Below are 195,668 nucleotides of genomic sequence, written 5' to 3' on the forward strand. Positions count from 1 at the left end.
CTCGACACCTCGAAGCGTGGAGAACGGCCGCCTCCGCCGTCCCGGGAAGAACCGCAGATCAGCAGGTTGAGTGACGTGCGAGGTTAAACGCCAAGCTTAGTGTTGCTCCGCATATCGGACAAGACTGTGAAGAATTAGGTCATTGATTCGATGTCGTATCGACTGGTCCGATAGAAGATGATCTCCTTCCCTTAAACGGCGGAGAGCCGTCGACCAAAGGGGAACGATGTCCAAGTTCAAGCGTGTGATGGGTCTGGCGGCTGCCACGGCCATCGCGGGAGCACTTCCGGTCCTCGCTGCGGCGCCAGCGCAAGCAGCCGGCACCAACAGCTGCGCTGCCGTCGTGGGCTCTCAGGGCTACACGGTGGGGCCCAAAGTGGGGGCCGCTTGTAGCAACGGTGCAGTGGTGATCGGTGCAGGACTGAGCATTCCGAATCCCTTGTGCGTGACGGGTCTCGTCAACATCGGTGTCGACTACAGCACCGCGCAGTGGGCCTGCCAGAATGCCTAGAAGAGACGCCCTGAAGCGGGGGCTCCGTGGTGTGCGGGCCCCCGCTGAGTGATCAGACCTTGGTTCGGCTCGTGTTGTAGAGCTTCGCGGCCAGTGCGGCCACGTCGTCGAGCGTGCCGCTGCTGCCGCCGGCCAGCAGCACCGCCGGGTCGATGGCGTTGACCCCGACCAGCGTCGAGTGGTCGCCCCAGGCGCAGGACGGCACCTGGATCTCCTTGGGCTCCTTGCCCGTGGCGGCGGGCTTGAGGTTGACCAGCTTCACGTTGGCGCACTTCATCACGGCGCCCTTGAAGCCCGCTGGGCTGAACTCCTTCGGTGTGCCGACCACCTCGTACTTGAAGCCCATCTTCTCGACTTCGCCGTTGCTCTGGCTGAGGCCGGCGTAGTAGTTGTCGATCGCCTTGGCCGGATCGGCGATGTCGCCCCAGAGCCCGCTGGCGGAGAGCGACTTGCCCTTCGGGTCCGCGCCGACCTGGTACTTGGCGTTCGCGCTGTGGGCGTTCTGCACGCCGAGCGCTTGCGCCCTGGTCTTCTTGTCCCCGGCCAGTGGGGTGTCGGGGTTCGGTGCGCCCGCGGTGTCCGGCTGCTTCTGGTAGCTGTCGACCGCGGCGGGGAAGGCCAGCTTGTAGCCCTTCGTCGCGTCGGAGACGCCGCCCGCGCCGTCGCCCAGGAACCACCAGCCGGCGCCGCCGATGACGGCCACGACCGCGACCACCGCGATGATCGGGCCCGCCTTGGACTTCTTCGGGGGCGCCGGCGGGGGCATGTACGCCTGCTGCTGCGGGGGCTGCTGGTAGCCGTACGCGGGCTGCGGGGGCTGCTGCGGGTAGCCGCCCTGCTGGGGGAAGGCCGGCGGGGGCGGCGGCGGGGGCGGGGTCTGCTGGGGGTAGCCGTAGCCCGGCTGCGGGGCGGGCTGGCCGTAGGGGTTCGGCGGCGGCGGGGGCTGCTGCCCGTAGGGACCCGGCTGCTGCGGCTGCTGGCCGTACGGCCCTGGCTGGTTGAAACTCATCCCGAGTCCCCCTGTGAGGTCTGCTTATCCGTTTCACACATCCTGGCGGAAGGGCCGCCCGGCCAGGGCATCGGGGTCCCAGTCGTTACCGAGCTACGACGCGGCCGGTACTTCCATCGCCGCCCGCAGCGCACGGACGCGTCCCGCCAGCGTCCCGATCGGGACCGGCGCGTGTTCGACGGGGACGGTGACCGTCACCACGGAGCTGTGGTCGGCCCACATGCACAGCGTCACGGGCCCCGCCCCGGACGCCAGGGTGCCGCACTGCATCGCCCCGCCGGCCGGCGTTCCCGCGTCCTGCGGAGCGGTCCCGTCGGCACCCGTGTCGTGGAGGCCGCGGACGAGGACGTGTCCGGGGTCCTCGTCCGTGAAGGCGCCCGCCGCGCCGCTGACCACCAGCTGCGCGGTGCCGGCCGGGTCGGCGTACACCACGGCCACCGGCGTGGTGCCCGGCTTGGGGGTCCCCTGGCCGCGCTTGATCGCGTCCACCCGCGGCCCGGTCTCCTGGCGGGTCAGCCCCTGGAAGGACGCGGGCGGTGCCAGCCGGTACCGGCCGGCGTCCCCGGGCCCGGCGAGGGCCGCGTTCACGGCCCACCTGCCGAGGAACGCCGCCGCCGCGAGGGCCAGTACGGTCCCGGCCGCGCAGAGGAAGCGCTTGCGCCCGCGCCGCGCGGGCGACACGGGCCGGTAGGGGAAGGCGGCGGGCGCGTCGATCTCGTCCATGGGCGCATGAGACGTCCCCGTACCGGCCGGGGTCAACGGCGGGGCCCCCGGTGGAATGGATTCGTGACGCGGGCTGGGCCCGCCGTATCCTGTGCCCCGTGACCGAGAACACGCAGACACCCAGTGCCCCCAACTCCGAACTGCCGACCCAGTACGCGCCGGCCGAGGTAGAGGGGAAGCTCTACGAGCGCTGGGTAGAGCGCGGTTACTTCGAGGCCGACGCGAACAGCGACAAGCCCGCGTACACCATCGTCATCCCGCCGCCGAACGTCACGGGCAGCCTGCACCTGGGCCACGCCTTCGAGCACACGCTGATCGACGCCCTCACCCGCCGCAAGCGCATGCAGGGCTTCGAGACCCTGTGGCAGCCGGGCATGGACCACGCCGGCATCGCCACCCAGAACGTGGTCGAGCGCGAGCTCGCCAAGGAGGGCAAGTCCCGCCACGACCTGGGCCGCGAGGCCTTCGTCGAGCGGGTCTGGCAGTGGAAGGGCGAGTCCGGCGGCCAGATCTCCGGCCAGATGCGCCGCCTCGGCGACGGCGTCGACTGGTCCCGCGAGCGCTTCACGATGGACGAGGGCCTGTCCGAGGCCGTCCAGACCATCTTCAAGCGGCTCTACGACGACGAGCTGATCTACCGCGCCGAACGCATCATCAACTGGTGCCCGCGCTGCCTGACCGCGATCTCGGACATCGAGGTCGAGTACCAGGACGACGACGGCGAGCTCGTCTCGATCCGCTACGGCGAGGGCGAGGACTCCCTGGTCGTCGCGACCACCCGCGCCGAGACGATGCTCGGCGACACCGCCGTGGCCGTCCACCCGGACGACGAGCGGTACAAGCACCTCGTCGGCCGTGAGGTCAAGCTGCCGCTGACCGACCGTTCCATCCCGGTCGTCGCCGACACGCACGTGGACCCCGAGTTCGGCACCGGCTGCGTCAAGGTGACCCCGGCGCACGACCCGAACGACTTCGAGATCGGCCAGCGCCACGGCCTGCCGAACCTCGCCGTCATGGACGAGCGCGCCATCATCACCGCGCCCGGCCCCTTCCAGGGCCTGGACCGCCTGGAGGCCCGTTCCGCCATCGTCGCCGCCCTGCGCGCCGAGGGCCGGATCGTCGCCGAGAAGCGCCCGTACGTCCACTCCGTCGGCCACTGCTCGCGCTGCAAGACCACCATCGAGCCGCGCCTGTCGATGCAGTGGTGGGTCAAGGTCGGCCCGCTCGCGAAGGCGGCCGGCGACGCGGTCCGCGAGGGCAAGGTCAAGATCCACCCGCAGGAGATGGAGAAGCGGTACTTCGACTGGGTCGACAACCTCCACGACTGGTGCATCTCGCGCCAGCTGTGGTGGGGTCACCGCATCCCCGTCTGGTACGGCCCGAACGGCGAGATCGTCTGTGTCGGACCGGACGAGCAGCCGCCCACGGGCGAGGGCTGGCACCAGGACACCGACGTCCTCGACACCTGGTTCTCCTCCGGCCTGTGGCCCTTCTCCACCCTCGGCTGGCCGCAGCAGACCGAGAGCCTCGCGAAGTTCTACCCGAACTCCGTCCTGGTCACCGGCTACGACATCCTCTTCTTCTGGGTCGCCCGGATGATGATGTTCGGCCTGTACGCGATGGACGGCGTCCCGCCGTTCCACACCATCGCCCTGCACGGCATGGTCCGCGACCAGTTCGGCAAGAAGATGTCGAAGTCCTTCGGCAACGCGGTCAACCCGCTGGACTGGATGGACACCTACGGCTCCGACGCGGTCCGCTTCACGCTGGCCCGCGGCGCCAACCCGGGCGTCGACGTCCCGATCGGCGAGGACTGGGTCCAGGCCTCCCGCAACTTCGCCAACAAGATCTGGAACGCGACCCGCTTCGCGCTGATGAACGGCGCCACCATCGAGGGCGAGCTGCCGGCCCCCGAGCGGATGTCGGCGACCGACCGGTGGATCCTGTCGCAGCTGAACAAGACCGTGGCCGAGGTCGACGCCTTCTACGAGGACTACCAGTTCTCGAAGCTGTCGGACTCCCTCTACCACTTCGCGTGGGACGAGGTCTTCAGCTGGTACGTCGAGCTGTCGAAGACGACGTTCTTCGCGGGCGGCGAGCAGGCGCAGGTCTCCGGCCGCGTCCTCGGCGAGGTCCTCGACGTCATGCTCCGGCTGCTGCACCCGGTGGTCCCGTTCGTCACCGAGACCCTGTGGACCACGCTGACCGGGCGCGAGTCCCTGGTGATCGCCGACTGGCCCGCCGACAGCGGCTTCCGCGACGAGGCCGCCGAGGCCGAGATCGAGCTGGTCAAGGCGGTCGTCACCGAGGTCCGCCGGTTCCGCAAGGAGCAGGGCCTGCAGGACGGCCAGAAGGTCCCGGCCCGCCTGGACCTGGCCGGTACGCCGCTGGCCGCGCACGAGGGTGCCATCCGCCAGCTGCTGCGCCTCCAGCCGGAGGGCGAGGACTTCAGCGCCACCGCCACCCTGCCGGTCGCGGGCGCCACGGTCGCCCTCGACCTGTCCGGCACCATCGACGTGGCCGCCGAGCGGGGGCGCCTCTCCAAGGACCTCGGCGCCGCCGAGAAGGAGAAGCAGCAGGCCGAGGCGAAGCTCGGGAACGAGGCCTTCCTGGCCAAGGCCCCCGACAACGTCGTGGACAAGATCAAGGGCCGGCTGGCCAAGGCCGAGGCGGACATCGCCCGGATCCAGGCGCAGCTGGACGCCCTGCCGGCCGCCTAGCCGGCGCGTGAGCGGGAGAAGGGCCCCCCGCGCGGTCGTCGCGACCGCGCGGGGGGCCCTTCGCATGTCCGTGCCGGGCCGTTCGGCCCGGTGCGGGGTGCCGCATGTCACCTCATATGTCCCTTTGGCCGAGACGATCCCGGGCGCCGACCACGCATGATGGGGGCATGCACCTGAAGCCCTCCGTCCCGGCGTTGAACCGGGCCGTGGCCTCCGGGCGCCGGCTCGTCGAGGGCTGGGGCGCCTCGCCCCGGGCGCAGGACGCCCTCGCGGCACTGAGCTGCCTGGGCCTGATGGCGCTGGACCTGCCGGGCCTGGCCGCCGCCGACAACTCGCTGAGCGGCTGGCAGGCCGCCCTGGTGCTCACGGCCGGCTGCGCGACCCTGCTCGTGCGTCGCCGGACGCCCTGGGCGGCGTACGTCACCGCGCTGCTGTTCATCGGCTGGCTGCACGAGCTGACCCTGATCCAGTTCGCCCTGTACTCCGTCGGCCGCCACCGGGGCCGGCGGGCCGCGGTCCTGGCCACCGTCGGCTACGTGGCCTTCGCGCTCGCCGTGTTCTGCCTGCCGGGCTGGCCCGAACCCAAGGCCGCGACCCTCAGCGCCTTCCTCAGCCTGGTCGTGCCCATCGGGGTCCTCGCCTCCGCCGTCGGGATCGCCGCCTACCGGCACGACCTGGTGCGCGAGCTGGAGGCCCGGCGCGCCGAGGCGGCGGTGCTGCACGCCGTCCAGCAGGAGCGGACCTCCGTCGCCCGCGACGTCCACGACTTCGTCGGGCGCGAGCTGACCCTGCTGACGGTGCGTTCCGAAGTGCTGTCGATGCGGGCGCGCGAGACCCCGTACGCGAAGGACTTCGAGGAGCTGTCCGACACGGCCCGGCGGGCCCACCTCGTGCTCAACGACATCATCGTCCAGCGCGGCGAACGGGACGCGACCCCCGGTGTGGAGGGGCTGGCGGCGCTGGCGGAGGAGAGCGGGCGGGCCGGCTCCCCGGTCCGGCTGGCCATGGACCCGCAGGCGCACGCGCTGTCGCCGCTGCGGCAGGCGGCGGTCTACCGGGTGGTGCAGGAGTGCCTGACGAACGCGGCCAAGCACGCGCAGGGCGAGACCGTCGACGTGACGATCCGGACGGACGGCCCGCACCTGAGGATCGCCGTCAGCAACGGCCTGCCGGCCCGTACCCCGGGCCGGGCGCCGGTCTCGGCGGGCTCGGGGACGGCGAGCATGGCCGAGCGCGTCCGCAGCCTGGGCGGGACCCTGACGGCGCGCCGCGGCGAGGACGCGTACGAGGTCGTCGCCACCCTCCCGCGCGTCTGAACCCCGGCCCGGCCCCGCGCCGGTCCGCCGGGCCTGCGCCGGTCCCTGCCGCGCGTCTGAACCCCGGCCCGGCCCCGCCGGGACCGTGTCAGGCCTTCGCCGGGGACAGGAGGGAGCCCAGGGTGTCCAGGTCCTCCACGCAGCGCCCCGAGCCGAGGGCCACGCAGTCCAGCGGGGCGTCGGCGACGAAGACCGGGATGCCCGTGGCGGAGGCCATCCGCAGGTCCAGGCCGGGCAGCAGCGCGCCGCCGCCGGTGAGGACGATGCCGTGCTCCATGACGTCCCCCGAGAGCTCGGGCGGGCATTCCTCCAGGGTGGCGCGGACGGCCGCGATGACGGCCTCGACCGGCTCGTCCAGGGCGGCCCGTACGTCGGCCGCGGTCAGCTCCAGGGTCTTGGGCATCCCGCCGACCCGCTCCCGGCCGCGCACCGTGGCGGTCCGGGTCTCCAGCTCCGGCCGCTCGGGCACGGGCCAGGCCGAGCCGATGGCCACCTTGACGTCCTCGGCGGTGCGCTCGCCGATGAGCAGGGAGTGCTCCCTGCGCACGTAGTCGGTGATCGCGGCGTCGAACCGGTCCCCGCCGATCCGCAGGGACCGCGAGGTGACGATCCCGCCGAGGGAGATGACCGCCACCTCGGAGGTCCCGCCGCCGATGTCCACGACCATCGAGCCGCGCGGCTCGGCCACCGGCAGCCCGGCTCCGATCGCGGCCGCCATCGGCTCCTCGATCAGGTGGACGGACCTGGCGCCCGCCCGGGTGGAGGCGTGGACGATGGCCCGCCGCTCGACCGGGGTGACCCCGGAGGGGACGCAGATCACCATCCGGGTGCGCGGCCGCCGGCCGGGGACCGCCTTGCGGACGAAGTGCCGGATCATCTCCTCCGCGGCCTCGTAGTCGCAGATCACCCCGTCCTTCAGGGGGCGGATCGCGGTGATGGAGCCCGGGGTGCGGCCGATGGTCTCCTTGGCCTCCGCGCCGACGGCGAGGGCGGTGGTCGTGCCCGCCCTGACCGCGACCACGGACGGCTCATTGAGGACGATCCCGTGTCCGCGGGCGTAGACGAGGGTGTTCGCGGTCCCCAGGTCGATGCCTATGTCGCGGCTGGAGGCGGTCTTGTCGGTACTGGCCTGCGGCATTTGTTCCCCAATCTCCCGTCCGCAAGGCTTCCATAACGATCCGGTCGCTTTCGCTGCCGAAGGTCCCGAAACGGCCGGGCCGAAAGTCCTCGGGGCACGCGTCCGTAGACTGGGCCTGTGAGTGAGCAGCAGCCCGAGGGCCAGGACCGCGACCGCGACGGCACGTTCGACGAGTTCGACCAGATAGTGGCGGAAGAAGCCGACCGAGACCCCGACCTGGCGGTGATCGAGGCCGGGAGCCGCACCCTGCGCGCCCAGGCCGGACCGCCCACGGGCGACCCGGTGCCCTCCCGCCCCGAGGACCCCGAGGTGGCCAAGGCGCTGCAGGAGGTGGAGCAGGAGCTCTCCACCCGCTGGGGCGAGACCAAGCTGGACCCGTCCGTCAGCCGCATCGAGGCGCTGATGGACGTCCTGGGCCAGCCCCAGCGCGCCTACCCGACCATCCACGTCACCGGCACCAACGGCAAGACCAGCACGGCCCGCATGATCGAGGCCCTGCTGAACGCCTTCGAGCTGCGCACCGGCCGCTACACCAGTCCGCACGTCCAGTCCGTCACCGAGCGGATCAGCCTGGACGGCGCCCCGATCACCGCCGAGCGCTTCATCGAGACGTACCACGACATCAAGCCGTACGTGGAGATGGTCGACGCCGCCGAGGACTTCCGGCTGTCCTTCTTCGAGGTCCTCACGGGCATGGCCTACGCGGCCTTCGCGGACGCGCCCGTCGACGCGGCCGTGATCGAGGTCGGCATGGGCGGCACCTGGGACGCCACCAACGTGATCGACGCGTCCGTCGCCGTGATCACCCCGATCAGCCTGGACCACACGGACCGGCTGGGCTCCACGCCCGGCGAGATCGCGGGGGAGAAGGGCGGCATCATCAAGCAGGACGCCACCGTCATCCTGGCGCAGCAGCCGGTGGACGCGGCGCAGGTGCTGCTGAAGCGGGCCGTCGAGGTCGACGCGACCGTGGCCCGCGAGGGCATGGAGTTCGGCGTGGTCTCCCGCGAGGTGGCCGTCGGCGGCCAGGTGCTGACGCTGCGCGGGATGGGCGGCGAGTACGACAACGTCTTCCTGCCGCTGTACGGCGCCCACATGGCGCACAACGCGGCGGTCGCGCTGGCCGCCGTCGAGGCCTTCTTCGGCGTCGGCGGGCAGCAGGCGCGCGAGCTGGACGTGGACACGGTGCGCCAGGCCTTCGCCTCGGTGACCTCGCCGGGCCGCATGGAGGTCGTGCGCCGCAGCCCGACGGTGATCCTGGACGCCGCGCACAACCCGGCCGGGGCACAGGTGACCGCGGACGCCGTCACCGAGGCGTTCGGCTTCAGCCGGCTGATCGGCGTGGTGGCCGCGAGCGAGGGCAAGGACGTCAAGGGCGTCTTCGAGGCCTTCGAGCCGATCTTCGCGGAGGTCGTCGTCACCGAGAACACCAGCCACCGGGCCATGGGCGCGGACGAGCTGGCCGCGATCGCGGTCGAGGTCTTCGGCCCCGACCGGGTGCAGGTGGAGCCGCGGCTGGACGACGCCCTGGAGGCGGCCGTCACCCTGGCGGAGGAAGAGGCCGAATACGGAGGGGCCGGTGTCCTCGTGACCGGTTCCGTGATCACGGTGGGCGAGGCGCGCCTGCTGTTCAAGAGGGGCTGAGGGATCGATGCGCACGCTCTGCGCGAGCACGCTGATCGGTGAATTCTTCGTCGTCGGCTTCGCGGGCCTGGTGGCCATGAAGAACCCGGACCTGACCCAGGCCGAGGTGTGGACGGTCTGCGGCGTGACGATGCTGCTGTCGGTGCTGCTGTGCGGGATGCTCTCGCGCCGCGGCGCGGTGGAGCTCGGCTGGGCGCTGCAGATCGGGCTGATCGCGAGCGGTTTCGTGGTCCCGATGATGTTCTTCCTGGGCGCGGTCTTCGCGGGCCTGTGGTGGTGCTCCGTCCACTACGGCCGGCGCATCGACGCGATCAAGGCGAGCTGGGCCGCCCGTCAGGCGGAGGCTGACGCTGCGTGACGGGTCCCCGCAGCGGCCCTGTAGATTCGCCCTACCGCACCCGTATGCCGCAAGGAGTTGGAACATGACCCAGCGCACGCTCGTCATCCTCAAGCCGGACGCCGTCCGCCGTGGCCTGATCGGCGAGATCATCGGCCGGATCGAGCGGAAGGCCGGCTGGACCATTCCGGCGCTGGAGCTGCGCACGCTGGACCAGGAGACCCTGGAGACCCACTACGGCGAGCACAAGGGCAAGCCCTTCTACGAGCCCCTCATGGGCTTCATGTCGAGCGGCCCGGTCGTCGTCCTCGTGGTGGAAGGGGAACGCGTGATCGAGGGTGTCCGCCAGCTGGCCGGACCCACCGACCCGATCGCCGCCGCGCCCGGCTCCATCCGGGGCGACTTCGGGTCCATCACCCGGGAGAACCTGATCCACGCCTCGGATTCCGAGGAGTCGGCGGAGCGCGAGCTGAAGCTGTTCTTCCCCGCCCTCTGAGCGGCCGCGAACACTCCCTCCTGACGCGACATCAGCCGAATAGCGCTCATGACCTGGGGCGACCGAAGTAATTTCGGTCGCCCTTCGGTATGAACGGCGGTGTCCGGGAACGCATGGACAGGACACGACGTCACCACTAAGGGGGCGGGTATCCGTTCCGGCGGGATCGCCGGAGTCCCGTCGCGCGATGTCCGTACCTGCGGGACTACGATGGGGCCTCCACCCACACACCCACCTCGCCGACCTGACAGCATCCGCTATCAACTGGAAGGCCAGACGCTCCTCATGGGGAACAAGGGGAACAACATGTCGTTCATCGGCCGTGACATGGCGATCGACCTCGGGACCGCCAACACGCTGGTGTACGTGAGGGGCCGGGGAATCGTCCTGAACGAGCCGTCCGTGGTCGCCATCAACACGAACACCGGTGGCATCCTGGCGGTCGGCTCCGAGGCGAAGAAGATGATCGGGCGCACGCCCGGCAACATCGTCGCCGTACGCCCCCTCAAGGACGGCGTGATCGCCGATTTCGAGATCACCGAGCGGATGCTCCGGTACTTCATCCTCAAGATCCACAAGCGTCGCTACCTGGCGCGCCCGCGCGTGGTGGTCTGCGTGCCCTCCGGCATCACCGGAGTGGAGCGCCGCGCCGTCATCGAGGCGTCCACGCAGGCCGGCGCCCGCCAGGTGCACATCATCGAGGAGCCCATGGCCGCCGCCATCGGCTCGGGCCTGCCCGTCCACGAGGCCACCGGCAACATGGTCGTGGACATCGGCGGCGGCACCACCGAGGTCGCCGTCATCTCCCTCGGCGGAATCGTCACCGCGCAGTCCATCCGGGTCGCCGGCGACGAGCTGGACAACGCGATCATCCAGCACATCAAGAAGGAGTACTCGCTCCTCCTCGGCGAGCGCACCGCCGAGCAGATCAAGATCACCATCGGGTCGGCCTACGACCTCGACAAGGACGAGCACACCGAGATCCGCGGCCGCGACCTGGTCTCGGGCCTGCCCAAAACCGTGGTCATCTCCGCGGCCGAGGTGCGCAAGGCCATCGAGGAGCCCGTCAACGCCATCGTCGACGCCGTCAAGACCACCCTCGACAAGTGCCCGCCGGAGCTCTCCGGCGACATCATGGACCGCGGCATCGTGCTCACCGGCGGCGGCGCCCTGCTGCGCGGGCTCGACGAGCGGCTGCGCCGCGAGACGGGCATGCCGATCCACATCGCCGAGGACCCCCTCGACTCCGTGGCCCTCGGCTCCGGCAAGTGCGTCGAGGAGTTCGAGGCCCTCCAGCAGGTACTGGACGCCCAGCCCCGGCGGTGATCAAATCCCCTGAACGGGGCATGTGGAACACAAGGATCCGCCGTACGGGTGCTGCCGCGCCCGTGCGGCGGATCGTTGATATACAGGCACGGTCCGGTGCAGCCCCGGTTCCGCCGGAACGGTTCCGCCGCACGAGTTTCTACGAGGAAGGCACGGCCGCCGCACGTGAGGGACACACGAGAGAGCCGGCTGCTCCTGGTGCTGCTGATCGCCATCGCGTTCGCGTTGATCACGGTGGACATCAGAGCGGGAGAGGCTTCGCCGGTCGACGGGGCCCGGCGGGCCGCCGCCGCCGTCTTCGGCCCCGTCGAGATGGGCGTCGCGACCGCCGTGGACCCGGTCGCCAACGCCATAGGAGCCGTCCGCGACTCCGACCGGCGCCACAACCGCGTCTCCGCGCTGGAACGCGAGAACACCGCGCTGAAGACCAGGCTCGGCAGCGACGAGCGGACCCGCAGCCGCATCCACGAGCTCGACGAGATGCTCAAGCGGGCCGGCGCCGGCCAGTACGGCATCAAGGGCGCGGAGGTCATCGGGATAGGAGCGGCCCAGGGCTTCTCCTGGACCGTCACCATCGACGCGGGCAGCAAGGACGGCATCGAACGGGACATGACCGTCCTCAACGGCGACGGACTCGTCGGCCGCGTCGCCACCGTCGGCCCCGACACCTCCACCGTGGTCCTCGCCAACGACCCCGGCTTCACCGTCGGCACCCGCCTGGAGAAGACCGGCGAACTCGGCTTCGCCACCGGCCAGGGTGACCGCGCCCTCTCCGTCCAGATGCTCAACGGGCGCGCCAAGATCAACCCCGGCGACCGGCTGGTCACCTTCGGCTCCCGTGCCAACAAGCCCTTCGTCCCCGGAGTCCCGATCGGCGAGGTCGTCAAGGTCGACCCCTCGCACGGCGACCTGACCCGCACCGTCTGGGTCCGGCCCTTCGTCGGCTTCTCCCGCCTCGACATCGTCGGCGTCGTCGTCATGCCCCCGCGCGAGGACCCCCGCGACGCCGTCCTGCCCCCCAAGCCCGAGCCGCCCAAGCCCACCCCGACGGTCACCGTCACGGTCACCCCGTCGCCCTCCGCCAACGTCTCCGGCAAGCCGGCCGACGAGTAGGAGCTGACCGCCATGCGCATCAACCGGATCCTGCTCGCGGGCTCGCTCGTCTCCGTCGCGCTCGTCATCCAGGTCACCGTCCTCGGACGGCTCCAGCTGCCCGGAGCCGTCCCCGACCTCGTCCTGCTGACCGTCGTCGCCCTCGCCCTGGTCTACGGGCACGTCAGCGGGGCCCTCATCGGCTTCGCCGCCGGCCTGCTCACCGACCTCGCCCCGCCCGCCGACCACGCCGCCGGACGGTACGCCCTCGTCCTGTGCGTCATCGGCTACCTCGTGGGCCTCGTCCGCCCCGACAACGGCCGCTTCCGCTCCGCCTGGGGGCCGATGCTGACGGTGCTCGCCGCCGCGGTCGTCTCCACCCTCCTCTACGCGGGCGTCGGCGCCCTCGTCGGCGACACCGCCGCCCGCCACGTGGGCCTGGTCGGGCTGCTGTTCACGGCCACCCTCTACGACCTGCTGCTCGCGCCGTTCACCGTGCCGTTCATCATGGCCCTCGCCCGCAAGGCCGAGAACGACCCGATGGCCGTCGAGGCCAACGGCGGCCCGCCGCAGGGCAAGGACGTCGCCTCCGGCTGGCTGGCCGGCGGCACCGGCCTGCGCATCGGCAGCCAGCGCGGCGGCCTGCGGATGATGACCGCGCGCGGCCGCGCCAACCGGGCCGGCCGCATAAAGGGCGTCAAAGGTGTCAAGGGCGTGAAGAGCGTCAGGAAGCTGTGACGGGGGAGCAGTAGTGACCAACATTCCGGAGACCGGCCGCACCCCCCGGGTGCAGATCCGGCTCGTCATCCTCCAGGTGCTCGTCTTCTCGCTGCTGCTCACCCTCGGCGGGCGGCTGTGGTACCTCCAGATCCGCAACGGCGCCGAGTACTCGAACGAGGCCAAGAACAACCACGTCCAGCAGGTGGTCCAGCCCGCCGTGCGCGGCTCCATCCTCGACGCCCGCGGCATCCCGCTCGCCGACAACGAGACCCGCCTCGTCGTCTCCGCCAGCCGCACCGAGCTGATGAAGATAAAGGACAAGGGCAAAGGCGTCCTGACCCGGCTCGCCGGGGTGCTGGACATGAAGCCGCAGGACGTCATGGACAAGGTCCGGCTCTGCGACTCCAAGACCCCCCAGCCCTGCTGGAACGGCTCCCCCTACCAGCCGATCCCGGTCACCCTGGAGGCCACCACCCAGCAGGCCCTCCAGATCCGCGAACGCCCCGAGGACTTCCCCGGCATCACCGCCGAGCCCACCGCCGTACGCCGCTACCCGGCCCCCGGCGGAGCCAACACCGGCCAGGTCCTCGGCTACCTCTCCCCGGTCACCGACGACGAGATCGTCAAGGCCAAGAAGACCAACTCGCCGTTCCTGCGCTCCGACCAGGTCGGCCGCTTCGGCCTGGAACGCACCTACGACAAGCAGCTGCGCGGCAAGTCCGGCGTCACCCGCTACGAGGTCGACAACCTCGGCCGCGTCATCGGCGAGGCCGAGAACGACCCCGCGATCCCCGGCGCCCACCTCGTCACCAGCATCGACGCCCGCGTCCAGGGCGTCGCCGAGTACGAGCTCAACGCCGCCATGGTCGAGGCCCGCAAGCAGATCGACCGCAACACCGGCGTCCCCTACAAGGCCGACGCCGGGGCCGTCGTCGTCCTCGAATCCAAGACCGGCCGCGTCGTCGCCATGGCCTCCAACCCCACCTACGACCCCAACGTCTGGGTCGGCGGGATCTCCGGCAAGGACTACGCCAAGCTCACCGCCAAGGAGTCCAACGTCCCCCTGATGAACCGGGCCATCCAGGGCCAGGCCGCCCCCGGCTCCATCTTCAAGGTCATCCCCACCACCGCGGCCGTCAACGCCGGATACCCCTTCGACGGCAGCTACCCCTGCCCCAGCTCCTACTCCATCGGCGGACAGGTCTTCAAGAACTTCGAGTCCCAGGGCCACGGCAGCATCACCCTCGGCCAGGCCCTCGAAGTCTCCTGCGACACCGTCTTCTACGCCCTCGGCCACCAGCAGTGGCTCAAGGACGGCGGACTCCACCCGGTCAAGAACCCGGCGGAGATCTTCTACAAGACCGCCCACCAGTTCGGCCTCGGCGCCGAGACCCACGTCGACCTCCCCGGCGAGGAGAAGGGCCGCGTCCCCGACCGCGCCTGGAAGCAGCGGTTCTGGGAGGCCAACAAGGACCAGTGGTGCAAGACCGGCAAGAAGGGCGGCACCTACGTCGAGCTGCTCTCCTACGAGAACTGCCTCGAAGGCAACCTCATGCGCGCCGGTGACGCCGTCAACTACTCCATCGGCCAGGGCGACACCCTCGTCACCCCCATCCAGATGGCCACCATCTACGCGGCCATCTCCAACGGCGGCACGATGTGGAACCCGACCATCGGCAAGGCGGTCATCAGCGCCGACGGCAAGAAGGTCGAGGAGATCAAGCCGCAGGCCCACGGCAAGCTCCCCATGGACGAGAAGACCCGGCAGCAGATAAGCGAAGCACTGGAGGGCGTCGCCACCCGCGGCACCGCCGCCTGGCGCTTCGGCGGCTGGCCGCAGAAGCAGATCCCCATGCACGCCAAGACCGGCACCGCCGAGGTCTACGGCAAGCAGACGACCTCCTGGTTCGCCACCTACACCGACGACTACACCATCGTCATGACGATCTCCCAGGGCGGCACCGGCTCCGGCGCCTCCGGCCCCGCCGTGCGCAACATCTACAACGCCATCTACGGCCTCGACATGGCCGGCAAGCAGGACACCTCCAAGGCCCTGCTGCTCAAGCCCGAGGCCAACCTGCCCGCCATCCAGCCGGACGGCTCCATCGACGCCCCCGAGATCCGTCCCTACGTGCCGCCGTCCCCCGAGGACGCGCCGCCCGCCCTCGCCGGCCCGCCGGCCCCGCCCGCGCACAAGCAGGACTGAGGCCCGATGCAGACCGCCAACAAGTTCTCCGTCTCCCGGTACGCGCCCCAGCCCGGGCCCGTCGCCCGGCTGACCGCCCGGGACTCGGTACTGCGCCGGCTCGACTGGCCGATCCTGCTGTCCGCCCTCGCCCTGTCCTTCCTCGGCGCCCTCCTGGTGTGGTCGGCCACCCGCAACCGCACCACGCTCAACCAGGGGGACCCGTACTACTTCCTGACCCGGCACGCCATGAACACCGGCATCGGCCTCGTGCTCATGATCGGCACGGTCTGGCTCGGCCACCGCACCCTGCGCGGAGCCGTACCGATCCTCTACGGGCTCTCCCTGGTCCTGGTCCTGGCCGTGCTCACCCCGCTCGGCTCCACCATCAACGGCGCCCACGCCTGGATCGTGATCGGCGGCGGCTTCTCGCTCCAGCCCGGCGAGTTCGTCAAGATCACCATCATCCTGGGCATGGCCATGCTGCTGGCCGCCCGGGTCGACGCCGGCGACCTGGAACACCCCGACCACCGCACCGTGGTGAAGGCCCTGTGCCTGGCCGCCGCCCCCATGGGCATCGTCATGCTGATGCCCGACCTCGGCTCCGTCATGGTCATGGTCGTCATCGTGCTCGGCGTCCTGCTCGCCTCCGGCGCCTCCAACCGCTGGGTCGTCGGCCTGCTCGCCTCCGGCGCCGCCGGAGCCGTCCTGATCTGGCAGCTCGGCGTCCTCGACGAGTACCAGATCAACCGCTTCGCCGCCTTCGCCAACCCCGAGCTCGACCCCGCCGGCGTCGGCTACAACACCAACCAGGCGCGCATCGCCATCGGCTCCGGCGGCCTCCTCGGCTCCGGGCTCTTCAAGGGCTCCCAGACCACCGGCCAGTTCGTCCCCGAACAGCAGACCGACTTCGTCTTCACGGTCGCGGGCGAGGAGCTCGGCTTCGTCGGAGCCGGACTGATCCTGGTCCTGCTCGGCGTCATCCTCTGGCGGGCCTGCGTGATCGCCCGCGAGACCACCGAGCTCTACGGCACGATCGTCTGCGCCGGGATCATCGCCTGGTTCGCCTTCCAGGCCTTCGAGAACATCGGGATGACCCTCGGCATCATGCCGGTCGCGGGCCTGCCCCTGCCCTTCGTCTCCTACGGAGGCTCCTCGATGTTCGCCGTCTGGGTGGCCGTCGGACTGCTCCAGTCGATAAGGGTGCAGCGGCCGATGTCGGCCTGAACCCCCGGGCGGTGCGCGGGGCCGGTGCCCGGCGCCCGCCGCCGCCCCCGATTCGGCGCTAGATTCGATGCATGGCGGACACCCAGCGCGAGATCGAGCGGAAATTCGAGTTCACGGGGGACCGGGGAAAGGCGCGCGCCGACGGGAAGCGCCCCCGCGCGAAGGACGACGCCCGGCGACGGGTGCCCGACCTGACCGGAACCGCCGGGATCACCGCCGTCCGCGACCGGGGCACCGCCCGCCTCGACGCCGTCTACTACGACACCCCCGACCGGGCCCTCGCCGCCGACGGCCTCACCCTGCGCCGCCGCACCGGCGGCGAGGACGCCGGCTGGCACCTCAAAATCCCCGTCGCCCCCGGCGTCCGCGACGAGGTCCGCGCCCCCCTCTCCGACACCCTCCCGCCCGACCTCGCCGCCCTCGTCCGCTCCCGGACCCGGCGCTCCCGCCTCGAACCCCAGGTCCGGCTGCGCGCCGAACGCCACACCCGCGACCTCCTCGACGCCGACGGGCACCTCCTCGCACAGCTGTGCACCGACTCCGTCCGCGCCGAACGCGGCCGGGCCGCCACCGCCTGGACCGAGGTCGAGGTGGAACTCGCCGACGACGGCGCCCCCGCCCTCCTCGACGCCGTCCAGGAACGCTTCGCCGCGGCCGGCCTGCACCCCTCCGACGCCCCCTCGAAACTCGCCCGCGCCCTCGACCTCACCGGCGCCGCCCCGCCGCCCGCCCGCCCCGCCCCCGGCCCCGCCGACGGGACGGCCGGCGCGCACGTCCTGGCGTACCTGCGCGAACAGCGCGACGCCCTCGTCGCACAGGACCCCGCCGTACGCCGCGACCTGCCCGACTCCGTCCACCGGATGCGCGTCGCCACCCGCCGCCTGCGCAGCGCCCTCGCCACCCACCGCAAGCTCCTCGACCGCACCGCCACCGACCCCCTCCGCGAGGAGCTGCGCTGGCTCGCCGCCGAACTCGGCGCCGACCGCGACCGCGAAGTCCTGCTGGAACGCCTGCGCACCCACCTCGCGGAACTCCCGCCCGCCCTGCGCCCCGGCCCCGTCCGCGACCGGCTGCGCGCCTGGAACACCACCCGCCGGGCCCGTACCCGCCCCCGCGCCGTCGCCGCCCTCGACGACGAGCGCTACCTGCGCCTCCTCGACTCCCTCGACGCCCTCCTCGACGCCCCGCCCCTGCGCAGGGCCGCCGCCCGGCCCGCCGCCAAACCCTTGCGCAAGGCCGCCCTGCGCGACTGGGACCGGCTCGCCGACCGGGTCGCCGCCGCCCTCGACCTCGACCCCGGCGAGGAGCGCGACCGGGCCCTCCACGAGGCCCGCAAGGCCGCCAAACGCGCCCGCTACGCCGCCGAGGCGGCCGCCCCCGCCCTCGGCAAGCCTGCCCGGCGCCTGGCCAAGGCCGCCAAGAAGGTGCAGACCCTGCTCGGCGAACACCGCGACGGGGTCGTGGCCCGCGAGGCCCTGCTCGGCCTCGGATCCCAGGCCGCCGACGCCGGGGAGTCCGCCTTCGCCTGGGGCCTGCTGCACGGCCGGGAGGAGGCCCGGTCCGCCCGCCTGGAGCACCGCCTCCCCGCCGTCTGGGCCAAAGCCGCGTCCCGCCGGTCGCGGGCGGCCTCGAAGTGATCATGTGGAGAAGGGGAGCCGGGCCTCAAGGTACGCTTGAGAGTCGCCCCCTGCCCGCTTCACGAAAGTCGCGTGATGTCCGAGTCGGTCTTCCCACAGCTCGAAGCTCTGCTCCCGCATGTGCAGAAGCCCATCCAGTACGTCGGCGGTGAGCTGAACTCCACCGTCAAGGACTGGGACGCGTGTGACGTCCGATGGGCGCTCATGTACCCCGACGCGTACGAGGTGGGTCTGCCCAACCAGGGCGTCATGATCCTGTACGAGGTACTGAACGAGCGCGAGGGCGTCCTGGCCGAGCGCACCTACTCGGTGTGGCCGGACCTGGAAGCCCTGATGCGCGAGCACGAGGTGCCGCAGTTCACGGTCGACAGCCACCGCCCGGTCTCCGCCTTCGACGTGTTCGGCCTGTCCTTCTCCACGGAGCTGGGCTACACCAACATGCTCACGGCCCTCGACCTCGCGGGCATCCCGCTGGAGGCCAGGAACCGCACCGTCGACCACCCCATCGTCCTCGCGGGCGGCCACGCGGCCTTCAACCCCGAGCCGATCGCGGAGTTCATCGACGCGGCCGTCATCGGCGACGGCGAGCAGGCCGTCCTCGACATGACCGAGATCATCCGCACCTGGAAGGCCGAAGGCCGTCCGGGCGGCCGCGAGGAGGTCCTCCTCCGCCTCGCGAAGACCGGCAACATCTACGTCCCGGGCTTCTACGACGTGGAGTACCTGGAGGACGGCCGCATCGGCCGTGTCGTCCCGAACCGCTCCGGCGTGCCGTGGCGGGTCTCCAAGCACACCGTCATGGACCTCGACGAGTGGCCCTACCCCAAGCAGCCGCTGGTCCCGCTCGCCGAGACGGTCCACGAGCGGATGTCCGTCGAGATCTTCCGCGGCTGCACCCGCGGCTGCCGTTTCTGCCAGGCCGGCATGATCACGCGCCCCGTGCGGGAGCGAAGCATCACCGGCATCGGCGAGATGGTGGAGAAGGGCCTCAAGGCCACCGGCTTCGAAGAGGTCGGCCTGCTCTCCCTCTCCTCCGCGGACCACACCGAGATCGCGGACATCGCCAAGGGCCTCGCGGACCGCTACACGGACGACAAGATCGGCCTGTCGCTGCCCTCGACCCGTGTCGACGCCTTCAACGTGGACCTGGCCAACGAGCTGACCCGCAACGGTCGCCGCTCCGGCCTCACCTTCGCCCCCGAGGGCGGCTCCGAGCGCATGCGCAAGGTCATCAACAAGATGGTCTCGGAGGAGGACCTGATCCGCACCGTCGCCACCGCCTACGGCAACGGCTGGCGCCAGGTGAAGCTGTACTTCATGTGCGGCCTGCCGACGGAGACCGACGAGGACGTCCTCCAGATCGCCGACATGGCGATCAACGTCATCGCCAAGGGCCGCGAGGTCTCGGGCCAGAACGACATCCGCTGCACGGTGTCGATCGGCGGTTTCGTCCCGAAGCCGCACACCCCGTTCCAGTGGGCCCCCCAGCTCTCCGCCGAGGAGACCGACGCCCGCCTGGCGAAGCTGCGCGACAAGATCCGCGGCGACAAGAAGTACGGCCGCTCCATCGGCTTCCGCTACCACGACGGCAAGCCGGGCATCGTCGAGGGCCTGCTCTCGCGCGGCGACCGCCGCATCGGCGACGTCATCCGCGCCGTCTACGAGGACGGCGGCCGCTTCGACGGCTGGCGCGAGCACTTCTCGTACGACCGCTGGATGCAGGCGGCGGAGAAGACCCTGCCGGCGTACGGCGTGGACGTGGCCTGGTACACCACCCGCGAGCGCACCTACGAGGAGGTCCTCCCCTGGGACCACCTGGACTCCGGCCTGGACAAGGACTGGCTGTGGGAGGACTGGCAGGACGCCCTCGACGAGACCGAGGTCGAGGACTGCCGCTGGACCCCGTGCTTCGACTGCGGCGTGTGCCCGCAGATGGACACCCACATCCAGATCGGCCCCACCGGCAAGAAGCTGCTGCCGCTGTCGGTCGTGAAGTGATCTGACGTCCGCCCCGTGTGCCCCTCACCGGTTTCGGTGAGGGGCACACGTGCGTGAGCACGGCAATCGTCGGGGAGCGGCGCAACGGCTCGGCCCGGTCTGGTGTCCTTAGCGGCATGGAAATCGAGAAGCCGCAGGCCCCGCAGGGTGGCGACGGGTGTCTGGCGGGGGTCGTCAGGGTTCCCGTGAAGGTCGTGGCCGTGCTGGTGGTGCTGCCCGTGCGGGTGGTGTGGGACCTGGTCGCGGCCTGTGCGCGGGGACTGGGCCGGCACGTGCTCGCCCCGTTGGGGAACGGTCTCGGGTGGCTGTGCGTACGGCTGTGGCGGTACGTGCTGCGGCCGCTGGGTGCGGCCGTCTTCTACTGGCCCTGGGTCGGGCTGTGGCGGTACGCCGTCGCCCCGGTCGGGGGCGCGGTGTACCGGTACGTGCTGCGGCCCCTCGGGCTGGGGGCCGCCTGGGTGGTGCTGGGGTTCGTGCGGTACGTGCTCGCACCGGTGGGGACCGGGCTCGGGTGGGTGCTGCGGGACCTCGTCGCGCCGCCGCTCGCCTGGACGTACCGGCGGGTGCTGACCCCGCTCGGGCACGGGGTGCGGTGGCTGGTCCGGGGCGCCTGCCTGCTGGTGTTCGTCTGGCCCTGGGTGGGGCTGTGGCGGTACGGCGCCGTACCGCTCGGGCGCGGGGCCGGCTGGGTGCTGGTCCACGTGGTCGTCCCGCCGGCGGTCTTCCTCGGGCGGCACGTCCTCGTGCCCGCCTGGCACCTCGCCGGCCGGATCACCGCCGCCCTCGCACGCGGACTGCGGTGGCTGTGGCGCGGCTGCGTCGCCCGGCCCGCCGCCTGGGTCCACCGGCAGGTGGCCACCCCGGTCGGACACGCCCTGCGCCAGGTGTGGCGCACCTCCCGCGCCGCGGTGCGGGAGGCGCGCGCCGAGGTGCGGCGGGCGCTCTTCGGCGGGCCCGCCCGGGAACCGGCGAGGTCACGGGCGCGTACTCTGGGTAGTACGACAGCCGCCGACGCGGCACCCGCTGCCGAGATCTCCCTGCCCCAGCGGCGGGGGTGAGCCGGACGGGTCGACAGACCTCAGGGCGACGCGCGAGCCGCGACGCCCCGCACAAGGAGAAGAACCACTGGGCAAGCGACAGCCCGAAGGCCCGCCCCCCGCACCGGTGGTGCAGCGCATCCGACTGCGCTACACCAAGCGTGGCCGCCTCCGGTTCACCAGCCACCGAGACTTCCAGCGCGCCTTCGAGCGCGCCCTGCGCCGCGCCGAGGTGCCCATGGCGTACTCGGCCGGCTTCACCCCGCACCCGCGGGTCTCGTACGCGAACGCCGCGCCGACCGGCACCGGCAGCGAGGCCGAGTACCTGGAGATCGCCCTCGCCGCGCCGCGCGACCCCGAGACGCTGCGCAAGCTGCTCGACGAGTCGATGCCGCTCGGCCTGGACATCGTCGACGCCGTCGAGGCCCGCACCTCCGGGCTCGCGGACCGGCTCACCGCCTCCATCTGGGAACTGCGCCTGGAGGGCGTGGAACCCGCCGAGGCGCAGCGCGCGGTGGAGGCGTTCCTCGCCGCCGAGACGGTGGAGGTGCAGCGCCGCACCAAGAACGGGATGCGGACCTTCGACACCCGCGGCGCGGTCGTCAGCCTCGAGGCGCTTCCTGCCCAGGTTGATAGGCCGCTGGACAATGCCTGTGCGATACTGCGGCTGGTTGTTCGGCATTTGACACCTGCCGTGCGACCCGACGACGTCCTGTCCGGTCTTCACGCTGTGGCCGACCTGGCGCCGCCGGTCCCCGCTGCGGTGACCAGGCTGGCGCAGGGGCTCTTCGACGAGGAGTCCGGCACGGTGACCGACCCGCTCGCGCCCGACCGCGAGGCAGTCACGGCCGCCCCACCCACGGCCGCCGTGAACGCCGACGCGAAGGCGCCGGAAGGTCCCGCCGCGTAGGGATCGTCGTCGTCGCGCCGCCCTGGCACTCGGGAGCCACCTGGGTCGGGCAGCGCACAGACCTGAAGACTTCCGCCAGGCCGTACGACAAGACGTACGGAACCGGCGGCCATGGACTACAGCTCCCGTGTGGCGAACGCGCCCCGGAGGCCGGCTCCGCGCACCTCGTGCGGAGCCGTGCCGGACCGGACGTCAGCCGCGGCGCCCGGGAGCGTGACGGGAGAACCGCCCGCATGCTCGACAACGAGAACGAGAACACCCCCGCCGACAACGGCAGCCCCAGCGACAACCTGCCTCCGCGCAGGCGTCGCCGCGCGGCTTCCCGGCCGGCGGGCCCGCCCGGCGGTGCCGCCGCCGAGGCGCCCGCCGCCGAGGCCGCCGCCCCCGCGCCCGCCGTGGCCGAGGAGGCTCCGGCCGCTCCGGCTCCGCGTGCCCGTCGCCGTGCGACCCGTGCGGTCGCCGCTCCGGCCGCCGCCGCCGCTGCCGCCGAGCCGGCCGAGGCCGTCGTGGAGGCCGCCGCCGCGCCGGTCGTCGAGGAGGAGGCTGCGGCCGCTCCCGCCCCGCGCACCCGCCGCCGTGCCACCCGCGCGGTCGCCGCTCCGGCCGCCGCTGCCGCCGAGGCCGCCCCGGCCGCTGCGGAGGAGCCGGCCGAGGAGACCCCGGTCGTGGAGGAGGCCCCCAAGGCCGCCACCCGCGCCGTCACCGTCGCCGACGCCGTCGACGCCCCCAAGCGGGGCCGCCGCCGCGCCACCCGTGCCGCCGCTCCGGCCGCCGCCCCGGCGCAGCCCGAGGCCGCCGCCGAGCAGGAGGCGCCCGCCGCCCCGAACCGTGCCGCCCGCCGCGCCGCGCGTCCGGCCGTGCCCGTCTTCCAGGCCCCGGTCTTCGCCGAGCCGATGTTCCAGACCCCGGAGACCGCCGCCCTCGCCGCCGCGGCCGCTGCCGCCGCCGCCGAGGAGGCCGAGGAGGAAGAGGCCGAGGAAGAGGCCGGGGCCGCCGAGGTCCAGGCCCCCGTCGCCGCCCAGCCGGCCGGCCGCCGCCGTCGCCGTCGTGGCGCCGCCTCCGAGCCCGTGACCCTGGCCGACGTCGTGGCCGAGGCGGAGTCCGCCGAGGAGGAGCCGGAGGCCGAGGCCGCCGAGCTCGACGAGGAGGAGGGCGACGAGTCGGGCGACCGCCCCTCGCGCCGCCGTCGCCGTGGGGGCCGTCGCCGCCGTCGCGGTGAGGCCGCCGACCTCGACGAGTCCGCCGAGGAGGAGGCCGAGGCCGAGGCCGCCGACGAGGAGGCCGAGCAGGAAGAGGAAGAGGAGGCCGAGGAGGCCCTCGGTTCCTCCTCCAGCCGCCGTCGCCGCCGCCGTCGCCGCCGCAGCGGTGACGCCGCCGAGGTCGAGGCGGGCGAGGAGGACGGTGTCCGCACCGTCGTCAAGGTCCGCGAGCCGCGCCCGGCGCGCGAGAAGGCCGAGCCGTCCGACGAGGTCCAGTCCATCAAGGGCTCGACCCGCCTGGAGGCGAAGAAGCAGCGCCGCCGCGAGGGTCGCGAGCAGGGCCGCCGCCGCGTGCCGATCATCACCGAGGCCGAGTTCCTGGCCCGCCGTGAGGCCGTCGAGCGCGTGATGGTCGTCCGCCAGGCCGGCGAGCGCACCCAGATCGGCGTCCTCGAGGACAACGTGCTCGTCGAGCACTACGTCAACAAGGAAGAGGCCACCTCGTACGTCGGCAACGTCTACCTGGGCAAGGTCCAGAACGTGCTGCCGTCGATGGAGGCCGCCTTCATCGACATCGGCAAGGGCCGCAACGCCGTCCTGTACGCCGGCGAGGTCAACTTCGAGGCGCTCGGCATGGCCAACGGCCCGCGCCGCATCGAGTCCGCCCTCAAGTCCGGCCAGTCGGTCCTGGTGCAGGTCACCAAGGACCCGATCGGCCACAAGGGCGCCCGCCTGACCAGCCAGGTCTCGCTGCCCGGCCGCTACCTGGTCTACGTGCCCGAGGGCTCGATGACCGGCATCAGCCGCAAGCTGCCCGACACCGAGCGCGCGCGTCTGAAGACCATCCTCAAGAAGATCGTCCCCGAGGACGCGGGCGTCATCGTGCGCACCGCGGCCGAGGGCGCGAGCGAGGACGAGCTGCGCCGCGACGTCGAGCGTCTGCAGGCGCAGTGGGAGGACATCCAGAAGAAGTCGAAGCAGATCACGACTTCGTCGCCGAGCCTGCTGTACGGCGAGCCGGACATGACCGTCCGCGTCGTGCGCGACATCTTCAACGAGGACTTCTCCAAGGTCATCATCAGTGGTGACCAGGCGTGGGAGACCATCCACGGCTACGTGTCCCACGTGGCCCCGGACCTGGCCGACCGGCTGTCCCGCTGGACCTCCGAGGTGGACGTCTTCGCGACGTACCGGATCGACGAGCAGCTCGCCAAGGCGCTCGACCGCAAGGTGTGGCTGCCCTCGGGCGGCTCCCTGGTGATCGACAAGACCGAGGCGATGGTCGTCATCGACGTCAACACCGGCAAGTTCACCGGTCAGGGCGGCAACCTCGAGGAGACCGTCACCCGGAACAACCTGGAGGCGGCCGAGGAGATCGTGCGCCAGCTGCGGCTGCGCGACCTGGGCGGCATCGTCGTCATCGACTTCATCGACATGGTCCTGGAGTCCAACCGCGACCTGGTCCTGCGGCGGATGCTGGAGTGCCTGGGCCGCGACCGCACCAAGCACCAGGTGGCCGAGGTCACCTCGCTGGGCCTGGTCCAGATGACCCGCAAGCGGGTGGGCCAGGGCCTGCTGGAGTCCTTCTCCGAGACCTGCGTCCACTGCAACGGCCGCGGTGTCATCGTCCACATGGACACCCCGGCCGCGGTCGGCGGCGGCGGCAACGGCAAGCGCGCCAAGCGCCGCGGCGGCCGCGCCCCGGAGCACGAGCACGAGCTGGAGACGGTCGAGACCGTCGAGGCCGAGGTGTTCGAGGCCGAGACCGAGGCGGAGGTGGCCGCCGAGGCCGCCGCGCCGCGGGCGCTGCCGGAGCCGGAGTTCGTCCCGGGCGAGGAGCTGTACAGCAGCCCGGCCGAGGCCGAGGCCGCGGCGGGCATCAGCGGGCGCCGCAACCGTCGCCGCGCCACCCGCAAGGCGACCGCTCCGGCGGGCGCCCCGCGCGGTGGTGAGCGGCAGGCCGCCCCGGCGCCGGTGACCCCGGCCGTCGTGGACGAGCCGGTCACCGAGCCCGCCGACACGGTGCTGGAGCCGGCCGGGGAGGTCGTCGCCGAGGCGGTGGAGGCCGTGGAGACGGTCGAGGCCGCTCCGGTCGAGGCCGCTGCGGTGGCCGAGGAGGCCGCGCCGAAGGGCCGTACCCGTCGCCGGGCGACCCGCAAGGCCACCGCCCCGGCCCCCGAGCCGGTCGTGGAGGCCGTGGTCGAGGCGGAGCCCGAGCCGGAGCCGGCCGTGGAGGCCGCCGCCGAGCCCGAGCCGGTCGTCGAGGCCGTGGTCGAGCCCGAGCCGGTCGTCGAGCCCGAGCCGGTCGTGGAGGCCGCCCCGGTGCGTCCGCGCCGCCGTGCCGTCCGCAAGGCCACCGCACCGGCCGGTGCGGCGGAGGCCGCCGTCGTGGTCGTCGAGGCCCCCGCGGCCGAGACCGCCGCTCCGGCCGAGCCCGAGGCGGCGGCCGAGCCCGCCGTCGAGGCGGACGCCGAGGCCGAGGCCCCGGCGCCGGCCAAGAAGGCCACCCGCAAGGCTCCGGCCAAGAAGGCGGCCACGGCGAAGAAGGCCCCCGCCAAGAAGGCGGCGGCCGCGAAGAAGACCGCCGCGAAGAAGACGACGACGGTCAAGAAAACCGCCGCGAAGCGGGCGACGAAGAAGACCGCGGCGGCGGAGCAGCAGACCCCGCCGTCCGTCTCGGCTCCGGCCGAGGCCTGATCGACGCCCTGTCCGTGGGGCCCCGCCGAAGGGTGGGGCCCCACGGGCGCGCGAGGCCCGGTTTGACCCTCCGGAACCGGCCCCGTAACCTAGACCGTCGGCGTGTCCTGAACGTTTACCGTGCAGCGCGCGCCGCGCTCCTGAGCACCTTCCTCCCGCACCCTCCGCGCAAGCGGACGGGACACGGGAGAGGCCGCTCGTCCATTCCGGATCACCGTGGGCCCCGGCCCGCGTGAGCGGCTGGCTTCAGGAGTATCCGCCCCGAGTGAGAGAGAGATCCGCGTGTACGCCATCGTGCGCAGCGGTGGTCGCCAGCACAAGGTTGCTGTCGGCGACATCGTTGAGGTTGACAAGATTTCCACTGCCAAGGTTGGCGACACGGTCGAGCTCTCGACCCTGCTCGTTGTCGACGGCGACGCCGTGACCAGCGACCCGTGGGTCCTGGCGGGCATCAAGGTCCAGGCCGAGGTCGTGGACCACCACAAGGGTGCCAAGATCGACATCCTGCGCTACAAGAACAAGACCGGCTACCGCCGTCGCCAGGGTCACCGTCAGCAGTACACGGCGATCAAGGTCACCGGTATCCCCGCGGCTGCGAAGTAAGAGGGACTGAGACATGGCACACAAGAAGGGCGCATCGTCCACCCGGAACGGGCGCGATTCCAATGCTCAGCGGCTCGGCGTGAAGCGCTTCGGCGGTCAGGTCGTTTCCGCCGGCGAGATCCTCGTCCGCCAGCGCGGCACCCACTTCCACCCGGGTGCGGGTGTCGGTCGCGGTGGCGACGACACGCTGTTCGCGCTGCTGCCGGGTGCGGTGCAGTTCGGTACGCACCGTGGCCGCAAGGTCGTCAACATCGTTCCGGCCGCCTGATCCAGCTCCTGCTGAGTCACACGCGTTCGTAACAGCCCGAGGGCGGATCTCAACTCTTCCCGGCGCATGCCGGGAAGAGAGGTCCGCCCTCGGCGCGTTGTCACATAGACACGTTTAATGGGCAGCAAGGCCTGTCCGGGACATTCCCGTAAGTATCTGGAGGAACACCCATGACCACCTTCGTGGACCGCGTCGAGCTGCACGTCGCCGCGGGTAACGGAGGCCACGGCTGCGCCTCCGTTCACCGGGAGAAGTTCAAGCCCCTCGGCGGACCCGACGGCGGCAACGGCGGCCGTGGCGGTGACGTCATCCTGGTGGTGGAGCAGGCGATCACCACCCTGCTGGACTACCACCACAGCCCGCACCGCAAGGCCACCAACGGCAAGCCCGGCGAGGGCGGAAACCGCTCCGGCAAGGACGGCCAGGACCTCGTCCTTCCCGTGCCGGACGGCACCGTCGTCCTCGACAAGCAGGGCAACGTCCTCGCCGACCTCGTCGGCCAGGGCACCACGTACGTGGCCGCCCAGGGCGGCCGCGGCGGCCTCGGCAACGCCGCGCTGGCCTCCGCCCGCCGCAAGGCGCCCGGCTTCGCCCTCCTCGGCGAGCCCGGCGACAGCGGCGACGTCGTCCTGGAGCTGAAGACCGTCGCCGACGTGGCGCTCGTCGGCTTCCCCAGCGCCGGCAAGTCCTCGCTGATCTCGGTGCTCTCCGCCGCCAAGCCGAAGATCGCGGACTACCCCTTCACCACCCTCGTCCCGAACCTGGGCGTGGTCACCGCCGGCTCGACCGTCTACACGATCGCCGACGTCCCGGGCCTGATCCCCGGCGCCAGCCAGGGCAAGGGCCTCGGCCTTGAGTTCCTGCGCCACGTCGAGCGCTGCTCGGTCCTCGTGCACGTCCTGGACACCGCCACCCTGGAGTCGGACCGCGACCCGGTCGGCGACCTCGACCTCATCGAGGAGGAGCTCAAGCTCTACGGCGGCGGCCTGGAGAAGCGCCCCCGCCTCGTCGTGCTGAACAAGGTCGACATCCCGGACGGCCAGGACCTCGCCGAGATGGTCCGTCCGGACCTGGAGGCCCGCGGCTACAAGGTGTTCGAGGTCTCCGCGGTCGCCCGTACGGGCCTCAAGGAGCTCTCCTACTTCCTCGCCGAGGTCGTGGCCAAGGCGCGCGCCCGTACGCCCAAGCAGGAGGCGACCCGCATCGTCATCCGCCCGAAGGCCGTGGACGACACCGGCTTCACCGTCACCTACGACGAGGTGGAGGACGTGTACCGGGTGCGCGGCGAGAAGCCGGAGCGCTGGGTGCGCCAGACCGACTTCAACAACGACGAGGCCGTCGGCTACCTGGCCGACCGGCTCAACCGCCTCGGTGTCGAGGACGCGCTGAAGAAGGCCGGTGCCAAGGCCGGCGACGGCGTCGCCATCGGCTCCGAGGACAACGCGGTCGTCTTCGACTGGGAGCCGACCATGATGGCCGGCGCCGAGATGCTGGGCCGCCGCGGTGAGGACCACCGCATGGAGGCACCGCGTCCGGCGACGCAGCGCCGCAAGGAGAAGGAAGCCCGGCGCGGCGACGCCGCCCAGCAGGAGTACGACGAGTTCCGTCCCTTCTGATCCGTCCCCTCCGGGCCGGCCGTGGGGGTCCGTCGCGGCGGATTGAGGCCGGCCTTACGCCGTTCGCCTAGGATCCTGCGGGTGAGCAGCAGCAATTCCAGCAGTGACACCCCCTCGGTGTCCGTGGTCGTGATCGCGTACAACGACGCCGGGCTCGTGGGCGAGGCCGTCTCCTCGGCCCTCGCCCAGGGCCCGGTGGTCGCCGAGGTCATCGCGGTCGACGACGCCTCTTCGGACGCGACCGCGCGGGTCCTGGACGAGCTGTCCGCGGCCCACCCGCGCCTGAAGGTCATCCACCGCAGGGAGAACAGCGGCGGCTGCGGCACCCCGCGCAACGACGGGATCTCCGCCGCGACCTCCCCGTACGTCCTCTTCCTGGACAGCGACGACGTCCTGCCGCCGGGCGCGGCCGAGGCCCTGGTCCGTGCGGCCGAGGAGCACCGCGCCCCCGTCACCGTCGGCGCGTGCGTCCGGCGCGAGCTGCCGGAGGGCCGCGACGTGCCGTGGATGCCCGGGCTCTACACGCCGGGCGAGGTCGTCGAGCGGCCCGCCGACCGGCCCGAGCTGGTCCGCGACACCCTCTGCGTCAACAAGCTGTACGCGCGCGCCTTCCTGGACGAGCACGGCATCCGCTTCCCCGACGGCCGGTTCGTCTACGAGGACTTCGTCTTCACCTCCCGCGTCCTGGCCGCCGCCCCCCGCATCGCGGTCGTCGGCGACCTCGTCTACGTGTGGCACGTGCGCCGGAGCGCCGCCCAGGTGTCCATCTCCCTGGACCGCAAGGACATCGGGAACTGGAGCTCCCGCGTCGAGGCCCACCGCACCGCCGCCGGCATCCTCGGTGCCGCCTCCCCGGAGCTGGGGCACGCCTGCCGGGTGAAGTTCCTCGACTACGACCTGCGCATGTACCTGCGCGAGCTCGGCAAGGACCCCGGCTACCGGGCCGCCTGGTGGACCCTGACGCGCGACTACCTGGCCGGCTTCGACACGGCCGACCTCGACGCGGCCCCCGCCCGCGCCCGCTGGACCGCCCGCGTGCTGCTGGCCTCCGAGGCCCCGCCCGCCGACGTCGAGCGGCTGATGACCGGCCCCGCCGCCGAGCCCGCCCGGCTGCTGCCCCCGTACGCCGCGGACGCCGCCGGGGAGCCGGTGTGGAGCCGGGAGCTGCCGGTCCCGCTGGACGGGCTCGCCGCCCTGCCCGTCGCCGAGCTCCCCCTGACCGTCGACGCCCGGCCCGCCGGGGGAGCGGCGGTCCGGGTCCGGGTGCGCGACCTGTACGGGCGGCTCGCCGCGGCCGGCCCGCTGACCGTCCGGCTGAGCTTCCTGCCCCGCACCGGCGGAGACCCCGTCCTGGTGCGCCCGGCGGAGCTGCGGCCCGCCGCCGACGGGGACGGCTGGACCGCCGAGGTCCCGTTCAGGCTCGCCTCGCTGGCCGCCGAGGGTCGCCGCAGGGGCCTGCGCGGCATGCAGGCCTGGGACGTCCGGGCGGGCGTGGACTGCGCCGACGGGAGCTCCCCGGTCACCTCGCTGCGCCCCCTGGGCGGACTGCTCCGCCGCAGGGCCCTGCCGAGCAGCCGGTACGGTGTTCTGCTGGCGCAGCCCTACCGCACGGCCTCCGGCGCGCTCGCGCTGCGCCTCGCGCCCGGTGCCGGCGGCGCGCTGACCTTCGTACGCAACCGCCTCGACCGCGCCCGCACGCGCAGGTCACGCTAGAGCTCGGGAGACACGCATGACGTTTCTGATCACCGGTGGCGCCGGATACATCGGCGCGCACGTCGTCCGCGCGATGCTGCTCGCAGGGCAGAAGGTCGTGGTCTTCGACGACCTGTCCACGGGCCGCGAGGACCGCGTACCGGAGGGCGTGCCCCTGGTGACGGCCTCGGTGCTGGACCGCAAGGCCCTGGACGAGGCCCTCGCCAAGCACAAGATCACCGGCGTGGTGCACCTGGCGGGCAAGAAGCAGGTCGGCGAGTCCGTCGAGAAGCCGCTGTACTACTACCACGAGAACGTGGAGGGCCTCCAGGTCCTGCTCGCGGCGGTGGCCCGGGCCGGCATCCGCAACTTCCTCTTCTCCTCCTCCGCCTCGGTGTACGGGATGCCCGACGTGGACTCGGTCACCGAGGAGACCCCCTGCCGGCCGCTGAGCCCGTACGGCGAGACCAAGCTGGCCGGCGAGTGGCTGGTCCGGGCCGCGGGCAGGGCCCACGGCATTTCCACGGCCTGCCTGCGCTACTTCAACGTGGCGGGCGCGGCCGCTCCCGAGCTCGCGGACACCGGGGTCTTCAACCTGGTCCCGATGGTCTTCGAGCGCTACGACGCCGGCGAGGGCGCCCGGATCTTCGGGGACGACTACCCGACCCCCGACGGCACCTGCATCCGCGACTACATCCACGTCGAGGACCTGGCGGACGCCCACGTGGTGGCGGCCCGCAGGCTCGCCGAGTGGGGCGCGGCGGGCGAGTACAAGGACCTCACGGTCAACATCGGGCGCGGCGAGGGCGTCTCCGTGAAGGAGATGGTCGAGCTGCTGAACGAGGGCACCGGCCACACGTACGCGCCGGTGGTCACCCCGCGCCGTCCCGGCGACCCGGCGAAGGTCGTGGCCTCGGCCGACCGGATCGCCGCGGAGCTGGGCTGGAAGGCGCGGCACGACGTCCGCGAGATGATCAGCTCGGCCTGGGCGGGCTGGGAGGCCAACCGCGGGGGCGCGGGCCGCGACCGCAGCAAGGACGCCCACACGGTCTGACGCCGCTCCGCCGCGCACGCAGCCGCCCGCCCCGGAAACAGGTCCGGGGCGGGCGGCTGCGTGCGGTGTGCGGGCGGTCAGCGCTCCAGGAAGGCGAACAGCTCCTCCCACCGGTCGGTGATCTCCGCGCTGGAGTAGCGGCGCACGCTGCGGAAGGCCTCGTCGCCGAGCCGGTCGCGGGTGTCGGCGTCCGACATCAGGGCGTCGAGGTGCCCCGCCAGCTCCATCGTGTTGCCGAGTCGGGCCAGCAGGCCGTCCTCGCCGTGCCGCACGATCTCCCGCACGCCCGGGGCGCAGTCGAACGCGGCCACGGGCAGGCCCGCCGCCATCGCCTCCAGCAGGGTGATCGGGAAGCCCTCGGCCCGGGAGGCCTGGGCGAAGACGGAGGCACCGCTCAGCGCGCCCAGGACGTCGTCGGTGCTGCCCATCCACTCCACGGAGTCGTCCAGCCCGAGCGAGGCGCAGTGCGCCCGCAGGGTCGCCTCCTCGGTGCCCGCCCCGTAGATCCGCAGGGTCCAGTCGGGGTGGCGCGGTGCGGCGTCCGCCCAGGCGTCGAGCAGCAGGTCCACGCCCTTCTCGAAGGCGAGGCGGCCGACGCTCGCGACGACCTTCGCGGTGCGCGGGGCGGGGGAGTCCGGCATGAACGGCAGCGGGTTCGGCATGCTGTCGACGTTCTCCATGCCGGCCCGGATCCACAGGTCGGCGTCCTCCGGCGTGAGGACGAGCAGCCGGTCGACCTCCGGGTACCAGCGGCGGACCCGGTCGCCGCGGGTGGACTTCTGGCTGGCCTCGAAGGACTCGTGGCTCATGCCGATGACGGAGAGCCCCTTGGTGTCGGCGAGGGCCACCCACTCCATCGCCCAGACCTGGGTGACGATCACGACGGCGCCCGGGCCGGCCGCCCGGAACATCTCGCTCAGCTGCTCGGCCCTGGCCCGCATGCCGGCCCGCCGCGCCGCCTGGCGGCGCCGCTCGGGGGCGTTGAGGCGGCCCTTGATGCCGTGCAGCCGGCGGGCCTTCGGCGGGTGGGTCTCGTACAGCGTGGTCGTCTCGTACGGGAGGCCGGCGGGCAGCTTCTGCCGGATCTCCTCGGCGACGGGGGCGATGCCGACGATGTGCACGCGGTGGCCGCGGTCGGTGAAGAGCCGGGCCATCTGGTGGGACCAGGTGGTCACACCGCCGAGCTCGTCCACGCTGTTGGAGACGATGAAGATGTCCCGGCTCACTTGGCGCTCCTGGTGAAGAACTTCTCGACGATCTGGCGGGCGGCGTCCCCGCGGTCGTACTCGCCGAACTCGGCGAGGAACCGCTGGCGGGCCTCGGCGTACTTGGCGTCGGCCTCGTCGAAGGCGGCGACGGCCTGCATCAGCTCGTCCGCCGTGGCCACCACCGGGCCGGGGGCCTTGTCCTTCAGGTCGAAGTAGGTGCCGCGGATGTCCGTCCGGTACTTCTCGTAGTCGTACGCGAAGAAGATCATCGGCCGGTCCAGCACCGCGTAGTCGAACATCACGGACGAGTAGTCGGTGATCAGCCCGTCCGCGAGCGCCAGCAGCGGGGTGATGTCGTGGTGCCGGGAGACGTCGATCACCCGGCCCGCGACCGACGGCGGCAGGGAGACGCTGTTGAGGTAGTGCGTGCGCACCAGCAGCGTGCAGCGGTCGCCGAGGCGGTCCGCGAACTCCTCCACGTCGAAGGGGAACTCGAAGCCCTCCACCGCGCCGTCCGCGGTGGCCCGGAAGGTCGGCGCGTACAGCAGGACCCGCTTGCCGGGGTCGAGGCCCAGCTCGGCGGCGAGCGGCCCGCGCACCCGCTCCCCGCTGTCCGCCTCGGCGCGGTGCGCCTCGACGAGGGCGTCGTTGCGCGGGTAGCCGGTGCGCAGCAGCACCTCGTCACGGAGCCGGAAGCCCTTGGCGAGGGTGCGGACGTCGTGCTCGGAGCGGACCAGGAAGTGGTCGAAGCGGTTGACGGCCGCCTGGAAGCGGTCCTGCGCGGGCTTGCCCTGGGCCTTGGTGCGGGGCTCGTGGAAGCCCATCCGCTTGAGGGCGGAGCCGTGCCAGGTCTGGATGTACGTGGTCCCCGGGCGCTTGGACAGCGCCAGCGGGAAGCCCTGGTTGTCGACCCAGTACTCGGCCTGCGCCAGCGCCCGCAGGTACTGCCAGCTCCAGCGCTTGACCAGCGTGGCCTCCTTGGGGAAGCCGGTGGGCTTGGCGCCCGCGTACGACCAGATCGCCTCGAAGGGGGCGTTCTGGCGGACCAGCTCCTCGTAGATGGCCTTCGGGCTGTCGCTGTACTGCTTGCCCATGTGGCTCTCGAAGACGACCGTGCCCTTCTTGACCGGCAGCTTCGAGAAGACCTCGTGGTAGACCTTGACCTTCTGCTCGCCCGAGCCGATGTTGCGGCGCGCCTTCAGGGCCCGGCGCAGGCTGCGCTTGACCACTCCGGCGGTCCTGCCGTGCATCGCGCTGCTGATCAGCGACTGGGTGCGGACGGCGGCGGGGCCCTCGGCGGTCAGGACGTAGGAGAGGTTGCCCTTCTTGGTCATCTCCGGCTCGAAGCGGTCGGAGACCAGCCGGGTCAGGCGCGGGCGCACCCGCAGGCGGGCCGCGGAGTCCAGGTCCACGCCGCCGACCGAGACGCGGGTGGTCATCCGGTTCCCGCCGGCGGTCAGCTTCAGGCGTACGTCCCAGACGGCGTCGATGATGCCGAGGGGGCGGACGGTGCCGCCGACGTCGGCGGTGGTGCTCCACTCGATCGTGTCGCCCGCGTGGCGGACGGTTGCCACGGGGAAGCTGAAGGAGCGCACGCCGATCTGGCGCCGGGCCCGGAACTCCAGGGAGGCCGACAGCGGGGCGTCCTCCGCGATCCGGCCCAGCGGGTTGACCACGGCGCCGGAGAGGGTGACGGTGCCGCGTCCGTCGTCCTCGTACGAGGTCAGCCGGTTGCCCAGGGCCAGGGAGGACAGCGGCGCGGTGTGGAAGCCCTGGTCGGTGACGTCCAGTATCCGCCGGCCCTCGGCGTCGTCGAGGTGTCCGGCGCACCAGTAGACGCGCCCGTCGCGCTCGGCCAGCGGGGAGGAGAGGCGTCCCTTGTTGGTCATCGCGTCGGCGGCCGCGAGGAGGTTCTTCCAGTCCTCCTTGCCCAGCAGGTAGGCGCAGATGGCCTGGAGGTGCGTGACGTGCTCGTACGCGTCCGGGTCGATGCCGGCCAGGTAGCCGTTGGCGAGCCGGGCGAACTCCTGGCGGTACGCGTCGCTCAGCAGCGGCAGGTCCCGCAGGTGCAGCACCAGGTCGTGCTTGAGGAACTTGGCGTCCTTGGCGGACTTGATGGCGGTGTGGCCCTTGGCGGCCAGCAGCTCGTCGACCCGGCGGTGGATCTCCATCCGGTGGACGAAGTTCGCGATCTCGTGGCGCCGGTTGCTGATCGACTTGGCGGCGGCCTTCTCGACCACGTTCCAGTAGTAGACGTGGTTGGGGATCAGCGTGATGCGGCGGGCCGCGACGTAGGCCTGGGCCGAGAACAGCAGGTCCTCGTAGTGGATGCCGACCGGGAACTCCAGGCCCTGCTCCAGCAGGAACGAGCGCCGGTAGCACTTGTTCGTGGAGAGGGTGTCGTAGACCAGCAGGTCCGGGTACTCGGTGATCGACTCCAGCGTGCGGGTGCGCGCGTAGATCCACGGGTACCACTCGGTGGTCTTGCCCCAGCGGTTGTCGAGGTGCACGCGCACGCACATGCCCGAGACCAGGTCGGAGCCGGTGCGCTCGGCGGCGGCCAGCATGTTGCGGCAGGCGTTGCGCTCCAGGACGTCGTCGCTGTCCAGGAACATGACGTAGGTGCCGGTGGCCTGCTGGATGCCGTGGTTGCGGGGCGCGCCGCAGCCGCCGCTGTTCTCGGGCAGCCGGAAGGCGCGGACCCGTCCCGGGTTCGCCGCTTCGAGCTCCCGGGCGATCTCGTAGGACCGGTCCTTGCTGCAGTCGTCCACGATCACGACTTCGACCCCGCTGAGGGTCTGGTCCAAAACCGACCGGACGGCTGTCGGCAGACGCTCTGCGTCGTTGTAGACGATGACGACCACGGAGACGTCAGGCACGTGCACCTCGATCCCTTCGTTCCATTCCGCTTATCCCGTCAAAGCTACCGTGTGCCGCACACGACTCGGGCAGGGCGACCTCCGCCGTGCATACTTCTAAGGAAGAGGTGAGTCGCGGGTCCGGTCGCCGACAATCACCCGTTCGGACCCCAGCAGGAAGTGCCCATGACCAAGCTGTCGGTAGTTGTCCCCTGTTACAACGAAGAAGCCGTCATCGACCGCTTCGACGAGGAGATCCGCAAGGTTCTGGACGCCCTGCCCGTCGAGTACGAGGTCTGCTACGTCGACGACGGCAGCCGCGACGGCACCCTCGGCAAACTCCGGAAGATCGCCGCCGAGCACGGCGACCGTACCCGCTACGTCTCCTTCAGCCGCAACTTCGGCAAGGAGGCGGGCATGCTCGCCGGCCTGCGCGAGGCCACCGGCGACGCCGTGGTGATCATGGACGCGGACCTCCAGCACCCGCCGGAGCTCATCGCCACCATGCTGGAGCACTACCGCCAGGGCCACGACCAGGTCATCGCCCGGCGCACCCGCGAAGGCGACAAGAAGCTCCGCTCGGCCCTCAGCCGCCTCTACTACCGCGGGGTCAACCGCTGGGTCGACGTCGAGCTCACCGACGGGGTCGGCGACTTCCGGCTGCTGTCCCGGCCCGCCGTGGACGCCCTGCTCGCGCTCCCCGAGTACAACCGCTTCTCCAAGGGCCTCTTCTCCTGGATCGGCTTCGACACCGTCCACTTCGACTACCAGAACGCCCAGCGCGAGGCGGGCGAGACCAAGTGGAAGTTCGCCTCCCTGCTGAACTACGGCATGGACGGGCTGATCTCCTTCAACAACCGCCCGCTGCGCATCGGCATCTGGCTCGGCGTGTCGCTCGTCGCGCTGACCGGCCTGTACGCGCTGTGGATCACTGTGATGGCGATCACCAACGGCATCGACGCCCCCGGTTACGTGACGATCATCGCGATGATCGCCGGCATCGGCGGAATGCAGATGATCATGCTGGGTCTGATCGGCGAGTACATCGGCCGCATCTACTACGAGACCAAGCGCCGCCCGCACTTCCTGGTCAAGGAGGCCCACGGCGCCGCCCCGGCCTCCGCGGCGTCGGAGCCGGTCGTCGCGGAGCGCGGCGGCCGATGAGCGCCCCCGCCCGCCGCGACCAGCTCGGCCAGGTCTTCCGCTTCGCCCTGGTGGGCGGGGTCAACACCGGCACGTTCTTCGGCATCTACCTGCTGCTGCACCCGTGGATGCCGTATTTCGCCGCCTACACCCTCGCCTTCCTGCTGTCGATGGTCGGCTCGTTCTTCATGAACACCTACTTCACCTACCGCACCCGCCCCACCTGGAAGAAGTTCCTGCTCTTCCCGCTGACGAACGTCACCAACTACGTGATCCAGTCCGTCGGCCTCTACGCCCTGGTGAGCTGGGCGGGCATGGACACCCGGATCGCCCCGCTGGTCGCCGCCGTCGTGGCCATCCCGTTCACCTTCCTGCTCTCCCGCAAGATCCTCGTCCCGGGCGCCGCCGCGGCAGCCGAACCGGAGCGCGCCGGGGCGGGCTCCGCGTCCAGGGGCTGAAACCGGCGGGCGGGGTCGGCGGGCGACCCCGTAGATTGACCCGTTGGTTGGTCGGTTTCGTGCGTGTGCGAGGGGAAAGACGTGTCAGCGGCTAGGCAGGGTGTCGTGGACGCCCGCAGGATCGTGGTCAAGGTCGGCTCCTCCTCCCTCACCACCGCGGCGGGCGGGCTCGACGCCGACCGCGTGGACGCGCTGGTCGACGTGCTGGCCAAGGCCCGCAGCGGCGGCGAGAAGGAGATCGTCCTGGTCTCCTCGGGAGCCATCGCCGCCGGGCTCTCCCCGCTCGGCCTGGCCCGCCGCCCCAAGGACCTGGCCCGCCAGCAGGCGGCCGCCAGCGTCGGACAGGGCCTGCTCGTCGCCCGCTACACCGCCTCCTTCGCCCGCTACGGGGTCCGCGTGGGCCAGGTGCTGCTCACCACCGACGACACCAGCCGGCGCGCGCACTACCGCAACGCGTTCAACACCCTGGACCAGCTCCTGGCCATGGGCGCGATGCCCGTCGTCAACGAGAACGACACCGTCGCCACCGACGAGATCCGCTTCGGCGACAACGACCGGCTGGCCGCCCTGGTGGCCCACCTGGTCCGCGCCGACCTCCTCGTCCTCCTCTCCGACGTCGACGGCCTCTACGACGGCGACCCCTCGCTGCCCGGCACCAGCCGCATCGAGGAGGTGCGCGGGCCCGAGGACATCGCCCACGTCTCCATCGGCAGCGCCGGCAAGGCGGGCGTCGGCACCGGCGGCATGGTCACCAAGGTCGAGGCCGCCCGGATCGCGGCCGCGGCGGGCGTCCCCGTCGTCCTCACCTCCGCCAGCCGGGCGGCCGACGCCCTGGCCGGCCGCGAGACCGGCACCCTCTTCCACCCCACCGGCCGCCGCTCGGCCGACCGGCTCCTGTGGCTCCAGCACGCCTCGACCCCGCAGGGGCACCTCGTCCTGGACGACGGCGCCGTCCGCGCCGTCACCCAGCGCGGCAGCTCCCTGCTCCCCGCGGGGATCGCCGCCGTCGAGGGCGACTTCGTGGCCGGAGACCCCGTCGAGCTGCGCTCCGCCGAGGGGGTCGCGGTCGCCCGCGGCCTGGTCAACTTCGACGCCAAGGAACTCCCGCAGCTCCTCGGACGCTCCACCCGCGAGCTTGCGCGGGAGCTCGGACCCGCGTACGAGCGGGAGGTCGTGCACCGGGACGATCTGGTCCTGCTGCAGGGCTGAGGTTCGGGAAAACCACCGCGCGGCGGGCCGGGGACTGGTCAACTGTGAGGGGCGGACAGGCGTAGCGCAGACAGGAGGCGGCTGGTGAGACGAGCGCTGACCAGCGTCGGTACCGGGGACGGCGCCGGCGGTGAGGAACCGGGCCCGGTGTCCCGCCTCTGGCACGTGACGCTGAGCGTCTCGGGCAAGCAGACGCCGCTGCCGGAGGTGCGGCGCGGGCTGGAACAGCTCGCGCACGACCACCCCTTCCTGCTGACCAGCCGGTACGCCGACGACCACGCGGAGATCCGGTACTGGGAGGAGGCGCGCGACCTCCACGACGCGGCGGCCGTCGCCCTGCGGCTGTGGGGCGAGCACCGGTCGACGGCGCAGCTGCCGCCGTGGGAGATCGTCGGGCTGGAGGTCATCGACCGCACGACGTACCACCAGCGCGTGGCGGAGGGCTACGGCCCGCCCCCGGCCCACCCGGTGGGCGTGCACCCCTATTGATCGCACCGCACACCTTCCCCACGAGCCGCTCGCGCGGCTCGGCGCCGGGGCGCCTCCCCGGCTTCGCCCCGCCGCGGCGGACCCCGTCCGCCGGTGGCGGGGCGGGCCCGCCGGGCCCCTCCCGGGGTCCGTTCGCCGTCTGCGGGCCATTGCCGCCGGCCGGGGCCTGGAGGTCGTCCGCGGGTGGTGGGCCGCTGCGCGGGGCGAGGTCCCCTACCCGCCCTTCCACCGTTCCCCGGGCGCTGCCCGGACCCGCGCCTCAAACGCCGGCGGGGCGGTAAATGGCCCCGCCGGCGTTTGAGACGCGGGTCCGGGGCGAAGCCCCGGGGTCCTTCAGCCCCGCCGGCGTCCGAGGTGGAAACGGTGAAAGGGCGGGGCGGGGAGACGGCTCCGCGCAGCGGCGACCGCGGCGGGCGGCCCGGCCGGGACGCGCGGCTCCGCCCCGGCGTCCAGGGCCCGTCTCGCGGGGTGAAACCCCCGCCGGGCCCCGGGGCTCCGGGGATTACCCTGGGCCGCATGACCTCGCTCGACGACGCCACCGCGACCTCCCCCGTCCTCGCCACCGCGGCAGCCGCCCGCACCGCCGCCGCGGCCATCGCCCCACTCCCGCGGTCCGCCAAGGACACGGCCCTCCTGGCCATCGCGGACGCGCTGACGGCCCGTACCGACGAGATCGTCGCGGCCAACGCCCAGGACATCGACAAGGCCCGCGCCGCCGGCACCAGCGAGACCGTGGTCGACCGGCTCACCCTCACCCCGGAGCGGGTCGCCGCCATCGCCTCCGACGTGCGCGACGTCGCGGCCCTCCCCGACCCCGTCGGCGAGGTCGTCCGCGGCTCCACCCTCCCCAACGGCATCGACCTGCGCCAGATCCGCGTCCCCCTCGGCGTCGTCGGCATCATCTACGAGGCCCGCCCCAACGTCACCGTCGACGCCGCCGCGCTCTGCCTGAAGTCCGGCAACGCCGTCCTGCTGCGCGGCAGTTCCTCCGCCTACGCCTCCAACACCGCCCTCGTCGGCATCCTGCGCGACGCCATCGAGGGCGCCGGCCTGCCCGCCGACGCGATCCAGCTCGTCCCCGGCGAGTCCCGCGACTCCGTCCGCGAGCTGATGCGCGCCCGCGGCCTCGTCGACGTGCTCATCCCGCGCGGCGGCGCCTCCCTCATCAAGACGGTCGTCGAGGAGTCCACCGTCCCGGTCATCGAGACCGGTACCGGCAACTGCCACGTCTACGTCGACGCGCAGGCCGACCTCGACATGGCCGTGGACATCCTCGTCAACTCCAAGGCGCAGCGGCCCTCCGTCTGCAACGCCGCCGAGACCCTCCTCGTCCACCGCGACATCGCCGAGGCGTTCCTGCCCCGCGCCCTGGACGCCCTCGCCGACGCCGGCGTGACCGTCCACGGCGACGAGCGGGTGCTGGCCGCCGCCGAGGGCGGCAAGGTCACCGCCCTGCCCGCCACCGACGAGGACTGGGCCGCCGAGTACCTGTCGTACGACATCGCCGCCGCCGTCGTGGACTCCCTCGACGACGCCGTCGCCCACATCCGCCGCTGGACCTCCGGCCACACCGAGGCGATCGTCACCACCTCGCAGGCCGCCGCGCGCCGCTTCACCCAGCTGGTCGACTCGACCACCGTCGCCGTGAACGCGTCCACCCGGTTCACCGACGGTGGCCAGTTCGGGTTCGGCGCCGAGATCGGCATCTCCACCCAGAAGCTGCACGCCCGCGGCCCGATGGGCCTGCCCGAGCTCACCTCCACCAAGTACATCGTCACCGGCGACGGTCACATCCGGTAACCGGGCCCTCGACCCGGTGTGGCCGGATTCCGGCTTTCACCCTGCCCAAAGCGGCCCCCCAGGTCTACGCTGTTCCCGTGCCGGACGACGTGGGGGGCAAGCCGTACCCGGACGACGGGGAGCCCGACGACGACCGCGGAGGCGCGGATCAGGACTTCGCCTCCGTGGTGTTCGACGAGGACTTCGTCCGGAACGCCGAGATCCATGAACCGAGCGCGGCCGAACGCCAGCGCGCCGCCGACCGGGCCCGCGCCGAGGCGGAGGCCGCCCGTGTCGCCGGAGGCTGGGCGGGCGAGGACGACTACGGCCACGCGGACGGGTACGCCCTGGACGACCCCGCCTGGGAGGGCGGCCACTACGGCTACCCCGAAGGCCCGTACGGGGCCTACGGCGGCAGTCTGCGGCCCTACCGCGGCCGGGCCGGCTGGCTGAGGCCGGTCGCCTGGGTGCTCGCCGTCGTCATGGGGCTCGGGATGGTCGCGCTGGCCTTCAGCGCCGTCTACCGCAGCGCCGCGGGCGAAGCGGACCCCGCACCCGCGCCCGCCAGTACCCCGCTCGGGGAAGTCGCCGGCGTCGGCGCGTTTACGTACCCCGTCGGCCGCCAACCCTGAAGGTACGACCCCGCTCGCCCGTTCCGGAGCTGGGGGCTTCTCTGAAGCGGGGACAGCGGGGAGAAGCGATGGCCGTACCAGGAGATCCGCCCAACGGCACCCCCGAGGAAACCGGCGGGGGCGACGACGAACTGCGCCCGGACGAGTACCGGTCGGTGGTGTTCGACGAGGACTTCGTCCGTGCTGCCCGGCTCCAGGAGTTCTCCGCGCAGGAGCGCATGGGCGAGCACGCCCGGGCCGTCCGCAGCCGCTCCATCTGGTCGGGCGGCGGCTCCCCGGGCCGCGGCACCGGCACCCCGGGCCGGGGCGCCCGCCAGGGCATGCTGCTCGTCCTGCTCATCGCGACGGCCTTCGCGGTCGCCGTCTACCTGGGCCTGCGCAACCCCTACGTGGCCCCGGTCGGCGGCGGGGCCGAGCCGCTCGGCAGCACCGTCGTGCCCCTGACGCCGTCGGCCGCCGTACCCGGCGGGAAACCGGCCGACCTCTACGCCCGGAGCCCCGCGGCCGACTACCGGACCGGGGCGGCCGGGATCACCCTGCCGGCCGTACGCCGCACCCACCACTTCACCGAGAGCCAGGTCCTCGCCGCGCTGTCGATCGCCAAGGACTACCTCGTGCAGTCCTCCCTGGACCCCGACGTGCTCTCCGGCACCGCCACCCGGCCCGTACGGGTGCTCCTGGACCCCGACCAGCTGGCCCAGTTCGACGAGAGCATGACCACCCCCTCGGGGGACGGCCGGCACGCCGCCACGGGCTGGCTGGTCCGCTTCGACCCGCAGACCGCCGCGCTGGCCGACTCCCGCGTCCGGGTCAGCGGCACCCTCGCCTTCGAGGAGATCGGTCCGGAGGTGCTGGTGGTCACCACCGACCACACCTTCGTGTACGCCGTACGGGGCGCGTCCGGGCCGCCGAGCGGGCCCGACGGCGCCTCGCTCTTCACCGTCCGTCGCGAGCTGAGGCTGCGCTTCGACCACGAGGACCTCACCGCCCGGCGGGCGGAGGTGGCCTCCTCCTACGCGATGGCCGGGCCCCAGGACTGCGCCGCCGACCCGGCAGGGGGCTTCCGCCCGATGCTGGCCGGAGCCGGTCCCACGACGGTGGGCCCGCCGGTGAGCGACCCGTACGCCGCCGGCCACCCCCGGCGCACGGCCGGGCTGTGCGGGGTCATGGACCCGGCGGCGGCCGCGACGCCCCAGCCCCCGTCCGCCGAGCCCCCGTCCGCCCAGCCCTCGTCCGCCCAGCCCCAGTCCGCCGAGCCCCAGTCCGCCGAGCCCCCGCAGTCCGCGGAGCCGGGCCGGCCGGACGGCGGGCCGGCGCCCGTGGCCGGGGCCAGGGTTTCGCCCCCGGCCTCCGTCAGCCCGGTCCGCTAGCGCCCTTGTCCCCGCCGCCCGCCGGGGCCGAGGGCCCGCCGCCGGACCCGGACCCGGACCCGGACCCGCCGGTGAACCGGTCGCGCAGCTTCCCGCCCAGGTCGCCCGCACCGCCCGCTATGTCGCCGACCAGCTTCATCAGCGGATCCCGGCTCGCGCGCACCGAGTCCGCGTAGTGCGAGGCGGACTGGCGGAAGGAGTCGGTCACCGAGGTGTCCTTGTCCTCGTCCCGCCTCGGATAGTGCCCGTCCATGATCCGCTGGAAGTCCCGGCTCAGCGACCACTTGCGCAGCTCGGCCGCGCGCACCGCGGTCAGGGGGTGCGTGCGCGGCAGCACGTTGAGGATCTTCAGGACCGAGTCGCGCAGGTCGCCGCTCGACTCGTACTCCTCGGCCTGGGCCAGGAAGGCGTCGACGTTCATCTCGTGCAGGTTGTCGCCGCCCGCGATCTTCATCAGCCCCCGCATCGAGGCGTTCACGTCCTGGCCCGCCAGCAGCCCGGCCCGGTCCGCCGACAGCTCGGACTTGCGGAACCACTCCCGCAGCGCAGTGACGATCGCCGAGATCGCCATGTTGCCGAGCGGGATCCACGACACCTTCAGCGCCAGGCTCGTCAGGAACAGCAGCACCGTGCGGTACACGGCGTGCCCCGACAGCGCGTGGCCCACCTCGTGGCCCACGACCGCCCGCATCTCCTCCTCGTCCAGCAGCTCCACCAGCCCGGTCGTCACCACGATGATCGGCTCGTCCAGCCCGATGCACATGGCGTTCGGCCGCGGGTCCTGCTGCACGTACATCTGGGGGACCTTCTCCAGGTCCAGGATGAAGCAGGCGTCGCGCAGCATCCCGTACAGATGGGGGAACTGGGTCTCGCCCACGCGCACCGAGTCCGACAGGAACAGCAGCCGCAGGCTCCGCTCGGGGAGCAGCCCGCTGAGGGCCTTGAAGACCGTGTCGAAGCCGCTCAGCTTGCGCAGGGCGACCAGCGCCGAACGGTCCGCCGGATGCTCGTAGGCCCGGGAGGAGATCCCCGGGAACCTCCTGCGGTTGCGGGCGGGTGTCTTCTCGAATCCGGTGTCCGTCATGGCGCCTCCCCCTGGATCGGCCTGTGCTGCACTGCGTCCATCCTCTCCAACGCCTGAGTCGGCGTGAGGGTGCCCCGGGGCCCCGCATACGATGTGAGGGAAGTCTCCGCCCGCTCCCCGACTCGATAGGTACCTGCCTGATGAGCCTCTCCACCACCGCCCACAACCTCGTCGTCCTCGCTTCGGAGGGCGCCGAGCAGCACGGCGGCAACCACGAGAGCCTGAGCCCCTACCTGACCGGTGGCGGCGCGCTCTTCATCCTGCTGCTGATGCTCTGGGTGACCACGCGCCTGAACCGCGACCGCTGAACCACTCGTTCGGACCGGGCCTCCGCGCACGTGCCACCGGGCCAGTAGGCTCTGCGCTCATGGGAGAGCAGGAAGTGCCTACGGGCCCGGTCAAGCGCCGGCTCGGCGTGATGGGCGGGACGTTCGACCCGATCCACCACGGACACCTGGTGGCCGCCAGCGAGGTGGCCGCCCTTTTCCACCTCGACGAGGTGGTGTTCGTCCCCACGGGCGAACCGTGGCAGAAGTCCCAGCGGGCCGTGTCGCCCGCCGAGGACCGCTACCTGATGACCGTCATCGCGACGGCCTCGAACCCGCAGTTCTCGGTGAGTCGCATCGACATCGACCGCGGCGGACCGACGTACACGATCGACACCCTGCGGGACCTCAGCGCCCTCAACGAGGACGCCGACCTCTTCTTCATCACCGGCGCCGACGCCCTCGCGCAGATCCTGACCTGGCGCAACGCCGACGAGCTGTTCTCCCTCGCCCACTTCATCGGCGTGACCCGGCCCGGCCACGTCCTGACGGACGACGGCCTGCCCGAGGGCGGCGTCTCGCTCGTCGAGGTGCCCGCGCTGGCGATCTCCTCCACGGACTGCCGCGCACGCGTCGCCGAGGGCGATCCCGTCTGGTACCTGGTCCCGGACGGCGTGGTCCGCTACATCGACAAGCGTGAGCTGTACCGGGGAGCCTGAGCTTCCGGAACGACGAGAGGCCCGCGGTGAACGACCCACAGGATCCGTACGACCCGTACGCCGCCCAGCAGCAGCTCATCGGCTACGACCCGTACGGCCGGCCGCTGTACGGCCAGGTGCCCGCGCAGCAGCCCCTCCAGTCCGCCCCGCCGCCGTACGGGCAGCAGTACGAGCCCCCGTACGGGCAGCCGTACGCACAAGAGCCCCAAGCACAGCAGTACGACCACGGGCAGCAGCCGCACGGGTACGCCCAGGCCCCCTCCCACGGGTACGACGCCCAGCAGCCGCAGCAGTGGATCCCGCAGCAGGCCGCCGCCCCGCAGGCCCCCGCCCCGCCGGCCGCCCCCGCCCCCGTCCCCGAGCCGCGCCGCGCGGACGCGGCCGACCCGGCCGGTGCGGCTCCCGCCGGTGCGGACCCGGCCCCGGGCTACCGCACCGAACAGTTCGCCTTCCTCGACCAGCAGGACGAGGACTCCGAGGACGTCATCGACTGGCTCGCCTTCACGGAGAGCCGCACCGAGCGCCGCGAGGAGGCCCGCCGCCGCGGCCGCAACCGGGTCGTCGCGCTGGGCGTCGTCCTGGCCCTCCTCGCCGTCGGCGGGCTCGGCTGGCTCTGGTACTCGGGCGCGCTGCCCTTCCTCGACGGACCCGGCCGGAAGAAGGGCCCCGCGGCCGCCGCGGCCGCCCAGAAGCGGGACATGATCGTCGTCCACCTGCACAACACCAAGCGGGGCGGCAGTTCCACCGCCCTCCTCGTGGACAACGTCACCACCCGGCAGGGCGCCACCGTCCTGCTGCCCAACGCCCTCGCCGTCACCAAGGAGGACGGCACGGCCACCACCCTCGGCAAGTCCGTCGAGGGCGGCAGCATCGGCACCCGCGAAGCCCTCGACACCGTCCTCGGGACCCGCATCGGCGGCACCTGGCGCCTGGACACCCCCTTCCTGGAGCGGCTCGTCGAGCTGGTCGGCGGCATCGAGGTCGACACCGACACCGCCGTGCCCGCCGACGACCAGGCCAAGACCCCGGCCGTCGGGCAGGGCCCCAAGCAGAGCCTGACCGGCGCCATGGCCGTCGCCTACGCCACCTACCGGGCGCAGGGCGAGCCGGAGGCCAGGCAGCTGGAGCGCACCGGCCGGGTCCTGTACGCCGTCCTGCGCAAGATCCCCTCCGACCCGAAGGCGGCCGCCACGACGGTCGAGAGCATGGGCCAGATCCTGGACCCGGGCCTGGACGCGCAGAACCTCGGCGGCCTCCTGTCGCGGATCGGCGAGCACGCCAAGGTGGCCGCCTACCGCACCGAGATGCTCTCGGTGAAGCCCGACGGCGGCCTCACCGACGACGCCTCCAAGAAGGTGGTCAAGGACCTCCTCGGCGGCACCGTCACGGCGGCCCAGCCGGGCGCGGCCCCGCGCGTGGGCCTCAAGGACGCCACCGGCGACGAGAAGGCGCAGGTCGCGGCGAAGGCGGCTCTGCTCAACGGCGGCTACTCCTTCGTGGACGGCGGCAAGGCCGACCGGGCCGCCGCGACCACGCAGGTCACGTACCAGGACGAGGGCCAGCGGGGCCGGGCGGTCGAGGTCGCCAAGACGCTGGGGCTGCCGGAGACGGTCGTGAAGAAGGCCGAGAGCGTGGTGAACGCGGACGTCGTCGTGACCCTGGGCAAGGACTACAAGCCGTCCTGACCGGGTGGTGCCGGCAGTACATGAGACCCTTGTAGGGATCTGCCCGCCAACCCGAAAGCATGGCCAGTGACCGCCACGGACCGCTCCATCGAGCTCATCACCGCCGCCGCCCAGGCCGCGGCCGACCGGCTCGCGCACGACATCATCGCGTACGACGTCAGCGACGTGCTGTCGATCACCGACGCCTTCCTGCTCGCCTCCGCGCCCAACGACCGCCAGGTCAAGTCGATCGTGGACGAGATCGAGGAGCGGCTCCTCAAGGAGCTCGGCGCCAAGCCGGTGCGCCGCGAGGGCGACCGCGACGCCCGCTGGATCCTGCTCGACTACGTCGACATCGTGGTCCACGTCCAGCACAGCGAGGAGCGCGTCTTCTACGCGCTGGAGCGCCTGTGGAAGGACTGCCCCGAGATCGAGCTGCCCGAGGACGCCAAGCTCACCATCGGCAAGGCCGAGGAGCACGCCAAGCTGCGCGAGGCGCAGGGCGACGACGACCTGGACGGTGATCTGTTCTGAGCGCGGCCACCAGCACGGGAGGGCGCGTCGGCGGCTCCGCCCGCACCGGCAGGAAGATCGTCCTCTGGCGGCACGGCCAGACCTCCTGGAACCTGGAACGCCGCTTCCAGGGCTCCACGGACATCGAGCTGACCGAGACGGGGCTGGCGCAGGCGCGCCGCGCCGCCCGGCTGCTCGCCTCGCTGAAGCCGGACGCCATCGTGGCCTCCGACCTGAAGCGCGCCGCGGCCACGGCCGCCGAGCTGGCCGCCGTCACGCACCTGCCCGTGGCGCACACCGAGGCGCTGCGCGAGACGTACGCCGGTGAGTGGCAGGGCCTGACGCACGAGGAGATCGTCGAGAAGTACGGCGAGCAGTACGCGGCGTGGAAGCGCGGCGAACCGGTCCGCCGCGGCGGGGGCGAGCTGGAGACCGAGGTCGCCGACCGGGCCGCCCCGGTGGTGCTGAGCCACGCCGACCGGCTGCCCGAGGGCGGCACGCTCGTCGTCGTCAGCCACGGCGGCACCATCCGCACGACCATCGGCCGCCTGCTGCGGCTGGAGGCGCGTGACTGGGAGAGCCTCGGCGGGCTCTCCAACTGCTGCTGGTCCGTCCTCGGTGAGGGCGCGCGCGGCTGGCGGCTGCTGGAGCACAACGCCGGCACCCTGCCGGAACCGGTGCTCGGCGACGACGACTGAGCCCCTCCGCGGGGCCGCTCCGACCCGGATTTCACTTTCCGGCTGGTCACAGGCTAGAGTTCTTCTTGTTCGCAGCGAAGAACACCGGAAACGGGGGGAACGCCGCGGAGAGCGGGGCTATAGCTCAGTTGGTAGAGCGCCTGCATGGCATGCAGGAGGTCAGGAGTTCAATTCTCCTTAGCTCCACAATCAGGATCCCGTCCCCAACAGGGGGCGGGATCCTTGCGTTTGTTCCCTCTGTGCTTGCTGCCCCCGCCGGGACCGGCGTGGCAGAATCGGACGGCCGGAGGGGGACACGACGGTCCGACGCGGGAGGGAGTCGCTGACGGATGGGTGCACACCGGCGGCGGTGCGACTGGTGCAACAACGGCACGCCGATCGTTCGGGACATGGAGCCGGTCAACTCCGACTATCAGTACTGGTGCGAGGAATGCGCGCGGGCGCTGATCATAAAAGGCGACCCCATCGAGACGTACCGGGAGCTGGAGGGCGAGCCGATCTACGGCCGGCTCCTCGACGAGCACTGCACGCTCAAGCGCTTCTACCAGTTCGCCCGGGCATGACCGGGTCAACGGTGGGCGAATCGGACATAACAGGGCCCCGGGAAACCGATTTTTGGTCTGGGGCCAGGACCGTGTAATGTTCTCGATGTCGCCAGGGGGAACCGGCGAGGGAAACCGAGAAGGGGCCCGGCGGCAGAGAGAAACAAGGGGCTATAGCTCAGTTGGTAGAGCGCCTGCATGGCATGCAGGAGGTCAGGAGTTCAATTCTCCTTAGCTCCACACTGTGGAAGAGGGTCACCCGGTCAGGGTGGCCCTCTTCTCGTCGTGGCCGTGTTCGCTGTGCGGAACGATCGAGCGGCCGTCGGGGCCCCTGCGGTACCCTGACGCCATGCGTGCCGTACGCCTTCTGCTTACCGAGCCGCGCTGAGCAGCACCGACCCCGAGAAGGTCGGCATCGGCGCGGCGTCCCCTCCTGTGCGAGGGGTTTTTTCGTTTGGGCAGGCAGAGACGGCAGAGACGATCGATGGAGCTTCAGGAATCATGAGCGAGACGAACACCCCGGCCCCCGAGGCGGCCGAGGGGCACCGTTACACGGCTGCCATGGCCGCCGACATCGAGGCACGCTGGCAGGACGTATGGGACGCGGAGGGCACCTACGAGGCGCCCAACCCCAGCGGTGACCTGGCCGGCGACCCGGCGGTCGTCGCCCGGCCCAAGAAGTTCATCATGGACATGTTCCCGTACCCCTCCGGTGCGGGCCTGCACGTCGGCCACCCGCTCGGGTACATCGCCACCGACGTCTTCGCCCGCCACCAGCGCATGTCCGGCCACAACGTCCTGCACACCCTGGGCTTCGACGCCTTCGGCCTGCCGGCCGAGCAGTACGCCGTGCAGACCGGCACGCACCCGCGCGTGTCGACCGAGGCGAACATCGAGAACATGAAGGCCCAGCTGCGCCGCCTGGGCCTGGGCCACGACAAGCGCCGCTCGTTCGCGACGATCGACCCCGAGTACTACAAGTGGACCCAGTGGATCTTCCTGCAGATCTACAACTCCTACTACGACGCGGACGCGAACAAGGCGCGGCCGATCGCCGAGCTGGTCGCCGCCTTCGAGAACGGCACCCGTGAGGTCCCCGGCGGCCGTGCCTGGGCCGAGCTGACCGCCACCGAGCGCGCCGACGTCCTGAACCGGTACCGCCTGGCCTACTCCTCGGACGCGCCCGTCAACTGGTGCCCCGGGCTGGGCACCGTGCTGGCCAACGAGGAGGTCACCGCCGACGGCCGCTCCGAGCGCGGCAACTTCCCGGTCTTCAAGTCCCGCCTGAGCCAGTGGAACATGCGCATCACCGCGTACGCCGACCGGCTGCTGGACGACCTGGACGCGCTGGACTGGCCCGAGGCCATCAAGCTCCAGCAGCGCAACTGGATCGGCCGCAGCGAGGGCGCGCGCGTCGACTTCGCCCTGGGCGACCGGGCCATCACCGTCTTCACCACCCGCCCGGACACCCTCTTCGGCGCCACCTACATGGTGCTGGCGCCCGAGCACCCGCTGGTCGAGGAGTTCGTCCCGGCCGCCTGGCCCGAGGGCACCCACGACGCGTGGACCGGCGGGCACGCCACCCCGGCCGAGGCCGTCGCCGCGTACCGCAAGCAGGCCGCCTCCAAGTCGGACGTCGAGCGGCAGGCGGACGCCAAGGAGAAGACCGGCGTCTTCACCGGCGCGTACGCCGTCAACCCGGTCAGCGGCGAGAACGTGCCCGTCTTCATCGCCGACTACGTGCTGATGGGCTACGGCACGGGCGCGATCATGGCCGTCCCGGCCCACGACGCCCGCGACTTCGAGTTCGCCCGCGCCTTCGAGCTGCCCATGCGCTGCGTGGTCGAGCCCACGGACGGCCGGGGCACCGACCCGGCCGAGTGGGAGGACGCCTTCGGCTCCTACGACGCGAAGCTGGTCAACTCGGCCGGCGAGGGCGTCTCCCTGGACGGCCTGGGCGTGGTCGAGGCCAAGGCCGCGATCACCGACTGGCTCTCCGAGCGGGGCCTCGGCAAGGGCACCGTCAACTTCCGCCTGCGCGACTGGCTCTTCAGCCGCCAGCGCTACTGGGGCGAGCCCTTCCCGATCGTCTACGACGAGGACGGCGTCGCCCACTCGCTGCCCGAGTCGATGCTGCCGCTGGAGCTGCCCGAGGTCGAGGACTACTCGCCGCGCACCTTCGAGCCCGACGACGCGGACTCCCAGCCGGAGACCCCGCTGTCGCGCAAGGCCGACTGGGTCAACGTCGAGCTGGACCTGGGCGACGGCCGCGGCGTGCGGTCGTACCGCCGCGAGACCAACACCATGCCGAACTGGGCCGGCTCCTGCTGGTACGAGCTGCGCTACCTGGACCCGAACAACGCGGACGCGCTGGTCGACCCGGAGATCGAGCAGTACTGGATGGGGCCGCGCGAGAGCGCCCCGCACGGCGGCGTCGACCTGTACGTGGGCGGCGCCGAGCACGCGGTGCTGCACCTGCTGTACGCGCGCTTCTGGTCCAAGGTCCTGTTCGACCTGGGCCACGTCTCGTCGGTCGAGCCGTTCCACAAGCTCTTCAACCAGGGCATGATCCAGGCCTACGTCTACCGTGACGAGCGCGGCTTCCCGGTCACGGCCACCGAGGTCGAGGAGCGCGACGGCAGGTTCTTCTTCGAGGGCGAGCCGGTCAAGCGCGAGCTGGGCAAGATGGGCAAGTCCCTGAAGAACGCCGTCACCCCGGACGAGATCTGCGAGGAGTACGGCGCGGACACGCTCCGCCTGTACGAGATGGCGATGGGCCCCCTGGACGTCTCGCGTCCGTGGGACACCCGCGCCGTGGTCGGCCAGTACCGGCTGCTCCAGCGCCTGTGGCGCAACGTGGTGGACGAGGAGACGGGCGCGGTGACGGTCGTCGACGCCGAGCCCGCCGAGGACACGCTGCGCGCCCTGCACAAGGCCATCGACGGGGCCGGCTCGGACATGGCGGGCCTGCGGTTCAACACCGCCATCGCCAAGATCACCGAGCTGAACAACACCCTGACGAAGGCGGGCCGCCCGCTGGAGCGGTCCGTGGCCGAGCGGCTGGTGCTGCTGATCGCCCCGCTGGCGCCGCACATCGCCGAGGAGCTGTGGCACCGCCTGGGCCACACCGACTCGGTGGTCCACCAGGACTTCCCGGTGGCGGACCCCGCGTACGTCGTCGACGAGACGGTCACCTGCGTCGTCCAGGTCAAGGGCAAGGTCAAGGCCCGCCTGGAGGTGCCGCCGGCCATCTCGGAGGCCGACCTGGAGCAGCTGGCGGTCACCGACGCGGCCGTGGTGGCCGCGCTGGGCGGCGCCGAGATCCGCAAGGTGATCGTCCGCGCGCCCAAGCTGGTGAACATCGTCATCTGAGCACCGGCCGCTCCGGGGGCCGGCTGAGCGCCGGCCTCTCGGGGTGATCCCGTACGGGCAGGTTGGGGGTTCGAACAGGACCCCCGACCTGCCCGTGGCGTTTACGGTGGAGGGGACGGGAAAAGGCCGGGGAAGGGAACCTCATGGAGGTAGGCGCGTTGGTCATCATCTTTGCCCTGGTGGTGCTGTTCGCCTTCCTGGGGCTGGGCGCCTGGGCCACGGTCAAGGCGGTCGGCGCCGCGAAGCGCGGCGTGGACCGGACGATCACGCAGGCCCGCCGGACGGTCGAGGACACCACCCTCAAGGCCAAGAGCCTCGGCCAGGTCGGGGTCACGGCCGGGCTGGCCCAGCTGCGGCTGGACCTGCGGACCTCGATGCGGGCCACGCAGGCGGCCCTCTACCAGGGCGTCCAGGCGGACGACTCGCTGAAGGAGTCGATCGCCCTCTTCGAGCGGCTGAGCCGGCACGGGCACGAGCTGGACGACGAGCTCAAGCGGCTGGAGCAGGAGCCCGACCGCAAGCGGATCGCGCAGCGGCTGCCCGAGCTGCGGGAGCGCACCGCCAAGATCACCGAGTCCGCCGATTCGCTGCGGTGGGCGGCGCGCGACCGGGCCCGCCAGTTCGCCGACGAGGACCTGGCCACGCTGTCGGCGCAGATCGAGGTGGAGTCGAGCGCGCTGCGCGACTGGTCCCGGGAGTCGGTCGACGACCTGGCCGCCGCCGCGGCGGCGTGGGACGCCGGGCAGGGCCAGGGGCCGACTGCCGGTGGTGCCGGTGGTGGTGCGGCCGACGCGCCGGCGCAGGGGCGGCAGCAGCGGCCCGCGCTGGACGCCTCCGGGCCTGCGGTGGGCTACCCCTGGCAGAAGGCCCCCAGGCCGGAGGCCACTTCCTGAGCGGCGCTCCCGGCGCGGGGCCGTGACCGGGGAGGCCCGGACCGGGCGAACCCGAGAGGCGGGAGTGACGGATGTGGGCCGGGCTGCCGGATCACCTCCTCGGGCGGTAACCTCCGGCTCATGTCCCGCCATGTCGCGATCGTCACCGATTCCACGGCCTATCTGCCCCCTCCGGCGATGGCGCGGCACGGGATCACCGCCGTCCCCCTGACCGTCGTCCTGGGGGACGAGGCCCTCGAGGAGGGCACCGAGATCTCGGCCCGCAGCCTGGCCGCGGCCCTGCAGAAGCGCCGCCCGGTCACCACCTCGCGCCCGGGCCCCGAACAGTTCGTACGGGCCTACCGGGAGGCGGCTGACGCCGGGGCGACCGGCATCGTGAGCCTGCACCTGTCCGCCGAGTTCTCCGGCACCTACGACGCCGCGGTGGTCGCGGCGAAGACCGCTCCGGTCCCGGTCCGGGTCGTGGACACCGGCATGGTCGCGATGGCCCTCGGGTTCTGCGCCCTCGCCGCCGCGGAGACGGCCGGGGCGGGCGGCTCCGTGGACGAGGCCGTGGCCGCCGCCGAGAAGCGGGCCGCGGAGATGTCGGCGTACTTCTACGTGGACACCCTCGACTACCTCCGGCGCGGCGGCAGGATCGGGGCGGCGCAGGCCCTCCTCGGGTCGGCGCTCGCGGTCAAGCCGCTGCTCACGCTGGACGGCGGGCGGATCGAGATGCTGGAGAAGGTCCGGACGGCCTCCCGGGCCATCGCACGGCTGGAGGAGCTCGCCGTCGAGCGTGCCGGGGCGCGCAGCGTCGACGTGGCCGTCCACCACCTGGCGGCCCCGGAGCGGGCCGAGAAGCTCGCGGAGCGGCTGCGGGAGCGGATTCCCGGGCTGGTCGAGCTACACGTGAGCGAGGTCGGCGCGGTGATCGGCGCGCACACCGGGCCGGGGCTGCTGGCGGCGGTCGTCTCGCCGCGCTGACGCCTTCGCGGCGTGTTCCCTCGTTCGCGGGGGGTTCCTCGCCGGGGCGGTCACCGGAACGAGTGGCGGGGTTTTCCACAACGGGGTGGTTGTGCACCGGAATCGAAGGGTCCGAGCGGGGGGCCGGGGAGCGGCCCTAGCGTCGGGGCATGACTCTTCGAACGCGTGCCCAGCGCCCCTCGGGACGCTCCGGATCCTACGACCGCCTACGGCCGCCTGCCGCTCCGCGTGAGCGGCGCGGTGCCCGGTCCCCTTCCCGGCCCCGCCCCGACCCCGTCGCCGTGCGGCGCAGGGCCGAGGTGCTGCTGGCGGGGGCTCCTCCGCCGCCGGGGCTGGTTCCGGCGGCGGTTCCCGAGCGGGGCCGGTCCGGGCCCCCGGTGCCCGCGCCCGCGGCCGGGCCCGCTGTGGAGCGGGGTGCCGGGGCGGGGCCGGCCGGTGGCGTGCCGGGGGCTCCGCCGCCGGAGCCCGGGCCGGTGGCGGTGCCGGTGGCGGTGCCCGGGGCGGGGCGGTGGCCGGCGGTGCGGGAGCGGCTGCCGGTGTGGGTCCAGGCCCGGTGCGGGGTGGAGCCCCGGGCGGTGGCCGCCGTGGGAGTGGTCCTGGCCGTGGCGGTGGGGTTCGCCGTCCAGCAGTACGCGGCGGCCCGGCCGCAGCCGGTGACGGCTCCCGCGGTGCTCGCCCCGGCGCCGCCCGCGACCCCGTCGCCGGTGCCGGGAGCGGGGCCCGGCGGGCCGGGCGGCCGCATCGTGGTGGACGTCGGCGGCAAGGTCCGCGATCCGGGTGTGCGGCGGCTGCCCGGGGGCTCGCGGGTGGAGGACGCCCTGGCCGCGGCCGGGGGAGTACGCCCGGGGGCGGACACCACCGGGCTCAACCGGGCCCGGCTCCTGGTGGACGGCGAACAGGTGCTGGTGGGCGTCACCGCACCGCCCCCACCGCCCGCGCCGCCCGGCGGCGCGGGGCCGCTGGGCGGCGGACCGGGCCCCGGCCCGCTGAGCCTCGGCAGCGCGACCGTCGAGCAGTTGGACGGGCTGCCGGGGGTCGGCCCGGTACTGGCCCGGCACATCGTGGAGTTCCGCTCCGCCAGGGGCGGGTTCCGGACCGTGGAGGACCTCCGGCAGGTCGACGGCATCGGCGAGCGCAGGTTCGCCGAGCTGCGGAAGCTGGTGCGGCTGTGAGCGCGGCCGGGGCGCCGGGGGCCGGTCCGGGGCCGGGCGGTCGCGTGGGTGCCGGACCGGGGGGAGCTGTGGAGCCCGGAGGGGCCCGGGCTCCGGACCTCGGCGGGCCGGAGCCGGGCGGGCCGGGAGGGGCCGGGAGCGGCCGGGGCGGGCCGGTGGACCTGCGGCTGGTGGGGCCCGCCGCGGCCGCGTGGGCGGCGGCCGCCGCGGGGCTCGGGGTTCCGGGCCGGTGGTGCGCCGTGGGGGCCGGGGCCGCGGTGGTCGCGGCGGGGGTGCTGCTGGTGGCGGGGTGCCGCGGCTCGCGTCCGGTGTGGCAGGTCGGTACGGCCGCGGCCGCCGCCCTGCTGTGCGCGGCCGCCGGGGCCGGAGTGGCCGGACTGGAGCGGGCCGAGGCACGGGCGGGGCCCGTGGCCCGGCTGGCCGGGGAGCACGCCCGGGTGCGCGCCGAGCTCACCGTGGGCTCCGATCCCCGGGCCGCCCGGAGCGGGAGCGGGCCGCCCGTGGTGGTGCTCGACGCGGTGGTGACCGGGGTGACCGGGCCCGACGGCGCCCGCACCCGGGTGCGGACCCCGGTACGGGTGCTGGCCGGGCATCCGGAGTGGGCCCGGCTGCAGCCCTCGACCCGGGTCGCGGTGGCGGCCCGGCTGGCCCCGGTGCGGGAGGGCGAGCGGGCCGTGGCGCTGCTCCGGCCCGCCGGGGACGTCCCGCCCCGGGTGACGGGCGGGCCGGACCCCGCGCAGCGGATCGCAGGGGTGCTCCGGGCCGGGCTGCGCAGGGCCTCCGAGGGGCTCCCCGGGGACGCCGGGGCCCTGCTGCCGGCGCTGGTGGTGGGGGACACATCCGGGGTCCCGCCCGACCTGCACGACGCGTTCGAAGCCACCGACCTGCTGCACCTGCTGGCCGTCTCCGGCTCCAACCTGACCGTGGTGCTGTACCTGCTCATCGGGCCGCCGGGACGGGCGCAGTACGCGGAGCGGAGCGGGCTGGCGCCCCGGCTGGGGCTGTCGCTGCGGTTCACCGCCCTGTGCGGGGCGGCCCTGACGCTGGGGTTCGTCGTGGTGTGCCGGCCCGACCCGAGCGTGCTGCGGGCGGCCGCCTGCGGGGCCGTGACGCTGCTGGCCCTGGCCACGGGACGGCGCAGGTCCCTGCTCCCGGCGCTGGCCGCGGCGGTGCTGCTGCTGGTGCTGTACGACCCCTGGCTGGCCCGCGCGTACGGGTTCCTGCTCTCGGTGCTGGCCACCGGGGCGCTGCTCACGCTCGGGCCGCGCTGGGCGGCCGTACTGCGGGGGCGGGGGGTGGCGCCGCGGCTCGCCGAGGCCCTGGCGGCCGCCGCCGCGGCGCAGGCCGTGTGCGCCCCGGTGGTGGTCGTGCTGTCGGCCCGGGTGAGCCTGGTCGCCGTGCCGTGCAACCTGCTGGCGGAGCTGGCCGCCGGGCCGGCCACGGTGCTCGGCTTCGCCACGCTCGCCGCCGCCCCGCTGAGCATGCCCGTCGCGGAACTGCTCGCCCGGTGCGCGGGGGTGCCCGCCGGGTGGATCGCCGCCGTCGCGCGGGCCGGGGCGCGGCTTCCCGGGGCGGAGCTGCCGTGGCCGGGCGGGCCGGGAGGGGGCGTGCTGCTGGCGGCGGTGACGGCCGCCCTCGTGTGGCTGGGGGTCCGGTTCGGGCGGGGGCGGGCGGTCCGTGCGGCCGTGGTGGCGGTGCTGCTGGTCGCGGTGGTGCGGCCGCCGCAGCTGACCCGTGTGCTCACCGGCTGGCCGCCGCCGGACTGGAGCTACGTCCAGTGCGCCGTGGGCCAGGGGGACGCCGCGGTGCTCGCCGCGGGGCCGGAGGAGGCCGTCGTGGTGGACGCCGGGCCCGAGCCGGGTCCGGTGGACGCCTGTCTGCGCGCCCTCGGTGTGAAGCGCGTCCCGTTGCTGCTGCTGACGCACTTCCACGCCGACCACGTGGGCGGGCTCTCCGGGGTGCTGCGGGGCCGCTCCGTGGGTGTGATCCAGACCACCGCGCTCGCGGATCCGCCCGCCCGGGCGGCCCTGGTGCGGCGGGTGGCGGCGAGGGCCGGGGTGCCCGTGGTGCGGGCCGTGGCGGGGGAGCGGAGGAGGGTGGGGCGGCTGGAGTGGCAGGTGTTGTGGCCGTCGGCGTCCGCGCCGCCGCCGCAGGGGCCCAACGACGCCAGTGTGGCGCTGCTGGCGCGCACGGGAGGGCTGACGCTCCTGTTGCTGGGGGACCTCGAACCGCCGGCCCAGCAGGCCCTGCTGAGGGAGCATCCGGAACTGGGCCCGGTGGACGTGCTCAAGGTCGCCCACCACGGTTCGGCGCACCAGGACCCCGGCCTCACCGATCGGATCCGGCCACGGCTCGCCCTGGTCCCGGTCGGCGCGGGCAACCGCTACGGGCATCCGGCGCGGGGCACCCTCGCGCGGCTCAGGGCCCTTGGGGCGACGGTGTTGCGCACCGATGAGGACGGTTCCGTGGCCGTCTGCGGAGGTGGTGCGGGGATGCGCGCCTTTCCGGCCGGGCGGCGTCCGAAAAGGCGCGGTCATACCGGGCGCGACCGCTCTGTTTGCCCACAACCCGACAGCATGATCGAATGCCTCTTCGCCAGAACCGACCAAGTACACACAGCACGGGGGTGCATCAGCCATGTTCGGTCGCCGACGGGGGACGGATTCGGCCGGGAGCGGCAGTTCGCAGACGTCCGCCACACTGACACTGCCGCCCACGGCACGCCTGTTGAGCTGCCGGGTCCTCGACACGGTCCACCAGCCCATCCGCCAGGCCAAGTTCGAAGTCACCGATCCGATCGGCCGACGGGTCGTCAGCGGGGAGACGGACCCGTACGGGGGGTTCACCGCGGCCATGCCGGAGGGGGAGTACCGGCTCTCGGTCAGCGCCGAGGGCTACGCCCCGTTCCACGGCGCGACCCTCGTGGGGGACCCGGCCCAGCCCGGCACCGCGGAGATCATCCTGGACTCGGTGGAGCCGCCGGTGCTCCCGCAGCCCGGCCACTGGGAGCTGGACCCGAGCCACTCCTCGATCGGGTTCACGGCGAAGCACATCGGCTTCGCCCGGATCCACGGCCGGTTCACCACCTTCGCCGGCGCGGTGCGGATCGCGGAGCGCATGGAGGACTCCTCCATGCACGTCATCATCGACGCGGCGAGCATCGACACCGGGCTGCGCATGCGCGACGACCACCTGCGCTCGGCGGACTTCCTGGACGCGGCCCGCTACCCGACGGTGGAGTTCTACAGCGAGCGGTTCATCCACCGCGGCGGCAGCCGCTGGGCGGTCGCCGGCGCCCTGACCCTCCACGGGGTGAGCCGATCCGTCACCCTCGACACCCAGTACCTGGGCGTCGGCACGGGCCTGGAGGGCGAGCCGCGCGCCGCCTGCCGGGCCACGGCCGAGCTGCACCGCGAGGACTTCACCCTCAACTGGCAGTCGGTGCTGGCGCAGGGGATCGCGGCGATCGGCTCGAGCGTGGAAGTGGCGCTGGACGTCCAGATCGTCCACAAGGCCTGAGGGCGGCGCCGCCCGGCTCAGGGGGCTTCCAGCCAGCCCTCGTACGCGGCGGCGAGCTCGTCCAGTACGGCGGTGTCGAGCCGCTCCTGCGGGTCCTCGACGACCACCAGCCACTGGGCGTCCTCGGCGTCGTCCTCGCCGGCCAGGGCGTCGCGCACCAACTGGGGCTCCTCGGGGAGGCCGAAGCGGTCGACGGCCTCCTGGGCCACCTCCTCGGCGGCGTCGCGGTCGGGCAGGACCAGTACATGTCGCAGGTTCACCGGACCATTCTCGGGCACCGGGGGCCGGGCGCTGTCGGTGCGGCGTGGGATGCTGGAGCCGATGGCCACCAGGAAGAACCCCACCGACGATCCCCTCGCCCCGATCACCCTCGCGGTGGGGCAGGAGGACCTGCTGCTCGACCGCGTCGTCCGGGACGTGGTGAAGGCCGCCCGCGCGGCCGACGCCGACACGGACGTGCGGGACCTGACCTCCGACCAGCTCCAGCCGGGCACCCTTGCGGAGCTGACGAGCCCGTCGCTCTTCTCCGAGCGCAAGGTCCTGATCGTGCGCAACGCGCAGGACCTGGGCGCGGACACGGTGAAGGAGGTCAAGGCCTACCTCGCCGCCCCGTACGAGGAGATCACGCTCGTCCTCCTCCACGCGGGCGGGGTGAAGGGCAAGGCCGTACTGGACGCCGCCCGCAAGGCGGGGGCCCGGGAGGTCGCCTGCCCGAAGATGACGAAGGCCGCGGACCGGCTCTCCTTCGTCCGGGGGGAGTTCCGGGCGCTGGGGCGATCGGCCACCCCCGAGGCCTGCCAGAACCTGGTGGACGCGATCGGCGCCGACCTGCGGGAGCTGGCGAGCGCGGCGGCGCAGCTGTGCGCGGACGTCGAGGGCACCATCGACGAGGCCGTGGTGGGCCGCTACTACACCGGCCGGGCCGAGGCCTCCAGCTTCACCGTGGCCGACCGGGCGGTCGAGGGCCGGGCCGCGGAGGCCCTGGAGGCCCTGCGCTGGTCCCTGGCCACCGGAGTGGCGCCGGTGCTGATCACCAGCGCGCTGGCGCAGGCCGTCCGGGCGATCGGCAAGCTGGCCTCCGCCCCGCGCGGAGCGCGCCCCGGGGACCTCGCCCGGGACCTCGGGATGCCCCCGTGGAAGATCGACCGGGTCCGGCAGCAGATGCGCGGCTGGTCGGCGGACGGGGTCTCGGAGGCGCTGCGCGCCGTCGCCCTGGCCGACGCGGGCGTCAAGGGCGGCGGGGACGACCCCGAGTACGCGCTGGAGAAGGCCGTCGTGGCGGTGGCCCGGGCCGCCAGGCCGCAGCGCCGCTGAGGCGCCCGGGGAGGTGCCGCAGGGCCTCGCCGGGGCCCTGCCGGGCTCCCTCCCCGGCCGGTGCGCGACGGACACGCGAAGGCCCCGGCCGCCGCCCTGGGGAAGGGCGGGGGCCGGGGCCTTCGGTCACTGCTGTGTGCGCCGCACCCGCGTGGCGAACGCAGGCCGCGTGCGGCGCGGGGTGCCGGTCAGGAGCGGATGAGAGGGCCCGCTGGGTCCGTCCCGGCGTTCACATCGAGTGCGGAACTCAGATGGCGGCAACCTTGGAGGCCAGCGCCGACTTCTTGTTGGCGGCGGCGTTCTTGTGGATGACACCCTTCGAGACGGCCTTGTCCAGCTTCTTGGAAGCCAGGCGGGCCGCAGCGGTGGCCTTCTCCGCGTCGCCGGCGAGGATGGCCTCGTTGGCCTTGCGGATGAAGGTGCGCAGCTCGGACTTGACCGACTTGTTGCGAAGGCGGGCCTTCTCGTTGGTCTTGTTCCGCTTGATCTGGGACTTGATGTTCGCCACGAAAGAGCCTTTTCAGGTTCAGAGTATTTTTCCGGATGTGCCTCGTCTGCTGAGAGGGCATGCGAGACACAGCCACCCAGGCTACCAGGCGCGCTTCGACCGGCCCAAACCGAGCGCATCGCCCGGTCCATGGGACCATGGGAGCCTGCGTACCGTTCGACAGCAGATCCGACAGCGACCCGAGAATCAGGACACTGCGTGCCCGCCATCCCCAGCCACGTGCCCGAGCCGAGCCGTACCGACCCGGCGCTGATCCGCAATTTCTGCATCATCGCGCACATCGACCACGGCAAGTCGACCCTCGCCGACCGGATGCTCCAGCTCACCGGTGTCGTCGACCAGCGGCAGATGCGCGCCCAGTACCTCGACCGCATGGACATCGAGCGTGAGCGCGGCATCACGATCAAGTCCCAGGCGGTCCGCCTGCCGTGGGCCCCCACCGAGGGCGAGGGCCAGGGGACCACGCACATCCTGAACATGATCGACACCCCCGGGCACGTCGACTTCACCTACGAGGTCTCGCGCTCCCTCGCGGCGTGCGAGGGCACGATCCTCCTGGTGGACGCCGCCCAGGGCATCGAGGCCCAGACCCTCGCCAACCTGTACCTGGCGATGGAGAACGACCTCGCGATCGTCCCGGTCCTGAACAAGATCGACCTGCCGGCGGCCCAGCCGGAGAAGTTCGCCGAGGAGCTGGCGAACCTGGTCGGCTGCGACCCCGACGACGTCCTGCGCGTCTCGGCGAAGACCGGCCTCGGCGTGGACGCCCTGCTCAACCGCGTCGTCGACACCGTTCCGGCCCCGGTCGGCGTCAAGGACGCCCCCGCCCGCGCGATGATCTTCGACTCGGTCTACGACTCGTACCGGGGCGTCGTCACGTACGTGCGTGTCGTCGACGGCACGCTCAACAAGCGCGAGCGCATCCGGATGATGTCCACCGGCGCCACGCACGAGCTGCTGGAGATCGGCACCAACTCGCCCGAGATGCTGCCGGCCGACGGCCTGTCCGTCGGCGAGGTGGGCTACCTGATCACCGGCGTGAAGGACGTCCGCCAGTCCAAGGTCGGCGACACCATCACCCAGCAGGTCGGCGGCGCCACCGAGTCCCTCGGCGGATACAAGGACCCGAAGCCGATGGTCTTCTCGGGCCTGTACCCGCTCGACGGCTCGGACTACCCCGAGCTGCGCGAGGCCCTGGACAAGCTCCAGCTCAACGACGCCGCGCTGGTCTACGAGCCGGAGACCTCGGCGGCGCTCGGCTTCGGCTTCCGCGTGGGCTTCCTCGGCCTGCTCCACCTGGACGTGGTCCGCGAGCGCCTGGAGCGCGAGTTCGGCCTCGACCTGATCGCCACCGCGCCGAACGTGGTCTACCGGGTGGTGCTGGAGGACGGCAAGGAAGTCACCGTCACCAACCCGAGCGAGTTCCCCGAAGGCAAGATCAAGGACGTCTTCGAGCCGGTCGTCCGGGCCACCGTCCTCGCGCCCACCGAGTTCATCGGCGCGATCATGGAGCTCTGCCAGACCCGCCGCGGCACCCTGCTCGGCATGGACTACCTCTCCGAGGACCGCGTCGAGATCCGCTACACGCTCCCGCTCGCGGAGATCGTCTTCGACTTCTTCGACCAGCTGAAGTCCAAGACGCGCGGCTACGCCTCCCTCGACTACGAGCCCACCGGCGAGCAGGCCTCCAGCCTGGTCAAGGTGGACATCCTGCTGCACGGCGACAAGGTCGACGCCTTCTCCGCCGTCTGCCACAAGGACGCCGCCTACGCCTACGGCGTGCGCCTGGTCGCCAAGCTGCGCGAGCTCATCCCGCGGCAGGCCTTCGAGGTGCCGATCCAGGCGGCCGTCGGCTCCCGCGTCATCGCCCGCGAGACCATCCGCGCGATCCGCAAGGACGTCCTCGCCAAGTGCTACGGCGGTGACATCTCCCGTAAGCGGAAGCTGCTGGAGAAGCAGAAGGAAGGCAAGAAGCGCATGAAGATGGTCGGCTCCGTGGAGGTGCCGCAGGAGGCCTTCATCGCCGTCCTCTCCAGCGACGAGTCCAGCGGCAAGAAGAAGTAGCCGCGCCGTCCCATGTCGCGCGAAAGGGCCCGCATGCACACGCATGGGGGCCCTTTTCGTTATGAAGCGGCCGCTCGGGGGCCCTTACGCACCGGCCGGGCGACCTCTACCCTGATCAAAGCCCGACGGTTACCGGCCAGTTAACCGGCCGGTAACGAAGCACTGCGGTCGCGTACCCGGCGGCTGCACCCGCCAGTCCCAAGCGCCCCACGCCCACGCCCTGTCCGCGTGGACCCGGTCCGGAGGATGTCGTGAGCGACACACAGACCTTGATCGAGAACCGCCCGCCCACCGTGGCGGCCCTCTTCCTTGACCGCGTCGCCGCCACGCCGAACGGGGAGGCCTACCGCTACCCCGTGCCCTCGGCCCGCCCCGAGGGCGGCCCCGACGACTGGAAGTCGCTCAGCTGGGGGCAGGCCGCCGACCGGGTCTTCGCCATCGCGGCCGGCCTGATCACCCTCGGCCTGCACCCCGAGGAGCGCGTCGCCCTCGCCTCCAACACCCGCGTCGAGTGGATCCTCGCCGACCTGGGCGTGATGTGCGCCGGCGGCGCCGTCACCACCATCTACCCCAGCACCAACGCGGAGGAGTCCGCCTTCATCCTCTCGGACTCCGAGAGCCGGGTGCTGATCGCCGAGGACGGCGCCCAGCTGGCCAAGGCCCGCGAGCGCCGCGCCGACCTCCCCGACCTCGCCCACGTGGTCGTCGTCGAGGCCGCCGACGCCGTCGCCGCCGAGGGCGACCCGGAGGGCTGGGTGCTCTCCCTCGCCGACCTGGAGGCGCGCGGCAGGGAGTACCTGGAGCAGCACCCGGCGGCAGTCAAGGACCGGATCGCGGCCATCACCGCCGACCAGCTCGCCACGCTCATCTACACCTCGGGCACCACCGGCCGCCCCAAGGGCGTCCGCCTCCCGCACGACAACTGGTCGTACATGGCCAAGGCCACCGTCGCCACCGGCATGATCCACAGCGACGACGTCCAGTACCTGTGGCTGCCGCTCGCGCACGTCTTCGGCAAGGTCCTCACCTCCGGCCAGATCGAGGTCGGGCACGTCACCGCCGTCGACGGCCGCATCGACAAGATCATCGAGAACCTGCCGGTCGTCCAGCCGACCTACATGGCGGCGGTCCCCCGCATCTTCGAGAAGGTCTACAACGGCGTGGCCGCCAAGGCCCGGGCCGGCGGCGGCGCCAAGTACAAGATCTTCCAGTGGGCGGCCGGCGTCGCCCGCGAGTACGCCAAGGTCACCCAGGACAACTACCGCCGCACCGGGCGGGCCACCGCCCCCTTCGGCCTCTCCACCCGGCACAAGGTCGCCGACGCGCTCGTCTACTCCAAGCTCCGCGAGGCCTTCGGCGGCAAGCTGCGCGCCGCCGTCTCCGGCGCCTCCGCCCTGGCCCCCGAGATCGGCTACTTCTTCTCCGGCGCCGGCATCCACATCCTGGAGGGCTACGGCCTGACGGAGTCCAGCGCCGCCTCCTTCGTCAACCCGGGCGAGGCCTACCGCACCGGCACCGTCGGCAAGCCCCTCCCCGGCACCGAGGTCCGCATCGCCGACGACGGCGAGGTCCTGCTGCGCGGCCCCGGCATCATGCAGGGCTACCACCGTCAGCCCGACAAGACCGACGAGGTCCTGGAGAGCGACGGCTGGCTGCACACCGGCGACATCGGCGAGCTCTCCCCGGACGGCTACCTGCGCATCACCGACCGCAAGAAGGACCTGATCAAGACCTCGGGCGGCAAGTACGTCGCCCCGGCCGAGATCGAGGGCCAGTTCAAGGCGATCTGCCCGTACGTCTCCACCATCGTCGTCCACGGCGCCGACCGGAACTTCTGCTCCGCCCTGGTCGCCCTCGACGAGCCCGCCATCCTCGGCTGGGCCGCCGAGAACGGCCTGGAGGGCAGGACGTACGGCGAGGTCCTGGCCGCGCCCGAGACCAACCGCCTGGTCGAGACCTACGTCCAGACCCTCAACGAGAACCTCCAGCGCTGGCAGACGATCAAGAAGTTCCGGATCCTCCCGCGCGACCTCGACGTCGAGCACGGCGACCTCACGCCCAGCCTGAAGCTGAAGCGACCGGTCGTCGAGCGCGAGTTCAAGCACCTCATCGACGAGATGTACGCCGGGTCCCGCGAGGCCTGACGCCCGGCCGGACGGGGGCGGGCCGGCGGCCCGCCGCGCGGGCTGCGCGCGCCGTACGCGGCGACGCGGCCGGCGCCCGCCCCCGCGCCCGGCCCGAGGGCGTGAAACGACCATGGGGCGGTGCGGGACAATGGCCGTATGCCTTCCGCACTGCCCGACGGTGAACCCATGCCCGAAGACGGCTCGCTGCCGTCGCATGCCCTGGCGGGCGCCGGGGGGCGGCCGCTGGGGTTCTACCTGCACGTCCCGTACTGCGCCACGCGCTGCGGGTACTGCGACTTCAACACCTACACCGCGACCGAGCTGCGCGGCACCGGCGGCGTCCTCGCCTCCCGCGAGAACTACGCCGACACGCTGATCGACGAGGTCCGCCTGGCCCGCAAGGTGCTCGGGGACGACCCGCGCGCCGTGCGGACCGTCTTCGTCGGCGGCGGCACGCCCACGCTGCTGCCCGCCCGGGACCTCGTCCGCATGCTCGCGGCGATCCGCGACGAGTTCGGCCTGGCCGAGGACGCCGAGGTCACCACCGAGGCCAACCCCGAGTCCGTGGACCCCGCGTACCTGGCCGAGCTGCGCGCGGGCGGGTTCAACCGGATCTCCTTCGGCATGCAGAGCGCCCGGCAGCACGTCCTGAAGGTCCTCGACCGCACCCACACCCCCGGCCGCCCCGAGGCGTGCGTGGCCGAGGCCCGCGCGGCGGGCTTCGAGCACGTCAACCTCGACCTGATCTACGGCACCCCGGGCGAGTCCGACGACGACTGGCGGGCCTCCCTGGAGGCCGCGCTCGGCGCCGGGCCCGACCACATCAGCGCCTACGCGCTGATCGTCGAGGAGGGCACCCAGCTGGCCCGCCGGATCCGCCGCGGCGAGGTCCCGATGACCGACGACGACGTCCACGCCGACCGGTACCTGATCGCCGACGAGGTCATGGAGCGGGCCGGGTACTCCTGGTACGAGGTGTCGAACTGGGCCACCTCCGAAGCCGGCCGCTGCCTCCACAACGAGCTGTACTGGCGCGGGGCCGACTGGTGGGGCGCGGGCCCGGGCGCCCACTCGCACGTGGGCGGGGTCCGCTGGTGGAACGTCAAGCACCCCGGCGCCTACGCCGCCGCCCTGGCGGAGGGACGCTCCCCGGGCGCGGGGCGCGAGCTCCTCTCGGAGGAGGACCGGCGGGTGGAGCGGATCCTGCTGGAGCTCCGCCTCGTCGACGGCGTCCCGCTGTCCCTGCTGGCCCCGGCGGGCCTGGCGGCCTCCCGCCGCGCCCTGGCCGACGGCCTCCTGGAGGCGGCCCCGTACGAGGCCGGTCGCGCGGTGCTGACCCTGCGCGGGCGGCTGCTGGCGGACGCGGTGGTACGGGACCTGGTGGACTGACCCCCCGCCCGGGTGGAATCCCCCCGTAACCGCACCCACGCTGCCCAGGCTGCCGCCGACAGTACGCGGCGGATGCGGAGGACCACGGAGACGACCGCTGTGGACGAGCGTGGGATGGCCGAGTTCTTCGTACCCGGGGTCGGGCCGCCTCCTGCCGTCCCAGCTGATCACGCTGGTGGTGGAGGTCGTCTCCAGGACCAGCGCCGACAGGGACTACGTGGCCAAGCGCTCGATCCACGCCGCGGGCCGGGTGCCCGCCTGCCTGGTCGTCGACCCGGTCGTCGGGCAGTGCGTCCTGCCGGCCATCCCGGTCGGCGAGGGGGACGACGCCGACCACCGGGCCCAGCGGGTCACGAAGTTCGGTGAGCCGCTGCCGCCGGGGCCGCTCGGCATCGAGCTGGACACGGGCGACTTCGGCACGTTCCAGGGAGTCAGGCCCCACCGCCGTCCGTGACGAAGTCGATCAGCTCCTCCACCCGCCCGAGCAGCGTCGGCTCCAGGTCGCGGTAGGACGTCACGCGGGACAGGACGTGCTGCCAGGCGGCCCCCGTGTTCTGCGGCCAGCCCAGGGCCCGGCAGACGCCCGTCTTCCAGTCCTGGCCGCGCGGGACCTCCGGCCAGGCCGCGATGCCCAGCGCCGACGGCTTCACCGCCTGCCAGACGTCCACGTACGGGTGGCCCACCACCAGCACGTCCCGGGAGGTCACCGAGGCCGCGATCCGCGACTCCTTCGACCCCGGCACCAGATGGTCCACCAGGACCCCGAGACGGGCGTCCGGCCCCGGGGCGAACTCCGCCACCACGGCCGCGAGGTCGTCGATCCCCTCCAGGTACTCCACCACCACGCCCTCGATCCGCAGGTCGTCGCCCCACACCCGCTCGACCAGCTCGGCGTCGTGCCGCCCCTCGACGTAGATCCGCCCCGCCCGCGCCACCCGGGCCCGCGCCCCCGGGACGGCGATCGAGCCCGAGGCCGTACGGGCCGGCGCGGCCGGAGCCCGCGCGGGGCGGGTCAGCGTCACCACCGCCCCGTCCAGCAGGAAGCCCCGCGGCTCCAGCGGGAACACCCGCCGCTTGCCGAACCGGTCCTCCAGGGTCACCGTGCCGGCCTCGCACGCCACCACCGCGCCGCAGAAGTCCGTACCCGCCACCTCGACCACCAGATCGGGGTCGGCCGGCACCTCCGGCACGGCCTTGGGGCGCTTCCACTGCGGGGTCAGGTCGGGGGAGTACTCGCGCATCCGGCCGACACTAGGAGCGCGGCCGCCCGCACGCCCGCGACACGCCGAAACGGTCCGCCAGTGTGGCGCGTTGCGCACGCACGAAGTCCGCGTCCACCACCGCTCCGTGACCCGGTACGTACAGCGCGTCCTCCCCGCCCAGCGACAGCAGCCGGTCCAGGGCGGCCGGCCACTGGCCCGGCACGGCGTCCGAGCCGGCCTGCGGCTCCCCGGACTCCTCGACCAGGTCCCCGCAGAACACCGTCTCCCGCTCGCCCGGCACGAAGACCGCCAGGTCGTGCTGGGAGTGCGCGGGCCCCACGTTGGCCAGCAGCACCTGCACCCCGCCCAGCTCCAGCGTCCACTCGCCCGACACCAGGTGCCCCGGCGCCTTGAGCAGGTCGCAGGCCTCGGCGGCCTCCTCCTCCGCCAGACCCTGGGCCACCGCGCTCACCCGCAGCTCCTCCCGGCCGGCGGACGTCCCCACCAGCCGGTCCAGGCCGACCGCCCCGTAGAACTGGGCGCCCGCGAAGGCGGAGCCGCCCAGTACGTGGTCGAAATGTCCGTGGGTGAATGCGATATGGGTCACGTGCCGGCCGGCCAGCCGCTCCACCTCGGCGCGGATCCCGGCCCCCTCCCGGACGCTCGATCCGGGGTCGATCAGGAGCACCGAGTCGTCCCCCACCACCAGCCCCACCGTGCAGTCCCACACCGGGAGCCGTCGTCGGCCCGCCCGCCCGGTCAGCCGTTCCCAGCCCGCCTCTTCCCATCGCATCTCCATGCCGCGACGCTACCCTGGCGGGCCGCCCTTGCCCGCGGCGTACCACCCGGCCGTACACTGACCGGGGGATCTCTGGCACTCGGACGCGCAGAGTGCCAGCCGATCACCGCCGCAGGACCGCCCGACCAGGACCGCCCGACGACCGACCGCATCCGGAGGTGTGCGCGATGCTCAGTGAACGCAGACTCGAGGTGCTGCGCGCCATCGTCCAGGACTACGTCGGGACGGAGGAGCCCGTCGGCTCCAAGGCCCTCACCGAGCGGCACAAGCTGGGCGTCTCACCGGCCACCGTGCGCAACGACATGGCCGTGCTGGAGGAGGAGGGCTACATCGCCCAGCCCCACACCAGCGCCGGCCGGATCCCCACCGACAAGGGCTACCGGCTCTTCGTCGACAGGCTGGCCGGAGTCAAGCCGCTGTCGACGCCCGAGCGCCGCGCCATCCAGAACTTCCTCGACGGGGCCGTGGACCTCGACGACGTCGTCGGCCGCACGGTACGGCTGCTCGCGCAGCTGACCCGCCAGGTCGCCGTCGTCCAGTACCCGTCGCTGACCCGCTCCACCGTCCGGCACGTCGAGCTGCTGTCGCTGGCCCCCGCCCGGCTGATGCTCGTCCTGATCACCGACACCGGACGGGTCGAGCAGCGCATGGTCGACACCCAGACCCCCTTCGGCGAGAACTCCCTCGCCGATCTGCGGGCGCGGCTCAACAGCCGGGTCGTCGGACGCCGCTTCACCGACGTCCCGAACCTGGTGCAGGACCTTCCGGAGTCGTTCGAGATCGACGACCGGGCGACCGTCAAGGCGGTGCTCGCGACCCTTCTCGAAACCCTGGCCGAGGAGGCGGAGGAGCGGCTGATGATCGGCGGCACCGCCAACCTCACGCGCTTCGGACATGATTTTCCCCTGACGATCAGGCCGGTGCTCGAAGCGCTGGAGGAGCACGTGGTGCTCCTCAAGCTGCTGGGCGAGGCCGGGGAGTCGGGGATGGCCGTACGGATCGGGCACGAGAACGCCTACGAGGGACTCAACTCCACGTCGGTCGTCTCCGTCGGCTACGGTTCGGGCGGCGAGGCAGTCGCCAAACTCGGCGTGGTCGGACCGACCCGCATGGACTACCCCGGAACGATGGGAGCGGTACGCGCAGTGGCACGTTACGTCGGACAGATCCTGGCGGAGTCGTAAGTGGCCACGGACTACTACGCCGTACTCGGCGTGCGCCGCGACGCATCGCAGGACGAGATCAAGAAGGCCTTCCGCCGCCTCGCGCGCGAACTCCACCCGGACGTGAACCCGGACCCGAAGACGCAGGAGCGCTTCAAGGAGATCAACGCGGCCTACGAGGTCCTCTCCGACCCGCAGAAGAAGCAGGTCTACGACCTCGGCGGCGACCCGCTGTCCTCCTCGGGCGGCGGTGGCGGCGCGGGCGGCTTCGGAGCGGGCGGCTTCGGCAACTTCTCCGACATCATGGACGCCTTCTTCGGCCAGGCCTCGCAGCGCGGACCGCGCTCGCGGACCCGCCGCGGCCAGGACGCCATGATCCGCCTGGACCTGGAGCTGGACGAGGCCGCCTTCGGCACGACCAAGGACATCCAGGTCGACACCGCCGTGGTCTGCGGCACCTGCTCCGGCGAGGGCGCCGCCCCCGGCACCTCCGCGCAGACCTGTGACATGTGCCGCGGCCGTGGTGAGGTCTCGCAGGTCACCCGGTCCTTCCTGGGCCAGGTCATGACCTCGCGCCCCTGCCCGCAGTGCCAGGGCTTCGGCACCGTGGTCCCGACCCCGTGCCCCGAGTGCGCGGGCGACGGTCGGGTCCGCTCCCGCCGCAGCCTGACGGTCAAGATCCCGGCCGGTGTCGAGAACGGCACCCGGATCCAGCTCGCGGGCGAGGGCGAGGTCGGTCCCGGCGGCGGCCCCGCCGGCGACCTGTACGTGGAGATCCACGAGCTGCCGCACCCGACCTTCCAGCGGCGCGGCGACGACCTGCACTGCACGGTCACCATCCCCATGACGGCCGCGGCCCTGGGCACCAAGTGCCCGCTGGAGACGCTGGACGGCATGGAGGAGATCGACGTCCGGCCCGGCACCCAGTCCGGCCAGGCCATCCCGCTGCACGGGCGCGGCGTCACGCACCTGCGCGGCGGCGGCCGGGGCGACCTGATCGTCCACGTCGAGGTCACCACCCCCGGCAAGCTGGACGCCCAGCAGGAGGAGCTGCTGCGCCAGCTCGCGAAGCTGCGCGGCGAGGAGCGGCCCATGGGCCAGTTCGCGCCGGGCCAGCAGGGTCTGTTCAGCCGCCTGAAGGACGCGTTCAACGGCCGCTGACCGCCCCGGCGGCAGCGTATGCAGGAGCCCGGTACGGACACCCCGTACCGGGCTCCTGCCCGTAGGGCCCGGTGCCGCCCCCGGCTCCGGAAAGCGGACTATGCCAGGCGAATGCCGTGATTCGGCGCCGTGACCCGGACATGGCACGATGCAGTCCATGTCCTCCGCACCGAACGGTCTCCACCCGTACCCGATCGTGCAGGCTCCCATGGCGGGCGGGATCTCCGGCCCGCCGCTCGTCGCCGCCGTGTGCGAAGCGGGCGGGCTCGGCTTCCTGGCCGGCGGCTACAAGACCGCCGACGGCATGTACCAGGAGATCAAACAGGCGCGCGGGCTCACCCGGCGGCCCTTCGGAGTGAACCTCCTCCTGCCGCAGACCGGCCACGCCGAACCCGCGGCCGTCGAGGCCTACCGCGGGCAGCTGGCCGGCGAGGCGAGCTGGTACGACGTCTCCCTCGCCGAGGAGGACATCATCGGCACCTGCGACGACGGCTACGACGCCAAGCTCGCCATCCTGATCGAGGATCCGGTACGGGTCGTCTCCTTCACCTTCGGCTGTCCCGAACCCGCCGCGCTCGCGCGCCTGCGGGCGGCCGGGACGTACACGATCGTCACCGCGACCTCGCCCGAGGAGGCCCGTGCCGCCCAGGCGGCCGGCGCCGACGCCGTCTGCGTCCAGGGCGTCGAGGCCGGCGGCCACCAGGGCACCCACCGCGACGACCCGCAGACCGACGGCACGGCGGGCGTCGGCCTGCTCGCCCTGGTCACCCAGGTCCGGGAGGCCGTGGCGCTGCCGATCATCGCGGCCGGCGGGGTGATGCGCGGGGCCCAGATCGCCGCCCTGCTCGCGGTCGGCGCGCAGTCCGCACAGCTCGGCACGGCCTTCCTGGCCTGCCCGGAGTCGGGCGCCCACCCGTTGCACAAGAAGGCCCTGACCGACCCGGTGTTCCCGCACACGGAGCTCACCCGGGCCTTCTCGGGCCGGCCCGCGCGGGGCCTGGTGAACCGCTTCATGCGCGATCACGGTCCCTACGCCCCGGCCGCCTACCCCCAGATCCACCACATGACCTCGGGGCTGCGCGCGGCGGCGGCCGCGGCCGGGGACCCGCAGGGGATGGCACTGTGGGCGGGACAGGGGCACCGGCTGGCCCGGGCGCTGCCGGCGGGGGAGCTGGTGGAGGTGCTGGCGGCCGAAACGGCCCGGGCGCAGAACGCGTTGAAGGTGTTGCAGATGAGGAGAGCGTCATGACGGCCCCCGTGTTCGTGGTCGAAGAGGTCCCCGCGGGGCCGGAGTTCGTGCTGGAGGGCCCCGAGGGGCGGCACGCGGTGTCCGTGAAGCGGCTGGCCCCGGGCGAGGACGTGGTCCTCACCGACGGCCGGGGCCGCTGGGCGGAGGGCGTGGTCAAGACGGCCGAGGGCAAGGACCGCCTGGTCGTCACGGACCTGCACGGGATCCGGGAGGAGCCGGAGCCGGCCGTGCGGATCACGGTGGTGCAGGCGCTGCCGAAGGGCGACCGGGGCGAGGTCGCGGTGGAGACGATGACGGAGACGGGCGTCGACGCGATCGTGCCGTGGCAGGCCTCGCGGTGCATCACCCAGTGGCGGGGCGAGCGCGGCGCCAAGTCCCTGGCCAAGTGGCGGGCCACCGCCCGGGAGTCGGGCAAGCAGTCGCGCCGGGTCCGCTTCCCGGAGGTGGGCGAGGCGCTGTCCACGAAGCAGGTGGCCGCGCTGCTGGCCGGCGCCGACCTGGCGATGGTGCTCCACGAGGACCGCGAGGCGGCCTCGGAGCCCCTGGCGACGGCCGCGCTTCCCGCGTCCGGCTCGGTGGTCCTGGTGGTCGGCCCCGAGGGCGGGGTCTCCCCGGAGGAGCTGGCCGTCTTCGCGGAGGCGGGCGCCCGCCCGTACCGCCTGGGGCACAGCGTCCTGCGCACCTCGACGGCGGGCACGGCCGCCACCGCGGTCCTGCTGGCGCGCACGGGCCGCTGGGGGTAGCCCGCGACGGCCCCTCGGGACGGGCGGGGCGGCGGGTCGAGCCCCGCTCGTCCGGCGCCGCGCGGCGGCGGCCGGGCCGGTAGCATGCCCCGACCGATCAACATCACGGGAGGCGCGGCCATGGCCGGGGAACCGCAGGCGGACTGCCTGTTCTGCAAGATCGTCGAGGGGAAGATCCCGGCGACCGTGGTCCGGGAGACCGAGACCACCGTCGCCTTCCGGGACATCAACCCGCAGGCGCCGACCCACGTGCTCGTCATCCCCAAGGTGCACCACCCCGACGCGGCCTCCCTCGCCGCCGCCGAGCCGACCGTGATCGCCGACATACTGCGCGAGGCCGGGGAGATCGCCGCCGCCGAGGGCATCGCCGACCACGGCTACCGGGTCGTGTTCAACACCGGCGCCGGCGCGGGCCAGACCGTCTTCCACGCCCACCTGCACGTCCTGGGAGGCCGCGGCCTCCAGTGGCCCCCCGGGTAGCGGTCCGTGTCCGTACGCGAGTTCGTGGTCCTCGGCACCGCCAGCCAGGTACCCACCCGGCACCGCAACCACAACGGCTACCTGCTGCGCTGGGACGGCGAGGGCATCCTCTTCGACCCGGGCGAGGGCACCCAGCGGCAGATGCTGCGGGCCGGGGTCGCGGCCCACGACATCAACCGGATCTGCATCACGCACTTCCACGGTGACCACAGCCTGGGCCTGGCCGGGGTGATCCAGCGGATCAACCTCGACCAGGTGCCGCACCCCGTGACCGCGCACTACCCGGCCTCGGGCCAGAAGTTCTTCGACCGGCTGCGGTACGCGACGGCCTACCGGGAGACCGTCCGGCTCGGGGAGGAGCCGGTGGCGCAGGACGGGGTGCTCGCGCACGGGCCCTCGTACGTCCTGGAGGCGAGGCGCCTCTCGCACCCCGTGGAGTCCTTCGGCTACCGGCTGACCGAGCCGGACGGGCGCCGGATGCGGCCGGAGCTGCTCGCGCGGCACGGGATCGCGGGCCCGGACGTCGGGCGGGTCCAGCGCGAGGGGCGGCTGGGCGAGGTCACCCTGGAGGACGTCAGCAAGCACCGGGCCGGGCAGCGGTTCGCCTTCGTGATGGACACCCGGCTGTGCCCGGGGGTCGAGGAACTGGCGCAGGGCTGCGACATGCTGGTCATCGAGTCCACGTTCCTCGACGCGGACGCCGGCCTGGCCGCCGACCACGGGCACCTGACCGCCGGGCAGGCGGCGGGGGTGGCCCGGGACGCCGGGGTCCGGCACCTGGTGCTGACTCACTTCTCGCAGCGCTACCCGGACCCTTCGGAGTTCGAACGGGAGGCCCGCGGGGCCGGGTTCGAGGGGGAGCTGACGATCGCGGCCGACCTGGCCCGGGTGCCCCTGCCGAAGCGTTAGGCGCACGGCGCGTCCAGGGCGGGACCAGCGGGGCGAGGGCGGCAGGAGAGCCGGGCTCAGGTGAGGTGCGTCACACTGGGTTTGGCCGCAGGGTGCCCGGGCAGACCTGGCAGCCCGCCAGCCGTACGCAGAAACGACACTTCAACGGGGAGTACACCGTGACCAGTCGGGACAGCCGCACCAGCCGCCCCGGAACACTCGACCCGCTGGGCCCGCTGCGCGACCCCCGGGAACCGGGCTGCGACGTCTTCCTGACCGGCACGGTCTTCCTCGACATCATCTTCACGGGGCTCGACTCCGCTCCCGTCCGCGGGACGGAGTCCTGGGCGCGCGGCATGGGCTCCAGCCCCGGCGGCGTCGCCAACATGGCCACCGCCCTGGCCCGCCTCGGCCTGCGCACCTCCCTCGCCGCCGCCTTCGGCGACGACCACTACGGCGAGTACTGCTGGGACGCCCTGGAGCAGGGCGAGGGCATCGACCTGTCCATGTCGCGCACCGTCCCCGGCTGGCACAGCCCCGTCACCGTCTCCATGGCCTACGAGGGCGAGCGCACGATGGTCTCCCACGGCCACGAGGCCCCGCCCCCGGCCGGCCCCGGCCCCTTCCCCTGGTGTCCGCCGACGACCCGCGCCGCCGTGGCCTCGCTGGCCGCCGACCGCCGCGAGGACTGGATCGGCGAGGCGGCCCGCCGCGGCTCGCGGATCTTCGCCGACGTGGGCTGGGACGACACCGGCCGCTGGGACCTGGGCGCCCTGACCGACCTGGAGCACTGCGAGGCCTTCCTGCCCAACGCCGGGGAGGCCATGCGGTACACCCGCACCGACTGTCCCCGCGCCGCCGCCCGGGCGCTCGCCGAGAAGGTGCCGGTCGCCGTGGTGACCATGGGCTCGGAGGGCTCGTACGCCGTCGACTCCCGGACCGGCGAGACGGCGGAGGTCCCCGCCATCGCCGTCGAGGCCCTGGACCCGACCGGCGCCGGGGACGTGTACGTGGCCGGGTTCGTCACCGGCAGCCTCGCCGGGTGGCCCCTCGCGGACCGGCTGGCCTTCGCCGGCCTGACCGCCGCCCTCTCGGTGCAGGAGTTCGGCGGCTCCCTCTCCGCCCCCGGCTGGGCCGAGGTGGCCCACTGGTGGCGCACCGCCCCGGAGGCCCTGCGGGGCCGCTACGCCTTCCTGGACGCCCTCGTCCCGCCGGGCGCCGGCCCCTGCTCCCGCCGCCGGGCCGTCCCCACCATCGGCTTCCGCACCCCCTAGGAGGCGGCCCCGCCGCGGCCCGGGGCCCGGGCCGGAAAACCCCTCGGGAACGGTCCGGGGTGGACGTACCCTTGGTACTCCGGAGGCCGTCGATCGGCGCGGCCCCTCAGCGGGAGGTATGCGCAGGCCACAGTGCCGGCCCATGACTCAGACACCGACAGCCCACAGCCCCGTGCCGGGCCAGGCGCGAGCCCACTTCACCGTCCCCGCGAGGCACCCCATGGTGACCGTGCTCGGTTCGGGCGACGCACTGCTGCGCGTGATCGAGAAGGCCTTCCCGGGGGCCGACATCCACGTGCGGGGCAATCAGGTCAGCGCGGTCGGGGAGGCGGCGGAAGTCGCCCTCGTCCAGCGCCTGTTCGACGAGATGATGCTGGTGCTCCGCACCGGGCAGCCGATGACGGAGGACGCAGTGGAACGCTCGATCGCCATGCTCAAGGCGAACGGCAGCGACGCCGAGGGGCGCCCGCTGGAAACCCCGGCCGAGGTGCTCACCCAGAACATCCTCTCCAGCCGCGGCCGCACCATCCGGCCCAAGACCCTGAACCAGAAGCGGTACGTCGACGCGATCGACAAGAACACGATCGTCTTCGGCATCGGCCCCGCCGGTACCGGCAAGACCTACCTCGCCATGGCCAAGGCGGTGCAGGCCCTGCAGTCCAAGCAGGTCAGCCGCATCATCCTGACCCGGCCCGCCGTCGAGGCGGGGGAGCGGCTCGGCTTCCTGCCGGGCACGCTCTTCGACAAGATCGACCCGTACCTGCGCCCGCTCTACGACGCCCTGCACGACATGATGGACCCGGACTCCATCCCCCGGCTGATGGCCGCGGGCACCATCGAGGTGGCGCCGCTGGCGTACATGCGCGGCCGGACGCTGAACGACGCCTTCGTCGTCCTCGACGAGGCGCAGAACACCAGCCCCGAGCAGATGAAGATGTTCCTGACACGGCTCGGGTTCGACACGAAGATCGTGATCACCGGTGACATCACGCAGGTCGACCTGCCGAACGGCACCAGGAGCGGTCTGCGCCAGGTCCAGGAGATCCTCGAAGGGGTGCCCGACATCCACTTCTCGCGGCTCACGTCCGAGGATGTCGTCCGGCACAAGCTGATCGGCCGTATCGTCGACGCGTACGAGAAGTACGACGACAGCCAGGCGGCCCGGGAGACCGGCGCGGCCCGGAACGGCAACCAGCGGAAGTAGAACCCAGCGCACCATGTCGATCGACGTCAACAACGAGTCCGGAACCGAAGTCGACGAGCAGGCGATCCTCGACATTGCCCGCTACGCGCTCACCCGGATGCGGATCCACCCGCTCTCCGAGCTCTCCGTCATCGTCATCGACGAGGAGGCGATGGAGCAGCTCCACATCCAGTGGATGGACCTGCCCGGACCCACCGACGTCATGTCCTTCCCGATGGACGAGCTGCGTCCGCCGTCGAAGGACGACGAGGAGCCCCCGCAGGGGCTCCTCGGCGACATCGTCCTGTGCCCGGAGGTGGCGAAGAAGCAGGGCCAGGACGCCCCGACGCAGCACTCCATGGACGAGGAGCTCCAGCTCCTGACCGTCCACGGGGTGCTGCACCTGCTCGGGTACGACCACGAGGAGCCGGACGAGAAGGCCGAGATGTTCGGCCTCCAGGCGGCCATCGTCGACGGCTGGCGGGGTGAGCGCGGGATGACCGGCCCCTCCCCGGCCCCGACCGTCTCGTGAGCAGCGCCTATCAGCTGATCACCGAGGCGGTCCTGCTGACCGTGGTGGCCTGGTTCGCGGCCTGCGCCGAGTCCGGGATCGCCCGCGTCTCCAGCTTCCGCGCCGAACAGGCCGTGCGCGAGGGCCGGCGCGGCAGCGCCAAGCTGGCCCAGGTCGCCGGCGACCCCACCCGCTACGTCAACGTGGCCCTGCTGGTGCGCGTCACCTGCGAGATGGCGGCCGGCGTGCTCGTCACGTACGTCTGCCTCGACGCGTTCGGGGAGAACTGGACGGCGCTGCTGGTGGCCATCGCGGTGATGGTGCTGGTCTCGTTCGTGGCGGTGGGCGTGTCCCCCCGTACGATCGGGCGCCAGCACCCGCTGAACACCGCGACGGCGGCCGCGTACGTCCTCGTCCCGCTGGCGCGGATCATGGGGCCGGTCCCGCAGCTGCTGATCCTCATCGGCAACGCCCTCACCCCGGGCAAGGGCTTCCGCAAGGGCCCCTTCGCCTCCGAGGCCGAGCTGCGCGCGATGGTGGACCTCGCGGAGAAGGAGTCGCTGATCCAGGACGAGGAGCGCCGGATGGTGCACTCGGTCTTCGAGCTCGGCGACACGCTCGTGCGCGAGGTGATGGTGCCCCGCACCGACCTGGTCTGCATCGAGCGCTACAAGACGATCCGCCAGGCGACCACCCTCGCCCTGCGCTCCGGTTTCTCGCGGATCCCGGTCACCGGGGAGAACGAGGACGACATCGTCGGCATCGTCTACCTCAAGGACCTCGTCCGCCGCACCCACATCAACCGGGAGGCGGAGAGCGACCTGGTCTCGACGGTGATGCGGCCGGCGGTCTTCGTGCCCGACACCAAGAACGCCGGGGACCTGCTGCGCGAGATGCAGTCGGTGCGCAACCACGTGGCCGTCGTCATCGACGAGTACGGCGGCACGGCGGGCATCGTCACGATCGAGGACATCCTGGAGGAGATCGTCGGCGAGATCACCGACGAGTACGACCGGGAGACCCCGCCCGTCGAGGACCTCGGCGACGACCGCTACCGGGTCACGGCCCGCCTCGACATCACCGACCTCGGCGAGCTGTTCGGGGCGCTGGCCTTCGACGACGAGGACGTGGAGACGGTCGGTGGGCTGCTGGCCAAGGCCCTGGGCCGGGTGCCGATCGCCGGGGCCTCGGCGGTGGTCGACCTGCCGGACGGGCGTCCGCTGCGGCTGACGGCCGAATCCCCGGCGGGCCGCCGGAACAAGATCGTCACGGTGCTCGTGGAGCCGGTGCTCGCGGAGGCCGGGGAAGGGGAGGAGGCGTCATGACGCCGGCGGAGCTGCGCGCCTTCTGTCTGGGCTTCAACGCGGCGGTGGAGGAGTTCCCCTTCACCCCCGAGACCTCGGTGTTCAAGGTGCTGGGCAAGATGTTCGCCCTGTCGGCCCTGGACGGCGAGCCGCTGAAGGTCAACCTCAAGTGCGAGCCGGAGGCGGCGGTGCGCCTGCGGGCGCAGCACCCCGCGATCGTCCCGGGCTGGCACATGAACAAGCGGCACTGGAACACGGTGACGGTCGGCGACCTGCCGGACGCGCTGGTGCGGGAGCTGGTGGAGGACTCGTACGACCTGGTCGTCGCGGGGCTGCCGAGGGCGGAGCGGCTCCGGCTGGACCGGCCGTGAAGCCGGATCCGCAGTAGAACGGTTAGGGCCCAAGGTCATACCGGTTCGGGACCTTCGGATCGCAGGACGTGATCCCTTCGCTGCTTAGGTTTGTTCTGCGCCCCGGGGGGAGGCGCCAGAGGGGGAACCGCCCCGGCGGGGTCGTTGCACGCCGCCGCCGGGGCGCTCCCTATGCTTTCGCCTATGACCGAGAGCAGCGTGGGAGCGGGGATCGACCCCGAGGACAGCAAGATCATCACCCTGGCGCGCAGCGCCCGTGCCCGCAACGGAGTCCCCGAGGGGGCCGCGGTACGGGACGAGACCGGCCGCACGTACGTCGCCGGGACCGTGGAGCTGGACTCCCTCAAGCTGAGCGCCCTCCAGACGGCCGTCGCCATGGCGGTGGCGAGCGGCGCCCGCTCCCTGGAGGCCGCGGCCGTGGTCAGCGCGGCCGACGCCCCGGCCGATGCCGACCGTGCGGCCGTCCGCGACCTCGGCGGCCCGGCCACCCCGGTCCTGCTCGCCGCCCCCGACGGCACCCTGAAGTCCACGACCCCCGCCGGGGCCTGATCCGCCGGCGGCGCCCGGCGGCTGCGTGCGCAGCCGCCGTCCCCGGCCGGGCTCAGGCCGCGGCCGGGACGGCGGCGCCCCGCTCCGGGCGGCGCCGGATCACCATCGCCATCAGCGCCGCCACCGCGCACAGCGCGCCCGAGGCGTACCAGACCAGGTCGTACGAGCCGAGCGCGTCCCGGGCCACTCCGCCGAGGAAGGCCACGACCGCCGCGCCCACCTGGTGCGAGGCCAGCACCCAGCCGAAGACGATCGCGCTGTCCTGCCCGTAGTGCTCCCGGCACAGGGCGATCGTCGGCGGGACCGTCGCGACCCAGTCCAGACCGTAGAAGACGATGAAGAACACCATCGGCGGGTGCACGGCGGGCGCCAGCAGCACCGGCAGGAACAGCAGGGACACCCCGCGCAGGGCGTAGTACACCGCCAGCAGGCGGCGCGGCTCGAACCGGTCGGTGAACCAGCCCGAGGCGATGGTGCCGAGCACGTCGAACACGCCGATCACCGCGAGCAGTCCGGCGGCGGCCGTCACCGGCATGCCGTGGTCGTGCGCGGCCGGTGTGAAGTGCGTGCGGACCAGTCCGTTCGTCGAGGCCCCGCAGATCGCGAAGGTGCCCGCCAGCAGCCAGAACGGTCCCGTCCGGGCCGCCCGGAAGAGCACGGTCACCGCCCGGCGGGCCGCCCCCTGGACCGGCGCGGGCTTGGGCTCGTAGGCGCCACCGTACGGGGCGAGGCCCACGTCCGCCGGGTGGTCGCGCAGCAGCAGCCACACGAAGGGGACGACGGACAGGGCCGCCAGCGCCACGGTGACCGAGGCCGGGCGCCAGCCGTGGCGCTCCACCAGCCAGGAAAGCAGCGGCAGGAAGATCAGCTGCCCGGAGGCGCCCGCGGCCGTCAGGACGCCCGTGACGAGTCCGCGCCGGGCGGTGAACCAGCGGTTGGTCACCGTCGCCGCGAAGGCGAGCGCCATCGATCCGCTGCCGATGCCCACCAGCACGCCCCAGAACAGCACCAGCTGCCAGGACGCGGTCATCCACACGGTGGCCAGCGAGCCGCCGGCGATGACGGTCAGGGCCACCGCGACGACCTTCCGGATGCCGAAACGGTCCATCAGCGCGGCGGCGAAGGGCGCGGTGAGCCCGTAGAGCGCCAGGTTGACGGAGACCGCGAAGCCGATGGTGCCGCGCGACCAGGCGAACTCCTCGTGCAGCGGCTCGATGAGCAGGCCGGGGAGGGAGGCGAAGGCGGCGGCGCCGATGATCGTCACGAAGGCGACGGCCGCGGCGAACCAGGCCCGGTGGATGCGGCCGGGCTCGCGGGGCGCGCGGGAGGCGGCCCGGGGGCTGGAGGTGGGTGCTGTCTGCGTCACCCCGACAGCTTCCGGCCAACGGGGGCCGGAGGACAGTGGCCTGACCGACATGCTTCGATACGATCGGGCCATGGCCACTGCCGAGAAGCCGCACCGCGTCGTCATCCTCGCCCTCGCCGGGCTGCTGCCGTTCGAACTCGGCATCCCGCACCGGATCTTCGGCTACGCCAAGGGCCCCGGCGGGCGGCCCCTGTACGAGACCCTGACCTGCGGACTCGCCGCCGGGCCGGTCCGCACGGACGCCGACTTCGCCATCCATGTCGAGCACGGACCGGAGCTGCTCGCCACGGCCGACACCGTGGTGGTGCCCGCCTCCTACGAGCTGGGGCCGGTCTACGAGGAGGGGCGGCTGACCGAAGGGCTCGCGGCGGCCCTCGCCCACATCCGGCCCGGCACCCGCCTGGTCTCCATCTGCACCGGCGGCTACGTCCTGGCCGCCGCCGGGTACCTGGACGGCCGCCCGGCCACCACCCACTGGGCCTCCGCCGAGCACTTCCAGCGGCTGTTCCCGGCGGTACGGGTCGACCCGGACGTGCTCTACACCGACGACGGGGACGTGCTGACCTCCGCAGGGGTCGCCGCGGGCGTCGACCTGTGCCTGCACATCGTCCGGCGCGACCACGGCGCGGCCGTCGCCAACGAGGCGGCCCGTCGGACCGTCGTACCGCCGCACCGGGACGGCGGGCAGGCGCAGTTCGTCGCCCGGCCCGTGCCCGAGCCGCAGCAGGCCAGCACCACGGCCGCGCGGGCCTGGGTGCTGGACCGGCTGCACGAGCCGCTGCGGCTGAGCGACCTCGCCCGCCAGGAGGCCGTGTCGGTACGGACCTTCACGCGCCGCTTCCGCCAGGAGTCGGGGGTCAGCCCGGGAGAGTGGATCACCGGCCAGCGGGTGGAGCGGGCCCGGCAGCTGCTGGAGCGGACGGACCTGCCGATGGAGGCGGTGGCCCGGGAGGCGGGCTTCGGAACGGCCCAGTCGCTGCGCAAGCACGTCCAGGCGGCGCTGGGCGTGAGCCCGACGGCCTACCGGCGGACGTTCCGGGCGGCGGGGCCGGGGGCCTGACCCCCTCTGACGGGGCGTCAGTGCCGTGCCTCCCCGTGCATTGACTTCTCCGGCCGCCCGCCCGTGAATGGCCCTCGGTCGGGTGGGGGCGGCGGCGGGAGGGGGCCGGGCGATGCGGAGACGGGCGCGCGGGAGGGGCCGGGCGGCGGTCGCGGGCGTGGCCGTGCTCGTGGCCACGGCCGGGGGAGCGCTGGGGGCGCCGGCGGCGGCCGACGGTGGAACGTCCCCGGGACGGGTGGAGTTCCCCACGCACTGCCTGCCGGCCGCCGAGGGGCCGACCGCGGCCCTGATCGAGGTGGACGATCCGGCGCCGCGCGTGGGGGACACGGTCACGGTGACCTACCGGCTGGACCGGACCCCCCTGGCACCGCCGCAGGAAGGCGCCCTCCCCGCCGCGACGGGGCGGGTCCTGCTGGGCGGGGCCCAGCGCGGAGAGGTGGCGGTCGCGCCGGTGGACGGTTCCGGGGCGGTCATGCGGGGGAGCTTCGTCGTCACCGGGGCCGGCGGGATCACCCTCAGCCCGGGCGGCTACGCGCTGGCGGGGGCCGCCTGCGGGGTGGCGGCGCCGACGGCGCCGGTCGCGGCGCGGCTGACCGCCGCCCCGCTGCCCGTCATGAACCTGCGGGGCCTCGCCCTCGGCACCTCGTACGGGGAGCCGGGCGCCCGGGTCCGGATCACCGGGGCGGGGTTCACGCCCGGGGCGGAGGTGGCGGTCGCGGGCCGCGCGGGCGCCGCCGAGACGGCCGACCGGGTGGCGGCCACCGCCGACCGGTCGGGGGCGTTCGCGGTGGAGCTCGCGGTGGCGGACCGGGGGACGACGGGGGTCGTCGCGTACGAGGGCGGGGCCTGGTCGGCGGCGCGGGGCGCGCGGCCGGAGGCGTACGCGGTCGTCGAGCCGGCCCCTGCGGCGGGCTCGCTGACGATGACGCAGGCCGGGGCGGCGATCACGCTGGGCGCGGTCGGGTACGGGGGTGCGGGTGGCGGCGCCGGGCGCATCGGGACGGTGACGGTGGTCGACACGCGCGGGCCCGGGGCGGGGCGGTGGACGCTGCGGGGCAGGCTGACGGAGTTCACGGGGGCGGACGGGGCGCCGGTCCCGGGGGCGTCGCTGTCGTGGACCCCCGTGTGCGGGGGCGGGTGCGCAGCCGGCCCCGCGGGGGTGGTGGGTGCGGAGGGGGCGGTCCTGGCCTCGGGGGAGGGAGGGCGGTGCACGGTCGACGCGGCCGTCGCCCTCCGGGTGCCGCCGTACACCCCGCCGGGTGCGTACCGGGCGTCCCTCACGCTGACCCTGTCGTAGCCGGGCCGGGTGCCGGGTGCCGCTGCGCGGGGCGGACGTCCCCTACCCGCCCTTCGCCCGTTCCCCGGGGGCTCCGCCCCCGGACCCCCGCGCCTCAACCGCCGGAGGGGCTGTCAACGGCCCCGCCGGCGTTTGAGGCGACGGGCGCGGAGCGCACGTACGGGGTCCGGGGCTTGCCCCGGTGAGCGGGAGAGGGGCGGGGCGGGGAGCAAGCCCCGCGCAGCGGCAGCCGACGGCCCGGCCGGTGCCCGTAGGTCGTCGAGGCACCCCCGCGGAGACGGTCTGGTCGGCGGGCCGGGCGGCATCGGGGAGAATGGCCCGTATGAGCGATCGTTCCCCCGAGCCCACCGCCCCGCACCGCGCGGGCTTCGCCTGCTTCGTCGGCCGCCCCAACGCGGGCAAGTCGACCCTGACCAACGCGCTGGTGGGCACCAAGGTCGCGATCACCTCGAACCGGCCCCAGACCACCCGCCACACCGTCCGCGGCATCGTGCACCGCCCCGACGCCCAGCTGGTGCTGGTGGACACCCCCGGCCTGCACAAGCCGCGCACCCTGCTCGGCGAGCGGCTCAACGACGTCGTGCGCACCACCTGGGCCGAGGTCGACGTCATCGCCTTCTGCCTGCCCGCCGACCAGAAGCTCGGCCCCGGCGACAAGTTCATCGCCAAGGAGCTCGCGGGGATCAAGAAGACCCCCAAGATCGCCATCGTCACCAAGACCGACCTGGTCGAGTCCAAGCAGCTGGCCGAGCAGCTCATCGCGATCCAGCAGCTCGGCGCCGAGCTCGGCATCGAGTGGGCCGAGATCGTCCCCGTGTCGGCGGTCGGCGACAACCAGGTCCAGCTGCTGGCCGACCTGATCGCCCCGATGCTGCCGGAGAGCCCCCCGCTCTACCCGGAGGGCGACCTCACCGACGAGCCCGAGATGGTCATGGTCGCGGAGCTGATCCGCGAGGCCGCGCTGGAGGGCGTCCGCGACGAGCTCCCGCACTCCATCGCCGTCGTGGTCGAGGAGATGATCCCGCGCGAGAACCGTCCGGCGGACCGGCCGCTGCTCGACATCCACGCCAACGTCTACATCGAGCGGCCCAGCCAGAAGGGCATCATCATCGGCCCCAAGGGCTCCCGCCTGAAGGAGGTCGGCATGAAGTCGCGCAAGCACATCGAGGCGCTGCTCGGCACGCCGGTCTTCCTCGACCTGCACGTGAAGGTCGCCAAGGACTGGCAGCGGGACCCCAAGCAGCTGCGCAAGCTGGGCTTCTGACCCCCGGGCCCGCCGCCCCCGTCAGGCCAGGCGGCGGAGCTTGAGGGTGTTGTCGAAGCCGTGCCCGGGCCGGTCGGCCTCCGCGCCGATCCGCTCGTGCTCGGCGCAGACCAGCACCTCCCAGCCGCCCTCGGGCAGGTCCAGGCCGGCCAGCACCTCCTCGGGGGTGGGGAAGTACAGGTCCGGGTGCGGGTTCTCGGCGCCCGGCGCCGGGCCGCCGTGCCCGGCCACCAGCAGGACCCCGCCGGGGGCGACGGCCCCGGCGGCGGTGCGCAGGATCCGCTCGCGGGGCATCTCGCCCGGGCTGTGCAGGAAGCAGGCCGCGACCAGGTCGAACTCCCCGGTGGGGAAGGACTCCCCGAGGTCGTGGCGCTCGAAGGCGATCCGGTCGGCCACGCCCGCCTCGGCCGCGTGCCCGACGGCCCGCTCCAGGGCCACGGGCGAGATGTCGGTGCCGGTCACCCGCCAGCCCCGCCCGGCCAGCCACACCGCGTCCGCCCCCTCGCCGCAGCCCAGGTCCAGGGCCCGGCCGGGGGCGAGGTCCCCGGCCTCCCGGACCAGGACGGAATTGGGCCGGCCGCTCCAGATCCGCTCGCTCTCGCGGTAGCGGGAGTCCCAGAACTCCTGGCCGGCCGCGTCACCGCGGTGGCCCCGCTGGTGGTCGTGGCCGTCGTGGTCGTGGTGGTGGGAGGGGGTGGGCACGCGGTCTCCTCGGTGGGTGCCTGTACGGACACCGCCGATGCTCCGTCCCCCTCCGCGACCGGGGCAATCTTTCTTGCCGTTTCCGCAAAAAGCCGGACGGCCGCTTCCCCGGCCGCCCGAACGGAGGGGCCGTTTTCGGCCATCCGTACGAAGGTATCGGGCCCCTCCGGCTCCTGCCGTCCCTCCGACACCTCCCGTAGCGGGCCGGGAGGCCCTAGGCGCCTTCCTTCAGCACCCGTGTGATCAGGCTGCGCTGGGCGTCGGAGAGGTGGGGGTCGTGGCAGGACACCGTCCGCCCGTCCACCGTGATGCGGTACGAGAACCCGTCCCTGACCCCGCCCGGCCCTTCGGCGGCCCGGGGGTCGGGCCGCAGGGCCAGCCGGGCCAGCGCCTGCCACTCCTGCTCGTCGGGCCGGCCCGAGGTGTCCACCTCGGCCCGGCGCTCGATCCCCGCGAATCCGCCCGTCCGTACTACTTCGATCCTCATGGTCCCCCTTCTACCCGGACGGGCCCCGCCGTGTCCCGGCTATCCCAGGCCGACGGTCGACCAGGCCTTCTGGAGGGCCTGGTGCTCGGCGCCGCCCTCCCCGTACCGGGCGACGGCCGCCGCCGACGACAGCCGGGCGAAGTCCTTGAAGTCCGCCCGCGCCCCCAGCTGCCCGCCGGTCAGGGTGTCGTACCAGATCTGCCCGGCCCGCTCCCAGGCCTTGCCGCCCAGCTCCGTCGCCACGATGTAGAAGGCGTGGTTGGGGATGCCGGAGTTGATGTGGACGCCCCCGTTGTCGCGCGAGGTGGTCACGTAGCCGTCCATCGTGGCCGGCTGCGGGTCCTTGCCGAGCTCGTCGTCGTCGTACGCGGTCCCCGGCGCCTTCATCGAGCGCAGGGCGACCCCGGTGACGTTCGGGCCCAGGAGCCCGGCCCCGATCAGCCAGTCCGCCTGGTCGGCGGTCTGGCCGAGCGAGTACTGCTTGATCAGCGAGCCGAAGACGTCCGACATGGATTCGTTGAGGGCGCCGGACTGGCCGTGGTAGTCGAGGTTGGCCGTGTACTGGGTGACCCCGTGGGTCAGCTCGTGCCCGATCACGTCCACCGACACCGTGAAGTCGAGGAACAGGTCCCCGTCGCCGTCGCCGAAGACCATCTGCCGGCCGTCCCAGAAGGCGTTGTTGTAGTCCTCGCCGTAGTGCACGCTCGCGTCCAGCGGCAGGCCGGAGCCGTCGATCGAGCGCCGGCCGAAGCCCTTGAGGAAGAGCTCGTAGGTGGCCCCGAGCCCGGCGTACGCGCGGTTGACGGTGGCGTCCTTGGAGGTGGCGGCCCCCTCCGCGCGGACCTTCTTCCCGGGCAGCCGGGTGTGGTGCTGGGCGTCGTAGACCGTGCGGCGCGGCCCGTCCGCGGCGGGGGCGTCCGCGACGGCCGGGGCGATCCCCCGGACGGTGCTGATCCGGCGCCGGGTGCGCAGGAGGGCGTCGGTCTCCAGGGTGCGCTGCGCGGCGTCGGCCCGGGTGGAGTCGGCGGACCGGGCGGCCTTGTCCAGCAGGTGCGGCGGCACCACGGTGCAGAAGACCGGGTGGTGGGGGGCGTGTCCGTGCGAAAGGAAGGCATCCATGCCGGAAATGTGGCAGTGGGTGATGTCGGTGTCACTAGCAGCGAGCATGATTCATTCGGTTGTCTCAAAGGCGACGCGCCGTGTTGACGGATCCGCCGGACCTTGCCGGATGAAGGGAGTCATGGGCCACAAAGGGTATAAATCGGGCGCCCCGGTCTTGCATACTGAAACAGGTCCTCGCGACACGGCGCGGCTCGGTTAGGCTCGGCCCATCATGCGTTTCGGGCTGCTTCTCCTTAGCTGCCGCGGCGAGGGTCTGTAGTCGTAGGCCGGCCCCCTCCCCGCGGAGTTTGGTGTTGCGGTTTTCACTACCGCCGTCGGCCGTTCAGCGAACTACACGCGGACACGCGAGGAGCCCAACGCCATGAGCCAGCAGCCTTTTGTCGGTCGCCCCACGCCCATCACCAACGCGACCCACACCCAGAAGCCCTCCGGGATGCCCATCCACAAGTACGGCCGGTACGAGCAGGTGGACATCCCCGACCGCACCTGGCCGGACGCCCGGGTCACCAAGGCTCCGCGTTGGCTGTCCACCGACCTGCGCGACGGCAACCAGTCGCTGATCGACCCGATGACCCCCGCCCGCAAGCGCGAGATGTTCGACCTGCTGGTGCGCATGGGCTACAAGGAGATCGAGGTCGGCTTCCCCTCCTCCGGCGAGACCGACTTCGCCTTCGTGCGCTCCATCATCGAAGAGGGCGCGATCCCGGACGACGTCACCATCTCCGTACTGACCCAGGCCCGCGAGGACCTGATCGAGCGGACCGTCGAGTCGCTGGTCGGTGCCAGGCGCGCCACCGTGCACCTGTACAACGCGACCGCCCCGACGTTCCGCCGGGTCGTCTTCCGCGGCTCCAAGGAGCAGATCAAGCAGATCGCCGTCGACGGCACCCGCCTGGTCATGGAGTACGCCGAGAAGCTGCTGGGCCCCGAGACGGTCTTCGGGTACCAGTACAGCCCCGAGATCTTCACCGACACCGAGCTGGACTTCGCCCTGGAGGTCTGCGAGGCCGTCTGCGACGTCTGGCAGCCGGGCGAGGGCCGCGAGATCATCCTGAACCTGCCCGCCACCGTGGAGCGGTCGACGCCCTCCACCCACGCGGACCGCTTCGAGTGGATGGCCCGCAACCTGACCCGCCGCGAGCACGTCTGCATCTCCGTGCACCCGCACAACGACCGCGGCACCGCCGTCGCCGCCGCCGAGCTGGCCCTGATGGCCGGCGCCGACCGCATCGAGGGCTGCCTGTTCGGGCAGGGCGAGCGCACCGGCAACGTCGACCTGATCACCCTGGGCATGAACCTGTTCTCCCAGGGCATCGACCCGCAGATCGACTTCTCGCAGATCGACGAGATCCGCCGCACGAGCGAGTACTGCAATCAGATGGAGGTCCACCCGCGCCACCCCTACGCGGGCGACCTGGTCTACACCGCCTTCTCCGGCTCCCACCAGGACGCCATCAAGAAGGGCTTCGACGCCATGGAGGCCGACGCGGCCGCCCGGGGCAAGACGGTCGACGACATCGAGTGGGCCGTCCCGTACCTGCCGATCGACCCGAAGGACGTCGGCCGCTCCTACGAGGCGGTCATCCGGGTCAACTCCCAGTCCGGCAAGGGCGGCATCGCGTACGTCCTGAAGAACGACCACAAGCTGGACCTGCCGCGCCGCATGCAGATCGAGTTCTCGCGGATCATCCAGGCCAAGACCGACGCCGAGGGCGGCGAGGTCACGCCGAAGGCGATCTGGGAGGTCTTCTCGGACGAGTACCTGCCCAACCCCGAGAACCCGTGGGGCCGCATCCAGCTGCGCTCCGGTTCGACCGCCACCGACAAGGACGGTACGGACACGCTGACCGTCGAGGCGGTCGTGGACGGCGTGGAGACGGTCCTGAACGGCACCGGCAACGGTCCGATCTCGGCCTTCTTCGACGCCCTGGCCGGCATCGGCGTGGACGCCCGTCTGCTGGACTACACCGAGCACACGATGAGCGAGGGAGCCTCCGCCGTGGCCGCCTCGTACATCGAGTGCGCGATCGACGGCCGGGTCCTGTGGGGCATCGGCATCGACGCCAACACCACCCGCGCCTCCCTGAAGGCGGTCATCTCCGCCGTCAACCGCGCGGGCCGCTGAACCACCCCCGGCGGAGCCCCGCCCCTCCGGCCGGAGGGGCGGGGCTCCGCCGTACCCCGGGAGGCCGCCGCCAGGGGCCCTCCGGGCGGGGGCGCAGATCGGCCAAGTGGGCCCCCCGGCCCATGTTGTCCTGCCGCACGACTGACGCACACTCACCGATGTGGCTAACATCACGCCAACCCGGCGTCGTTGCCGGGTGGTTACGGAGGTGCGACGTGCTGCCAGTTCGGGGTGGGGACGGCCGGAAGCTGACGTTCTGGGGCATCCGTACCATCTGGAACACCGTGGGCGACGGGGAGTTCTTCTGCCCCAGCTGCGGCGGTGACCGCAACTACCGCCGGCGCACCGGGCGCCGCCGGTTCACCGTGCTCGGCCTGCCGCTGCTGCCGCGCGGGGAGGCCGGACCCGTCGTCGAGTGCCAGGCCTGCCGTCAGCGCTTCGGCACCGAGGTGCTGGACCACCTCACCACCACCCGCTTCTCCTCGCTCCTGCGCGACGCCGTGCACACCGTCACGCTGGCCGTGCTCGCCGCGGGCGGGACCTCCTCGCGCAGCGCCCTGGAGGCCGCCGTGTCGGCCGTACGCGGCGCCGGCTTCCCGGACTGCACCGAGGAGCAACTGGAGTCCCTCGTCGAGGCCCTGGCGACCGACGAGGGCCGGCTGGGGCTGTACGACGGGCCCGAGTGCTGCGGGGCGGCGCTGTCGATCGAGCTCCACGAGGCGCTGGAGCCGCTCGCCGCCCACCTGGCCGGACCCGGTCGCGAATCGATCCTGCTGCAGGGCGCGCGGATCGCCCTCGCGGACGGGCCCTACATCCCGGCCGAGCGCGAGGTGCTCGCCACCGTGGGCGCGGCGCTGCGGATGGGCTCGGACGAGGTGACCGGGCTGCTGTCGGCGGTGCGCGCGCCCTAGGCGTCCTCCGTACGCGGATCCGGGCCCGGCGGAGTCGTTCCGCCGGGCCCGGACGCGTTTGCACGAGGGGAATCCCGGCATGTGGGCGTCCGGGAGGTAACGATTCGGCCCTACCGGCGGGAACCGGAGTGCCGCGCGGTCCGTGCACGGGCTGGATTCCCTGATTCCGTACAGGATTTCCGTATTCCGGACGGCCGGAACCATGCCCCCCGATGTGCGCGGCCGAATACCTGTAAACCCGGAAAAGGCCCGTCAGGGCGGGGAACTTCGCAGCTGTGCAGGGAGAACGCCCCGGTCGGGAGCCCGCTTCCCATAGCGTCGCGGGGGAGCGCCCGCCAGTGGAGGAACCTCCAGAGAGGGCGTCCCGGAACCTCAACACTTTGTAGAAGTCTCCGATATCTGTGAGCACTTCCACAGGCGTTCAATTCCGGTCACACGACGAGATCTGCGTGTTCCGACTGACAACCCCGGCGGACCAACGGGTTAACGACCCACTCCGGCCAGGGGATAACCAGCTTCCTCTCAATTACCTACCTCCTTGAAGGGCAAGGCAGAGATGGCACGTGTCGCCGCCCGGCTTTCCGAAAGCGGAGAGCAGAGCTCGCACCCGGTCGACGAGGTGCTCCCCCTCCCCAAGCTCGCGCTGTACGGCTTCCAGCACGTACTCGCCTTCTACGCCGGCGCGGTGATCGTCCCGATCATCGTCGGCAGTGCGCTGAAGCTGAGCCCTGAACAGCTGGTCTACCTGATCAACGCGGACCTCTTCACCTGCGGTATCGCCTCGATCATCCAGGCCTGGGGCGTCGGCCGGGTCGGCGCCCGGCTCCCGCTGATCCAGGGCGTGACCTTCACCGCGGTCTCCCCGATGATCGCCATCGGCCTCGGCGCGGGCGGCGGAACCGCCGCCCTGCTGGTCATCTACGGCGCCGTCATCACCGCCGGCCTCGCGACCTTCGCCTTCGCCTGGCTGCCCGCCAAGGCCTTCCGCGCGGTCATGCGGCTGTTCCCGCCGGTGGTCACCGGCACGGTGATCACGGTCCTCGGCATCGTCCTGATCCCGGTCGGCCTCAAGGACGCCGCGGGCGGCGCCCCCACCGTGGCCGACGGCGGCGTCCCGACGCAGCTGGCCTACGCCGGCGGCACCATGCTCTTCATCCTGGTCCTGATGAAGTTCGGCGGACCGTTCCTGCGCAGCATCGGCATCCTGCTCGGCCTCGTCGGCGGCACGGCCGTCGCCTTCCTGCTCGGCGACGCCAAGTTCGGCGACGTGGGCAGGTCCGACTGGATCGGCGTCACCACCCCCTTCCACTTCGGCGCCCCGAAGTTCGAGTGGTTCCCGATCCTGCTCATGCTGATCGTCATGCTGATCACCATGGTCGAGACGACCGGTGACACCTACGCCGTCGGCGACATCGTCGGCAAGGAGGTCGACAGCGAGACCGTCGCCCGCGCCCTGCGCGCCGACGGCGCCGCCACCGCCCTCGGCGGCATCCTGAACTCCTTCCCCTACGTCGCCTTCGCCGAGAACGTCGGCCTGGTGCGGATGACCAAGGTCAAGAGCCGCTTCGTGGTGGTCGCCGCCGGCGCCTTCATGATCGTCCTCGGGCTGATCCCCAAGGCCGCCGCGATCGTCGCCTCCGTCCCGCCGGGCGTGCTCGGCGGCGCCGCCACCGTGATGTTCGGCATGGTCGCCCTCGCCGGTATCCAGACCCTGGCCAAGGTGGACCTCAAGGAGGAGAAGAACGCCCTGATCGTCGGCGTCTCGCTCGCCTTCGCGCTCTTCCCCGCCACGGTCCCGGCCTACTTCGACAAGCACATGAGCGCGGACCTGTCCTCGCTCCTGAACAGCGGTGTGACCCTCGGTGCCACCGCCGCCATCCTCCTCAACCTGGTCTTCAACGGCCTGGCCGGGGACGGCGCGCGGACCGCCGCCCCGGCGGCCGAGGGACTTGCCGAGGTGCTCGCCGAGAACCTGACCGGCCACGCCGGGGTGCCCGCCCAGCCGGCCGCCGCCCCCGCGTCGGCCGAGAAGGCCGGCGAGGCGGGGTCCCCCGCCTCCTGACCGCCTCCCCCCCCAGATCCTCCCAAGGGGTGCCGCCCCCGTCCGGACACCGCTGCCGGACGGGGGTTGGCGCTGTCCGCGCACGGGGGACAATGGGCGCATGAGTCTGTTCCGCGACGACGGCATCGTGCTGCGCACCCAGAAGCTCGGCGAGGCGGACCGCATCATCACGCTGCTCACCCGCGGCCACGGCCGCGTCCGCGCCGTCGCCCGCGGAGTACGGCGCACGAAGTCCAAGTTCGGTGCCGGGCTGGAACCTTTCTCCCACGCCGACGTGCAGTTCTTCGCCCGGGGCAGCGAGCTGGTCGGCCGCAGCCTGCCCCTGTGCACCCAGACCGAGATCATCGCCCCGTACGGCAACGGCATCGTCACCGACTACGCCCGCTACACCGCCGGCACGGCCATGCTGGAGACCGCCGAGCGCTTCACCGAGAACGAGGGCGAGCCCGCCGTCCAGCAGTACCTGCTGCTGGTCGGCGCCCTGCGCACGCTCTCGCGCGGCGAGCACGCACCGCACCTGATCCTCGACGCCTTCCTGCTGCGCTCCCTGGCCGTCAACGGCTACGCGCCCAGCTTCGACGACTGCGCGAAATGCGGGATCCACGGCCCCAACCGGCACTTCTCCGTCGCCGCGGGCGGGGTCGTGTGCGGCGACTGCCGGGTTCCCGGAAGCGTCGTACCATCTGCTGAGGCCATCGGGTTGCTCAGCGCCCTGCTGACGGGGGACTGGCCGACGGCCGACGCGGCCGAGCCGCGGCACGTGCGCGAGGGGAGCGGACTCGTCTCCGCCTATCTGCACTGGCATCTGGAACGCGGGCTGCGTTCCTTGCGTTACGTAGAGAAGTAACCGAGATCGGAGACCGAAGCGCCATGGCAGTACGCGGATTCCTGGGACTCTCCCGCCGCGAGTACACGATCCCCGAACCGCACCCGACCGGCGCCCGCCCGCCGAAGATCCCGGGCGAGCTGGTGCCGGAGCACGTGGCGATCGTGATGGACGGCAACGGCCGCTGGGCCAAGGAGCGGGGCCTGCCGCGCACCGAGGGCCACAAGGTCGGTGCCGAGCGGGTCCTGGACGTCCTCCAGGGCGCGATCGAGATGGGCGTCAAGAACATCTCCCTCTACGCCTTCTCCACCGAGAACTGGAAGCGCTCGCCCGACGAGGTGCGCTTCCTCATGAACTTCAACCGCGACTTCATCCGCAAGACCCGCGACCAGCTCGACGCGCTCGGCATCCGGGTGCGCTGGGTGGGCCGGATGCCCAAGCTGTGGAAGTCGGTGGCCAAGGAGCTCCAGATCGCCCAGGAGCAGACCAAGGGCAACGACAGGCTGACGCTGTACTTCTGCATGAACTACGGCGGCCGCGCCGAGATCGCCGACGCCGCGCAGGCCCTCGCCGAGGACGTGAAGGCGGGCCGGCTCGACCCGTCCAAGGTCACCGAGAAGACCCTCGCGAAGTACCTCTACTACCCGGACATGCCGGACGTGGACCTGTTCCTGCGGCCCAGCGGCGAGCAGCGCACGTCCAACTACCTGATCTGGCAGAGCGCCTACGCCGAGATGGTCTTCCAGGACGTCCTGTGGCCGGACTTCGACCGCGTCCACCTGTGGGACGCCTGCCTGGAGTACGCCAAGCGCGACCGCCGCTTCGGCGGCGCGGTCCCGAACCAGACCGAGGGCCCGCAGGGCTGACCCCGGAAGACGACTCCGCCGCCGAGGCTCTGGGCCCGGCGGCGGAGGTCGTACGACATCGGCCGGATTCCGATCGGTGATCGACCGGAATCCGGTGTTTTCGATCTAGCCGGCGGCCGCGCAGTCGGCGCAGGTGCCGAAGATCTCGACGGTGTGGGCCACGTTCACGAAGCCGTGCTCGGCCGCGATGGACTCCGCCCACTTCTCCACCGCCGGGCCCTCCACCTCGACCGCCTTGCCGCACTTGCGGCAGACCAGGTGGTGGTGGTGATCGCCGGTGGAGCAGCGGCGGTAGACGGATTCGCCGTCGCTGGTGCGCAGCACGTCCACCTCGCCGGCGTCCGCCAGGGACTGGAGGGTGCGGTACACGGTGGTCAGGCCCACGGAGTCGCCGCGGTGCTTGAGCATGTCGTGCAGCTCCTGGGCGCTGCGGAACTCGTCCACCTCGTCCAGCGCCGCCGCGACGGCCGCCCGCTGCCGGGTGGACCGTCCTCGTACTGGCGCGGTATTCGTCTCGCCAGGCGCAGTCGCCACCGGTTCCTCCTCGTTTCGGCCTCGCCTCATTGTGCCAGGCGGCCGGTCCTCCTAGACCTTCACGTCGTCCTGGGTGCAGAGCTCCTCGGCGGCCCGCACGGCCCTGGCCCGGCGCCGGGCCACGGGCGCGGACAGGGCCGTGGTCGCCACGAAGACGGCGATCGCGAGCAGCACGATCGTCGCGCCGGACGGCGCGTCGATGTAGTAGGTGGCGGCCGTACCGCTGAGCGAGACCACCACGCCGATCCCCATCGCCAGCGACAGGGTCGCGGCGAAGCCGCGGGTGACCCGCTGGGCGGCCGCGACGGGGATCACCATCATGGCGCTGACCAGCAGCAGGCCCACGATGCGCATGGCCACGGTGACCGTGACGGCGGCCGTGACGGCCATCAGGAGGTTCAGCGCCCGCACCGGCAGGCCGGTGACGCGGGCGAACTCCTCGTCCTGGCTGATCGCGAACAGCTGGCGGCGCAGGCCGACGGTGACGGCGATGACGAAGGCGGCCAGGACCACCACCGCGGTGACGTCCTCGGGCGAGACGAAGCTGATCGAGCCGAAGAGGTAGCTGCTCAGGTTGGCGGTGGAGCCGCCCGGGGCCAGGTTGATGATCATGACGCCGCCGGCCAGGCCGCCGTAGAAGAGCATGGCGAGCGCGATGTCGCCGCTGGTCTTGCCGCGGGAGCGGATCAGCTCCATGCCGACGGCGCCGACGACCGCGACGAGGGTGGCCATCCAGACCGGGCTGGTGTTGAGCAGGAAGCCCAGGGCGACACCGGTCATGGCGACGTGGCCGATGCCGTCGCCCATGACCGCCTGGCGGCGCTGGACCAGGTACGTGCCGATCGCGGGCGCGGTGATGCCCACCAGGGCGGCGGCGATCAGCGCCCGCTGCATGAAGGCTTGGTGCAGGATTTCCATCAGCTCAGCAGTCCCGTCCGCAGGGGCTCGGCGTCGTGCGCCGCGTGGGGGTGTACGTGGTCGTGGCCGGGGAGGGCGTGCTGCCCGACGGCCTCCGGCGGCGGGCCGTCGTGGACGACGCAGCCGTCGCGCAGGACGACGGCGCGGCCGATCAGGGGCTCCAGCGGACCCAGCTCGTGGAGGACGAGCAGGACGGTGGTGCCGGCGGCGACCTGCTCGCGCAGGGCGTTCGCGAGGACCTCCTGGTTGGCCAGGTCCACGCCGGCCATCGGCTCGTCCATGATCAGCAGCTCGGGTTCGACGGCCAGTGCCCGGGCGATGAGCACGCGCTGGTGCTGTCCGCCGGAGAGGGCGTTGACCGAGGCGTCGGCGTACGCGTCCATGTCGACGAGGGCCAGGGCCCGCTCGACGGCGGCCCTGTCGGCCCTGCGCAGGATCCCGAAGCGGGAGCGGGCGAGCCGGCCGGCGGAGACGACCTCCCGGACGGTGGCCGGGACGCCGCTGGCGGCGGTGGTGCGCTGGGGGACGTACCCGATGCGCGACCACTGCCGGAAGCGCCTGAAGTCGGTGCCGAAGAGGCTCAGGCCGCCGCCGGTGAGCGGGACCTGCCCGACCACGGCGCGCACGGCCGTGGACTTGCCGGAGCCGTTGGCGCCGAGCAGGGCGACCACCTCGCCCCGGCGGACGGCGAGGTCGACCCCGCGCAGCACGGGCCGGGAGCCGAGCGAGGCCGTGGCCCCGCGCAGGGATATGACGGTCTGGTCGTCGTCCGCCGGTCGGGGCGTTGACTGCATGGCTCGCGCCTCCGTTGCTGCTGTCATCACTTGGTTCCGAGGGCCTTCTGGAGGTTCTTCAGGTTGGAGCGCATGACCTCGAAGTAGTCGGCGCCCTGCGACTTCTCGGTGATCCCCTCGAGGGGGTCGAGGACGTCGGTCCGCAGCCCCGTGTCCCGGGCGAGGGTCTTGGCCGTCTTGTCGCTGGCCAGGGCCTCGAAGAACACGGTGGTGACATTGTCCTTCCTCGCGACGGCCTGGAGGTCCTTCATCCGGGCCGGGCTGGGTTCGGCCTCGGGGTCGACGCCGGAGATGCCCTCCTGGTCGAGGCCGTAGCGCTCGGCGAGGTAGCCGAAAGCGGAATGGGTGGTGATGAAGGTCCTGGAGGCCGTGTTCCGCAGGCCCTCCTTGAACTCGGTGTCCAGTGCGCCCAGTTCGGCCACGAGCCCGTCGGTGTTCTTGCGGTAGTCGGCCGCGTGGTCCGGGTCGGTCTTCTCCAGTGCGGCGCCGAAGCCCTTGGCGATCTCCGCGTACTTGACCGGGTCGAGCCAGACGTGGGGGTCCTCGCCGGCCTCCCCGTGGTCGTGGCCGTGGTCGTGCTCCTCGGCGGCGTGGTCGTGGTCCTCCTCGCCGGAGGTGCCGTGCACCTCGAGCCGGGTGAGGGAGGCCGCGTCCACGGTGTTCTTCACGCCGGACTGGGCTATTGCCTTGTCGACGGCGGGCTGGAGGCCCTTGAGGTAGAGGACGACGTCCGAGTCGCCCAGCTGGCCGGTCTGCCGGGGGGTGATGTCCAGGTCGTGCGGTTCGACGCCCGGCTTGGTCAGCGTGGTGACCTTCACGTGGTCCCCGCCGATCCGCTCGGCGAGGAACTGGAGGGGGTAGAACGACGCCGTGACGGCGAGCCTGCCGTCCTCGTCCGCGCCCGCCGCTCCCGCCCCGGAACAGGCGGTGAGGGCCGTCGCGGCGAGGGCGACGGCACCGGCGAGCGCGGCGGTGGGTATGAGGCGTCGTACGTTCATGACATCCATTTTCATCAAAGATGGAAACCGTTGTCAAAAGGCCGGGTGGAGGGGTCTGCGCGCATGCTGGAAGAGGGGTACCGACTTGAAGTGGGGGGTGCGGGCGCCGGTAACCTAAAGCCTTCGCCGTTCGTCCTCGTAATGAAGAGAGCACCGTGGCCGCCGACAAGATCGAAACCATCGTCAGCCTGAGCAAGCGCCGTGGCTTCGTTTTCCCTTGCAGTGACATCTACGGCGGCTCCAGGGCTGCCTGGGACTACGGTCCGCTGGGTGTCGAGCTCAAGGAGAACATCAAGCGCCAGTGGTGGAAGGCGATGGTCACCGGGCGTGAGGACATCGTCGGTCTCGACTCCTCGGTGATCCTGGCCCCCGAGGTCTGGGTGGCCTCCGGCCACGTCGCGACCTTCTCGGACCCGCTGACCGAGTGCACCGCCTGCCACAAGCGTCACCGCGCGGACCACCTCGAAGAGGCCTACGAGGCCAAGCACGGCCGCCTCCCCGAGAACGGCCTCGCCGACATCAACTGCCCGCACTGCGGCGTGAAGGGCCAGTTCACCGAGCCGAAGCAGTTCTCCGGCATGCTGGAGACCCACCTCGGCCCGACCCAGGACACCGGCTCGAAGGCGTACCTGCGCCCCGAGACCGCCCAGGGCATCTTCACCAACTTCGCCCACGTCCAGACCACCTCGCGCCGCAAGCCCCCGTTCGGCATCGCGCAGATGGGCAAGTCCTTCCGCAACGAGATCACGCCGGGCAACTTCATCTTCCGCACGCGCGAGTTCGAGCAGATGGAGATGGAGTTCTTCGTCAAGCCGGGCGAGGACGAGCAGTGGCAGGAGTACTGGATGCAGGAGCGGTGGAACTGGTACCGCGGCCTGGGCATGCGCGAGGAGAACATGCGCTGGTACGAGCACCCGAAGGAGAAGCTGTCCCACTACTCGAAGCGCACCGCCGACATCGAGTACCGCTTCAACTTCGGTGGCAGTGAGTTCTCCGAGCTCGAGGGCGTCGCGAACCGCACGGACTACGACCTGAAGGCGCACTCCGCCGCCTCCGGCACCGACCTGACCTACTTCGACCAGGAGGCCGGCGAGCGCTACACCCCGTTCGTCATCGAGCCGGCGGCCGGTGTCAACCGCGCCATGCTCGCCTTCATGCTCGACGCGTACGTCGAGGACGAGGCCCCGAACGCCAAGGGCGTCATGGAGAAGCGCACCGTGATGCGCTTCGACCCGCGCCTGGCCCCGATCAAGGTCGCCGTCCTGCCGCTGTCCCGCAACCCGCAGCTGTCGCCGAAGGCCAAGGGCCTGGCCGCCGACCTGCGCAAGAACTGGAACATCGAGTTCGACGACGCGGGCGCCATCGGCCGCCGCTACCGCCGCCAGGACGAGATCGGTACGCCGTTCTGCGTCACCGTCGACTTCGACACCCTCGACGACAACGCGGTGACCGTGCGCGAGCGCGACACCATGAAGCAGGAGCGCGTCTCCCTGGACCAGATCCAGGCCTACCTCGGCAGCCGTCTGCTGGGCTGCTAGTTCCCGCTGAAAGGCCGGTGGCCCGGTGCGCGATCCGCGCACCGGGCCACCGGCCTTTCCCCGTTCGCGGCGGTCAGACCGCGGAGCCCTCGGCCCGTGCGGCCGCGGCGGCGTTCGCGGCGGCCCGCCTCTCGCCCTCGGCCTTGGTCCGCTTGACGAAGCGGATCGTCCAGAGGGCCAGCCCGCCGAGCGTGCCGTAGATCATGAACGGGCTGATGGTCACCATGGTGGAGGTGTCCAGGACGTACGACAGGGCGATCCGGACCGCCGCCTCGATCAGGTAGACCACGCCCCAGACCAGGGTCATGCGGCGCTGGGCGTTGCGGAAGCCCTCGAACTGCCACAGGCCGTTGTAGTACGCCACGCCCGCCGGGGTGCCGTCCGTGCCGAACTTCCGGCCGAAGTAGAACATCAGCGGCCGCGGCGCGAGCAGCGTGGCCAGGCACAGGAGCCCGAACAGCCCCGTCACGGCGGAGTCCTTGACGAGCAGGGCCCGGGTGGAGTTCGCGCCGATCAGGGAGACGGCGGCGGTGATCGCCAGGAACACCAGCGTGACGATGGCGAACTCGTCCAGCTTGCGCCGCCAGGCCACCATGATGGCGCTGTCGAGCACCGGCCAGGCGCCGCTGACGAGCAGTGCCGAGGCCTCGCTCCAGCCGTGGTCGTCGACGAGGGCGTTGTAGGTGACGATCGGCGCCACCACGCTGAGCGCGATGGTCAGGATCAAGCCGATGGCTGCGGCTCCGCCGGAGCGGGCGGGAGGCGAGGGCTGTACTGCTGCCGTGGACAAGGTTCCCCCTGGAACGTGCCTGAGTAGTGCGGTAAGGGGACCGTAAGGAACTGTGGCTGGCATGTACAAGTCGACACGGCTCAAAATGATCGCCAAACCGTCCGGAGCGCCTCACTCCGCTCAACGGGGCGCGGAACCGTGCCCGTTCAGGCGCGCAGGCCCCGGATGACGAGCGCGACGACCGCCTCGAACTCCGTGATGATCGTGGGGGAGAGCCACTCCGCCACGTACTGGGGGTCATGGAACCGGCCGGTGGCGTCGAAGACGGCGCGCGCGGCGGCCGGCACGTCGGGTGCGGCCAGGGTGCCGGCGGCGACGCCCTCGGCGATGATCCGGGTCAGCTGGTCGATCAGCTCCGTCAGGTGGGTGTCGACCACCCCGCTGTTCTCGGCGAGCAGCACCGTGTACGTCGCGAACAGCTCCGGGTCGTCGCCCGCCTTGTGGCGCTTGGCCTCGAAGAGGGCCTCCAGCCAGGACTCCAGCTTGGAGGGGGCGGCCTCGCCCGGCGCCGAGGCGATTCCCTCCAGCATGACCACGCTCTTGGCGAGCCAGCGGTCCGTGACGGCCTCGCGCAGCGCCGCCTTCGAGGGGAAGTGCCGGTACACGCTGCCGTGGCTGACGCCCAGGGCGCGCGCCACGTCCACCACGGTCGCCTTGGTGGGGCCGAAGCGGCGCAGCACCTCCTCGGTGGTTTCGAGGATGCGCTCGGGGGTCAGGGGCTCGGCAGCAGCGGAGGGCATGGGTACGACCGTACCGTCAGCTCAGTGCTCGCTGTCGAGGTGGGCCATCTGCGCCGCCGGATACCGGTCGCCGGAAGCGGCCCCGGCGGGGACCGCGGCCTCGATGGCGGCCAGGTCGGCCCCGGTCAGCCCGACCTCCATCGCACCCAGCGCCTCGGCCAGCCGGTCCCGTCGGCGGGCGCCCACCAGCGGCACGATGTCGACGCCGCGGCGCGGGCCCTGGGCGAGCACCCAGGCGATCGCGATCTGGGCGACGCTCACCCCCTTCTCCCCGGCCACCTTGCGCAGGGCCTCGACCAGGTCGAGGTTGTGGTCCAGGTTCTCGCCCTGGAAGCGGGGGCTCATCCCGCGGAAGTCGCCGGGCGCCAGTGCGCGGTCGCGGCTGAAGTGCCCGCTGATCAGGCCCCGGGACAGCACCCCGTACGCCGTCACGCCTATGCCGAGCTCCCGGGCGGTCGGCAGGATCCGGTCCTCGATGCCGCGCGAGATCAGCGAGTACTCGATCTGGAGGTCCGAGATCGGGGCCACCGCCGCGGCCCGGCGCAGGGTGTCCGCGCCGACCTCGGAGAGGCCGATGTGCCGGACGTGCCCGGCCTGCACGGCCTCGGCGATGGCGCCGACGGTTTCCTCGATGGGGACGTCCGGGTCCACGCGGGCGATCCGGTAGATGTCGATGTGGTCCCGGCCGAGCCGCTGGAGCGAGTAGGCCAGGAAGTTCTTCACGGCCTCGGGCCGCCCGTCGTACCCGGTGAACCCGCCCTCGACGGTCCGCAGGGCGCCGAACTTGACGCTGGTCAGGGCCTGCTCGCGGGCCGCGGTGGGAGCGGTGCGCAGGGCTTCGTTGATCAGCAGCTCGTTGTGGCCCATGCCGTAGAAGTCGCCGGTGTCCAGGAGCGTGTTCATGCCCGCGGGGGCGGCTTCCAGGAAGGCGTGGATCGTCGCCAGGGACTCGGCCCGGTCGGCCCCGCCGTAGAGGGCGGACATGCCCATGCAGCCCAGCCCCAGGGGGAAGACGGACGGCCCGGTGGCTCCGAGCCGGCGGGCGGTGGTGGTGGAGGAGGCGGCGGGGGACGCGGAGGTGTTCTCGTGCGTGGTCATGGAACGAGAATGGCATGACGGCTGACAGATTTCAATATCTGTCACTCGTTGGGTCGACGGGACCCCGGGACGGCGCATCGGCAGGACGCCCGTCGAGGCGGCGGATCAGCCCGCCGGGGCGGGTCCCGGGGCCGGGGGCATCCCGCCGTCCCTGCGGGGACCGGGAGCCTGCCCCGTCTGGGCGGAGGCGGCGGGGGCGGGCGGCGACGGTTCGAGCGCCCGGGCCGTGCGCAGCGCGGTGGCACGGGCCCACGGGCCGGTGGTGACGGCGCCCACGACGAGCACCAGGAACGCGCAGCCGGTGATGATCCACCAGGCGGGCCGGGCCGCCGTCGCGAAGTCCGCCCCGCCCGCCGTCCCGGCGGCCAGCACCGCTCCTATGACGGCCACGCCGAGCGCCCCGCCGGTCTGCCGGCTGGTGGAGGCCACCGCGGCCGCCACCCCCGCCTGGCTGCGCGGCATCCCGGACAGCGCCGTGTTGGTGATCGGGGCGTTGACCAGCCCGAAGCCGATGCCGAAGAGCACGTACCCGGTGAACATCAGCGGCGTGGAGGTCTCCGCCGAGAACGCCGCGAAGAGCACCCCGCTGGCCCCCATGGCCACCCCGGACACCAGCAGCGACGGCCGGGGCCCGTGGTTGGCGACCAGCCGTCCCGAGACCGGCGCGCACAGGAAGGCGAAGAGGGCCATCGGCAGCATGTGCAGCCCCGCGTCCAGGGCGTTCAGCCCCCGCACCTCCTGGAGGTAGAGGGTGGTCAGGAAGAGGAACCCGGAGAGCGAGGCGAAGGTACTCACCGCGATCACGGTCGCCCCGCTGAAGGGGGCGCTGCGGAAGAACCGGGGGTCGATCAGCGGGTCGGTCCGCCGGCGCTCGTAGAACAGGAGCCCGCCCAGCGCGGCGGCCGCGCCCAGCGCGCACCCGAGGATCGGCGGCGAGCTCCAGCCCTGGGCCGGCGCCTCGATGATCGCGTACGTCATCCCGCCCAGCAGCACCACGACCAGCAGCTGCCCCACCGGATCCGGCCGGCGCGGACGCTCGGACCGGGACTCCGGCACGAAGCGCAGGGTCAGCGCCAGGGCGACCAGCCCGACGGGGAGGTTGACCCAGAAGATGGACCGCCAGCCCACCGAGTCCACCAGCAGGCCGCCGACCAGCGGTCCGGCGGCCATGGAGATGCCGACCACCGCACCCCAGACGCCGATGGCGCGGGCGCGCTCCTTGGGGTCGGTGAAGGTGTTGGTGATGATCGACATGGCGACGGGGTTGAGCATCGCCCCGCCGACGGCCTGGACCATCCGGAAGGCGATGAGCCAGTGGAGGCCGGGCGCCAGGGAGCACAGCACCGACCCCGCCGTGAACAGCACCAGCCCCCAGGCGAAGACCTTGCGCCGCCCGATCCGGTCCGCGGTTGACCCGGCCAGTATCAGCAGCGAGGCGATGACCAGCGTGTAGGCGTCGATGGTCCACTGCATCCCCGAGACCGAGGCGTCGAACTCGCGGCGCATCGCCGGCAGGGCCACGTTCAGGACGGTGTTGTCCAGGCTGACGATCAGCAGGCTCATGCAGCAGACCGCCAGGACGAGCAGGCGGTGCCGGCGGCCCGCGTGATCCACGCCACTCATGTGATGCATACCGCCGATCGTACGAATAAGTAGGCAACGGCGCTGCGGGACAATGGGGGGATGACCACGCTCCCCGCCCCCCTCGCGATCGGCCCGCACACCGTGCAGCCCCCGGTGGTGCTCGCGCCGATGGCCGGCATCACCAACGCCCCCTTCCGGACCCTCTGCCGCGAGTTCTCGGGCGGCAAGGGGCTGTTCGTGAGCGAGATGATCACGACCCGCGCCCTGGTCGAGCGCAACGAGAAGACCATGCAGCTGATCCACTTCGACGAGACCGAAAAGCCGCGGTCGATTCAGCTGTACGGGGTGGACCCCGTGACGGTCGGCAAGGCGGTTCGCATGATCGTCGAGGAGGACCGCGCCGACCACATCGACCTCAACTTCGGCTGCCCGGTCCCCAAGGTGACCCGCAAGGGCGGCGGCTCCGCCCTGCCCTACAAGCGCCACCTGCTGCGCGCCATCCTCCGCGAGGCCGTCGCGGGCGCCGGCGACCTGCCGGTGACCATGAAGATGCGCAAGGGCATCGACGACGACCACCTCACCTACCTCGACGCCGGCCGGATCGCCGTCGAGGAGGGCGTGACCGCCATCGCCCTGCACGGCCGCACCACCGCCCAGCACTACGGCGGCACCGCCGACTGGGAGGCCATCGCCCGCCTCAAGGAGCACGTGCCGGAGATCCCGGTGCTCGGCAACGGCGACATCTGGTGCGCCGAGGACGCGCTGCGCATGGTCCGCGAGACCGGCTGCGACGGCGTGGTCGTGGGGCGCGGCTGCCTGGGCCGGCCCTGGCTCTTCAACGACCTGGTCGCGGCGTTCGAGGGCCGTCCCGAGGACTTCCACAAGCCGGTGCTGCGCGAGGTCAAGCGCACCATGCTGCGCCACGCGCAGCTGCTGGGGGAGTGGATCGGCGACGAGGCCCGCGGGGTGATCGACTTCCGTAAGCACGTGGCCTGGTACCTCAAGGGGTTCTCGGTCGGGTCCGAGATGCGCGGGAAGCTGGCGGTCGTCTCGTCCCTGGCCGAGCTGGATGCTCATCTGAGCGAGCTCGACCTGGACCAGCCGTGGCCCGAGAGTGCGGACGGCCCGCGGGGCCGGACGTCCGGAAACAACCGGGTTGTCCTGCCGGACGGCTGGCTGAAGGATCCGTACGACTGCGCCGGTGTGAGTGAGGACGCCGAGCTGGACACGTCCGGAGGCTGACAAAACGCCCTGCGTGGCGCGTGATATACGCCACGCATGGGAGAGGTTTCGCTCAGATGAGCGCGTAAGTCACGGGTAAGACTTCCAAAGGGTGGCACTGGGTGCCACCCTTTGTGCGTTCAAGACTTGAACGCAAATGTATCGATGATCGCTCATCCGAGCGGGATCAAGCCTTTCTGGGCCCCTCACCCTTCGGGATGTGAACGCTGTTCGGACGTTCTCATTACCGACCGGTTACTTTCGATACGGTGGCGCACGGGTGGTTACGGCCCCATGACCGCCAAGTGGACGTACCGATAAGCCTTCGATCTGGGTATGTTCCTGGCCGTCAGGGCAGCCACCCGAGTCCTCGAGGAGTCGAGACCCGTGTCGGAAAACAAAGATCAGAAGTTCGTCTACGACTTCACCGAGGGCAACCGGGACCTCAAGGACCTCCTCGGCGGCAAGGGGGCCAACCTCGCCGAGATGACCAACCTCGGTCTCCCGGTCCCCCCCGGCTTCACCATCACCACCGAGGCCTGCAAGGTCTACCTCGAGAGCGGCACGGCCCCGGCCGCGCTGCGCGACGAGGTCAGCGCGCACCTCGCCGCCCTCGAAGCGAAGATGGGCAAGAAGCTCGGCCAGTCGGACGACCCGCTCCTGGTCTCCGTGCGCTCCGGCGCCAAGTTCTCCATGCCCGGCATGATGGACACGGTCCTCAACATCGGCCTCTCCGACGAGTCCGTGGTCGGCCTCGCCGCCCAGGCCGACAACGAGCGCTTCGCGTGGGACTCCTACCGCCGCCTCATCCAGATGTTCGGCAAGACCGTCCTGGACGTCGAGGGCGAGCTCTTCGAGGACGCCCTGGACGCGGCCAAGGCCGCCAAGAAGGTCACCGTCGACACCGACCTCGACGCCGCCGACCTCAAGAAGCTGGTCAAGGCCTTCAAGAAGATCGTCGCGAAGGAGGCCGGCCGCGAGTTCCCGCAGGACGCCCGCGAGCAGCTCGACCTCGCCGTCGAGGCCGTCTTCAACTCCTGGAACACCGACCGCGCCAAGCTCTACCGCCGCCAGGAGCGCATCCCGAGCGACCTGGGCACCGCGGTCAACATCTGCTCGATGGTCTTCGGCAACCTCGGCCCCGACTCCGGCACCGGCGTCGCCTTCACCCGCGACCCCGCCAGCGGCCACGCCGGCGTCTACGGCGACTACCTGCAGAACGCCCAGGGCGAGGACGTCGTCGCGGGCATCCGCAACACCGTCCCGCTCGCGGACCTGGAGGCCATCGACAAGGCCTCGTACGACCAGCTCATGGCGATCATGACGAAGCTGGAGACCCACTACAAGGATCTCTGCGACATCGAGTTCACCATCGAGCGCGGCCAGCTGTGGATGCTCCAGACCCGCGTCGGCAAGCGCACCGCCGGCGCCGCCTTCCGCATCGCCACCCAGCTCGTGGACCAGGGCCTGATCAGCGAGGCAGAGGCCCTCCAGCGCGTCACCGGCCACCAGCTGGCGCAGCTGATGTTCCCGCGCTTCGACGAGGACGCCAAGACCACCCTCCTGGGCCGCGGCATCGCCGCCTCCCCGGGCGCGGCGGTCGGCAAGGCCGTCTTCGACTCCTACACGGCCGTCAAGTGGTCCCGCTCCGGCGAGAAGGTCATCCTGATCCGCCGCGAGACCAACCCCGACGACCTCGACGGCATGATCGCCTCCGAGGGCATCCTGACCTCGCGCGGCGGCAAGACCTCGCACGCCGCCGTCGTCGCCCGCGGCATGGGCAAGACCTGCGTCTGCGGCGCCGAGGACCTCGACGTCGACACCAAGCGCCGCCGGATGACGGTCGGCGGGCAGGTCATCGAAGAGGGCGACGTCGTCTCCATCGACGGCTCGACCGGCAAGGTCTACCTCGGCGAGGTGCCCGTCGTACCGTCCCCGGTCGTCGAGTACTTCGAGGGCCGCATGCACGCCGGTGCCGACGACGCCGACGAGCTCGTCGGCGCCGTGCACCGGATCATGGCCTACGCGGACCGCGTCCGCCGCCTGCGGGTGCGCGCCAACGCCGACAACGCCGAGGACGCGTTGCGCGCCCGCCGCTTCGGCGCCCAGGGCATCGGCCTGTGCCGCACCGAGCACATGTTCCTCGGCGAGCGCCGCGAGATGGTCGAGCGCCTGATCCTCGCGGACACCGACTCGGAGCGCGAGGAGGCACTCAGTGCCCTCCTGCCGCTGCAGAAGAAGGACTTCGTCGAGCTGTTCGAGGCGATGGACGGCCTGCCCGTCACCGTCCGCCTCCTGGACCCGCCGCTGCACGAGTTCCTGCCCGACATCACCGAGCTGTCGGTGCGCGTCGCCCTCGCCGAGTCCCGCCAGGACGCCAACGAGAACGACCTGCGCCTGCTCCAGGCCGTGCACAAGCTGCACGAGCAGAACCCGATGCTGGGTCTGCGCGGCGTCCGCCTGGGCCTGGTCATCCCCGGTCTGTTCGCCATGCAGGTCCGGGCGATCGCCGAGGCCGCCGCCGAGCGCAAGAACGCCAAGGGCGACCCGCGCGCCGAGATCATGGTCCCGCTCGTGGGCACCGTGCAGGAGCTGGAGATCGTCCGCGAGGAGGCCGACGCGATCATCGCCGAGGTCGAGGCCGCCACCGGCACCAGCCTCAAGCTGTCGGTCGGCACGATGATCGAGCTGCCGCGCGCCGCGCTGACCGCCGCCCAGATCGCCGAGGCCGCGCAGTTCTTCTCCTTCGGCACGAACGACCTGACCCAGACGGTGTGGGGCTTCTCCCGCGACGACGTCGAGGCCAGCTTCTTCACCGCCTACCTGGAGAAGGGCATCTTCGGGGTCTCGCCCTTCGAGACCATCGACAAGGACGGCGTCGGCTCGCTCGTGCGCCACGCGGTGAAGCAGGGCCGGGCCACCCGCCCCGACCTCAAGCTCGGCGTCTGCGGCGAGCACGGCGGCGACCCGGAGTCCGTGCACTTCTTCCACGAGGTCGGCCTCGACTACGTCTCCTGCTCGCCGTTCCGGATCCCGGTGGCGCGCCTGGAGGCCGGCCGTGCCGCCGCCGAGGCCAAGGGCTCCGACAGCCGCTGAGCCCGGCCCCACCGACAGCGCCCGCCCCCGGTTCCCTGACTGCCGGGGGCGGGCGCTTCCATCTATTCGGAAGCCCTCCGGAAGCCCCCGGAAGCCCCGTGATGCCCCGTGCGCCTCACCCGGACCGGGTTTCGCGAATATTCAACGAAGTCATTACGGCGCCAGGCGGCGGACGGATCCCCACCCGTCCGCCGCCTGCCGCCTATCCGCCAGGCACGTCGGCGCTTCCCGGTGCGACCGACCGCCAGGCCCCGCAAAGCCCCCCACGGCCTTCACGGAGCGTTTCGGTCGCGCCGGAGTGTGCCTGGCGGAGTACAGGATTTCGCTTGTCACGCCCCTGCCGAAAGGGGTTTCAACTGTGGCCGAAAGGGCGTGGTGACCACGTGTGACGGCATGCATACTCATGGGGCGGGGGGATTGCGGTTGCACAGGTGGGGGTTCGGTGCTGCGTATCCATTTCACTGGAGTGGACCTGGCACGCGTACGGATGGCAGGGCGTCCCGATGCGTTGTGGGAAACGATTCTTAGTTTTCATCGCTTAAGAGACCGGCGTGACGCCCGGCTGTTCGGCGAATGGCGTACGGAAGCCCGGAGCCGGTTGAATGGTGAAACAAGGCTGCTGAGCGCGCTGATACCGGCTCGCGGCTATTTCCCCGATTTCCTGACCCCGTCCGAGGGCCAGTACGGGTGGGACGTCGGCCTCGACGCCCTGCGCGGCCTCCACGCGGACCGGCTGCGCCACGAGCTGTCCCTCGTGGGCGCGGGCGCCGCCGCGGGCTTCGGGGCGGCCTTCGGGACCCCGCCGCCGACCCGTCTGCGGGAGTTCATGGACGGCGGCACCAAGCACCTGCCCCGGCTGCTGGGCGAGCTGCGCGGCTACCACCGGGCGGCCGTGGAACCGTACTGGACCCACATCCAGGCCCAGATCGAGGCGGAGCGGGCCGCGCGCGGCCGCGCCCTCCTCGACGGGGGCGCCGACGAGCTGCTCGCGTCGCTGCCGCCGATGCTGCGCTGGCGGGCCCCGGTGCTCGAATGCGAGTACCCGGTGGACCGGGACGTACGGCTGCGGGGGCGCGGGCTGCTGCTCCAGCCGTCCTTCTTCTGCCGGCGCACCGCGGTGACCCTCCACGACCCGGAGCTGCCGCCCGTGCTGGTCTATCCGGCGGCCGCCCAGCTGGCCTCCGCCGGAGCCGGCGGGGAGGCCGCACGGCCGGCCGAGGAGCAGCGCCAGCGCACCCTGGGCAAGCTGGTGGGCCACACCCGCTCGGTGGTGCTGCGGGCCATCGGCGACGGGGCCACCACCAGCGAACTCGCCCGCCGGGCCGGGGTCTCCCTGGCCTCGGCGAGCCAGCACGCCTGCGTGATGCGCGAGGCGGGCCTGGTGACCACCCTGCGCCACGGCAACGCCGTCCTGCACACGGTGACCCCGCTGGGCGCGGCCCTCCTCAAGGGCGGCGCGGTGGTCTCCTGAAGGATCGGTTCACCAGGGCGGCGGCCCCTCCGGCCGCCGCCCTGGAACCGGCTCTGACCTGCGGTTTCCCGGACCGCTGAAAAAGGTCGAAGAAAATCCCGCGCAGGGCGATGAGTTCCCGCGCCGGCCCCGGTCTACCCCTCGACAGCAACGAACGGAGCACGCGCACCGCGCGCCGGGCCCCACCAGAGAGAAGAGACACCGGGATGTCCTCCACCATGATCTTCGTCAACCTGCCCGTCAGCGACCTGGAGGCCACGAAGGCGTTCTGGGGCAAGCTGGGCTACTCCTTCAACGCCCAGTTCACCGACGAGAACTGCGCCGCCATGCCCATCACCGACAGCATCGTCGCGATGTTCCTGACCGAGGCCCGCTACAAGGACTTCACCCACAAGGCCGTCGCGGACGCGCGCACCACCTCCGAGGTGCTGCTCTGCCTCAGCGCCGAGAGCCGCGCCGCGGTGGACGAGCAGGTCGACGGGGCCCTGGCGGCCGGGGCCACCGAGCCCCGCCCCGCCCAGGACCACGGTGTGATGTACGGCCGGGCCTTCGACGACCTCGACGGCCACACCTGGGAGATCATGTGGATGGACCCGGCCGTGGTCCAGGGCTGATCCTCCGCCCTACGAGGTCGCGGCGGTCCGCACCGGGTACGTCCGGACCGCCACCTCCTCGTCGTCCAGGCAGCGCCCCGACTCCAGGTCGAAGCGCTGCTTCAGCAGCGGCGAGGCCACGAACGCCCGGCCCGCCGCCCACCCCACCAGCCCGCGCGACAGCACCTGCGCGCCGGTGAAGGGGTCCTGGTTGCCGATCGCGTACGGGCGCCCGGTGCGGTCGACGAACACCGCGGCCTGGGAGCCGTCCGGGAGCAGGGCCGCGACCCCGCGGCCCGGGGTGAGCGAGGACAGCTCGCAGACCGTCAGCCAGCCCTCGGCCACGCGCAGTTCGACCGTCATCGGACAGGACCTCCCATGGTCAGGACGGCCAGGTCGGGCTTGACCTGGTCGCGCTCGGGGACGAACCGCACGGTCGGGTCCGGGGCGCCGGGCGCGTTCACGAAGGACACGAACCGCCGCAGCCGTTCCGGGTCCCGGAGCGTCTCGGCCCATTCGTCGCGGTAGTGCGCCACGTGCTCGGCCATCAGCGACTCGAGTTCCGCGCAGAGCCCGAGCGAGTCGTGCACCACCACGTCCCTCAGGTGGTCCAGGCCCCCCTCCAGCCGCTCCAGCCAGGTCGAGGTCCGCTCCAGCCGGTCGGCGGTGCGGATGTAGAACATGAGGAACCGGTCGATGAGCCGCACCAGTTCGGCATCCGAGAGGTCCTGCGCGAGCAGGTCCGCGTGGCGCGGGACGGCGCCGCCGTTGCCGCCGATGTAGAGGTTCCAGCCGTTGGCCGTCGCGATGACGCCGAAGTCCTTGCTCTGCGCCTCCGCGCACTCGCGGGTGCAGCCGGACACCGCCGACTTCAGCTTGTGCGGGGCGCGCAGGCCCCGGTAGCGCAGCTCCAGGTCGATGGCCATCCGCACGCTGTCCTGGACGCCGTAGCGGCACCAGGTCTGCCCCACGCAGGACTTTACCGTCCGCAGGGCCTTCCCGTACGCGTGCCCGGACTCGAAGCCGGCGTCGACCAGCCGGGCCCAGATCCCCGGCAGCTGGTCCACGCGCGCGCCGAACAGGTCGATGCGCTGACCGCCGGTGATCTTCGTGTAGAGGCCGAAGTCGCGGGCCACCTCGCCGATCACGATCAGCTTCTCCGGGGTGATCTCGCCCCCCGGGATGCGCGGGACGACCGAGTACGAGCCGTTGCGCTGGAGGTTCGCCAGGAAGTGGTCGTTGGTGTCCTGGAGGGCGGCCTGCTCCCCGTCGAGCACGTAGCCGCTGGCGCCCACGGAGGGGGCGAGGGAGGCGATGACCGAGCCGACGGCGGGCTTGCAGACCTCGCAGCCCTCGCCGCCCCGGGCCTGCGGCCGGCCGTGCCCGTCGAGGAGCTCCCGGAAGGAGGTGAGGCGCCGGGTCCGGACGATCTCGTACAGCTCCGCCCGGGTGTACGCGAAGCAGCCGCACAGCCCCGGGTCGGCGGCGGGCGGCAGCAGCTGCCCGATCACCTTGAGGCAGCCGCCGCAGCCGGTCCCGGCCTTGGTGCACTTCTTGACCTCGGGCAGGGTCGAGCAGGCGGTGATGGCCTTCTTGGTGACGTTGTGGCAGGAGCAGATCACGGCGGTGTCGGGCAGCGCGGACGGGCCGAGCTGGGCGGCGGGGCCGAGTCCGGCGGGCAGCACCAGCTGCTCGGGGGCGACGGGCGGGACGCTGCCGGTGAGCGGGCGCAGCAGCCCGTAGGCGTCGGCGTCGCCGACCAGCACCCCGCCGAGCAGGACCCCTTCGGAGGACATGACGAGCCTCTTGTAGATCCCGGAGCGGGAGTCGGACCAGACGACGTCCAGGCTGCCCTCGGCGGCGCCGTGTGCGTCGCCGAAGGAGGCCACGTCCACGCCGAGCAGCTTGAGCTTGGTGGACAGGTCGGCCCCGGTGAACTCCCGTTCGCGGCCCAGCAGGTCCTCGGCGGCGGTCTCCGCCATCTCGTAGCCGGGCGCGACCAGTCCGTAGACCCGGCCGTCCACGGCCTGCGCGCACTCGCCGATCGCGTACACGCGCGGGTCGGAGGTGCGGCAGCGGGCGTCGACGCGGATCCCGCCGCGCTCGCCGACGGCCAGGCCGCAGTCACGGCCGAGCTGGTCGCGGGGGCGGACCCCGGCGGAGAAGACGACGAGCTCGGTGTCGACCACGGACCCGTCGGACAGGCTCATTCCGGTGACGGAGCCGTCCGCGCCGGTCAGCACCGCCTGGGTGCCGACGCCGGTGTGGACGGTCAGGCCCATGCCCTCGATGGTGCGCAGCAGGGCCGCGCCGCCGCCCTCGTCCACCTGGACGGGCATCAGCCGGGGGGCGAACTCCACGATGCGGGTGGCGAGTCCGAGGCCCTGGAGGGCGCCGGCGGCCTCCAGCCCGAGGAGCCCGCCGCCGACCACGGCGCCGCTGGACCGGGTCTTCGCGTACTCCTCGATCGCGAGGAGGTCCTCGATGGTGCGGTACACGAAGCAGCCCGGGGCGTCCTTGCCGGGGACGGGCGGGACGAAGGGGTGGCTGCCGGTCGCCAGGACGAGCACGTCGTACGGGAAGACGCGCCCGGAGCGCGAGGTGACGGTGCGGGCCTCGCGGTCGACGGCCTCGGCGGGGTCGTCCAGGTGCAGCTCGATGCCGTGCTCCTCCAGGAAGCCGGCCGGGGTGAGGGAGAGCTCCTCGGGGCTGGTGCCGGAGAAGTACGAGGTGAGGTGCACCCGGTCGTAGGCGGGCCGGGGCTCCTCGCAGAGCACGGTGACGCGGTGCGTGGCGGTGGCCCCGCGCTCGGCGAGCGCCTCCAGGTAGCGCTGGCCGACCATGCCGTGCCCGATGAGCACGATCGCGGGCAGGGGCTCGGTCATGTCAGTGGCCTCCGTCGTCGGTGAGCAGGTGGAACATGTCGTGCGGTGCGCCCAGGGACTCGTCGCCCTCCCAGGTGCGGGCCAGGGCCCCCACGGTGGAGAGCTCGCCGAGCAGGACCCCGCCGACGAGCCGGTCGCCGCGCAGGACGACCTTGCGGTAGGTGCGGCGGGTGGCGTCGGCGAGGCGGACCACGTCGTCGCCGGGGAGCGGGGTGGGGTCGCCGAAGGCGGCGAGGTCGAGGGGGCGGTCGGCGCCGCCGAGGGTGAGCCGGGTCAGGGCGCGGGTGCCGGTGTAGTCGGTGGGGGAGCCGCCGAGGGTGGCGGCGAGGGCGTCGGCCTGCTCCAGGGCGGGCCCGGCCAGACCGTAGAGCCGGCCGGCGTGCTCGGCACAGTCGCCGATGGCGTGGACGCAGGGGTCGCCGGTGCGCAGCCGGTCGTCGACCACGACGCCCTTGCGGACCTCCAGCCCGGCGGCCCGGGCGAGTCCGGTGCGGGGGCGCACGCCGCAGGCGAGGACGACGAGGTCGGCGCCGAGCCGGTAGCCGTCGGCGAGCTCGACCCCGGTGACGACCCTGCGGTGGGCCGCGCCGGGCGGGGCGGGGGAGGGACGAGACGGCACGCCGGTCGTGGCCAGGCCCCTGACGCGGCACTCGGTGTGGATCTCCACGCCGAGGGAGGCCAGGTGGGCGTGGAGCAGCGCCGAGGCGTCGGCGTCGAGCTGCCGCTCCATCAGGCGCTCGGCCTGCTGGGCGAGGACCACCTGGGCGCCCCGGGCGGCCAGCGCGCGGGCCGCGGAGACGCCGAGGAGCCCGCCGCCGATCACCACGGCGCGCACGCCCGGACGGACGGCCGCCCCGAGGGCGAGGCAGTCGTCCATGGTGCGGAACGCGTGCACCCCCTCGGGGAGTTCCCCGCCGCCGGGCGGGAACAGCCCGCGCAGCGGCGGCAGGACCGGGTTCGAGCCGGTGGCCAGTACGAGGGCGTCGTACTCCGCGGCCGTGCCGTCGTCGCAGTGCACCCGCCGTGCGGCGCGGTCGATCCGCACCGCGCGCACCCCGCGCCGCAGCACCGGGCCCGGGTCCGGGAGGGCGGCCACGTCGGGGGCGTACCGCCCGGCCAGCACCTCCGCCAGCAGGACCCGGTTGTAGGGGGCGCGGGACTCCTCGCCGAGGACGGTCACGGCGGCGGCCGGTCCCAGCCGAGCGGCGAGCCGCAGGCCCGCCAGGCCGCCGCCGATCACCACCACACGCTGTTCCGAGGTCATGGAACGAGCGTGCGGGGCGGCTGTTTCCCCGTGGCATCGCTCCTGTTACCCGGACGGAACGCCGGCCTCAGCGCCCGCGGGGGCGGCCGGTGAGGCTTGTGCCCACCGCCGGGCGCGAGCCGTGAACCTCAAGCTTCGCGCAACTTTCCGGGGATCGATGGGACATGCACGGATCCGCTCCCTAGGGTCGGGTCCGTGCCTGACATATCAACGACCATGATCATCGTGCTGTGTGCGGCCGCCGCTGCGGCCGGCTGGATCGACGCGGTGGTGGGCGGCGGCGGACTGCTGCTCCTGCCGGCCCTGCTGCTCGGCCTGCCGCACGCCCAGCCCGCCGCCGTCCTGGGGACCAACAAGGCGGTGGCCATCGTCGGCACGGCCGGAGCGGCCGTCACCTACGCGCGCAAGACCCCCGTGGACGTGAAGCTCGCCGTCCGGATCGGCCTGGCCGCGCTGGCGGGCTCGATGGGCGGGGCCGCACTCGCCGGCGGCATCAGCAAGGACACCATGCGGCCGCTGATCATGGGCGTGCTGGTGGTGGTCGCCGCCGTCGTGATCTTCAAGCCGGGATTCGGCGCCGCCCCCTCCGCCTCGCCGGTCTCCCGGAAGCGGGTGCTGCTCACCATCGCCCTCGCCGGCCTGGGCATCGGCTTCTACGACGGCCTCATCGGACCCGGCACCGGAACGTTCCTGGTGCTGGCCCTCACCGCCCTGCTCCACCTCGACCTGGTCACCGCCTCCGCCACCGCGAAGATCGTCAACTGCTGCACCAACGCGGGCGCGCTCGCGATGTTCGCCTACCAGGGGATGGTCTTCTGGCAGCTGGCCGCGCTGATGGCCGTGTTCAACCTGGCCGGCGGCATGGTCGGGGCGCGGATGGCCCTCAAGAAGGGCAGCGGCTTCGTCCGGGGCGTGCTGCTGACCGTGGTCGGCGCGCTGGTGGTCAAGCTCGGCCTGGAGCAGTGGGGCTGAGCGGGCGCGGGACCCGTGGGCCCCGCACCCGCCGGGATCCGGAAGGGACGGCCGGGGGGTCAGCCGCGCGGGGCGCGCCGCATCACCCACAGGGTCGGCCCGCCGCCGGGCAGCTGCGCCTCGCCGAGCACGGTGAAGCCGAAGTGCTCGTAGAACGGCAGGTTGGACTCCTTGGAGGACTCCAGGTAGACGGGCAGGCCCGCCGCGTCGGCCCGGGCCAGGCCGGAGCGCAGCAGCGCGGCCCCGTGCCCCTGGCCCTGGCCGGCCGGGTCGGCGCCGACCACGGCCAGGTACCAGTGCTCCTCCGGCGGCGCGTGCTCGGCGGCCGCCTCGACGGCCTCGCGGAACAGCGGGGCCGTGTCGCCGAGGATGTCCGTCAGCTCGGCGATGGTCTCCGCGTCCGGGACGGCCTTGGCCTGCGCCTCCGGCGCCACCCAGAAGGAGGCGGCCAGGTCGGTGCGCTCGCAGAAGCCGTGGCGGCCGTACTGCCGGGTGAAGATCGTCGAGAAGTAGCGGGTCAGGCCCTCCTCGCGGGTGGTCTCGTCGGGGAAGAACCAGCACATCATCGGGTCGTCGGCGAAGGCGAGGGCCAGGGTCCGGCCGAGGTCCGCGGCGTCGTCGATCGTGGCTGTCCTGGGCGTGTTCGTTGTCGACATAAGGGTCATTCTGCAAGTTGATGATCTTGGTCCGGGAGGCGGGGTGCCCGGATCAGTAGGTCCCGGTGAGGTGCGCGAAGACGACCACGTTGCCCTGGTAGCCGGTGCGCGGCGAGAAGCCCCCGCCGCAGGTGATCACCCGCAGCTCGGCGCGCGGCGAAGGGCCGTACACGCGCCGGTCGGGGAAGGACTTCGCGTCGTAGACCGCGACCGCGTGGACCGTGAACACCGCCGTGCGCCCGTCCGCGCGGGCGACCTCGATGACGGCCCCCCGGTGGAGCGCGCCCAGGTGGTAGAAGACCGCCGGGCCGCTCGCGTTGTCGACGTGGCCCGCGACCACGGCGGTGCCGGTCGCGCCCGGGGTGGTCCCGTCGCGGTACCAGCCCGCGAGGTCGCCGCGGGCGGGCGGCGGCACTTCGAGGCTGCCGTCGCGTTCCAGGCCGAGCCCGGTGAGCGGGGCGTCCACGTGGATGGCCGGGATCCGGATCCGGGTCGGCGGAGAGCCGGGGAGCGGGTCGATGCTCCCGGGGTAGACGGCCTGCGCGCTCAGGGCGTCGGCGGGGGAGGGGAGCGGCGGCCGGACGGTCTCGTTCGACCCGGTGGTGATGAGCCATACGCCGATGCAGGCGGCCACCGCGACCAGCCCGGCCCGCCCGCGCCGGGCCGCCGGCCCGGGGGGCGCCCCGCGACCGCGGCCCGCGCCCCGGCCGCCGCCGTCGCCGGTGCCCCGGCCGTGCTCGTGGCCCGCGCCCCGGCCTGTGCCCGTGCCCGTGCCCCGGCCTGTGCCTGCGCCTGCGCCTGTGTCCCGGCCTGCGCCCCAGCCTGTGTCTGTGCCCGTGTCCCAGCCCGCGCCTGTGCCTGCGCCTGTGCCCGTGTCCCGGCCCGCGCCTGCGCCCCGGCCTGTGCCTGCGCCTGTGCCCGTGTCCCGGCCCGGGCCGGTCCCCGTGTCCGCGGTGGGCCCGGGGCGGCGGCCGCGCGTGCGCGCGAGCTCCCCGAGGTCACGGATGCCCCGGAAGCCCGGGAAGCCGCCGGCCATGCCTCGTACCCCCTCGCCTCGCCGTGGACAGGAGTGGCCGTCGCCCGGCCCCGCGAACGGGGGGGACCTCGCGGGGCGGGCGACGGGGGGCGGTACCGGTCGGACCGCGGCCGCAGCCGCGGTGGGCGCCCGTCAGCTCCGCGTGCCGCTCGCCCGGCGACGCAGGAGCCAGGTACCGCCGGCGGCGGCCGCGGCCAGCACTGCCGCTCCCGCCGCGATCTTGGCCGGGTCCGTGGCGGTGGACGTGCCACCGCCCACCCCGGTGCGCACGTGCCCCTGGGGGCCGTGCGCGGTGACGACCAGGTCGCCGGTGGCGAACTTGCCGTCGGCGCAGGTGGCGCCGATGCCGTACGTGCCGGGCCGCAGGTCGCGGGCGACCTGGAACTGGCCCGCCACCACCTCCTTGTGGGTGCCCGGGGTCAGCTTGAAGCGGCCCCCGCCCACCGTGGTGGCGTCACCCTCGGCATGCCCGCCCGGGCCGCAGGCCTTGGTGTTCACGGTGACCGTGGTGCCCGGCAGCGCGGACTTCGGCCAGACCTCCAGCACGGCGAAGTCCCCCGGTGCGAAGGGCGGCATGCCGAGGTCCGCGGCGGCCACCGCTCCCGCGACCGGGCCCGCGAAGGCGGCGGCGGTCAGTGCGGCGGCGGTCAGCGCGTGGGCGGTCCTGCGGCGCATGGGTCACTCCAGGGGACACGGGGTCGTGTCTCGAGGAAAACCGGGGCGCCCGGAGACCGCCTGCTGACTCATCGTCAGATACCGCCCCGGCTGTCCTCCACGATCCCGTCCAGGCACGTCAGGGGCCCTGCGCGGCCATCCGTGCACCCCCACCCCGTCCGGGTGAAACACGGTCCGCTCGCCCCGGGAGCCTCCGGAGCGCGGCCGGGTTCCACCGGGTGCGGCGCGGCCTCCGGCGGAACGGCGGTCGGCGACCGCCGCACGGGCCGGGAACGGCGGTGCGTACGGTGGGGGTGCACGGGAAAGAGGAGCCTTCGGGCCCGGCCCGCGCAGGTCCGGTGTAGTCGGAGGAGGGGCTCGTGGCATCGGTCGATCGGCCGGGATCCGGCGGCGTCCTGCCGTTCTTCGTGTACGGGACGCTGCGGCCCGGGGAGGTCAACCACGACCTGTTCCTGCGCGGCCGCACCGCCGCCGAGGAGCCGGGCCGGCTGCCCGGCGCCGTGCTGTACGCGGGCCCGGGGTACCCGTACGCGGTGGAGCGGCCCGGCTCGGTGATCGCCGGGGAGCTGATCACCCCGGCCGCGGACGCGTACGCGGAGCTGCTGGACGCGCTGGACCTGCTGGAGGAGTACGCCGGGCCGGACTGCCCGGGGAACGTCTACGACCGGGTGGCGCGCGACGCCGTCCGGCCCGACGGGAGCCGGGTGCGGGCCTGGGTGTACCTGGCGGCCCCGCCGCTGGCCCGTCGGCTCGCCCGGTCGGGGACCGAGATACCGGGCGGGGACTGGCTGCGGCGGTAGGTCACAGTCCTTCCGCGCCGCGGTTGCGCAGGCGCTGGCCGTACTGCTGGAGGACCCACAGCTCCTGCTGGACCGCCGCGTGCTGCTCCGGCGGGGCCTGGGGGCCGAGGCGGGCCATCTGGCCCTGGATCTCGTGGACCCGGCGGTCCACGGCGCGCAGGCGGACCTGCACCAGCTGGACCCCCGCGTAGACCTCGTCCACGGTCTTGGCGTGGATGGCCTCCACCGCCAGCTCCGTCACCAGCGCGCGCACGGTGTCGTTCGGGGCCGCCTCGCGCACCCGCGCCAGGTAGTCCTCGGTGCCCTGGGCGGCGCCGCCCGCGTCCTGGATGGCCTGGCGGACCGCCGCGTACGGCGGGGCGGTGAACTCGTCGGCCCCGTACGCGTCGAACGCCGGGGAGACCAGGGCCGGCCGCTGGAGCGCCAGCTTGAGCAGCTCCCGCTCCGTGCGGTGCGCCGGGCTGCGCAGGTTCAGGGCGGGACCGCCCGGCTGCGCCGCGGCGGGCGCGGCCGGGGCCTCCTCGTAGCGGCGGCCGGACTGCTGCGGCTGCCGCCGGTCCGACTGCTGGCCGCGCTCGCGCGCCCAGCGGGCCTGCTGCGCGACGCGCTTGACCACGAACTGCTCGTCGCGGATGCCCAGCATGCCCGCCAGCTGCACCGCCGACTCGTGCTGGATCGCGATGTTCTTGATCCCGGCGACGACGGGAGCGGCCTCGTCCAGGGCCGCCGCCCGCCCCGCCGGGTTCTCCAGGTTGTGCCGGGACACGATGTGCCGCAGGGCGAACTCGAACAGCGGGGTGCGGGACTCCACCAGCCCGGAGACGGCCGCGTCGCCCTGCGCGAGCCGCAGGTCGCAGGGGTCCATCCCGCCCGGGGTGATCGCGATCGAGGTCTCCGCCGCGAACTTCTGGTCGTCCTCGAAGGCGCGCAGCGCGGCCTTCTGCCCGGCTGCGTCGCCGTCGAAGGTGAAGATCACCTCGGCGGTCGCGTTGTCCATCAGCAGCCGGCGCAGGATCTTGATGTGCTCCCCGCCGAAGGCGGTGCCACAGGTGGCGATGGCGGTGGTGACCCCGGCCAGGTGGCAGGCCATCACGTCGGTGTACCCCTCGACGACCACGGCCCGGGAGGTCTTCGCGATCTCCTTCTTGGCCAGGTCGATGCCGTACAGCACCTGGGACTTCTTGTAGATCGGCGTCTCGGGGGTGTTCAGGTACTTGGGGCCGTTGTCGTCCTCGCGCAGCTTGCGCGCGCCGAAGCCGACCACCTCGCCGCTGATGTCCCGGATCGGCCACATCAGGCGGCCGCGGAAGCGGTCGATGGGCTTGCCGCTGCGGCTGTCCTGGGCCAGCCCGGAGAGGATCAGCTCCTTGTCGCTGAAGCCCCGCCCGCGCAGGAACCGGGTCAGGTGGTCCCAGCCGGCCGGGCTGTAGCCCACGCCGAAGTGCCCGGCCGCCCCCTGGTCGAAGCCGCGCTCCGCCAGGAAGCGCCGGGCGATCTCGGCCTCGGCGCCGCCGAGCTGGTCGACGTAGAACTGGGCGGCGGCCTTGTGCGCCTCGACCAGGCGGATCCGCTCGCCGCGGCCGCTGGTGCCGGCGGTGTAGCCGCCCTCCTCGTAGCGCAGGGTGATGCCGGCCTGGCCGGCCAGCCGCTCGACCGCCTCCGAGAAGGAGAGGTGGTCGATCTTCATGATGAAGTCGAGGGTGTCCCCGCCGGCCTGGCAGCCGAAGCAGTGGTAGAGCCCCTTGCCCGGGCTGACCTGGAAGGACGGGGACTTCTCGTCGTGGAAGGGGCACAGGCCCTTGAGGTTGCCGCCGCCGGCGTTGCGCAGCTGGAGGTACTCGGAGACCACGGCGTCGATCGGGACCGCGTCCCGTACCGCCTTCACGTCGTCGTCGTTGATCCGTCCTGCCACCCGAGAATTCTACGGTGGGGCGGCGGCAAACCCGTCAGGCCCCCTCGGCCGGGACCAGGGAGTCGAGCGGAATGGACGGGTCCGCCAGCTTCTCGCGGTCCACCGGGGCCTTCGACCGGATCAGGTTCTGGATGTGCTCGGTGACGTCCCACACGTTCACGTTCATCCCGGCCAGCACCCGGCCCCCGGAGAGCCAGAAGGCGATGAACTCCCGCTTGCCCACGTCCCCGCGCACCAGCACCTGGTCGTAGCCGCCCGCCGGGGCGAACCCGGAGTACTCCAGGCCCACGTCGTACTGGTCGGAGAAGAAGTACGGCACCCGCTCGTACGAGACCTCCTGCCCCAGCATCGCCCGCGCGGCCGCCGGCCCGCCGTTGAGGGCGTTGGCCCAGTGCTCCACCCGCAGCCGGGTCCCCAGCCCCGGGTGCTGGGCGGCGGCCACGTCACCGACCGCGAAGACGTCCGGGTCGGAGGTGCGCAGCGAGGCGTCCACGGCGATCCCGCCGCCGTGCTCCCGGTCCACCAGGGCCAGCCCGGAGGTCTCGGCGAGCGCGGTGCGCGGCGCCGCCCCGATCGCGGCGAGCACGGCGTGCGCCGGGTGCTCCTCGCCGTCGTCCGTACGGGCGGCCAGCACCATGCCGTCCTGTCCGACGATCTCCGTCAGCGTCGCCCCGAAGTGGAAGCGCACCCCGTGCTCGGCGTGCAGGTCGGCGAAGAACTGGCCGACCTCCGGGCCGAGCACCGTGTGCAGCGGGGTGGGCAGCGGTTCGACCACGGTCACCTCGGCGCCGTAGGAGCGGGCCGCGGCCGCCACCTCCAGCCCGATCCAGCCCGCGCCAGCGATCAGCAGGTGCCCGTTGTCGCGGCCCAGGGAGGTCAGCGCCTTGCGCAGCAGGTCGGCGTGGGCGAGCCGGCGCAGGTGGTGCACCCCGGCCAGGCCGGTGCCCGGGATGTCCAGGCGGCGCGGCTCGGCCCCCGTCGCCAGGAGCAGCTTGTCGTAGTGCAGCAGGGTGCCGTCACCCAGGCGCACCGTCTTCGCCCCGCGGTCCAGGTGCACGGCGGGCTGGCCCAGGTGCAGCTCGATGTCGGCGCCCGCGTACCAGGACGGCTCGTGCACGAAGACGCTGTCGCGCTCCTCCTTGCCGAGCAGGTAGCCCTTGGACAGCGGGGGCCGCTCGTAGGGATGGTCGCGCTCGTCGCCGATCAGGATCACCCGGCCGGTGAACCCCTCCGACCTCAGCGTCTCGGCGGCCTTCGCCCCGGCCAGCCCCGCGCCGACGATGATGAACGTCTGGTGTGCGTCGACCACCTGATGCCTCCTCATAACCTCTCCGCCATGTGCGGCCACATGCGAGCGTCCCGCACCGAGCCTGCCCCGTGAAGGGGGAATGGCCCGATCGGCTCACCCTTCGGCGCGCCGCCCGCGACGGGTGAGACGGGCGTGCAGGGACCGGGCGGAAGCGTCGGTGAGGCAGGCGATCTGGTCGATGACCGCGCGCTTGCGGGCCTTGTCGTCCGGCGCCGCGTCGAAGATCGCCCGGAACTGCGGGTCGAGTCCCTCCGGCGCGCGGGCGCTGAGCGCCTCGGCGAGTTCGGCCAGGACGATGCGCTGGTCGGCCCGCAGCCGCTCCTGCTCGTCGCGCTGCATCACGTACAGGTCGGCGACCGCCTTCAGGACGGCGCACTCGTTGCGCGCCCGGCGCGGCACCACCAGCTCCGCCGCGTACCGGGTCAGCGGGCCGGGACCGTACGCCTCGCGGGTGGCGCTCTCGGCGGCCAGGCAGAACCGGCCGATCAGCTGGCTGGTGGCGTCCTTCAGGCGGGCCTGCGCCACGGCCGAGCCGTCGTAGCCGTGCGGCCACCACTCCTGCTCCATCAGCCGGTCCAGCGCCTCGCGCAGCTCCTCGGGCCCGGTGTCGGCGGGCACGTACCGGCCGATGGCGACCTGCCAGATGGCGGCGCGCTCGGGCTCGGCGAACAGCAGGTTGGGGTCGAGGTGCCCGGCGTGCAGACCGTCCTCGAAGTCGTGCACCGAGTACGCGACGTCGTCCGACCAGTCCATCACCTGGGCCTCGAAGCACTTGCGGTCGGCGGGCGCGCCGCTCCGCAGCCAGTCGAAGACCGGCAGGTCGTCCTTGTACGCCCCGAACTTGACCGAGCCGGGGTCGGTGGGGTGCCCGCCGCGGGCCCAGGGGTACTTGGTGGCGGCGTCCAGGCAGGCCCGGGTCAGATTGAGGCCGACGCTCACGGGATCGCCCGTGGCCGGGTCGGGCACGAACCGCTTGGGCTCCAGCCGGGTGAGCAGGCGCAGCGATTGCGCGTTGCCCTCGAAGCCGCCGCAGTCCTTCGCGAACTCGTTGAGGGCCTCCTCGCCGTTGTGGCCGAACGGAGGGTGGCCCATGTCGTGCGAGAGGCAGGCCGCCTCGACCAGGTCGGGGTCGCAGCCGAGGGCCGCGCCGAGCTCCCGGCCGACCTGCGCGCACTCCAGCGAGTGGGTCAGCCGGGTGCGCGGGCTCGCGTCCCAGTCGTAGGAGCGGGTGCCCGGGGTGACCACCTGGGTCTTCCCCGCGAGGCGGCGCAGCGCGGCCGAGTGCAGCACGCGGGCGCGGTCGCGCTGGAAGGCGGTCCGTCCGGGCCGCTTGTCGGGCTCGGGGGCCCACCGCTCGGTGGCGGAGGGGTCGTAGGAGTCGTACGCGGGGGTGTGCGCGGTGCCTTCCATGGTTCAGACGGTAACCGGAGACACCGACAATCCGAGCAATCCGGTCCCGGTCCCCCCTCAGGCGCTGGCCAGTTCCCGGTGGTGGGCGGGGCGGGCCAGGGCCTCGTCGTAGCGGTGCAGGACGAGGCGGGCCAGTGCCGGGTGGGCGCCCAGCGGGTCGGCCGCCGGGCCCGGTGCGGCGGCCGCGCTCGCGGCGGCGAAGCGGCCCGGGGCGGCGAAGCACGAGGCCACCGCGACCCGGTGGCCCCGCGCCGCGAGCGCCCGTACGGCCTCCGGCACGGCCGGAGCGGCCGCCGAGGCGTACGCCGGGACCACGGGCACCCCGCCGAGCCGCTCCGCGAGCAGGGCCGCGGTGCGGCGGGCGTCGGCGGCGGAGTCCGGGTCGAGGGAGCCGGCCGAGGCCAGGACGACGGCCGTGCCCGGCTGCCAGCCGGCCTCCAGCAGCCGCTCGAACAGGGCCTCCACCAGCAGCGGGTGCGGGCCGAGCGGCGCCGCGACGCGTGTCCGCAGGTGACCGGCCCGGGCCGCGGCGGCGGGGAGGTCCCGCTTGACGTGGGTCCCCCGGCCGAGCAGCAGGGGGACGAGGACCGCCGCACCGGCGGCGTCCCGCAGGGTGTCGGCGAGCAGCGGCCGGTTCAGCTCGATGTGCCCGAGCCGGACGTCGAGACGCGGACGGAGCTCGCGGACCCGTTCGAGGAGGGCGAGGACGGTGTGCACGGCGCGGGGGTCGCGGCTGCCGTGGGCCACGGCGACGAGGGTGGGGTGCATGAGGGGGCTCCGTGGGGCCGGGCGCGCGGCGGGCGCACTCCGCTCAGCTGGGCGCCGAGCTGGTCGGTGATCCGGGTCAGCAGCTCGGCCGCGCTGCCGAAGAGGAGGGAGGGGGAGAAGGGGGACTGGCTTTCGGGAGGGTGCACCGGCTCCGTCATGAACCGATCCTGCGGGCCGCAGATTGCGTGTGCGTTGCGCGGCGGTGACGGGTGTTTGCCGCCTCCTCACACCGCCCGCCCGGCCCCCGGGCTGAAACCGGGGCGATCTCCCGGCGCGTCCTGGTCTGCGAGCCGGGCGGCCGCGCCCGGGGGGACGACCAGGGGGAACGTTCATGCGCACACCGCGCCCGAGCACCATCGCGCGCGCCCTGCGCGACCGGATGCCGCGTACCGTGGCGGCCCGGCGGCGGGCCGTGCAGGCGGTGATGGCGCTGTGCGTGCTGGCCCTGCTGCCCTCGGCCTGGACCCACGCGAGCGCCGCCGGCCGGCTGCGCGACACCGCGCGGGCGCCCGCCGCCGGGGTGGCCGTCGTGTTCGGGGCGGGGCTGTGGGACGGCCGGCCCACCCCCTACCTCGCGGCCCGCCTGGACGCGGCCGTCGAGCTGTACCGGGCCGGGAAGGTGAAGGCCGTCCTGGTGACCGGGGACAACAGCCGCACCACGTACGACGAGCCCGACGCGATGCGCACCTACCTCACCGGGCACGGGGTGCCCGACGCCCGGATCGTCAGCGACTTCGCCGGCTTCGACACCTGGGACTCCTGCGTCCGCGCCCGCGAGATCTTCGGGGTCCGCCGGGCCGTGCTGGTCAGCCAGAGCTTCCACATCCACCGTGCCGTCACGTTGTGCCGGGCCGCGGGCGTCGACGCGTACGGGGTCGGCGTCGACAACGCGCACGACGCCACCTGGTACTACGGCGGCGTCCGCGAGGTCTTCGCGGCCGGCAAGGCGGCCGTGGACGCCGTCTTCGAGCCGTCGCCCAGGTTCCTCGGGCCCAAGGAGGAGGGGGTGTCGCGGGCGCTGGGCGCTCTGGCAGACTGACGCCGCGATCGCGGGTATTCCGATTAGTCATATCCGAGGAGTGGAACCGTGGCTGTTGTGGATCTGAGCGGCAAGGCCGTCGTCATCACCGGAGGGGCCCGGGGCCTCGGCGCGGCCGCCGCGCAGGCCGTCGTCGACGGCGGCGGCCGGGTGCTGATCACCGACGTGCTGGAGGCGGAGGGCGCCGAGACCGCGGCCAAGCTCGGCGACGCGGCCCGCTTCCTGCGCCACGACGTCACCAGCGAGGCCGACTGGCGGGCCGTCCTGGACCACGCCCTCGACGGGTTCGGCCGGCTCGACGGGCTGGTCAACAACGCCGGCATCGCCACCGGGCAGTTCCTGGAGCACGAGAGCGTCGAGCACTTCCGCCGCTGCGTCGAGGTCAACCTGGTCGGCACGTTCATCGGCATCAAGGCCGCGATCCCGCTGCTGCGGGCGAACGGGGGCGGCTCGATCGTCAACATCTCGTCGGCCGCCGGCCTCACGGGGCTGGCCCTGACCGCCGGGTACGGCGCCTCCAAGTGGGGTGTGCGGGGACTGTCGAAGATCGGTGCGGTGGAGCTCGCGGAGGCGGGGATCCGGGTGAACTCGGTCCACCCGGGCATGACCCTGACCCCGATGACGGCGCCGGTGGGCATCCGGGCGGGGGAGGGCAACTACCCGGGCGCGCCGCTGGGGCGGGTGGGGGTGCCGGAGGAGATCGCGGCGGCGGTCGCGTTCCTGTTGTCGGACGCCGCCTCCTACATGACGGGGGCCGAACTCGCCGTCGACGGCGGCTGGACGGCGGGCCTGACGGCCGGCCGCCTGACGGGCCAGTAGCCGGTTCCGCGCAGCGGCACCCGCGCTCCCTGGCCGGCCTCACGGCCTGCGGCCGCCCGCGCTGAGCCCCCGCACCCCCGCCCGTAACGCAAGGACGCGGCCCGGCGTAACACCCCGCCCGCACCCTGGCCCGTATGCACCGCGCCGAGGAAGCCACCGCCACCCACTGCCCCTACTGCGCCCTGCAGTGCGGCATGAACCTGCGCCCCCGCCCGGACGGCGACGGCGTCGCGGTCGAGGAGCGGGCCGACTTCCCCGTGAACCGGGGCGCGCTCTGCGGCAAGGGCCGCACCGCCCCCGCCGTGCTCTCCTCCCGGGTGCGCCTCACCGGGCCGCTGGTCCGTACCCGCGCCGACGGGCCGCTCGTACCGGCCACCTGGGAGGAGGCCCTCGACGCCGTCGCCGCCGGCCTCGCCCGCACCCGCCGCGCCCACGGCCCCGACGCGGTCGGCGTCTTCGGCGGCGGCGGCCTCACCAACGAGAAGGCCTACGCCCTCGGGAAGTTCGCCCGCGTCGCCCTCGGCACCTCGCAGATCGACTACAACGGCCGCTTCTGCATGTCCTCGGCCGCCGCGGCGCACCAGCGGGCCTTCGGCCTCGACCGCGGACTGCCCTTCCCGCTGGAGGACGTCCCGCGCACCGGCTGCGTGATCCTCGTCGGCTCCAACCCCGCCGAGACCATGCCCCCCGCCCTGCGCTACCTCACCGAGCTCAAGGCCAACGGCGGCACCCTCATCGTCGTGGACCCCCGCCGCACCCGCACCGCCGAACTCGCCGACCTGCACCTGGCCCCCCGCCCCGGCACCGACCTCGCCCTGGCCCTCGGCCTGCTGCACCTCGTCGTCGCCGAGGGCCGCACCGACCCGGAGTTCATCGCCGCCCGCACCACCGGCTGGGAGGACGCCCGGGCCGCCGCGATGGCCCACTGGCCCGAACTCGTCGAGCGGATCACCGGCGTCCCGGTACCCCGGCTGCGCCGCGCCGTCGAGATGTTCTGCGCCCCCTCCTCCGCCATGGTGCTCACCGCCCGCGGCCCCGAACAGCAGGCCAAGGGCACCGACACCGTCGGCGCCTGGATCAACCTCTGCCTCGCCACCGGCCGCGCCGGCCGCCCCCTCTCCGGCTACGGCTGCCTCACCGGGCAGGGCAACGGCCAGGGCGGCCGCGAACACGGGCAGAAGGCCGACCAGCTCCCCGGCTACCGCAAGCTCACCGACCCCGCCGCCCGGGAACACGTCGCCCGGGTCTGGGGCGTCGACCCGCAGACCCTGCCCGGCCCCGGCCGCAGCGCCTACGAACTCCTCGACGCCCTCGGCACCGACGTGAAGGCCCTCCTCCTCATGGGCTCCAACCCGGTCGTCTCCGCCCCCCGCGCCGCGCACGTCGAGGAACGCGTCCGCTCCCTGGACTTCCTCGCCGTCGCCGACGTCGTCCTCTCCGAGACGGCCGCCCTCGCCGACGTGGTCCTGCCCGTCACCCAGTGGGCGGAGGAGACCGGCACCACCACCAACCTGGAGGGCCGCGTCCTGCTGCGCCGCCGCGCCCTCACCCCGCCCCCCGGTGTCCGCAGCGACCTGGAGGTCCTGCACGGCCTCGCCGCCCGCCTCGGCGTGGAGAAGGGGTTCCCCACCGACCCCGAGGAGGTCTTCGGGGAACTGCGCCGCGCCTCCGAGGGAGGCCCCGCCGACTACTCCGGCATCTCCTACGACCGCATCGCCGCCGAACAGGGCGTCTTCTGGCCCTGCCCCGAGGGCTCCCCGGGAACGCCCCGGCTCTTCCTCGACCGCTTCGCCACCGAGGACGGCCGGGCCCGCTTCACGCCCGTCGCCCACCGCGAGGCCGCCGAGAGCCCCGACGCCGAGTACCCCCTGCTGCTCACCACCGGCAGGGTCGTCGCCCAGTACCAGTCCGGGGCGCAGACCCGCCGCGTGCCCGAGCTCAACGAGGCCGCGCCCGGCCCCTTCGTGGAACTCCACCCGCGCCTCGCCGCCCGCCTCGGAGTGGTTGAGGGCGCCCCGCTGGCCGTCACCTCGCGGCGCGGCCGGGCGGTGGCCCCGGCCCGGATCACCGACGCCATCCGGGCGGACACGGTGTTCATGCCCTTCCACTGGTACGGCGAGGGCCGCGCCAACACCCTCACCAACCCGGCCCTGGACCCCGTCTCCCGGATGCCCGAGTTCAAGGTCTGCGCCGTCCGCGTGGAGCCGGCCTGAGCCGGTCCGGCCGCGGACCATCTCTTGCCGCAGTCTTGGCACCCGCTTTGGGGAGCCTCACAGCTGCCCCAACTAGCCTTCCGCGCATGTCACTCCGACCCCCGAACACCCTCCCCGTGCTGCCCTACCGCAAGCCCACGCGCGGCCGCGACTACTGGGTGCTGGACAACGTCCTGCCCGACGTGGACGCCGTACGGGAGCGCTGCCTCGCCAAGGGCGACTGGGTCCAGGGCGCCCCGCACAAGCCCGAGCCCTGGCCCGGCCTGCGCGCCATGCCGGGCCTGGAGCCGGACGAACTCGCCCACGTGGAGAAGCTGGTGCGGCAGGCCACCGGGGCGAAGCGGATCTGGGCCGAGGACCCCGCCGGCGCCGGCACCTTCAACCACAACTGCGTCCAGGTCGTCGGCGAGGGGGAGTGCGAGTCGCGCCCGCACACCGACTCCCGGACCGTGTGCCGCTACGCCGCGGTGCTCTACCTCACCCCCGGCATCCCCAAGGACTGCGGCACGAGCTTCTACCGCCAGAGCCTCCCCGGCGGGGTCCTCGGCGGCAACCAGGTCCTCGCCCCGCACAACAACCTCGTCGACGCCCTCGGCACCCGCTTCGTCCCCGAGGACTCCTTCACCGAGGACCTCCGCGTGCCCCACCGCTACAACCGCCTCCTGCTCTACTCCGCCAACCTGATCCACAGCGCCACCGGCTACTGGGGCACCACCCTGGAGGACAAGCGGATGACGGCCGTCTTCTTCTGGATGGCCTGACCGGACGCCCTGCACGGACCCGGCGCGGGCGGCCCCCGATCGTCTCGGACATGAGTCCGACCGGCATCGGGGTTGCCACCGGGGGGTAACCATCCGGTCACGCAGCGGGCCCAGAAAATGCCCGCACGCCCCTCGTGGCGGCGATGTGTCGTACCCCACACTGAGGTGCGGTGCCACCGTCCTCGGAGCCCCTGGAGGTCGCCCCCGTGCAGACCCGGACCCTGACCGTGAACGTGAGCCACCCCGCCGGCGGCCCCCTCCGCGCCGACGCCGTCGCAACCGCAGAGGCAGAGGCCGAGGTCGAGGCCGTGGACGAAACCGCAGACGCCGCCGCACGCGCAGCCGCGGAGCACGCCGAGGACGACGGGCCCGAGGTGCTCGAACTCATCGAGCCGGCACCCCCGCAGCCCGGCCGGGCGCCGACGGGACCGGCCGCGGGAGGGCCCTCCGCCGACCTCTTCCGCCAGTACCTGCGCGAGATAGGGAGGATCCCCCTCCTCACCGCCGCCGAGGAGGTGGAACTCGCCCGGCGGGTGGAGGCGGGACTCTTCGCCGAGGAGAAGCTCGGCGGCGCCGACGACCTCGGCTCCCAGCTCGCCGTCGACCTCGACAAGCTCGTCGTCATGGGCCGGATGGCCAAACGCAGGCTCATCGAGTCCAACCTGCGCCTCGTCGTCTCCGTCGCCAAACGCTACGTCGGCCGCGGGCTCACCATGCTCGACCTGGTCCAGGAGGGCAACCTCGGACTGATCCGGGCCGTCGAGAAGTTCGACTACGCCCGCGGCTACAAGTTCTCCACCTACGCCACCTGGTGGATCCGCCAGGCGATGTCACGGGCCCTCGCCGACCAGGCCCGTACCATCCGCGTCCCCGTCCACGTCGTCGAACTCATCAACCGCGTGGTCCGCGTCCAGCGCCGCATGCTCCAGGAGCGCGGCTACGAACCCACCGCCGAAGAGGTCGCCCTCCACCTGGAACTGACCCCCGAACGGGTCCTGGAGGTCCTGCGCCTCGCCCAGGAGCCGGTCTCCCTGCACGCCCCCGTCGGCGAGGAGGAGGACGTCGCGCTCGGCGACCTCATCGAGGACGGCGACGCCGCCTCCCCCATGGAGTCCGCCGCCTTCTTCCTGCTGCGCGAACACCTCGAAGCCGTCCTGTCGACCCTCGGCGAACGCGAACGCAAGGTCGTCCAGCTCCGCTACGGGCTCGCCGACGGCCGCCCGCGCACCCTGGAGGAGATCGGCCGCATCTTCGGCGTCACCCGCGAACGGATCCGCCAGATCGAGTCCAAGACCCTCGCCAAGCTCCGCGACCACGCCTTCGCGGACCAGCTGCGCGGCTACCTCGACTGACCGGGCTCCCACGGGAAGGGGGCGCCCCGAAGGACGCCCCCACCCGCTCGCGCGTGACCCGGTCAGTCGACCTCGGCCACCGCCTGCGCGAACTGCGCCGCGTACAGCCGCGCGTACGCGCCGTCCGCGTCCAGCAGCTCCTGGTGCGTTCCCTGCTCCACGATCGAGCCGCTCTCCATCACCAGGATCACGTCGGCGTCGCGGATCGTCGACAGGCGGTGCGCGATCACGAAGGACGTCCGGCCGTGCGCCAGGCGGGCCATCGCCTTCTGGATCAGCACCTCGGTACGGGTGTCCACCGAGCTCGTCGCCTCGTCCAGCACCAGGATCACCGGGTCCGACAGGAACGCCCGGGCGATCGTGATCAGCTGCTTCTCGCCCGCGCTGACGCCCGCGCCCTCGTCGTCGAGCACCGTGTCGTAGCCGTCGGGCAGCGTACGGACGAACCGGTCCGCGTGCGCCGCCCGCGCGGCCTCCTCGATCTCGGCCCGCGTGACCTCGCGCGAGGCGCCGTACGCGATGTTCTCCGCGATGGTCCCGCCGAACAGCCAGGTGTCCTGGAGGACCATGCCGATCCCGGAGCGCAGCTCCTCACGGGTCATCTTCGCGATGTCCACCCCGTCGAGGGCGATCTCGCCGCCGGTGACCTCGTAGAACCGCATCAGCAGGTTGACCAGCGTGGTCTTGCCCGCGCCGGTCGGGCCGACGATCGCGACCGTCTGGCCCGGCTCCACGCGCAGCGACAGGTTCTCGATCAGCGGCTTGTCCGGCTCGTAGCGGAAGGCCACCTTGTCGAGGACGACCTGCCCGCGCAGCTCCTGCGGACGCTCCGGGACCTCGGCGTCCGGCTCCTGCTCGGGCGCGTCCATCAGCTCGTACACCCGCTCCGCCGAGGCGACGCCGGACTGCACCAGGTTCGCCATCGAGGCCACCTGCGTCAGCGGCATCGAGAACTGGCGCGAGTACTGGATGAACGCCTGCACGTCACCGATCGACAGGGTGCCCGAGGCCACCCGCAGACCGCCGACGACCGCCACCAGCACGTAGTTGATGTTCGAGACGAAGAACATCACCGGCTGCATGATGCCGCTGACCAGCTGCGCCTTGAACGAGGCCCGGTACAGCTCCTCGTTCTGCTCGGCGAAGACCTCCGCCGACTCCTTCTGCCGCCCGAAGACCTTCACCAGCGCGTGGCCGGAGTACATCTCCTCGATGTGGGCGTTCAGCGCGCCGGTGCTCTTCCACTGGGCCACGAACTGCGGCTGCGACTTCTTGCCGATCTTCGCCGCGACCACCATGGCCACCGGTACGGTCGCCAGCGCGACCAGCGCCAGCAGGGGCGAGATCCAGAACATCATCGCCAGCACGCCGACGATCGTCAGCAGCGAGTTCATCAGCTGACCCAGCGTCTGCTGGAGGGTCTGCCCGATGTTGTCGATGTCGTTCGTCGCCCGGCTCAGCACCTCGCCGCGCTTCTGCTGGTCGAAGTACGACAGCGGCAGCCGCGACAGCTTCGCCTGGAGCTCCTCGCGCATCCGGTACACCATGCCGTTCTGCACGAGGTTCGACAGCCTCGTGGCGACCAGCATCAGCAGGGCCGCCATGACGAAGACCGCCAGCGCCCAGAGCGACACGACCCCGACGGCGCCGAAGTCGATGCCCTCGCCCGGCGTGAAGTCGGTGCTCGCCAGCATGTCCGCCATGCCGCCGTGCCCCTGGGCGCGCAGCCCCTCCAGCGCCTGCTCCTTGGTGAGGCCCTCGGGCATCTCCCGGCCGACGATCCCCGCGAACACCAGGTCCGTGGCCTCGCCCAGGATCTTCGGCCCGACCACCGAACAGGCGACGCTGCCGACCACGGCCGCGACCATGCCCCACAGCTTCGCCTTGTCCCGCGCCAGCTGCCCCAGCAGCCGCTTGCCCGACCCCTTGAAGTCCATGGACCTCTGGGGCGAGCCCGTCATCATCCGTCCTCCGGGCCCGCTCATGCGGCCTCCGCCTCCGTCAGCTGGGAGAGCACGATCTCCCGGTAGGTCTCGTTGCCGGCCATCAGCTCGTGGTGGCGGCCCTCGCCGACCACCCGGCCCTCGTCGAGGACGATGATCCGGTCGGCGTCGCGGATCGTGGAGACCCGCTGGGCGACGATGACCACCGTCGCCTCCTCCGTCTCACGGGCCAGCGCCGCGCGCAGTGCCGCGTCCGTCGCGTAGTCCAGGGCCGAGAAGGAGTCGTCGAAGAGGTAGATCTCCGGGCGCTGCACCAGCGTGCGGGCGATCGCCAGGCGCTGGCGCTGGCCGCCGGAGACGTTCGTCCCGCCCTGGGTGATGGGCGCTTCGAGGCCGTGCTCCAGCTCCGAGACGAAGTCCTTGGCCTGGGCCACCTCCAGGGCCCGCCACAGCTCCTCGTCCGTCGCGTCCGGGCGCCCGTAGCGCAGGTTCGAGGCCACGGTCCCGGAGAACAGGTACGGCTTCTGCGGGACCATGCCGACCGTCCGGGCCAGCAGCTGCGGGTCCAGCCGGCGCACGTCCTCGCCGTCGACGAGCACCTCGCCGCCGGTCGCGTCGAACAGCCGGGGCACCAGGCCCAGCAGCGTGGACTTGCCGCTGCCGGTGGAGCCGATCACCGCCGTGGTCTCACCGGGGCGGGCCACCAGGTCCACCCCGCGCAGCACCGGCGCCTCGGCGCCCGGGTAGTGGAAGTCGGCGCCGCGCAGCTCCAGCCGGCCGCGCAGGGACACCGAACGCACCGGGTCCGCGGGCGGGACCACGCTGGACTCGGTGTCCAGGACCTCCTGGATGCGCTCCGCGCAGACCTCGGCGCGCGGCACCATCATGAACATGAAGGTGGCCATCATCACGGCCATCACGATCTGCATCAGGTAGGCGAGGAAGGCCGTCAGCTGGCCGATCTCCATCTCCCGGCCGTCCACGCGCATCGCGCCGAACCAGATGACGGCCACGCTGGAGATGTTCACGACCAGGATGACGACGGGGAACATCAGCGCGAGCAGCCGGCCGGAGGCCAGCGAGACGCCGGTCAGCTCGGTGTTCGCCCCGCGGAAACGCTCCTCCTCGTAGCCGTCGCGGACGAAGGCGCGGATCACGCGGTTGCCGGTGATCTGCTCGCGCAGCACCCGGTTGACCACGTCGAGCCGCTCCTGCATCCGGCGGAACAGCGGACGCGTCTTCCAGACGATCGCGCCGACCGAGATGCCCAGCACCGGGACCACGGCGAGCAGCACGCCCGACAGCTTCACGTCCAGGGAGAGCGCCATGGCGATGCCGCCGATGCACATGATCGGCGCCGAGACCATCAGCGTGAAGGTCAGCAGCGCCAGCATCTGGACCTGCTGGACGTCGTTGGTCGTACGGGTGATCAGCGACGGTGCGCCGAACTGGCCCAGCTCGCGGGCGGAGAAGCTCTGCACCCGGTCGAAGACGGCGGCGCGGAGGTCCCGGCCCAGCGCGGCGGCGGTCCGCGCACCGAAGTAGACGGCCCCGACGTTGCAGACGAGCTGGACGAGCGAGACACCGAGCATCAGTGCGCCGAAGCGCAGGATGTAACCCGTGTCACCGCTGACGACACCGTGGTCGATGATGTCGGCGTTGAGCGTGGGCAGGTAGAGGCTCGCACTGGTCTGCAGGAGTTGCAGCAGCACCAGTGCGGCGATGGGTTTCCGGTGCGGACGCAGGTACGTCCGCAGAAGTCGTATGAGCACGCGCAGGCTCCGGTAGGCAAGATCGAGGGGGTTCACTCCATCTTGTGCCAAGCGCAGGCTTGATCCCTACCGCTTTTCGCAAAGCCGGGTCAAAAGGAGGAGGCCTCTTCATGCCAAGGTCCCCTTGCTGCCAGAACCCGCACGCGCAAGGGCTTGCGGACCGGGCGCACATGCTGTCACTCCCCGCTCAGAAGGCCCCCGGGTGCAGCTGCTCCCGCGTCGTGACGTACTGCTGGCGCACCGCCTGCCAGGCCGCGAACTCCTCGCCCGGCTCGAAGACCTGCGCGGCCGGCGCCGGCCACAGCGGCGGGGTGTGCGGGGCCAGCGTGCCCTGCTGCACCCCGAGCGCCCACGCCGCCTGCCGGGCCGCGCCCAGCGCCGCGTAGTCCGCCGGGGCGGGCACGACGACCTGCGTCCCGAACAGCCCCGGCGCGGCGGCCTGTACGGCGGGCAGCTCGGCCGCCGCGCCCAGCAGGAACACCCGCCGGATCCCCACGCCCCGGTGCCGCAGCACGTCGAGGGCGTCGACCAGCCCGCACAGCATCCCCTCGAACGCGGCCCGCGCCAGGTGCTCCGGCTTCATCGAGTCCCGGCGCAGCCCGGAGAGGGTCCCGGCCGTGTAGGGCAGGTGCGGGGTGCGCTCCCCCTCCAGGTACGGCAGGAGCACGAGCCCGTGGGCGCCCGGCGTCGACTTCAGCGCGAGCGCGCTCAGCCCCTCCAGGTCGGTGCCCAGCATGTCGGCGGTGCCGCGCAGGGTCCGTACGGCGTTGGAGGTGTTCACCACCGGCAGGTGCATGCCGCCGGCGTCGGCGAGGGAGGTGATCAGCCCGCCCGGCTCGGCGAGGACCTCGTGGTGCACGGCCATCACCGAACCGGTGGCCCCCAGCGAGACCACCGCGTCCCCCGGACCCAGGCCCAGCCCGAGCACGGCGGCCGTGGTCTCCCCGGTCCCGGCGGAGATCAGCAGCCCCTCCGGGGTCATCCCGGCCGCGTCGCACGGGCCGAGCACCTCGGGCAGCAGCGCCTGGTGGCCGAGCGCCAGCTCGACCAGGTCCGGCCGGTAGGAGCCGGTGGCCGCCGACCAGTACCCGGTCCCGGAGGCGTCGGCCCGGTCGGTGGTGCGGCGGGCGGGCCGGCCCAGCAACTGCCAGACGAGCCAGTCGTGCGGGGACATCAGCACCGCCACCCGGCGCGCGGCCTCGGGGTCGGTACGGGCCAGCCAGGCGAGCTTCACGATCGGCTGGGCGGGGTGCGGGACCGAGCCCACGGCCGCCGTCCAGGCGGCCTTGCCGCCGAGCGCCTCGATCAGCTCGGCCGCGGCGACCTGCCCGCGCCGGTCGTTGCCGACCAGGGCGGGCCGGACCGGCCCGCCCTGTGCGTCCAGTGCCAGCAGGCCGCGCCGCGCGGAGACCCCGATGGCCTGGACGCCCTCCAGCAGCCCTCCGCCGGCGGCCTCGCCGAGGGAGAGCAGCCAGGCCTGCGGGTCGGTCTCGTGGGGGTCCGCCTCGCCCGCCGGCTGCGGATGGGGTGCGTAGCCCTGGCGCAGTACGGCGCCCGTGTCCGTGTCGCAGACGACGATGCGAGTGAAGGTGGAAGAGCTGTCCAGCCCGGCGACTATCCCCATGCGGAGAATTCTGCCCCACCGAACGGCCCTGCCAGGAGGGTCAGGTGTTGCTGGTTCCCCACTCGTCCTCGGACCCCTGCCCCCGGTCCCGCAGTCCGGGCACCCGCCTGGCCACGGAGGGCGGCAGGGCGTCGCCGACCTTGCCGCCGACGGCGGTGAACGCCTTGCCCGCGAACGCCCGCCCGTTCTGCCCCGCCGTCTCGGCGGCGTTGCGCACCACCGGGTTCTGCACCAAGCGCCGGGCGGACTTCTTCATCTCCTCGTAGCGCTCGCGCCCCGCGGCGGTTCCCACCACGTAGCCGAGGGCCACTCCGGCGAGGAACGTGACCTTGTACCGCATGCCTGCCACCCTTCGTCGTGTCGGTGCCCGGCCGGCTGGCGATACCGATTGGCGGAGCACCCCCCTGCTTGCGCTAATCTATGACTCGCAACGGGCGCTCGCCCCCCGGCAAGGCCGGAGGTGGGCTGTTCGTGGCACCGCAGCAATCCCCTGTAGCTCAATTGGCAGAGCAGCCGGCTGTTAACCGGCAGGTTACTGGTTCGAGTCCAGTCGGGGGAGCGCGGTCCCCTGTAGCTCAATTGGCAGAGCAGCCGGCTGTTAACCGGCAGGTTACTGGTTCGAGTCCAGTCGGGGGAGCAGGAAGGGAAGAGGACCCGGTCGGGTCCTCTTTCTTTTTGCCCCGGACCTGGAACCGGGCAGCTTCCAGCGCGGTCTCTCTGGACGTGCGAAGCCGATCATGCGGGGCATCCGAAGCAGGAGATCGTATGAGCGGCTATGCTGCGGCAGACGGCGCGCACACATGTACGCGCCACGCCGTGAAGGGGCGGTAGCTCAGCCGGTTAGAGCAGCGGACTCATAATCCGTCGGCCGTGGGTTCGAGTCCCACCCGCCCCACCACGAGGCCCGTGTCGCAGAAACGTTGCGACCAGCGCGATCAGTGCCCCGACCCGGAACTTCCGGGGCCGGGGCACTTCTGCGTCCGGGCCCGGCGGCCGGGTCCGGACGGCGTGTGACGCGCGCCATGACGCGGCGAAGGCGGCCCCGGGGGGCCGCCTTCGTGTGCCGGACCGGTCGGGGGGAGGTCAGTCCCAGCCGATGACCTTCTTGTCCATCGGCGCCGAGTCCCAGCCGATCACCTTCGCGGTGGCCGGGGCCGAGGCGCGGACCGAGTCCCAGCCGATGACGCCCGGGCCGTGCTCCACCGCGGTGGCCGTGGCGGTCGCGGTGGCGGACAGCAGGGCGGTGAGGACGGCGGCGGCGGCGAGGCGGGCGGTGCGAGACATGGAATCCCCCTGGGACGAGCACGGTCGGCTGGAGCGGTGGGTCTGCGCGCTGCACCGGTCCGGCCTTGCGGCCCTGGCCTGGGGTGGGGCTCCGTGCCCCGCCGTCCCGGTGAACACCATCCTGCTGGTCCGCGGGAGCCCGCAGAAGGGGTTCGGGACGGCACCAAAGTGACTGGCAGCATGGTGACATCTACGGCCTGTGACCTGCACACCTTTAAGATCGCTTGAGTCGTCGGACAGCCGTCCGCCGACACGATCGGGGCCGGGGGGCACACACATGCTGGAAGCGTTGGGACTGGACACGCACGTCGAGGCCGTCTACCGCGAGATGCTCGCGGATCCGACCGGGGGAGTGGCGGAACTCTGTGTCCGCCTCGGCATGACCGAGGGCCGGGTGCGCGAGGGGCTGGACCGGCTCGTCGACCTCGACCTGCTCACCCCCTCCCGGGAGAACACGGGCGGGCTGCGGGCCGTCAGCCCCGAGGCGGGGCTGGAGCAGATCCTGCGCCGCCAGGAGGAGGACCTGCTCCGCCGCCAGCAGGAGCTGGCACTGAGCAAGGCGGCCGCGGCACGCGCCGTCGCCGAGTTCGCGGGGCTGCGGCCGAACACCGAGACCGACGGCGCGGAACGGCTCGTGGGCCTCGACGCCATCCAGTCCCGTCTGGAGGTCCTCGGCCGCGGGCTCACCGGGGAATGCCTGGCGATCATGCCCGGCGGCGCCCAGTCCCAGGCCAGCATGGACGCCTCGAAGCCGCTGGACGAGGAGGCGCTGGCCCGCGGCATCCAGATGCGGGTCGTCTACCAGGACAGCGCCCGCAACGACCAGGCCACCCTCGCCTACGCCCAGTGGACCACCGACCGGGGCGGCCAGGTCCGCACCAGCCCGGTCCTGCCGCCCCGCCTGGTGGTCTTCGACCGGAAGACCGCCGTGGTCCCCATCGACCCCGCGAACTCCCGGCTGGGCGCGCTGTGCACCACCGCCCCCGGCATCGTGGCCTCGCTCGTCACCCTCTTCGAGCAGACCTGGGAGACCGCCGTCCCGCTCGGCGCCGCCCGCGAGCAGGCCCCGGAGGACGGCATCACCGCCGGCGAGCGGGAACTCCTCAAGCTGCTGGCCTCCGGGCTGACCGACGAGGCCGCCGGCAAGCGGCTCGGGGTCTCCCTGCGCACCGTCCGCCGCCAGATGTCCGGGCTGATGGAACGCCTCAACGCCACCAGCCGCTTCGAGGCCGGCCTGCGGGCCGCCCAGCGGGGCTGGCTCTGAGACCGGCCCCGAAAGGGGTCAGGCGAGGTCGCTGCGGAACCGGTTCCGGCTGCCCTGTCAGGAGTCCCGGCTCCTGACAGGCGTCGAAGCCGGAGCGGAGGAGGGGTACCGCCACGGGCCGGCTGGAAGGCGAAGCCGGACGCGGCGCTCGTCAGCGTGGCCGTGCCCTGGACGCCGTGCCTCGATCAGCCCCGGCCCACGGAGTCCGCCCACCGGGCGTGAGCCTGCCCGCGGCACCCGTTGCAGCTGCCGTACCGCTTCACACCGCCGTCGCAACCGCACCGGGCGCAGGGCCCGTTGTCCGATCTCGGCCTGCGTCTCGGTGGCCGTCGGCGCCGAAGCCCTCCAGGTCGATTTCGAGGGACTGCGGTCCGCGCCGCTTGTCTGCGCAGGCCCCGGCAGCATCGTTCATCCCGCCGGTGACTTCGCCGGAGAGTCTGCCTCTCGGAGTGCCTGGTGGCGTGGTGGGGCGGGGAACAGAATCGAGATCGAAGGGCCGCAGGGTTGGCTTGCGGCCGCCATTCAGAAGGGGGAGCACTCATGAACGAGGAGTACTCGCTCGATGCTTCGAGCATCGAAATCGCCTACCCGACCGGTGTGGTGACGCCGAACGACGCCGACCGGGGAGGCCGGGACTTCTCCCTCGCCCACTGGAACGAGGACGGCGTGGACGACCGGGACTGGTAAATCCACCCCGTTCTCCTCGTGTTGATCGGCAAGTAAAGGAAGTCGAGTAATGGAATCAACCGTCGTACTCCTTAGGGCAGCCAGCCTGAGCGTCGACGAGATTTCAGGGCCGGCTTTCGGGGCCGATCGCCTGGCCGATGAATTCATCGAACAGGCGATCGGCCTGGCGGCCGGTACCGCGCTGACCACGGGTTCGGGTCGCAACGCGAGCGCGGCGGTGGAGCGGTACGCGACCAGGATGGCGAGTCGGGCCACGCCGTTCGGCCTGCTGGCCGGCACCGCGTTCGTGCAGACGGCCGAGAACCGGTCGCTGACGCTTGCGGACCGCGCAGAGCACCAGGCCTTCGTCCGGATCGACATGGCGGCGCTTGAGGCCGTGGTCACCTCTGCCACTGGGCGTCAGAGTCCTCGACTGCTCGAACCCGGCCGCGAACCGCACGAGCTTGCGCTGCGAATCCTTCGCAGCCACGGCGCTTCGGAAGCGGCTGATTCCCTGCAGCGTCTCGTCTCGGCCGTCTGTGGCCCCCGGCCGGCTGTACAGGTCTCCACTGGCCGCCTGAATTCCGCCTGGGAGGCATGCGGAATTCCTGGCGTTGCGAAAATACCTGACAAGGCTCGCTTCCATGTCGATCTGGACTTCACGACGACTCGGAGCAACGTCGAGAGCGAACTGGCCGAGTCACTCGACCGGACCCTGCGCCGCCTCCAGATCCTTTTTGCCGAGCCGGATCCCCTCGCCGATTTCCGAGAGGAATTCCAACGCCGTTACGAGGGCGGTGAGGTCCCGCTGGGAGAGGTGCTGGACTTTCGCACCGGTCTCATGGACACGACCCTCTCGGCGGGTTCGGCGCTCGCCGGCAGGGCCGGAGTGGTCGGGCCGGGGACCTCCCGCAGGGAGGTGCGTGTGCCCGAGGCGGCCCTCCGCGCCTACGACCACTGGCGTGAGACGGGCCGGCCCTACGACATCGAGGCGCATCCGGCAGCGGAGCGCGGAGTGGCCAGGTCGGTCCAGGCGGCACTGCTGGACAACCACGAGAACGCCTTCGACGCAGTCCTGCTCAGCGGGCAGGAGCGAGCGCCCCTGGCCTCGTTGGCCAGGTTCGCCGTGTCGCGGCCGGAACGCGAGCAGGCCCTGCACCAGTGGCTCGCCGCCGCGGGGCACGAGGACGACGATCCGATCGTCGCCGAGCTGGTGCACACACCTGGGGGACGGATCGGCAACGTCCTTCTCCGGCCTGCCGTCCATGCCCGGGCGCTCGCGCTGAGAGGCGCGGAAGGCGGCGCGCTGGACCTGGGCTCGCTACGGCTGAGCCTCGGCGAGCGCGGCTTCACCCTGCGCGAGGCGGCTTCGGGCCGTCGCGTGGTCCTGGAGCTCAACTCGACCCACTCCGTGGACTTCCGGGCGAACGACCCGCAGTTCCGCCTCCTCGCCCACATCAGCGGCGTTCGGTCGGTGGGGTGGCACTGGGGAGGACTGTCCATGCTCTCCCACTTGCCCCGTGTGACCTGCGGCCGGGTCATCGTCCGCCCGGAACGCTGGACGGTCGGGCCCGAAAGCGTTCGGCGCCTGCTCGCTTCGGCGAACCCCGCGGCGGTCCTGCGTGACCTGCTTCCGGGGTTGGGTGACCGGCGTTGGGTCGGATGCGGCACGGGCGACCGTGTACTGGCCGTCAACCTCGACTCCCCGCAGGCCGTGAAGGCCGTCGTCGAGAAGGCGGCCGGCCGGGGGCGACTCGCGTTCAGTGAGGTTCCCCAGGTGGAGAGCCCGGCCGTGAGCGGCCCGCGCGGCCGCCATGTGGCGGAGGTCTGCATCCCCTTGAAGGGACCGAGGCCTGCCGGTACACGCGGACGCACCGTGTTCGCCGCCCCTGTTCCAGGGGACGAATGGGTCTATTGGAAGTACTACTGCAGCAGTTTCACCGCGGACTCGGTGATCGTGCGGGCGAGGAGCCGGGTCGACCGGCTGCGCTCGCGCGGACAAGTGTCGAGTTGGTTCTTCCTCCGTTACGGCGAAGGCGGACATCATGTGCGCATCCGCGTTCGCCCCGCATGCGCAGAAGACCGTGCGGCCGTCTTCATGGCGCTTGAAGAGCTCGGCCAGGAGCTCCGGGCCCAGGGACTCGTCAGCAGAGCGTGTACGGACCGCTACGTGCCGGAAACCGTGCGATACGGGGGCCCGCAGGGCATCTCCCTCGCGGAGGAGCTGTTCGCCCTCGACAGCGACCTGGTCAGCGACCTGCTGGCGGAATCACCCTCGGAAGAGCTCCGGCTCTTTCACGCCGTATCCGCCCTTCTCGGCTGGGTTCGGGGATTCTACGGCGATTCGCCGGGCGAAGAGCAGCTGATCGGTGTCCTGCGCCGTCGGGTCGGCCCGCGGGAGAAGGGCGGACGGCTGGGGAGCAGATACGGCGCGTACTTCCGGGACGTGCGGGAACCGCTCGACGCCTTCCTCGCAGAGCACACCACCTCCGGACAGATCCTTGCGGTACTGGGCAGGCTCCGGCGGAGCACGCACGACGGGGCTCCGATTCCGGAGGCCGTCGCAGAGGAGATCTTCCGTTCGGTCGTCCACATGCACATGAACCGCCTTTTCCCACTCGACGTACAACGCCTGGAACGGCTCGCCTACGACGTGACCGTCCGCAAGCTGCTGGAACAACGCGCCCGGGCGGTACCCCGAGGCGATGAACAGGAGGATGGAAGAACATGAGCAGTCACGAGACGTCACCCGAAGCCGTCTTCGGCCTGTCCCGCCTGATCGACCCGGTGGAACCCGAGCTCTTCCTCCGCGATCACTGGGAGAAGGAGCCCCTCCACATCGAGCGGGATGCCCCGGACCACTACGGCGACCTGCTCACGCTCGACGATGTGGACCAGCTCCTGATGATGGCCGGTCCCGGCTTCGAGACCATCCGTGTCGTGGTGGACGGCGAGGAGACGCCGATCGAGGCGATGGCGCAGCGAGGGCCCCATGGCCGCGCCAACACGCTGGAAGCGATCTACGACCACTACCGGCGGGGATCCACGGTCGTCCTGAACTCCCTGGACGACCGCTGGGCGCCGCTGCAGAGGCTGACCCACGCCCTCGGGGCCGAGCTCGGCGCCGGGTTCCAGGTCAACGTCTACCTGACGCCCGCCGGCAAGGCCCAGGGCTTCAAGCCCCACTACGACACCCACGACGTCCTCGTGGCCCAGGTCCACGGCAGCAAGCAGTGGAGGCTCTACGGCGCTCCCTACGAGCTGCCGTTGGCCGGACGGCCCAAGTTCGGGGACGAGATCCCGGGTGACGCGGTACCCGAGCGGGAGCTCACGCTGAAGCGCGGGGACTTCCTCTACCTCCCCCGCGGCGTGGTGCACGCGGCCACGTCGAACGACGAGGCGTCCGTCCACCTGACCATCGGTGTCCATTCGCTCCGCTGGGCGAACGTCCTGCAGAGCGCGATGGAGAAGCTCTTCGACGAGGACGTCCGGTTCCGGCAGGGCGTTCCGGCCGGTCTCGCCGGTGACGAAGACATCCAGCGCGCTGCCGTGGAGCGCCTGCGGCAGCTCGTGGGGGTCCTCCAGGAGGGGCTGTCCGCGGAGCGGGCGATCGAAGAGACGGTGACGCAGTCCGTGTCGGTCAACTCGCCTTCCCTCGGCGGACATCTGCTCGACCTGGAGCGCGTCCGCGATCTGACACCTGCCACGCCGGTACGGCGCCGGCCGGGAGTCGTCTCGCACACCGCGGTCACGGACACCCAGGTGACCGTGGCGTTCCACAACAAGTCCGTGGCCCTGCCGCGGCAGGTCGAGCGGGAGGTCCGCTGGCTCGCCGGGCACCAGGGCGGCGCCTTCAGCGCCGCCGACCTGCCGGGCCGCCTGGACCAGCCGGGTCGCATGCTCCTGCTGCAGACCTTCCTCCGCGAGGGACTCCTCACCTTCTGACCCGGTTCGACGCCTGGCGAGGGGTCGCGTGGATCAGGCGGGCGACCGGCTTTAGGAAGCCGGTCGCCCGAGACCCGCCGAACCGCTCCACGCCACTCACCAGCAGCTTTGCCTGAAATTGACCATTCAGATGAAGGAGCCCGTGTAGCGTGCATATTCATGGGGGATATAGGCATGGATATCAAGCGGCTACGCGTGGAATCGGGGCTTACTCAGGAACAGCTGGCGGAAAATTCTGGTTTGAGCGTCCGGGCGATTCGTGATATCGAGCGCGGCTCTACGCGCCGACCCTACCGCCAGTCGCTCAAACTCGTGGCCGAAGGCATGGGGCTCAGCGAAAACGCCACCGCCGAACTGATCGGATCGGTCTACATGCCGCCTCAGGCGCGAAGCCGCCGTTCACGTGACCGCTTCCACGGTCCCGAGAGGTGCCACAACGGAATGAAGCCCGGTCTCGTTCACCTGCCGCCGGAGCCGACTGGCTTCGTGGGGCGCCGTGATGTGCTGGACTGGCTGGACATGCGCCTCGGTGATTGCGATGGAGGGGCTGCCGTCACTCTTTTGTCCGGCGGCCCCGGAGTGGGTAAAACGGCGGTTGCGCTGCGCTGGGCGCATGACCGGGCGGCGAGTTTTTCCAGTGAAGTCCTGTATGCGGACTTACGTGGATTCGATGCGAGGCCGGCTCTGAGCCCTGAGCATGTGCTCCGCAGGCTCCTGCGAGCCAACGGTGTCCCGGATCATCAGATTCCGCTGACCCTTGAGGAATGCTCGGCCATGTTCCGCGCGTCGCTCGCCGACCGCAGGTCGCTGATCGTCCTCGACAACGCCGCCACGGTGGAGCAGGTCCGTCCGCTGCTGACCGGCGCGCCGAACTGCCGCGTCGTCATCACCAGCAGGAACGCCATGACGGGACTGGTGGTACGCAACGGCGTGCACCGCCACCGCGTCGGCTACCTGCCCGGCGGGGAAGCCCTCGAGCTGTTCGAGTCGCTGGCCGGAGCGGTAGGTTCCCACTGCCGCGACGAGGTCGACGCGTTGCTGGCCTTCTGCGACGGCAGCCCGCTGGCCATTCGACTCGTGGCCGAACGCGTCCGGCGCCGGCAGTGCATCTGCCGGACGGGCTTCGCCGCCCGGCTCGTGTCCAGAAAAACGCCACTCAGTGCCTTCGATGCTCCCGGTGATCCGCATTCCAGCGTGCGGGCCCTCCTTTCCTGGTCCTATCGCAACCTTCCGCCGGTGGTGGCTGAGGTGTTCGTGCGTCTGGCCCGGCTGGGTGCTGCTCATTTCGAATTCGGTCGTGTGGTCGACCTATTTCCCGAGGGAAGGCCGAGCGCGGATGGAATCGCCGACTCCCTTGAATGGCTGGTCGAGATGCATCTCCTCGAGGAGGAGGTGCCCGGAACGTATGGCATAAACAAGCTGATCTGGTGGTACGCAAATGAGCTGGAAGGTGGGGTAGGCGGATGAGGCAGGATTTCCTCCTGGAAAAGCCCACCCGGGCTCCAGTGCGCCGCATCATCCGTCTTTTCCGGCCCTACCGAGGTCGGCTCTTCGTCGTCGTCATTCTCATCGCCAGTGCGTCCCTCATTGCGCTGACGGTTCCGATCATGGTGCGGGAGCTCTTCGACACGGCCCTTCCTCAGGGGCGTACGGGGCTGCTTTCGGCGCTCGCGCTCGGAATGTCGCTGGCCTCTGTCACCGGTAGTGTGATATCCGTCCTGGAGTCCTACATCTCGACCTCGGTCGGCCAGCGTGTCATGCACGATCTGCGGTCGCAGATATATGCGCACCTGCAGGAACTCCCGCTCGCGTTCTTCACCAGGACGCGGACCGGTGAGGTCCAGTCGCGGATCGCGAACGACATCGGCGCCATGCAGGCGACGGTGACCTCGACCGTCAGTTCGCTGGTCTCCAGCCTGACGACCGTCCTCGCGAGCTCCATCGCTCTTCTGATCATGGACTGGCGCCTGGCCCTGTTGTCCTTCTCCGTGCTTCCCCTGTTCGTCATGATCAGTCGGCGAGTGGGTGAACTCCGGCGCATCTTCATCCGGCAGCGGCAGCGGCAGATGGCTTCCATGTCGGCGATGGTCGAGGAGCGACTGTCGGTGAGCGGCATCCTGCTCAGCCGCACCATGGGCCGGTCCAAGGAGCTGTCCGAGGATTTCATCGCCGCATCGCGAGCCCTCTGCGACCTGCAGGTGCAGTCCAGCATGGCGGGACGATGGCGTCAGTCGGTCATTCAAACGGTCATGTCGTTGATGCCGGTCCTGATCTACTGGTCGAGCGGGATGACCGCGGCCCATGGCCACGCAGCCATTTCGCTCGGCACGCTGATTGCCTTCGTCTCCCTGCAGCAGGGGCTCTTCGGTCCGACCTTGTCATTGCTGGGTGTCGGTGTGGCCCTCCAGGGATCCCTGGCCCTCTTCGAGCGCGTCTTCGAGTATCTGGACCTCCCCAAGACGATCGCCGAGCCGGAAGAGCCTGTCCGACTGGCAGAGGTGGAGGGCCACATCCGTTTCGAGGACGTCGACTTCTCCTACGGTGACACTCCGACGCTGAGCGGAATCGACATAACCGTCCCCGCGGGCGGCAGCCTGGCCGTCGTCGGCGAGACGGGCGCCGGGAAGACCACCATCGGCTATCTCGTCGCGAGGCTGTACGACGTCACCGGCGGCCGCATCACCCTCGATGGTGTCGACCTGAGGAAGCTCGCCTCGCACACGCTCACTTCGAGCATCGGAGTCGTGTCCCAGGAGACCTATCTGTTCCACGCGTCGATCGCCGAGAACCTCCGCTTCGCCAAACCGGAAGCCACCGACCAGGAGCTCGTCGAAGCGGCCAAGGCCGCACAGATCCATCATCTGATCGAGGGGCTTCCCGACGGATACGACACGGTCGTCGGCCAGCGAGGGCTGCGCATGTCGGGCGGGGAGCGCCAGCGGATAGCCATAGCCAGAACCCTGCTCCGCAACCCGCCCGTCCTGGTGCTGGACGAGGCGACCAGTGCACTGGACAGCCAGACCGAGCTGTCGGTCCAGCGGGCCCTGGACACTCTCGCGGCAGGGCGCACGGTGATCACCATTGCGCACCGCCTCTCCACCACGCGGGACGCCGACGAGATCGTCGTGCTCGAGGGCGGCAGGATCTCCGAGCGCGGCAGCCACGATGAGCTCCTCCTCCTCGGACGCACCTATGCGTCGATGTTCCTGCGGGGCTCCCGCGCCGACGAGAACCAGCTCGACCCCATGGAGGCCGGCCGACATGCGTAACCGATGGCGGAAGCGGGCAGGCCTCGCCGGTGCGATCGCCCTGCCGCTGGTCACTGGCACGGTCGTCCTGGCACCAGGAGGGTTGGTCGGCTCGGGGGAAGCCAGGACACCCTTGCCGATCGCAAGGCCCGCCTGGGCCATGTCCGGCTCCGACCGCGGGGAGGCGGCCGAGGAGGGGATCGTCGAAGCACGGATCTGGCTGGCGGGGCGCGACCCGAAGGCCGCCACCCGTTATGCCCAGGCGGTTTCCACGCCGCGCGACCCCCTCTACCGGCACTTCCTCACACCGGCGGAATTCCAAGAACGCTTCGGCCCTTCCGCCGTGCAGTCGCAGCAGGTGGCTGCCTGGGCCGGGAAGAACGGGCTGAAGACCACGGAGACGACCGCTCACTACATCAGCGTCTCAGGGCCGGTGGGCGCGATGGAGAAGGCGCTCGCCGTGCCCTTCCACACCTACGACGATCACGGGCGGAGCGGTACCGCACCCGCGCGGACGCCCACGATCCCGCACGAGCTCGCCTCCGCCGTCCTGACGGTGACCGGACTCGACCGACTGGACACGGCTCACCCGGCCGTTGCGGAACTCCCGGCACCGGGCCCTCAGCCCAGTGCGCCAGGACCGTGCAGTCCCGTGGGCAAGGAGGAGCCCAGCGGGTTCACCGGAGCCGACGGCCGTGTGGTGTCCTGGGCTCCCTGCGGCTACACACCCGAGCAGCTCCGGGAAGCCTACGGAGTGCGCGACCCCGGAATGACGGGCAAGGGTGTCACCATCGCCGTCGTCAACGCCTACACCTCACCCACCATGGCGGCCGACCTGGAGCGGTACGCGCACGATCACGGCGAACCGCTGCGCCCGGGCCAGTACCGGGAGGTCAACAGCCAGGTCTGGGACCAGCTGGACAGCTGTTCCGCGAACACCTGGTACGGGGAGCAGACGAAGGACGTCCAAGCCGTGCACGGGATGGCGCCGGAGGCGGACATCGTGTACGTCGGTGCGCGCAACTGCACCCCGAGCGCATTCAACGAAGCCCTCCTGAAGGTGGTCGACCTGCGTCTGGCGGACGTCGTCAGCTGCTCGTGGGGTGAGACGACGGACGGCTACGGGGTGCAGGAACGCCTCATCTCACACAGCGTCTTCGAACAGGGGGCCATCGAAGGGATCGGCTTCTACGTTGCGTCCGGAGACGCCGGCTACGAGGATCCGTCGACCGGTCCCGGGCGGGCCAGCGGGTCCCGGCGGCTCCAAGTGGACTACCCCGCCTCGGATCCCCTGGTCACCGCCGTGGGCGGTACCTCCCTGAGCGTAGGTGCCGACGGTGCCTACGCCCACGAGACGAGCTGGGGCCAGTACCGTGTCGCCGCCAGAGCCGACGCCAGGACATGGAGGGCCGTTCCACCGGGCGACTACCCGCGGGACTGGGTCGCGGGAACAGGAGGCGGGACCAGCATCATGTACGAACAACCCTGGTACCAGGCCCCGGTCGTGCCGGAAGCGCTGAGCAAGGCGCTCCCCGGAGGCGTGACCGGGAAGCGTGCCATGCGCGTCGTTCCCGACATCGCGCTGGTGGCCGATCCGCTGACGGGCATGCTCGTGGGTGAAACCACCGCTACGGCCGACGGCAAGGACCTGCACTACGGCGAACGGCGCTCGGGCGGTACGAGCCTGTCCTGCCCGCTGTTCGCCGGGATGCAGGCTCTGGTGCAGCAGGCCGGCGGCGGGCGGGCTCTGGGCTTCGCGAACCCGGCCCTGTACCTTCTGCACGGGTCGGGCGCGATCACCGACGTCACGGACACCCCTCTGGGCGCGGATCACCCCGTGGCCTGGACCGTGAACCGTTATGAGGACCAGGCCAACGAGACAGGCCCGTGGTCGACCTACCTCGCGACCACCGGAAGGAACGGCGAAGGCGCGGCCCGCCTCGGGGCGTCGAAGGGGTTCGACAACACCACCGGCCTGGGGTCGCCGAGCGCCGCGTACATCGGCGCCTACCTCCGCCCGCCGTCGTAGCGACTCCGTCGCCCCGCACCACGGTGTCGGCTTCCGGCCGGCAGGACCGGCCGCAGGCGGAGAGGTCTGCGCCTGCGGCCTTTCGGTCCTCCGGGAGGACTCAGGCGTTCTCCGTCTCCTCCACCAGGTGGCGCAGGACGTCCGTCAGGTCCTGGCGGCGGGCGAACGCCGAGCGCTGGCGGGCCGCGCCCGAGCCGTCGCGCAGCAGTCCGCCGAGGGTCTTCGCCGCGTGGTCCAGGTCGCCGGCGGCGGCCAGGTCCGGGGCGACCAGGTCGAGCAGGGCCTCCGCCAGGTCGGCCGCCGGGAGCTCGGCGCCCGTGTACGGGTCCAGGCCGAAGCCCTCCAGGCCGTCGTGCGCCGCCCTCCACCGCGCGAGACGCAGTACCTCGTCCCGTACGGGCCGTTCGGGCCGCTGCTCCGCGATGTCGCGCAGCGCCGAGGAGACCAGGGCGCGGCCCAGCTCGGCCTGGAGCACGGCCGTGTCGATGTCCGGGGACATGTCGGGTGCCCGGATCTCGAGCGTCGGCCAGTTCCCGGAGGGGCGGAGGTCCCAGTAGACCATCTTGGTGTCCAGGGCGGCCCCGGAGCCGAGCAGGGTCTGCACCGAGCGCCGGAAATGGGCCGTGGACGGGAAGTGCGGGGGCGGGCCGGCCGAGGGCCAGCCCGCCCAGGCCATCGCCCGCCAGCTGGAGTGGCCGGTGTCACGGCCGTTCCAGAAGGGGGAGTTGGCGGCCAGCGCGATCAGCGTGGGCAGCCAGGGCCGGACCCGGTTGGACACCGCCACCGCCGTGTCCACGTCGAGGGTGCCGATGTGGATGTGGCGGCCGCAGCTGACCAGGGTGTCGGTCAGCGCGCCGAAGCGGCGGTGCTGCTCGCGCTGGCGCGGCTCGTCGTCGGTCAGGTGCAGCGGCCCTTCGACGGCCACGACGGGCGAGGGCGCGGCCAGCAGGCGGCAGCCGTGCTCACGGGCCGCCGCGGCGAGGGTCCGCCGCAGGGCGGCGAGCTCCTCGCGCAGGCCGGTCGCCGAGTCGGCGACCGGGGTGGAGATCTCCACCTGGTACCGGGTCCCCTCGGGGTGCAGCTGCTGGGGGAGCCCGGCCGCGGTGGCGAGGACGAGCGGCGCGGCCGGGACGACGCGCAGGGTGCGGTCGTCGACGAGCAGGAACTCTTCCTCGACCCCGACCGTGAGGGGGGTGGTGACACCGCTCGCGGTGCGCAGGCCGTGGCCCGCGGGGCCGGTGTCACTGGTGCTCGTGGTGCTGTTGCCAGGATCGATCACTACGCCTCCCTGGACATACGAGTCTTTCATCATGAGCCGAACAGACGGCCGGGATGCAACGCCGATCCGGTCAAATGTCGGGTGATAATGGCGAGTTAGCGGCAAGAGCGGTCGGGTACTGAAATCACCGGTCCGGGTGGGTCGGGCGGTGCGGGTGTGCGGTCGCGCGTTGCGCGCGCGTGATGCCCGTATGAACGCCCTCCGGGCTCCAGGAGCGCCCTAGAAGGGCCCGGTTACCATCCCGTGTGACCGGTACCGCCTCCCCGCCCCGACCGAAGCGGCGCATATTCGCCGACCTGACACCGCTGCGCACCTCCGCCCACTACAGACGGCTGTGGGTGGGCGGCACCATCTCCTGGATGGGCCAGGCCATGACGGCCCTGGCGATCTCGCTCCAGGTCTACGAGATCACCGGCTCCAGCTTCTCCGTCGGGCTGGTCGGCCTCTTCTCCCTCGTCCCGCTGGTCGCCTTCGGCCTGTACGGCGGCGCCATCGCCGACACCGTGGACCGGCGCAAGCTCGGCCTCTACAGCCAGACCGGGCTCACCGTGCTGTCCGCCGGCCTGGCGGCCGCGGCCCTGCTCGACTACCACCGGGTCTGGCTGCTCTACACCGTCGTCGCCCTCCAGGCCGTCTGCGGGGCGCTGAACGGGCCGGCCCGCTCGGCCATGATCCCGAAGCTGCTGCCGCCCGAGCAGCTCCCCGCCGCGAACGCGCTGGGCTCCGTCACCATGACCTCCGGCACCATGCTCGGCCCGGTGCTGGGCGGGCTGATCGTCGGCTGGTGGGGCTACCAGGCCGCGTACCTGATCGACGTCGTGACCTTCGTCGCCGCCCTCTACGCCATGTGGCGGCTGCCCGCGATGCTGCCGGAGGGGCGCAAGGGGCGGGCCTCGGTGATGGACGGGCTGCGCTTCCTCGGGACCACGCCCAACATCCGGATGACCTTCTTCTCCGACATGGCCGCGATGATCTTCGCGCAGCCGAAGGCGCTGTTCCCGGCCATCGCCGTCCTCTGGTACGGCGGCGACGCCAGGACCGTCGGCCTGCTGGTCGCCGCCCCCGCCGTGGGCGCGCTGCTCGGCGGGCTGTTCTCCGGCTGGCAGGGGCGGATCCGGCGGCACGGGCTGGCGATCCTGCTGTCCGTCGCCGCGTGGGGGCTGGCCATCGCCGTGTTCGGGCTGACCCGCAACCTCTGGCTCGGGCTGCTCTTCCTCGCGCTGGCCGGGTGCGCCGACACCATCTCGATGGTGTTCCGCTCCACGATGATGCAGACCGCGACCCCGGACGGCATGCGGGGCCGGCTCCAGGGCGTGTTCATCGTCGTCGTCGCGGGCGGGCCCCGCCTCGGCGACTTCCTGGCCGGAACCGTGGGCGACCTCGCCTCCCCGACCGTCGCCGTCACCGGCGGCGGCCTCGCGTGCGTGGCCGTCCTGGGCCTGCTGTCCGCCCGGTGGCGTTCCTTCGCCCGCTACGACTCGCGGTCGCCGCAGCCGTAGGGAGGCCGGGGCGCCGCGGACCGCGCCCGAGGGCCGGGCCGCCGTCAACCGGACCTTCGAGTCCCTCACCCTCCTGCCCGGCGGACGCACCCTGGTCGCGGCACCGGAGGGCCCGCCGGCCGCGGACGGCAAGGACGGGCAGGGGCGCACCCTCCAGCGGATCCAGACCCGGGAACGGCGCCCGGGCGGGGAGTTCGTCCTCGGGCGGCAGTACGCCTACCCCGCGTCGACGCGGGCCGCGGCATCGCCGCACTCGCACCGACCCGGGACGGACGGCTGATCGTGCTGGAACGGGGCTTCACCCGCGAGTCCGAGATCACCGCCCGGCTCCTCGGCCATGACGGCGCGGGCCGCGTCCGGCTCCTGCCGGCCAGCGACGACAACGAACTCCCGCAGCAGACCACCCGGCCCGCAGGGGACAGCGGGGGCCCGCCCCCGCCCCGCCGTCAGCGGACCGGCCGGGAGCGGGCTGCCAGCAGCCGCTCGGCGCGCTCCACGAGCAGCGGCAGCAACTTCCGCCGCCACGTACCGAGATGGACCATTCCGCTCGACATCCCGCCGTGGGCGTACCGCTCCCGGTACACGTACGGTGCCTGCTCGCCGAGGAGGTCGACCTCCACGAGCTCGTCGAACGTCGTGTACAGGAGCCGGGCGACCGCGTCGGCCGAAGCCGGGAGGTCCGTACCGGCCAGGGTGTCGTGGAGCGCCTGCCAGACGTGCGGATCGCCGCGCAGGCCCCAGCCGTTGGCTCCGCCCTCGAAGAGTTCGGCCGTCTTCGGGACGGGCGTGTCGTCATGTGCCATGCCGTCAGTCTCCCAGGGGCGGAGGCCGGTGGGCCCGCCTACCGGCGGGCCTGCGGTCCGACGACGCCCCGCGCCACGCCGAGGTCCACCAGGTCCTGGGGGCGGATGCGGAGCTGGTCCGCCGTGGCGGGGGCCTCTTCGGCGGGCCGCTTGAGGATGGCCGCCGCCAGCTCGGGGGCGATCACCGAGAAGTAGCTGTCCGGGGTCACCCAGGTGTTGCCCGGCGCGGCCAGGGCGAGCGCCCCGCCCGAGCCGCCCTCGCCGATCAGCAGGGTCGTCACCGGAACGGTGGCCTCCGCGACCGCCGCGAAGCAGTCCGCGATGGCCGGGCCGGCGCCCGCGTGCTCGGCGGCGGCGTCGTTGGCCGCGCCCGGGGTGTCGACCAGGGTGAGCACCGGGACGCCGAGCCGGTCCGCGAGGCGGATCACGCGGGCCGCCGTACGGTAGCCCGCCGGGCGGGTGGCGGTGCCGCACTGGGCCGCGTACGCCACCGCCCGCCCGTCCCGCAGCCCGAACCCGCACAGCATCCCGGAGTCGAAGGCCCCGGCCCGGTCCCCGCGCAGCGGCAGCCGCAGCCCGAAGTACGCGTCCAGGTACGCCTGCGCCCGGGGGCGCTCGGGGCGCCGGGCCTGCCGGACGGCGTCCCAGCCGGTCAGCGGGGGCGTGACGGCGCCCAGCGCGGCCGGGGGCTCGACGGGGACGCCGGCCCGGGGCGCGGCCAGCACCCGCAGCCAGTCCCCGAGCGCCGCGGGCAGCTCCGCCGCGGGGACGACGGCGTCGACGTGCCCGGCGTCGTACTGCCCCTCGGCGGTGTAGGCCGCCGGATCGGCGTCCGCCGGCCGCACCCGGGACCCGGCGAAGCCGACCTGCGCCCCGGGCAGCGCCAGCACCACGTCGGCCCCCGCCCCGAGGGTGGCCCACCCGCCACCGGTGGTGGGGTCGCGCAGCACCGCGATCTGCGGGAGCCCGGCGGCCCGGGTCAGCACGCACTGGCGGGCCACGCGCTGGAGCTGCGCCAGCGCGAGCATCCCCTCCTGCATGCGGGAGCCGCCGGTGGCGATCAGGGAGACCAGCGGCAGGCGGCGCTCGCGGGCGTGCGCGTACGCGGCCTCCAGCCGGTCGCCGGTACGCCGGCCGAGGCTGCCCCCGAGGAACCCGAACTCGAAGGAGACGAGGGCGGCTTCGTGCCCGCCGATGCGGGCGGTCCCGGTGACGACGGACTCCCGCTCCCCGGTCCGCGCACCGGCCCGGGCCCGCGAGGCGTCGTACCCGGCCCAGCCGAGCGGCCCGTCGTCGTCGGGGTACTCCGCGGCGGGCGCGGGCAGCTCGGCGAAGCTCCCGGGGTCGGTCAGGGCGGCGATGGCGGCACGGGCCGAGAGGCGGGTCGTCACGCGGCCAGCGTAGGCGGTGGGGACGGAGCGCGGGGGCCCGTGGCGGGGGCCCGCCACGGCCGGCCCGAGGCGCCGGGGGCCGCTTTCCCGCCCCGAGGGGTCGGGGCCCCGGGCGGTGTTTGCCCACCCGCCTCCCGGCGGGATCCCGCCGGGAGGCGCTGGACTGCCGGCCGGCGCGGGGGAGGGGCGGTGTCCCCTGGAGCTCTCTCAGAGAGGGGTGGGGGTTTCCGTCAGTCTCATCGTGCTCACGCCGGGAGCCCCCGCCGGCCCCCTACAGCGCCGACTCCCACGTCACCGTCGTCCCCCTCGCGCCCGTGTCCGTGGGGCCGTCGTCCGAGACCGTGAGGCGGACGCGGGAGGCAGTGGCGTCCACCTCGACCGCGATCGCCGTGACCCCGCTGCGGCGGTGGGCCGCTGCCAGGGCGCTGCGGAGAGTGGCCAGGAGGGCGTCCGTCACCCGGTCCGGGAGCAGCGCGTCGACCGCCCCCGCGAAGTGGACCGACGGCTGGAAGCCCAGCAGGACGGCGGCTCCGCCGGTCTCCCGCAGCACCCGTCCCCGGAAGGTCGTCGGGGCGTCCGTCGGGGGCTGCTGGAGGGCGAAGATGGCCGTGCGGACCTCCTGGATGGTGGAGTCGAGCTCGTCCACGGCCCGGCTCAGCTCGTCGCCGACGTCCGCCGCGTCCCCCGTCGGCGCGTTCGAGGACCGGCGCCGGGTGCTCTCCAGCATCATCTCCGTCGCGAACAGCCGCTGGACCACGAGGTCGTGCAGGTCGCGGGCGATGCGGTCGCGGTCCTCGTAGACGGCGAGCTGCTCGCGGTCGTGCTGCGCGTCCGCCAGGACGAGCGCCAGGGCCGCCTGCGAGGCGAACTGCGAGGCCAGCAGCCGGTCGACGGCGTCGTACGGGCGCCCGCCCCGGGCCCTGGGCAGGGCGAGGGTGCCGATCAGCTGGCCGCCGCTCTGGAGGGGGAGCATCATGCTCGGCCCGAACCGCTTGCGGACGTGCGTGGTCATCCGGGGGTCGGTCGCCGAGTCCTCTATGAAGACGGGTTCCCCGCCCAGCAGTTGCACCAGCACCGGCGAACCCGGCGCGATGGTGGTGCCGATCAGGTCGCCGGGGTCTCCCTGCGTGGAGGCGGCCACGATCTCCATGCCGCCCTCCGGTGTCGGCTGGAGCACCACGCCGGCCGCCGCGTCCGCCAGCAGCCGGGCCCGTTCGGCGACGCACATCAGGGCGTCGGCCGCCGGCCGCCCCGCCAGCAGGGTGGTGGTCACGGCGGCCGCGCCCTCGATCCAGCGCTCCCGGCGGCGGGCGGTCTCGAACAGCCGGGCGTTGCCGATCGCTATGCCGGCCTGCGAGGCCAGGACCCGCACCAGGGTGAGGTCCTCGTCCGTGAAGGGGCCGCCGCCGGCCTTCTCCGTGAGGTAGAGGTTCCCGAAGACCTCGGTGTGCACCCTGATCGGCACGCCGAGGAAGCTGTGCATGGGCGGGTGCCCGGGCGGCAGGCCGGCCGAGCGGGGGTCCTGCGCGAGGTCGTCCAGCCGCAGCGGCCGGGGGTCGGTGATCAGCGCACCGAGCACGCCGGTGCGGCCGTCGGGCAGCCGGGGGATCGCCGCCCGTTCGGCCTCGGTCATCCCGGAGGTGAACAGCCGGGTGAGCCGGCCGCGCTCGGGGTCGACGACCCCGAGCGCTCCGTAGCGGGCCCCGCACAGGTCGGTGGCGGAGTCCACGACGTGCTGGAGGGTGGACTGGAGCTCCAGCTCCGAGCCGACGCTGAGGACGGCGTCCAGCAGCACCGGGAGGCCGGACGGCGTCGCGCCGGCCACCAGCCCGCGCGTCCCGGACTCCGCCCCCGGCCCCGGCCCGGCACCGGAACCCGGCGCGGACCCCGGACCACCCGTCCCTTCGGCGGCAGGCTCCTGCCTCATTCGGCCAGCGGGTTGAGGACCATCGGGGCGATCTTCCCTTCGAGCATCGCGCCGAGACCCATGACGGCGCACACGTCGGGCCGTTCCGCGATGGCCACGGGCATTCCGGTCGAATCCCTCAGCATCTGGTCCAGCCCCGGCAGCAGGGCGCTGCCGCCCACCATCATGATCCCCCGGTCCGTCAGGTCCGCGACCAGGTCCGGCGGGCAGTCGCGCAGCACCTTGCCGATGCCGTCGAGGACGGCCGTCAGCGGGGTGTGGATGGCGTCCCGGACGGCGGCGGTGTCCACGTGGACGGAGCGGGCGAGCCCCGTGGCCACGTCGCGGCCGTGGATCAGGGTGGAGGCGGGCCCGTCGGGGGTGATGCCGTTGCCGTGCAGGGCCAGCTGGAGGGGACGGACGGCCTGGCTCGGCAGCATCAGCTCGTGGGCGTGGCGCAGGTGCTGGACCACCGCGTGGTCGATGGCCTCGCCGCCGACGGGGATCCGCTCGGCGGTGACGATCGAGCCGAGGGAGAGGACCGCGACCTGGGTGGCCGCCGCCCCGCACACCATGATCATCGTCGCGGTCGGCTGCTCCACGGGCAGGCCGCAGCCGACGGCCGCCGCGATCAGGGTGTCGACCAGTTCGACGCGCCGTGCGCCCAGTCCGACCATCGTCTCGACGGCCGCGCGCTGGGCCAGCGGGTCGGCGTCGTGCGGGGTGCAGCAGGCGGCGCGGAGCCGCGGCTTGCGGCGCAGGGCGCGGCGCAGCTTCTCGCCGAGGAGGTGGCGCAGCATCCGCTGGGCCATCTCGATGTCGACGACGGTGCCGCCGGAGACGGGGCGCACGACGCGGATGTAGTCGGGCGTGCGGCCGGTCATCCGCTCGGCGAAGGTGCCGACGGCGATGAGGGCGCCGGTGCGTGTGTTGACGGCGGCGACGCTGGGTTCGTCGACGACCAGTCCGGCTCCCTTCACGTAGACGCGGGTCCTCGCGGCCCCGAGGTCGACGGCGACGTGGCAGCGGCGCAACTGCTCAAGACTGACGGTCACGGCAGGTCCTCCCGAGAGCGCTGGTACAGAAGGGGACCGGCGGATGCCGATCGCAATTCATATCTTCTCGGGTTATTGGGGCATACCGCCTGCTGGAATGCTCCGGCCGGGGCGTGTCGTACGGGGCGGACGTGCTGCACGGGGGTGGATTTCTGTACCGACAGGCAGCAGCATGCGCGCACCATCCGCGCTACCCGTGCGTAACAAGGTAAAGGGGACCCGATGCTGACGCCCCGCCAGAGACGCCTGGCGCTCCTGACCCTCTGCCTCACCCTCCTCGCGCCCGTCCCGGCCCGGGCCGCGGCCGCCCGCACGGCCGGCGCAGCCCGCGATCCGGTGGTGTTCGTCCACGGCTACAACGCCGACCCGGGCGTCTGGGGTTCCCTCCGCGCGGACCTGCGGGCCGACGGGTACGCGGACTCCGAGCTCTTCTCCTTCGGCTACGACACCCACCAGTCCGTCAACGAGGTGCTCTCGGGCCGCCTCGCCGCCTACGTCGACGAGGTCCGCCGCCGGACGGGCGCCTCCCGCGTGGACCTCGTGGGGCACTCCTTCGGCTCCCTCGTCAGCCGCTGGTACGTCAAGTACGGCGGCGGGGCGGCGGCCGTGGACCACTGGATCTCGCTGGCCGGCCCCAACCACGGGACCTCCACCGCCTGGGCCTGCGCCCTGTGGGACCAGGCCTGCCGGGACATGACCCCGGGCTCCTACGTGGTGAAGAACCTCGCCTCCGGCGACGAGACCCCCGGCGCGGTGAAGTACGCGACCTTCTGGTCGGACTGCGACGAGGTGGTCAACCCCGACGGCAGCGTCCCGCTCTCCGGGGCCCTGAACACCCCGGTCGGCTGCCTGAAGCACAACGACCTGCTCGGCGACGCCGCCACCTCGGCCGGTGTCCGCGCCTTCCTCCGCTCCTGAGGCGGGGTCCTAGGACCCCGCCTCCCCCGCCGGCTGCACCCGCTGGAGCAGCCCGTACGTGAACTCCGCCACCAGGGCCCGCCCCGACGCGGTGAACGCCAGCCGCCAGCGCGTCGGCGCGGTGCCCTCCATCGGCCGGACCGGAGCGAAGGCCCGGGCCACCTCGTCCACCGTCGCCGACCAGGGCAGCAGGTCCGCGTCCGTCTCCAGTGCGGGCCCCCGCGCGCCCGGGGCCCGCACCAGCCACTCGTTCCACACCGCCCCGTCCGGACCCGCCAGCACCTCGAACCGCAGCTCCGGCCAGAGCGGCACCGGCCACAGCAGCGCCTCGCACTCCAGGTCCCCGATCCGCCGCGGCCCCGCCGACTCCGGCGGGCCCAGCACCGACCGGTAGCGGGCCAGCGCCCCGCGCGACCCGGGGGAGCGGCCCATCGCCTGCCAGCGCCGGTTGGCCTCCCGCTGCTCGGCGAGGGTGGCGCCCAGCCGCAGCCGGGCCGCCTCCGCGAGACCGGGCTGGAAGTCCGCCATCCTGCGCAGCAGCAACAGCTGGAAGGAGTCCGGCCCGAACGCTCCCGGGCGGCTCCGATGGGGGGTCGCGCTCATGGAAGCCACGATTCCACACAGGATCCTCACGCTCCCGGAATACTTATGTTGCCGGGGACCGCATAGCCTGCGGGCGCCATGAACTACTTCTGCCCCGCCTGCCAGAGACACCTCAACGGCGCGCTCGCGTGCGCGGGGTGCGGGACCCCGGCCGAGTACCTGGCGGCCGCCGCGCCCGGAGCGCCGGCCCCCGCCCCCGAGCCGCAGCCCGCGCTGGCCGAGGTGTTCGCGGACTCGCTCGTCGTGCTGACGGCCCCCCACGGGGGCCGCGCCGACACCCGCAAGCGCGCGGCCACCCGCCGCAGGCGCGGGCGGACCGCCCTGGCCGTCGGCCTGGGGCTGGTGCTCGCGACCGGGGGTTCGATCGCCGTGGCCCGGATCGTGGGCGACGACGAGGGGGTCAACCGGGCCGACGAGGTGGTGCTCACCGACAACGGGCCCAAGCAGCCCGACGCCCTGCCGAGCGAGGCCCCCGCCGCGCCCTCGGCCCTGCCGAAGGCCCCGGCCGGGGCGGCGAAGACGGCCCGGCCCAGTGCGAGCCCGAGCGGGTCGGCGCAGCCGGGGCCGAGCGGGAGCGCCTCCGCGCCGACGGGGACCCCTTCGCAGAAAGGTTCCGGCGGTGGGGCGACCGTACGGCCGACGGGATCCGGGAAGCCGTCGGCCGGCGCCTCCGGCACGGCGCGGCCGACCCCGACGAAGGCCAAGCCGGGCAAGCCGAAGCCGCAGCCGACCGACACCTGCGTGTTCTGGATCTTCTGCTGAGCGGGCGGGGCCGACCGGCCCCGGGTCTCAGCCCAGCATCCGCTTGAGCAGGTCCCGCAGGGTCGTGCGCTCCTCGGCGGAGAGCCCGGCCAGCGGCTCGCGCGCGAAGTCCAGCGACTCGCGCAGCCGCTCCGCCGTCTCGGCCCCCTCCTCGGTGGGCGCGGCGAGCTTCACCCGGCGGTCGGCCGGGTCCGGACGACGTTCGACCAGGCCCCGGGTCTCGAGCCGGTCGATGATGCCGGTGACGTTGGACGGCTCGCAGCGCAGCTTCTGCGCGATGCGGCGCATGGGCAGCGGCTCCAGCGACAGCAGCGTCAGGACCTTCGCCTGGGCGCCGGTGAGCTGGTGGCGGGCGGCCGCCTCCTCGTACTCCATGTGGTAGCGGGCCACGACGTCGCCGATGAGCTCGACGACCTCGACGGTCACTGGGTCTGCGCGACGACTGGGCATGGGACCAGCGTACCCATTTGCTTGACAACATGAAATATCCAGGAGCATGGTTGTTTCAGGTCGTGAAGCATTCCGCTTCGCGCCCCGCCCTCTCTCCCACTTCCTGGAGCCCCTCATGTCTCAGATCCCCGCCGTCAGCCGCGAGTGGCACCTCGTCCGCCGTCCGCAGGGCTGGCCGGTGGCCGAGGACTTCGCCCTCCGTGAGGTGCCCGTGTCCGCCGAGCCCGCCGCCGGCCGGATCCTGGTCCGCAACCTCCACATGTCCGTGGACCCGTACATGCGCGGCCGGATGAACGAGACCAAGTCCTACATCCCGCCCTTCCAGCTCGACGAGCCGATGCAGGGCGGCGCGGTCGGCGAGGTCGTCGCCTCCAACGCCGAGGGCTTCGCGGTCGGCGACCACGTCCTGCACATGCTGGGCTGGCGCGAGTACGCCGAGCTCGACGCGAAGCACGCCACCAAGGTCGACGCCTCCCTCGCCCCCCTCTCCGCCTACCTCGGCGTCCTCGGCATGCCGGGCCTGACCGCCTACGCGGGCCTCTTCGAGGTCGCCTCCTTCAAGGAGGGCGACTCCGTCTTCGTCTCCGGCGCGGCGGGCGCGGTCGGCAGCCTCGTCGGCCAGTTCGCGAAGATCAAGGGCGCCTCCCGGGTGATCGGCTCCGCCGGCTCGGACGAGAAGGTGACCCTCCTCACGGAGAAGTACGGCTTCGACGCCGCCTTCAACTACAAGAACGGCCCCGTCGCGAAGCAGCTGAAGGAGGCCGCCCCCGAGGGCGTCGACGTCTACTTCGACAACGTCGGCGGCGACCACCTCGAAGCGGCCATCTCCGAGATGAACGTGCACGGCCGCGCCACCCTGTGCGGTGCGATCGCCGGCTACAACGACACCGAGCCCGCCCCGGGCCCGCGCAACCTCATGATGGTCATCGGCAAGCGCCTGCGCCTCCAGGGCATCCTGGTCGGGGACCACGCCGCGCTCCAGCCGCAGTTCGTCAAGGACGTGGCCGGCTGGCTGGCCTCCGGCGAGCTCCGCTACGACGAGACGGTCGTCGAGGGCGTCGAGAACGCGACCGGCGCCTTCCTCGGAATGCTGCGCGGCGAGAACACCGGAAAGATGATCGTCACGTTCACCCGTTAGGCTCCCTCCATACCGTCGCGATCGTGGGCGCGAGTCGCGGCGACTATCTGGAGGATCCACTTTCATGTCCATCACCCAGTCCGACGTCGCGTACACGGCCGTCGCCACCGCCGAGAACGGCCGTGACGGCCGCGTCGCCACCAACGACGGACAGCTCGACGTCGTCGTGAACCCGCCGAAGGAGCTCGGCGGCAGCGGCGCCGGCACCAACCCGGAGCAGCTGTTCGCCGCCGGCTACAGCGCCTGCTTCCAGGGCGCCCTCAGCGTCGCGGCCCGCAACGAGAACGTCGACGTCACCGGCTCCACCGTGACCGCCGAGGTCGGCATCGGCAAGAACGACGAGGGCTTCGGCATCATCGTCAAGCTCACCGCCTCGATCCCGAACGTCGACGCCGCCGTCGCGAAGGACCTGGTCGAGAAGGCCGACCAGATCTGCCCGTACTCCAAGGCGACCCGCGGCAACATCACGGTCGAGCTGAACGTCGCCTGACGTCTGCGCCGTACGGCTGCACCGCGCGCGAAGGCCGCATCCCGAGGGGGTGCGGCCTTCGCCGTAAACTGGCCGCATGCGTGATCTTGCGGGGGGTTTCCGGTACCTGTGGGCCGGACAGAGATGGGTGTTCGCCAACGGCCGCTGGCTGGGCTTCGGCCTGCTGCCGGGCCTGGTCTCGCTGCTGCTCTACGGCGCCGCGCTGACCGGCCTCTTCTACGGGGCCGACGACTTCACCGCCTGGGCGACGCCGTTCGCCTCGGACTGGTCCTCGCCGTGGCTCGGGCTCTTCCGCGGGTTCCTGACGGCCGTGGTCGTCTCCCTCGGGCTCTTCCTCTCGGTGATCACCTTCACCGCGGTGACCCTGCTGGTCGGCCAGCCCTTCTACGAGTCCCTCTCGGAGCAGGTCGACCGCACCGAGGGCGGTGAGGTCCCGGAGTCGGGGCGCTCGTTCTGGGAGGACCTGTGGATCTCCGCCCGGGACAGCCTGCGGCTGCTGGTGCGGGTGATGCTCTACGGGATCCTGCTGTTCGCCCTCGGGTTCATCCCGGTGATCGGGCAGACGGTGGTCCCGGCGCTCGGCTTCGGCGTCTCCGGCTTCTTCCTCGCCCAGGAGCTGACCTCGGTCGCGCTCCAGCGGCGCCGGGTGGACCTCGACGAGCAGCTCGTCCTGCTGCGCGGGAGGCGTGCGACGGCGCTCGGCTTCGGCGTGCCGCTGGTGCTGCTGTTCCTGATCCCGTTCGTCGCGGTCTTCCTGATGCCGGGCGCGGTGGCGGGGGCGACCCTGCTGGCGCGGGACCTGGTGGGGGCCGACGGCTCCGAGGACGACGCGCGGGACGAGGACGGGCAGGACGGCGACGCCGCCCAGGCCGCCCAGGCGGGCCCGTACGGGGCCGCGGGGCCCTACGGCGCGGGACAGCCCCACGGCCAGGGCTACGCCCAGGCCCCGGCCCAGGCGTACCCGCCGGCTCCCGGCCAGGGTTACGGCGGCCAGGTTTACGGCGGCCAGGGTTACGGAGCCCAGGGTTACGCCCCCGCTCCGGGCCAGGGCTACGGGCAGCAGGCGCCCGCGTACGGTCAGCCCCCGGCGCAGCCCGCGTACGGTCAGCCCCCGGTCCAGGGTCACGGCTACGGCCAGGCCCCGGGGCAGGGACAGCCGGGCGGGTACCGGCCGGACCCGCGCTCCTGACGCCTGACGCCTGACGCCGGGTGCCGGGTGACTCAGCGCCCGGACCCGCGCCGCAGCAGGGTGATCGCTCCCACCGTGTCCTCGCCCGCGTGGGCGGCCGGGTCGGCGTCCAGCCGCTCCTTCATCAGCTTCAGGTACGGCTCGATCAGCTCCGCGCTGACTCCCTGGTCGGCGGCGGTGCGCAGCAGCGTGCCGCTCGCCGTGACCTGCATGGCCAGGTTGGACACCACCCCGGTGGTGAAGTCCCGGGAGGTCAGCCGCTCGGCGGCGTTCCCGACGAAGAACCCCATCGCGCCCAGCCACTCCGACAGCAGCGGTGCCAGCTCCTTCGGGGCGATGTCCTCGCCCTCGATCAGCGCGTAGGCGTGCGAGATCCCGGCGAACAGCCCGTTCATCGCGCTCAGCAGCGCCACGTCGTGCAGCGCCGCATGGCCCGGGTCCGTGCCGACGAAGCGGGCGCCGGCCGGGACCTCCAGGGTCGTCCGGTGGGTGTCGAAGAGGGCGCGGGAGCCGCTGTAGAACACGTACCCGCCGGCTTCGGGGACGCCGATCATCGACGGGGTGGCCATGATCCCTGCGTCGAGGAAGCGGGCGCCGCGCTCCTCGGCCCAGGCCGCCCGGGCCCGGCCCTCGGCGGGCGTGCCGGTGGTGAGGCTGACCAGGTCCTTGCCGGTCAGGTCGAGGCCGTCCAGGACGGAGCCGATGCTCGCGTCGTCCAGCAGGCACAGCACGATCAGGGTGTTCGCGGAGACGGCTGCGGCGGGGCCGGCGGCGACGGCCGCGCCCTCGGCGGCCAGGGGCCGTGCCTTGGCGGGGGTGCGGTTCCAGACGGTCAGGGGGTGCCCGGCGGCGATCCAGGTGCGGGCGAGGGCGGTGCCCATGTCGCCGAGGCCGAGCAGGGTGAGCGGGTGGCGCGCGGTGTCGTTGTCGGTCATGCCGTTTAGCCTGGTGGCAGGCTGACGGGTGCTCAAGTACGCACTTCGGAGTGGGTGGTTACCCCGAGGTGAGCGAGCAGGTGGAAGGGGTGGGCGGGATGGCTCTGACGCGCAGGCCGGGCGCGGACCACTGCGGGATCGCCGCGGCGATGTCGGTGATCGACGGCAAATGGAAGGTCTCGATCCTGTGGGAGCTGGACCAGCGCCCGGGCCTGAGGTTCGGTGAGATGCGCCGCCTGGTGCCCGGGGTGTCGGAGAAGGTCCTCGCGGCGCAGCTGCGGGAGCTGGAGACGGACGGCATAGTCCACCGCGAGGTCTACGACGAGGTCCCGCCCCGGGTGGAGTACTCCCTGACCCCGCTCGGCCGGGAGCTGAACGGGGCCCTGGAGTCCCTGGGGGAGTGGGGCGCCAAGCACCTGCTGCCCGACTCGGCCTAGGTTCGGGCCGCGCCGGGGACGTCCGCCGCGGCCACCGTCGGGGTGTGGGCGTCCGCCTCGGCGAGGAGGGTGCCGTCGGGCGACCAGATCGCCGCGCCGCCGCAGCCCGTCCAGGGGCCGGCCGGGCCGACGTGGTTGGCGAGGACGACGTGGAGGCCGTGGTCCTTCGCCATGCCCGGGTAGACGGTGGCGCGTTCGGCGATGCCGCCGCCCGTGCCGTACAGGGAGCTCGCCAGGTGGACCCGGCAGCCGTCGGCGGCGCCCCGGGCGGGCAGGTCCGGGAAGTGGTTGTCGAAGCAGATGCCCAGGGAGAAGCGGATGCCGCCGAGTTCGAAGCGGCCGTCCGCGGTGCCCGGGGTGAAGGCGCCCTGTTCGTGCTGGTAGAGGTGCTGCTTGGCGTACGTGGTGAGGTGCGTGCCGGCCGCGTCGTAGACCAGGGTGGCGATGGCGGGCAGCGGGGCCGGGGTGCGCAGGGCGACGTTGACGGCCACGGCGGTGCCGGAGGAGCGCAGTCCGTCCAGGCGGGGGTCGTCGGCGTCGGCCATCCACAGCGAGGGGTCCTCCGCGAGGGCTTCCAGTTCGTAGCCGGTGAGGGTGAACTCCGGGAAGACCACGAGCTCCGCGCCCTGGTCGCGGGCCTGCGCGGCGAGGGCGGCGGCCTGCGCGGCGTTGGCGGTGACGTCGGCGGGTATGCAGGTGAGCTGTGCGGCGGCGATCTTCATGGCCCTCAGGATGCCAGGACGGCGCCGGGGAGCTGCTCGCGGCGGCGTACGAAGGCCAGCTCCACCAGGTTGAGCCCGGTCACCACGGCGGTCAGCAGCGCGAGTGCCGCCAGCGAGGGCAGCAGCACGGCCCCCGGCAGCAGGATCAGGACGAGCGCGGCGGCGGTCAGCCGGGTCACCGACCAGGAGCGGAAGAGGTGCCAGCGGGTGTAGCCGAAGGTGGCGAGGAAGAGGGCGCAGCCCCCGTAGAGGAGGGCGGCGACGCCGAGCGGGAGCCGGGCCCCGGGGTGGGCGACGGCCTCGGCCATGCCGACGGCCACCGCGATGACGGAGGCGATCAGGGAGAGGTGCCCGTACGAGAGGACCTGCCGGGCCACGTCGGCCCGTACGGCGGCGGTCTCCAGCCCGTGCCGGACGGCGTCGGCCGCGAGGTGGAAGTACACCCACCACAGGCTGCAGACCAGGGCGAAGGCCACGGCGACGGCGGCCAGCGAGCCGGTGTCCAGCTCGGGGGAGGAGGCCACCGGGGCGCCGACGGCCACGATCGACTCGCCCAGGGCGATCATCACGAACAGGCCGAACCGCTCGGCGAGGTGGCCCGAGTCGAAGCTGAGCCGGACCATGGTGCGGCGGGTCAGCCGGGGCGCGGCCAGGTCCACGGCGGCCGCCAGGGCCCACAGCCCGGTCCGGGCGCTCCCGTCGAGGAAGGAGCCGGCCAGCAGCAGCGGGCCGCTGACCAGCACCGACAGGGTCACCGGGGTGGGCCTCAGGCGGCGGCTGCGGCCGTGTGCGAGCGCGGCGAGGACGAGGCGGGCGCCGAAGTAGGCGCCGGCCAGGAGCGGTCCGCGGTCCCCGAAGGCGTCGGGCAGGGCCAGGGCCATGAGCAGGCCGCACAGTCCGGCGGCGAAGAGTCCGATCCGCTCCGCCGGCCGGTCGGCGTCATGGGTGTTGGCGTGGACCGTGTTGCCGACCCACACCCAGTAGACGGGGACGAACACGATCAGGGCGCGGCCGGTGCCGGCCCATCCGTGGTCGTGGTGCAGCAGTGCCGAGACCTGGGTCACGGCGAAGACCAGTACGAGGTCGAAGAACAGCTCCGACCACGCGACCTTCTTCTCGTGCTCTTCCGGCTCCATGTGGTGTCCCCCCGCTCGAAGTCCGGGGGAAAGGATGCCCGGTGGGGGCGGGCGGTTACGCGCCGGGGCCCCGCAGCAGGGTCAGGAAGGAGCGGAACGCACCGGGCATGTCGACCGATTCCGGGGCGAGCAGCCACTGGTACTGGAGGCCGTCCATGACCGCCGTCAGCAGGGGGGCGGCCTGTTCCGGGGTGAGGCCCGAGGGGAGGAGGTCGCCGAACTCGGCGCGCAGCAGGGCGGCCATCTCGGCGCGGACCTGCGCGTAGCGCTCGGTGAAGAAGGCGCGGGCCGGGTGGCCGTCGGTGACGCTCTCGCCGAGCAGGGCCGAGAAGGTCTGGACGATGCCGGGGCGCATGGCGTTGTACTCCACGAGGGAGGCGAGCAGGTCCAGCCGCCAGGTGTCGGCGGAGGCGCGGGAGCCGCCGCCGGTGTCCCAGCGGTCGCGCTCCTCCAGGACCGCGACCAGCAGGGCCTCCTTGGTCGGGAAGTGGTGCAGCAGGCCCTGCTGGGTGAGGCCCACGCGCTCGGCGACGGAGGCCAGGGAGGCGCCCCGGTAGCCGCGCTCTGCGATCACCTCGACCGCCGCGCGGACGATCTCGCCGCGCCGTTCCTCGCTCTTGGCCCTGACCATCGCCCCGCCACACCCCTTCCGTTCGGACCCGGCCCGCAGTCGTACGACCGTACGCCATCCTTACGTCACGAAAAGATTACAAGACCTACCGTCTTACAGGTGTGGGGTCCACCATGGGCGCACCGCACCGCACCCACAGAGCGAGGAGGCACGGCCGTGACCGCTGCCGAGCAGGTCCCCGACGAGCGCGCGAGCGAGCAGCTCCGCGAAGACGCCGTCGAGGCGGCCCTGGAGAAGCTCGACCTCGACGCCAAGACCCGCCTCCTGGCCGGCCAGGACATGTGGTCCCTGCCCGCCCTCCCGGAGATCGGGCTGGGCTCGCTGGTCATGTCCGACGGCCCGATCGGCGTCCGGGGCGTGCGCTGGACCGCCGACGACCCCTCCGTCGCCCTGCCCTCCCCGACCGCCCTCGCCGCCTCCTGGGACCCGGCCCTGGCCCGCCGGGCCGGGTCGCTGCTGGCCCAGGAGGCCCGCCGCAAGGGCGTCCACGTCCTCCTCGCGCCCACCGTCAACCTGCACCGCTCCCCGCTCGGCGGCCGCCACTTCGAGTGCTACTCCGAGGACCCGTACCTCACCGGAGTCATCGGCACCGGCTACGTCCAGGGCGTCCAGGACGGCGGGGTCGGCACCACCGTCAAGCACTTCGTCGGCAACGACGCCGAGACCGAGCGCTTCACGGTCGACAGCGTCATCGCCGCCCGCCCGCTGCGCGAGGTCTACCTGGCCCCCTTCGAGGCCATCGTCCGCGCTGCCCGCCCCTGGGGGGTCATGACCGCCTACAACCGCGTCAACGGCACCACCATGACCGAGCACGGGCGGCTGGTGAACGGGGTCCTGCGGGGCGAGTGGGGCTTCGACGGGTGCAACGTGTCCGACTGGATGGCCGCCCGCTCCACCGCCGGCTGCCTCGACGGCGGCCTCGACGTGGCCATGCCCGGCCCCACGACCGTCTACGGGCCCGCCCTCGCCGAGGCCGTGCGCGCCGGCGGGGCGGACGCGGCCGCCGTCGACGGGGCCGTGCGCAACGTCCTGCGCCTCGCCGCCCGCGCCGGACTCCTGGAGGGCGCCCCCGCCGCCGTCGCCGCGCCGCCCGCGCCGCTCGACGGGCAGGCCCTGGCCCGCGAGCTGGCCGTCCGCGGGGCCGTCCTGGTCCGCAACGAGGGCGGCGCCCTGCCGCTGGAGCGGTCCTCCGGCCGCACCGTGGCCCTGATCGGCGCCGCCGCCCGCGACGCCCGCGTCCTGGGCGGCGGCAGCGCCACCGTCTTCCCCGAGCGGGTGGTCTCCCCGCTCGACGGGCTCACCGCCGCCCTGCCCGAGGGCGCCCTGACCTACGCCGTCGGCGCCGACCCCAGTGAGGAGCCCGCCCCCGCCGGGCCGGGCTTCGAGCTGCGCGCCGTCTGCCGCGACGCCTCCGGGGCGGTCCTCGGCGAGGGCGGTCTGCCGACCGGGCAGGTCCAGTGGATCGGCGAGGACCTGCCCGAGGGGGCCTCGTACGAGACGATGGCCTCCATCGAGGTCACCGGGACGTTCGTGCCGCGCGAGAGCGGCGAGCACGTCTTCGGCACCCGCGGGCTCGGCGCCTTCCGCCTCGCCGTCGGCGGCCGGACCCTGTGGGAGGGCGTCCAGGAGATGGGCGACGAGGCCGACCCCTTCGAGGCCTTCTTCGGCGCCCCCAGCGAGCGCGCGCGGGCCGTCCTGGCCGCCGGGGAGCCCGTCGAGGTCTCCCTGACCCACCAGGTGCCGGACCTGGGCGCGATGCCGCTCAAGGCGGTCGTGTTCTCCCTGCTGCACCTCGGCCCCCGCCGCGACCCCGACGAGCTGATCGCCGAGGCCGTACGGGCCGCCCGCGCCGCCGACACCGCCGTCGTGGTCGTCGCCACCACCGAGCGGGTGGAGTCGGAGGGCTTCGACCGCGCGGGCCTCGGGCTGCCGGGCCGCCAGGACGACCTGGTCAGGGCCGTCGCCGCCGCCAACCCGAACACCGTGGTCGTCGTCAACGCGGGCTCCCCGGTCGAACTGCCGTGGCGCGAGGACGTCGCCGCCGTGCTGCTGACCTGGTTCCCCGGCCAGGAGGGCGGGGCCGCGCTGGCCGACGTGCTCCTCGGGGACGCCGAGCCCGGCGGGCGCCTGCCCACCACCTGGCCCGCCGCCCTCGCCGACGCGCCCGTCACCGAGGTCGTCCCCAGCGGGGGGCGGCTGGAGTACCGGGAGGGGCTGTTCATCGGCTACCGGGCCTACGAGGCCCGGGGCGTGCGGCCCGCCTACCCCTTCGGGCACGGCCTCGGCTACACCGACTGGGCCTACGAGTCCCTGGAGGCCACCGCCGAGTCCGTCCGGGTCCGCCTCACCAACACCGGGACCCGGCCGGGCCGCGAGGTCGTCCAGGTCTACCTGGCACCCGTCGCGACCGCCTCCGACAGCGCGCGGAGCGCGACCGTCGAGCGGCCCGCGAGCTGGCTGGCCGGCTTCGCGTCCGTCGCCGCCGGCCCCGGGGAGAGCGTCGAGCTGGAGATCGCCCTGCCCGCCCGGGCCTTCGAGGTCTGGGACGAGGAGGCCCACGGCTGGCGCCGGATCGGCGGTACCTACGAGGTCCGTGCGAGCCACTCGCACGCCGACACCCGGCTGGCGGTCACCCTCGACCTGTAGCCGGGGAAGGGCCGCGACACGCCGGGGCGGGGGATTGGCCGGAAATCACCCTTGCCGAGGCCCGGGAACCGGGCCGGGGGCGGCCCCTGACAGCCGCCCCCGGCCCTTCCGTGCGGCGCCGGGTCCCTCCCGCACCGGCGGGGGGCGTCAACGCGGCGGCTGCGCCGCCGTCACCTGCCGGTGGGCCAGTTCCGCGAGCCGCGCCTGCCCGTCCCGGCCGGGGTGGAACCAGTCCCAGTGGCTCAGCTGGTCCGCCGCGAAGGGGTACTGGAAGACGGCCCCGCCGTCGTAGCGGCACAGCTCGTCCTCCGCGCAGACCTGGCGCAGCGCCTCGTTGTACTCGACCACGCGCGCCCGCACCTTCTCGCGGCGCGCCGTCGCCCCCGCGTCGGCGGACAGGGGCTCGGCCAGCATGGACTGACAGATCCCCAGCTTCCAGATCTGACGCACCATCGGGCTGTCCTTGCCCTGCTCCCACAGCCGCTGGAGGTCCGGGACGGAGGACACGTACACCTGCGAGGCGGGCGAGGCCGCCCGCAGCCCCTTCAGGGCCTGTTCGAATTCGGCCCGGAAGTCCGCCACCGGGGTCATGGACGAAGCGGTGGGCCGGCAGGCGTCGTTCGAACCCACCATCACCGTGACCAGGCCCGGCTTGTGCTCCGCCGCCTCGGTCAGCTGGCCGGGCAGGTCCGCCATGCGCGACCCGGTCACCGCGTAGTTCCAGCTGCGTTCGGGCACCTGAGCCCCGCCCAGCAGGCGGGCCGCCAGGGAGTTGACGGCGGGGTCGCTGCCGGTGGCCCAGGAGACCTCCGGGCAGTCGGCCAGCACCGAACAGGCGTCGAAACCGCGGGTGATGGAGTCCCCGACGGCGGCCACGGAGGTCGGCGCCGTATTCCAGCGCGGCTTCGGCTGTGCCCCCCGTCCGCTCCCCTCCGCGGACGGACCGCCGTCGTCACACCCCGTCACCGTCGCGGCCAGCACGGCCACCGCCACGCCCGCGCCGGTGACGGTCCGGCGTACGCGGCGGCGCGCAGCGGTGGTGCGCATCGGGTGGTCCCTCCCTCGTCGCCCCGTGTCCTCCCCGGGGCGTCCTGCTGAGTGAATGCTCTGTGTTTACGGGCTTCGGAGCGACCGTACGTCACATCATGACCCCTGGCGCACGGTAGCTTTTTCCCGTGGCGTTTCGGCCGCAGGTGCCGCTGCGCAATGTCCAAAATTTTCCGTTACATTACATCACGTCACATACTGTCCGTTTTCTGGAGTTTATTCCCGACCTCGTCCCACACTGGAGGTCCCGGTGACGACACGTGGAGTTCTGTACGTGCATTCCGCGCCGCGTGCGCTCTGCCCGCACGTGGAATGGGCTGTTGCGGGCGTGCTCGGGGTGCGGGTGAACCTCGACTGGATCAGGCAGCCCGCCTCCCCCGGCACCTGGAGAGCCGAGTTCTCCTGGCAGGCCGAGGCGGGCACCGCCTCGAAACTCGCCTCCGCCCTCCGCGGCTGGCACCTGCTCCGCTTCGAGGTGACCGCCGAACCCTGTCCGACCGCCGAGGGCGAGCGCTACAGCTCCACCCCGGAGCTCGGCATCTTCCACGCCGTCACCGGCATGCACGGCGACATCCTGATCCCCGAGGACCGGCTGCGCGCCGCCCTGGCCCGCTCCGCGCGCGGCGAGACCGACCTGGAGGCGGAGATCTCCAAGCTGCTCGGAAAGCCCTGGGACGACGAACTGGAGCCCTTCCGCTACGCCGGCGAGGGCGCCCCGGTCCGCTGGCTCCACCAGGTGGTCTGAAGCCGGACGGTCCGCGAACGCCCAAGGGGAAGGCCCCCTCCCGGCACTGCCGGGAGGGGGCCTTCCCCTTGGTGCGGGTGCCTGCCCTCAGACGGTGCGGAACGCGAGGGAGACGTTGTGGCCGCCGAAGCCGAAGGAGTTGTTGATCGCGGCGATCGGGCCCTCCACCGGCAGCTTGCGGGGCTCGCCGCGCACGATGTCCGCGTCGATCTCGTCGTCGAGGTCGTCGATGTTGATCGTCGGCGGGGCGATCCGGTGGTAGAGCGCCAGCACGGTCGCCACGGTCTCGATACCGCCCGCGCCGCCCAGCAGGTGACCGGTCATCGACTTGGTCGCGGAGATCGCGACGTGGTCGAGGTCGTCGCCCAGGACCTTGCGCAGGGCCTTCAGCTCGGCCGTGTCGCCCTGCGGGGTGGACGTGGCGTGCGCGTTGACGTGGACGAGCTCGGACGGGTCGAGCTGCGTGTTGTCGAGCAGGTTCTGCACGGCGGCCGCGACACCGCGGCCCGTGGGCTCCGGCTGCGCGATGTGGTGGCTGTCCGCGGACAGGCCCTGGCCCAGCACCTCGCAGTAGACCCGGGCGCCGCGCTTGGCGGCGTGCTCGGCGGACTCCAGGACCACGACGCCGGCGCCCTCACCGAGGACGAAGCCGTCGCGGGCCTTGTCGTACGGGCGGGAGGCCGTGGTCGGGCTCTCGTTGTTCTTGGACATCGCCATCATGTTGGCGAACGCCGCGATCGGCAGCGGGTGGATGGCCGCCTCGGTGCCGCCGGCGACGACCACGTCGGCACGGCCGGTGCGGATCATCTCGACGGCGTAGCCGATGGCCTCGGCGCCCGACGCGCACGCGCTGACCGGGGTGTGGACACCGGCGCGGGCGTTGACCTCCAGGCCCACGTTGGCGGAGGGGCCGTTCGGCATGAGCATGGGGACGGTGTGCGGGGAGACCCGGCGCACACCCTTTTCCTTCAGTACGTCGTACTGGTCGAGCAGGGTGGTGACGCCGCCGATGCCGGAGGCGATCACGGTGCCCAGACGCTCGGGGACGACCGTCTCGTCCTCGCCGGCCGGAGCGGTGTAACCCGCGTCGGCCCAGGCCTCACGGGCCGCGATGAGGGCGAACTGCGCCGAGCGGTCGAGCTTGCGGGCCAGCGGGCGGGGGAGTACCTCACCCGGGTCCACAGCGGCCTGGGCGGCGATGCGGACCGGCAGTTCGGCGAAGCGCTCGCCCTCCAGGGGCGAGACACCGGACCGGCCGGCGAGCAGACCTTCCCAGGTCGAAGCGCTGTCGCCACCCAGCGGAGTGGTTGCGCCGATACCGGTGACGACCACGGTGCGATTGGTCGGGCTCACAGGAATTCTTTCTCCACGTCTCAGGGGGTGCTGAATTGTCACGGCGCCACCGCGGGGTGGCGACAAACGCTCGTCAGGCTCAGGCCTGGTGCTTCAGGATGTAGGCGGCGGCGTCGCCGACCGTCTTGAGGTTCTTGACGTCCTCGTCGGGGATCTTGACGTCGAAGCGCTCTTCGGCGGCGACGACGACCTCGACCATGGACAGCGAGTCGACGTCCAGGTCGTCGGTGAAGGACTTGTCGATCTCGACGTCCTCGACCGGGATGCCCGCGATCTCGTTGACGATCTCCGCGAGACCCTCGACGATTTCTTCCTGCGTGGCGGCCATGTGGCGCTCCTTCTGTGGCTAGCTAGCTGGTGGAACAGGTCCGGGAAGTGATCCGGGCCCTAGGGGAGGGTAACGACCGTCGCGGCGTAGACGAGCCCCGCCCCGAAGCCGATGACGAGCGCGGTGTCGCCGCTCTTCGCCGCTCCGGTCGCCAGGAGCCGCTCCATGGCGAGCGGGATCGAGGCGGCCGACGTGTTGCCGGTGGTTTCCACGTCACGGGCGACCGTGACGTGCTCCGGCAGCTTGAGAGTCTTCACCATCGAGTCGATGATCCGCATGTTGGCCTGGTGCGGAATGAAGACGTCCAGGTCATCCGGGGTGATCCCGGCGGCGTCGAGCGCCTGCTGGGCCACCTTGGCCATCTCGAAGACGGCCCAGCGGAAGACCGCCTGGCCCTCCTGGGTGATGGCCGGGAACTTCTGGGCGGTGTCCGTGCTGCGGAACTCGTCCCACGGCACGGTCTGCTTGATGGTCTCGGACTTGTCGCCCTCCGAACCCCACACCGTGGGGCCGATGGCCGGCTCGTCCGACGGGCCGACGACCACGGCGCCCGCGCCGTCGCCGAACAGGAAGGCCGTCGCCCGGTCCTCCAGGTCCGTCAGGTCCGACAGCCGCTCGACCCCGATGACGAGGACGTACTCGGCGGACCCCTCCACCACCATGCCCTTGGCGAGGGTCAGGCCGTAGCCGAAACCGGCACAGCCCGCGGAGATGTCGAAGGCGGCGGGCTTGCCCGCGCCGATCCGGTGCGCGATCTCGGTCGCGACGGCCGGGGTCTGCTTGAAGTGCGAGACCGTCGAGACGATCACCGCACCGATCTGCTCGGGGGAGATCCCGGCGTCGGCGAGCGCCTTGCCGGAGGCCTCCACCGACATCGCGGCGACGGTCTCCTGGGGCGAGGCCCAGTGCCGGGACGCGATGCCGGAGCGGGAGCGGATCCACTCGTCGGAGGAGTCGATCGTCTCGAGGATGACCTCGTTGGGCACCACACGGGTCGGGCGGTAGCCGCCGACGCCGAGGATGCGGGCGTACGGGGAGCCCTTGGCCGGCTTGATCTTGGACATGCTGTGTGGGCTCCTACTCTCAGGCCGTCAGCTCGGCGATGAGCTTCGCGGCCTTGTCGAGGTCGTCCGGCGTCTTCAGTGCCACGTTCGGCACGCCCTTGAGCGCGCGCTTGGCCAGACCCGTCAGGGTGCCGCCGGGGCTCAGCTCGACGATCCCGGTGACGCCCAGCTCGGAGAAGGTCTGCATGCACAGGTCCCAGCGCACCGGGTTCGCGACCTGGCCCACCAGGCGGGCGACGACGTCGGCGCCCGACTCGACCACGAGTCCGTCCCGGTTGGACACGTACTTCAGCGCCGGGTCGGCCGGGGTGAGGGCCTTCGCGGCCTCCGCCAGCGTGGCGACCGCGGGCGCCATGTGGTGCGTGTGGAAGGCGCCCGCGACCTTGAGGGCGACGACCTTCATCGCACCCTCGGGCTTGTCCGCGACCAGGGCCGCGATCTGCTCCGCGGTACCCGCGGCCACGATCTGGCCGGCGCCGTTGATGTTGGCCGGGGTCAGCCCCAGCTTGTCCAGGTGCGCGACGACCACCTCCTGGTCACCGCCCAGGACCGCGGCCATGCCCGTCTCGGTGACGGCGGCGGCCTCGGCCATGGCCAGCCCGCGGGTGCGGACGAACGACAGCGCGTCGTCCTCGCCCAGCACGCCGGCGTAGGCGGCCGCGGTGATCTCACCGACGCTGTGGCCGGCGACGGCACCGAAGGCCGTCGGGGCGCCCAGCGCGGAGGCGGACAGCAGGCCTGCCGCGACCAGCAGGGGCTGGGCCACCGCCGTGTCGCGGATCTCGTCCTCGTCGGCCTTGGTGCCGTAGTGGACGAGGTCCAGCCCGATGGCGTCGGACCACCCCGCGACGCGCTCGGCGGCGCCGGGGAGTTCGAGCCAGGGAGTCAGGAAGCCGGGCGTCTGAGCGCCTTGGCCGGGAGCGACGAGTACGAGCACCCTCACACTCTCTCTTGTGGGTGGTCTCCGCCGCCCGTGGGGACAGGGACGAAGAACCGTCGGGGTAATTGTTGATGTCCGACAAAAGTCTAGGGCTGCTGATCTCCGTCGGCCAGACGCCCGAGGATCAGGGCGATCCGCAGCGTGAAGGCCGAACGGACATCGGAGGGTGACCAACCGGTGACGTCGGTCACACGTCGGAGCCGGTAGCGCACCGTGTTGGGGTGCACGAAGAGCATCCGCGCCGCCCCCTCCAGGCTGCTCGCCTGTTCCAGGTAGACGCTCAGCGTCTCCAGCAGCGCCGAGCCAGCCTCTTCCAGTGGTCTGTAGATCTCCTCCACCAGTTGCTCCCTGGCCGAGGGATCCGAGGCGATCGCCCGCTCGGGCAGGAGATCGTCCGCCAGGACCGGCCGCGGCGCGTCCTGCCAGGCCGTGCACGCCTTCAGCCCGGCGGCCGCCGCCTGTGCGGACTTCGTCGCGTTCAGCAGGTCCGGGACCACCGGCCCCGCCACCACCGGACCGGCCGCGAAGGGGCCGATCAGCGACTTCGCCACCTGGAGCGGGTTGTCGCTGCCTCCCGCGATCACCACCAGCCGGTCGCCCAGCACCCCCGTGAGCACCTGGAGCTTGTGGTGGCGGGCCGCGCGCCGGATCGCCTCGACCGTCAGCTCGCTGTCCCCCTCCGGGGCCGTGCCCAGCACCACGCACACGTGCTCCGGGGAGTTCCAGCCGAGCGCCGCGGCCCGCGACAGGGCGCCCTCGTCCGCCTCGCCCGACAGCACGGCGTTGACGACGAGCGACTCCAGCCGGGCGTCCCAGGCCCCGCGCGCCTCGGCGGCCTGCGCGTACACCTGGGCCGTCGCGAAGGCGATCTCCCGGGCGTACACCAGCAGCGCCTCGCGCAGGATCGACTCGTCCCCGGGAGCCGCCACCTCGTCGATCGCGGCTTCCATGACCTCGATCGTCGTGCGGACCATCTCCACGGTCTGGCGCAGGGTGATCGCCCGGGTCAGCTCCCGCGGCGCCGTGCCGAACACGTCGGTCGAGATGGCCTGCGGGGTCTCCGGGTGCCGGAACCACTCCGTGAACGCGGCGATGCCCGCCTGGGCGACCAGGCCGATCCACGACCGGTTCTCCGGAGGCATCGCCCGGTACCACGGCAGGGCCTCGTCCATGCGCGCGATCGCGTTGGCGGCGAGCCGGCCGGAGGACTTCTCCAGCCGGCGCAGCGTCGCCGCATGCGGATGGGCCGGGTGCGCGGGACGGGTCTCGGGGGAATGCTCACGTTCGGGTTGGGGCACGGGACAAGACTGCCTTATCGACGGCCCGGCGCGGACCCGGGTCCCGGGCCGGGGTCCCCCGGAGAGGGCTACCGTGGCTCCCATGATCGATGTACGCCGCGCCGCCGACCGGTACGAGGGAGGGGATCCGGGTACCGGGATCACCACCCGGCACGCCTTCTCCTTCGGCTCCTCCTACGACCCGGACAACATCCGCTTCGGCCCGGTGCTCGCCTGCAACGAGGAGCTGCTCGCCCCCGGCTCCGGCTTCGACGAGCACCCGCACAGCCACACCGAGATCGTGACCTGGGTGGTGGAGGGCGAGCTCACCCACCGCGACAGCACCACCGGCCACACCGGCACCGTCCGGCCCGGGGACGTCCAGCGGCTGGGCTCGGGCTCGGGGGCCCGGCACGTCGAGCGCAACGACGCGGCCCGCCCGCTGCGCTTCGTCCAGACGTGGCTCGCGCCGCTGGCCGCGGGCGGGGAGCCCTCGTACGAGGTCGTGCGGGACCTCGCGGACGGGACCCCGTACGAGGTCCCGGCGGCCGGGGCCGTGCTGCACGTGCGGCGCCCCGGCGCGGGCGAGCGGGTCCCCGTGCCGGACGCGGAGCGGGTCTACCTGCACGTGGTGCACGGGGACCTGCGGCTCGACGGGGCGGAGCTGGGACCCGGGGACTCGGCGCGGATCACCGGCGAGAAGAACCTGGAGATCACGGCCGGTTCCCCGGGCGAACTGCTGATCTGGGAGCTGCCCGCGTAGGGCCTGTCGTCACATTCCCGTCCGCCCCGCGACGCCTGGCACGCACCATGCGCCGCGGGGCCGCCCTCCGGGCGACGACGGGACCGACAGGTCCTAGCGGGTGCGCAGCTCCGCGAGGACCGCGTCGGTGAAGGGGGTCCAGGCCTCCGCGGCCCAGGGGCCGAAGGCGCGGTCCGTCAGCGCCACGCAGGCGGCGCGGACGTCGGGGTCCACCCACAGGAAGGTGCCGGACTGGCCGAAGTGCCCGAAGGTGCGCGGCGAGGAGGTCAGGCCCGTCCAGTGCGGGGACTTGCCGTCGCGGATCTCCAGGCCGAGCCCCCAGTCGTTGGGGGACTGGTGCCCGTAGCCGGGCAGGACGCCCTTGAGGCCGGGGTGGACCACCGAGGTGGCCTCGGCGACCGTGCGGACGTCCAGCAGCCGGGGGGCCTGGAGTTCGGCGGCGAAGCGCACCAGGTCGGAGACGGTGGAGACGCCGTCCTTGGCCGCAGACCCCTCCAGGCTGGAGGAGTTCATCCCCAGCGGCTCGAAGACGGCCTCGCGCAGGTAGTCGGCGAAGGGGATCCCGGTGGCCTTGGCGAGGTGGTCGCCGAGCACCTCGAAGCCGGCGTTGGAGTACAGCCGCCGCTGTCCGGGCGGGGCCGTCGCCCGGTGCTCGTCGAAGGCCAGGCCGCTGGTGTGCGCGAGGAGGTGACGGACCGTCGAGCCCTCGGGCCCGGCCGGCTCGTCGAGCTCGACCGCCCCCTCCTCGTACGCGACGAGGACCGCGTACGCGGCGAGCGGCTTGGTGACCGAGGCCAGCGGGAAGCGGCGGTCCACCGGACCGTGCGAGCCGGCCAGGCTCCCGTCGGCGCGCACGACCGCCGCCGCGGCGGCGGGCACCGGCCAGTCCTCGATCGTCCGCAGGCTTTCCAGGCCGTTGAGGCCTTCCATGCTCTCCATGGGCCCGAGCCTACTTCGCGCACTTGCCTGGAGCGCACTCCAGGGTTTTAGCGTAGAGGTCATGAACCTGACGGAGACGCGGTACACGATCAGTGAGGTCGAGGCGCGGACCGGTCTGACCCAGCACACGCTGCGCTGGTACGAGCGGATCGGCCTGATGCCGCACGTGGACCGCTCCCATTCGGGACAGCGGCGGTTCAACGACAAGGACCTCGGCTGGCTCGCCTTCGTGGGCAAGCTGCGCGCCACCGGGATGTCGGTGGCGGACATGGTCCGGTACGCCGAACTCGTCCGCGAGGGGGACCACACCGTCGACGAGCGCCGCGCGCTCCTGGAGCGGACGCGCCGCGAGGTGCTGGCGCGGGTCGCGGAGCTGACGGACGCGCTCGACGTATTGGACTGCAAGATCGCGATGTACGCGCGGAACACCGTGGGAGCGGTGGGCGCGGGAACGGGGAAGGCACAGTCATGACGGAGCACACCACCATCGCACGCGCCGAGCTGGGCAAGGGCGGCCCGGTCGTCGGGATCCAGGGCCTCGGCTGCATGGGCATGAGCGAGTTCTACGGGGACACCGACGAGGCGGCGGCCCGCGCGACCCTGGACGCGGCGCTGGCCGCCGGCGTCACCCTCTTCGACACGGCGGACATCTACGGTCGCGGCGCGAACGAGGAATTCCTGGCGCCCTTCGTGGCCGCCCACCGGGACGAGATCACCCTGGCGACGAAGTTCGCCATCGAGCGCAGCGACGACCCGGCCTACCGGGGGGTCCGCAACGACCGCGCGTACGTCCGGCAGGCCGTCGAGGGCAGCCTGCGGCGGCTCGGCGTGGACGTCATCGACCTCTACTACATGCACCGGCGCGACCCGGCCGTGCCCTTCGCCGAGTCGGTGGGCGCCATGGCCGAGCTGGTGCAGGAGGGGAAGGTGCGCCACCTGGGGCTCAGCGAGGTGACCGGGGCCGAGCTGCGCGAGGCGCACGCGGTGCACCCGATCGCGGCGCTGCAGTCGGAGTGGTCGCTGTTCAGCCGGGACGTGGAGCGCAGCGCGGTGGGCGTGGCGGCGGAGCTGGGCGTGGCCTTCGTGCCGTACTCGCCCCTCGGGCGCGGGTTCCTGACGGGGGCCTTCGCGGATGCGGCCGCCGAGCTGTCCGCCGACGACTTCCGGCGCAGCCAGCCCCGCTTCACGGGGGAGAACGCCAAGGCCAACGCGGCCCTGCTGGCTCCGATCCGGGAGATCGCCGCCGCGCACGGGGCGACGGCGGCGCAGGTCGCGCTGGCGTGGGTGCAGCAGCGGGCGTCGGTGCACGGGCTGACGGTCGTGCCGATCCCGGGCACCCGCAAGCCGGGGCGCCTCGCGGAGAACACGGCCGCGACCCGGATCACCCTGACGGCCGCGGAGCTGGCCCTGCTGGAGCCCCTCGCGTCCCGGGTGGCGGGCGCCCGCTACCCGGACATGGCCTTCACGTCGGACTCCCGCGAGGGCTGATCCGCCCGGGGCCGGGGGCGGCCGCCGCACGGACCCCCGCCCCCGGCCGGGTCAGGCGCCGGCCGTGAAGCGGGCGCGGAGGGTCTCGTACTCCGCGTCGGTCAGCAGGCCCGTGCTGTGCAGCTCGCTGAGGTGCTGGAGCCGTTCCCCCGATATCCGGGCCCGGGGGACGGCACCCACCGGCGCCCGCTCCCGCAGCGCGGCGAGCACGGCGGCCGCGAAGGGCAGCGACTCGTGCACCGCCCCGTAGCCCACGCCGAACACCGCCGCCGCGAGGTCGTGGTCGGGGGCCTGCGGGGTCGCGGCGCCGTCCCGCGGCAGCAGCCGCAGGTGCCCGCCCCCGGGGCGCTCCGGGGACACCCACTCCACCCCGGACAGCGCCGCCAGCGCGAACCTCTGGTCCCCGGCGCGCCACTTCGCACTGCTCGCGCCCGTGCGCGACCAGTGGAACGTCACGGCCGTGCCGTCGAACCCGACCCGCGCGTCGTAGGCCTTGAGCTGGAGCGGAGGCTGCGGGGCCGCGACGAGGAACCGTTCCGCCGGAGCGTCGGCGCCGTCCGGTCCCAGCCGGTCGCGCAGCGCCCCGGCGAAGGCCGCGGCCTGCTCCGCCCGGTCCGCGGGCAGCACCAGCCGGTACGGATCGCAGGACTCCTTCAGCTGCCCGGCGGCAGCCTCCATCAGCGGATCGGCCCCGGGCCGCGGCGTGGCGCGCAGCACCACGGTCTCCCGCCGCCCGACACCGGCCGCGGCGGCACCCACCGACACCCCGGACAGCGCTTCGAGGGGGATCCGGCGCTCGCCCAGCGCGTTCCAGAGCCGCGGCGTGCGCATCCCCCGTGCGAAGCGGATGAGCACCGAGTCCGAGTCGGCGTCGAACTCCCAGACGGCATGATTTCCGGCCAGTACGTCACCCATGCGGCACATGGTAAAGGGACGCGCCCCCGCGCGTCCCCCTCGTCATCCGGCCCGATTTTTCGACTTGCTACGGGTCTGTGGTGCATCGGACACCCGTCAGGCATCCCTCAGGCACCCGTCAGAGACCGGTCAGTCACCGTCCGTGCCGGAGATCCCGATCCGGCAGTCGTCGCTGCCGTTCGCGCACGCGACGGAACCGAAACCGCCGGTTCCGATCTTGGCGAAGTTCTCCAGCGAGGCCGTGCCTGGCTCGAAATAGCCGGTGTGGCTGTGCGCCCCGGCGGACGAGAGCAGCCGGGCGCCGAACGCGGGCGACACCGGGTCCGCCCCGTGGCCGACCCCGCCGACCTCCAGGTGCGGGACGTCGGCGATCCAGTCGCCCTCGGCCCGGGTGGCCCACACCCGCGCCGAGGTGTGCAGCTCCGCGGCGTTCCCCACGCGCATGCCGGGGCTGCCCGCCACCACCACGTCGGTCACCCGCTCCGGCAGCGCGTGCGCGGCCACCCCGCACACCACGGACCCGTAGCTGTGGCAGAACAGGGCCACGCTCGCGTCCCCGGGCAGGGCGGCGGCCAGCGACGCCAGCCGCACGGAACCGAGGACGGCGAGCCGGCCGGTGGCGGCGTCCACCCCCACGCCGGTGGGGGCCACGTAGCCGGCCCAGGCGATGACGGCCGTACGGGCGGCGGGCGCGGCCGCGCGCTGGGCCTCGTACAGGGACTGCGCCATGCCGGCGGGGGCCGTCAGCCGGCGCTGGCTGCGCTCGAAGGTGAGGGCGTCGGTGTCGACGCCCGGCACGATCACCGAGACCCGGCGGGCGCCGTCGAGGTCGCCGAACACCTCGGCGGCCAGGCCGTCGCCGGTGGGGTCGAAGAGCAGGATCTGCCGGTTGCCCTCCGCGAGGGACTCGAAGCGGTGGGCCCGGCGTATGGCGTTGGCGCGGTCGGCCGGGGTGAGGGCCACGTCCTTGCCCCGGGCCTCCTCCAGCCGCGCGGTCTGGGCGAGCGCGTTGTGGTTGGCCCGGTAACGGGTCGCGGCGGGCACCCCGTCGAGGTTGCCGACCACGAGCGGGTAGCCGTCGGCGAGGTGGTTGCGCCGGGTCGTGTCGAGGTCGGCGAAGAAACGGGCGACCGTCCGCACGGGGGCGTCGGCCGCGGGCACCGGCCGGCCGTCGACCCGCGCCGTGGCCCACGCGGCGAGCGCGGCGGCCCGTGCCGGAACCGCGGTCTCCGGGCGGTGCACGGCGGTCCAGCCGGTGGTCGCCAGCATGAGGAAGACGACGCCGAGCGCGAGCAGCATGCGCAGGACGGCCGGACGCACGGGGGCGTCGACGGGGGCGTCGGCGATGGGGTGGGCGGGGCGGCCGGGCAGGTTCACTGGAGCCAGACTAAGAGACCCCTGGAGCCAGTGGTGCCAGGGGTGACGGGACTCACGGCCGACCGTGGTAGGCATCGCCCCGTACGGTCACGCTCCGTTGCGGCGGGGGCGGTTGGGGCCCTCCGGAAGGGTGGCCGGAACTCGTCGTCGGTTGCTCCGGACCGTCGGCCGAAGCCGTCCGGCGGCCCCGCCGGGGCCGCGGCACGCTGCCGGGCCTCAGGCGCCGTCGGCGGGCGCCGGCCGGCGCCAGTCCGCCGCCAGGGCGGGTCCGATCTGGTCGAGGTAGGCCTCGGTCATCCGGCGGATCGCGGTCACGCTGACGTCCTCGCCCTGCCCCCAGAGCCTCCCGGTGACCCGCATCACCCCGGAGAACGCGGCGACGGCGACCCGGGGCCGCGGATCCGCGTCCAGGTCCAGCCCCTCGCGGTCGGCGATCAGCCGCGCGATCCTCTCCTCCAGCTCCGTGGAGCGCCGCAGGTGGACGGCGAGCAGGGCCGGCGTGGACTCGATCAGCCGGTAGGCCTGCATGTACAGGTCGACGGGGACCACCTCGGAGAGGGCCTCGTCCAGGGTGTCCCAGGCGGCGAGCACGGCGCCCCGCATGGCCTCCAGCGGCGGCTCGCCGGGCGGACGGGCGCCCAGCGCGTCGACGAAGTGGGACTCCACCAGGTCCTGGACGGCGAAGGCGACCTCCTCCTTGTTCGCGAAGTAGCGGAAGAAGGTGCGCTGGGAGACCTCGACCGTCTCGGTGATCTCGTCGACGGTCGTCCGCTCGTACCCCTGCGAGATGAACAGGAGCAGCGCGGCGCGCAGCAGCGCGTCCCGGGTGCGCCGCTTCTTGCGCTCGCGCAGTCCGGCCGCCGGGGCGGGCCGCTCGTCGGTCATCACCGCGGGGTCCTCTCTGATGCTGAATCTGACGCTGAGTGAGCGGTCAGGGTACCTGTGACGGAGCTGACAGCTACTGCCGCGTTAAGCCGTTTGTGAACTGTCAGTCGCTGTCACTAACCTGCTGGGCATGACTGGTCAGATCACCCTCGCCAAGGAATCGAGTCCGTCACCGGTCCGCTCCGGTCTGCGCGGCCACCCGTGGCTCACGCTGTTCGCCGTGGCGATCGGCGTCATGATGGTCACCCTCGACGGCACGATCGTCGCCGTCGCCAACCCCGCGATCCAGAAGGACCTCGGCGCCAGCCTGGCCCAGGTGCAGTGGATCACCAACGGCTACCTGCTGGCCCTGGCGGTCTCCCTGATCACCGCCGGCAAGCTCGGCGACCGCTTCGGGCACCGCCAGACCTTCCTCATGGGCATCGCCGGCTTCGGTCTCTCCTCGGCGGTCATCGGCCTGTCCGACGGGGTCGGGCTCGTGATCGGCTTCCGCGTCGCCCAGGGCCTCTTCGGCGCCCTGCTGATGCCCGCGGCCCTCGGACTGCTGCGCGCCACCTTCCCCGCCGAGAAGCTCAACATGGCCATCGGCATCTGGGGCATGGTCATCGGCGCCTCGACCGCGGCCGGGCCCATCGTCGGAGGCCTGCTCGTGGAGCACGTCAGCTGGCAGTCCGTCTTCTTCATCAACGTGCCGGTCGGCGTCGTCGCGCTGCTCTTCGGACTGTTCATCCTGCTCGACCACCGCGCGGAGAACGCCCCGCGCTCCTTCGACCTGCCGGGCATCGTGCTGCTGTCGGCGGCGATGTTCTCCCTGATCTGGGCGCTGATCAAGGCCGCCGAGTGGGGCTGGGGCGATGCGAAGACCCTGCTCTTCCTCCTCGGCTCCCTGGTGTGCTTCGGCCTCTTCGCCTTCTGGGAGACCCGGGTCCCCGAGCCGCTGATCCCGCTCGGCATGTTCCGCTCGGCGGCGCTGTCCGCGGGCACCGTGCTGATGGTGCTGATGGCCTTCGCCTTCATGGGCGGCCTGTTCTTCGTCACCTTCTACCTGCAGAACGTCCACGGGATGAGCCCGGTCGACAGCGGCCTGCGCCTGCTGCCGCTCACCGGCATGATGATCATCGGTTCGCCGCTGGCCGGCGCCGCCATCACCAAGGTCGGCCCGCGCGTCCCGCTCGTCGCCGGCATGGTGGCCACGGCCGCCGCCTGCTTCGGGATGTCCCGCCTCACCCCGGACACCGGCACCCTCACGATGTCCCTCTGGTTCGCCCTCCTGGGCCTGGGCCTCGCGCCCGTCATGGTCGGAGCCACCGAGGTCATCGTCGGCAACGCCCCGCTGGAGCTCTCCGGCGTGGCCGGCGGCCTCCAGCAGGCCGCCATGCAGGTCGGCGGAAGCCTCGGCACTGCCGTCCTCGGAGCGGTCATGGCAGCCGAGGTCAGTGACACGTTCGGGGACAACTGGACGGGCGCGGGCCTGCCCCCGCTCACCCCCGAGCAGCTGGAACTCGCGGAGCGGGGCGTCCAGGTCGGCATCGCCCCCGTCCCGCCGGGGGTGCCCGAGCCGGTCGCGCAGACCATCTCCACCGTCGCGCACGAGACCTTCGTCTCCGGCATGAGCACGGCGTTCACCTGCGCCGCGGTCGTCGCGGTCCTCGCCGCGGTCGTCGCCTGCTTCACCAAGCGCGGCGAGAACGCCGGGGCCGGGGCGGGCGCCGCCCACATCTGAGCCGGACCGCCCGGCGTCACGACCGCGTCAACCCCGCGCCCGCCACAGCCCCGCCGCAGCCCCGCGGCGGGGCTGTCGCCTATCAGGGTGGACCCGCCCGCGGCCCCTTCCGCTCGTACGTCGTCGCAGGTCAGCGTGGTGTCACGGAGTCCTCGGAAACGGTCCGGGGCCCGTACGTCCACAAGGAGTTGACCCCGTCATGCGTACGTGGAGCACCGCACGCGCCACCACCCTCGCCGCCGCCCTCCTGGCCGCCTGCGCCCTCATCCCGTCCACCGCCGGCGGCGCCCACGCCGCCGGGGCCCCGCCCTGCGCCACGGGAGAGCTGTGCCTGTGGGCGAAACCCGACTTCAAGGGCACCAGGCAGACCTACGACCTCAGCACCCTCGACATCAACAGCTGCATCACGCTGCCGCCGCTGCCCGGCAAGGCGGGGTTCCAGGCCCTCGTCAACCGCACGGGGCGCCCGGTGACCACGTACCAGTCGGCCGAGTGCGCGGAGACCGGCGAGTTCCAGACCTACCCGGGTGACGGGGTCTGGCTGCCCCAGTCCCCGTACCAGGTCAGGGCGTTCAAGGTGTGGGAGCGGTAGGCCCCGCCCGGCCGGCGGCCGGCCCGGGCCCCGGGGCGGTCTGGGCGGGCATCGCGCACCGGGAGCCGTGGCCCAGCCGCGCGACCTCGGCCCGCAGTGCCCGCACCTCCTCCTGGAGTTCCCGGACGGCCGCCAGCTGGAGCCGCTCCACCTGGTCGTCGCGCTCGAAACGGGCGATGAACCAGGCGGCGATGTTGGCGGTCACCACACCGAGCAGGGCGATCCCCGACAGCATCAGCCCCACCGCCAGGACCCGGCCCAGCCCGGTGGTGGGGGAGTGGTCCCCGTACCCGACCGTGGTCATGGTGGTGAAGGACCACCACACCGCGTCGCCCAGGTTCTTGATGTTCCCGTTCGGCGCGTCCCGCTCCACGCTCAGTACCGCGAGCGAGCCGAACATCAGCAGTCCGACCACGGCACCCGCCACGTACGTGGTCAGCCGGATCTGCGGGGCCATCCGCGCCCGCCGCCCCACCAGCATCAGGGTCGCCACCAGCCGCAGCAGCCGCAGCGGCTGCACCAGCGGCAGCACCACCGCGGCCAGGTCCAGCCAGTGCGTCCGCACGAAGACCTTCCGGTTCCCCGACAGCCCCAGCCGCACCACGTAGTCCACCGCGAAGGCCGCCCACACCGCCCACTCCGCGTGGGTGCAGGCCCGGTGCACCCCCTCTCCCGCGTCCGGCGCGACGATGGGCACGGCGTAGGCGACGGCGAAAGCCACGGCGAGCACCAGCAGGGGGACCTGAGTACGGCGCTCCCACCGCGCCTGGCGGGAGGTTTCCTTCATGCGGATCATCGTAGGGACAACGGAAGGGGGCGTTGGGACAGGTGTCCCAACGCCCCCACGGAAGAGTGATTCCTCCCGCGTCCGTCCCGCCGCGGCTAGGCGTCCCCGCCCGCCGCACCCGGGTCGGCGGCCGCGACGTCCAGCAGCTGGTACCGGTCGACGGCCTGCTTCAGCGCCGAGCGGTCGATCTTCCCCTCACGGGCGAGCTCGGTGAGCGTGGCCAGGACCACCGACTGGGCGTCGATGTGGAAGAAGCGCCGCGCCGCGCCGCGGGTGTCGGCGAAGCCGAAACCGTCCGCGCCCAGCGAGGTGTACGTCCCCGGCACCCAGCGCGCGATCTGGTCCGGCACCGCGCGCATCCAGTCCGAGACCGCCACGAACGGCCCCTCCGCGCCCGACAGCTTCCGGGTCACGTACGGGACGCGCTGCTCCTCCTCCGGGTGGAGCAGGTTGTGCTCCTCCACCGCGACGGCCTCGCGGCGCAGCTCGTTCCAGGAGGTCGCCGACCAGACGTCCGCCCGGACGTTCCACTCCTCGGCCAGGATCCGCTGCGCCTCCAGCGCCCAGGGCACGGCCACGCCCGAGGCCATGATCTGCGCCCCGATGGCGCCCGAGGTGCCCTGCGAGACGCGGTGGATGCCCTTGAGGATGCCGTCCACGTCGACGTCCGCCGGCTCGGCCGGGTGCCGGATCGGCTCGTTGTAGACGGTCAGGTAGTAGAAGACGTCCTCGCCCGGCTCGTCCGTCTCCGTCGGGCCGTACATGCGCCGCAGGCCGTCCTTGACGATGTGCGCGATCTCGTAGCCGTAGGCCGGGTCGTACGCCACGCAGCCCGGGTTGGTCGACGCCAGCAGCTGGGAGTGGCCGTCGGCGTGCTGGAGTCCCTCACCCGTCAGGGTGGTCCGGCCGGCGGTCGCACCCAGGACGAAACCGCGCGCCAACTGGTCGGCCATCTGCCAGAACTGGTCACCCGTCCGCTGGAATCCGAACATCGAGTAGAAGACGTAGACCGGGATCAGCGGCTCGCCGTGCGTCGCGTACGCCGAACCCGCGGCGATCAGCGAGGCCGTGCAGCCGGCCTCCGAGATGCCGTCGTGCAGCATCTGGCCGGTCGGGGACTCCTTGTAGGCGAGGAGCAGGTCGCGGTCGACCGCCTCGTACTGCTGGCCCAGCGGGTTGTAGATCTTGGCGCTCGGGAAGAAGGCGTCCATGCCGAAGGTGCGGTACTCGTCGGGCGCGATCAGCACGAAGCGCTTGCCGATCTCCTTGTCCCGCATGAGGTCCTTCAGGATGCGGACGAAGGCCATCGTGGTGGCGATCGACTGCTGGCCCGAGCCCTTCTTGGCGGCCGCGTAGGCCTTGTCGTCCGGCAGGGCCAGCGGCTTCGCGCGGACCACGCGGGTGGGCACGTACCCGCCGTGGGCGCTGCGCTGGTCGTGCATGTACTGGATCTCGGGCGAGTTGCGGCCCGGGTGGTAGTACGGCGGGGCGCCGCTCTCCAGCTGCGCGTCGGTGATCGGGATGTGCAGCCGGTCGCGGAAGCGCTTGAGGTCGTCGACCGTCAGCTTCTTCATCTGGTGCGTGGCGTTGCGGCCCTCGAAGTTCGGGCCGAGGGTCCAGCCCTTGACCGTCTGCGCCAGGATCACCGTCGGCTGGCCCTTGTGGGCCTTGGCCGCCGCGTAGGCCGCGTAGACCTTCTTGTGGTCGTGGCCGCCGCGGCCCAGGTGCTGGATCTGCCGGTCGGTCATGTTCTCGACCATCGCGCGCAGCCGCTGGTCGCCGCCGAAGAAGTGCTCGCGGATGTACGCGCCCGACTCGGTGGCGTACGTCTGGAACTGCCCGTCGGGGGTGGAGTTCATCTTGTTGACCAGGATGCCGTCGCGGTCCTGCGCCAGCAGCGGGTCCCAGGAGCGGTCCCAGATCAGCTTGATCACGTTCCAGCCGGCGCCGCGGAAGATCGACTCCAGCTCCTGGATGATCTTGCCGTTGCCGCGCACCGGGCCGTCGAGGCGCTGGAGGTTGCAGTTGACGACGAAGGTCAGGTTGTCCAGGCCCTCGCGGGCGGCGAGGGACAGCTGGCCGAGCGACTCCGGCTCGTCCATCTCGCCGTCGCCGAGGTACGCCCAGACGTGGGACCGGGAGGTGTCGGCGATCCCGCGGGCCTCCATGTACCGGTTCATCCGGGCCTGGTAGATCGCGCCGAGCGGGCCGAGGCCCATCGAGACGGTCGGGAACTCCCAGAAGTCCGGCATCAGCCGCGGGTGCGGGTAGCTCGACAGGCCGTACGGGGCCTTCGACTTCTCCTGGCGGAACGCGTCGAGCTGCTGCTCCGTGAGCCGGTCGAGGAGGTAGGCGCGGGCGTAGATGCCGGGGGAGGCGTGGCCCTGGAAGAAGATCTGGTCGCCGCCGTCGCCCTCGTCCTTGCCCCGGAAGAAGTGGTTGAAGCCCACGTCGTAGAGGGAGGCGGAGGAGGCGAAGGTGGCGATGTGCCCGCCGACGCCGATCCCCGGGCGCTGGGCGCGCGAGACCATGACGGCCGCGTTCCAGCGGGTGGCGTTGAGGACCTTGCGCTCGATCTCCTCGTTGCCGGGGAAGAAGGGCTCGTCCTTCGTGGCGATGGTGTTGACGTAGTCCGTGGAGCGCATCTCGGGGACGGCCACGCGCCTCTCGCGGGCCCGCTCGATCAGTCGCAGCATCAGGTAGCGGGCGCGCTCGCGGCCCCGCTCGTCGACGGCGGCGTCCAGGGAGTCGAGCCACTCCCTGGTCTCCTCCGGGTCGAAGTCCGGGACCTGGCTCGGCAGGCCGCCAATGATGATCGGATTGCGATCGGATGCGGAAGCCACGCTGTTCCTTCGCTGTCAGGGGGAGTCGTGCCTTGGGTCGCCGCCTCCCATGGTCTTACGCCCGGGCGAAATCTTCACCTCTACCACTGGGTAACACCTGGAGCGGGGAAGGAGCGCCGGGCGGGCCGTGCCGGTCCTGGACGCGACGGGGCCAAATCGCAACCTTACGCGCAGGACGATCACCGGGTTCGTAAGGCCGTTCGTCCCTCAAACAGGTAGGAAAGTCCTCTGCGATGCCGAATGAGCCGGAATGGTGTGGGATGAATCACCGGTGGTCCCCTCGGGAACCCTGAAACGTACGGCAAAGTTGCGGCGAGACGGCCGCAATCGTCACCGTTTCGACGGTCTCGGCGGCCGGGTACTTGCGCGATCCGCCGCGCCCGTGTGGACTACGCCCAATGCTGCGCGTACGCGCGCCGCCGAAAGACATTCACCGAACATGAGCAGGAGGCACCCCGTGAGCGCGACCGCGGACCACGCGGAGAGCCTGGCCGCCCGGCTGGGTTTCCAGTCCGAACAGGTGGTCCAGGAGATCGGCTACGACGAGGACGTCGATCAGGAATTCCGTGAAACCGTCGAGGACCTCGTCAGTGAGCTCGCCGACGAGGACTACGACGACGTCGCCGACGCGGTGCTGCTGTGGTTCCGCGACGAGGACGGCGATCTGACGGACGCCCTGGTCGATGCGACCGAGCTGGTCGAGGACGGCGCACTGATCCTGCTGCTGACCCCCAAGACGGGCCGTGACGGCTACGTCGAGGCCAGCGACATCAGCGAGGCCGCCGAGACCGCCGGTCTCTCGCTGGCCAAGGGCCTGCCCGTCGGCAAGGAGTGGACCTCCACCAAGCTGGTGACGCCGAAGGCGGCCAAGTCCAAGCGCTGAGCCGCTCCCCGCAGCCAAGTGGGACGCACACCCCGCCGGCCCGGATCACACCGGGCCCGGCGGGGTGTGCGCGTTCCGGGCCGCGCTCGCCGCGCCGGCCGCACCCGCCGCGGCGCGCCGCGTCCCGTCGGCGGCCCGATCGGCCGGGACCGGCCTTAGGGTGGGTCTCACCCGAACGGCCCCGTGCGGGACCGCAGGAACGAAGGGATGCGAGAGATGGCGATCGAGGTCGGACACAAGGCCCCGGACTTCGAGCTCAAGGACAACCACGGCGCCACCGTGCGGCTCTCCGACTTCCGGGGGGAGAAGGCCGTGGTGCTGCTCTTCTACCCGTTCGCCTTCACCGGCGTGTGCACCGGCGAGCTCTGCGAGCTGCGCGACCAGCTGCCCCGCTTCCAGAACGACGACGTCCAGCTGCTGGCCGTCTCCAACGACTCCGTGCCGACCCTGCGCGTCTTCGCCGACCAGGAGGGCCTGGAGTACCCGCTGCTCTCCGACTTCTGGCCGCACGGGGAGACGTCCCGCGCGTACGGCGTCTTCGACGAGGAGAAGGGCTGCGCGGTCCGCGGCACCTTCGTCATCGACAAGGACGGCGTCGTGCGCTGGAGCGTCGTCAACGGGCTGCCCGACGCGCGTGACCTGAACGAGTACATCAAGGCCCTCGACAGCCTCTGAGGACCCCCGGACGGGTTCGCCGTGAAAACCGCCTGCGGGCGGGAACCCGTCACTAGGATCGAAACGTTGATCCGTTAGCAACGCACGCGGGGCACCGCCCCACACACACCAATGGAGGACTCGTGGGAGTCAGCCTCAGCAAGGGCGGCAACGTCTCGCTGACCAAGGCCGCGCCCAACCTGACGGCGGTCATCGTCGGTCTGGGCTGGGACGCCCGCACCACCACCGGTGTCGACTTCGACCTCGACGCCAGCGCGATCCTGACCAACGACCAGGGCAAGGTCGCCACCGACTCGAACTTCGTGTTCTTCAACAACCTGAAGAGCCCGGACGGCTCGGTCGAGCACACCGGTGACAACCTGACCGGCGAGGGCGAGGGCGACGACGAGGCGATCAAGGTCAACCTGGCCGGCGTCCCCGCCGACGTGGCCAAGATCGTCTTCCCGGTCTCCATCTACGAGGCCGAGAGCCGCCAGCAGAGCTTCGGCCAGGTCCGCAACGCCTACATCCGCGTCGTGAACCAGGCCGACAACACCGAGCTCGCCCGCTACGACCTCTCCGAGGACGCCTCCACCGAGACCGCCATGGTCTTCGGCGAGCTGTACCGCAACGGCGCGGAGTGGAAGTTCCGCGCCATCGGCCAGGGCTACGCCTCCGGTCTGCGCGGTATCGCGCAGGACTTCGGCGTCAACGTCTGAGCCGAGAAAAGTTCGTCCGTCCGGCGCCGTGCACCTCTGTGTACGGCGCCGGACCGGCTTTGCCACCATGGAGCCGGGTGGCGGGGCCACCATCACCACGTCGTTCGGGGAGGACCACATCATGGGCGTCACACTCGCCAAGGGGGGCAACGTCTCCCTGTCCAAGCAGGCACCGAACCTCACCCGGGTTCTGATCGGCCTCGGATGGGACGCGCGCTCGACCACGGGGGCCGACTTCGACCTCGACGCCAGCGCGCTGCTCTGCCGTGACGGCCGGGTGCTCGGCGACCAGTACTTCGTCTTCTACAACAACCTGAAGAGCCCCGAGGGCTCCGTCGAACACACCGGCGACAACCTCACCGGCGAGGGCGAGGGCGACGACGAGTCGATCATCATCGACCTCGCGAAGGTCCCGGCCCAGGTCGACAAGATCGTCTTCCCCGTCTCCATCCACGATGCGGACAGCCGCCGGCAGAGCTTCGGCCAGGTCAGCAACGCCTTCATCCGTGTGGTGAACATGGCGGACGACCAGGAACTCGCCCGCTACGACCTGACCGAGGACGCCTCCAGCGAAACGGCGATGATCTTCGGGGAGGTCTACCGCTACGGGGGCGAGTGGAAGTTCCGTGCGGTGGGACAGGGGTACGCGTCGGGCCTGCGGGGCATCGCTCTAGACTTCGGGGTCAACGTTTCGTAAAGCCGTACAAGACGATGGGGTGCCAGTGGTTCTCAAAACCTTCGGCTGGTCGTTCGCAGTCACTGCGCTCGGTCTGGTCGCAGCGGTGTTCTACGGGGGGTGGACCGCTTTTGGGATCGTGGCGATCCTGACGATCCTCGAGATCTCGCTGTCCTTCGACAATGCGGTGGTCAACGCCGGAATCCTGAAGAAGATGAATGCCTTCTGGCAGAAGATCTTCCTCACGGTCGGCGTCCTCATCGCCGTGTTCGGCATGCGCCTGGTCTTCCCCGTCGTGATCGTGGCGATCAGCGCCAAGATCGGCCCGATCGACGCGGTCAATCTGGCGCTGAACGACAAGGAGCAGTACCAGCAGCTCGTCACGGACGCCCACCCGTCCATCGCCGCCTTCGGCGGCATGTTCCTGCTGATGATCTTCCTCGACTTCATCTTCGAGGACCGCGACATCAAGTGGCTCGCCTGGCTGGAGCGCCCGCTCGCCAAGCTCGGCAAGATCGACATGCTGTCCGCGTGCATCGCGCTGATCGTCCTGGTCATCACCTCGATGACCTTCGCCACCCAGGCCCACCAGCACGGCGGGGCCCACGTGGACAAGGCGCAGACCGTCCTGGTCTCCGGCGTCCTCGGCCTGATCACCTACATGATCGTCGGCGGCCTCTCCGGCTACTTCGAGAACAGGCTGGAAGAAGAGGAGGAGGCCGAGCACGAGGCGGAGGAAGCGGCCAAGAAGAGCGGCACGCCCGTCTCGGCCGTCGCGATGGCCGGCAAGGCCGCGTTCTTCATGTTCCTCTACCTGGAGGTCCTCGACGCCTCCTTCTCCTTCGACGGGGTCATCGGCGCCTTCGCCATCACCAACGACATCGTGCTCATGGCCCTCGGCCTCGGCATCGGTGCCATGTACGTCCGGTCGCTCACGGTCTACCTGGTCCGCCAGGGCACCCTCGACGACTACGTCTACCTGGAGCACGGCGCGCACTACGCCATCGGCGCCCTCGCCGTGATCCTGCTCGTCACCATCCAGTACGAGATCAACGAGGTCATCACGGGCCTCGTCGGCGTCGTGCTGATCGCCTGGTCCTTCTGGTCCTCCGTGCGCCGCAACAAGCGGCTGGAGGCCGAGGGCGGCGACGGAGAGCCCGCGGAGGTCGGCGCCGGGGTGTGACCCGGCCCCGATTGCGGAACGCTCCTACGAGAGCCGTCTCTTCATCGGCGGGGCGGCCGCGCGGATCCCACGGACCCGCGCGGCCGCCCCGCGGCATATCCGCGCACGGACCGACCAGGGGGGTTGGGGTACATGGGGTTCTTCGACGGGTTCTTCGACGGGGTCAGGGGCGCCCGCGCCATGCGGTTCGACTCGGGCAACGCCTCGTCGAACGCCATCGAGCTGACCAAACGGCAGCCGACGGTCTCGCTCACCAAACAGCAGGCCGTCCACGGCAACCTCCGGGTGAACCTCTCCTGGCGGATGCGGACCTCGGACATCGGCGGCCGCTCCGGCCAGAGCGGGCAGCTCTTCCGCCACCCGTTCAAGCTCTTCAAGCCCGACATGGTGCAGGCGCACACCCAGGGCATGGTCAACGTCGACCTCGACATGGGGTGCCTGTACGAGCTGGCGGACGGCACCCGCGGCGCCGTGCAGCCGCTGGGCAACCTGCTCGGCGACCTCAACGATCCGCCGTACGTGAAGCTCAGCGGGGACGACCGGTTCGGCTCCCCCTCCGGGGAGACCCTCTACGTCAACCTCGACCACGCCGACCAGATCAAGCGGCTGCTGGTCTTCGTCTACATCTACGACCAGACCCCGGCCTTCGACCGCACGCACGCCCTGGTCACCCTCTACCCGACCGCGGGCCCGAGGATCGAGATCCCCCTGGAGGAGCGCCACCCGCAGGCGCGCTCCTGCGCGGTGGTCTCCCTCCAGAACGTCAAGGGCGAGCTGGTCGTCCGCCGCGAGGTGAAGTTCGTGTACGGGTTCCAGGCCGAGCTGGACCGGCTGTACGGCTGGGGCCTCCAGTGGGGCCGGGGCTACAAGACGAAGGCCTGAGCCCCGGCGGACGGTGCCGCCCCGGCCGTCAGCGGCGGATGAACTGCGGGCCCTGCACCGGCAGCCGGAACGACGGGTCCCCGCCCGGCGCCGGCACGGGCACCGGGGAGACCTGCTGCGGGTAGCCGTAGGCGGGCTGGACGGGCGGCGGGGCCTGGGTGGCCGGGGCGGGCGCCGGCGGGCGCATGGCGGCCGTCCGGTCGTCCCCGGCCCCCACGGCGGCCGGGGGAGCCGCGGGGGCGCCCTCGGCGGCCTCGCCGGCGTTCTCGTCGACGGAGATCCCGTGGTCCGTCGCCAGCCCCACCAGGCCGTTGGAGTAGCCCTCGCCCAGCGCGCGGAACTTCCACCCCTCGCCCCGGCGGTAGAGCTCGCCGCACATCAGCGCCGTCTCGGCGCCGGTCTCCGGACGCACGTCGAAGTGGGCCAGCGGTTCCGCCCCGGCGCCGGGGGAGGCGTCGTAGAGCTGGATCCGCAGGTCGTGGACCCGCTGGAAGGGCACGTCCTCGGCGGAGGCCACCACCAGGATCCGGTCCACGACCGGGGGGACGGCCCGCAGATCCGCCTGGACCGCGTCGGTCACCCCGTCGCCCACCTGCTTCTTGCCCAGGCGCCAGACGGACCCCGAGGGGTGGCGGGGCTGGTTGTAGAACACGAAGTCCTCGTCCGAGCGCACGCGCCCGTCCGCCCCCACGAGCAGCGCGGAGGCGTCCACGTCCGGCACCTCGGGCCCGGTGGTCCAGCGCAGCACCGCCCGGACCGCCGTGGCGGCCACCGGGATGTTCGAGCCCTTCTGCATCGCGTGCGTCATGCCCGTCATCCTGCCCTCCCGGGCGGGGGAGGAACAATGCGGCCCCCCGTAGGGCCTTGTCCGGAACGGTGGAGCTGGGCATTGTGCGAGAGGGTTACCGGAACTTCATGTGCTTGAGGAACTCTTGACTCACGTTCGTACGTACTATTACCGGCCACGCCAGTCGGGCCTCTGAGGCAGTACGGGGGAAGCACATGCGTCACTTCGGGCACATATCGCCCACGGTCCGTGAGGGCCTCTTCCACCAGGAGCCCGCCGAGTTCACCCTGGCCTCCCCGGCCCGTACCCTCGCCGCCGCGCTCGGGGCCACCCTCTACAGCCCGGCCACCCGGCCGCGCCTGGCCGCCGACATCCGCAAGCAGGCCGGCCGCGGCGTGGTCTCGATGGTCCTCTGCCTGGAGGATTCCATCAGCGACGCCGACGTGGTCGACGGCGAGGAGAACCTCGTCCGCCAGTTCGCGGAGCTCGACGCCGGACCCGGCGCGGACGGCGCCGCCGCCGGGGAGCTCCCGCTCCTCTTCATCCGCGTCCGCACGCCCGAGCAGATACCCGACCTCGTCCGCCGCCTCGGCGGATCCGCGCGGAACCTGGCCGGATTCGTCCTTCCGAAGTTCACGGAGGACCGGGGAACGGGCTTCCTCGACGCCGTGGCCCACGCCGAGGCCGTCAGCGGGCTGCCCCGGCTGTACGCCATGCCCGTCCTGGAGACCCCCGACCTCCTCCACCTCGAAACCCGGGCCGGGGCCCTCGCCGGCATCTCGCGCACCGTCGACCGCCACCGCGAGCGGGTCCTGGCCCTGCGCCTGGGCGTCACGGACTTCTGCTCCGTATACGGACTGCGCCGCACCCCCGACATGACCGCGTACGACGTCCAGATCGTGGCCGGCGTCATCGCCGACGTGGTCAACGTCCTCAGCCGCGCCGACGGCACCGGCTTCACCGTCACCGGCCCCGTCTGGGAGTACTTCCGCAGCCAGCAGCGCCTCTTCAAGCCGCAGCTGCGCCGCAGCCCCTTCCTGGAGGAGGGCGTCGAGGAACTGCGCACCGCCCTGATCGAACACGACCTGGACGGGCTGCTGCGCGAGGTCGAGCTGGACCGCGCCAACGGACTGCTGGGCAAGACCTGCATCCACCCCGCCCACGTCACGCCGGTGCACGCGCTGTCGGTGGTCTCCCACGAGGAGTTCAGCGATGCCCAGGACATCCTGCGGCCCGAGCGCGACGGCGGCGGAGTGATGCGGTCCGCCTACACGAACAAGATGAACGAGGTGAAGCCCCACCGGGCCTGGGCCGAGCGCACCATGCTGCGCGCCGAGGTCTTCGGTGTGGCGAAGGAGGAGGTCGGCTTCGTCGACCTCCTGACGGCCGGGCTCCAGCTGTGAGCGGGCCGCAGCGGACGACGAGGATGGCGATGAAGGGCACGACGAACGACGCGCAGTGGTCGGGGACCTGGGTGGCGCAGCGGCTGGGCGTACGCCTGGAGGGCCCGCAGGGCGGGGGCCCGGAGGGCGCGGCCCGGCTCGCCGAGCTGCTCGGGCTGGCACTGCGGCGCAACCCCAAGCGCGCCCACCTGCTGGTCTCCCAGGTGCTGGGCAAGCACGTCCCGCAGTCGCCCGCGACCGTCTACGCCGCCGGGTACGGGCTCGGTGAGCGGGTCCGGGAGCTGCTCGGCGACCGCGCCGCCTCCGCCCTGGTCCTCGGCTACGCCGAGACCGCCACCGGGCTCGGCCACTGCGTCGCCGACGGCCTGGGCGCGGCCCCGTACCTGCACTCCACGCGCCGCCCGGTGCCGGGGGTGCGGCCCGCCGGCGGCTTCGAGGAGGCGCATTCGCACGCCACCTCGCACCTGCTGCTGCCCGAGGACCCGAAGCTGCTGGCGGGCGACGGGCCGCTGGTCCTGGTCGACGACGAGTTCTCCACCGGCAACACCGTCCTGAACACCATCCGCGACCTGCACGCCCGCCACCCGCGCCGCCACTACGTGGTCGTCGCCCTCGTCGACATGCGCTCCGCCGCCGACCGGGACCGCCTCACCGCCTTCGCCGCCGAGCTGGGCGCCCGCGTCGACCTGGTCGCCCTGGCCTCCGGCACGGTCTCCCTGCCGGAGGGGGTCCTGGCCAGGGGCCAGGCCCTGGTGGAGGAACACGAGGCCCAGGCCACGGCGCGGACGGCCTCCGGGGGCGGCCCCGCGGGCGCCCCCGGCACGTCCGGGGCCCTCGCCGCATGCGGCTCTGCCGGGGACGGTCACCCGCGGCGCGCGGCCGCGTCGGCCTCCGGGGGCGGCCCCGTCCTGAGCGACCGTGCCGGGGGCGACTCGGCCGTGCGTGCCCCTGCCGGGGGCGACTCCGCTGCGAGCGACCCCGCCGCAGGCGGCTCCCCGGGCACCCCCGGCACGGCCGGGTTCCCCGCCGCGGGCGACCCCGCAGGGGTCCCGTACGCCCGGGTCGTCCTGGAGTGGCCCGCCGGGGTTCCCGACGGGGGCCGGCACGGCTTCACGCCCGGCCACCGCGAGGCGCTGGAGGCGGCCCTGCCCGCCCTCGCCCGGCAGGTCGCCGCCCCGCTGGGCGAGCGGCCCGGCAGGGTCCTCGTCCTCGGCAACGAGGAGCTGATGTACGCCCCGCTGCGCCTCGCGGCGGCCCTGGAGGAGTCCGGGGCGGCGGCCGAGGTGCGGTTCTCCTCGACCACCCGCTCGCCCGTCCTCGCCGTCGACGACCCCGGCTACGCCATCCGCACCCGGCTCGTCTTCCCCGCGCACGACGCTCCGGCCGACGGCCCCGGCGACCGCTACGCCTACAACGTCGCGGGCGCCGGCTTCGACGCCGTCGTCGCCGTCGTGGACTCCGCCGGCGACACCCCCGGCCTGCACACCGGGCTGCTCGCCGCCCTGGCCCCGCACACCGGCCGCGTCGTGCTGGCCGTCGTCCCCTCGTACGCGCCCGGCATACCCGGCGCACCCCACCGGCAGGAGCCGACCATGTCCGAGCCGACCCTGCCGGAGCCTCTGCCGGAGCCCCTGCGGGGGCCCGCCTTCTCCTCGTACGCCCCCGAGGACGTCGGCTGGCTGCTCCAGGACCTCTCCGCCGTCGAGCTGGAGGCCCCGACCGAGGAGCGCGAGGAGGCCATCCAGGCGGGCGGCGCGCACTACGCCGAGTCCCTGCCCGTCGAGTACCAGCCCTCCGAGCACTACCAGACGCTCTACCAGGACGCCCTGGCCGCCTCCGCCGCCCGCGTGGCCCGCGCCGTCGGCACCGTCACCGAGACCGTGCTCGCCGAGCGCTCCCCGTCCCCGGTGCTGGTCTCCCTGGCCCGCGCCGGAACCCCCGTCGGCGTGCTGATGCGCCGCTGGGCCGCCGCCCGGCACGGCCTGGACCTGCCGCACTACGCCGTCTCCATCGTGCGCGGCCGCGGCATCGACGCCAACGCCCTGCGCTGGCTCGCCGCCCACCACGACCCGGCCGACGTGGTCTTCGTGGACGGCTGGACCGGCAAGGGCGCCATCACGCGCGAACTGCGCGAGGCCCTGGCCGGCTTCGACGGCTTCAACCCGGAGATCGTCGTCCTCGCCGACCCCGGCGCCTGCGTGCGGACGTACGGCACCCGCGAGGACTTCCTGATCCCCTCCGCCTGCCTGAACTCCACCGTCTCCGGCCTGGTCTCGCGCACGGTGCTCCGGTCCGACCTGGTCGGCCCGGACGACTTCCACGGTGCGAAGTTCTACCGCGAGCTGGCCGGCGCCGACGTCTCGGGCGCCTTCGTGGACGCCGTCGCCGCCCGCTTCGACGAGGTCGCCGAGGCCGTCGACGCCGAGGTCAAGGAACTCCTCGCCGCCGACCGCACCCCGACCTGGGTGGGCTGGGCCGCGGTCGAGCGGATCAGCGAGGAGTACGGCATCCACGACGTGAACCTGGTCAAGCCCGGTGTCGGCGAGACCACCCGCGTGCTGCTGCGCCGCGTGCCGTGGAAGATCCTGGCCCAGCGCGGCGCCGGCTCCGACCTGGACCACGTCCGCCTGCTCGCCGGGCAGCGCGGCGTGCCGGTCGAAGAGGTCGACGACCTCCCGTACACCTGTGTAGGACTCATCCACCCCCGCTTCACGCGCGGCGCCACGGGCGCCGACGGAAAGGCAGTGGCAGCCAAGTGACCGTCCTCGTAGCCAGTGACCTCGACCGCACGCTCATCTACTCGGCGGCCGCCCTCGGCCTGACCATGCCCGACCCGCAGGCCCCCCGGCTGCTGTGCGTCGAGGTGCACGAGGGCAGGCCGCTGTCCTTCATGACGGAGACGGCGGCGGCGCTGCTCGCCGCACTGGCCGCCGACCCGGCGGCGGTCTTCGTCCCGACCACCACCCGCACGCGCAAGCAGTACCAGCGGATCCGCTTCCCCGGGCCCCCGGCCCCGTACGCGATCTGCGCCAACGGCGGACAGCTGCTGGTGGACGGGGTGCCCGACCGGGACTGGCGGCGCGCGGTGGCCCGGCGGCTCGCCGAGGAGTGCGCCCCGCTGGAGGAGGTCCAGCAGCACCTGCTGGACGTGTCCGACCCGCAGTGGCTGCGCAAGGCCCGGGTCGCGGAGGACCTCTTCGCGTACCTGGTCGTCGAGCGGGCGCTGGTTCCCGACGAGTGGCTCAAGGCCCTCACCCGCTGGGCCGAGGAGCGGGGCTGGACCGTCTCCCTCCAGGGCCGCAAGATCTACGCGGTGCCGCGCCCGCTGACCAAGAGCGCCGCGATGCGCGAGGTCGCCCGCCGCACGGGCGCCACCACCACCCTCGCCGCCGGGGACTCGCTGCTCGACGCCGACCTGCTGCTGGCGGCCGACCGGGCGTGGCGGCCGGGACACGGCGAACTGGCCGACGCGGGGTGGACGGCGCCGACCGTCACGGCCCTGCACGAGGCCGGTGTACTCGCCGGTGAGGAGATCGTCCGCTCCTTCGGCCGGGCGGTTGCGACACTGACCGCATGACCAAGGGCAACAGCACCAAGATCACCGACGAGCTCTACCGCTACGTCCTCGCGCACAACCCCCCGCTGGACGAGTTCCAGCGGGGGCTGGTCGCCACCACCTGGGAGAAGTTCCCCGAGTCCGCCGGCATGCAGTCGGCGGAGGAGCAGGGGCCGCTGCTGGCCTTCCTGGTCCGGCTGACGGGCGCGAAGCACATCGTGGAGGTCGGCACCTTCACCGGCTTCTCCGCCCTGTCCATGGCCCAGGCCCTCCCGGCGGACGGCCGCCTGATCGCCTGCGACGTGTCGGAGGAGTGGACCGCGTACGGCCGCGAGGCCTGGGCGGCGGCCGGGGTCGCGGACCGCATCGACCTGCGCATCGCCCCCGCCCTGGACACGCTGCGCGCCATGCCTGCCGAACCGCACGTCGACCTGGCCTACGTCGACGCGGACAAGCAGAACCAGATCCTCTACTGGGAGGAACTCGTACCGAGGATGCGGCCGGGCGGGCTGATCGTCACGGACAACACCCTCTTCCACGGGACGGTCCTCGACGAGTCGCCCGACAGCAGGGGTGCGAGCGTCCGCGCGTTCAACGAACACGTCATGGCGGACACCCGCATGGACTCCGTCCTGCTGGCCGTCTCGGACGGCCTCACCCTGTCGCGCAAGCGCTAGGTGTATTGCCCGGTGAGGTTGGGGACGCGGCTGGCGGGTGGTTTGCCTGCGAGCGCGGTGTGTCCGCGGTGGTGATTGTAGGTGTGGAGCCACTGG

Annotated in this window: 166 protein-coding genes, 5 tRNA genes and 4 pseudogenes; 114 read left to right on the forward strand and 61 right to left on the reverse strand. The window is 72.6% G+C overall.

What is annotated here, in order from left to right; all coding sequences use genetic code 11:
• The first annotated feature begins 226 nt into the window (after positions 1 to 226).
• Positions 227 to 511 carry a hypothetical protein gene (locus tag AB0469_RS21450; RefSeq protein ID WP_366453013.1) on the forward strand — a complete coding sequence of 95 codons (285 nt, stop codon included), beginning with the start codon at positions 227 to 229 and terminating at the stop codon, positions 509 to 511.
• A gap of 52 nt (positions 512 to 563) precedes the next feature.
• On the opposite strand, the gene AB0469_RS21455 is transcribed toward AB0469_RS21450, so the two are convergent.
• Together AB0469_RS21455 and AB0469_RS21460 are read right to left on the reverse strand one after the other, a co-directional pair.
• On the reverse strand, positions 564 to 1,520 hold the full coding sequence (locus AB0469_RS21455; RefSeq protein WP_366453014.1) for a hypothetical protein: 957 nt from the start codon (positions 1,518 to 1,520) through the stop codon (positions 564 to 566).
• A gap of 93 nt (positions 1,521 to 1,613) precedes the next feature.
• The gene (locus tag AB0469_RS21460; protein ID WP_366453015.1) at positions 1,614 to 2,243 is read right to left on the reverse strand and encodes a hypothetical protein; all 630 of its coding nucleotides are present in this window, start codon (positions 2,241 to 2,243) and stop codon (positions 1,614 to 1,616) included.
• A gap of 98 nt (positions 2,244 to 2,341) precedes the next feature.
• Here AB0469_RS21460 and AB0469_RS21465 point away from each other — a divergent pair, with 98 nt between their 5' ends.
• Together AB0469_RS21465 and AB0469_RS21470 are read left to right on the forward strand one after the other, a co-directional pair.
• Positions 2,342 to 4,963 carry a valine--tRNA ligase gene (locus AB0469_RS21465; protein ID WP_366453016.1) on the forward strand — a complete coding sequence of 874 codons (2,622 nt, stop codon included), beginning with the start codon at positions 2,342 to 2,344 and terminating at the stop codon, positions 4,961 to 4,963.
• A gap of 167 nt (positions 4,964 to 5,130) precedes the next feature.
• Complete coding sequence (locus AB0469_RS21470) at positions 5,131 to 6,279, forward strand: histidine kinase (RefSeq protein WP_366453017.1); 1,149 nt, start codon at positions 5,131 to 5,133, stop codon at positions 6,277 to 6,279.
• 88 nt (positions 6,280 to 6,367) lie between these two features.
• On the opposite strand, the gene AB0469_RS21475 is transcribed toward AB0469_RS21470, so the two are convergent.
• Positions 6,368 to 7,417, reverse strand: a complete 1,050-nt coding sequence (locus AB0469_RS21475) for a rod shape-determining protein (protein ID WP_366453018.1) — start codon at positions 7,415 to 7,417, stop codon at positions 6,368 to 6,370.
• A gap of 117 nt (positions 7,418 to 7,534) precedes the next feature.
• Here AB0469_RS21475 and AB0469_RS21480 point away from each other — a divergent pair, with 117 nt between their 5' ends.
• From AB0469_RS21480 to galE, 18 genes are all read left to right on the forward strand, one after another.
• Positions 7,535 to 9,061, forward strand: a complete 1,527-nt coding sequence (locus AB0469_RS21480; protein ID WP_366453019.1) for a folylpolyglutamate synthase/dihydrofolate synthase family protein — start codon at positions 7,535 to 7,537, stop codon at positions 9,059 to 9,061.
• 7 nt (positions 9,062 to 9,068) lie between these two features.
• A complete protein-coding gene (locus AB0469_RS21485; RefSeq protein WP_366453020.1) occupies positions 9,069 to 9,419 on the forward strand; it encodes a DUF4233 domain-containing protein in 351 nt (116 codons plus the stop codon).
• Positions 9,420 to 9,483: 64 nt separating this feature from the next.
• On the forward strand, positions 9,484 to 9,894 hold the full coding sequence (gene ndk / locus AB0469_RS21490; RefSeq protein WP_042812770.1) for a nucleoside-diphosphate kinase: 411 nt from the start codon (positions 9,484 to 9,486) through the stop codon (positions 9,892 to 9,894).
• A gap of 306 nt (positions 9,895 to 10,200) precedes the next feature.
• Positions 10,201 to 11,220, forward strand: coding sequence for a rod shape-determining protein (locus AB0469_RS21495; RefSeq protein WP_008738981.1), 1,020 nt, complete (start codon positions 10,201 to 10,203; stop codon positions 11,218 to 11,220).
• 165 nt (positions 11,221 to 11,385) lie between these two features.
• Positions 11,386 to 12,333, forward strand: coding sequence for a rod shape-determining protein MreC (gene mreC / locus AB0469_RS21500; RefSeq protein ID WP_366453021.1), 948 nt, complete (start codon positions 11,386 to 11,388; stop codon positions 12,331 to 12,333).
• Positions 12,334 to 12,345: 12 nt separating this feature from the next.
• The gene (mreD, locus tag AB0469_RS21505) at positions 12,346 to 13,050 is read left to right on the forward strand and encodes a rod shape-determining protein MreD (RefSeq protein WP_366453022.1); all 705 of its coding nucleotides are present in this window, start codon (positions 12,346 to 12,348) and stop codon (positions 13,048 to 13,050) included.
• A 13-nt stretch (positions 13,051 to 13,063) separates the two neighbouring features.
• Entirely contained in the window at positions 13,064 to 15,238 is a 2,175-nt protein-coding gene (gene mrdA, locus AB0469_RS21510) for a penicillin-binding protein 2 (RefSeq protein WP_366453024.1), read from the forward strand.
• A gap of 6 nt (positions 15,239 to 15,244) precedes the next feature.
• The gene (gene rodA, locus AB0469_RS21515) at positions 15,245 to 16,444 is read left to right on the forward strand and encodes a rod shape-determining protein RodA (RefSeq protein WP_366453025.1); all 1,200 of its coding nucleotides are present in this window, start codon (positions 15,245 to 15,247) and stop codon (positions 16,442 to 16,444) included.
• A 71-nt stretch (positions 16,445 to 16,515) separates the two neighbouring features.
• Complete coding sequence (locus tag AB0469_RS21520; protein ID WP_366453026.1) at positions 16,516 to 18,081, forward strand: CYTH and CHAD domain-containing protein; 1,566 nt, start codon at positions 16,516 to 16,518, stop codon at positions 18,079 to 18,081.
• 72 nt (positions 18,082 to 18,153) lie between these two features.
• Positions 18,154 to 20,079: a TIGR03960 family B12-binding radical SAM protein gene (locus AB0469_RS21525; protein WP_366453027.1), complete on the forward strand. Its 1,926-nt coding sequence runs from the start codon at positions 18,154 to 18,156 to the stop codon at positions 20,077 to 20,079.
• Between the two features lie 116 nt (positions 20,080 to 20,195).
• Positions 20,196 to 21,137 carry a hypothetical protein gene (locus tag AB0469_RS21530; RefSeq protein ID WP_366453028.1) on the forward strand — a complete coding sequence of 314 codons (942 nt, stop codon included), beginning with the start codon at positions 20,196 to 20,198 and terminating at the stop codon, positions 21,135 to 21,137.
• Positions 21,138 to 21,246: 109 nt separating this feature from the next.
• The gene (locus AB0469_RS21535) at positions 21,247 to 22,026 is read left to right on the forward strand and encodes a TIGR03936 family radical SAM-associated protein (RefSeq protein ID WP_366453029.1); all 780 of its coding nucleotides are present in this window, start codon (positions 21,247 to 21,249) and stop codon (positions 22,024 to 22,026) included.
• Between the two features lie 233 nt (positions 22,027 to 22,259).
• Complete coding sequence (locus AB0469_RS21540; RefSeq protein WP_366453030.1) at positions 22,260 to 25,922, forward strand: Rne/Rng family ribonuclease; 3,663 nt, start codon at positions 22,260 to 22,262, stop codon at positions 25,920 to 25,922.
• Positions 25,923 to 26,204: 282 nt separating this feature from the next.
• On the forward strand, positions 26,205 to 26,525 hold the full coding sequence (gene rplU, locus AB0469_RS21545) for a 50S ribosomal protein L21 (RefSeq protein ID WP_042812502.1): 321 nt from the start codon (positions 26,205 to 26,207) through the stop codon (positions 26,523 to 26,525).
• A gap of 13 nt (positions 26,526 to 26,538) precedes the next feature.
• Complete coding sequence (rpmA, locus tag AB0469_RS21550; RefSeq protein WP_007264038.1) at positions 26,539 to 26,793, forward strand: 50S ribosomal protein L27; 255 nt, start codon at positions 26,539 to 26,541, stop codon at positions 26,791 to 26,793.
• 170 nt (positions 26,794 to 26,963) lie between these two features.
• A complete protein-coding gene (obgE, locus tag AB0469_RS21555) occupies positions 26,964 to 28,409 on the forward strand; it encodes a GTPase ObgE (RefSeq protein ID WP_042812503.1) in 1,446 nt (481 codons plus the stop codon).
• An 81-nt stretch (positions 28,410 to 28,490) separates the two neighbouring features.
• Complete coding sequence (locus AB0469_RS21560; protein WP_366453031.1) at positions 28,491 to 30,122, forward strand: glycosyltransferase; 1,632 nt, start codon at positions 28,491 to 28,493, stop codon at positions 30,120 to 30,122.
• Between the two features lie 16 nt (positions 30,123 to 30,138).
• Positions 30,139 to 31,155 carry a UDP-glucose 4-epimerase GalE gene (gene galE / locus AB0469_RS21565; RefSeq protein ID WP_366453032.1) on the forward strand — a complete coding sequence of 339 codons (1,017 nt, stop codon included), beginning with the start codon at positions 30,139 to 30,141 and terminating at the stop codon, positions 31,153 to 31,155.
• 77 nt (positions 31,156 to 31,232) lie between these two features.
• Here the strand turns inward: galE and AB0469_RS21570 are convergent, their stop codons facing one another.
• The gene (locus AB0469_RS21570) at positions 31,233 to 32,381 is read right to left on the reverse strand and encodes a glycosyltransferase (protein ID WP_366453033.1); all 1,149 of its coding nucleotides are present in this window, start codon (positions 32,379 to 32,381) and stop codon (positions 31,233 to 31,235) included.
• Complete coding sequence (locus AB0469_RS21575; RefSeq protein ID WP_366453034.1) at positions 32,378 to 35,248, reverse strand: bifunctional glycosyltransferase family 2 protein/CDP-glycerol:glycerophosphate glycerophosphotransferase; 2,871 nt, start codon at positions 35,246 to 35,248, stop codon at positions 32,378 to 32,380. Before AB0469_RS21575 ends, AB0469_RS21570 begins: the two co-directional genes overlap by 4 nt.
• 159 nt (positions 35,249 to 35,407) lie before the next feature.
• Between AB0469_RS21575 and AB0469_RS21580 the strand changes: the two genes are divergently transcribed.
• From AB0469_RS21580 to AB0469_RS21610, 7 genes are all read left to right on the forward strand, one after another.
• Complete coding sequence (locus AB0469_RS21580) at positions 35,408 to 36,385, forward strand: glycosyltransferase family 2 protein (RefSeq protein ID WP_366453035.1); 978 nt, start codon at positions 35,408 to 35,410, stop codon at positions 36,383 to 36,385.
• Positions 36,382 to 36,822: a GtrA family protein gene (locus AB0469_RS21585; protein ID WP_366453036.1), complete on the forward strand. Its 441-nt coding sequence runs from the start codon at positions 36,382 to 36,384 to the stop codon at positions 36,820 to 36,822. Before AB0469_RS21580 ends, AB0469_RS21585 begins: the two co-directional genes overlap by 4 nt.
• An 81-nt stretch (positions 36,823 to 36,903) precedes the next feature.
• A complete protein-coding gene (proB, locus tag AB0469_RS21590) occupies positions 36,904 to 38,031 on the forward strand; it encodes a glutamate 5-kinase (RefSeq protein ID WP_366453037.1) in 1,128 nt (375 codons plus the stop codon).
• Positions 38,032 to 38,115: 84 nt separating this feature from the next.
• A complete protein-coding gene (locus AB0469_RS21595) occupies positions 38,116 to 38,520 on the forward strand; it encodes a hypothetical protein (protein ID WP_366453038.1) in 405 nt (134 codons plus the stop codon).
• Positions 38,521 to 39,036: 516 nt separating this feature from the next.
• Positions 39,037 to 40,320: a glutamate-5-semialdehyde dehydrogenase gene (locus AB0469_RS21600; RefSeq protein ID WP_366453039.1), complete on the forward strand. Its 1,284-nt coding sequence runs from the start codon at positions 39,037 to 39,039 to the stop codon at positions 40,318 to 40,320.
• A gap of 77 nt (positions 40,321 to 40,397) precedes the next feature.
• Positions 40,398 to 40,931: a hypothetical protein gene (locus tag AB0469_RS21605; protein WP_366453040.1), complete on the forward strand. Its 534-nt coding sequence runs from the start codon at positions 40,398 to 40,400 to the stop codon at positions 40,929 to 40,931.
• A gap of 68 nt (positions 40,932 to 40,999) precedes the next feature.
• Positions 41,000 to 42,301 carry a hypothetical protein gene (locus AB0469_RS21610; protein WP_366453041.1) on the forward strand — a complete coding sequence of 434 codons (1,302 nt, stop codon included), beginning with the start codon at positions 41,000 to 41,002 and terminating at the stop codon, positions 42,299 to 42,301.
• Here AB0469_RS21610 and AB0469_RS21615 read toward each other — a convergent pair.
• Positions 42,285 to 43,385, reverse strand: coding sequence for a M48 family metallopeptidase (locus AB0469_RS21615; RefSeq protein WP_366453042.1), 1,101 nt, complete (start codon positions 43,383 to 43,385; stop codon positions 42,285 to 42,287). The two genes, AB0469_RS21610 and AB0469_RS21615, sit on opposite strands and share 17 nt — an antisense overlap.
• A 140-nt stretch (positions 43,386 to 43,525) precedes the next feature.
• Here AB0469_RS21615 and AB0469_RS21620 point away from each other — a divergent pair, with 140 nt between their 5' ends.
• The 14 genes and pseudogenes from AB0469_RS21620 (at position 43,526) to AB0469_RS21685 (ending at position 57,709) form a co-directional block, all read left to right on the forward strand.
• Positions 43,526 to 43,693: a hypothetical protein gene (locus AB0469_RS21620; RefSeq protein WP_366453043.1), complete on the forward strand. Its 168-nt coding sequence runs from the start codon at positions 43,526 to 43,528 to the stop codon at positions 43,691 to 43,693.
• A 59-nt stretch (positions 43,694 to 43,752) separates the two neighbouring features.
• Positions 43,753 to 44,370 (forward strand): nicotinate-nucleotide adenylyltransferase, encoded by a 618-nt coding sequence (gene nadD, locus AB0469_RS21625; RefSeq protein WP_079426883.1) that lies wholly within the window; start codon positions 43,753 to 43,755, stop codon positions 44,368 to 44,370.
• 26 nt (positions 44,371 to 44,396) lie between these two features.
• The gene (locus AB0469_RS21630) at positions 44,397 to 46,055 is read left to right on the forward strand and encodes a LytR C-terminal domain-containing protein (RefSeq protein ID WP_366453044.1); all 1,659 of its coding nucleotides are present in this window, start codon (positions 44,397 to 44,399) and stop codon (positions 46,053 to 46,055) included.
• A 66-nt stretch (positions 46,056 to 46,121) separates the two neighbouring features.
• On the forward strand, positions 46,122 to 46,568 hold the full coding sequence (gene rsfS / locus AB0469_RS21635) for a ribosome silencing factor (protein ID WP_042815634.1): 447 nt from the start codon (positions 46,122 to 46,124) through the stop codon (positions 46,566 to 46,568).
• Positions 46,565 to 47,245 carry a histidine phosphatase family protein gene (locus AB0469_RS21640; RefSeq protein WP_366453153.1) on the forward strand — a complete coding sequence of 227 codons (681 nt, stop codon included), beginning with the start codon at positions 46,565 to 46,567 and terminating at the stop codon, positions 47,243 to 47,245. The genes rsfS and AB0469_RS21640 overlap by 4 nt, the downstream gene beginning before the upstream one ends.
• Before the next feature lie 113 nt (positions 47,246 to 47,358).
• A tRNA-Ala gene (locus tag AB0469_RS21645) sits at positions 47,359 to 47,431 on the forward strand.
• A gap of 143 nt (positions 47,432 to 47,574) precedes the next feature.
• Positions 47,575 to 47,808, forward strand: a complete 234-nt coding sequence (locus AB0469_RS21650) for a hypothetical protein (protein WP_073915042.1) — start codon at positions 47,575 to 47,577, stop codon at positions 47,806 to 47,808.
• A gap of 146 nt (positions 47,809 to 47,954) precedes the next feature.
• Positions 47,955 to 48,027, forward strand: a tRNA-Ala gene (locus AB0469_RS21655).
• A 261-nt stretch (positions 48,028 to 48,288) separates the two neighbouring features.
• The gene (gene leuS, locus AB0469_RS21660; RefSeq protein WP_366453045.1) at positions 48,289 to 51,159 is read left to right on the forward strand and encodes a leucine--tRNA ligase; all 2,871 of its coding nucleotides are present in this window, start codon (positions 48,289 to 48,291) and stop codon (positions 51,157 to 51,159) included.
• A gap of 143 nt (positions 51,160 to 51,302) precedes the next feature.
• Complete coding sequence (locus tag AB0469_RS21665; RefSeq protein WP_366453046.1) at positions 51,303 to 52,052, forward strand: hypothetical protein; 750 nt, start codon at positions 51,303 to 51,305, stop codon at positions 52,050 to 52,052.
• 120 nt (positions 52,053 to 52,172) lie between these two features.
• Positions 52,173 to 53,018: a DegV family protein gene (locus tag AB0469_RS21670; RefSeq protein WP_366453047.1), complete on the forward strand. Its 846-nt coding sequence runs from the start codon at positions 52,173 to 52,175 to the stop codon at positions 53,016 to 53,018.
• 473 nt (positions 53,019 to 53,491) lie between these two features.
• The gene (locus AB0469_RS21675) at positions 53,492 to 54,190 is read left to right on the forward strand and encodes a helix-hairpin-helix domain-containing protein (RefSeq protein WP_366453048.1); all 699 of its coding nucleotides are present in this window, start codon (positions 53,492 to 53,494) and stop codon (positions 54,188 to 54,190) included.
• A 155-nt stretch (positions 54,191 to 54,345) separates the two neighbouring features.
• Positions 54,346 to 56,691: pseudogene (locus AB0469_RS21680) on the forward strand (ComEC/Rec2 family competence protein); the annotation flags it as partial.
• 136 nt (positions 56,692 to 56,827) lie between these two features.
• Positions 56,828 to 57,709 (forward strand): YceI family protein, encoded by an 882-nt coding sequence (locus AB0469_RS21685; RefSeq protein WP_366453049.1) that lies wholly within the window; start codon positions 56,828 to 56,830, stop codon positions 57,707 to 57,709.
• Between the two features lie 17 nt (positions 57,710 to 57,726).
• On the opposite strand, the gene AB0469_RS21690 is transcribed toward AB0469_RS21685, so the two are convergent.
• Positions 57,727 to 57,969 carry a hypothetical protein gene (locus AB0469_RS21690; RefSeq protein WP_366453050.1) on the reverse strand — a complete coding sequence of 81 codons (243 nt, stop codon included), beginning with the start codon at positions 57,967 to 57,969 and terminating at the stop codon, positions 57,727 to 57,729.
• A gap of 61 nt (positions 57,970 to 58,030) precedes the next feature.
• On the opposite strand from AB0469_RS21690, the gene holA reads away from it, so the two are divergent.
• Complete coding sequence (gene holA / locus AB0469_RS21695) at positions 58,031 to 59,023, forward strand: DNA polymerase III subunit delta (RefSeq protein ID WP_366453051.1); 993 nt, start codon at positions 58,031 to 58,033, stop codon at positions 59,021 to 59,023.
• 247 nt (positions 59,024 to 59,270) lie between these two features.
• Here holA and rpsT read toward each other — a convergent pair whose 3' ends face one another.
• Positions 59,271 to 59,531: a 30S ribosomal protein S20 gene (gene rpsT, locus AB0469_RS21700; protein WP_030030523.1), complete on the reverse strand. Its 261-nt coding sequence runs from the start codon at positions 59,529 to 59,531 to the stop codon at positions 59,271 to 59,273.
• A 198-nt stretch (positions 59,532 to 59,729) separates the two neighbouring features.
• On the opposite strand from rpsT, the gene lepA reads away from it, so the two are divergent.
• The 4 genes from lepA to AB0469_RS21720 all read left to right on the forward strand — a co-directional run bounded on the left by lepA (position 59,730) and on the right by AB0469_RS21720 (position 65,564).
• Positions 59,730 to 61,595, forward strand: a complete 1,866-nt coding sequence (gene lepA, locus AB0469_RS21705; protein WP_366453052.1) for a translation elongation factor 4 — start codon at positions 59,730 to 59,732, stop codon at positions 61,593 to 61,595.
• A gap of 251 nt (positions 61,596 to 61,846) precedes the next feature.
• A complete protein-coding gene (locus tag AB0469_RS21710) occupies positions 61,847 to 63,739 on the forward strand; it encodes a long-chain fatty acid--CoA ligase (RefSeq protein WP_366453053.1) in 1,893 nt (630 codons plus the stop codon).
• A gap of 138 nt (positions 63,740 to 63,877) precedes the next feature.
• The gene (hemW, locus tag AB0469_RS21715) at positions 63,878 to 65,110 is read left to right on the forward strand and encodes a radical SAM family heme chaperone HemW (RefSeq protein ID WP_366453054.1); all 1,233 of its coding nucleotides are present in this window, start codon (positions 63,878 to 63,880) and stop codon (positions 65,108 to 65,110) included.
• A gap of 109 nt (positions 65,111 to 65,219) precedes the next feature.
• Positions 65,220 to 65,564 (forward strand): Uma2 family endonuclease, encoded by a 345-nt coding sequence (locus tag AB0469_RS21720; RefSeq protein WP_366453055.1) that lies wholly within the window; start codon positions 65,220 to 65,222, stop codon positions 65,562 to 65,564.
• Here AB0469_RS21720 and AB0469_RS21725 read toward each other — a convergent pair.
• Positions 65,542 to 66,351 (reverse strand): DUF3097 domain-containing protein, encoded by an 810-nt coding sequence (locus tag AB0469_RS21725; RefSeq protein WP_366453056.1) that lies wholly within the window; start codon positions 66,349 to 66,351, stop codon positions 65,542 to 65,544. The genes AB0469_RS21720 and AB0469_RS21725 overlap by 23 nt on opposite strands.
• Before the next feature lie 10 nt (positions 66,352 to 66,361).
• Positions 66,362 to 67,111, reverse strand: coding sequence for an MBL fold metallo-hydrolase (locus tag AB0469_RS21730; protein WP_366453057.1), 750 nt, complete (start codon positions 67,109 to 67,111; stop codon positions 66,362 to 66,364).
• A gap of 167 nt (positions 67,112 to 67,278) precedes the next feature.
• On the opposite strand from AB0469_RS21730, the gene hrcA reads away from it, so the two are divergent.
• The 12 genes from hrcA to AB0469_RS21790 all read left to right on the forward strand — a co-directional run bounded on the left by hrcA (position 67,279) and on the right by AB0469_RS21790 (position 77,987).
• Complete coding sequence (gene hrcA / locus AB0469_RS21735; protein WP_042809531.1) at positions 67,279 to 68,295, forward strand: heat-inducible transcriptional repressor HrcA; 1,017 nt, start codon at positions 67,279 to 67,281, stop codon at positions 68,293 to 68,295.
• Complete coding sequence (gene dnaJ / locus AB0469_RS21740; RefSeq protein ID WP_045946277.1) at positions 68,296 to 69,435, forward strand: molecular chaperone DnaJ; 1,140 nt, start codon at positions 68,296 to 68,298, stop codon at positions 69,433 to 69,435.
• Between the two features lie 157 nt (positions 69,436 to 69,592).
• Positions 69,593 to 70,684: a nitronate monooxygenase gene (locus AB0469_RS21745; RefSeq protein WP_366453058.1), complete on the forward strand. Its 1,092-nt coding sequence runs from the start codon at positions 69,593 to 69,595 to the stop codon at positions 70,682 to 70,684.
• Entirely contained in the window at positions 70,681 to 71,427 is a 747-nt protein-coding gene (locus tag AB0469_RS21750; RefSeq protein ID WP_366453059.1) for a 16S rRNA (uracil(1498)-N(3))-methyltransferase, read from the forward strand. The genes AB0469_RS21745 and AB0469_RS21750 overlap by 4 nt, the downstream gene beginning before the upstream one ends.
• 120 nt (positions 71,428 to 71,547) lie before the next feature.
• Positions 71,548 to 71,907 (forward strand): histidine triad nucleotide-binding protein, encoded by a 360-nt coding sequence (locus AB0469_RS21755; RefSeq protein ID WP_366453060.1) that lies wholly within the window; start codon positions 71,548 to 71,550, stop codon positions 71,905 to 71,907.
• A 6-nt stretch (positions 71,908 to 71,913) separates the two neighbouring features.
• A complete protein-coding gene (locus AB0469_RS21760; protein ID WP_366453061.1) occupies positions 71,914 to 72,816 on the forward strand; it encodes a ribonuclease Z in 903 nt (300 codons plus the stop codon).
• A 158-nt stretch (positions 72,817 to 72,974) separates the two neighbouring features.
• On the forward strand, positions 72,975 to 74,069 hold the full coding sequence (locus tag AB0469_RS21765; protein ID WP_366453062.1) for a PfkB family carbohydrate kinase: 1,095 nt from the start codon (positions 72,975 to 72,977) through the stop codon (positions 74,067 to 74,069).
• Positions 74,070 to 74,211: 142 nt separating this feature from the next.
• Positions 74,212 to 75,273 (forward strand): PhoH family protein, encoded by a 1,062-nt coding sequence (locus AB0469_RS21770; protein WP_366453063.1) that lies wholly within the window; start codon positions 74,212 to 74,214, stop codon positions 75,271 to 75,273.
• 13 nt (positions 75,274 to 75,286) lie between these two features.
• Positions 75,287 to 75,784 (forward strand): rRNA maturation RNase YbeY, encoded by a 498-nt coding sequence (ybeY, locus tag AB0469_RS21775; RefSeq protein WP_366453064.1) that lies wholly within the window; start codon positions 75,287 to 75,289, stop codon positions 75,782 to 75,784.
• Complete coding sequence (locus AB0469_RS21780) at positions 75,781 to 77,088, forward strand: hemolysin family protein (RefSeq protein ID WP_366453065.1); 1,308 nt, start codon at positions 75,781 to 75,783, stop codon at positions 77,086 to 77,088. Before ybeY ends, AB0469_RS21780 begins: the two co-directional genes overlap by 4 nt.
• The gene (locus AB0469_RS21785) at positions 77,085 to 77,438 is read left to right on the forward strand and encodes an MmcQ/YjbR family DNA-binding protein (protein ID WP_366453066.1); all 354 of its coding nucleotides are present in this window, start codon (positions 77,085 to 77,087) and stop codon (positions 77,436 to 77,438) included. Before AB0469_RS21780 ends, AB0469_RS21785 begins: the two co-directional genes overlap by 4 nt.
• 183 nt (positions 77,439 to 77,621) lie before the next feature.
• A complete protein-coding gene (locus AB0469_RS21790; RefSeq protein ID WP_366453067.1) occupies positions 77,622 to 77,987 on the forward strand; it encodes a cytidine deaminase in 366 nt (121 codons plus the stop codon).
• A 52-nt stretch (positions 77,988 to 78,039) separates the two neighbouring features.
• On the opposite strand, the gene AB0469_RS21795 is transcribed toward AB0469_RS21790, so the two are convergent.
• On the reverse strand, positions 78,040 to 79,353 hold the full coding sequence (locus AB0469_RS21795) for an MFS transporter (protein WP_366453068.1): 1,314 nt from the start codon (positions 79,351 to 79,353) through the stop codon (positions 78,040 to 78,042).
• Positions 79,354 to 79,423: 70 nt separating this feature from the next.
• On the opposite strand from AB0469_RS21795, the gene AB0469_RS21800 reads away from it, so the two are divergent.
• From AB0469_RS21800 to era, 3 genes are all read left to right on the forward strand, one after another.
• Positions 79,424 to 80,413 carry a helix-turn-helix domain-containing protein gene (locus AB0469_RS21800; protein ID WP_366453069.1) on the forward strand — a complete coding sequence of 330 codons (990 nt, stop codon included), beginning with the start codon at positions 79,424 to 79,426 and terminating at the stop codon, positions 80,411 to 80,413.
• A gap of 157 nt (positions 80,414 to 80,570) precedes the next feature.
• Entirely contained in the window at positions 80,571 to 81,710 is a 1,140-nt protein-coding gene (locus tag AB0469_RS21805; protein ID WP_366453070.1) for a beta-xylosidase, read from the forward strand.
• A 322-nt stretch (positions 81,711 to 82,032) separates the two neighbouring features.
• Positions 82,033 to 82,974, forward strand: a complete 942-nt coding sequence (gene era, locus AB0469_RS21810) for a GTPase Era (protein WP_366453071.1) — start codon at positions 82,033 to 82,035, stop codon at positions 82,972 to 82,974.
• A 21-nt stretch (positions 82,975 to 82,995) separates the two neighbouring features.
• Here the strand turns inward: era and AB0469_RS21815 are convergent, their stop codons facing one another.
• The 3 genes from AB0469_RS21815 to AB0469_RS21825 form a co-directional block, all read right to left on the reverse strand.
• The gene (locus tag AB0469_RS21815) at positions 82,996 to 83,676 is read right to left on the reverse strand and encodes a class I SAM-dependent methyltransferase (RefSeq protein WP_366453072.1); all 681 of its coding nucleotides are present in this window, start codon (positions 83,674 to 83,676) and stop codon (positions 82,996 to 82,998) included.
• A gap of 214 nt (positions 83,677 to 83,890) precedes the next feature.
• Positions 83,891 to 84,163, reverse strand: coding sequence for a protealysin inhibitor emfourin (locus AB0469_RS21820; protein ID WP_366453073.1), 273 nt, complete (start codon positions 84,161 to 84,163; stop codon positions 83,891 to 83,893).
• Between the two features lie 39 nt (positions 84,164 to 84,202).
• On the reverse strand, positions 84,203 to 85,282 hold the full coding sequence (locus AB0469_RS21825) for a M4 family metallopeptidase (protein WP_366453074.1): 1,080 nt from the start codon (positions 85,280 to 85,282) through the stop codon (positions 84,203 to 84,205).
• Between the two features lie 364 nt (positions 85,283 to 85,646).
• On the opposite strand from AB0469_RS21825, the gene leuA reads away from it, so the two are divergent.
• From leuA to AB0469_RS21850, 5 genes are all read left to right on the forward strand, one after another.
• Positions 85,647 to 87,410, forward strand: a complete 1,764-nt coding sequence (leuA, locus tag AB0469_RS21830) for a 2-isopropylmalate synthase (RefSeq protein WP_366453075.1) — start codon at positions 85,647 to 85,649, stop codon at positions 87,408 to 87,410.
• 215 nt (positions 87,411 to 87,625) lie between these two features.
• A complete protein-coding gene (locus tag AB0469_RS21835) occupies positions 87,626 to 88,321 on the forward strand; it encodes a TerB family tellurite resistance protein (RefSeq protein WP_366453076.1) in 696 nt (231 codons plus the stop codon).
• 556 nt (positions 88,322 to 88,877) lie between these two features.
• Positions 88,878 to 90,383, forward strand: coding sequence for a nucleobase:cation symporter-2 family protein (locus tag AB0469_RS21840; protein WP_366453077.1), 1,506 nt, complete (start codon positions 88,878 to 88,880; stop codon positions 90,381 to 90,383).
• Positions 90,384 to 90,483: 100 nt separating this feature from the next.
• On the forward strand, positions 90,484 to 91,230 hold the full coding sequence (recO, locus tag AB0469_RS21845) for a DNA repair protein RecO (protein WP_366453078.1): 747 nt from the start codon (positions 90,484 to 90,486) through the stop codon (positions 91,228 to 91,230).
• Positions 91,231 to 91,253: 23 nt separating this feature from the next.
• Entirely contained in the window at positions 91,254 to 92,075 is an 822-nt protein-coding gene (locus AB0469_RS21850; protein WP_366453079.1) for an isoprenyl transferase, read from the forward strand.
• A 105-nt stretch (positions 92,076 to 92,180) separates the two neighbouring features.
• Here AB0469_RS21850 and AB0469_RS21855 read toward each other — a convergent pair whose 3' ends face one another.
• The 4 genes from AB0469_RS21855 to AB0469_RS21870 are packed head-to-tail and all read right to left on the reverse strand — an operon-like array spanning position 92,181 to position 95,319.
• Positions 92,181 to 92,609, reverse strand: coding sequence for a transcriptional repressor (locus AB0469_RS21855; protein ID WP_079426799.1), 429 nt, complete (start codon positions 92,607 to 92,609; stop codon positions 92,181 to 92,183).
• Positions 92,610 to 92,660: 51 nt separating this feature from the next.
• Positions 92,661 to 93,527 carry a metal ABC transporter permease gene (locus tag AB0469_RS21860; protein WP_366453080.1) on the reverse strand — a complete coding sequence of 289 codons (867 nt, stop codon included), beginning with the start codon at positions 93,525 to 93,527 and terminating at the stop codon, positions 92,661 to 92,663.
• A complete protein-coding gene (locus tag AB0469_RS21865; RefSeq protein ID WP_366453081.1) occupies positions 93,527 to 94,321 on the reverse strand; it encodes a metal ABC transporter ATP-binding protein in 795 nt (264 codons plus the stop codon). Before AB0469_RS21865 ends, AB0469_RS21860 begins: the two co-directional genes overlap by 1 nt.
• A 26-nt stretch (positions 94,322 to 94,347) precedes the next feature.
• Positions 94,348 to 95,319, reverse strand: a complete 972-nt coding sequence (locus AB0469_RS21870) for a metal ABC transporter substrate-binding protein (protein ID WP_366453082.1) — start codon at positions 95,317 to 95,319, stop codon at positions 94,348 to 94,350.
• A gap of 155 nt (positions 95,320 to 95,474) precedes the next feature.
• Between AB0469_RS21870 and AB0469_RS21875 the strand changes: the two genes are divergently transcribed.
• Positions 95,475 to 96,857, forward strand: a complete 1,383-nt coding sequence (locus AB0469_RS21875) for a glycine--tRNA ligase (protein WP_366453083.1) — start codon at positions 95,475 to 95,477, stop codon at positions 96,855 to 96,857.
• A 73-nt stretch (positions 96,858 to 96,930) separates the two neighbouring features.
• Here the strand turns inward: AB0469_RS21875 and AB0469_RS21880 are convergent, their stop codons facing one another.
• The 4 genes from AB0469_RS21880 to AB0469_RS21895 all read right to left on the reverse strand — a co-directional run bounded on the left by AB0469_RS21880 (position 96,931) and on the right by AB0469_RS21895 (position 101,117).
• Positions 96,931 to 97,647 carry a VC0807 family protein gene (locus AB0469_RS21880; protein ID WP_366453084.1) on the reverse strand — a complete coding sequence of 239 codons (717 nt, stop codon included), beginning with the start codon at positions 97,645 to 97,647 and terminating at the stop codon, positions 96,931 to 96,933.
• A gap of 146 nt (positions 97,648 to 97,793) precedes the next feature.
• Positions 97,794 to 98,387 (reverse strand): TetR family transcriptional regulator, encoded by a 594-nt coding sequence (locus tag AB0469_RS21885; protein WP_366453085.1) that lies wholly within the window; start codon positions 98,385 to 98,387, stop codon positions 97,794 to 97,796.
• Positions 98,388 to 98,408: 21 nt separating this feature from the next.
• Positions 98,409 to 99,485, reverse strand: coding sequence for an aldo/keto reductase (locus AB0469_RS21890; RefSeq protein ID WP_366453086.1), 1,077 nt, complete (start codon positions 99,483 to 99,485; stop codon positions 98,409 to 98,411).
• Positions 99,486 to 99,590: 105 nt separating this feature from the next.
• Positions 99,591 to 101,117: an MFS transporter gene (locus AB0469_RS21895; RefSeq protein WP_366453087.1), complete on the reverse strand. Its 1,527-nt coding sequence runs from the start codon at positions 101,115 to 101,117 to the stop codon at positions 99,591 to 99,593.
• Positions 101,118 to 101,168: 51 nt separating this feature from the next.
• Between AB0469_RS21895 and dusB the strand changes: the two genes are divergently transcribed.
• From dusB to AB0469_RS21915, 4 genes are all read left to right on the forward strand, one after another.
• Complete coding sequence (dusB, locus tag AB0469_RS21900) at positions 101,169 to 102,311, forward strand: tRNA dihydrouridine synthase DusB (protein ID WP_366453088.1); 1,143 nt, start codon at positions 101,169 to 101,171, stop codon at positions 102,309 to 102,311.
• Between the two features lie 366 nt (positions 102,312 to 102,677).
• Positions 102,678 to 105,386, forward strand: coding sequence for a pyruvate, phosphate dikinase (gene ppdK / locus AB0469_RS21905; RefSeq protein ID WP_366453089.1), 2,709 nt, complete (start codon positions 102,678 to 102,680; stop codon positions 105,384 to 105,386).
• 442 nt (positions 105,387 to 105,828) lie between these two features.
• Positions 105,829 to 106,857, forward strand: a complete 1,029-nt coding sequence (locus AB0469_RS21910) for a helix-turn-helix domain-containing protein (protein WP_052291211.1) — start codon at positions 105,829 to 105,831, stop codon at positions 106,855 to 106,857.
• A gap of 206 nt (positions 106,858 to 107,063) precedes the next feature.
• Positions 107,064 to 107,471 (forward strand): VOC family protein, encoded by a 408-nt coding sequence (locus tag AB0469_RS21915; protein ID WP_366453090.1) that lies wholly within the window; start codon positions 107,064 to 107,066, stop codon positions 107,469 to 107,471.
• Positions 107,472 to 107,480: 9 nt separating this feature from the next.
• Here AB0469_RS21915 and nirD read toward each other — a convergent pair whose 3' ends face one another.
• The 3 genes from nirD to AB0469_RS21930 are packed head-to-tail and all read right to left on the reverse strand — an operon-like array spanning position 107,481 to position 111,599.
• Entirely contained in the window at positions 107,481 to 107,813 is a 333-nt protein-coding gene (gene nirD, locus AB0469_RS21920) for a nitrite reductase small subunit NirD (protein WP_366453091.1), read from the reverse strand.
• Positions 107,810 to 110,335: a nitrite reductase large subunit NirB gene (gene nirB, locus AB0469_RS21925; RefSeq protein WP_366453092.1), complete on the reverse strand. Its 2,526-nt coding sequence runs from the start codon at positions 110,333 to 110,335 to the stop codon at positions 107,810 to 107,812. Before nirB ends, nirD begins: the two co-directional genes overlap by 4 nt.
• 1 nt (position 110,336) lies before the next feature.
• Positions 110,337 to 111,599 carry an FAD-dependent oxidoreductase gene (locus AB0469_RS21930; RefSeq protein ID WP_366453093.1) on the reverse strand — a complete coding sequence of 421 codons (1,263 nt, stop codon included), beginning with the start codon at positions 111,597 to 111,599 and terminating at the stop codon, positions 110,337 to 110,339.
• A gap of 195 nt (positions 111,600 to 111,794) precedes the next feature.
• Here AB0469_RS21930 and AB0469_RS21935 point away from each other — a divergent pair, with 195 nt between their 5' ends.
• A complete protein-coding gene (locus AB0469_RS21935; protein WP_042813138.1) occupies positions 111,795 to 112,571 on the forward strand; it encodes a sulfite exporter TauE/SafE family protein in 777 nt (258 codons plus the stop codon).
• 59 nt (positions 112,572 to 112,630) lie between these two features.
• Here the strand turns inward: AB0469_RS21935 and AB0469_RS21940 are convergent, their stop codons facing one another.
• From AB0469_RS21940 to AB0469_RS21950, 3 genes are all read right to left on the reverse strand, one after another.
• Positions 112,631 to 113,236: a GNAT family N-acetyltransferase gene (locus AB0469_RS21940; RefSeq protein WP_366453094.1), complete on the reverse strand. Its 606-nt coding sequence runs from the start codon at positions 113,234 to 113,236 to the stop codon at positions 112,631 to 112,633.
• 43 nt (positions 113,237 to 113,279) lie between these two features.
• Complete coding sequence (locus tag AB0469_RS21945; protein ID WP_366453154.1) at positions 113,280 to 113,870, reverse strand: class F sortase; 591 nt, start codon at positions 113,868 to 113,870, stop codon at positions 113,280 to 113,282.
• A 525-nt stretch (positions 113,871 to 114,395) separates the two neighbouring features.
• A complete protein-coding gene (locus AB0469_RS21950; protein WP_366453155.1) occupies positions 114,396 to 114,899 on the reverse strand; it encodes a hypothetical protein in 504 nt (167 codons plus the stop codon).
• Positions 114,900 to 115,297: 398 nt separating this feature from the next.
• On the opposite strand from AB0469_RS21950, the gene AB0469_RS21955 reads away from it, so the two are divergent.
• On the forward strand, positions 115,298 to 115,738 hold the full coding sequence (locus AB0469_RS21955) for a gamma-glutamylcyclotransferase family protein (RefSeq protein WP_366453095.1): 441 nt from the start codon (positions 115,298 to 115,300) through the stop codon (positions 115,736 to 115,738).
• Between the two features lies 1 nt (position 115,739).
• Here AB0469_RS21955 and dnaG read toward each other — a convergent pair whose 3' ends face one another.
• From dnaG to AB0469_RS21975, 4 genes and pseudogenes are all read right to left on the reverse strand, one after another.
• Positions 115,740 to 117,650, reverse strand: a complete 1,911-nt coding sequence (dnaG, locus tag AB0469_RS21960; protein WP_366453096.1) for a DNA primase — start codon at positions 117,648 to 117,650, stop codon at positions 115,740 to 115,742.
• A gap of 34 nt (positions 117,651 to 117,684) precedes the next feature.
• Entirely contained in the window at positions 117,685 to 118,959 is a 1,275-nt protein-coding gene (locus tag AB0469_RS21965; RefSeq protein WP_366453097.1) for an FAD-dependent oxidoreductase, read from the reverse strand.
• A 93-nt stretch (positions 118,960 to 119,052) separates the two neighbouring features.
• Positions 119,053 to 120,369: a deoxyguanosinetriphosphate triphosphohydrolase gene (locus AB0469_RS21970; RefSeq protein ID WP_366453098.1), complete on the reverse strand. Its 1,317-nt coding sequence runs from the start codon at positions 120,367 to 120,369 to the stop codon at positions 119,053 to 119,055.
• Positions 120,370 to 120,426: 57 nt separating this feature from the next.
• Positions 120,427 to 121,295, reverse strand: a pseudogene (locus tag AB0469_RS21975) (sirohydrochlorin chelatase).
• Between the two features lie 173 nt (positions 121,296 to 121,468).
• Here AB0469_RS21975 and AB0469_RS21980 point away from each other — a divergent pair.
• The 5 genes from AB0469_RS21980 (at position 121,469) to AB0469_RS22000 (ending at position 127,321) form a co-directional block, all read left to right on the forward strand.
• A complete protein-coding gene (locus AB0469_RS21980; protein ID WP_366453099.1) occupies positions 121,469 to 122,176 on the forward strand; it encodes an ElyC/SanA/YdcF family protein in 708 nt (235 codons plus the stop codon).
• A 48-nt stretch (positions 122,177 to 122,224) separates the two neighbouring features.
• Positions 122,225 to 122,995, forward strand: coding sequence for a glucose 1-dehydrogenase (locus AB0469_RS21985; RefSeq protein ID WP_366453100.1), 771 nt, complete (start codon positions 122,225 to 122,227; stop codon positions 122,993 to 122,995).
• Positions 122,996 to 123,129: 134 nt separating this feature from the next.
• Positions 123,130 to 125,208, forward strand: a complete 2,079-nt coding sequence (locus tag AB0469_RS21990; protein ID WP_366453101.1) for a molybdopterin oxidoreductase family protein — start codon at positions 123,130 to 123,132, stop codon at positions 125,206 to 125,208.
• An 86-nt stretch (positions 125,209 to 125,294) separates the two neighbouring features.
• The gene (locus AB0469_RS21995) at positions 125,295 to 125,969 is read left to right on the forward strand and encodes a DUF6445 family protein (protein WP_366453102.1); all 675 of its coding nucleotides are present in this window, start codon (positions 125,295 to 125,297) and stop codon (positions 125,967 to 125,969) included.
• A gap of 170 nt (positions 125,970 to 126,139) precedes the next feature.
• Positions 126,140 to 127,321 carry an RNA polymerase sigma factor gene (locus AB0469_RS22000; protein WP_366453103.1) on the forward strand — a complete coding sequence of 394 codons (1,182 nt, stop codon included), beginning with the start codon at positions 126,140 to 126,142 and terminating at the stop codon, positions 127,319 to 127,321.
• A gap of 62 nt (positions 127,322 to 127,383) precedes the next feature.
• On the opposite strand, the gene AB0469_RS22005 is transcribed toward AB0469_RS22000, so the two are convergent.
• The 4 genes from AB0469_RS22005 to AB0469_RS22020 form a co-directional block, all read right to left on the reverse strand.
• On the reverse strand, positions 127,384 to 129,306 hold the full coding sequence (locus AB0469_RS22005; protein ID WP_366453104.1) for an ABC transporter ATP-binding protein: 1,923 nt from the start codon (positions 129,304 to 129,306) through the stop codon (positions 127,384 to 127,386).
• The gene (locus tag AB0469_RS22010) at positions 129,303 to 131,036 is read right to left on the reverse strand and encodes an ABC transporter ATP-binding protein (RefSeq protein WP_366453105.1); all 1,734 of its coding nucleotides are present in this window, start codon (positions 131,034 to 131,036) and stop codon (positions 129,303 to 129,305) included. Before AB0469_RS22010 ends, AB0469_RS22005 begins: the two co-directional genes overlap by 4 nt.
• A 187-nt stretch (positions 131,037 to 131,223) precedes the next feature.
• Positions 131,224 to 132,660, reverse strand: a complete 1,437-nt coding sequence (locus AB0469_RS22015) for an FGGY family carbohydrate kinase (protein WP_366453106.1) — start codon at positions 132,658 to 132,660, stop codon at positions 131,224 to 131,226.
• A 40-nt stretch (positions 132,661 to 132,700) separates the two neighbouring features.
• Positions 132,701 to 133,000 carry a YtxH domain-containing protein gene (locus AB0469_RS22020; RefSeq protein WP_366453107.1) on the reverse strand — a complete coding sequence of 100 codons (300 nt, stop codon included), beginning with the start codon at positions 132,998 to 133,000 and terminating at the stop codon, positions 132,701 to 132,703.
• Between the two features lie 146 nt (positions 133,001 to 133,146).
• Here AB0469_RS22020 and AB0469_RS22025 point away from each other — a divergent pair.
• The 3 genes from AB0469_RS22025 to AB0469_RS22035 all read left to right on the forward strand — a co-directional run bounded on the left by AB0469_RS22025 (position 133,147) and on the right by AB0469_RS22035 (position 133,558).
• A tRNA-Asn gene (locus AB0469_RS22025) sits at positions 133,147 to 133,219 on the forward strand.
• Positions 133,220 to 133,224: 5 nt separating this feature from the next.
• Positions 133,225 to 133,297, forward strand: a tRNA-Asn gene (locus tag AB0469_RS22030).
• A gap of 184 nt (positions 133,298 to 133,481) precedes the next feature.
• Positions 133,482 to 133,558, forward strand: a tRNA-Ile gene (locus AB0469_RS22035).
• 185 nt (positions 133,559 to 133,743) lie between these two features.
• Here AB0469_RS22035 and AB0469_RS22040 read toward each other — a convergent pair.
• Positions 133,744 to 133,944: a hypothetical protein gene (locus AB0469_RS22040; protein ID WP_366453108.1), complete on the reverse strand. Its 201-nt coding sequence runs from the start codon at positions 133,942 to 133,944 to the stop codon at positions 133,744 to 133,746.
• A 277-nt stretch (positions 133,945 to 134,221) separates the two neighbouring features.
• On the opposite strand from AB0469_RS22040, the gene AB0469_RS22045 reads away from it, so the two are divergent.
• From AB0469_RS22045 to AB0469_RS22075, 7 genes are all read left to right on the forward strand, one after another.
• Positions 134,222 to 135,208 (forward strand): LuxR C-terminal-related transcriptional regulator, encoded by a 987-nt coding sequence (locus AB0469_RS22045; RefSeq protein WP_366453109.1) that lies wholly within the window; start codon positions 134,222 to 134,224, stop codon positions 135,206 to 135,208.
• Positions 135,209 to 135,748: 540 nt separating this feature from the next.
• Positions 135,749 to 135,895 (forward strand): hypothetical protein, encoded by a 147-nt coding sequence (locus AB0469_RS22050; RefSeq protein ID WP_366453110.1) that lies wholly within the window; start codon positions 135,749 to 135,751, stop codon positions 135,893 to 135,895.
• A gap of 49 nt (positions 135,896 to 135,944) precedes the next feature.
• Entirely contained in the window at positions 135,945 to 138,605 is a 2,661-nt protein-coding gene (locus AB0469_RS22055) for a thiopeptide-type bacteriocin biosynthesis protein (protein ID WP_366453111.1), read from the forward strand.
• Complete coding sequence (locus AB0469_RS22060; protein WP_366453112.1) at positions 138,602 to 139,819, forward strand: cupin domain-containing protein; 1,218 nt, start codon at positions 138,602 to 138,604, stop codon at positions 139,817 to 139,819. Before AB0469_RS22055 ends, AB0469_RS22060 begins: the two co-directional genes overlap by 4 nt.
• 174 nt (positions 139,820 to 139,993) lie before the next feature.
• Positions 139,994 to 141,286, forward strand: coding sequence for a helix-turn-helix domain-containing protein (locus tag AB0469_RS22065; protein WP_366453113.1), 1,293 nt, complete (start codon positions 139,994 to 139,996; stop codon positions 141,284 to 141,286).
• Positions 141,283 to 143,088: an ABC transporter ATP-binding protein gene (locus AB0469_RS22070; protein WP_366453114.1), complete on the forward strand. Its 1,806-nt coding sequence runs from the start codon at positions 141,283 to 141,285 to the stop codon at positions 143,086 to 143,088. The genes AB0469_RS22065 and AB0469_RS22070 overlap by 4 nt, the downstream gene beginning before the upstream one ends.
• Before the next feature lie 112 nt (positions 143,089 to 143,200).
• Positions 143,201 to 145,096, forward strand: a complete 1,896-nt coding sequence (locus AB0469_RS22075) for a S53 family peptidase (protein ID WP_366453115.1) — start codon at positions 143,201 to 143,203, stop codon at positions 145,094 to 145,096.
• A 100-nt stretch (positions 145,097 to 145,196) separates the two neighbouring features.
• Here AB0469_RS22075 and AB0469_RS22080 read toward each other — a convergent pair whose 3' ends face one another.
• Entirely contained in the window at positions 145,197 to 146,375 is a 1,179-nt protein-coding gene (locus AB0469_RS22080) for a glutamate--cysteine ligase (RefSeq protein WP_366453116.1), read from the reverse strand.
• A 245-nt stretch (positions 146,376 to 146,620) separates the two neighbouring features.
• Between AB0469_RS22080 and AB0469_RS22085 the strand changes: the two genes are divergently transcribed.
• Complete coding sequence (locus AB0469_RS22085) at positions 146,621 to 147,874, forward strand: MFS transporter (RefSeq protein ID WP_366453117.1); 1,254 nt, start codon at positions 146,621 to 146,623, stop codon at positions 147,872 to 147,874.
• A gap of 61 nt (positions 147,875 to 147,935) precedes the next feature.
• Positions 147,936 to 148,154: pseudogene (locus AB0469_RS22090) on the forward strand (hypothetical protein); the annotation flags it as partial.
• A 166-nt stretch (positions 148,155 to 148,320) separates the two neighbouring features.
• On the opposite strand, the gene AB0469_RS22095 reads toward AB0469_RS22090, so the two are convergent.
• The 4 genes from AB0469_RS22095 to AB0469_RS22110 all read right to left on the reverse strand — a co-directional run bounded on the left by AB0469_RS22095 (position 148,321) and on the right by AB0469_RS22110 (position 153,029).
• The gene (locus tag AB0469_RS22095; protein WP_366453118.1) at positions 148,321 to 148,677 is read right to left on the reverse strand and encodes a hypothetical protein; all 357 of its coding nucleotides are present in this window, start codon (positions 148,675 to 148,677) and stop codon (positions 148,321 to 148,323) included.
• 38 nt (positions 148,678 to 148,715) lie between these two features.
• The gene (locus AB0469_RS22100) at positions 148,716 to 150,068 is read right to left on the reverse strand and encodes a carboxyl transferase domain-containing protein (protein ID WP_366453119.1); all 1,353 of its coding nucleotides are present in this window, start codon (positions 150,066 to 150,068) and stop codon (positions 148,716 to 148,718) included.
• Positions 150,069 to 150,339: 271 nt separating this feature from the next.
• Positions 150,340 to 151,995: a GAF domain-containing protein gene (locus AB0469_RS22105; RefSeq protein ID WP_366453120.1), complete on the reverse strand. Its 1,656-nt coding sequence runs from the start codon at positions 151,993 to 151,995 to the stop codon at positions 150,340 to 150,342.
• Positions 151,992 to 153,029, reverse strand: a complete 1,038-nt coding sequence (locus AB0469_RS22110) for a rod shape-determining protein (RefSeq protein ID WP_366453121.1) — start codon at positions 153,027 to 153,029, stop codon at positions 151,992 to 151,994. The genes AB0469_RS22105 and AB0469_RS22110 overlap by 4 nt, the downstream gene beginning before the upstream one ends.
• A gap of 222 nt (positions 153,030 to 153,251) precedes the next feature.
• Here AB0469_RS22110 and AB0469_RS22115 point away from each other — a divergent pair, with 222 nt between their 5' ends.
• Positions 153,252 to 153,947, forward strand: a complete 696-nt coding sequence (locus AB0469_RS22115; protein WP_366453122.1) for a triacylglycerol lipase — start codon at positions 153,252 to 153,254, stop codon at positions 153,945 to 153,947.
• A 9-nt stretch (positions 153,948 to 153,956) separates the two neighbouring features.
• On the opposite strand, the gene AB0469_RS22120 is transcribed toward AB0469_RS22115, so the two are convergent.
• Complete coding sequence (locus AB0469_RS22120) at positions 153,957 to 154,550, reverse strand: hypothetical protein (RefSeq protein WP_366453123.1); 594 nt, start codon at positions 154,548 to 154,550, stop codon at positions 153,957 to 153,959.
• Positions 154,551 to 154,628: 78 nt separating this feature from the next.
• Here AB0469_RS22120 and AB0469_RS22125 point away from each other — a divergent pair, with 78 nt between their 5' ends.
• Complete coding sequence (locus tag AB0469_RS22125; protein ID WP_366453124.1) at positions 154,629 to 155,312, forward strand: hypothetical protein; 684 nt, start codon at positions 154,629 to 154,631, stop codon at positions 155,310 to 155,312.
• Positions 155,313 to 155,339: 27 nt separating this feature from the next.
• Here the strand turns inward: AB0469_RS22125 and AB0469_RS22130 are convergent, their stop codons facing one another.
• Positions 155,340 to 155,762 carry a MarR family transcriptional regulator gene (locus AB0469_RS22130; protein WP_042819129.1) on the reverse strand — a complete coding sequence of 141 codons (423 nt, stop codon included), beginning with the start codon at positions 155,760 to 155,762 and terminating at the stop codon, positions 155,340 to 155,342.
• A gap of 115 nt (positions 155,763 to 155,877) precedes the next feature.
• Here AB0469_RS22130 and AB0469_RS22135 point away from each other — a divergent pair, with 115 nt between their 5' ends.
• The 3 genes and pseudogenes from AB0469_RS22135 to AB0469_RS22145 form a co-directional block, all read left to right on the forward strand.
• Positions 155,878 to 156,900: an NADP-dependent oxidoreductase gene (locus AB0469_RS22135; protein ID WP_366453125.1), complete on the forward strand. Its 1,023-nt coding sequence runs from the start codon at positions 155,878 to 155,880 to the stop codon at positions 156,898 to 156,900.
• Positions 156,901 to 156,964: 64 nt separating this feature from the next.
• The gene (locus AB0469_RS22140) at positions 156,965 to 157,390 is read left to right on the forward strand and encodes an organic hydroperoxide resistance protein (protein WP_042819132.1); all 426 of its coding nucleotides are present in this window, start codon (positions 156,965 to 156,967) and stop codon (positions 157,388 to 157,390) included.
• Between the two features lie 76 nt (positions 157,391 to 157,466).
• Positions 157,467 to 158,192, forward strand: a pseudogene (locus AB0469_RS22145) (EI24 domain-containing protein); the annotation flags it as partial.
• Between the two features lie 419 nt (positions 158,193 to 158,611).
• On the opposite strand, the gene AB0469_RS22150 reads toward AB0469_RS22145, so the two are convergent.
• Positions 158,612 to 159,514, reverse strand: coding sequence for an NAD(P)-binding domain-containing protein (locus tag AB0469_RS22150; RefSeq protein ID WP_366453126.1), 903 nt, complete (start codon positions 159,512 to 159,514; stop codon positions 158,612 to 158,614).
• 98 nt (positions 159,515 to 159,612) lie between these two features.
• Here AB0469_RS22150 and AB0469_RS22155 point away from each other — a divergent pair, with 98 nt between their 5' ends.
• Complete coding sequence (locus AB0469_RS22155; protein WP_042820434.1) at positions 159,613 to 159,951, forward strand: helix-turn-helix domain-containing protein; 339 nt, start codon at positions 159,613 to 159,615, stop codon at positions 159,949 to 159,951.
• On the opposite strand, the gene AB0469_RS22160 is transcribed toward AB0469_RS22155, so the two are convergent.
• The 3 genes from AB0469_RS22160 to AB0469_RS22170 are packed head-to-tail and all read right to left on the reverse strand — an operon-like array spanning position 159,948 to position 162,440.
• A complete protein-coding gene (locus AB0469_RS22160; protein ID WP_366453127.1) occupies positions 159,948 to 160,673 on the reverse strand; it encodes a carbon-nitrogen hydrolase family protein in 726 nt (241 codons plus the stop codon). The genes AB0469_RS22155 and AB0469_RS22160 overlap by 4 nt on opposite strands.
• A 5-nt stretch (positions 160,674 to 160,678) precedes the next feature.
• Entirely contained in the window at positions 160,679 to 161,809 is a 1,131-nt protein-coding gene (locus AB0469_RS22165) for a low temperature requirement protein A (RefSeq protein WP_366453128.1), read from the reverse strand.
• A gap of 55 nt (positions 161,810 to 161,864) precedes the next feature.
• Positions 161,865 to 162,440 carry a TetR/AcrR family transcriptional regulator gene (locus tag AB0469_RS22170; RefSeq protein ID WP_366453129.1) on the reverse strand — a complete coding sequence of 192 codons (576 nt, stop codon included), beginning with the start codon at positions 162,438 to 162,440 and terminating at the stop codon, positions 161,865 to 161,867.
• Positions 162,441 to 162,596: 156 nt separating this feature from the next.
• Here AB0469_RS22170 and AB0469_RS22175 point away from each other — a divergent pair, with 156 nt between their 5' ends.
• The gene (locus AB0469_RS22175) at positions 162,597 to 165,086 is read left to right on the forward strand and encodes a glycoside hydrolase family 3 C-terminal domain-containing protein (RefSeq protein WP_366453130.1); all 2,490 of its coding nucleotides are present in this window, start codon (positions 162,597 to 162,599) and stop codon (positions 165,084 to 165,086) included.
• Positions 165,087 to 165,233: 147 nt separating this feature from the next.
• On the opposite strand, the gene AB0469_RS22180 is transcribed toward AB0469_RS22175, so the two are convergent.
• Positions 165,234 to 166,133 carry an SGNH/GDSL hydrolase family protein gene (locus AB0469_RS22180; protein ID WP_366453131.1) on the reverse strand — a complete coding sequence of 300 codons (900 nt, stop codon included), beginning with the start codon at positions 166,131 to 166,133 and terminating at the stop codon, positions 165,234 to 165,236.
• Between the two features lie 250 nt (positions 166,134 to 166,383).
• On the opposite strand from AB0469_RS22180, the gene AB0469_RS22185 reads away from it, so the two are divergent.
• Entirely contained in the window at positions 166,384 to 166,878 is a 495-nt protein-coding gene (locus AB0469_RS22185) for a DUF3145 domain-containing protein (protein ID WP_285536194.1), read from the forward strand.
• Positions 166,879 to 166,965: 87 nt separating this feature from the next.
• Here the strand turns inward: AB0469_RS22185 and fabF are convergent, their stop codons facing one another.
• The 5 genes from fabF to AB0469_RS22210 all read right to left on the reverse strand — a co-directional run bounded on the left by fabF (position 166,966) and on the right by AB0469_RS22210 (position 171,861).
• Positions 166,966 to 168,231, reverse strand: coding sequence for a beta-ketoacyl-ACP synthase II (gene fabF / locus AB0469_RS22190; RefSeq protein WP_366453132.1), 1,266 nt, complete (start codon positions 168,229 to 168,231; stop codon positions 166,966 to 166,968).
• Positions 168,232 to 168,310: 79 nt separating this feature from the next.
• Positions 168,311 to 168,559: an acyl carrier protein gene (locus AB0469_RS22195; RefSeq protein WP_045945759.1), complete on the reverse strand. Its 249-nt coding sequence runs from the start codon at positions 168,557 to 168,559 to the stop codon at positions 168,311 to 168,313.
• 59 nt (positions 168,560 to 168,618) lie between these two features.
• Positions 168,619 to 169,623, reverse strand: coding sequence for a ketoacyl-ACP synthase III (locus AB0469_RS22200; protein ID WP_366453133.1), 1,005 nt, complete (start codon positions 169,621 to 169,623; stop codon positions 168,619 to 168,621).
• 19 nt (positions 169,624 to 169,642) lie between these two features.
• On the reverse strand, positions 169,643 to 170,560 hold the full coding sequence (locus AB0469_RS22205) for an ACP S-malonyltransferase (protein ID WP_366453134.1): 918 nt from the start codon (positions 170,558 to 170,560) through the stop codon (positions 169,643 to 169,645).
• An 89-nt stretch (positions 170,561 to 170,649) separates the two neighbouring features.
• On the reverse strand, positions 170,650 to 171,861 hold the full coding sequence (locus tag AB0469_RS22210; RefSeq protein WP_042819076.1) for a CdaR family transcriptional regulator: 1,212 nt from the start codon (positions 171,859 to 171,861) through the stop codon (positions 170,650 to 170,652).
• Positions 171,862 to 171,943: 82 nt separating this feature from the next.
• On the opposite strand from AB0469_RS22210, the gene AB0469_RS22215 reads away from it, so the two are divergent.
• Positions 171,944 to 172,603, forward strand: a complete 660-nt coding sequence (locus AB0469_RS22215) for a pirin family protein (RefSeq protein ID WP_366453135.1) — start codon at positions 171,944 to 171,946, stop codon at positions 172,601 to 172,603.
• A 93-nt stretch (positions 172,604 to 172,696) separates the two neighbouring features.
• Here AB0469_RS22215 and AB0469_RS22220 read toward each other — a convergent pair whose 3' ends face one another.
• Positions 172,697 to 173,515 (reverse strand): serine hydrolase domain-containing protein, encoded by an 819-nt coding sequence (locus AB0469_RS22220; RefSeq protein ID WP_366453156.1) that lies wholly within the window; start codon positions 173,513 to 173,515, stop codon positions 172,697 to 172,699.
• Positions 173,516 to 173,603: 88 nt separating this feature from the next.
• On the opposite strand from AB0469_RS22220, the gene AB0469_RS22225 reads away from it, so the two are divergent.
• Both AB0469_RS22225 and AB0469_RS22230 read left to right on the forward strand, forming a co-directional pair.
• Positions 173,604 to 174,014 carry a MerR family transcriptional regulator gene (locus AB0469_RS22225; RefSeq protein WP_366453136.1) on the forward strand — a complete coding sequence of 137 codons (411 nt, stop codon included), beginning with the start codon at positions 173,604 to 173,606 and terminating at the stop codon, positions 174,012 to 174,014.
• Complete coding sequence (locus tag AB0469_RS22230; protein ID WP_366453137.1) at positions 174,011 to 175,030, forward strand: aldo/keto reductase; 1,020 nt, start codon at positions 174,011 to 174,013, stop codon at positions 175,028 to 175,030. Before AB0469_RS22225 ends, AB0469_RS22230 begins: the two co-directional genes overlap by 4 nt.
• A 51-nt stretch (positions 175,031 to 175,081) precedes the next feature.
• On the opposite strand, the gene AB0469_RS22235 is transcribed toward AB0469_RS22230, so the two are convergent.
• The 3 genes from AB0469_RS22235 to AB0469_RS22245 form a co-directional block, all read right to left on the reverse strand.
• A complete protein-coding gene (locus tag AB0469_RS22235; RefSeq protein WP_366453138.1) occupies positions 175,082 to 175,954 on the reverse strand; it encodes a DUF4429 domain-containing protein in 873 nt (290 codons plus the stop codon).
• Between the two features lie 120 nt (positions 175,955 to 176,074).
• A complete protein-coding gene (locus AB0469_RS22240) occupies positions 176,075 to 177,244 on the reverse strand; it encodes an alpha/beta hydrolase (RefSeq protein WP_366453157.1) in 1,170 nt (389 codons plus the stop codon).
• Between the two features lie 294 nt (positions 177,245 to 177,538).
• A complete protein-coding gene (locus AB0469_RS22245; protein WP_366453139.1) occupies positions 177,539 to 178,207 on the reverse strand; it encodes a TetR family transcriptional regulator in 669 nt (222 codons plus the stop codon).
• Between the two features lie 130 nt (positions 178,208 to 178,337).
• On the opposite strand from AB0469_RS22245, the gene AB0469_RS22250 reads away from it, so the two are divergent.
• Complete coding sequence (locus AB0469_RS22250; protein ID WP_366453140.1) at positions 178,338 to 179,930, forward strand: MFS transporter; 1,593 nt, start codon at positions 178,338 to 178,340, stop codon at positions 179,928 to 179,930.
• Positions 179,931 to 180,129: 199 nt separating this feature from the next.
• Positions 180,130 to 180,522, forward strand: coding sequence for a peptidase inhibitor family I36 protein (locus AB0469_RS22255; RefSeq protein WP_366453141.1), 393 nt, complete (start codon positions 180,130 to 180,132; stop codon positions 180,520 to 180,522).
• On the opposite strand, the gene AB0469_RS22260 is transcribed toward AB0469_RS22255, so the two are convergent.
• Together AB0469_RS22260 and aceE are read right to left on the reverse strand one after the other, a co-directional pair.
• A complete protein-coding gene (locus tag AB0469_RS22260) occupies positions 180,503 to 181,309 on the reverse strand; it encodes a potassium channel family protein (protein WP_366453142.1) in 807 nt (268 codons plus the stop codon). The two genes, AB0469_RS22255 and AB0469_RS22260, sit on opposite strands and share 20 nt — an antisense overlap.
• Positions 181,310 to 181,404: 95 nt before the next feature.
• Complete coding sequence (gene aceE, locus AB0469_RS22265) at positions 181,405 to 184,152, reverse strand: pyruvate dehydrogenase (acetyl-transferring), homodimeric type (RefSeq protein WP_366453143.1); 2,748 nt, start codon at positions 184,150 to 184,152, stop codon at positions 181,405 to 181,407.
• 457 nt (positions 184,153 to 184,609) lie between these two features.
• Between aceE and AB0469_RS22270 the strand changes: the two genes are divergently transcribed.
• The 6 genes from AB0469_RS22270 (at position 184,610) to AB0469_RS22295 (ending at position 189,149) form a co-directional block, all read left to right on the forward strand.
• Positions 184,610 to 185,035, forward strand: a complete 426-nt coding sequence (locus tag AB0469_RS22270) for a DUF3052 domain-containing protein (protein ID WP_042819086.1) — start codon at positions 184,610 to 184,612, stop codon at positions 185,033 to 185,035.
• Positions 185,036 to 185,251: 216 nt separating this feature from the next.
• Positions 185,252 to 185,710 carry a peroxiredoxin gene (locus AB0469_RS22275; RefSeq protein ID WP_366453158.1) on the forward strand — a complete coding sequence of 153 codons (459 nt, stop codon included), beginning with the start codon at positions 185,252 to 185,254 and terminating at the stop codon, positions 185,708 to 185,710.
• Positions 185,711 to 185,832: 122 nt separating this feature from the next.
• Complete coding sequence (locus AB0469_RS22280) at positions 185,833 to 186,408, forward strand: TerD family protein (RefSeq protein ID WP_366453144.1); 576 nt, start codon at positions 185,833 to 185,835, stop codon at positions 186,406 to 186,408.
• Between the two features lie 121 nt (positions 186,409 to 186,529).
• Complete coding sequence (locus AB0469_RS22285) at positions 186,530 to 187,105, forward strand: TerD family protein (protein WP_366453145.1); 576 nt, start codon at positions 186,530 to 186,532, stop codon at positions 187,103 to 187,105.
• A gap of 25 nt (positions 187,106 to 187,130) precedes the next feature.
• Positions 187,131 to 188,267, forward strand: a complete 1,137-nt coding sequence (locus tag AB0469_RS22290) for a DUF475 domain-containing protein (RefSeq protein WP_366453146.1) — start codon at positions 187,131 to 187,133, stop codon at positions 188,265 to 188,267.
• 132 nt (positions 188,268 to 188,399) lie between these two features.
• Positions 188,400 to 189,149, forward strand: coding sequence for a Tellurium resistance (locus AB0469_RS22295; protein WP_366453147.1), 750 nt, complete (start codon positions 188,400 to 188,402; stop codon positions 189,147 to 189,149).
• Between the two features lie 28 nt (positions 189,150 to 189,177).
• Here AB0469_RS22295 and AB0469_RS22300 read toward each other — a convergent pair whose 3' ends face one another.
• The gene (locus tag AB0469_RS22300; protein WP_366453148.1) at positions 189,178 to 189,957 is read right to left on the reverse strand and encodes a TerD family protein; all 780 of its coding nucleotides are present in this window, start codon (positions 189,955 to 189,957) and stop codon (positions 189,178 to 189,180) included.
• Positions 189,958 to 190,151: 194 nt separating this feature from the next.
• On the opposite strand from AB0469_RS22300, the gene AB0469_RS22305 reads away from it, so the two are divergent.
• Genes AB0469_RS22305 through AB0469_RS22320 form a run of 4 tightly spaced genes read left to right on the forward strand, consistent with a single transcriptional unit; the run spans position 190,152 to position 195,572 of the window.
• Positions 190,152 to 191,339 carry an HpcH/HpaI aldolase/citrate lyase family protein gene (locus AB0469_RS22305; RefSeq protein ID WP_366453149.1) on the forward strand — a complete coding sequence of 396 codons (1,188 nt, stop codon included), beginning with the start codon at positions 190,152 to 190,154 and terminating at the stop codon, positions 191,337 to 191,339.
• A 29-nt stretch (positions 191,340 to 191,368) separates the two neighbouring features.
• On the forward strand, positions 191,369 to 194,098 hold the full coding sequence (locus tag AB0469_RS22310) for a phosphoribosyltransferase (RefSeq protein ID WP_366453150.1): 2,730 nt from the start codon (positions 191,369 to 191,371) through the stop codon (positions 194,096 to 194,098).
• A complete protein-coding gene (locus tag AB0469_RS22315; protein ID WP_366453151.1) occupies positions 194,095 to 194,916 on the forward strand; it encodes an HAD family hydrolase in 822 nt (273 codons plus the stop codon). The genes AB0469_RS22310 and AB0469_RS22315 overlap by 4 nt, the downstream gene beginning before the upstream one ends.
• Positions 194,913 to 195,572: an O-methyltransferase gene (locus AB0469_RS22320; RefSeq protein WP_366453152.1), complete on the forward strand. Its 660-nt coding sequence runs from the start codon at positions 194,913 to 194,915 to the stop codon at positions 195,570 to 195,572. Before AB0469_RS22315 ends, AB0469_RS22320 begins: the two co-directional genes overlap by 4 nt.
• Positions 195,573 to 195,668: the final 96 nt, after the last annotated feature.

The organism is Streptomyces sp. NPDC093801, from assembly GCF_040701585.1.
Taxonomy (GTDB): domain Bacteria; phylum Actinomycetota; class Actinomycetes; order Streptomycetales; family Streptomycetaceae; genus Streptomyces.

Coding starts and splice junctions, on each gene's coding strand:
- era (WP_366453071.1), top strand. CDS start 82,033: ATGAGCGATCGTTCCCCCGAGCCCACCGCCCCGCACCGCGCGGGCTTC.
- rpmA (WP_007264038.1), top strand. CDS start 26,539: ATGGCACACAAGAAGGGCGCATCGTCCACCCGGAACGGGCGCGATTCC.
- leuA (WP_366453075.1), top strand. CDS start 85,647: ATGAGCCAGCAGCCTTTTGTCGGTCGCCCCACGCCCATCACCAACGCG.
- galE (WP_366453032.1), top strand. CDS start 30,139: ATGACGTTTCTGATCACCGGTGGCGCCGGATACATCGGCGCGCACGTC.
- AB0469_RS21485 (WP_366453020.1), top strand. CDS start 9,069: ATGCGCACGCTCTGCGCGAGCACGCTGATCGGTGAATTCTTCGTCGTC.
- AB0469_RS22215 (WP_366453135.1), top strand. CDS start 171,944: ATGATCGATGTACGCCGCGCCGCCGACCGGTACGAGGGAGGGGATCCG.
- AB0469_RS21745 (WP_366453058.1), top strand. CDS start 69,593: ATGTCCTCCGCACCGAACGGTCTCCACCCGTACCCGATCGTGCAGGCT.
- AB0469_RS22180 (WP_366453131.1), bottom strand. CDS start 166,133: ATGCGCACCACCGCTGCGCGCCGCCGCGTACGCCGGACCGTCACCGGC.
- AB0469_RS21665 (WP_366453046.1), top strand. CDS start 51,303: ATGGAGGTAGGCGCGTTGGTCATCATCTTTGCCCTGGTGGTGCTGTTC.
- AB0469_RS21585 (WP_366453036.1), top strand. CDS start 36,382: ATGAGCGCCCCCGCCCGCCGCGACCAGCTCGGCCAGGTCTTCCGCTTC.
- AB0469_RS21940 (WP_366453094.1), bottom strand. CDS start 113,236: ATGACCCTTATGTCGACAACGAACACGCCCAGGACAGCCACGATCGAC.
- AB0469_RS22130 (WP_042819129.1), bottom strand. CDS start 155,762: ATGCCCAGTCGTCGCGCAGACCCAGTGACCGTCGAGGTCGTCGAGCTC.
- AB0469_RS21475 (WP_366453018.1), bottom strand. CDS start 7,417: ATGCCGCAGGCCAGTACCGACAAGACCGCCTCCAGCCGCGACATAGGC.
- AB0469_RS22115 (WP_366453122.1), top strand. CDS start 153,252: ATGCTGACGCCCCGCCAGAGACGCCTGGCGCTCCTGACCCTCTGCCTC.
- AB0469_RS21825 (WP_366453074.1), bottom strand. CDS start 85,282: ATGGATGCCTTCCTTTCGCACGGACACGCCCCCCACCACCCGGTCTTC.
- AB0469_RS21750 (WP_366453059.1), top strand. CDS start 70,681: ATGACGGCCCCCGTGTTCGTGGTCGAAGAGGTCCCCGCGGGGCCGGAG.
- AB0469_RS21725 (WP_366453056.1), bottom strand. CDS start 66,351: ATGCGCGAGTACTCCCCCGACCTGACCCCGCAGTGGAAGCGCCCCAAG.
- AB0469_RS22060 (WP_366453112.1), top strand. CDS start 138,602: ATGAGCAGTCACGAGACGTCACCCGAAGCCGTCTTCGGCCTGTCCCGC.
- AB0469_RS21970 (WP_366453098.1), bottom strand. CDS start 120,369: ATGGAAGGCACCGCGCACACCCCCGCGTACGACTCCTACGACCCCTCC.
- AB0469_RS22155 (WP_042820434.1), top strand. CDS start 159,613: ATGGCTCTGACGCGCAGGCCGGGCGCGGACCACTGCGGGATCGCCGCG.
- AB0469_RS21730 (WP_366453057.1), bottom strand. CDS start 67,111: ATGGAGATGCGATGGGAAGAGGCGGGCTGGGAACGGCTGACCGGGCGG.
- AB0469_RS21685 (WP_366453049.1), top strand. CDS start 56,828: ATGTTCGGTCGCCGACGGGGGACGGATTCGGCCGGGAGCGGCAGTTCG.
- AB0469_RS22135 (WP_366453125.1), top strand. CDS start 155,878: ATGTCTCAGATCCCCGCCGTCAGCCGCGAGTGGCACCTCGTCCGCCGT.
- AB0469_RS22020 (WP_366453107.1), bottom strand. CDS start 133,000: ATGCGGTACAAGGTCACGTTCCTCGCCGGAGTGGCCCTCGGCTACGTG.
- AB0469_RS22295 (WP_366453147.1), top strand. CDS start 188,400: ATGGGGTTCTTCGACGGGTTCTTCGACGGGGTCAGGGGCGCCCGCGCC.
- AB0469_RS21850 (WP_366453079.1), top strand. CDS start 91,254: ATGGCAGTACGCGGATTCCTGGGACTCTCCCGCCGCGAGTACACGATC.
- AB0469_RS21580 (WP_366453035.1), top strand. CDS start 35,408: ATGACCAAGCTGTCGGTAGTTGTCCCCTGTTACAACGAAGAAGCCGTC.
- AB0469_RS22260 (WP_366453142.1), bottom strand. CDS start 181,309: ATGAAGGAAACCTCCCGCCAGGCGCGGTGGGAGCGCCGTACTCAGGTC.
- AB0469_RS21890 (WP_366453086.1), bottom strand. CDS start 99,485: ATGACCACGCACGAGAACACCTCCGCGTCCCCCGCCGCCTCCTCCACC.
- AB0469_RS21460 (WP_366453015.1), bottom strand. CDS start 2,243: ATGGACGAGATCGACGCGCCCGCCGCCTTCCCCTACCGGCCCGTGTCG.
- AB0469_RS21990 (WP_366453101.1), top strand. CDS start 123,130: ATGCACCGCGCCGAGGAAGCCACCGCCACCCACTGCCCCTACTGCGCC.
- hemW (WP_366453054.1), top strand. CDS start 63,878: ATGCCTTCCGCACTGCCCGACGGTGAACCCATGCCCGAAGACGGCTCG.
- AB0469_RS21540 (WP_366453030.1), top strand. CDS start 22,260: ATGCTCGACAACGAGAACGAGAACACCCCCGCCGACAACGGCAGCCCC.
- AB0469_RS21995 (WP_366453102.1), top strand. CDS start 125,295: ATGTCACTCCGACCCCCGAACACCCTCCCCGTGCTGCCCTACCGCAAG.
- holA (WP_366453051.1), top strand. CDS start 58,031: ATGGCCACCAGGAAGAACCCCACCGACGATCCCCTCGCCCCGATCACC.
- AB0469_RS21600 (WP_366453039.1), top strand. CDS start 39,037: ATGACCTCGCTCGACGACGCCACCGCGACCTCCCCCGTCCTCGCCACC.
- AB0469_RS21885 (WP_366453085.1), bottom strand. CDS start 98,387: ATGCCCTCCGCTGCTGCCGAGCCCCTGACCCCCGAGCGCATCCTCGAA.
- AB0469_RS21610 (WP_366453041.1), top strand. CDS start 41,000: ATGGCCGTACCAGGAGATCCGCCCAACGGCACCCCCGAGGAAACCGGC.
- AB0469_RS22165 (WP_366453128.1), bottom strand. CDS start 161,809: ATGGAGCCGGAAGAGCACGAGAAGAAGGTCGCGTGGTCGGAGCTGTTC.
- AB0469_RS21470 (WP_366453017.1), top strand. CDS start 5,131: ATGCACCTGAAGCCCTCCGTCCCGGCGTTGAACCGGGCCGTGGCCTCC.
- AB0469_RS22015 (WP_366453106.1), bottom strand. CDS start 132,660: ATGGGGATAGTCGCCGGGCTGGACAGCTCTTCCACCTTCACTCGCATC.
- AB0469_RS22235 (WP_366453138.1), bottom strand. CDS start 175,954: ATGTGCCGCATGGGTGACGTACTGGCCGGAAATCATGCCGTCTGGGAG.
- AB0469_RS22160 (WP_366453127.1), bottom strand. CDS start 160,673: ATGAAGATCGCCGCCGCACAGCTCACCTGCATACCCGCCGACGTCACC.
- AB0469_RS22255 (WP_366453141.1), top strand. CDS start 180,130: ATGCGTACGTGGAGCACCGCACGCGCCACCACCCTCGCCGCCGCCCTC.
- AB0469_RS21800 (WP_366453069.1), top strand. CDS start 79,424: ATGGCCACTGCCGAGAAGCCGCACCGCGTCGTCATCCTCGCCCTCGCC.
- AB0469_RS21530 (WP_366453028.1), top strand. CDS start 20,196: ATGGAAATCGAGAAGCCGCAGGCCCCGCAGGGTGGCGACGGGTGTCTG.
- AB0469_RS22095 (WP_366453118.1), bottom strand. CDS start 148,677: ATGGCACATGACGACACGCCCGTCCCGAAGACGGCCGAACTCTTCGAG.
- dusB (WP_366453088.1), top strand. CDS start 101,169: ATGACCACGCTCCCCGCCCCCCTCGCGATCGGCCCGCACACCGTGCAG.
- AB0469_RS21785 (WP_366453066.1), top strand. CDS start 77,085: ATGACGCCGGCGGAGCTGCGCGCCTTCTGTCTGGGCTTCAACGCGGCG.
- mreD (WP_366453022.1), top strand. CDS start 12,346: ATGCGCATCAACCGGATCCTGCTCGCGGGCTCGCTCGTCTCCGTCGCG.
- AB0469_RS21865 (WP_366453081.1), bottom strand. CDS start 94,321: ATGCAGTCAACGCCCCGACCGGCGGACGACGACCAGACCGTCATATCC.
- AB0469_RS21930 (WP_366453093.1), bottom strand. CDS start 111,599: ATGACCTCGGAACAGCGTGTGGTGGTGATCGGCGGCGGCCTGGCGGGC.
- AB0469_RS22240 (WP_366453157.1), bottom strand. CDS start 177,244: ATGCTGCTCGCGCTCGGCGTCGTCTTCCTCATGCTGGCGACCACCGGC.
- AB0469_RS21915 (WP_366453090.1), top strand. CDS start 107,064: ATGTCCTCCACCATGATCTTCGTCAACCTGCCCGTCAGCGACCTGGAG.
- AB0469_RS22005 (WP_366453104.1), bottom strand. CDS start 129,306: ATGAGCGGGCCCGGAGGACGGATGATGACGGGCTCGCCCCAGAGGTCC.
- AB0469_RS22045 (WP_366453109.1), top strand. CDS start 134,222: ATGCTGGAAGCGTTGGGACTGGACACGCACGTCGAGGCCGTCTACCGC.
- rodA (WP_366453025.1), top strand. CDS start 15,245: ATGCAGACCGCCAACAAGTTCTCCGTCTCCCGGTACGCGCCCCAGCCC.
- AB0469_RS22320 (WP_366453152.1), top strand. CDS start 194,913: ATGACCAAGGGCAACAGCACCAAGATCACCGACGAGCTCTACCGCTAC.
- AB0469_RS21495 (WP_008738981.1), top strand. CDS start 10,201: ATGTCGTTCATCGGCCGTGACATGGCGATCGACCTCGGGACCGCCAAC.
- AB0469_RS22285 (WP_366453145.1), top strand. CDS start 186,530: ATGGGCGTCACACTCGCCAAGGGGGGCAACGTCTCCCTGTCCAAGCAG.
- AB0469_RS22195 (WP_045945759.1), bottom strand. CDS start 168,559: ATGGCCGCCACGCAGGAAGAAATCGTCGAGGGTCTCGCGGAGATCGTC.
- AB0469_RS21770 (WP_366453063.1), top strand. CDS start 74,212: ATGACTCAGACACCGACAGCCCACAGCCCCGTGCCGGGCCAGGCGCGA.
- nirD (WP_366453091.1), bottom strand. CDS start 107,813: ATGACGGTCGAACTGCGCGTGGCCGAGGGCTGGCTGACGGTCTGCGAG.
- AB0469_RS22300 (WP_366453148.1), bottom strand. CDS start 189,957: ATGACGCACGCGATGCAGAAGGGCTCGAACATCCCGGTGGCCGCCACG.
- AB0469_RS22275 (WP_366453158.1), top strand. CDS start 185,252: ATGGCGATCGAGGTCGGACACAAGGCCCCGGACTTCGAGCTCAAGGAC.
- AB0469_RS21455 (WP_366453014.1), bottom strand. CDS start 1,520: ATGAGTTTCAACCAGCCAGGGCCGTACGGCCAGCAGCCGCAGCAGCCG.
- AB0469_RS22055 (WP_366453111.1), top strand. CDS start 135,945: ATGGAATCAACCGTCGTACTCCTTAGGGCAGCCAGCCTGAGCGTCGAC.
- AB0469_RS22120 (WP_366453123.1), bottom strand. CDS start 154,550: ATGAGCGCGACCCCCCATCGGAGCCGCCCGGGAGCGTTCGGGCCGGAC.
- AB0469_RS22140 (WP_042819132.1), top strand. CDS start 156,965: ATGTCCATCACCCAGTCCGACGTCGCGTACACGGCCGTCGCCACCGCC.
- AB0469_RS21980 (WP_366453099.1), top strand. CDS start 121,469: ATGCGCACACCGCGCCCGAGCACCATCGCGCGCGCCCTGCGCGACCGG.
- AB0469_RS21650 (WP_073915042.1), top strand. CDS start 47,575: ATGGGTGCACACCGGCGGCGGTGCGACTGGTGCAACAACGGCACGCCG.
- AB0469_RS21615 (WP_366453042.1), bottom strand. CDS start 43,385: ATGACGGACACCGGATTCGAGAAGACACCCGCCCGCAACCGCAGGAGG.
- AB0469_RS22040 (WP_366453108.1), bottom strand. CDS start 133,944: ATGTCTCGCACCGCCCGCCTCGCCGCCGCCGCCGTCCTCACCGCCCTG.
- ybeY (WP_366453064.1), top strand. CDS start 75,287: ATGTCGATCGACGTCAACAACGAGTCCGGAACCGAAGTCGACGAGCAG.
- AB0469_RS21860 (WP_366453080.1), bottom strand. CDS start 93,527: ATGGAAATCCTGCACCAAGCCTTCATGCAGCGGGCGCTGATCGCCGCC.
- AB0469_RS22305 (WP_366453149.1), top strand. CDS start 190,152: ATGCGTCACTTCGGGCACATATCGCCCACGGTCCGTGAGGGCCTCTTC.
- AB0469_RS22105 (WP_366453120.1), bottom strand. CDS start 151,995: ATGAGGCAGGAGCCTGCCGCCGAAGGGACGGGTGGTCCGGGGTCCGCG.
- recO (WP_366453078.1), top strand. CDS start 90,484: ATGAGTCTGTTCCGCGACGACGGCATCGTGCTGCGCACCCAGAAGCTC.
- AB0469_RS21820 (WP_366453073.1), bottom strand. CDS start 84,163: ATGAGGATCGAAGTAGTACGGACGGGCGGATTCGCGGGGATCGAGCGC.
- nadD (WP_079426883.1), top strand. CDS start 43,753: ATGGGAGAGCAGGAAGTGCCTACGGGCCCGGTCAAGCGCCGGCTCGGC.
- AB0469_RS22310 (WP_366453150.1), top strand. CDS start 191,369: ATGAAGGGCACGACGAACGACGCGCAGTGGTCGGGGACCTGGGTGGCG.
- AB0469_RS22170 (WP_366453129.1), bottom strand. CDS start 162,440: ATGGTCAGGGCCAAGAGCGAGGAACGGCGCGGCGAGATCGTCCGCGCG.
- AB0469_RS21450 (WP_366453013.1), top strand. CDS start 227: ATGTCCAAGTTCAAGCGTGTGATGGGTCTGGCGGCTGCCACGGCCATC.
- AB0469_RS22230 (WP_366453137.1), top strand. CDS start 174,011: ATGACGGAGCACACCACCATCGCACGCGCCGAGCTGGGCAAGGGCGGC.
- AB0469_RS21670 (WP_366453047.1), top strand. CDS start 52,173: ATGTCCCGCCATGTCGCGATCGTCACCGATTCCACGGCCTATCTGCCC.
- ndk (WP_042812770.1), top strand. CDS start 9,484: ATGACCCAGCGCACGCTCGTCATCCTCAAGCCGGACGCCGTCCGCCGT.
- AB0469_RS21755 (WP_366453060.1), top strand. CDS start 71,548: ATGGCCGGGGAACCGCAGGCGGACTGCCTGTTCTGCAAGATCGTCGAG.
- AB0469_RS21520 (WP_366453026.1), top strand. CDS start 16,516: ATGGCGGACACCCAGCGCGAGATCGAGCGGAAATTCGAGTTCACGGGG.
- AB0469_RS22150 (WP_366453126.1), bottom strand. CDS start 159,514: ATGACCGACAACGACACCGCGCGCCACCCGCTCACCCTGCTCGGCCTC.
- AB0469_RS22250 (WP_366453140.1), top strand. CDS start 178,338: ATGACTGGTCAGATCACCCTCGCCAAGGAATCGAGTCCGTCACCGGTC.
- leuS (WP_366453045.1), top strand. CDS start 48,289: ATGAGCGAGACGAACACCCCGGCCCCCGAGGCGGCCGAGGGGCACCGT.
- AB0469_RS21840 (WP_366453077.1), top strand. CDS start 88,878: ATGGCACGTGTCGCCGCCCGGCTTTCCGAAAGCGGAGAGCAGAGCTCG.
- AB0469_RS21620 (WP_366453043.1), top strand. CDS start 43,526: ATGAGCCTCTCCACCACCGCCCACAACCTCGTCGTCCTCGCTTCGGAG.
- AB0469_RS22200 (WP_366453133.1), bottom strand. CDS start 169,623: ATGTCCAAGATCAAGCCGGCCAAGGGCTCCCCGTACGCCCGCATCCTC.
- obgE (WP_042812503.1), top strand. CDS start 26,964: ATGACCACCTTCGTGGACCGCGTCGAGCTGCACGTCGCCGCGGGTAAC.
- AB0469_RS22050 (WP_366453110.1), top strand. CDS start 135,749: ATGAACGAGGAGTACTCGCTCGATGCTTCGAGCATCGAAATCGCCTAC.
- AB0469_RS22125 (WP_366453124.1), top strand. CDS start 154,629: ATGAACTACTTCTGCCCCGCCTGCCAGAGACACCTCAACGGCGCGCTC.
- AB0469_RS22245 (WP_366453139.1), bottom strand. CDS start 178,207: ATGACCGACGAGCGGCCCGCCCCGGCGGCCGGACTGCGCGAGCGCAAG.
- hrcA (WP_042809531.1), top strand. CDS start 67,279: ATGCTCAGTGAACGCAGACTCGAGGTGCTGCGCGCCATCGTCCAGGAC.
- AB0469_RS21895 (WP_366453087.1), bottom strand. CDS start 101,117: ATGCATCACATGAGTGGCGTGGATCACGCGGGCCGCCGGCACCGCCTG.
- AB0469_RS21870 (WP_366453082.1), bottom strand. CDS start 95,319: ATGAACGTACGACGCCTCATACCCACCGCCGCGCTCGCCGGTGCCGTC.
- nirB (WP_366453092.1), bottom strand. CDS start 110,335: ATGACCGAGCCCCTGCCCGCGATCGTGCTCATCGGGCACGGCATGGTC.
- AB0469_RS22225 (WP_366453136.1), top strand. CDS start 173,604: ATGAACCTGACGGAGACGCGGTACACGATCAGTGAGGTCGAGGCGCGG.
- AB0469_RS22065 (WP_366453113.1), top strand. CDS start 139,994: ATGGATATCAAGCGGCTACGCGTGGAATCGGGGCTTACTCAGGAACAG.
- AB0469_RS21790 (WP_366453067.1), top strand. CDS start 77,622: ATGACCGAGAGCAGCGTGGGAGCGGGGATCGACCCCGAGGACAGCAAG.
- AB0469_RS22070 (WP_366453114.1), top strand. CDS start 141,283: ATGAGGCAGGATTTCCTCCTGGAAAAGCCCACCCGGGCTCCAGTGCGC.